A 184,237-nucleotide genomic window follows, 5' to 3' on the forward strand; every position below is an offset into this window, starting at 1 on the left:
GTTCGCTGGTGGTGATGGCCGACGAAATCCATGCCGCAGCCCGGGTACGCAAGACCCATACCACCAGCATCGGTGCATTTGAATCGCCGAACGGTGGCCCCATCGGCTTCGTTATCGAGGGCAAGCCCGTAGTTGTTAGCGGTCCCCCGGCACGTTTCGTGGTGCCGACAACGAATCTCGTCGGTCCTCGGATCGGCGTGCTGACGCTCACGCTCGACGACGACGGCACCCTGGTTAAGGCCTGCGAGGGCTGCGACGGAATGGTCGTCGCCGCGTTTGGAGCCGGGCATGTTCCGGCTCGGCTCGTGCCGATGCTGGCAACACTGGCCAGGTCGAGGCCGGTCGTGCTTGCCTCCCGTGCCGGTGCCGGATCGGTACTGGCACGCACATACGGTTTTGCTGGCTCTGAGCAAGATCTTCGTAGCTGCGGTTTGATTGGCGCCGGATTCCTCGACGCGCTCAAAGCTCGCGTGTTACTGCACGCGCTACTGGCCGCCGATGCGGATGCCACCAGCATCCGGGCCGCTTTCGCTGCCGCAGGCGGCGAAGCCGATCCCGAAACATGGCCCTGGCCAAAGGTTTCCGATTGTAGGCAGCCAACATATGCGTAGCTCGGAACTAACTTTGGGAAGGACTTTCGGTGTGGTATTCGACCACGGCGAGGACTTTTTCACCGCTCTGGCCGCATTCTGCGAAAGCGTCAATGTTCGCCAGGCCTATATTCCGTCCTTCATCGCCGGATTCAGCGAAGTCGATCTCGTTGGCACCTGCGACAAACTGGAAAGCCCGGATGCCCCGGTGTGGAGCAGAGTGCACCTGACAAACGTTGAAGCGTTCGGTGGTGGAACCGTGGCCTACGACCCTGACAGCCACCAAGTACAACCACACATCCACGTCGCAGTCGGCCGCAAGGAGCACGCCGCCAGCGGACACAGCAGCCATCTGCTCGGCGCCAAGGTCCAGTTCCTCACGGAGATGCTCGTCATCGAGGTCATCGCTCCCACGATGTGGCGACGACCCGCCGCGGAGCTCTTCGACGTTCCGCTGCTTCGCTTCGATACAGGGTGATCGCACGCCAACCAGGGGTGACCCGGAAACGCCGCGCTGCTGGTGCAGTCGGAGAGTGAGACAGAAGCGCTACGGCGTCATCAGTGCTTGGCCGTCCATCAACGCGCTGCCCCTTGTCTCCGGCAGCAGAACCGTACAGCCGAGGCTGGTGAGTATCAGGATGGCCATCATCAACCCAATGGCCCACCCCCCAACAGTTGTCGCGAGTGCACCGGCAACTATCGGCGGCGCCGCGCCGCCGACAATCCCACCAGCGTTAAATGTGAGTCCCGCACCGGTGAACCGGTAGCGGGTGGCGAAAGTTTCCGGGATAAACGAGGCCAGCGGCCCATTCACCACACCCACGATCCCATACGTCACGGTGATAGCGACAGCGAACAGCACCGAGTCACCGGTATCCATCAACGGCATCATCGCGAACGCCCAGGGCACGCCAACAACAAAACCGCACAGCATGACGCGTCGTCGGCCAAAACGGTCAGACCAGACTGCCGCCGGCACAACAAGCGCGATCATCGACAACCCGCCGAACACGCCAACAAACAGGATCAGGTCCCTCGAATAGCCGAGTTGGGTGCGGGCGTAATTCATCAGATAGGTCCCCGCCATGAAGCTCAGCGTGAATAGTCCGGTTACGCAACCAGCTGCGAGCACGACCTGTCGAGGCTGTGCCCGGAGAAGCGCGGCGATGGGGGCGCTGGGCGCGGTTGTATCCGCCTGCTGATTCAGCTTGTGCAGGGCGAAAACCGGTGTCTCGGTGATGTTCAGGCGCACATACAGGGCTACCAGAACCAACACCGCGCTGAACAGAAACGGCACCCGCCAACCCCAGCTCATAAACGCGGGGCTGGTCTCTCCGATAGCGAAGTTGACGGCCAGCATGACCAGGTTGGCAACGACGAGGCCCACGCCGGCTCCAAGTGGGGTGAACATTCCATACTGTCCGCGCTTGTCGCCCGGCGCGTGCTCGGCAACCAGCAGCGCCGACCCAGCCCATTCGCCCCCAAGCGCCAATCCCTGCAGTAGCCGCAGCGTGAGCAAGATCAATGGCGCGGCTACACCGATGGTGGCCACGCCGGGGAGCAAACCCACCGCCACCGTGGACAGACCCATGATCAACAACGTTGCGACCAGAGTTGCTTTCCTGCCCAGGCGATCGCCGAAGTGCCCGAAAACCGCGGCTCCCAGCGGTCGGGAGAAGAAGGCGGCAGCAAACGTCGCCAGCGACGCGATTGTCGCCATTGTCGGCCCTAAGTTGGCAAAGAACACGGTGGGGAACACCAAAGCGGCTGCGGTGCCGTATAGGAAGAAGTCGTAGAACTCGATGGCGGAACCAACCAGGCTTGCCAAGGCCACACGTTTCACCCGCTAGATGCTATAGGCCACGTTGCCCCGCCCTGGTGACGCCGTCAGGCATCACCCGAAGACAAAATGTCAAGCATCACCCGAGGTCATACAGCATCTAAGCGCGCCCGAAGAGATTCGAACTCCCAACCTTCTGATCCGTAGTCAGATGCTCTATCCGTTGAGCTACGGGCGCTTGTCTTCAGTTGTCTCCCCTATAGAGGACGGCGCGGAGGCGAGAGGATTTGAACCTCCGGTCCCCTTTGAGGGGGACAACTCATTAGCAGTGAGCCCCATTCGGCCGCTCTGGCACGCCTCCATGAACTTCCCGAGAGTACCCGACCCCTATTCCGGGATCCCCGAACCGTCGGAGGCTTAGCGTACACAGCGGCCACATATGCTGTCGACGTGACCGCCCGCCTGCGACCCGAGTTGGCTGGGCTGCCCGTTTACGTTCCTGGCAAAACGGTGCCGGGCGCGATCAAGCTGGCCAGCAACGAAACGGTGTTCGGCCCGCTGCCCAGCGTCCGCGCCGCCATCGACCGGGCCACCGACACGATCAACCGCTACCCCGACAACGGCTGTGTGCGGCTCAAGGCCGCGCTGGCCAGACATCTCGGCTCAGGCTTCGCTCCCGAGCACGTCGCCGTCGGCTGCGGTTCGGTCAGCCTGTGCCAGCAACTTGTTCAGATCACCGCCTCGGTGGGCGACGAAGTGGTCTTCGGCTGGCGCAGCTTTGAGCTCTATCCACCCCAGGTGCAGGTCGCCGGCGCCACCGCAATCCAGGTGCCGTTGACCGACCAAACGCACGACCTTTACGCCATGCTCGCCGCGGTCACCGACCGCACCCGGCTGATTATCGTCTGCAACCCCAACAACCCGACCTCCACCGTCGTCGACCCGGACGCGCTGACCCGATTCGTCGAGGCGGTTCCCGCGCACATCTTGATCGCCATCGACGAGGCGTATGTGGAGTACATCCGCGACGGCATGCTGCCCGACAGCCTGGGCCTGGTTCGCACCCACAGCAATGTCGTTGTGCTGCGGACCTTTTCGAAGGCATACGGCCTGGCGGGTTTGCGGATCGGGTACGCGATCGGCCACCCCGACGTGATCACCGCCCTGGACAAGGTCTACGTACCGTTCACCGCGTCGAGCATCGCGCAGGCTGCGGCCATCGCGTCGTTGGACGCCGCCGACGAGCTGCTGGCGCGCACCGACGCCGTGGTCGCCGAGCGCGCCCGGGTCAGCGCCGAGTTGCGGGCCGCCGGGTTCACGCTGCCGCCGTCGCAGGCCAACTTCATCTGGCTATCGCTGGGGCCCCACACCGCAGACTTCGTGGCGCAGGCCGCCGACGCGCGCATCGTGATCCGCCCGTACGGCACGGATGGCGTGCGGGTCACCATAGCCGCCCCGGATGAGAACGACGTGTTCCTGCGGTTCGCGCGCGGCTGGAAGACGCCTTAGAACGGCACGCAATCAACGCGGCCCGCGAGACGTTCACCAAGCTCAAGGCACGCGGCGGCCCCATTTTCCGGCACCGCCGCCGCGATCACAGCGTCGCGGTTCCACGGCGCGACCTCGGCGATACCGTCGACAATGGGGCTGGCCTGCGTGACGACGGGCCCGGCATCGGTGAGATACAAGCCGGTGGCCGCGGGGACGACGTGCTGATAGCCGGTCACACCGGCGCGGCGCAGGGTCTCAGCGAGGTAGGCAAAGCCTCCCACTTTCGGCCGAATGGACGCGGCCCGGTTGCGCGCGGCCTCGAGGTTGTCGATCGCATCGCTCATCTGTTCTCCGATCTGCCGAGACCGTGTCCCGATTGGACCCCGCCGATACATTGGCACCATAATGTCAAATTGACAATATATTGTCATATTTGTGACAGATGCAGCTAGCGAACTGGCTCTGCTGATCGCCGACATCTACGAGGCCGCGGGCGTGTTCCGCAAATCGGGAGAGACGATTGCGGCCGCCGAAGGACAGACCCAGGCCCGCTGGCAGCTACTCAGTGTGGTGTCAGAGGAGGCACTCAGCGTGCCGCGAGCTGCCCGGCGGCTAGGTGTGTCCCGTCAGAACGTGCAACGCGTGGCCAATGCGTTGATCGGCGACGGCCTGGCCGAGATGCGAACCAACCCCGACCATCGCACCTCTCCCTTGTTGGCACTGACCGACTCCGGTCGCCAGACGCTGGAGGGGATCACCACGCGCGCGCAGGCCGCAAACGGGGCTCTCGGTGCGGATTTGCCGCCCGCAGATATCGCGGTGGCCCGCACCCTATTGCGACGCTTGATCGCCGACGTCCGGCAGGCTGGACCCCCGACCGGCCTTGATCCGTCAGGTGTTTGATTACTTGGCCGGGTTGCGGCCGGTGAACGCGATCAGCCGGTCCAGCGCGCTGGCATCCGCGGGCACGTCGACGGGGTCATTGAACCCGGCCGCGCTCCGTTCGTCCGGCTTGATGATCTTTCGGGCCAGACCCAGCACGTAGTCGGACAGCGAATCCGGGACTTCGACGTCGCATCCAACCGCGGCGGCGAAATCCCAAGCGTGCACCAGGAATTCAATGGAAAGCACGGAGACTGCGACCTGGGCGGTCATCGAGCCGGGACCCAGCGGCACGTCGCCCTCCAAACCGTGCCGGCGCCAGGCATCGAGGGCCGGCCGGGCCACGCCGATCACCAGGCCTTCTACTGAGTCGGTGTCCTCGCCGATGGCGAACTCCGCGCCAACCATGCCGCCAAGGACCATGATCGAATGGAGCAGATGCTCGGTGAGCTCCTTTACGTTGTATTCCGAGCAAGGCGTCGGCGTGAACTTCTCATCCCCGGCGATGGTGTGCAGAACTTGCTGCAGCACACCCAACGCTGCTTCGGCGCTCGCCAGCTCGTCGGTCGGTGCGGAATCTGGTCCGGGGCGCAAATCAGGCGGCATGGTCGCCACGCTACGGTCTGGGCATGGGCGAAACATACGAATCAGTCACCGTCGAAACCAAAGACCAGGTAGCGCAGGTGACGCTGATCGGACCGGGTAAGGGCAACGCGATGGGGCCCGCATTCTGGTCGGAGCTGCCTGACGTGTTCCAAACGCTGGACGCCGACCGCGATGTGCGGGCCATTGTCATCACTGGATCGGGTAAGAACTTCAGCTACGGCCTGGACGTTCGGGCGATGGGCGGGACGTTCGCCCCGCTGATGGCCGAGGGTGCCCTGGCCCGCCCGCGCACCGACTTCCACGCCGAGGTGCTGCGGATGCAGAAGGCGACTAACGCCGTCGCGGACTGCCGCACCCCGACCATCGCGTCGATACACGGTTGGTGTATCGGCGGCGCCGTCGATCTGATTTCCGCGGTCGACATTCGCTATGCCAGCGCCGACGCGAAGTTCTCGGTGCGGGAGGTCAAACTGGCGATTGTCGCCGACATGGGCAGCCTCGCGCGCCTTCCGCTGATCCTGAACGACGGCCACCTACGGGAGCTCGCGCTGACCGGCAGGGACATCGACGCAGCCCGCGCCGAGAAGATCGGCCTGGTCAACGATGTGTACGAAGACGCCGACAAGACGCTGGCCGCCGCACACGCGACCGCCGTCGAGATCGCCGCCAACCCACCTTTGGCGGTCTACGGCGTCAAGGACGTCCTCGACCAGCAACGCACTTCCGCCGTATCGGAGAACCTGCGCTATGTCGCCGCCTGGAACGCCGCGTTCCTGCCGTCCAAGGACCTCACCGAGGGCATCTCGGCAACGTTCGCCAAGCGCCCGCCCCAGTTCACCGGCGAGTAAGGCAAGCGCGAGCGGGGCTTGGCGGTTATTGCGGGCGCGCTGACGACGTCACGTACCCTCGCGGTAGTGGCAACCATGACCCTGGCCAGGAGCGGCGCCAGATGACCCGCGCCGGCGACGATGCAGAGCGTAGCGATGCTCAGGAGCGGCGCCAGATGACCCGCGCCGGCGACGATGCAGAGCGTAGCGATGCTCAGGAGCGGCGCCAGATGACCCCAGACGGCAAGATCCGTGTCCCGGCCGACCTAGACGCCGTCACGGCGATTGGCGAAGAAGACCACTCCGAGATCGGCGGCGCAGCCGTCGAACGGATCTGGCACGCCGCACGCCATTGGTATCGAGCCGGCATGCATCCGGCGATCCAGTTGTGCATTCGACACCACGGGCGGGTCGTGCTCAACCGCGCGATCGGGCACGGCTGGGGTAACTCCCCGACCGATGAGCCCGATGCCGAAAAGGTTCCCGTGACGACCGACACGCCGTTCTGCGTGTACTCGGCGGCCAAGGCCATCACGGCGACCGTCGTACACATGCTCGTCGAGCGTGGATCCTTCTCGCTCGACGATCGCGTCTGTGAGTACCTGCCCTCCTACACCAGTCACGGCAAGCACCGCACCACGATCCGGCACGTGATGACCCACAGCGCGGGCGTCCCGTTCCCCACCGGACCCCGGCCGGACGTCACGCGTGCGGACGACCACGAGTACGCGCAACAAAAGCTCGGTGAGCTAAGGCCGTTCTACCGCCCGGGACTGGTACACATCTACCACGCGCTGACCTGGGGTCCACTGGTGCGTGAGATTGTCTATGCGGCCACCGGCAAGGACATTCGGGAGATCCTCGCCACCGAGATCCTCGACCCGCTCGGCTTCCGGTGGACCAACTACGGCGTCGCCAAGCGCGATGTGCCACTGGTCGCGCCCAGCCACGCCACCGGACGGCCACTACCACCGGTGATCGCAGCTATCTTCCGTCGGGCCATCGGCGGAACGGTGCACGAGATCATCCCCTATACGAACACCCCGCTCTTCCTCACCACCGTGGTCCCGTCGTCCAACACCGTGTCAACGGCCAACGAACTGTCCCGCTTCATGGAGATCCTGCGCCGCGGCGGTGAGCTCGATGGTGTGCGAGTGCTGAGCCCGGAAACGCTGCGCGGCGCGGTGGCGGAGTCTCGGCGGTTGCGACCGGATTTCGCGACCGGGTTGGTGCCCCTTCGCTGGGGCACCGGCTTCATGCTCGGGTCAACCAGATACGGACCGTTCGGCCGCAACGCGCCGGCAGCGTTCGGTCACCTCGGGTTGGTCAACATCGCGGTTTGGGCCGACCCCGAACGTGCCATCTCGGCCGGGTTGATCAGCAGCGGCAAACCCGGCAGGGATCCAGACGCCAGGCGCCACGGCGCCCTCATGGACACAATCGCGGCGGAGATCCCGCGACACTAAGAGGTCGAACCATTGTTTGACGGTCGAGGCGCTGGGCAATCCAAATCGATATGGAATCCGAACGCTTCCGTCAGCTGCTGGACACGCCCGGCCCGTATGCGTCGGTCTATTTCGAAGACTCACACAATGCGCAGGGCGCTAGCGATCAACTCGACCTCAAGTGGCGCGGATTGCGCGAGCGACTCGAGCAGCAGGGTGTCGACGAATCGGTGACCACGGCGATGGGACGGGCCGTGATGGAACGCCGTCCGCCGATCGGCCGCAGCGGGCGTGCGGTGATCGCCGGGGCCACGGGTGTAGTGGTCAATGAACATCTACTGGGACCCACCGCCGCGCCCATCGTCCGAGTCTCCGAGCTGCCCTACCTTGTCCCAATCGTCGAGCATGGCTTCGACCATCCGAACTATCTGCTGGTCGTGGTGGACCACACCGGCGCCGACATCACCATCCACAGTGACGGCGCCGTGCGCTCAGAGACCGTCGACGGATGCGGTTACCCGGTCCATAAGGCCTCCGGAGCCGAAACGGCTTGGTACGGCGATCCGCAGTTGCGCACCGAGGAAGCCGCCCGCAAGAACGTGCGCGCCGTCGCTGACCGAGTCAGGGAACTGGTCGATGCCACCGCTGCCGATGTTGTTTTCGTCGTTGGCGAGGTGCGATCACGGTCCGATCTGTTGGCGGCACTGCCGGAACGACTGCGTGGCCGCGCGGTGCCATTGCACATCGGTGCTCGCCATAGCGGCCATGACTTCACCGAGATTCAGCGGGCCATCGAAGACTGGCTCGTCGGCCAACGTCTGAGCGTGATCGACGACGCCGCGGAACGCTTCGGCGCGGAGATCGGCCGGCAATCCGGGCGAGCGGCCGAGGGACTCGGCGCCGTCTGCTCGGCGCTGCGCCAGGGTGCGGTCGACACGCTGATCGTCGGCGACATAGGGGACGCCACCGTCGTCGCCGACGAGGGCCTGACAACCGTCGCCCCGAACCCGGACGTGCTTTCCGAGCACGGCGCCGCGCCCGCCAAGACCCTGCGAGCCGACGAGGCGCTGCCCGTGTTCGCGATCTCGGTCGGGGCGTCGCTGGTCCGCACCGACGATCGGCTCTCCCCGGCCGACGGTATCGCTGCGGTGCTTCGTTATGCGCCGACGCTGCGCGCGACCGCACGCTGACCTGACCGTGACCGCGAGCGACCGCGGAATGTCAGTCCCAGCGGCGTGGCGGCGTACAAACGCGCGTTCACGGATGGTTGAGTCTGTGTGGCGGATGGGCGGTGGCGGAGGGATTTGAACCCCCGGACGGTGTTAGCCGTCTCTCGCTTTCAAGGCGAGTGCATTAGGCCGCTCTGCCACGCCACCGCTGACAAGGGTAACCGGGTAGTAGCGTGGCCGGCATGCGTGCCATCGTCGCTGAATCCGCCGATCAACTGACATGGCAGGAAGTCCCCGATGTAGCTGCCGGGCCCGGCGAGGTACTGATCCAGGTCACCGCGGCCGGCGTCAACCGCGCCGACCTGCTGCAGGCTGCCGGCAAGTACCCGCCCCCGCCGGGGGCCAGCGAGATCATCGGCATGGAAGTGGTTGGGGTCGTCGCCGAAGTCGGCTCAGATGTCACCAAATGGTCTGCCGGCCAAGAGGCCTGCGCCTTGTTGGCAGGCGGCGGCTACGCCGAATACGTCGCCGTTCCGGCCGGCCAGGTAATGCCGGTTCCGCCAGCTGTCGACGTCGTCGACGCCGCCGGGCTACCCGAGGTGGCCTGCACCGTGTGGTCGAACCTGGTGATGGCCGCTCACCTGAACGAGCGCCAGCTACTCCTGATTCACGGCGGCGCCAGCGGTGTTGGCAGCCACGCGATCCAGGTGGCACGAGCCTTGGGCGCCCGGGTGGCGGTAACCGCCGGATCGCCGGAAAAGCTGGACCTGTGTCGCGACCTCGGCGCCCAGCTCACCATCAACTACCGCGACGAAGACTTTGTGGCACGACTCAAGGAAGAGACCAACGGTGCAGGTGCCGACGTGATCCTCGACATCATGGGCGCGGCATATCTGGACCGCAATATCGACGCGCTGGCCACTGACGGGCAGCTGGTTGTCATCGGCATGCAGGGCGGGGTGAAAGCCGAACTCAACCTGGGCAAGCTGCTCACCAAACGAGCTCGGGTGATCGGCACCACGCTGCGGGCCCGGCCAGTGAGCGGTCCGAACAGCAAGAGCGCCATCGTCGAAGCGGTGACCGCCTCGGTCTGGCCGATGGTTTGCGATGGACGGGTGCGGCCGATCATCGGCGCACGCCTGCCCATCCACCGGGCGGCCGACGCACATCAACTGATGCGGTCCGGGCGGGTGGCGGGAAAGATACTGCTGACCGTCAACGGCTAGGTGTCGATTGACCGCCAGGTTGCTCGGCTGCCGCGCCGAGCGATCAGGTCAGCCCAATGACGCCAGCGCGCGCACCAGCTGGTCGACTTCGGCCATCGTCGAGTAGTGCGCCAGCCCCACGGTAACGGCGCCGCCGACGTCGTTGACTCCCAGCACGTCGAGCACGCGTGAACTGGTGTTGGCGATCGCCAGAATTCCGTTGTCCGCCAACCGCTGCACCACCCGGTCGGCCGGCACCTCGTGCACTGCGAGGCTGGCAACCGGTAACTGCGCCTCCGGGCGGCCGATCAGCATCACCAAAGGCAGCGAGCGCAGCGACACCATCAGATAGTCGAAAACCCGGTCCAGGTAAGCGTCGGCAGACTGCATCGAAACCGCTAATCGTTCGCGTCTGCTCCCCCGAGCCGTCTCATCGAGCGACGCAAGGTACTCGATGCTGGCTACCAGGCCGGCCAGCAGCCCGAACTGGTGCACGCCAACCTCCAGGCGTGCCGGGCCGGTGGCGTAGGGGTTCGTCGACACGGAGCCGAAGGAGTTGATCAGGTCCGGGTCACGAAAGACGATCGCCCCGATCGGCGGACCGCCCCAGGCATGCGCGTTCACTGCCACCACGTCGGCGTCGGTTTCTCTGATGTCGAGCAACCGATACGGCGCGGCGGCGGAATGGTCGACCACGACCAGTCCACCTACGTCGTGCGCCAGTTTGGTCATCGCCCGCAGATCCGTGACCCCACCCAGCGTTCCCGAGGCGGAGTTGACGGCCACCAGCCGGGTCGACTTGTTGATCAGGCTCTCCCATTGCCAGGTCGGCAGCTCACCGGTCTCGATGTCAACCTCGGCCCACTTCACCTTTGCGCCGTAGCGGTGTGCCGCCCGCAGCCACGGGGCGATGTTGGCCTCATCGTCCAGGCGGCTGACGATCACTTCGTAGCCCAGCCCGGCGCGCGAGGACGACGCTTCGGCCAGCAACGACAGCAGCACCGCACGGTCGGCGCCCAGCACCACGCCGCTCGGGTCGGCGTTAACCAGATCGGCCACCGCTTCGCGTGCCGTGTTGAGTACCGCAGCGCTACGCCGCGCCGACGGGTGCGCACCCACCGTGCTAGCGGCGGACCGGCGGAAGGCCGTCGACACAGTTGTCGCGACGGAATCGGGAATCAGCATTCCAGCCGGTGCATCGAAATGCACCCATCCGTCACCCAGCGACGGGTGCAGTCCGCGCACCCGGGCAACGTCGTATGCCATGCCAGCCACCTTAGAGCTTTCGCCATTCCCGCAAACTGGTGACGTTGCGGGTGTCATAGACGTCCCAGCCCGCCTTGGCTTCCCCGAGCCATGTCACCCGGCCAGCCATACTAGTCGAGTGGGCCTGTGGTTCGGAACGCTGATCGCTTTGATCTTGCTGATCGCGCCTGGGGCAATGGTCGCTCGCATCACTCAGTTCAACTGGCCGGCCGCGATCGCGGTTGGCCCGGCGCTGACGTACGGCGTGGTGGCACTGGCGATCATTCCCTACGGCGCGCTGGGAATCCCCTGGAACGGTTGGACGGCGCTGGCCGCCTTGGCGGTGACGTGCGCTGTCGCGACCGGTTCGCAGCTGCTGCTCGCCCGCTTTCGCGACCTCGACGCCGAGGCGCGGACGATCAGCCGCTGGCCTGCGGTGACGGTCGCCGCCGGGGTGCTGCTGGGCGCCCTGTTGATTGGCTGGGCAGCCTGTCGCGGCATTCCGCACTGGCAATCCATCCCCAGCACCTGGGACGCGGTCTGGCACGCCAACACCGTGCGCTTCATCCTCGACACCGGCCAGGCGTCGTCGACCCACATGGGTGAGCTTCGCAACGTCGAGACGCACGCCGCGTTGTACTACCCGTCGGTGTTCCACGGGCTGGTCACGGTGTTCTGCCAGTTGACCGGTGCGGCACCGACCACCGGCTACACGCTGAGCTCGCTGGCCGCCGCGGTCTGGCTGTTTCCGACCAGCGCGGCCGTCCTCACCTGGCGCACGGTGCGGTCGCACACCACCCAATGGCGGGCCGCCGCCGCGGCGGCCACCGCCGCGGCACTTTCGGCGTCGTTCACCGCCTTGCCATACGTCGAGTTCGACACCGCCGCAATGCCCAACCTGGCGGCCTACGGCGTCGCCGTGCCGACGATGGTGCTAATCACCTCGACGTTGCGGCACCGTGACCGCATCCCGGTGGCCGTGCTGGCGCTGGTCGGCGTCTTCTCGCTGCACATCACCGGCGGCATTGTCGTCATGCTGTTCTTGTCGGCCTGGTGGCTTTTCGAGGCACTGTGGCATCCCGTGCGGGGACGGCTGGCCGACCTGGTGGCGTTGGCCAGCGTGGTGCTGTTTGCCGGGTTGGTCATGTTGCCGCAGTTCCTCAGTGTCACGGCGCAGGAAGACATCATCGCTGGACACGCATTTCCCACCTACCTCAGCAAGAAGCGCGGACTGTTCGACGCTGTCTTCCAGCACTCCCGCCACCTCAACGATTTCCCGGTCCAGTACGCGCTCATTGCGCTGGCCGCCATCGGCGGATTCATGCTGCTGATCAAGAAGATCTGGTGGCCGCTGGCGGTTTGGCTGCTGCTGATCGTGATGAACGTCGACGCGGGAACGCCCTTGGGCCCCCCGATCGGCGCGGTGGCCGGCGGACTCGGCGTGTTCTTCTATCACGATCCGCGCCGCATCGCGGCGGCGACAACACTGCTGTTGATGCCGATGGCGGGTGTGGCGTTGTTCGCGATCGTCATGTTGCTGGTGGCCGCGGTGAAACGACTCACCGACCGTTTCAGACCGCTGCCGACGCCCGTTTGGGCGTCGGCAACCGCGGCACTGCTGCTGGGAGCCACCCTGATCCTCGCGGCGCACTACTTTCCCCGACACCGGTTCCTGTTCGGCGACAAGTACGACTCGGTGATGGTCGACCAGAAAGACCTCGGCGCCATGGCGTACCTGGCGACGCTGCCCGGTGCGCGCGACACCCTGATTGGCAATGCCAACACCGACGGCACCGCGTGGATGTACGCGGTGGCCGGCCTGCACCCGCTGTGGACCCACTACGACTACCCCATGCAGCAGGGCCCGGGCTACCACCGGTTCATCTTCTGGGCCTATGGCCGCAACGGCGCCAGCGATCCGCGGGTACTCGAGGCCGTCGAAGTCCTCAATATCCGCTACATCCTGACCAGCACCCCGACGGTGCGGGGGTTCGCGGTGCCCGACGGACTAGTGTCGTTAGAGACATCGAAGTCGTGGGCGAAGATCTACGACAACGGCGAGGCCCGAATCTACGAATGGCGCGGCCCCGCCGCAGCCACACACTCCTAAGAAGGTGCGCAAGAGGATGGTGATCGGATTGAGTACCGGCAGCGACGATGACGACATCGAGGTCATCGGCGGCGTCGATCCTCGGCTGATAGCGGTGCAGGAAGACGACTCCGACGAGCCGTTGCTGACCGACCTGGTCGAACAACCCGCCAAGGTGATGCGCATCGGCACCATGATCAAGCAGCTGCTCGAGGAGGTTCGCGCCGCCCCGCTTGACGAAGCCAGCCGCAATCGGCTGCGCGACATCCACGCCACCAGTATTCGCGAGCTCGAAGACGGCCTGGCACCGGAACTACGCGAGGAGCTCGATCGGCTTACCCTGCCGTTCAACGAGGACGCCGCGCCGTCGGACGCCGAGTTGCGCATTGCCCAGGCCCAGCTGGTCGGCTGGCTGGAGGGCCTGTTCCACGGCATCCAAACCGCGCTGTTCGCTCAGCAAATGGCGGCCCGCGCACAACTGCAACAGATGCGCCAGGGTGCACTGCCGCCCGGGGTGGGCAAGTCGGGCCAGCACGGGCACGGCACCGGACAGTACCTGTAAGCCGTGTCGGGTCCGCACCATCCGCATATCGAGACACGCGACGCGTGGGTGGAATTTCCCATCTTCGACGCCAAGTCACGTTCGCTGAAGAAGGCGGTCCTGGGCAAGGCGGGGGGCACGATCGGGCACACCAACTCCAACGTCGTCGTCATCGAGGCGTTGCGCGACATCACCATGGAGTTGAACCTGGGTGACCGGGTCGGTTTGGTCGGGCACAACGGGGCCGGCAAATCGACGCTGCTGCGCCTGCTTTCGGGCATTTACGAGCCCACCCGCGGCTGGGCGAGGGTCACCGGCCGGGTGGCTCCGGTATTCGACCTGGGCATCGGCATGGACCCCGAGATCTCCGGCTACGAGAACATCATCATCCGCGGACTGTTTCTGGGACAGACCCGCAAGCAGATGCTGGCCAAAGTGGACGAGATCGCCGATTTCACCGAATTGGGCGAGTACCTTTCGATGCCGCTGCGCACCTACTCCACCGGGATGCGGGTCCGCCTGGCGATGGGTGTGGTGACCAGTATCGACCCCGAGATCCTGCTGCTCGACGAAGGCATCGGTGCCGTGGATGCCGACTTCCTGAAGAAGGCCCAGTCCCGGCTGCAGAATTTGGTAGAGCGCTCCGGAATCCTGGTTTTCGCAAGCCATTCCAACGAGTTTTTGGCCCGGCTGTGCAAGACCGCGATGTGGATTGACCATGGCGTCGTCAGGCTCACCGGCGGTATCGAAGACGTGGTGCGCGCCTACGAAGGCGAGGACGCCGCCCGGCACGTGCACGAGGTGCTGGCCGAGACCCGGAACGTAACCGGGGCCGATCCACAGAGCTACCGAGGATGAGTGAATCGGTCATCGCCGTCGTGGTCACCCACCGGCGCCCCGACGAACTGGCCAAGTCGCTGGACGTGGTGACCGCCCAGACCCGACTACCGGATCATCTGATCGTGGTCGACAACGATGCGGCCTCCGGGGACACGCGGGTCCGTGATCTTGTTGCCGGACAACCGATCTCAAGCACCTATCTAGGATCCCGCCGAAATCTTGGCGGTGCGGGTGGTTTCGCATTGGGCATGTTGCATGCGCTGGCGCAGGGCGCCGATTGGGTGTGGCTGGCCGACGACGACGGGCACGCACAGGACACCAGGGTGCTGGCGACCCTGCTGGAGTGCGCCGAGAGGTACGGCCTGGCCGAGGTGTCACCGATGGTGTGCAATATGGACGACCCGGAGCGGCTGGCGTTTCCGTTGCGCCGTGGCCTGGTATGGCGCAGGCGCGCAAGCGAATTGCGCACCGAACCGGGCCAAGAGCTGCTGGTTGGGATAGCGTCGCTGTTCAACGGCGCACTGTTCCGCGCGTCCACGTGCGAGGCGATCGGGGTGCCGGACCTGCGGCTGTTCATCCGCGGCGACGAGGTGGAAATGCATCGCCGGTTGGTTCGGTCCGGCCTGCCGTTCGGTACCTGCCTGGACGCGGTCTATCTGCACCCCTGCGGATCCGACGAATTCAAGCCGATCCTCGGTGGCCGCATGCACGCCCAATATCCCGACGACCCCGGCAAGCGGTTTTTCACCTACCGCAACCGTGGCTATGTGCTGTCGCAACCCGGTCTGCGCAAACTGCTGCCCCAGGAGTGGCTGCGGTTTGGCTGGTTCTTCCTGGTGACCCGGCACGACCCCAAGGGCCTGCTGGAGTGGATTCGGTTGCGCCGCTTGGGACATCGCGAGAGGTTCGGCAAGCCTGGAGGACCTGTATGACGTTCATGGACGCCGCGGCACAGTCGCGGACGCTGGCCCGCGCCCGCGGCGATCTGATCGATGGGTTCCGTCGCCACGAGCTGTGGCTGCACCTGGGCTGGCAGGACATCAAGCAACGGTACCGCCGCTCGGTGCTGGGACCGTTCTGGATCACCATCGCCACCGGAACCACTGCCGTCGCGATGGGGGGTCTGTATTCGAAGCTGTTCCGTCTCGAGCTGTCCGAGCACCTGCCGTACGTCACGCTCGGCTTGATCGTTTGGAACCTGATCAACGCCGCCATCCTGGACGGCGCGGACGTGTTCGTCTCCAACGAGGGCCTGATCAAACAGCTGCCCGCACCGTTGAGCGTGCACGTATACCGGCTGGTGTGGCGGCAGATGATCTTCTTCGCCCACAACATCGTCATCTACTTCGTCATCGCGATCATCTTCCCCAAGCCGTGGTCGTGGGCGGATCTGTCGGTCTTTGCCGCGCTGGCGCTGGTCATCCTCAATTGCGTATGGGTTTCGCTGTGTTTCGGCATCCTGGCGACCCGCTACCGCGACATCGGCCCGCTGCTATTTTCCGTCGTGCAGCTGCTGTTCTTTATGACGCCGATCATCTGGAATGACGAGACCTTGCGGCGCGAGGGCGCGGGACGTTGGTCGAGCATCGTCGAACTCAATCCACTGCTGCACTACCTCGACATCGTCCGGGCCCCGCTGCTGGGTGCTCATCAGGAGCTGCGGCACTGGGCGGTGGTGCTGGTGCTGACGGTCGTGGGGTGGGTGCTGGCGGCGTTTGCGATGCGGCAGTACCGCGCCCGGGTTCCGTACTGGGTGTAATCAGCACGGGCGACAGGGGTCTCAGTCGGGTTGCCCGTACTCATCGAACCAGTAGGCGAGCTTGCCGCGGCGGCTAACCGCGCGAAGTCGCCGCTCGGTTGCCTCGCGTGTCTTCGATGTGGTGACGATGAGCATTTCATCGCCCACCTCGATCCGGGTCTCGGGCTGCGGTACGAAAGATTGAGTGTCCCGGATGATCAACGTGATGACACTGGGATTGGGTAGGCGCAGTTCCAGCACGGTGACGTTGTGTAGCCGAGACCGCGGCATCACCGTCAACGTCAGCAGTTCGGCCCCCAGCACATCCAGCGGCGCGGACTCCACCTGAACCTCACGTGTGGCGTCGCGGGGAATCAACCCCAGCCCGGTTGCGACCAGTCGCAGGCTGGGACCCTGCACCAGCGTGAACACCACGACAAGGATGAACACGATGCGGAGCAGTCGATCACTGCCCGGCACGCCCTCGACGATCGGATAGGTCGCCAGCACGATCGGCACCGCACCGCGCAACCCGGCCCACGAAACGAAGACCTGGTCGCGCCAGGGCACCCGGAATCCCAGCAGGGAGACCAGCACGGAAATCGGGCGCCCGAGTAGCAGCAACACCAATCCGACGACGACTGCGGGAACCACTTCGCCGGGCAGCTCGGCCGGGGACACCAGCAGACCGAGCAGCACGAACAGGCCTATCTGGGCGAGCCATCCGGCCCCTTCCGCAAAGGATCGGATGGCGGAGCGATGCGGCAGCCCTGAGTTCGCCAGCACCACCCCGGCGAGATACGCGGCGATAATGCCACTCGCATCCACGGCACCTCCGGCCGCAAAGGCCACCATCCCGAGCCCGAAGGTGGCCAGCGGATACAGACCCGAAGCGGGCAGCGCGATGCGGCGCAAGGCGACCGCACCCGCAAAACCGCAGGACAACCCGATCGCGATGCCAACGATCAACTGATACACCAGGTTTGCGGCCATGCCACCCGGCGACAGCGTCAACGGCGTGGTGCTGAACACCAGCACCAGGATGATCGCCGGCGCATCGTTGAACCCGGACTCCGCCTCGAGTAGCCCAGCGAGGCGCCTGGGCAGCGGGACGACGCGCAGCACCGAAAAAACCGCCGCCGCGTCGGTAGAGGAAACAATCGCGCCGAGCAACAGGGCCAGTTGCCAGTCCAGCCCTAACAGAACGTGCGCGCCGGCAGCTGTGAGCGCCGTGCTGACGCCCACTCCGATGGTCGCGAGGACACCCGCCGGAGCCAGCAATGTGCGAATGTCGCCGAACCGCGTGGTCAGTCCACCCTCCACGAGAATGACCCCCAGCGCGGCGGTGCCCAGGGTCTGCGCGAGCTGGGCATCATCGAAATGGAGCCCGAGCCCGTTCTCCCCAATCGCAACGCCGACCGCGAGGAACAGCAGAAGGCTCGGCAACCCGACACCCGTCGTCACGCGCGTGGCCACAATGCTGGCAAGCAATACGACCCCTCCAGCCAGCAGCGCCATGTATAGCTGCGGCAGGCTCATCCGGTCCTCATTCGCGCGCACGTTGGCATGGTCGCGCCCACCTCCACAGCACGACCACCTGACTTGTGTATGTGTCAGTAAATCAAGCACCGACACGACGAGCGCCGCCGCAGGGGTGCGCGTCACCGTCGCATCGAATCCAACCGGGCTGCGTCGGTAGAGGAGGATCAGACCATGCGTATTGCAATCGCGGGAGCCGGGGCGGTCGGTCGGTCCGTTGCTCAGGAGCTACTCGACAACGGGCACAAGGTACTGCTCATCGAGCGCTACCCCGACCAGTACCGGCCGGACAGCGTGCCCGACGCCGATTGGCTACTTGCCGATGCGTGCGAATTATCCTCGCTGCAAGACGCCGAATTGCAGATCTGCGATGTGGTCATCTCCGCCACGGGTGATGACAAGGTCAACCTCGCGGTGTCCCTGTTAGCCAAGACCGAGTTCGCGGTGGCCCGGGTCGTGGCACGAGTCAATGACGCCGACAACGAGTGGTTGTTCACCGACGCTTGGGGCGTCGACGTGGCGGTCTCCACACCACGCGCAATGGTCGCCACCGTTGAAGGAGCCATTGATGTCGGCCACCTCATCCGGATGATGGGCCTGCGCCAGGGCCATGCCGACATCGCGAAACTCACTCTCCCTTCCGACGATCCACTAGTCGGGCAACGTGTGTGCGACATCACGCTGCCCGCGAATACCGTCTTGGCGGCCGTGGTGAGCGGGCAGCGCGTCATCGTCCCACCGTGCGACGACATCCTTGGAGCCGGCGACGAGATGTTATTCATCACCCCGGCTGCCGTAACGGACTGATCACGTTGTGCGAGCGACCGCGTCCTCGGCCGTGACGACCATTTGGTTACCGCTGGTAGCCCACGTCCGGACGAACAGGTCGACCGGGATCTGCTCATCGCGGCCCTGCGGGTTGCCGCTGTCGTTGAGGTGCACCGTGCCGGCGGCGGTGTCAACCCCGGTCACAACCACCGCATGATCGGCGGTCGGGGCACCATATTGATCGCGGGTCTGGACCGGCATACCCCAGATGAGTTCGGCATTCACCCCGGCGATCACCTTGTGGCCAGCGGCGAGATACCGCTCGAGCGCTTCCAGGCCGGTAGCGACACCGGTCAGGGGGGCCTGGTCCCGGCCGGTGAACACGGCGGTGATGCCGTACCGCGCGAGCAGCACCGGAATGTCGTGTGGGTCGGCACCGCGGCCGGCACCGTTCGGGTCGCGCATGTCCCGGGGCGGCATGTAGATCGGTCCGGGGTGCGACCAGCTGGCCAGGTTCTGCGCCACCGCGATGATCTCGCGCTCGGTAGGCTCGCGCCCGGTCAGCTCCCCAATCACATCGGCGGCCGCCATCAGGGCACAGTCGTCAAGAGATTGTTGGCGCCAGTACGGTGCAGCGGCGGCCGGGTTCCCGTACATCCGGCCCGGGTTGGTGACCGCGGTGCGTGCTTGCGACCCGGGGGCTGCGGCGGCGATACCCATCGCCACGCCGATCGCCAAACCAGCTGCCAGCACAGCGACGCCCGCGGCGAGACCGGCTTTCCGGACCGTGACGCCAATCCTGCGGGTGTTCACGTCGGTTCCTTTTCCTCACATCGGGGCCGGCGCTCTGAGCGCTCTAGCGGATGGGAAAAGGCTTAGATGCCTGGCTTCCGGAAAGCTCTACGAATTCTTGAGGTCCTGGCGGCGCACGTGGCACCAAGAATCCTTTGAGGATCCGCCAAGAATCCATTGAGAATCCGCCAAGACATCGTGGCGAGGCTGGCGTTGTCCATCAACGGACTGGACAACGACCGCGGCAAATGCCGGTAATCGTGAGAGGTACCACATGCTGCGCCACGACAACGGATTCGCGCTCGCCGGCGGATCGCTGCTGCAATTTCCCATCGGCCGGACTCGCACGGCGGAGTCCGGCAGCGGAGGTTCCGAACTCGTGTTGGTTCGCCCGATTCCGTTCCATTCGCTCTGTGAACGCCACTTGCTTTCGTTTCACGGTGTCGTGCACGTCGGGTATCTGCACGGCGAAAATCAACTGGACCCAGCCGAATTCGCGCGAATAGTGCAGGCGTGTTCACGCGGGATTCAGGCACAACAGCGAATGACCGCCCGAATCGGCTTGTGGCTGCACCACCAGCTCGCCCCACGAGGGGTGGGTGTGCTGATCGAGGGCGAGTACGCCTGCGCGACGGCAGGCCGCGGCGCGCCGACCACCACGCTGGCGTTCTACGGCTCGCTGCGCCACAGCGCCGATGGCCAACGTGAATTCGTCTCGCTGACGAGGCAAGAACAGAAGGGGATTGTTCGGCAATGACTGACATCGACTTCGCCGACGGCGTGCACATGGCCACGATGCACCGCGCCGATGCGCCCGTCGGCCGCACGGCAAAGTTCCACCTTCGCAAACGCTTCGGCGATCTTCCGTGCTGCCACCGCTCGTGGTCCCGCCAAGGTAAGCGCTTCTTCTTGCACGGCTACGAGCGAACGTTCGAGATCGAGTTCGCCTGCACCGAAACCGAGTCCCGCAGCGGACTGGTGGTGGACACGAGTTGCCTCAGGGACATCCGGGCAGCGCTGCGCCGCCAGTTCGACCACACCACGCTGATCGCCGCGGACGACCCCCAGCGCGATCTGTTCGAACTGCTGGCCGACCGGGGCGTCATCGATCTGCGGATCATGGACAGCACCGGGATGGAGGGCTCGGCGGCCTGGGTGTTTGACACCGCCGAGCGCATCGTCGCGCGGGCAACCGGAGGCCGGGTCTGGGTGTCGGGCATCGAGGCGCGGGAAAACCGGAACAACGTGGTCACCCTGACCGTCGATCGGGCGGATTGATCCAACCCAGCGTCGGCCGGATCGCCAAAAACCCAAGCGCCCGTCAAAGGTACCGCATTTCGGTGATTTCAGCCTCAGCTGACAATTGTCACGCGCGATTGCGCGGCCGGGCGGTTGCCCACCCAAACAACGGGTTACAAATGCTTGACGCATATCGGTGACGGCCGCCCCTTAAGGGTGTAACACTGAAGCGCCACGAATCCGATCGCGGCAGGTTCGTGATCGGTGAAACGGCACCCACGGCACGCAACAGGTAACCCAGCTATCGGGCGCAGGCGACAAAGCAGTAGCCGGAGCGCCGCGAAAGGTCGGCGAACGTGAGCGAGGAAGTCGAATCAAAGAGGCTAGCGGATGCGGGGCGCGAGCACCTAGCGGCTGAATTGGCCCGGCTGCGGCAGCGGCGCGATCGGCTGGAGGTCGAGGTCAAGAACGACCGCGGCATGATCGGCGATCACGGCGACGCGGCCGAGGCAATCCAACGTGCCGACGAACTGGCCATCCTCGGCGACCGGATCAACGAACTGGACCGGCGGCTGCGGACCGGACCCTCCCCCTCGAACGGATCGGAAACGCTGCCCGGTGGCACCGAGGTGACCTTGCGGTTCCCGGACGGTGAAGTCGTCACGATGCATGTGATCTCCGTCGTCGAAGAGACGCCGGTCGGCCGTGAAGCCGAGACCCTGACGGCTCGCAGCCCGCTGGGTCAGGCCCTGGCCGGCCACCAGCCCGGCGACATGGTGACCTACTCGACACCGCAGGGCCCTAATCAGGTCCAGCTGATTGCCGTCAAGCTGCCCTCATAATCCGCAACCCGCAACAAGCTCGCCGGCCCCATTAGACTTCCCCCCGATGATCCCACCGGAGTCTGGTGCCGCGCCGTCGCGCCAACACCTGCACCTGACGACACAGATGTGGCGCTTCATCGTCACGGGTGGCTTCGCGGCGGTCGTTGACTTCAGCGTCTACGTGACGCTCTACAAGGCGGTGGGCTTGCAGGTCGACCTGTCGAAGTTCATCAGCGTCGTCGTCGGCACCATCACCGCGTACCTGATCAATCGGCGGTGGACATTCCAGGCGGCGCCCAGCACGGCCCGATTCGTCGCAGTCATGTTCCTCTACGGACTCACCTTCGCCGTGCAGGTCGGACTCAACCACCTGTGCCTAGCACTGTTGCACTACCGGGGGTGGGCAATACCCATCGCGTTCGTGATCGCGCAGGGCACCGCCACGGTAATCAATTTCATCGTGCAGCGAGCCGTGATCTTCCGGATCCGCTGAGCCAGGACGGACCCAAGCGTCCCGCATCGTCGTCGGACCCAGTTCGACCGCCCGACTCCTCAGCGGGACCCAAGCGTCCCGCATCGTCGTCGGACCAGCGGGTACCCTCTTTGACGATGTTGAGCGTGGGAGCTTCCACTACCACCACCCGGCTGACCGGGTGGGGCCGAACGGCGCCGTCGGTCGCTGATGTGCTCCGCACCCCAGATGCCGAGGTGATCGCCAAGGCGGTGGCTCGGATAGCCGATGCCGGCGGCCTATCAAATGGCCGGGGCGTCATCGCCCGCGGGCTGGGCCGGTCCTATGGGGACAACGCGCAAAACGGCGGCGGACTGGTGATCGACATGACGCCGCTGAACACCATCCACTCCATTAGCGCCGACACCAAGCTCGCCGACGTCGACGCCGGAGTCAACCTCGACCAGCTGATGAAAGCCGCCCTACCGTTCGGACTGTGGGTCCCAGTGCTGCCAGGAACCCGGCAAGTCACCATCGGGGGCGCGATTGCATGCGATATTCACGGCAAGAACCATCACAGCGCGGGCAGCTTCGGTAACCATGTGCGCAGTATGGACCTGCTGACCGCCGACGGCGAGATCCGCCACCTGACACCGGCCGGTGAGGATTCCGAGTTGTTCTGGGCCACCGTCGGTGGCAACGGCCTGACCGGCATCATCATGCGCGCCACCATCGAGATGACGCCCACTCAGACGGCATACTTCATCGCCGACGGCGACGTCACCGCCAGCCTCGACGAAACCATCGCCCTGCACAGCGACGGCAGCGAAGCCGGCTACACCTACTCCAGCGCCTGGTTCGATGCGATCAGCGCGCCCCCGAAACTGGGCCGCGCTGCGGTATCGCGAGGCTGTTTGGCCACCGTCGAGCAGTTGCCCGCAAAGCTGCGCCGCGAACCCTTGAAATTCGATGCGCCGCAACTACTCACGCTCCCCGACGTATTCCCCAACGGACTTGCCAACAAGTACACCTTTGGGCCGATCGGCGAACTCTGGTACCGCAAATCCGGCACCTATCGCGGGAAGGTCCAGAACTTGACGCAGTTCTACCACCCGCTGGACATGTTCGGCGAATGGAACCGCGCCTACGGCCCAGCGGGCTTCCTGCAGTATCAGTTCGTGATTCCCACCGAGGCGGTCGATGAGTTCAAAAGGATCATCGGCGGTATCCAGGCCTCGGGTCATTACTCGTTTCTGAACGTGTTCAAGCTGTTCGGACCCGGCAACCAGGCGCCGCTCAGCTTCCCCATACCGGGCTGGAACATTTGCGTCGACTTCCCCATCAAGGCGGGCCTCAATGAGTTTGTGAGCGAACTCGACCGCCGGGTAATGGAATTCGGCGGTCGCCTCTACACTGCCAAAGACTCGCGGACCACCGCCGAGACCTTTCACGCCATGTATCCGCGCATCGACGAATGGATCGCAGTGCGCCGCAAAGTCGACCCCTTACGGGTGTTCGCCTCCGACCTGGCCCGACGTTTGGAGCTGCTCTAATGGTGCGCAATGGTTCTTGATGCCGTGGGAAACCCTCAGACCGTGTTGCTGCTCGGCGGCACCTCCGAGATCGGGCTGGCAATCTGCGAGCGCTACCTGCGCAACGCTCCGGCGCGTATCGTGCTGGCCTGCCTGCCCGACGACCCAGGGCGAGACGACGCGACCGCTGCGATGAAGGCGGCGGGCGCCCGGTCGGTGGAGCTGATCGACTTCGACGCGCTGGACACCGACAGCCACCCGAAGGTGATCGACCAGGCCTTCAGCAACGGCGACGTGGACGTGGCGATCGTCGCGTTCGGTTTGCTCGGCGACGCCGAAGAGCTGTGGCAGAATCAGCGCAAGGCCGTACAGATCGCCGAAATCAATTACACCGCAGCGGTTTCAATTGGCGTGCTGCTGGGTGAGAGGATGCGGGCTCAGGGCTTCGGCCAGATCATCGCGATGAGCACGGTGGCCGGTGAACGGGTGCGCCGCTCGAACTTCGTCTATGGCTCCACCAAAGCCGGCCTGGACGGCTTCTACCTGGGATTGTCGGAGGCGCTGCGCGAGTACGGCGTTCGTGTCCTGGTGATCCGGCCAGGCCAGGTGCGTACCCGGATGAGTGCGCACATCAAGGAAGCTCCGCTAACCGTCGACAAGGAGTACGTCGCCAACCTGGCGGTGACCGCGTCCGCAAAAGGTAAGGAATTGGTTTGGGCGCCAGCAGCATTCCGTTATGTGATGATGGTGTTGCGTCATATCCCGCGGAGCATTTTCCGCAAGCTGCCCATCTGACCATGCGTAACGCACTGGCCAGCCTCGGCCAGCTGGCCCTGGCGGTGGTGGTTGCCATCGTGGTCGCGGTGGTAGCGCTGATCGCCATATCGCGCGTTCAGTGGCCGGCCTTCCCGTCGTCCAACCAGCTGCATGCGCTGACCACCGTCGGCCAAGTCGGTTGCCTGGCCGGGCTGGTCGGCGTCGGCTGGATGTGGCGGCACGGTCGATTCCGGCGATTGGCCCAGCTGGGCGGGCTGGTGTTCGTTGCCGCGTTCTGCGTCGTCACGCTGGGCATGCCGCTGGGAGCGAGCAAGCTGTATCTGTTCGGCATCTCCGTCGACCAGCAGTTCCGCACCGAATACCTGACTCGCCTCACCGACACCGCCGCCCTGCGCGACATGACCTACATCGGACTGCCGCCGTTCTATCCACCGGGCTGGTTTTGGATCGGCGGGCGAGCGGCGGCGCTGACCGGTACGCCGGCCTGGGAGATGTTCAAGCCGTGGGCAATCACCTCGATCACCATCGCGGTCGCGGTCGCATTGGTGCTGTGGTGGCGGATGATCCGGTTCGAATACGCCTTGCTCGTCACCACCGCGACCGCGGCGGTGACACTGGCCTACAGCTCGCCGGAGCCCTACGCCGCGATGATCACGGTGCTATTGCCGCCGATGCTGGTGTTGACGTGGTCGGGTCTGCGCGCCGGCGCCCGCGAGCGTCACGCCAGCGTAGCGCCCGACGCCGACAGCCGCGCCGGCGTGACGCTCGGCGGTCAGGGCTGGGCGGCGGTGGTGGCCGCCGGTGTGTTTCTCGGCTTTGCGGCCACCTGGTACACGCTGTTGGTCGGCTACACCGCGTTCACGGTCACGCTGATGGCACTGCTGCTGGCCGGCTCGCGCTGGCGGCAATCCGGCCTCAAAGCGGCCGCAGACCCGCTGCGCCGGCTTGTCGTCATCGGCTTGATCGCGGCGGCCATCGGATCCACCACCTGGCTGCCGTTCCTGTTGCGGGCGGCCCGTGACCCGGTCAGCGACACCGGCAGCGCCCAGCACTACCTGCCGGCCGACGGCGCCGCATTGACCTTCCCCATGCTGCAGTTCTCCTTGCTGGGCGCGATCTGCATGCTGGGCACCCTGTGGCTGGTGGTGCGCGCGCGGTCATCGGTGCGGGCCGGCGCCCTGGCCATCGGCGTGCTGGCCATCTACCTGTGGTCGCTGCTGTCGATGCTGACCACGTTGGCGCGCACCACGCTGCTGTCGTTCCGACTCCAGCCGACGCTGAGCGTGCTGCTCGTGGCCGCCGGCGCGTTCGGCTTCGTCGAAGCGGCGCAAGCGCTTGCCAAGCGGAGCGGGAGCGTCATTCCGGTGGCCGGTGCCATCGGAATGGCCGGCGCGATCGCGTTCAGCCAGGACATCCCCGACGTGCTGCGGCCGGATCTGACCATCGCCTACACCGACACCGACGGCCACGGCCAGCGCGGCGACCGGCGACCGGCCGGCTCCGAGAAGTACTACTCGGCGATCGACGCCGCCATCCGGCGCGTCACCGGCAAGCCTGCCGATCAGACCGTCGTGTTGACCGCCGACTACAGCTTCTTGTCGTACTACCCCTACTGGGGCTTTCAGGGGTTGACGCCGCACTACGCCAACCCGCTGGCCCAGTTCGACAAGCGCGCCGCACAGATCGACAGCTGGTCCAAGCTCAAGACCGCCGACGAGTTCATCCGCGCGCTGGACAAGCTGCCCTGGCAACCCCCGACCGTGTTCGTGATGCGCCGCGGCTCGGGCTCCGGTCTAGCCACCACCTACACACTGCGGCTGGCCGAAGACGTATATCCCAACCAGCCCAACGTTCGCCGCTACACCGTTGACCTGCGCGCCGCCCTGTTCGCCGACCCGCGATTCGCCGTCGAAACCATCGGCCCGTTCGTGCTGGCCATCCGCAAGCCGGAGGCGAATGCTTGATGGCTACCGAAACCTCACCGGACATCCGCGAACAACTAGCATCTACCTCCGTGAGCGACGCGGGAGCAAACTACCGGTTCGCTCGCTTCGTGGCAGCCGTCGCGGGTCTGCTCGGGGCCGTTCTGGCCATCGCCACCCCACTGCTGCCGGTAATCCAAACCACCGCCGAACTGACCTGGCCGCAAAACGGCACATTCACCAGCGTCGAGGCACCGCTGATCGGCTACGTGGCCACCGACCTCAACATCGCCGTCCCCTGCCAGGCCGCCGCAGGACTCGCTGGGCCGGAGAACAACGGTAAGACGGTGTTGCTGTCAACGGTGCCCAAGCAGGCACCCAAGGCCGTCGACCGCGGGCTGCTGCTACAACGCGCCAACGACGACCTAGTGCTTGTGGTGCGCAATGTCCCGTTGGTCACTGCCCCGTTGAGTCGGGTGCTAAGCCCGGCCTGTCAGCGGTTGACGTTTACCGCGCACGCCGACAAGGTCACCGCCGAATTCGTTGGGCTGACCCAGGGCCCCAACGCTGAGGACCCCGGCGCGCCGCTACGCGGCGAGCGCAGCGGCTACGACTTCCGACCCCAGATCGTAGGCGTGTTCACCGACCTGGACGGCCCGACCCCGCCCGGCCTCAGCTTCTCGGCGACCGTCGACACCCGCTACAGCAGCAGCCCCACACCACTGAAGATGGCCGCGATGATCCTGGGGGTGGTGCTGACCGGCGCCGCCCTGGTCGCGCTGCACATCCTGGACACCGCCGACGGCACCCGGCACCGGCGGTTCCTGCCCGCGCGTTGGTGGTCGGTCGGCGGCCTGGACGCCTTGGTTATCGCCGTGCTGGTCTGGTGGCATTTCGTCGGGGCCAATACCTCCGACGACGGCTACATCCTGACCATGGCCCGGGTGTCTGAACACGCCGGGTACATGGCGAACTACTACCGCTGGTTCGGCACGCCCGAGGCGCCGTTCGGCTGGTACTACGACCTGCTGGCACTGTGGGCGCATGTCAGCACCGCCAGCGTGTGGATGCGCCTTCCCACCCTGGCGATGGCGCTGACCTGCTGGTGGGTGATCAGCCGTGAAGTCATCCCGCGGTTGGGTCACGCCGTCAAGACCAACCGGGCCGCGGCGTGGACCGCTGCGGGCATGTTTCTGGCCGTCTGGTTGCCACTGGACAACGGCCTACGACCCGAGCCGATCATCGCCCTGGGCATCCTGCTGACCTGGTGTTCGGTGGAGCGCGCGGTGGCCACCAGCCGGTTGCTGCCGGTAGCGGTCGCCTGCATCCTCGGTGCATTGACCTTGTTCTCCGGGCCGACCGGCATCGCGTCCATCGGCGCGCTGCTGGTCGCGATCGGGCCGCTGCGTACCATCCTGCACCGCCGTTCCAAGCAATTCGGCGTGCTGCCACTGGTGGCGCCCATCCTGGCTGCGGCCACCGTCACGGCGATCCTGATCTTCCGCGACCAGACCTTCGCCGGCGAGGCCCAGGCCAGCTTCCTCAAGCGGGCCGTGGGTCCCAGCCTGAAGTGGTTCGACGAACATATCCGCTACGAGCGGCTGTTCATGGCCAGCCCCGACGGGTCGATCGCCCGCCGCTTCGCCGTGCTGGCGTTGGTCCTCGCGCTCGCGGTGGCGGTGGCAATGTCGCTGCGTAAGGGCCGCATTCCGGGTACCGCTGCCGGACCGAGCCGCCGCATCATCGGCATCACCATCATCTCCTTCCTCGCGATGATGTTCACCCCGACCAAGTGGACCCACCACTTCGGAGTGTTCGCCGGGTTGGCCGGGTCGCTGGGTGCGCTTGCCGCGGTCGCTGTTACCGGCGTTGCGATGCGCTCGCAACGCAACCGGACCGTGTTCGCCGCCGTGGTGGTCTTCGTGTTGGCACTGTCATTCGCCAGCGTCAACGGCTGGTGGTACGTGTCCAACTTCGGTGTGCCGTGGTCGAACTCGTTCCCGAAATTGCGATGGTCACTCACCACTGCACTTCTCGAGCTCACGGTGCTGGTGCTGCTGCTGGCGGCATGGTTCCACTTCGTCGCCAACGGTAGCGGGCGCCTGAAAATCGGACGAGCCCGACCTGGGGCGCGGCTTGCGCAAATTGTCCAGTCCCCGTTAGCAATTGCCACGTGGTTGCTGGTGGTTTTCGAGGTGGTGTCGCTGACCCAGGCGATGATTTCCCAGTACCCGGCGTGGTCGGTGGGCCGGTCCAACCTGCAAGCGTTAGCGGGCAGGACCTGCGGGCTGGCCGAGGACGTGCTGGTGGAGTTGGATCCCAACGCGGGCATGCTGACACCGGCGACCGTTCCGGTGGCCGACGCCCTGGGGGCCGGCCTGTCTGAAGCGTTCACGCCCAACGGCATTCCCGCCGACGTTTCCGCCGACCCGGTGATGGAACGTCCGGGCGACCGTAGTTTCCTCAACAACGACGGGCTGATCACCGCCAGCGAACCCGGCACCGAAGGTGGCACCACGGCCGCACCGGGGATCAACGGCTCGCGCGCCCGGCTGCCCTACGATCTAGACCCGGCCCGCACGCCGGTGCTGGGCAGCTGGCATTCCGGCATACAGGTGCCCGCCATGCTGCGGTCCGCCTGGTACCGACTCCCGCCCAGGGACCAGTCGGGCAGCGCGCCCGTGTTGGTGGTGACCGCGGCGGGCCGGTTCGACCTGCGCGAGGTCCAGTTGCAGTGGGCCACCGACGAACAGGCGGCCACCGGACACCACGGTGGCTCAATAGAATTCGGCGATGTGGGTGCGGCGCCGGCCTGGCGCAACCTACGAGCCCCCCTGTCCTGGATCCCGAGCACAGCCACCCAGGTCCGCCTGGTCGCCGACGACAACGACCTGTCACCGCAACACTGGATCGCACTCACCCCACCGCGGATTCCACAAGTGCGGACGTTGCAGGATGTGGTCGGCTCACAGGACCCGGTGTTCCTGGACTGGCTGGTGGGTCTGGCGTTCCCCTGCCAGCGACCGTTCGGACACCACAACGGTGTCGACGAAACGCCGAAATGGCGCATCCTGCCGGACCGGTTCGGCGCCGAGGCCAATTCCCCGGTGATGGACAACAACGGCGGCGGCCCGCTGGGCATCACCGAGCTGCTGGTGCGAGCGACCACGGTGGCCAGCTACCTCAAAGAGGATTGGTTTAGGGACTGGGGTGCGCTGCAGCGGTTGACGCCGTATTACCCCGGGGCCCAACCGGCCCGTCTGCAGCTGGGGACGGCGACCCGCAGCGGACTGTGGAACCCAGCACCGCTGCGCAAGGGCTAGCCGCTTCGCGGCCCCGCATCCTCACCGCACCAAATCCGATCGTCCGGCTCGTCCGCACGGCCGCTTCGCGGCCCCGCATCCTCACCGCACCAAATCCGATCGTCCGGCTCGTCCGCACGGCCGCTTCGCGGCCCCGCATCCTCACCGCACTTAACCGCGTCGCATACCATCGACCCTCGTGTCCCTGGACGGTAATGAGCGATCTCACCGGATCGCACGCTTGGCAGCCGTCGTCTCGGGCATCGCTGGCCTGCTGTTGTGCGCCATCGTTCCGCTGCTTCCGGTGAGACAAACCACCGCGACCATCCTGTGGCCCCAGGGCACCACCAACAACGGAAACATCACCCAGGTCACGGCTCCCCTGGTAGCTGGGGCGCCGCGTGCCCTGGACATCTCTATCCCCTGCTCGGCCATCGCCACACTGGGCGCCGACGGCGGTCTGGTGCTGTCCACACTGCCGGCCGGCGGCGTGGACACGGGTAAAGCCGGCCTGTTCGTACGCGCCGACAAGGACACGGTCGTCGTGGCGTTCCGTGACTCGGTGGCCGCTGCGGCACCTCGCGCCGCGATCGCTGCGGGAGCCTGCAGCGCGCTGCACATCTGGGCCGATGCCCGCGGCGCAGGTGCCGACTTCGCGGGTATCCCGGGCGCCGCCGGCAGCACCCTGCCTCCCGAAAAGAAGCCCCAGGTGGGCGGGATCTTCACCGACCTGAAGGTCCCCGCACAGCCCGGGCTGTCGGCGCGCGTCGACATCGACACCCGATTCATCACGACGCCGAGCGCGGTGAAACAAGCCGCGATGTTCCTGGGCGTGCTGGCGGTGCTGGTCGCCATTGTCGGCCTGGCCACCCTGGACCGCCTCAGCAGGGGGCACACGCTGCGCGATTGGCTGGCCCGACATCGCCCGCGGGTGCGCGTCGGATTCGCCAGCTGGCTCGCCGACGCAGGGGTGATCGCCACCCTGCTGCTCTGGCATGTGATCGGCGCCACCTCGTCCGACGACGGCTACATCCTGACTATTGCCCGAGCCGCGCCGAAGGCCGGCTATGTGGCCAACTACTACCGATATTTCGGCACGACGGAGGCACCGTTCGACTGGTATGCCGGGGTACTGGCCCATTTCGCGGCGGTGAGCACCGCCGGCGTGTGGATGCGCCTGCCCGCCACACTGGCCGGGATCGCGTGCTGGCTGATCATCAGCCATTTCATGCTTCGGCGGCTGGGACCGGGCAAGGGCGGCCTGACGTCCAACCGGGTTGCGGTGTTCACCGCGGGCGCGGTGTTCCTCGCCGCCTGGCTACCGTTCAACAACGGCCTGCGGCCCGAGCCACTGATCGCGCTGGGTGTGCTGGTCACCTGGGTGCTGGTGGAACGCTCGGTCGCGTTGGGGCGGCTGGCCCCGGCCGCGGTGGCCATCATCGTCGCGACGCTCACCGCAACGCTGGCCCCGCAGGGATTGATTGCCGTGGCGGCACTGCTGACCGGCGCCCGGGCCATCGCCCAAGTGATCCGGCGACGCCGAGCCACCGACGGGCTGCTGGCGCCCCTGGCGGTGCTAGCGGCGTCATTGTCGCTGATCACCGTCGTGGTGTTCCGGGACCAGACGCTCGCCACGGTGGCCGAGTCCGCACGCATCAAGTACAAGGTCGGGCCGACGATCGCCTGGTACCAAGACTTCCTGCGCTACTACTTCCTTACCGTGGAGAGCAACGTCGAGGGTTCAATGTCGCGGCGATTCGCGGTGCTGGTGCTGCTGCTCTGCCTGTTCGGCGTGCTGTTCGTGCTGCTGCGGCGCGGGCGGGTGTCTGGGCTGGCGAGCGGCCCGGCCTGGCGGTTGATCGGCACCACCGCGGTCGGCCTGCTGCTACTCACGTTCACCCCCACCAAGTGGGCCGTGCAGTTCGGCGCGTTCGCCGGACTGGCCGGGGCCCTGGGTGCGGTCACCGCGTTCATTTTCGCCCGGATCGGTCTGCACAGTCGACGAAATCTCACGCTGTATGTCACCGCGTTGCTGTTCGTGCTGGCGTGGGCCACCTCCGGCATCAATGGCTGGTTCTACGTGGGCAACTACGGGGTGCCGTGGTACGACATCCAGCCCGTCATCGCCAGCCACCCGGTGACGTCGATGTTCCTGACGCTGTCGATCCTCACCGGCCTGCTCGCCGCCTGGTACCACTTCCGCATGGACTACGCCGGACACACCGAAGTCAAAGACAGCCGGCGCAACCGCATCCTGGCCTCCTCCCCACTGCTGGTGGTCGCGGTGATCATGGTCGCAGGCGAAGTCGGCTCGATGGCCAAGGGTGCGGTGTTCCGCTACCCGCTCTACACCACCGCCAAGGTCAACCTGGCCGCGCTCAGCAGCGGGCTCTCACCCACGAGCTGCGCGATGGCCGACGACGTGCTTGCCGAGCCCGACCCCAATGCCGGCATGCTGCAACCAGTTCCGGGCCAGGCATTCGGCCCCGCGGGCCCGCTCGGCGGCATAAACCCGGTTGGCTTCAAACCCGAAGGCGTGGGCGATGACCTGAAGTCCGACCCGGTGGTGACCAAACCCGGGCTGGTCAATTCCGATGCGTCGCCCAACAAGCCCAACGCCGCCATCAGTGACTCCGCCGGCACCGCCGGAGGAAAGGGCCCGGTCGGGATGAACGGGTCACACGCGGCGCTGCCATTCGGGCTGGACCCGGCACGCACCCCGGTGATGGGCAGCTACGGCGAGAACAGCCTGGCCGCCACGGCCACTTCGGCCTGGTACCAGTTGCCCGCCAATTGGAAAGAAAGTACCCGGGACCGGCCACTGGTGGTGGTCACCGCGGCCGGCGAAATCTGGTCCTACAAAGAAGACGGCGATTTCATCTACGGCCAGTCGCTGAAGCTGCAGTGGGGCGCCACCCGCCCCGACGGCAGCATCCAACCACTAGGGCAGGTGTTCCCGATCGACATCGGGCCGCAACCCGCCTGGCGCAATCTGCGATTCCCACTGACCGGGGCGCCGCCGGAGGCCGACGTGGCGCGCATCGTCGCCTATGACCCGAACCTGAGCCCCGAGCAGTGGTTCGCGTTCACCCCGCCCCGGGTTCCGGTGTTGCAAACACTGCAGCAACTGATCGGGTCCCAGGCGCCGGTGTTGATGGACATCGCGACCGCAGCCAACTTCCCCTGCCAACGACCGTTCTCCGAGCACCTCGGAGTTGCCGAACTTCCGCAGTACCGCATCCTGCCGGATCACAAGCAGACCGCGGCGTCGTCGAACCTGTGGCAGTCCAGCCAGACCGGCGGTCCGTTCCTGTTCACCCAGGCACTGCTGCGAACCTCGACGGTCGCCACCTATCTGCGCGGCGACTGGTATCGCGACTGGGGATCGGTGGAGCAGTATTACCGCCTGGTGCCGGCCGCTCAGGCGCCGGAAGCCGTTGTCCAAGCGGGCGTGATCACCGTGCCCGGCTGGAGCCGCCAAGGACCGATTAGGGCGCTGCCATGAGCATCACCGACGAGATGGTCGCCCGCCCCGCCGCTCAGGACACCCGCGGCGACGTGCGGGTGACCCGCTGGGTGGCGACCATCGCCGGCCTGATCGGCTTCGTGTTGTCGGTCGCGACCCCGTTGCTGCCGGTCGTGCAGACCACCGCGATGCTCAACTGGCCGCAAAACGGGCAACTGGGCAGCGTGACGGCGCCGTTGATTTCGCTGACGCCGGTAGATCTGACGGCCTCCGTGCCGTGCAGCGTAGTGCGGGACATGCCGGCCAACGGCGGAGTGGTGCTGGGCACCGCACCCAGGCAGGGCAAGGACGCCAATCTTCAGGCGTTGTTCGTCGTCGTCAGCGGCCAGCGGGTAGACGTCACCGACCGCAACGTGGTGATCCTGTCCGTGCCGCGCGACCAGGTGACGTCCCCGCAATGTCAGCGCATCGAGATCAGCTCGACACACGCCGGCACCTTCGCCACGTTCGTCGGGCTCAACGATCCGACGGGCGCGCCGCTGCGTAGCGGCTTTCCCGATCCCAATCTCCGCCCGCAGATCGTCGGGGTGTTCACCGACCTGACCGGTCCCGCGCCGCCCGGGCTGCGGCTCTCCGCCACAATCGATACCCGGTTCTCGACCACGCCGACCACCCTGAAGCTGCTGGCCATCATCGGGGCGATCGCGGCCACCGTCGTCGCACTCGTCGCGCTGTGGCGTCTCGACCAGCTGGATGGCCGCCGAATGCGCCGGTTGATTCCGACGAGCTGGCGCACGTTCACCCTGGCCGACGCCGTGGTGATATTCGGCTTCTTGCTTTGGCATGTGATCGGGGCGAATTCGTCGGACGACGGCTACATCCTGGGCATGGCGCGGGTCGCCGACCGCGCCGGCTACATGTCCAACTACTTCCGCTGGTTCGGTAGCCCGGAAGACCCGTTTGGGTGGTACTACAACCTGCTGGCGCTAATGACCCACGTCAGCGACGCCAGCATCTGGATGCGGCTGCCGGACCTGTTCGCCGGGCTGGTGTGCTGGCTGCTGCTGTCCCGCGAGGTGCTACCCCGCCTGGGGCCGGCCGTGGCATCGAGCCAGGCCGCCACCTGGGCGGCGGGCATGGTCCTACTGACCGCGTGGATGCCGTTCAACAACGGCCTTCGTCCGGAGGGCATTATCGCGCTCGGCTCGTTGGTCACCTATGTGCTGATCGAGCGTTCGATGCGGTACAGCCGGCTGACGCCGGCCGCGCTGGCCGTTGTCACCGCCGCATTCACGCTCGGTGTCCAGCCCACCGGGCTGATCGCGGTGGCCGCACTGGTGGCCGGCGGCCGCCCGATGCTGCGGATCTTGGTGCGACGTCATCGCTTGGTCGGCACGTTGCCGTTGGTGTCGCCGATGCTCGCCGCCGGCACCATCATCCTGACGGTGGTATTCGCCGACCAGACACTGTCGACGGTGTTGGAAGCCACCAGGGTGCGCGGCAAGATCGGGCCAAGTCAGGCGTGGTACACCGAGAACCTGCGCTACTACTACCTGATCCTGCCCACCGTGGACGGTTCGCTGTCGCGCCGGTTCGGCTTCTTGATCACCGCGCTCTGTCTATTCACAGCGGTTTTCATCATGTTGCGGCGCAAGCGAATTCCCGGTGTGGCCCGCGGCCCGGCATGGCGGCTGATGGGTGTCATCTTCGGCACGATGTTTTTCCTGATGTTCACCCCCACCAAGTGGGTGCACCACTTCGGGCTGTTCGCCGCCGTCGGGTCGGCGATGGCCGCGCTGACGACGGTGTTGGTATCGCCATCGGTGTTGCGCTGGTCACGCAACCGGATGGCATTCCTGGCGGCGCTGTTCTTCATGCTGGCATTGTGTTTCGCCACCACCAACGGCTGGTGGTATGTCTCCAGCTACGGTGTGCCGTTCAACAGCACGATGCCCAAGATCGACGGGATCACGGTTAGCACAATCTTTTTCGCGCTGTTCGCGATCGCCGCGCTGTATGCGGCCTGGCTGCACTTCGCGCCCCGGGGCAGCGGCGAGGGCCGGCTGACCCGCGCGCTCACCCAGGCGCCGGTACCCATCGCCGCCGGCTTTATGGCGCTGGTGTTCGTCGCGTCGATGGTCATCGGGATCGTGCGGCAGTACCCCACCTACTCCAACGGCTGGTCCAACATGCGCGCGTTCGTCGGCGGCTGCGGACTGGCCGACGACGTGCTCGTCGAGCCGGATACCAACGCGGGTTTCATGAAGCCACTGCCCGGCGATTACGGCCCGCTTGGCCCACTAGGTGGAACTAATCCCGTCGGCTTTACGCCCAATGGAGTACCGCAACAAACGGTGGCCGAGGCGATCGTGATGAAGCCGAACCAGCCCGGCACTGACTACGACTGGGACCAGCCGACCAAGCTGAAGACCCCGGGTATCAACGGGTCGACTGTGCCGCTGCCCTATGGGCTCGATCCCGCCCGGGTGCCATTGGCGGGCACCTACACCACCGGAGCGCAGCAGCAGAGCATGCTCACCTCGGCGTGGTACCAACTGCCCAAGCCCGATGACGGGCATCCGTTGGTGGTGGTGACCGCCGCGGGCAAGATCGCCGGCAACAGCGTGCTGCACGGGTACACCCCCGGGCAGACCGTCGTGCTCGAATACGCCAAGCCCGGTCCGGGCGAGTTGGTGCCGGCCGGGCGAATGGTGCCCGACGACCTGTTCGGGGAGCAGCCCAAGGCGTGGCGCAACCTGCGGTTTGCTCGATCCAAGATGCCCGCGGACGCCGTCGCGGTCCGGCTGGTGGTCGAGGACCTGTCGTTGACACCGGAAGATTGGGTCGCGGTGACCCCGCCGCGGGTGCCGGAGCTGCGCTCCCTGCAGGAGTATGTCGGCTCGACCCAGCCGGTGCTGCTGGACTGGGCGGTCGGGCTGGCCTTCCCGTGCCAGCAGCCGATGTTGCACGTCAACGGCGTCACCGAGATCCCGAAGTTCCGCATCACGCCGGACTACAACGCCAAGAAGCTGGACACCGACACCTGGGAGGACGGCACCAACGGCGGCCTGCTCGGCATCACCGACCTGCTATTGCGGGCCCATGTCATGGCCACCTATCTGTCCCGCGACTGGGCCCGCGACTGGGGGTCACTGCGCAAGTTCGACACCCTGGTCGACGCCCCGCCCGCACAGCTCGACCTGAGCGCGGCAACCCACAGCGGCTTGTGGTCGCCCGGGCGGATCCGAATCGGTCCGTAGGGCCGCCGGTGACCGGCGCTTGCCGACCGACGGCCGCATCCATGTCGCAACCTATGCTGCACGGTATGCACGAGGCCGGCGACCAGATTGGCAGGTCTGCGCTGGGCGCGGTCTCGTCACGGAGGTCCGCCCTGGCCGCGGCGGGGTTAGCCGTCGCCGGCGCAGGCGTTTTGGGCACGTCGGCCTGCGGTCCGGCAAAGTCTCCCGCGCCGCCTCGCCCGGCTACATTGCCCGACAATGCGCTGATCACTCTCGGGGTCGCCGCCGGCCCGCCGCCCACACCCAACCGAATCGGGATCTCGTCGGTGCTGAAAATTGGCGGCGCTGTCTATGTGATCGATTGCGGCCTGGGCTCGCTGAACGCATTCACCAACGCGGGCCTGCAATTCGATGACCTCAGAGCGATTTTTATCACCCACTTGCACACCGACCACATCGTCGACTACTACAGCTTCTTCCTGTCCGGCGGCTTCCAGGCCCCGCCCGGCCGCGCACCGATCCGCGTTTATGGTCCCGGTCCAGCCGGCGGATTGCCGCCAAGCGAACTCGGCAACCCGAATCCAGCCACGGTCAACCCCGCCAACCCGGCGCCAGGGCTCGCCGCGACCACCGAAGCGCTGCACCAAGCCTTCGCTTACACCAGCAACATCTTCATCCGCGACTACGGCATCGATAACGTTGGCGACCTGGTCAAGGTCACCGAGATCGCGGTGCCAGCGGGGTCGGACTTTCGCAACAGAGCGCCGAACATGGGTCCGTTCTCGGTGGTAGCGGACGACAACGTATCGGTCACCGCGACGCTGGTGTCCCACTACGACGTCTACCCCGCATTCGGCTTCCGCTTCGATGTGAAGAAACCGGCTGTGTCCGTTACCTTCTCGGGTGACACCACCAAATCCGACAACCTGATTGCTCTCGCGCGCGGCACAGACATCCTGGTCCACGAGGCGATGTTCAGCCTCGATACCGCCTACTACGGCAACGTTTTCCCGCCGAACTATTTGCCGAACTCGCACACCTCGGCGGAGCAGGTGGGCGAGGTGGCCGCGGCGGCCAGGCCGAAGCATTTGATCCTGAGCCACTACGCCCCCGACTACCTACCCGACTCGCAATGGCTCGACAAGATCAACAAGAACTACTCGGGTAAAACCACCGTCGCAAGGGACGGCCAGGTCTTTGCTCTGTGATCCGTCAGCGCAGCCCGCGGTGTGGGTTCGGATTGCGGATAGACATATATAAAACCTATGTAATAGGGTCGCATTATGCGGGAGTACGACCTGGAGGACGTCGACCGGCTGCCCTTTTCGACTCCGGAGAAGGCGCAGCGCTACCAAACGGACAACTACCGCGGAGCCGCCGGACTCAACTGGTATCGCACGGACCCGACCCTGCAGTTCACCATGGCGTACTACCTGCGGCCCGACGAATTGACGTTCGCCGAACCCCACCTGACTCGGATCGGTGAGCTGATGGGCGGGCCGGTGACGCGCTGGGCCGAGGACACCGACCGGCATCCCCCGCAGCTCGAGCGCTATGACCGGTGGGGCCATGACATCAGCCGGGTGGTGATGCCGGAATCGTTCACCCAATCCAAGCGCGCCATCCTGGACGCCCAGCAAGCCCTGCGGGACGGCGCCCGGCGAGCGGGCATGAACCCGTCGCTTGCGCTTTTCGCAGCCAACTATCTGCTCAACCAGGCCGACATCGGGATGGCCTGCGCGCTCGGCACCGGGGGCAACATGGTGCGGTCTCTGGTGACCGCCTACGCACCGCCCGAAGTTCGCGACTTCGTCCTGGGCAAGCTCAATTCCGGCGAGTGGGACGGCGAGGCGGCGCAGCTGATGACCGAGCGTACCGGCGGCTCCGATCTAGGGGCGCTGGAGACCACCGCGCGAAGGTCGGCAAGTAGCGGTGACACCTGGCTGCTCAACGGGTTCAAATGGTTTGCGTCCAATTGCGCCGGCGAGGCGTTCGTCGTGCTGGCCAAACCCGAGGGGGCTCCGGACTCGACCCGCGGTGTGGCGACTTTCCTGGTGCTGCGGACGCGCCGGGACGGTTCCCGCAACGGTGTGCGCATCCGGCGGCTGAAGGACAAGCTCGGCACCCGCTCGGTTGCCTCGGGTGAAATCGAGTTCGTCGACGCCGAAGCCTTTCTGCTGTCCGGCGAGCCCAGCGCCGACGCGGGCCCCGCCGACGGCAAGGGACTCGGCCGAATGATGGAGCTGACCAACAAGTTGCGGTTGGGCACCGCCTCGTTCGCCCTCGGCAACGCGCGTCGTGCCCTGGTCGAGTCGCTGTGTTATGCGCGGCAGCGACAAGCCTTTGGCGGGGCGCTGATCGACAAACCGCTGATCCGGCGCAAGCTCGCCGAGATGATCGTCGACGTCGAGGCCACCCAAGCGTTGGTGTTCGACGGCACCGGTGCCCGCAACCATCGCCAGCCCAGGAGCATGCCGCAACGCATCGCCGTGCCGGTCACCAAGCTCAAGGTCTGCCGGTTAGGGATTACCGCGGCGTCGGACGCGGTCGAGATGCACGGCGGCAATGGCTACATCGAGACGTGGCCGGTGGCGCGGCTGCTACGCGACGCACAGGTGAACACCATCTGGGAGGGCTCCGACAACATCCTCTGTCTGGATGTGCGCCGCGGCATTGAACAGACACGGGCCCATGAGCCGCTGCTGGCGCGCATGCGCGACGCGGTGTCGGTGTCCGATGACGACGACACCACGCGCCTGGTGTCTGCGCGCATCGAGGATCTCGACGCGGCTATCACCGCATGGGCGAAACTAGACCGGGGCTTGGCCGAGGCGCGGCTGTTCCCGCTTGCGGTGTTCATGGGTGACGTCTATGCCGGTGCGCTGCTCACCGAGCAGGCGGCCTGGGAGCGGGAGACCCGCGGCAGCGACCGAAAGGCGCTGGTGGCCCGGCTGCACGCGCAGCGATATCTGGCCGACCGGGGGCCGCTGCGCGGTATCGACGTCGAATCCGACGAAGCGCTGGAGCGTTTCGATGAACTCGCAGCAGGCGCGTTCACGATGTAGGCGCCGACCGCGAACTGGTCGACGCCGAATCCAAGGGCGCAACGCAGCATCCACAGTCGGGGTGACGGATTACCGGAGATCGGCCGTCCGCACCTGGCAATGCACACCCACCACCCTGTTGACGGCCTGCGTCACCTCGAAGTTGGCCGCCGCCGACAAGAACGCCAGCGCTGATGCGCGATCGGCACCGGTCACCTCGCATACATAGGCCAGGGCACGCCGCACACTATCCCGCATGGCTTCGTCCAGGGTGGCGCCCAGACCGACCAGGATGGTGTGGGTGGACGTCTGCGCCCACGGCGAGGCCAGCACTTCCGCGAGCCGGCGCGCGTCGCGGTCGGCGAGCACCGTCACCCGCAGGTCCGCCCGCAACGGTGCCTCCAGCGCCGTGAGAGCGACCTCCCCGTTGCCCTGCGCGAAGTGCGGGTCACCCAGGTAGAGACCAGCTTCCGGCACCTGCACCGGCAGCAGCAATGTGCTGCCCACACCCAGGTAGCGGATGTCGAGGTTGCCGCCGTAGTCACCGGGCGGGGTAGACGGCAGCGCCGGCCCAGCACCGGGTGTGACGCCGATCAGGCCCAGCTGCAGGTTCAGGTCGAATGCCAACGGGCGCCCGGTCGCCGCGGTGAGGTAGCCGCGCCCGTCCGAACCCACCCGCCCCAGGATCGAAACCCGGTCCGACGATTCGGGCATCTCACCGGCCAGCACCCCCAGGCCATGGCGGTTGCTGATGATGCCGTAATCGACGCGACGGGTGAGGGCGAGCTGCTCGACGCACAACACATCGCCGGGGCGGGCGCCGGCGACGCTGATCGGCCCGAGAACCACGTGCGGCCCGTCGCCGTCGCTGCGTGCCAGCGACACGCCGGTCAGTTCGCGAACGTCGTCGAGGATCTCGTTCGGGCCGATGCCGTACTCACCGAAGAACGCGACCGGGTCGGCGCCCTGGTCATCTAGCAAGCCTTCGTGGCTGACGGTGTCCACGGTGACGGTCTGGCCGCTGTTCATCGTCACGACGGGGGCAGCACCGGCACACGGCAACCGTCCCCACCGCCAGGTGCCAGTAGTCGCGTTCAGATAGGTGTCGCCCCCGATGTCACCGGAGCCGGTGTGCAGCGGCGGCATCGTTGGCGGCCTAAACCGGGATCAGTCCGTGCTTGCGTCCAACCCGCCACCACAGCTGCTTGTCCCGCAGCAGGTGCATGGATTTGCGCAGCAGCAGCCGGGTGTCGTGCGGGTCGACGACGGCGTCGATGAACCCGCGTTCGGCAGCGATCCACGGGATCGCCATGTTGAGGTTGTAGTTCTCGACGAAGCTCTTCCGGATCGCTTGCGCTTCCGGCGCATTCGGGTCCGGAAAGCGCTTCATCAGCAGCTGGGCGGCTCCGTCGGCGCCGATCACCGCGATGCGGGCGGTTGGCCAGGCGAAGTTCAGGTCGGCGGTCAGCTGCTTGGATCCCATCACGGCGTACGCGCCGCCGTAGGACTTGCGGATGGTGATCGTCACCTTAGGCACGTCGGCCTCGACCACCGCGTACAGGAACCGCCCGCCGCGCTTGATGATCCCGTTCTTCTCCTGCTCCACCCCGGGCAGAAACCCGGGTGTGTCCACGACGAAGACCAGCGGGATGCCGAAGGCATCGGAGAACCGGATAAACCGTGCGGCCTTGTCGGACGCTTCGTTGTCGATCGCCCCCGACATGTGCATGGGCTGGTTGGCCACCACGCCCACCGGGCGGCCGTCGACCCGCGCGTAGCCGGTGATGATCGCCTGCCCGGCCTGGGCGGCGACGTCGAGGAAGTCGCCGTCGTCGAAAATCCGCAGCAGGATCTCGTGCATGTCGTAGGCCATGTTGTCGGAATCCGGCACGATCGAGTCGAGCTCAAGATCATGGGCGGTGATTTCGGGCTCCAGCCCGGGATTCACGACCGGCGGCTTGTCGAAGCAGTTGGACGGCAGAAACGACAGGAAGTCGCGCACGTAGCCGAAGGCGGCGGCCTCGGACTCCACCACCTGGTGGATATTTCCGTAACCGGCCTGGTAGTCGGCGCCGCCCAACTCGTCGAGGCTGACGTCCTCGCCGGTGACGTCTTTGATGACGTCGGGCCCGGTGACGAACATGTAGCCCTGGTCGCGCACCGCGACCACCAGGTCCGTCTGGATCGGCGAATACACCGCTCCCCCAGCGCATTTGCCGAGAATAATGGAAATTTGGGGAACCAGTCCGGACAGCAACTCGTGCCGGCGGCCCAGCTCGGCGTACCAGGCCAGCGAGGTAACCGCATCTTGGATGCGGGCACCGCCCGAGTCGTTGATACCGACGATCGGGCAGCCGACCATCGCGCACCACTCCATCAGCCGCGCTACCTTGCGGCCGAACATCTCACCGACCGTGCCGCCGAACACCGTCTGGTCGTGGGAGAACACCCCGACCGGTCGGCCGTTGATCATCCCGTGCCCGGTGACCACGCCGTCGCCGTAGAGCGCGTTGGGGTCACCCGGGGTGCGGCACAGCGCCCCCGTCTCCATGAAGGTGCCCGGGTCGACCAGCTCGTAGATGCGCGCACGCGCACTCGGGATGCCCTTTTTGTCGCGCTTGGCGGCCGCCTTCTCACCGCCGGGCTCCTTCGCCAAGTCCAGGCGAGCGCGCAGCTCAGCCAACTTTTCGGCGGTGGTGTGCTGGATGGGAGCTGACGCCATCTCCGTCACTACTTGCCTACCTCACTTGTCCGCTTCGCCTCGATGTTGCCGAGCGCGCGGCTCATGTGTTCACCCACCTTGGCGATGATCGGCTCGTCGATGGCCTGAATGTGCTCGCCACCGATCGGCACGACCTCGAGGTCGGAAACGTACTCGCCCCAGCCGCCGTCCGGCTGGCGAACGGCGTACCGCGGCTCGAACATGATCGCGTCGTCATGGTAGCGATCGGCCATATAGAGGGTGACGTGGCCGTCGTACGGCTGGATCTCGGCGGTGTCGATCGCCCGGTTGTCCAGATACGAGGTGCGCTGGTGTTCGACGATGCCGGCCGGAATCTCCACACCGCTCTGCTTCACGGCCTCCAGCACAAACCGGACCTGACCCTCGTCGTCCAGCTCTTCGAGCTGCTCGTAAGGGATCTCCGGTATGGTGACGTTGAACGTCTTCTCGGCGAAGGCGGCGTAGCGGTCCCAGCGCTTGCGGATCTCCTCCTTGGTCTGTGGAATCTCCTCGCCGGCGCGCACCGCGTCGATCAGACCCACGAACGCGACGTCCTTACCCAACCGTTTCAGCCCGATCGCACACGCGTAGGCCAGCACACCGCCCAGCGACCAGCCGACCAGAATGTAGGGCCCGTCGCCCTGCATCTCGATCAGCTTGGGCACGTAGGCCGCCGCACGTTCTTCGATCGACCCCTCGACCCGTTCGAAGCCGTACATCGGGGTGTCCGCCGGCAACCGGTTTAGCAGCGGCTCGTAAACCACCGTCGAGCCACCGGCCGGATGGAACACGAACACCGGGGGGTTCGAGCTGCCGTCCGGCCGCGCCCGCAGGGTACGGACGAACCCGTCGATCGTGCCGGCCTCCAGGTAGCCACGCACCTTGTCGGCCAGCGCCTCGATGTTGGACGACGTCAGCACGTCCTCGACGCTGATCGGGCCCTCGGCACGCTCGGAGAGACGCTGCGCCATCTTGGCCGCCGCGGCATCATCCAGCTTGGGCAGCGGGTTGAAGATGCCGCCGGCCGACTTCCCCGTGACGATCGCCCAGGTGGCGAAAGTGACCCGCTCGGCGGCGTCGCGTGGGGGCACGTCGGAGTTCAGCGCGGCGGCGACGGCCTGCTGATTGAGCGCTTCGGCCGCTCCGGCGAGGTTCGGCTGCCCGCCATTGCCCGACGGCCCCGACTGCTCCGTCGGCGGCGGCGGGATCGGCTGGTCCGACGCCGGCGGTGGCGGCGCGGCATCCGCCGCCTCCGGGGCCGCCGGGGTTTCGGTGCCGCCGCCCGCCTTGCCGTACAGCAGTTCGGCCTGCGCCTTGGCGATCTCCTCGGCCGTCTGCGTCTTCTGATGCTCGTGCAGTTGGGCGACCTCATCACGGTGCTCGACCGCGTACTCGATCAGCTTCTCGACGTTGTAGAGGTTGGCGTCGCGCACCGCCTGCAACTGGATCGGCGGCAGGTCGAAGTCGTACTCGACCCGGTTCTTGATCCGCACCGCCATCAGCGAGTCCAGGCCCAGCTCGATCAGCGGCACCTCCCACGGCAGGTCCTCGGGCTCGTAACCCATGGCCGACCCGACGATCAGACCCAGCCGCTCGGCGATGGTCTCGCCGGATTCCGGTGACCATCTGGTCATGTCGGTCGGCATGTAGCGGTTGGTGAGACTGTCCGACAGGGTTTCCGCGTCTTGGTCGTCCGCGGGAACTTCCCCGGCGACGGGCGCTCGCGCCGGAACCCCGATCGCCGTCGCCGCGCCCACCGCGGTCGGCAATGCGCCCTGCTGCCCGGCGCGCGCCACCAGCGCGTCGTAGACCAGCGTGAACGATTCGTCGATGCGGGCGTGCACCTGAACGGAGGCGCCACCGGGATGGCGAGTCATCGTTGTCACCAGCCGGGCGCCCTCGCCGGGCACCGCCCGCTGCTCCGCGGCGCTCAATTGGCTGTCCGGAAGCACTTGCGCCGCAGCGGCTCTCACCAACGCGGCCAGATCCGTCTTGCCGTCCCGCGGCGCGTACTCCCAGACGTGCCGGCCATCCGGCAGCCCAACATGGTTGCCCGGCATGACCACCGAAGCGTCCCCGGAGAAGTGCGCGGGCAGCCAGTGCTCCTTGCGCTTGAACCGAGTCGGCGGGATGTTGGCGTAGTCCTCGGGCCCCAGCGGCCCGGCGGCAGGCCGGGGAAACAGAGTCCGAATGTCCAGATCGTGGCCGTGCACGTAGAGCTGCGCCATGGTCGAGATCATCGAGGAGACCTCGTCCTGCTTGCGGGCCAGCGTCGGGATCAGCTGCGCGTCATGCAACCCGGCCGCCGCAGTGGTCAGGCCCACCTGCATCAACGCCACCGGGTTGGGTGCGAGCTCCAGGAAGGTGGTGTGGCCGCTGTCGACGGCGTTGCGGATCCCGTGGGTGAAGTAGACGCTGTGGCGCAGGCCCTTCTTCCAGTAGTCGACATCGTGGATGGGGTCGCCACCGGGCTTGATGTAGCTACCCTCGTGCACCGTCGAGTAGATGCCGCACGTCGGGCTCATCGGCTTGATCCCCTGCAGTTCCGCGGCGAGCTCGCCGAGCAGCGGGTCCATCTGCTGGGTGTGGCTGGCGCCCTTGGTCGCGAATTTGCGGGCGAAGCGGCCCTCGGCTTCCGCGCGGGCGATGATCGCGTCAACCTGCTCGGGCGGGCCGCCGATGACGGTCTGGGTGGGTGCCGCGTAGACGCACACCTCCAGATCCGGGAAGTCGGAGAACACCGTCTTGATCTCGTCGGCGGAGTATTCCACCAGCGCCATCAGCCGGATGTATTCGCCGAACAGCATGGCCTCGCCCTCGCCCATCAGATGCGAGCGGGAGCAGATGGCACGGGTGGCATCGCGCAATGACAGGCCGCCGGCGAAGTAGGCCGACGCGGCCTCGCCCAGCGACTGGCCGGTCACCGCGGCGGGCTTGGCGCCGTGATGGCGGAGCAGCTCACCCAGCGCGATCTGGATCGCGAAGATGGTGACCTGCGTGGTTTCGATGCCGTAGTCCTGCGAGTCGTCGAGGATCAGCTCGAGCACCGAGTAGCCCAGTTCGTCTTGGACCAGCGCGTCGACCTTCTCGATCCACTCGGCGAAGACCTCGTTGCGCAAATACAGGCTCTTGCCCATCTTGCGGTGCTGCGCGCCGAACCCGGCCAGCACCCACACCGGGCCGGTGGTGACCGGCCCGTCGACGCTGAACACATTCGGCCGCTGCTTGCCCTGCGCGACCGCCCGCAGACCCGTGATGGCCTCGTCGTGGTCGCGAGCCAGCACCACCGCGCGGGATCGGCCGTGATTGCGCCGCGACAGCGACCGGCCGATCGATTCCAGCGACGAGGCGCGCCCTTCGGGGCCCTCCATCCAGTCCGCCAGCTCGGCGGCGGCGGCCTTCTTGCGCGAGGTCAGAAAGGCCGACACCGCCAGCGGGATCAAAGGTGCCGTAACTTCTTGTGCCGCAAGCTCTTCCAGCGCGATTTCCTTGAGCCGCAGCGCCTCCTCGGTCACGCCGGGCAGTTCGGGCTCGGCCTCCGCGGCTTCGTAATTGGTGGGTGCGTCGGTGATGATCTCGCCGTACTCGTCGAACCGCAACGAGTGGCTTTCCAGCGCGGGCGCCTCAGCGGGTGCCGCGTCTACGGGTGGCGCGGCTTCGGGCTCCGGTTCCCGCTCGACAACGTCGCGCGGCAGGACCTCGCGCACCACCAGGTGCGCGTTGGCACCGCCGAAGCCGAAGCTGGACACCCCGGCCAGCGCGTAACCGCTGTAGCGCGGCCAATCGGTTGCCGTGGTGATCATCTTCAGGCGCATCGCATCGAAGTCGATGTACGGGCTGGGTCCAGCGAAATTGATCGACGGCGGCAGCTTGTCATGCTGCAGCGCCAGCACCACCTTGGCCATACTGGCCGCACCGGCCGCCGACTCCAGGTGTCCGACGTTGGTCTTTATCGCGCCCAGCAGCGCGGGCCGGTCGGCGGGACGCCCCTTACCAACGACGCGGCCCAGCGCCTCGGCCTCGATCGGGTCACCCAGGATGGTGCCGGTGCCGTGCGCCTCGATGTAGTCGACGGTGCGCGGATCGATGCCGGCGTCCTTGTAGGCCCGGCGCAGCACCTCGACCTGCGCGTCCTGGTTGGGCGCGATCAGGCCGTTGGACCGGCCGTCGTGGTTGACCGCGCTGCCCGCGATCACGGCCAAGATCGCATCGCCGTCGCGACGGGCATCATCCACCCGCTTGAGCACCAGCATTCCGCCGCCCTCGGAGCGGGTGTAGCCGTCGGCGTCGGCGGAGAACGACTTGATCCGGCCGTCGGGAGCCAACACCGCGCCAATCTCGTCGAAGCCCAAGGTCACCATGGGCGTGATCAACGCGTTCACCCCGCCGGCGACGACCACGTCGGCCTCGCCGTTGCGCAGCGCCTGCACCCCCTGGTGGACAGCCACGAGCGAACTCGAGCACGCGGTGTCGATGGTGACCGACGGGCCGTGGAAGTCGTAGAAGTAGGACACCCGGTTGGCGATGATCGAGCTACTGGTGCCGGTGATCGCGTAGGGGTGCGCAACCGTCGGGTCGGAGACGGCCAGGAAGCTGTAGTCGTTGGTGGAGCTGCCGACGTAGACGCCGACCGCGGTACCGCGCAGGCTGGACGCCGGGATGCGGGCGTGCTCGAGCGCTTCCCAGGTCAGCTCCAGCGCCATGCGCTGCTGCGGATCGATGTTGTCGGCTTCGGTCTTGGCCACCGCGAAGAACTCCGAGTCGAAGCCCTTGATGTCCGACAGGTAGCCGCCGCGGGTGCGGGCGTTCGCGACGCGCGCGGCCAGCCGCGGCTCTTCGAGGAATTCCGACCAGCGCCCCTCGGGCAGCTCGGTGATCGCGTCGCGACCTTCCAGCAACGCCTGCCAGGTCTCTTCGGGGCTGTTCATGTCGCCGGGCAGCCGAGTGGACAAACCGACGATCGCGATGTCGACGCGCTCGGCCGGGCCGTTGCGCGACCAATCGACGACATCAATGTCGTCGTCGGCGGTTTCGGGCTCGCCCTCGATGATCCGCGTTGCCAGCGATTCGATGGTCGGGTGTTGGAAGGCCACCGCCACCGACAGCGTGACACCGGTCAGGTCTTCGATGTCGGCGGCCATCGCCACGGCGTCCCGCGACGCCAACCCGAGTTCCACCATCGGCACCGATTCGTCGATCGAATCCGGTGACTTGCCGACGGCCTTTGCCACCCAGTTGCGCAGCCACTGGCGCATCTCGGGGACCGTCAGGTCGCTCTTGGCGGGCGGGTGTCCCGCGTCTCCGTCGGCGCCGGGGCTGCCTTGGGGCTCCGCTACGTCAGTCATGGTTGCCGGGCTCAATCCGAAGTGGCGAAGACCGTCGGGGAACCCACGCCACTGCGCAGGCTGCCGTCGAGGTAGGCCGCCCGGCAGGCGCGGCGCCCGATCTTGCCGCTGGAGGTTCGCGGAATCGTGCCCGCCGACACCAGCAGCACGTCACGCACGGTTACCCCGTGCCCGACCGCGATGGCCGCGCGGATGTCGTCAACGATGGGCTGGTGATCGAGCTTGTGCGTACCGGCGGCCCGCTCGCCGACGATCACCAGCTGCTCGGAGGTGTCCTCGGCGTCGAACTTCAGGCCGGCGTGCGGGTCCTCGAACACCGTCCGGGGCAACTGGTTGGCCGGGACCGAGAACGCGGCGACATATCCGACGCGCAACGCCTTGGTCGATTCCTGCGCCGTGTATTCCAGGTCCTGCGGGTAGTGGTTGCGGCCGTCGACGATGACCAGGTCCTTGATCCGGCCCGCAATATAGAGGTGTCCCTTGTGGTAGGTGCCGTAGTCGCCGGTGCGCACCCACAGGCCGTCGTCGGCCGCACCCTCGGCGTGCGACTCACTGATCCGCGACTTGAGGATGTTCTTGAAGGTTTCGGAGGTCTGGTCCTCTTTGCCCCAGTAGCCGGTACCCAGGTTGTTGCCGTGCAACCAGATCTCGCCAATCTGCCCGTCCGGCAGCTCGCTGGCCGTCTCGGTGTCGACGATGATCGCCCATTCGCTGACCCCGACCTTGCCCGCGGAGACCTGGGCGACCGCGTTCGGGGCATCGGCGGCCACCTCGACGAACCGCTGGTTGTTCAGCTCGTCCCGGTCCACGTGGATCACGGTGGGCGACTCGTCCATCGGGGTAGTCGAGACGAACAGCGTGGCCTCGGCCAGCCCGTAGGACGGCTTGACGGCGGTCTGCTTCAAACCGTATGGCGCAAACGCTTCGAAGAACTTGCGCATCGACGCCGGCGACACCGGCTCGCTGCCGTTGAGGATGCCCTTGACGTTGCTCAGGTCCAGTGGCGGCTCATCGTCTCGGGGCAGCCCGCGCATCGCGGCGTGTTCAAACGCGAAGTTCGGCGCGGCCGAGAAGGTGCCCCCGGTGTCGTCGGGTTTGCGCGCGAGTTCGCGGATCCAGCGACCGGGCCGACGCACAAACGCCGCGGGCGTCATAAAGGTGAAGCTGTGGCCGAGCACCGATGCGAGCAGCACCGTAATCAGTCCCATGTCGTGGAAGAACGGCAGCCAGCTGACACCGCGGTCACCTTCTTGTCCCTCCAGCGCATTGAGCACCTGCACCACATTGGTGGGCAGGTTCAGGTGGGTGATCTGCACGCCCGTCGGGGTGCGGGTGGAGCCCGAGGTGTATTGCAGGTAAGCGACGGTTTCCTCGTTGGCCTCGGGCTGCTGCCAGGTGGCGGCGACCTCGGTGGGCACCGCATCGACCGCTATGACGCGGGGTCGCTCCTTGGCCGAGCGGGCGCGAATGAACTTGCGCACCCCTTCGGCGGAGTCGGTGGTAGTCAGGATCGTCGATGGGGCGCAGTCATCGAGCACCGCGTGTAGGCGGCCGACGTGCCCCGGCTCGGCCGGGTCGAACAATGGCACCGCGATCCGGCCGGAGTACAGGGCACCGAAGAAGGAGATGAGGTAGTCCAGGTTCTGCGGGCACAGGATGGCGATGCGGTCGCCCGGCTGGGTGACCTGCTGCAGGCGGGCTCCCACGGCACGGTTGCGGGCGCTGAAGTCCGACCACAGGATGTCGCGCGCGACACCGTCGCGTTCGGTGGAGAAGTCCAGGAACCGATAGGCCAGCTTGTCGCCGCGAACCTTCGCCCATCGCTCGACGTGACGAACCAGGTTGGTGTTAGCCGGGAACCTGATCTTGCCATTCACGATGAACGGGTTGTGGTACGCCATCCCACTACTCTCCTGTCACAAACCATCTAGGCCGGCTCTGCCGGCGGGCACAACTTGGGTGTCGGATCCGCCGACGGGTCACGTCTGCGCGCGTGTCGGCCCCGACGGCGCTCGCTTCGGCGGGCACTGTTCGCAGCCGGCTTTGACCCGACCGGGTCATCCACATGCTCTTAATTTTCTCTTAATGTTAAGGGGCGGTGCGCGACAGACCAAATCACAAGGTACCGCTGTTGGCCGCCACTATCGCCGCACTCGAGGCGGTGTCGGAGTGCCCGTTTCGTGGGCTGGCCGCTACCCAGCACCCATGGCCTCCGGGAGAGGTCACCCATGCTTGGGATGCGGCGCGTTCTCGACAAGCTGACGCGCCCACTTCAACGTCCATTCGGTCGCGGGTTCTCCGTCCGAATTCCAGAACTCGGGGGTCGCATACATCGCATGGATCGGCTGGCCGGCGCCGCCGGCCAGGGTGTTCAGCGTGGTCGGCAGGTTGGCTGGACTGAACGCTTCCTGCGGGGCGGCGCAAATCAGGTCACCCTGGGCGCAGATCTCGTTGGTCCGGCCGTTGAGTGCGCCGAAACCGCCCGGCCGCGCGCCGGTCATGGTCAAGCCCAGCCCGGACAGCACCGGGACTTCGTGCAGGGTGATCTCAGCGCCCTCGCCCGGCGGGCTGGGCGGAATCTGGTTGCCCACCCCCTGCTGACGACGGCCGTCGGCGATCAACGTCACACCGAGAACCAGGTCCTCGTCCACGGGTCCGCGGCCGTTGCCGATATCGCTGGCGACATCACCAGCGATCACCGCTCCCTGCGAAAAGCCGACCAGTACGTAGCTGGTCAATGGGCACTTGTTATTCATGTCGGTCATGGCCGCCACCATCGCGCGGGTGCCTTCTGCCCGGCTGTCGTTGTAGGACATCTGATTGTCCGTGGTCAGCGGATTGTGGAACTGTGCCGTGTATGCAACCGTGTACGTCTGCACCCGGGTGCGGGCGAATTGCTGGGCGATCGGCCCAGTCACGTTGAGCAGCAACGCCTTAGGAAACTGCACCGGATTCAGTGGGTTCTGCAGCGGCGATGACTCCCACGTTCCGGGAACCGCGATCAACAACACGTCGGGGCAGGACGCGTCCTGGAAGGCGGGCCGGGGCTTGCGCGGGTGCGACGTGGTGGGCCCCGGCGGCAAAACGCCCGACGGCACCGCGCTGGGCGGCGATTCGGGGCTGCGCAGCATGGTCACCACGGCCACGATGACCAGCGCCACGACGGTCGCCATCGCGCCGGCCGCTATCCAGGCAAGGATTCGGTGGCGATTACGCCGGGCGGTCTTGGCCATGTTCTCCTGCTAACAGAATCGGTAACGCACCCGATAGGCACGGTGCGAACGCGGTTGGCGGTGGTGTCGCGCGGCCGCACCGCCAACGCGCAATCCCGGCCGCGCGACGACGCGGCCATCCGCCCTCAGTGCACTCCCTACACGGTACCGGCTCGTGGCACGGCCCCGCCCGGTCGCAATGTCCTTCGACGCCTACCCGGGCGGCGGTCCCCAGCGCCGCCCGGCCGCTCGCGCCGGTGCCTGGCTAGCGGATCGCACCGACGATATCGCCCGACATCGCGCCAAGCTGCGGCGCCCACGAGCCCCAACCGTTGTCACCGCCGGCCGGGAAGTCAAAGTGTCCGTTGTGCCCGCCGACGCTGCGATATTGCGTGTAGAACATCTTGCTGTTACCCATCGCCTCGCCGGCCTGGCCGATCATGGCGGCGGGGTCACTGGCTCCCAGGGTGGTCGGACTCCAGACCCATACCCGGGTGTTGTTCTGCGCCAGCAAACCTGCGTGCAGGTACGGGTCGTGCCACTTCCACCGGCCCAGCTGTGGGGCTCCCCACATTCCGTTGGTGTCCACACCGCCGAACTGCTGCATGCCCGCCGCGATCGCGCCGTTGGTGGTGGTGTTAGACGGGTACAGGAAGCCCGACATCGAGCCGGCGAAGCCGAACCGGTCGGGGTGGAAGGCGGCCAGCGCCATCGCCCCGTAGCCACCCTGGGCAGCGCCGACCGCGGCATGACCACCGGGCGCCAGGCCCTTGTTCGCGGCCAGCCAGTCGGGCAGCTCGGCGGACAGGAAGGTGTCCCATTGCTTGCTGCCATCCTGCTCCCAGTTGGTGTACATGCTGAACGCGCCACCGGCCGGCGCCACCACCGAGATCCCCTTGCCGCCCAACGTGTTCATGGCGTTACCCGCGGTGACCCAGTTGCTGACATCCGGGCCGGCATTGAAGGCATCCAGCAGATACACCGCGTGCGGCCCGCCGGCCAGGAAGGCCACCGGAATGTCCCGGCCCATCGCCGGCGACGGCACCATCAGGGTTTCGTAAGGCGCGGCCTTGGTCGTCGATTCTGCGGTTACCGCGATACCGCCCAAACCGAGTGACAGTGCGGCAACGCAGAGCACCCGTAGCAGCGCTGACCGACCCCTCATCTGCCCACCTCCATCGTGTAGCGCTGTGTGCCACACAGCGTCTAGCCGCCGCGGCAAACCCGGCCCGCAGGTAGCTAACCACACGCCACACGGCGGGAGCCAGGAAAATCTAACGGCGGCGACCAGGGGGTCGCCGCCGTTAGATTCGTTGTTTTCGTTGCGAGGCTAGGCGCCCTGGTGGGCGGGCTCGGTGTTGGGCGTGGCACCCAGCGTCCGTTGCAGGTCAGGCTTCATAGCGTTGAGCTGCTCGCCCCAGTACTCCCAGCTGTGCGTACCGCTGTCCGGGAAGTTGAACACGGCATTGTGGCCGCCACCGGCGATGTAGGCATCCTGGAATTTGATGTTGCTGGTCCGCACGAAACCCTCGAGGAACTTGGCGGGCAGATTGTTGCCACCCAGATCCGACGGCTTGCCGTTGCCGCAGTACACCCAGAGGCGGGTGTTGTTGGCGATCAGCTTCCCGACGTTCAACAACGGGTCGTTGCGCTGCCACGCGGGGTCGCCTTTCGGGCCCCACATGTCGGCGGCCTTGTAACCGCCGGCGTCACCCATCGCCAGGCCGATCAGCGTGGGTCCCATCGCCTGGGACGGGTCGAGCAGGCCCGACATCGCTCCCGCGTAGACGAACTGTTCGGGGTGGTAGACCGCCAGGGTCAGCGCCGAGGAGGCGGCCATCGAAAGACCGACGACGCCGCTGCCGGTGGGCTTGACATGCTTGTTGGCCTGCAGCCACCCGGGCAGCTCGCTGGTCAGGAAGGTCTCCCACTTGTAGGTCTGGCAACCGAGCTTGCCGCAGGCAGGCTGGTACCAGTCGGAATAGAAGCTGGACTGGCCGCCCACCGGCATGACCACCGACAGACCCGACTGGTAGTACCACTCGAACGCCGGGGTGTTGATGTCCCAGCCGCTGAAGTCATCCTGCGCGCGCAGGCCGTCCAGCAGGTACAGCGCCGGCGAGTCAGCACCGCCGCTTTGGAACTGGACCTTGATGTTGCGGCCCATCGCCGGCGACGGCACCTGCAGGTACTCCACCGGCAGGCCCGGCCGGGAAAATGCCCCCGCGGTCGCCGCGCCACCGACGGCGCCGATCAGACCAGACAATAGGGCCGCACCAACGACCCCGACCACGAGTCGACGCGGCATGCCCGTGACGGCGCCGCGAACTCTGTCCACAAGCTTCATCCTTGCTTTCCTCATCCTTATCCTGTAAGCGCATCCATATACGTGTGGGCGCATCCTGAATTAGGTCAGACTGCCGGCGCCCGGCGCCGCAGTGCCCGTGTAGTCAACCACAACTTCGAGTGCCCACTTGCACCGAGCGCGCCGCCGAAACCCCTATCCGGCGGTCACCCACGGTGATTTCCGGACCCGACGTAGCGCCCCTGAACTGGCGTTTCCGCATGTATCTGGGCTTTAGTCGCCGCTGGCCGCGACGCGATTGTGATATTGCTGTCAGTATCGCCGTACGGCGCGCACCGAACACCGCTTACTCCCGCGGTGGCGGACCGGGCCCGTCTGGCACATCGAGCCCGCACCGGACCAGCTCGTAGAGCGGAACGCGGTCGATGCGGTACCGGGTGAACTCAAAGGAATGCAGCACGTTGGAGAGGAATCGGTGCAGGGTCATCGGGGCGCGCACCGAGTTCAGCACCGCCTGGGTCGCCGGACATTGCAGGGCCGCTTCGGCTTCCGCCACCCACTGCTGGTCGATATAGCCAGGAATACCCGGGTACCACTTCACCCACGGGCCGTCGGCGATCACCCAGTCCGGGAACAGGTTCTTGTCATGGCCGATACGCCCGTGCTTCAACCGCTCCGTGTGCGCGGCTAGCGGATTCGCCAGCCCGATCTGGTCGATTACCCGGACATCGAGGCCGACGTTCATGCCCAGCATGCCCAAGTTGGTGAAGAACACCGTGTGCTGTGGCTTTGGCGCCGTCTTGGCTCCCGAGGCAGTCCCCGGCGGCGGCTGGATCATCGGCACAAGGTCCCACTGGTTGTAGTTGCCAGATGGCAATAGCAACGCCCCTTCCGGGGTGTTGTTCAGCGCTGCCAGCACGGCGGCCATTCGCGGGTAGTCGAGGTAGTCGGCGGCCGTCACCGGGTGCGCGTTCCCGGTGGCCTGCGCGTAGAAGCGGCGTTCGTCGACTATGCCCGAGTAGGTGACATGGGTTGCGTCGTCACCCATTCCCGGCGAATTTGCCGCCCACAGCGACCAACCCGCGATCCCCAACCAGAGCGCACTGACAGCGCCGACCAGCCAGCGGCCGGTCTCCCGCGAGAAGTCCTTGCCGTCGGGCAGCAACACGGGAATGACCGCCACTGGAGCGAGCACACAGAACAACGGCGCCAGCAATACCCGGCCATGCATGAAGTCGCCGCCTTGCCGAATCCAGTACAGCGCCTGCAGCACCCCGCTGCCGATGATGAAGGCGACCACCGCGGGCGGGCTTTGTACCGCGCGGGCCACCCGGCCGTAGTCGGGTGCCAGCACCGGACGCAGGAAGGACGGCCGGCGGCGCGCTGTCATCAACAGCAATCCGAGGGGCACCAACAGCACGAACGGCACCCAGAGCGCGTACGGCCGGTTGAAGTTCGACAGATAGATCATGCCTTGTGACCATTTGTCCGCCGCGGCATCCTTGGCCAGCGCGGTACCCGGAACCAACAGTCCGTAGTAGCCCATCCGGAAGATCTGGTAGGCCACCGGCAGAAAGCCGCCGGCGGCCACGATCAGCGCGCGGCGCCGCCAGGTCCGCGCGGCGATCAACATCATGATCAACGCCACCCCGCCGATCAGCGCCAGTTCGGGCCGGACCAGGACGCTGCATCCGGCGACGAAGGCCAGCACACCGAGGAACGCCCGGCTGTCCGGGCGGACCCGCTGCGGCTGCGACCAGCAGACCATCATCCACCACAACAGCCCCAGATAGGCCAGCACCAGCCCGCTCTCCAGGCCGGACGTGGCGAAGTCGCGCGCCGGTGCCACCGCGATGTAGACCAGCGCCCCGGCGGGCAGCATGATCGCGCGGCGGCCCCGCAGGCTGGGTGCGTACAACCGGCCCGCCCCCAGCATGAGCAGTGCCACTCCCAGCACGGAAAGCGCCAAGGCCAGGGCCAAGGCCACGTACTCCAGGCGCATCGGCCCGCCGACCCAGCCCCCCGCATACAGCAGATATGTCCACACTGTCGAGGTGTTCGCTTCGACTCGCTCGCCCTGATTGAACACCGCTCCGTTGCCGGCCAACAGATTACGCACCGTGCGCAGCACGATCAGCCCGTCGTCAGCGATCCAGCGCCGTTGCCAGCTCCCCCACCCGAACAGCACGGCGACCAGCGCGACGCTGACCCACAGGCTGACCCGGACCATGGCCTCATAGGGAAACACCGGCCGGCTGACCCGCCCGACCACCGGCCGACGGGGCAGCACCCCGACCGGGAGGATGTTGAGCTTGGGGCTAGCCGAAGGCAACAGCGGCCCCAACTGTTGCGATCCACGCCAGCGCCAGCAGTTGCAAAACCCGGTCCCGCAGCGCGATGTCTTCCGGCTCGCCGGCCAGCCCGCCGTCAACGTCCACGGCGTAACGCAGGATCGCGATGGTGAACGGAATCATCGACACCGCAAACCAGGACCCGCTGTAGCCGTCGCGCTCGAACGCCCACAGCCCGTAGCACAAGACCACCGCGGTGGCCGACAATGTCCAGACAAACCGCAGATAGGTGCTGGTGTAGCTTTCCAGCGACTTGCGGATCGCAGCGCCGGTGCGTTCGGCCAATTGCAGCTCGGCGTAGCGCTTGCCGGCCACCATGAACAGTGATCCGAATGCCATCGTCAACAAGAACCACTTGGACAGCGGGATGCTGGCAGCCACCCCCCCGGCGATGGCGCGGAGCAAATACGCCGACGAGACGATGCAGATATCCATCACCGCTTGGTGCTTGAGGCCAAAGCAATACCCCAGCTGAATGCCGATGTAGATGACCATCACCAGCGCCAGGTTGGGCGTCAGCATCCAGGCAGCGGCCAGGGCAGCCACCCCCAGCGCCGCCGCCAGCGCGTACGCGAGCCACTCGGGCACCACACCGGCCGCGATCGGGCGGAACCTCTTGGTGGGGTGTTCCCGGTCGGCCTCGACGTCGCGCACGTCGTTGACCAGGTAGACCGCCGACGCCGCCAGGCTGAACACCACGAAGGCCACCGATACCTTGCTCAGCACCTCGACGTAGTCGTAGCGGACACCACCGCCCAACGCCGCCAGCGGCGCGGCCAGCACCAGCACGTTTTTCACCCACTGGCGCGGGCGGATCGCCTTGGCCACCCCGGCCACCAAGTTCGCCGGAGACCGGGTCATCACGTCTTCACTCATAGGCGCTCATCTCTGTTGGCCCGCCCTGCGTCCGGGCCCTCCGCCGACTCTGTCCGCGATGGCCGCGACGGCGGCACCCAAGGCAACGCCGACAGCCACGTCGCTGGGGTAGTGGACCCCCAACAGGATTCGCGACAGCGCCATGGGAGGAACCAGGACAACGGGTAACGGCAGCCCCGTGGCTCTGCCCATCAGGACGGTCGCGGCGGTGGTCGAGGTGGCGTGTGCCGACGGGAAGCTCAGTTGGCTGGGCGTGCCGACGTTCACCGCGACGGCGGGATGGTCCGGTCGCTGACGCCGCACCAGCCGTTTGATCAGCACCGCGACAGCATGGGCGACGAATGTCCCGGCACCGGCGACCAGCCACTCCCGGCGGTGCCGCGGCAATGCAACCGCGCCCAGCAGCGCCACGCCCAGCCAGCCAATGCTGTGCTCGCCGAAATGGGATAGTCCGCGCGCAGTGGCCAGCGCCCCCGGACGGTCAGCCAGCGCCGACTGCACGGCCACCATTGCGGCGACTTCGCCGCGTGGCGCCGGTGGTTCAAGCATGCTCTGACTCTTGTTTTGCTGCCGGGCCTGCTGCGGGCTGGGGGTAGCCGCTTGCCGGCGACGTTGCGGGCGACAGGGCCATCTCCCACTTCTGCTTGCTGGACAGCACCGGCAACGCGTCGCGATACATCCTGCGCATCTCGTCGAACCGTTTCATCAACTGGCGCTGACGGCGCAGCGACTGCCACAGCAACGCGAACATCCTGGCCCGATCGCGCTGCCGGTAGACCACGCCGCCTCCATCGGCGGTCGTGACGGTGGCCCCGTCGACGGTGCACAGCAGGAACCAGCGCGCATCCTGGGTCGGAACGTTGAACTCCGGGCGGTGGTGGTGTTCGGGGTTAGCAGGGGTGAGGTTGTGCACGATCCCGCGGGCCAGCCGGTAGCCGATGACCAACGGGTTCACCGGCGGCTTCATCGCCCGGTTCTTGTGCAACGGCGGGGGCAGCTCACTGGCCGCCGGCAGCACCACCGCGTCCGGGTAGTTTTTGCGAATGCGGTGCACCTCCGGCAGCGCCGATTCCAGGATCGAAAAGATGTGCTCAGGGCCGGCGAGGAAGTCGTCGATGGCCCTGTTCTGGATCGCCACCGTTGAATATTCCAGGCAGGCAAGGTGTTTCAGGGTTGCCTTGAGGTGGCTGCGGACCAGGCCGGCGGCGTCACCGTCCCAGTGCATCGCCGCGACCACCAGCCGGTTGCGCAGATGGAAGTATGCCTGCCAGTCGATGGCGTCGTCCTTGTCGCTCCAGGCCATGTGCCAAACCGCCGCGCCAGGCAGCGTGACGGTCGGATAGCCGTGCTCGGCGGCCCGCAAGCCGTAATCGGCGTCGTCCCACTTGATGAACAGCGGCAATGGCTGTCCCAACTCTTCGGCGACCTGCCGCGGGATCATGCACGTCCACCAGCCGTTGTAGTCGACATCAATGCGCCGGTGCAGCAGCTTGCTTCGCTTCTCGTTGTCGTTCAACGGATATTCGGCAAAGTCGTGGTCGTACTCGGCATGCGGTGCAGCGGTCCACATGAAGTTGGACCGATCGACCACTTCGCCCATGATGTGCAGGTGCGACGGCTCCTGCAGGTTGAGCATCTGGCCGCCCACCAGCATCGGGGCCTTGGCGAAGCGGTGCATGGCCAGCACCCGCAGAATCGAATCCGGCTCGATGCGGATGTCGTCGTCCATGAACAGGATCTGCTGGCAGTCGGTGTTCTTCAGTGCCTCGTACATCACCCGGCTGTAGCCCCCGGAACCGCCCAGGTTGGGCTGGTCGTGGATGGAGAGCCGATTGCCCAGCGGGGCCGTCGCAGCGGCGAAGTCGGGATGGTCGCGGACCTTGCGCATGCCCTGATCGGGCACGATCACCGCGCCGATCACCTGGTCAACCAGCGGGTCGGCGGTGAGATCTCGCAGCGCGTTGACGCAGTCTCCGGGGCGGTTGAAGGTCGGGATGCCGACCGCAATGTTGGCCGTCCCCGGAGCGGGGCTGGTGGCGTACCAGCCGCCGCGATGCAGGGTGACCGCCGTGTCGGTGGTGATGTCGAACCAGACCCAGCCGCCATCTTCGAATGGCTGCAGCACCACTTCGATCTCGACGGTAACTGGCTGATCCTCGGCGCCGGTGAAGTCGCGGCCCTCGACGAAGATCCGGGCACCGGTGGCCTTGCTCCGGTAGACGTCTACCCGCCCGGCGCCGGTCACCTCGACGTGCAACACCACCGATTTGCAGGTCGTCCAGCGTCGCCAATAGCTGGCCGGGAACGCATTGAAATAGGTGGCGAACGACACCTCGGACTCCGCGCCGATCTGCAGCGAGGTGCGGGTGGGCGCGTGCGCGCGCCGAGCATTGGTCGTCGACTCCTCGAGGTAAAGCTTGCGCACGTCGAGGGGTTCACCCGGGCGCGGCAGGATTATCCGGGCAAGCAGGCTCACCGCGGTCATTAGGCGCCGCTTCTCCTCATCGCTTCGCTCTGCATCGTCGCCGGCGGTCATTAGGCGCCGCTTCTCCTCATCGCTTCGCTCTGCATCGTCGCCGGCGGTCATTAGGCGCCGCTTCTCCTCATCGCTTCGCTCTGCATCGTCGCCGGCGGTCATTAGGCGCCGCTTCTCCTCATCGCTTCGCTCTGCATCGTCGCCGGCGGTCACGCGCGCGCACCCTCTTCTTGGACGAGCGGGACGCCGTCGCGCAGGTGCGGCGCAAGGACGTTGTCGTACATGTTCAAAGCGCTGGCAATCGCCATATGCATGTCCAGATATTGGTAGGTGCCCAACCGACCGCCGAACAGTACCTTCGATGCAGCGGTCTCGGACTTCGCCCTGGTCCGATAGGCGGCCAACAGGGCGCGGTCGGCCTCGGTATTGATCGGGTAGTAAGGCTCATCATCGTCCCCGGCGAAGCGGGAGTATTCCCGCATGATCACCGTCTTGTCCGTCGGGTAGTCCCGCTCCGGGTGGAAGTGGCGAAACTCGTGGATGCGGGTGTAGGGCACATCCAGGTCGTTGTAGTTCATCACCGCGGTGCCCTGAAAATCCCCGATCGGCAGCACTTCCACCTCAAAGTCCAGGGTGCGCCAGCCCATCCGGCCCTCGGCGTAGTCGAAGTAGCGGTCCAGCGGGCCGGTATAGATGACGGGCGCTGCTGGTGACTCTTGCCGCAGTTCGTCCCGAACGTCGAACCAGTCGGTGTTCAGCCGCACCTCGATACGGTCGTCGGCGGCCATATTTGTCAACCACGCGGTGTATCCGTCGACCGGCAGACCCTCGTAGGTGTCGCTGAAATACCGGTTGTCGAAGGAGTAGCGCACCGGCAGCCGGGTGATGTTGGACGCCGGCAATTCTTTCGGGTCGGTCTGCCATTGCTTGGCGGTATACCCCTTGACGAACGCTTCGTAGAGCGGCCGGCCGATCAGCGAGATGGCCTTCTCCTCAAGGTTCTGCGCGTCGGCGGTGTCGATCTCGGCGGCCTGTTCGGCGATCAGCTGGCGAGCTTCGTCGGGCGTGAAGTACTTGCCGAAGAACTGCGACACCAGGCCCAGTCCCATCGGAAACTGATATGCCTGCCCGTTGTGCAGCGCGAAGACCCGATGCCGGTAGTCGGTGAAATCGGTGAACTGCCGCACGTAGTCCCACACCTTCTTATTAGAGGTGTGGAACAGGTGCGCGCCGTACTTGTGAACTTCGATGCCGGTCTGCGGCTCGGGTTCGGAATACGCGTTTCCCCCGATATGCGGTCGCCGCTCGAGGACGAGCACGCGCCGGTCCAATTGGGTAGCCACGCGCTCGGCAATCGTCAGGCCGAAGAATCCAGAGCCGACGACGAAGAGGTCATAACGAGCGGTCATCGGTTGCATAGGGTATCTGACCTTGCTGGCAAAACCCGATTTGGCAGCTCGTGGCGATCGGGGCCGATCTGGTTTCAACCAGGTGCGCTTGGCCGACGAGCGTCCATCACGGGAAGGGCGCACCTAAGGTCGCGATTGCCTCACGATTCGATATAAGCACTCTAGTCACACCAACCACACTCGTACCATCGACCGTGTGGGGTTCATGCCGTGCACTCGCGACTTCGGAGGCCGGTGAACCCGACGCCACACATAGTCCAGATTGAGGAGACTTCCGTGCCGAACCGACGCCGACGCAAGCTCTCGACAACCATGAGCGCGGTCGCCGCCCTGGCAGTCGCAAGTCCTTGTGCATACTTTCTTGTTTACGAATCAACCGAACGCAAGCCGCCCGAACATCATGAGTTCAAGCAGGCAGCGGTGCTAACCGACCTGCCCGGCGAGCTGATGACCGCGCTATCGCAGGGTTTGTCGCAGTTCGGGATCAACCTGCCGCCGGTACCCAGCCTGACCGGAAACGGTGGTGCCAGCACCGGCCTGACCCCTGGCCTGACGAGTCCGGGCCTGACCAGTCCGCTGACCGGCCCGGGGTTGACCGACCCGAGCTTCACCGACCCATCCCTTACCAGTCCGGGCCTGACCGGTCCGGGCCTGACCAACCCGGGGCTGCCGCCGAGCACCCCCGGAACGCTCCCCGCGCCCGGCACCGCCCTTACGCCGACGCCCGGTGGGGGGGTCAATCCGACGCTCACCAACCCCGCGCTGACCAGCCCGACCGGGATGACGCCGGGATTGACCAGCCCGACGGGCTTGGATCCCTCGCTGGGCGGCGCCAACGAGATCCCGATCACTACGCCGGTCGGATTGGATCCCGGCGCCGATGGCACCTATCCGATCCTGGGCGATCCGACGCTGGGCGGCATGCCGACCGGCCCGGCCGCCACCACCGGCAGCGGCGGCGGCGGTCTGGTCAACGACGTGATGCAGATCGCCAACCAGCTCGGTGCCGCCCAGGCCATGGATCTGCTCAAGGGTGTGTTGATGCCGTCGATCATGCAGGCCGTCCAGAACGGCGGCGCGGCCGCGCCGGCGGCCACCCCGCCGGTCCCGGCGGCCGCGCTGCCAGCCCCAGCCGCCGTGGCGGTGCCACCCGTGGACCCAATCACCGTGCCCGTCACCTAACTCAATCCGGATTCCTCCAGGTTGGTTTCCAACCGGCGTACCTATCACCTGACGACACCGCAGAGTCGGGCTGGACCCAGTTTCGCCTAACCCGTCCAGCAACAAACCCTCTGCGGTGTCGTCGACAGGTTTTCCCGCGCATATACCGTGTCGCCTCATTAATAACAATAGAAACACACGTAACATCAGCTGGTGCCGTCCCGCACCCGCGCGCCGACGACGCTGCTCACCGCGATCGCAGCGACCGTCGTCATCGTCGCGTGGATGCTGAATCGTCCTCCCGCCAGCACCCATGAGCCATCGCCGACCCCCGACACCCATCTCGCCCAGCAGCCGCTAGTCGGGCTCGGCGGCGGTGTCACGGTGCGCGAACTCACTCAGGACACACCATTTTCATTGGTCGCGTTGACCGGCGACCTGGCCGGCACCTCCACCCGTGTGCGCGCCAAGCACCCGGACGGTTCGTGGGGGCCGTGGTACCAGACCGAGTATGAAACCGAAGCGCGCGATCCGGGCCCCCGCAGCACCGATCCGGTGTTCGTCGGCACCACCAACACCGTGCAGATCGCGGTGACTCGCCCGATCGACGCGCCGGTAACTCAGCCGCCAGCGGGGCCGGCACCGAACGGCTCGCCCGGCGACGGTTTGGGATACCGGCCGGCCACGAAGGAACAGCCCTTCGGGCAGAACATCTCCGCGATCCTTATCTCGCCGCCGCGAGCGCCGGCCGGAACGCATTGGACCCCACCGACCGGGGTCACCATGCCGGGCCAGCCGCCGGCGATCATCAGCCGGGCGGAATGGGGCGCGGACGAATCGTTGCGATGCGAGACGCCGGAGTACGACCGGGGAGTTCGCGCGGCGGTGGTGCACCACACCGCGGGCAGCAACGACTACTCGCCGCTGGAGTCGGCGGGGATCGTCAAAGCCATCTACACCTACCACAGCAAGACCTTGGGCTGGTGCGACATCGCGTACAACGCGCTCGTCGACAAGTACGGCCAGGTGTTCGAGGGCAGCGCCGGCGGCCTCACCAAGCCGGTCGAGGGGTTCCACACCGGCGGATTCAACCGCAACACCTGGGGTGTGGCCATGATCGGCAATTTCGACGACGTGGCGCCCACGCCGATCCAGATCCGGGCCGTCGGCCGGCTGCTCGGCTGGCGGCTGGGCATGGATGAGGTCGATCCCAAGAGCATGGTGGATCTGCAGTCAGCGGGTAGCTCGTACACCACGTTTCCGGGTGGTGCCATAGCAAGATTGCCCGCCATCTTCACCCATCGCGACGTCGGCAACACCGACTGCCCGGGCAACGCCGCCTACGCTGTGATGGACGAGATCCGCGACATCGCAGCGCATTTCAACGACCCGCCCGAGGAGCTGATCAAGGCGCTGGAAGGTGGCGCGATCTATGACCGATGGCAAACGCTGGGCGGCATGAACAGCGTGGTCGGGGCACCGACCTCGCCGGAGGCCGAGGCGGCGGGTGACGCGCGGTACGCAACCTTCGCCAAGGGCGCGATGTATTGGTCACCACAGATCGGCGCCCAGCCGGTGACCGGCGCGATCTACGAGGCCTGGGCCTCGCTGAGCTACGAACGCGGTCCGTTGGGACTGCCGACCAGCGCGGAAATTCAAGAGCCGCTGCGGATCACGCAGAACTTCCAGCACGGGACCCTGAACTTCGAACGCCTCACCGGCAATATCACCGAAGTCATCGACGGGATCGCGGTGCCGCTGGCGACGCGGCCCCCGAGCGGGCCGACGGTGCCGCCGGAACACTTCTCGTTGCCGACCCATCCGATCTCCTGAGTGTTCGGCTGTGCGCCCCGAGGGCTCGCCAAAGCAATAACCCGCCGCGTAACCGTCAGGACCAGCAGCGCTCCAGCACCAGGGCGACCCCGTCCTCGGTATTTGAGGCGGTGACCTCGTCCGCGACGGCCAGCGCGGCGGGATGCGCGTTACCCATAGCCACGCCACAACCGGCCCACCGCAACATCGGCACGTCATTCGGCATGTCGCCGAAAGCCAGCACGCCCGCGTCGCCGATCCCCAGCGGGCGGGCAACCTCTTCCACGCCGGTGGCCTTACTGATGCCCGAAGGCACGATCTCCACCAGACCGTTGTCGGTGGAGTAGGTGAGATCACCCTCGATTCCGCCATATTTCACCAGCGCGGCCACCATGTCGGCGCTGCTGGCACCGGCCTTGCGGATCAGCAGCTTGATCGCCGGCGCGCTGAGCAGGTCTTCGATCGACACCTCGGTGTTGTCCGGATTCAGCCACGCATGCTCGTAGCCCGGTGAGCTGACGAACTGGGGGGTCGCAGTGTCATGCGCGCGCTGGCCGATCCGCTCGACGGCCAGCCCGGCGCCCGGGATGACGCGCGTCGCGATATCCGCCAACGCCGCCAGGACGTCAACCGGCAGCGTGCGCGCCGACACCACCCGGTCGGTCGCGGGGTCGTAGATGACGGCACCATTGGCGCACACTGCCGTCGGCGCAAAGCCGAGGGCATCGACGACGGGCCGCACCCAGCGCGGCGGCCGGCCGGTGGCCAGGATGAAGTGTGCGCCGCCGTTAACCGCGGCACGTACCGCGTCGCGAGTGCGGTCACTGACGGTTTCTTCGTCGTCGAGCAGCGTTCCGTCGACGTCGCACGCAATGAGCGCTGGCACGGTCGGTTTCAATGTTGGCTGGCTTGTCAGTGCGGTCCGATTCGGCCACGCCGTGATGATGTCACGCCGTCGTATCCGCGTTTCTGCAGCCGCTCAGTCAATTCGGCGATTCTGATCTGCTTGGACTCCTCCACGGTCGGCGCGCTGCCGCCCAGCCGCCGCGGCACCCAGTACTCCCCCTCGGGATGCGGATATTCCTCCTGGACCCGATAGAGGATGGCGTTCATCTCCTCGTGCAGCACGGCGTTGAGCCGTTCGGCGTCGCCCTCGGGCCGCAACGGCGATCCAATCGCCGCGCTAATTGGAATCTTGTTGCGGAACAGGTTCTTTGGATGATCCTTCGACCAGATCCGGTGCGCGCCCCAAACGATCATGGGGATGATCGGCACCTGCGCCTCGAGCGCCATCCGGGCCGCCCCGGTCTTGAATTCGCGGAGTTCGAGGCTGCGGCTGATAGTCGCCTCCGGATGCAACCCAACCAGTTCCCCCTCCCGCAGCCGCTGCACCGCCACCGCGTAGGCATCGGCTCCCACGGTGCGGTCCACCGGGATGAGCTGGGCATGCTTGATCACGTAGTTGACCGCCCGTACGTCGGCCATCTCGGCCTTGATCATGAACCGCAGCCGCCGCCGCCGTTCATGGGCGGCAATCGATGCCGGGATCCAGTCCAGGTAGCTGGTGTGATTGAGCGCGATCAAGGCACCGCCGCGTTCGGGGATGTTCTCTAGGCCTTGGAACGTGATTTTGTTTCCGTTGGCCGCGACCGCCGACGTAACGAGAATCTCCATCATCCGGAAAAACGGCTCTGCCATGTCCTCTCCTCCTCCCCTACCGCAACCGGTGCGGGATATGGCCCGCGGCCTTCGCCGCGGCCTCGCTAGCGTCCATCTGAGCTGCCTGGGCCACCGTCGGCGCGCTGCCGCCGAGGCGGCGCGGCACCCAGTACTCCCCGACCGGATGGGGATACCGTTGCTGGACCTGATGCAGCACAGCGATCATCGACTCACGCAGCACCTCGTCGGTCAGCGAGATGTCTCGAGCGGCGTGCAGCGGCGGGCCCACCCCCACCGTGACCGGCACCTTGGTTCGGCCCAGGTGACGCGGCTGGCCCTTGGTCCAGATCCGCTGCGCACCCCAGACAATCACCGGGACAATCGGGACATCCGCCTCCAGCGCCATCCGGGCGGCGCCGGACTTGAACCCCTTGAGCTCGAAGCTGCGGCTGATCGTCGCCTCCGGATAAACCCCGACCAGCTCCCCTTCGCGCAGCCGCTGCACCGCAACGGCATAGGCGCCGGCCCCAGCGCCGCGGTCCACCGGAATGGTGCGGGTGCGCTTGATCAGGAAGTTGACCACCTTCACCCGCTGCAGCTCGGCCTTGATCATGAATCTCATCCGACGGCCCCGGCGATGCATGGCCAATGCGGCCGGCAACCAGTCGACATAGCTGGTGTGGTTGATGGCAATCACAGCGCCACCCTGGTCGGGGACGTTCTCCTCGCCGAGGTAGGTGATCCGGGTTCCGGTGGCCAGCACCAGCAACTGGGCCAGGATCTCGAGGGTGCGATAGGTCGGCTCCACGATCGGTCACTGCTCCGGCGCCCCGGCGGGATGGGCGCGCTGGGCGCGGCGCGCCGCCCTGATCGCCGCCTCCTCAGCGTCCAAGCGCGTCGCCTCAGCGAGCGACGGGGCACCGCCGCCCAGCCGGTGCGGCACCCAGAACGCGCCGGCCGGATGGGTCCATACAGTTCCTGCGCCCGTTCCAGCAAATGCTGCATCCGCGAGTGCAGCAGGCCGTTCAGTTCGGCGGTGGGCAGCGTCGGTTCGATCGGTTCCCCCACCACGACCGTGACCGGAACCTTCGGGCGCACCAACTTCTTGGGGTGGTCCTTGGTCCAGATCCGCTGCGCACCCCAGACAATGTGTGGCACGATCGGCACCCCGGCCTCGATCGCCATTCGGGATGCCCCGGTCTTGAATTCCTTGATCTCGAAGCTGCGGCTAATGGTCCCCTCGGGGTAAACGCCGACCAGCTCGCCCGCCCGCAGCATCCGGACGGCGGCGTCGTAGGACGCGGCCCCGTCCTGTCGATCCACCGGGATGTGCCGCAGGCTGCGCATGATAGGACCGGTGATCTTGTGGTCGAACACCTCCTGCTTGGCCATGAACCGCACCTTGCGACCGAGACCCTGTTGAAACGCCGGCAAACCCGCAAAGGTGAAGTCGAGGTAGCTAGTGTGGTTGATCGCGACGACGGCACCGCCGCTGGTCGGTAGGTTATCCGCACCGGTGACGGTGATCTTCAGACCCTGTATCCGCCAGGACAGGCGGGCAAGCCGAATGACAGTGCCGTATACCGGTTCCACAGCAGTTCAGCCTAGTGCTCCCGGCTGAAGGCCGCCCAAAGTGGCGAAAACCCATAGTGAGGAAAGAGGTGAGCTTTGTCCTTCCCGTCGTCGCCGGCCCCGCCGCCCGCAATCGTTACCCGGTTTGCCGCCGGCAGACCCGTGCTGCCGGTCTGGGTCAATGAACTGGGCGGCATCACCTTCCGGGTGGATTCCGGCGTCCGCGCCGGCACCGAGTTCATCAAGGTGGCCCGGACCGGTACCGCCGACTTCGCCAATGAGGCGCGGAAGTTGCGCTGGGCCGCGCCCTACCTAGCGGTGCCGCGGGTACTGGGAGTCGGGGTGGATGGGGACTGGACCTGGTTGCGCACCGGCGCGCTGCCCGGCTTGTCCGCGGTGCACCCGCGGTGGCGGGCGGCACCGCAGGTGGCGGTGCGGGCGCTGGGCGAGGGGCTGCGCACCCTGCACGACTCCTTGCCGGTGCGGTCATGTCCGTTCGACTGGTCGCTCACCAGCCGGCTGGCCAAGCTGGCCCCGGCGCGACGGGCGGAACTCGGCGACCCGCCACCGGTCGATCAGTTGGTGGTCTGTCACGGTGACGCGTGCTCACCCAACACCGTGCTCGATGACGACGGCGGCTGTTGCGGACACGTCGACTTCGGCGATCTAGGCGTGGCCGATCGGTGGGCCGACCTCGCGGTGGCGACGCTGTCGCTGCACTGGAACTATCCCGACTGCCCGGGCCGAGTCTGGGACGACGAGTTCTTCGCCGCCTACGGGTTGGAGCCGGACGCAGCGCGCATCGACTACTACCGCCGGCTGTGGCAGGCCGAAGACGATGGGTCACGCTAAGCTCGAGGCGGCGCGTTGCGCTGAAATCACGTTGCCAGAACATGCTCGGTAGCGGTCCAGCGAAAGGTATCTGTGCAGGTCACAAGTGTCGGTCACGCCGGCTTTCTGATCCAGACCCAGGCCGGCAGCATTCTGTGCGACCCTTGGGTCAATCCCGCCTACTTCGCGTCCTGGTTCCCGTTCCCGGACAACAGCGCGCTGGATTGGGCCGCGCTGGGTGACTGCGATTATCTGTACATCTCGCACCTGCACAAAGACCACTTCGATGCGGAGAACCTGCGGACGCACGTCAACAAGGACGCGGTGGTGCTGCTGCCCGAGTATCCGGTACCCGACCTGCGAAATGAGCTGCAGAAGTTAGGATTTCACCGGTTCTTTGAGACCGCTGATTCGGTGAAACACCGCCTCACCGGACCCAAAGGTGGTCTCGACGTCATGGTCATCGCATTGCGAGCCCCGGCCGACGGTCCGATCGGCGACTCGGCGCTGGTGGTTTCCGATGGTGTGACAACGACTTTCAACATGAACGACGCCCGGCCAGTCGATTTGGATGTGCTGACATCCGAATTCGGCCACATCGACGTGCATCTGTTGCAGTACTCCGGAGCGATCTGGTACCCGATGGTCTACGACATGCCGGCACGCGCCAAGGAGGCGTTCGGCACCCAGAAGCGGCAACGGCAGATGGACCGCGCCCGCCAGTACATCGCGCAGGTGGGCGCGACGTGGGTGGTGCCGTCGGCGGGGCCGCCGTGCTTTCTGGACCCCGAGCTGCGCCACCTCAACGACGACCGCAACGATCCGGCCAACATCTTCCCCGACCAGATGGTGTTCCTGGATCAGATGCGCGCGCACGGCCACAACGGCGGTTTGCTGATGATTCCCGGATCGACCGCGGATTTCACCGGCACGACCCTGAATTCATTGCGTCATCCACAGCCGACCGACCTGGTCGAGGCCATCTTCACCACCGGCAAGGCCGCATATATCGCTGACTACGCCGACCGGATGGCGCCCGTGCTCGCCACGCAGAAAGCTGGCTGGGCGGATGCCACCGGCGAGCCGCTGCTGCAGCCGTTACGCGCCCTGTTCGAACCGATCATGTCGCAAAGCAACGAGATCTGTGACGGCATCGGATATCCCGTCGAACTGGTCATCGGTCCCGAAACCGTAATTTTGGATTTTCCGAAAAGAGCTGTGCGAGAACCAATTCCCGATGAAAAGTTCCGCTACGGGTTCGCCATCGCACCGGAGCTGGTGCGCACGGTGCTGCGCGACAACGAACCCGACTGGGTCAATACCATCTTCCTGTCCACCCGGTTTCGGGCATGGCGGGTCGGTGGTTACAACGAATACCTCTATACGTTCTTTAAGTGCCTGACCGACGAACGCATCGCCTACGCCGACGGCTGGTTCTCCGAGACCCACGATGACTCCGCCTCGATCACAGTGGACGGCTGGGAAATCCAGCGCCGCTGCCCCCATCTCAAGGCCGACCTGTCGAAATTCGGTGTGGTGGAAGGCAACACGCTGACCTGCAATCTGCACGGCTGGCAATGGCGTCTGGACGACGGTCGCTGCCTCACCGCCCGGGGCCACCAGCTACGGAGTTCACGGTCATGAGCGCCGCGGCCCGCCAATCTCCCCCACAGTCCTATGATGACGGCTTGGTCCAGCTGGACCATGCGGCGATCACGTTGCGGCGCTACCACTTTCCGTCCGGGACGGCCAAGGTCATCGCGTTAGACCAGATCCGGGGCTACCAGGCCGAAGGACTCGGCCTGCTGACCCACCGGTTTCGCATCTGGGGCAGCTCCGACCTACGCCGGTGGCTGCCGTTGGACGTAGCGCGCCCGCTCAGGTCGACGTTGATCACCCTGGACGTGCCCGGGGCGCGGTGGAGTCCCGCGTTCACGCCGGCACGGCCCGGGGAGTTCACCGCGCTGCTGGACGAGCTGCTCAGGGCGCGTGATTAGCGACGCCCGCCGGCGACCCTGCAACGTGCCCTTCGCGCGAACACCCGACCAGTTCGCTTCCCCACCTCACAGATTTGCAAAGGTGCGACTGGGACTACCGTCGGCGGCGCGGACATACATGGATTTCATCGCGGCGAGGTAATTGGTAACGGATTCGCGCGCGATCGGGTTGTCCGGAAATAACACCGTCACCGTGGTCTCGTGCTGATACCGATTGACCCACATCGAGACTTGATGAGAAACCCTGCCTTCGTCGTAGATCCGGAAGTTCAGCTCGGAGTTGGCGACCGTGGAAAGGGGCGCAATGCTGGCATCCAGGAAGGACATCACGAAGTTGCCTGGCCGGGGCCTCGTCAGGCCCATCTCGGGGCTGGCCAATTCCAATACGCGATCAAACGGTACGGTCGCCAAATCCTTGCCCGAATCGAAGGAAGTCTGCGCGGCACGGGCAGCGCTATCGAAAAGTCCGGCGGTGACCGGCACGGTAATCGGTACCACCCCGGTGAACCAGCCCGTCGTCCGAAGTTCTGTTGGCGTCCTACGCGTATCGGTTGTTGTTAGTACGTGAAATGCTGCACAGCTGGTCAACTCGCGTTCAGCGAGGGCGGCGCAGGCCAGCACGCCACCGCTGAAACGGGCCCCGGCGGCGACACAGGCGGCTTCGAATCGCTCGGCCTGCTGCTCGTCCATCATCGTTTCGGTGAGCAGCTTTCCGGCATAGGGTACCGATAGATCGCCGAGCGGCAGCGGGAAGGACGGCAGGGTTCCGTCGTTGTTCGCAGCGAAGTCGATCCACCCGCGCACCCGAGGGGAGTCCAACGTCAAGGCGGCTGTGTCCGCGTGCTGGCGGGCACAGTAGTCGTCGTACCGGCCCGCCGCCGGCAGCTCGATAGGCGGGTCCCCGCCCATCAATGCGGAGTACATCATATGGATCTCGAGGAAAAGAACACCCACAATCATCGGATCGACACAAAGATGGGCAATGCTCGCATAAAAGGTGAAGTGGTCGTCGCTCTGAATGATCCCGAACACAAAGCAGTCCCACTGCAGCGGCTGCGGCGTTGCAATATGGTCTCGCAACTCCGCTGGCGTCATGTTCCGATGCTCAACCCCGACGAGCTCGATATCGGCAGCGTCGGCGATTGTATGCCGAACTATGCGATCGGCATCGTTGAACTCAAACCAACTGTGGTAGGTGTCGTGGCGGCGAAGGTGCGCGTTGATCGCATAGTTCATGGCACGGACATCGCACCGGCCGGGTAGATCCCAGGTGAAGATCATCAGGCGCGACATATCCAGACCTCGCGCGACGTGATCGCGATAACGCCGAAGATGTTGAGCTTGTTGATAGCTGGGCGGCACCTCGCATATCGGTGCTTGCCGGGCTTTCGCGGTCGATGTGGGTGACGCGTGCCAACAGACAATCGAACCTGGGTCCGGCGTCCAGTCGTGGAGCGTTGTAATGCCAAACACTCATTCCTCCTCAGGCCGAGCCCTTGCACCGCCGACGCCGGCGCAACCGGCCCCGCTAGTGCACGCAAGTAAGCTACGACTAGACGAGGTGACACTCAAACCGGCGGCGCATTTTCCCCGACGAGCACCCGACGAGGTGCCGGTAGGTCTGGCGGGTCAAAGCGCACCAGACGAAAGTTGTCGGGGCGGAGTACGGTTCGTCACCATGTGGTCCACCGTGCTGGTATTGGCGCTCTCGGTGATGTGCGAGCCGATACGGATCGGTTTGGTGGTTCTCATGCTCAACAGGCGCCGCCCGCTGCTCCAACTGCTCACATTCTTGTGCGGTGGTTACACGATGGGTGGTGGCGTGGGCCTGGTCACGCTTATGGTCCTCAAGGCCACTCCGTTGGCCGGACACTTCAGTGTGCCCAAGGTACAGATTACGACCGGGCTGATTGCCCTGCTTATCGCGCTTGTGCTTGCCACCGACGTGGTAGGCAAGCGCGTCCGGCGGGCTCCGGCCGACGCCCGGGTGAAAGACGACCGTGGCGTGGTCCTGCTGGAGCCGGTACCGTCACGTGGCGCGCACAAGCTGGCCCTACGGGCACGTCGCTTTCTGCAGGGCGATTCGCTGTATGTCGCCGGGGTGAGCGGCGCGGGAGCCGCGCTGCCTTCGGCCAACTACATGGGCGCGCTGGCCGCCATCCTTGCCTCCGGCGCCGCGCCGGCGACACAGGCGCTGGCTGTTCTTACGTTCAACGTCGTGGCCTTCACCATCGCGGAGGTCCCCCTCGTCAGTTATCTGGCAGCACCGCAGAAAACCCGGGCGTTCATGGCCGGACTGCAATCGTGGCTCCGGTCGCGTAGCCGCCACAACGTCGCGTTGTTGGTCGCCGTGGGCGGTTGCTTCATGCTCGCGCTCGGCCTAAGCAACGTCTAGGCGGCCGCAATGGCGTTCACATGAAACGTTCAGGCGGCTCCGACGCATTCCAACGCTAAGGTCGGTACCGTTCCTTCATCGCGACTGACCCATGGTGCGAAAGATGGTCGGCCAGCCTACTTCGAGGGAGTCATGAGCAAGCTATTCGTAGCGGCCATCGCGGTAGGAACGTTCATTTCAACGGTAGTTTGGGGTAGTGGTGTCGCCGCGGCCGATACCGACGCCGCGGGCGAGATTGGCGCCAACCCGAACCGAGCGTTGATCGTTGCCGGCACCTCGCGTCCAGTTCCATGGCTAGCCAAGTTGCTCTACCACTGGGATGCGGCATCGACGGGTTTGATCGGTGCAAATTACTACGACAGCGCCGACGCTACCCGGCAGTTCATTTCCTACCCAGGGACGGTATGGCCGATCACCGGCTTGAATTCGCCAACGGTTGGCCAATCTGTAGGTGAAGGGGCCAATAATCTCGACGCGATGATCCGCAAGAACCCTGGCCCGATGACTGTGGTCGGACTGTCACAGGGATCGCAGGTCATGGAGGAAGAGCAGGTGCACCTAGCCAACGATCCGAACGCGCCACCGCCCGACCAGCTTTCCTTCATCAAGGTGAGTTCCCCGCAGAATCTGCTTGAGCGATTGTTCAAGCCCGGTACGCACCTCCCCTTCGTCAACTACACCGTGCTACCTCAGGTAGACAGCCAATACGACACGGTCCAGGTCATAGCCCAATACGACATCTATGGCGACCCGCCGGCCCGGCCCGGGAATCTGCTCGCCGATGTCAACTCGGTGTTGGGTCGTGATCATTCTCTGGTCGCCTTCTCCGACCCGAGCGAAGTACCGCCCCAGAACGTCACCGTGACGACCAACAGCAAGGGCGCCACCGTGACGACCTACCTTGTCCCAGCCGCCGAACTGCCGCTGGTAGCACAGCTCCGCCAATTGGGCGTACCCGCCCCGGTGGCGGATCAAATGGAACAGGTGATGCGGCCCATGATCGATCGGGCTTACCAGCCCGAGCCATCACCGGGGATAAACCCTCGTGATGTTGTCCAAGGCATTCGCGCTATCCCCGCCATCGTCCCGGCAATCAGCATTCCTATCGAAGGCGCCACCCTCGGGGCCGGCGCCGCCACCACCGCCGCCACTGCCACCGCCACCGCCGCCGTAGCAGCGGCGGCTACCCGCGCCCTCTCCGGGCCAAGGGTTGGCGTGGGCGCCAAAGGCCCGTTGTCACTGGTCAGAGGTCTGCTGCCCAAGGGGAAGAAATAGCCTCCGGTCAGCCGACGACAGTCCGGTGCCAACGAGCTGTCAGCGAGCTAGAGCCTCAGCCCGTCGTGTAGCGAGAAGCCGATCAGGTCGTCTGGCGGCGATTCCCCCGCTTGCTCCTCGGGTTCCTCGGGCAACAACGGCTTACGTTTGATCCGACGCGCGCTGCCGCGGTCGCGTCCAAACGGCCACCAGGTTGACGGCCACCAACCTGACGGCAACCACCAGTTTGCCCGTCCGACCAGCACAGCAATGGCGGGCACGGTAACGGTGCGCACCAAGAAGGTATCCAGCAAGAGCCCCGTGCCAAGAACGAACGCGCCTTGAACGACGCTACCCAGGCTGGCGAACACCAGACCGTACATCGAGGCGGCCATGATCACGCCAGCCGCCGTGATCACGCCGCCGGTTGAGGCCACGGTGCGGATGACTCCGGAACGCACCCCCAGGGCGGCCTCGTCCCGCAGCCTGGAAATGAGCAACATATTGTAGTCGGCGCCCACCGCGACCAATATGACGAAGGTCAATCCCGGAATACTCCAGTGCATTTCCTGACCGAGCAGGAATTGAAAAACGATGACGCCGATACCGAGTGCCGACATGTACGACACGATCACCGAGCCGATCAGATATAGGGGTGCGACAATCGCTCGGAGCAAGGCGATCAATATTAGCAACACAATGCACACGGTCATGACAATGATCAATCGCAAATCATGATCGGAGTAGTCACGCGTGCCCTTGAGAACAACGGGCAATCCGACGACAGATACCTCAGCATCGGCCAGTGCGGTATTGGGTTGCGCCCCTCGAGCGGCCGCCGTGATCTTGTCAATTTGGTCCATTGCGGCGGTGCTGAACGGATTCAGGTCAGTTTGTATCAAGTACCGTATCGAGTGGCCGTCCGGCGAAACGAAGGCGGAGGCAACCTTTTTGAGTTGGTCTACATTCAGCCCGCTCAACAGATCCTGGTATTCCGCCGGCACCGCCTCCGGTTTGCCGCCCTCACCGGTGGCATACGACAGCAATTCCGGGGGGATATAGAACCCCGCCATCGCCGGTGTCGTCGCGGTGTCCTTCATTGTCAGAAGGAACGCCGAGGCTTCGCCCAACCCGAAGCCCATCTTTTTGATCTGGTCGACCAACAGCTGCACACCGTCGGCCAGTTGTCGGCTCCCGTCGGCGAGATCATTGACCCCCTTGTTGACAAAGTTGATCTTGGCCCGCATCCCACCGGGGCCGCCCACCCCCAGGGAGCCCATCGCCCTGATGACGGTGGCGAGCGCCCGACGCAATCCGGACACGGTTGCCGCCAGCGTCTGCACGGCGCGCGTCGCCTGCAGCTGTCGAGCCAGCTCGGATATCTTTCCGAGCGTTCCGTCGTCGCGAGCCATAACCAGACGCTGCAGTTCGGTGCGCGCACCGACGCAGGCCGGATCGGCACTGCACATCGGGCTGCTATCCAATGCCCCCAGCACTGGGCTCGCCCACTCGGTGTTGTTTGCCACAAAGTTTGCGTTCGCCCCGATGGTGTCACCGAGTGCGCGCATGCTGCCGATCAGCTTCTCCGCGCCTTCGAGCTCGCCGAGCACCCTATTCCCGCCAAATAGGTCCTGCAGATAGGCGAGCGCGTCGACCAGGCCGCCGGCCGTGGATATGGCATGGTTAACCTGGGTCCGTACCTCGCCGAGTTTGCTCGCCATCAGGTTGGCGCCGCCGGCCAGCTTGTCGATGTCACCGGTGTGCTCAGCGATCTGCTTGGAGCCCTCATCCAGCTTGCTACCGACTTCGCCTGCCTGCCACGAAGTCTTGGCCTGCTCCAGCGAATGCCCGGTGGGTCGGGTAATCCCCCTGACCGTCGCCACGCCCGGCACCTGGCTGACCCGCTGTGCCATTTGCTCCAGGTCGGCGAGAGCCTTCGGCGTGCGCAGATCTTTTGATGAGTGAATGAACAGGTATTCAGGAATGATGAGGTTGGACGGGAAGTGCTTGTCCAGTGCGGCATACCCGATCGAGCTCTCGACGGAGCCGGGAAGGGTCTTGCGATCGTCGTAGTTGTAATGGGCCAGTCCCGCGCAGCCAGCCAGAATACTGAGCACCATCGCGCTGGCGAGCAGATGGGCCTTGGGCCGGCGCACGATGTGTACCCCCGAACGCCGCCAAAACCGGCGGGTGAGGTCGCGCCGCGGTGCGATCCAACCACGGCGCCCGGCGAGCACGATCAGGGCCGGTAGCAATGTCACCGCTGCGAAGAAGACCACGGCTACCGAAATTCCCAGCATCGGACCAACTGTTTTGAGAATTCCCAGTTGGGTAAACATCATCGCGAGAAAGGTGATTGCCACGGTGGCCGCGGACGCGGCGATCACCTTGCCGATGGATGTCAGCGCCTTCGTGACCGCTTGATCCGAATCCACGCCCTGCCGCAAATAGTCGTGATATCGACTGATCAGAAATACCGCGTAATCCGTTCCGGCGCCCACCATCATCCCGCTCATAAAAATGATGCTCTGGTTGGCGATGCCCAGGCCGGCTAGACCGGCCATTGCAACGAGACGCTGCGCAACCACCACGGACATGCCGATTGTTATCAACGGCAGCATCATGGTGATCGGATTTCGATAGATGATCAGCAAAATGGCCAACAACAGGATCGTGATCGCAAGCTCGATCCGGCTCCTGTCCCGCTGCCCGGTGAGGTTCAGATCGGCGACGGTGGCGGCGGGCCCGGTCAGGTTGGCCGTCAACGTCGTGGCCGCGACCTGGTGTTCGACGATGTCCGCGACCCGCGCGTACGCCTGTTTCGACTGAGTCGAGCCCAGCTCGCCGGGCAGGCCGATCGGCAGGATCCAGGCCTGGTTGTCCTTGCTGGTCATGAGTTCGCGCAGCGGCGGTGTCGTGACGAAGTCCTGTAGCATCACGACGTCTCGAGTATCCCGGCGAAGCGCGTCTACCAGCCTTTTGTAGGTGCCTTCGTCGGCCGCACTCAGCCCTTTGGCATCGCTCAGCACCACCACCGCGATGCTCTGCAACCCGGCTTCGTGAAATGCCGCGGTCATCTGCCGGGTCGACACCAACACCGAGGCATTGGGCGGCAGGATGGCCACTGGATGCCGCGCTGAGATCTCTTCCAGGGTCGGCACGGTCAGCGCGAGCACGCCCGCGAACGCGACCCAGCAGCCGATTACCACCCATGGCCTTCGGACAATAAGCCGCCCTAACCGCGGAAAGACACCCCCACCACCCGCGTGACTAAGCTTCTCCATCCACCGTCACATTCGCGACCCCTAGATTGCCGATATCCACAAAATCACCCACACCGCAAAACCGCCGCGCCAATCTTGGAAGATCATTTCGCCCGCTCGCGGAAAGCCCAGTGATGTCGCGTGCACGCTCCGCCGCACCGCCATTGGCAATGCGGACACATACCGATCTAATTGTCTGCAGATATGCGGTAATGGATTCGCGAGCGACCGGATTGTTCGGGAATAGAACACTCGCCGCGGTTTCGTCGAAGCGACCGACCATAGTACTCAGTGGATATGTAATCCTCCCGTCGCTGTAGGTGCCTACATTCAGGCCGTCGAACAGTTTTGTCACCATCGAGAGCGGACCCACCTGTGCGTCGAAGAAGTTCACCAACGAAAAGAGCGGTTGCGGCCCGCGCAGCGAAGGCGACAATTCCACGACGCGTTCGAACGGCACTTTCGCGAGTTCCGCGCCCGAATCGAAGGACGTCTGCGCGATTCGCGCAATTTCGTTGAAGGATAATCCAGCGACAGGAACAGTTATCGGGAGCTGGCCGGTGAACCAACCCTGCGTCATGAGGTCAGCCGGAGTTCGGATATCTTTGGGAGTAATTCCAGAATAGGTATCGGCACCGGTCAGCTCGTGTACCGCGATGGCAATGCAGGCGAACATGCCACCAATGAAACGGGCGTCCGCCGCGACGCAGGCGGATTCGAATCGCTGCGTTTGCTGCTCGTCCATCAGCATCATGCTTAGTAGGTCGCCGTCACAGCGCACAGACGGATCGCCCAGCGGCAGCGGGAATTCCGGGAAAGTTCCGTTATGGAGCTCGGCGAAGTCGATCCACGCGCGTACCTCCGGGGAATCGACAGTCAAGGCCGATGTGTAATCGCGCTGCCTGACGCAGAAGTCTTCATAGCTGCCAGCCTCCGCCAGCCCGATGGGCGGGTCGCCCATTATCAGCGCGGTGTACATCGACTGGAACTCCATGAGTCCCACCCCCACGAACTGACCGTCCGCATGCAGGTGATCGACGCTGGCATAGAACGTGAAGCGGTCCTCCCGCTGGACAACCCCGAAGCTGAAGCAATCCCACTGCAGCGAATCCGGTGTCGCCACGATCTGCTGTCGCAGCTCCGCGCCCGTCCTCTCGCCATGCTCGGTCGGGACAAATTCGATGTCGGCCGGATTGGCGATGGTGTGCCGAACGATGTGGTCAGTATCCCGAAACTCGAACCAGCTGCGGTATGTGTCGTGCCGACGAAGGTGGGCATTGATGACGTAGGTCATGGCGCGGATATCGCAGCGACCGAACGCCTCAACGGACGCAATGAGCAGCCGTGAGTGATCGAGCCCTCGGGCGGCCTGCTCGGAAAAACTCCGAATCTGTCTGGCCTGTACATAACTGGGCGGCACAGCACTCACCGGCGCCGCAACGGCTTTCGCACGCGAAGCGGGTGTTGGGTGCCACGAAACCAACGTTCCCGGCGCCGGGTCCCAGTCGTTGACGGTTGATAGCTCCACCGGTCCTATTCGCACTAATTGCTCCTAGTTCAGGATTCCTACCGTCACGACGGCACAGCAGCAGGAGCGCCTTCGGGCGCCAACTGTTCATACAAGTGATCCGCCAAACCCCGCACCGTGGCGCTGATGTTCTTGGGCGCCAAGCGTATTCCGGTCTCGGTCTCGATCCTGGTGCGCAGTTCCAACGCGCCCAGCGAGTCAAGGCCGTACTCGGGCAGCGGACGGTCCGGGTCGACGGTACGACGCAGAATCAAGCCGACTTGCTCGGAGACCAGCTGTCGAAGCCGCGCCGGCCACTCGTCCAGCGCCAGCTCGTTGAGCTCGACAAGGAATTTGCTTGTGCCCGAGTGGGTGTTGCTGGATTGGAACACTTCGAAAAACCGGCTTCGCTCCGCGAAGGCGACCAACCAGGGTGCCCCGATGACCGGGGCATAGCCGGTGTAGGCGCGGTTATGGCGCAACAGCGCCTCGAGCGCGTAGGCGCCCTCGTCGGGAGTGATGGCCGTATAGTTGCTTTCCTCCAATGCCGAAGCCCGCGCAGGCGATGCCGACCACCAGCCCAACTGGCCGATATCCGACCAGGCTCCCCACGCGATCGCGGTAGCGGGCAGGCCCTGCGCCTGCCGCCAATGTGCGAAGGCATCCAGCCAGCTATTGGCCGCGGAGTAGGCGCTCTGTCCCGGCGAGCCCGTGAGCGCCGCCGCCGAAGAGAACAGGCAGAACCAGTCGAGCGGCTGTCCGCCCGTTGCTTCATGCAAGTTCCAGGCACCGTAAACCTTTGGCGCCCAGTCGCTCTCCAGCAACTCATCGGTGATGTTGGCCAGAGTGGCGTCCTCCACCACCGCGGCCGCGTGCAGCACGCCGCGCACCGGAAGCCCGGTGGCCGTAGCGGTTGCCACCAACCGCTCCGCGGTACCCTCTTGCGCGATGTCACCGCACTCCACCACGACGTCGGAGCCCATCGCCCTGATGACCTCGATGGTTTCCTGCACTTTCTGCGACGGCTGGTTGCGGGAATTCAGCACGATCCGGCCGCAGCCGGCCGCGGCGATCTTCTCGGCCAAAAACAGCCCCAGCCCACCCAGGCCACCGGTGATGATGTACGAGCCGTCGGGGCGGAACACCTGAGCTTGCTCAGGGGGCAGGATTACGCTGCTCTTCCCAGCCTGCGGGATGTCGAGGACGAGTTTTCCGGTGTGTTCGGCGTTGCTCATCACCCGAATGGCGGTGGCCGCTTCGGTAAGGGGGTAGTGGGTGCTCTGCGGCATCGGTAGCTCGCCGTCGGCGGTCAAGCGATATACCGTGCCGAGCAGATCTTGCAGCTCCTCTGGGTGTGTTGCGGAGAGCAACCCCAGGTCTACGGCATAAAACGACAGGTTGCGCCGGAAGGGAAAGAGCCCCAGCTTGGTGTCGCCGTAGATGTCGCGCTTGCCAATCTCGACGAACCGTCCCCGGAAGGCGAGCAGTTTCAGCCCGGCAAGTTGCGCCGCGCCGGTCACCGAATTGAGCACGATGTCCACGCCATAGCCGTTGGTATCACGCTGGATTTGCTCGGCGAACTCGATGCTGCGCGAGTCATAGACATGCTCAATACCCATGTCGCGCAACAGCTCTCGCCGCTGCGGGGTGCCCGCGGTTGCGAAGATCTCGGCTCCCGCGGCCCGGGCAATCGCGATCGCCGCTTGTCCGACCCCGCCGGTTCCGGAGTGAATGAGCACCTTGTCACCGGCCCTGATCCGGGCAAGCTCATGCAGCCCGTACCAGGCGGTGGCGTGCGCGGTGGTCACCGCAGCCGCCTGCGCGTCACTGAGGCCCGGTGGCAGCGTCGCGGCCAGCCGAGCGTCACACGTGACGAATGTGCCCCAGCATCCGTTGGGCGACATGCCACCAACGTGGTCCCCCACCTGGTGACCGGTGACGCCTGGTCCGACCGCGGTCACCAGGCCAGCGAAATCCGTGCCCGGCCGAGGTAGGTGGCCCTCGAAGCTGGGGTAGCGCCCGTAAGCGATGAGTACATCGGCGAAGTTGATGCTGGACGCGCTGATCGCAACCTCGATCTGTCCCGGTCCAGGCGCAACCCGGTCGAACGCGGCGATCTCTATCGACTGCATGTCACCGGGGGTACGGATCTGCAGGCGCATGCCGTTGCGCTCATGGTCCACCACGACGGTGCGCCGCTCCTCGGGACGCAGCGGGGTGGGACACAAGCGCGCCGCGTACCACTCGTTGTTGCGCCAAGCGGTCTCGTCTTCTTCCGACCCGGCCAGCAACTGGTGTGCCAGCTGCTCGACGCCGGTCTGCTCATCCAGGTCGACCTGGGTGGTGCGCAGGTGCGGGTGCTCGGCTCCGATCGTCCGCAACAGACCACGTAGCCCGCCTTGCTCAAGATTTACGCAGTCGCCGGCCAGCACCCGCTGGGCGCCCCTCGTGACGACGTACATGCGGGGCACCTCAGTCGCGAGGTCAGAGAGCTCGCGAGCGATACGCACCACATGCCGAACGTATCCACCACCACGAACGGCCCAACCCTGCTGCGGGGTGTCGGTATTTGGCCCGGTGAGCACGACGATGCCACTGAACTCGCCGCTACCGACCTGATCGCGCAATTGGTCGGCGGCGGCCAGATGGTCGGCGTCCAGCGGCCAGCGCACGGCCGTGCACGTCGCGTCGTGCTCCGAAAACGCGTCCGTCAGCCGGGCAGCGGTCACATCAGCGTCGGTGCAGGCGCTGACCAGCAGCCACTTTCCGCCGCCGGCGGGATCCACCTCGGGCAGCTGACGCTGGTGCCATTCGATGGTGAGCAACCGCTCATTGAGCACCCGATTGTCCTTATCGCGCTCGGATACTCCGGTGCCGATTCGCAATCCGTGCACGGCCAGCAGAACCGTGCCGTGCTCATCCAGCACATCGACGTCGGCCTCCACACCGGCCACATCGGCTTTGGTCACCCGCGTGTAGCAGTAGTGAGCGGTACGCAGAGACGCATAGGCACGAACTCGGCGCACCCCCAATGGCACCAATAGACCGCTACCTACGGACTGGCTGTCGGGATGCGCCCCGACCGACTGGAAGCAGGCATCGAGCAGGGCGGGGTGAATTCCGTACAGGCTCTGTTGGGAACGGATCGAGCCGGGCAGCGCAACCTCGGCCAGCATCGTGGGTGCCGCCCCCTCGGCGACATGCGCCGTGGCCAGACCGGTGAAGGCCGGACCGTATTGCACGCCGTGCCGCTCGAATCGCTGCCGCAGGTCGGCACCGTCCACCTGGCACGAGTGGGCTTCCAACAACGAGGCCATGTCGTGCGCCGGCGGCTCGCAGTCATCGGGTACCTGCCGCAGTACCGCCGACGCCCGCCGCAGGTGATGGCCAACACCTTCCTGGAACGCCTCGACCGCGAAATCGACGACACCGGGCGAGGTCACCGTTGCGACGGTGGACACCGGGGTCTGCTCATCCAGCAGCAGCATCGCCTCGAAGCGCATATTGCGGACTTCGGATTTCTCGCCGAGCACGGCGCGGGCCGCAGACAACGCCATTTCGCAGTAGGCGGCGCCGGGAAGAGCAGCCACATTGTGTATCCGGTGATCGGCCAACCAGGGCAGGGTTGCGGTGCCCACGTCGGCCTGCCAGGCGTGCCGCTCCGGCTCTTCAGGCAGTTGCACATGGGCGCCCAACAACGGATGCACGGCCACCGTGGAACCACCGTGGCGCCGACTGCTCGCACCATCGCGGTCATAGAACAAGAATCGGTGCGACCACGCCGGCAACGGCGCATCGATCAAGCGCCCTTCGGGACATAGCGCCGAAAAGTCCACTGCCGCACCCGCATTGTGCAGATCCGTCACCAGGCTGCGGAGCCCCAGCGGCAATTGCTGCTCCCGCCGCATGCCGGCCAACGCGGCAATCGGCATGCCGACGCTGGCGGCAATCTGGTCGACCGCGTGGGTCAACAGCGGGTGTGGTGAAAGCTCGGCGAAGATTCGGTACCCGTCGTCGAGCGCCGACCGCACCGCCGCAGAGAACCGCACGGTGTGCCGCAGATTGTCGGCCCAGTAGCGCGCGTCGCACGCCGGCTGTTCGCGCGGGTCGAATAGCGTCGCCGAATAGTAGGGAACCTCAGGAGCTTTCGGATTCAGGTCGGCCAGCACCTCGATCAACTCGTCCAGGATGGGGTCCACCTGCGGGGAATGCGATGCCACATCGACGGCCACCGCGCGCGCCAGCACGTCGCGCTGCTCCCAGGTGTCGACCAGTTTGCGTACCGACTCGGCGCCCCCGGCGATCACCGTGGACTGCGGGGCGGTCACCACGGCGACCACCACGTCGTCGACACCGAGGGCTGTCAGTTCCGACTGCACGGCCAAGGCAGGCAGCTCCACCGACGCCATCGCCGCGGAACCGGCGATGGTCGCCATCAGTTTCGACCGGCGACAGATGACGCGTACCCCGTCTTCCAGTGACAGCACGCCCGCCACCACAGCCGCGGCGGACTCGCCCATTGAGTGGCCGATCACCGCACCCGGACGCACCCCGTAAGACGCCATCGTGGCGGCCAACGCGACCTGCATCGCGAATATGGTCGGCTGAACTCGGTCGATTCCGGTCACCGTCTCGGGTGCGGTCATCGCCTCGGTGACCGAGAACCCGGACTCCGCGGCGATCAGTGGCTCCAGCTCCGCAACGGTCGCGGCGAACACCGATTCGTTCGCCAGCAGGTCAGCGCCCATCGCCGCCCACTGAGACCCTTGCCCGGAGAACAGCCAGACCGGGCCTCGGTCATCCTGCCCCACCGCGGGCTGGTACGGAGTGTCTCCGTCGGCGACCTCGCACAAACCGGCAATCAGCTCGTCGACACCGCTTGCGATGACCGCCGCCCGCACCGACCGGTGGGTGCGCCGGCGCGCCAATGTGTACGCCAGATCCGAGAGCGCGAGCGAGTCGGCGTGCTCGGGTACCCAGCTGGCCAGCCGCCGCGCGGTTTGCCTCAGCGCGTCGGCGGAGGAGGCGGACAGCACGAACACAGCCGGGGTGGCGGTCGGGAAGGGGGCCGCCACCCCGGCCTGGGTCGCGGTGTGCGGGGCTTGCTCCACGATGGCGTGCACGTTCGTTCCCGAGAACCCATAAGACGACACTGCCGCCCGCCGGGGCACCTGATGACCGTTGGTCGGCCACGGTGTGGTCACCTCGGGCACAAAGAGGTTGGTTTTGATCCCGGCAATCTCGTCAGGCAGCCGGGTGAAGTGCAGATTGCGCGGAACCACGCCATGCTCCAGGGCGAGGACCACCTTCATCAGCCCCAGCACCCCAGCGGTCGACTGGGTGTGACCGAAGTTGGTCTTCACCGATGCGAGCGCGCAGGGGCCGTCGACCCCGTACACCTCGGAGACACTGGCGTATTCGATGGGGTCACCGATCGGGGTGCCGGGGCCATGCGCCTCGACCATGCCGACCGTAGCGGCGTCCACGCCACCGGCGGCCAGCGCCGCCCGATAGGCCGCGACCTGTGCGGGCTGCGAAGGTGTCGCAATATTCACCGTGTGGCCATCCTGGTTTGCGGACGTGCCGCGGACCACCGCCAGGATCCTGTCACCATCGGCCAACGCGTCCGGCAACCGCTTGAGCACGAGCACGGCGCAACCCTCGCCGGACACGAACCCGTCGGCCGCGATGTCGAACGCGCGACAACGTCCGGTCGGAGACAACATGCCCAATGCGGAGCCAGCAGCGGCCTTGCGCGGCTCCAACATCAGCGCGACACCGCCCGCCAGGGCAAGGGCGCTTTCACCCTCGTGCAGGCTGCGACATGCCATGTGCACAGCGGCCAAACCGGACGAGCACGCGGTGTCAACGGTTATCGCCGGACCGTGCAGTCGCATGGCGTACGCGACCCGGCCCGACGCCATGCTGAAGCTGTTGCCCAGATATCCGTACGGCCCCTCCAATTGTTGGGCGTCGGCGGCCACAATCGTGTAGTCGCCATGGGTCACGCCTGCGAACACACCGGTCGCCGAGCCGGCCAATGTTTGCCGTGTAAGACCCGCCCGCTCCATGGCCTCCCAGGAGGTCTCCAGCAACAGACGCTGCTGCGGATCGATCGCAATCGCTTCCCGCTCGCCGATCCCAAAGAACTCACAATCGAAGTCCGCGGGGTTGTCCAGGAATCCGCCCCACTTGCACACCGTCCGACCGGGCACACCAGGCTGCGGGTCGTAGTACTCGTCGCAATCCCATCGTTCCCGCGGAACCTCGGAGATTAAGTCGTCGCCTCGTAATAGCGCCTGCCACAACAACTCTGGGGAGTCGATACCCCCGGGAAGCCGGCAGGCCATGCCGATAACAGCAACCGGAGTCACCCGTGGTTCACCCAACGTCCATGCACCCCTATCTTCGCCAGTGCCCGACGCCACCGACCCCAAGCCCAGGTGGTGCCGGAGGCATCCGCAGCGTAGCCACCGATCCTTCGGTGTAGCTGTGCCTTTGGTGGCTCTTTAGTCCCAGTGGCCGGTGGTGACCTCCCCAGAACGGGGCCCGAGTTGCGCCGCGATCTGGCCCAGCCGATCATCCCGCTTAGTCGGCGTCTCGCCGATCCATACCTCGGGTGCTTGGGCTTCTCGTCGAGCCCAAGTGTGCGGCATCTCAGACGCCGGGGCGGTACTCTGACGCCTCATGGCTTCGCCTTCCATTCCCTCGATGTTGCGCCAGTGCGTCAATCTGCACCCCGATGGCATGGCATTTACTTTCATCGATTACGAGCGGGACTGGGAGGGCATGCGCGAAAGCCTTACGTGGTCGCAGGTATATCGACGGACCCTGAACGTCGCATCGGAACTCAGCCGCCATGCCTCGGTTGGCGACCGCGCGGTGATATTGGCGCCACAAGGACTTGATTACATTGTCGCGTTTCTGGGCGCATTACAGGCTGGACTTATCGCTGTTCCGCTTTCGGTCCCGCTTGGCGGCGCCAGCGATGAACGTGTTGATTCAGTGGTGCGCGATGCGGCGCCCAGTGTTATTCTGACAACATCCACGTCAGTCGATGTTGTCGCCCAACACACTACGCCACTACCCGGCGTGGCCGCCGCATCAACAATCGCCATCGATGAGCTAGACCTGGACGTTCCGATACGGTTTAACGCCGCCGACGATGCCCGCCAAACGACCGCTTATTTGCAATACACTTCGGGATCGACTCGCACGCCCGCCGGCGCAATGATTACCTATAATAATGTGTTCGTAAATTTCCAGCAATTGATGGCGGGCTATTTTGCCGACACGCGGGGCGTTCCGCCGCTGGACCTGTTTATTATGTCCTGGCTGCCTTTCTATCACGACCTGGGTTTGCTTTTGGGAGTTTGTGCGCCGATTATTGTGGGTTGTGGCGCTGTGCTTGCAAGCCCCGTGGCTTTCCTACAGCGACCCGCCCGCTGGTTGCAATTGATGGCCAGCGAGGGTACGGCATTTTCAGCTGCGCCGAACTTCGCCTTCGAGCTTGCCGCAGCAAAAACATCGGACGACGACCTGGCCGGGCTGGACCTGGGGCGAGTCCACACCATCGTCAACGGTAGCGAGCGGGTGCATCCCGCGACTCTCAGGCGATTTGCGGACCGGTTTAGCCGCTTCAATCTTGCGGAGTCGGCACTCCGGCCCGCGTATGGCCTCGCGGAGGCCACCATCTACGTGGCGAGCAGCCGAGCTGGCCAACCACCAGAAATCTGCTACTTCGAACCCGACGAACTTTCGGCTGGGCGGGCCAAGCCATGCGCAACCGCGGCGGGCACACCTCTGGTCAGCTACCCGCTGCCGCAGTCACCCACTGTTCGGATCGTCGATCCCAACACCCGTACCGAGTGCCCGGCCGCAACGATCGGTGAGATCTGGGTGCACGGCGACAACGTCTCGGTCGGCTATTGGGAGAAGCCCGATGAGACCGAGCGCACCTTCGGAGCGGCTCTGGTCGCTCCCTCGGCCGGCACGCCCGAAGGGCCTTGGCTACGCACTGGCGACTCGGGCTTCGTGTCGGAGGGAAAGATATTCATCATCGGCCGCATCAAGGATCTGTTGATCGTCTACGGACGCAATCATTCTCCCGATGACATCGAGGCAACGATCCAGGAGATCACTCGGGGCCGCTGCGCGGCGATAGCGGTTCCGGGCAACGGCGTAGAGAAGTTGGTTGCCATCGTCGAGCTCAAGAAGCGCGGCAACTCGGATGGCGACAGGCTGGGCGTCGTCAAGCGCGAGGTGACCTCGGCGATATCCGCCTCGCATGGATTGAGCGTGTCGGATCTGGTTCTGGTATCGCCTGGCTCGATTCCAATCACCACAAGCGGCAAGGTCAGACGGGCCGAATGTGTGAAGCTGTACCGGCACGACGAGTTCACCCGCTTGGACGCTAAACCGTACGATCGGCCAGTGCCTGATGGGCAGCGTTGTACCCGGGGATAAAGGTGATCCCCGGCCCGCCGTGGCAGCCCGCACTACCCAGGTATAGCCCCTCGATCGGTATCGGTTGGCCGAGAAAGCCTTTCGGGCCTGGCCGGTTGGGACCGATCTGATCCGCATGCAACAGTCCGTGGCAGTAGTCCCCACCCGGGGCACCGAACATCACGCCCATGTGCTTGGGGGTGAAGGTGGTGTGCCGAGTGATGCTGCCCGCGAAGTTCGGCGCCAGGCGAGTGATTTTGTCGATCACTCGCTGCCCCATTTCGACCTTCGCTTGGCCATAGTCTCGATTCGGGCCCCCTTCGATCGGGAACCACAATGCGAACGCCGATGCGGCGTGCTTACCCGCTGGGGCTAGATCGGGGTCATGCAGCGACGGGATCTGCAACACGACCGTCGGATCGACCGGGACGATCCCGCGCCGGCAATCCTCCCACTGCTGCTGGACTTGCTCCGGTGTAGCAAAGATGCCGATCGAGGCCTGCAGCTGCGGATCGTTGAGCTCGGGGTAGGGGGCGGCGAAGGTAGGGGTCGCCTCGAGCGCGAAGTGCATCTGCAGATAGCTGCCGCGGTGGTCGATCCGTGTGTACCGGTCGCGGATGTCGGTCGGCAGCGCAGCCGGGTCGATCAGCTCGGTGAGCGTGACGTCCGGCGCGATCGCGGAGACGACAATCGGCGCCGTCAACGTGTCCCCCGCCTCAGTGCGGACGCCGCGCACCCGGCCATCGCCGACCAGGATCCCGGTTACCTTGGTACGCAGCCGGACTTCGCCGCCGCTATCTTCGAGCAGTTCACGCAGGTGGCCGGTCAGGGTGCCGATGCCGCCGCGCAGCTTCTTCATCTGCACGAAATTGCCGTCGGGAATACCCAATCCAAAGGCCAGCGCGGCCGCGCTGCCCGGTGTGGCCGGTCCGCGATACAGGGTGTTGACGGCCAGCACGGTGAACGAGCCGCGCAGGGCACCGTGCTTCTCGCGGTCCGGGAAATAGCGGTCGAGCACATCGGTGACCGAACCGAACAGCATGTCGTCGATCGCTGATCGCTCGAATTCATTTGTGGCACACGCATACATCTCGTCGAAGGTCTTGGGCGGCGTTGCAGCTTCGAAGCGACCCAGCGCCCGTGTCGGCGCCTGGCTCCACGCCAGCAGCCCGGCCATCCCGGTGACGGCGTCCGCCCCGTGCACGTCGCCCAGGTGGGCAAGCATCTTCATCGGATCGGTGTATTGGACCACCGGGTCGTCACCGACCCCGCGTAGCGCTACCGACATCACCTCCAGGTCGACGCTGGGCAAGGTATCCAGGCCCAACTCGCTGCTGACCGTCGAGGACGTCGGGAATTGCACCGATCCGGCAATCTCGAACCGGTACCCGTCGAACAGCTCCACCGTGGCGGCCATCCCGCCGGCGTAGCGCTTGGCGTCCAGACACACGGTCCGCAGTCCGGCTCGCTGCAGTAGCACCGCCGCGGTCAGCCCGTTGTGCCCTGCGCCGACAACTATTGCGTCATAACCAGTCATCTCGAGGCCTCCAGAATGCGAGGCTGGCACGGAGCCAAGGTTTTGTCAATTATGACGAAACTGAGCCGGCCCCGGTTTCAGGCAGCCAAGCGTCGGTGATGCCGGACCGCACCGACTCCAACGCCAGGTGGCACACCCGCGCCAGCTCGCCCAGGGACCGATCGCTGCCGACCATCCAGACCTCCATCGCGCCGAAAACCGCGGCCGCTACACAGCGGGCGGTCACCGCGATGCGTACCCGAGCGTCCGGCGTATGCGCCGCCGCCTGGGCGGCACACCTGCGCCGTCGCAGTTGTGCGGCGATGGCGTCGGCAAAGTCGGTTTGAACCTGCTGGATGTGGCGAACGATGCGGCCCGAGTCCAGCTCGGTGTCCCGCAGCGCGGCGATTTTCGTCACCGCGTCAACGTCATAGGGAAACGAGAAGATGGCCGACTGCACGGAATCGATGATCGATTCGTCGGCCGGTCTGGAGTCCAGTGCCGCGCGAAACCAGTGCAGTCCGGCATCGTAGTCGGCAAACAGCAGATCGTGTTTGGACCTGAAGTGGCGATAGAAGGTCCGCAGCGACACCCCCGCGTCCGAGGCGATCTGCTCGGCCGAGGTGTCCTCGAAGCCCTGCGCCAGAAATCGCACCAGCGCCGCCTGGCGCAGTGCCTCGCGGGTGCGTTCGCTGCGGGCCGTATGAGCGGGCCGGACCATGGCAGTAAGGTACCCCAGTCCTCCGCGATCAGTTCTGTCAATATTGACAAAACTTCCGGTCGAGATGAGACTGCGCCCATGGTGTCGCTTCTCGTTCACGCAGTACTCGGGGTTGTCGTCGTCGGCTGGATCGTCACGTCGAACCCAAACGTCTTTTCCCGGCCCGCCGGCGGGGCGTGGTTCTCGCCGCTGGAATGCGTGTATTACGTCGTCGGTATCGCGTCGATCGCGCTGGGCTGGTACTTCAACATCCGCTTCGTGCAGGAGTACGCGCACGGGTCGACCAACCCCATCTGGGGCCCCGGCAGCTGGTCGGACTACATCCGGTTGATGTTCACCAACCCGGCCGCCGGTTCGGCCAGCCAGGACTACACGATCGCCAATGTCATCCTGCTGCCGCTGTTCTCGATAGTCGACGGCTACCGGCGCGGGCTACGGCGCCCCTGGCTGTACTTCGTCGCCAGCCTATTCACCAGCTTCGCCTTCGCGTTTGCCTTTTACTTCGCCACCCTCGAACGCCAACACCGGCACCAGCAAGTTCGCCACCGGGCGCGCGCATGAGCATCAGGAGGTCGGCTCCAGCAGCTCGGTGCCGACGAACGAAACCAGCGCCTCGGGGACCCGCACACTGCCGTCCGGCTGCTGGTGGTTCTCCAGGATCGCGACCAGCCACCGGGTGGTACCCAGCGTGCCGTTGAGCGTCGCGGCAATCTGCGGCTTACCGTTGGCATCCCGGTAGCGTGTCGCCAGCCGGCGGGCCTGGAACGTGGTGCAGTTGGACGTCGACGTCAGCTCGCGATAGGTGCCCTGCGTCGGGACCCAGGCCTCGCAGTCGAACTTGCGCGCGGCCGACGAGCCCAGATCGCCCGCGGCAACGTCGACGACCCGGTACGGGACCTCGATGCGCGCCAGCAACTCGCGCTGCCAGCCCAGCAGGCGTTGATGTTCGGCCTCGGCTTCGGCGGGTGCGCAGTAGACGAAGCCCTCCACCTTGTCGAACTGGTGCACCCGGATGACGCCACGGGTGTCCTTGCCGTAGCTGCCGGCCTCGCGTCGGAAGCACGACGACCAGCCCGCATAGCGCAGCGGGCCGGCCGACAGATCCAGGATCTCGTCGGCGTGGTAGCCGGCCAGCGGCACTTCGGAGGTGCCCACCAGGTAGAGGTCGTCGACCTGGACCCGGTATACCTCGTCGGCGTGGGCGCCCAGAAATCCGGTCCCGGCCATCACCTCCGGGCGCACCAGCACCGGCGGGATCATCGGGATAAAGCCATTGTCGACGGCCAGTCGCAGCGCCAGTTGCAGCAGACCCAGCTGCAGCAGCGCGCCCTGGCCGGTCAGGAAGTAGAACCGCGAGCCGGAAACCTTCGCGCCGCGCGCCATGTCGATGAGGCCCAGTGCTTCGCCGAGTTCCAGGTGGTCCTTCGGGTTCTCGAGCTGCGGTGGCTCGCCGACGATATCCAGAACCGCGTAGTCGTCCTCCCCGCCCGGGGGTACCCCGGCCACGATGACATTGGAGATCGCCATGTGTGCCGCGGTGAACGCCTTCTCCGCTTCGGCCTGGCTCGCCTGGGCGGCTTTGACCTGTTCGGCGAGTTCCTTGGCACGCTGCAGCAGCGTCGGGCGCTCCTGAGCTGACGCGGCGCCGACGCTCTTGCTGACCCTCTTCTGCTCACCGCGCAGCGAGTCCGCTGCCGAGATCGCGTCCCGGCGGGCGGCGTCAGCCGTCAGCAGGGCATCCACCAGCGCCGGGTCCTCGCCGCGGCTGAGTTGCGAGCGGCGTACGGCGTCGGGGTTTTCGCGAAGCAGCTTCAGGTCGATCACGGCCGCAAGACTACTTTTGCCGCCGAACCGGGGTGGCGCCAGCCGGCCGCGTAACCGCCGTGCAAAAGTCCCGCAAGATGACAACTGCAACATTGGTCACGCGGCCGCTCCAGGCCTGTCAGAATGGAGCGGATGTTGGACGCGCCCGAGCAGGAACCCGCAGATCCCGGCGACCCCGCCGGCGAACCCGCCAGCCCCCCGGACGGGGTAGCGGAACAGCTCCTGGCCCGATCCCGGTGGCCGCGTGCCCTGCAGGCGACAGCAACCCGGCGAGCGCTGCTACTCACCGCTTTGGGCGGCCTGCTGATCGCCGGGCTGGTCACCGCGATTCCCGTCGTCGGCACCGGGCCGGGGCGGCTGGCCGGCTATATCGACGGCACTGCCAGGCCCAACACCGGCGCCAAGAGCAACGGCACCTTCAACCGCGCTGCCAGCGGGGACTGTCTGATGTGGCCGGACGGCACGCCGGAGTCCGCCGTCATCGTCAGCTGCGCCGACGACCACCGGTTCGAAGTCGCCGAGTCCATCGACATGCGGACGTTCCCCGGCTCGGAGTACGGGCCCAACGCCGCTCCCCCGTCGCCCGCCCGCATTCAGCAGATCAGCGAGGAGCAGTGCGAGGCTGCCGTGCGCCGCTACCTCGGCGCAAAGTTCGATCCCAACAGCAAATTCACCATCAGCATGCTGTGGCCCGGCGACCGGGCATGGCGGCAGGCTGGCGAGCGCCGCATGCTCTGCGGCGTGCACTCGCCCGGTCCGAACAACCAGCAGCTCGTCTTTAAAGGCAAGGTCGCCGACATCGACCAGTCCAAGGTCTGGCCGGCCGGCACCTGCCTGGGTATCGACTCCACCACCAACCAGCCGATCGACGTTCCGGTGGACTGCGCGGCACCGCACGCAATGGAAGTCTCCGGCACGGTCAATCTGTCCGAGAAGTTTCCCGATGCGCTGCCCGCCGAACCCGAGCAGGACGGGTTTATCAAGGACGCGTGCACCCGGATGACGAATGCCTACCTGGCGCCCATCAAGTTGCGCACCACCACGCTGACGCTGATCTACCCCACGCTATCGCTGCCCAGTTGGTCGGCGGGTAGTCGAGAGGTCGCGTGCAGCATCGGGGCGACGCTCGGCAACGGGGGCTGGGCAACCCTGGTGAACAGCGCCAAGGGGGACCTGTTGATCAACGGCCAGCCTCCGATACCCCCGCCCGACATTCCCGAAGAGCGGCTCAATCTGCCGCCGATTCCGGTGCAGCTGCCGACATCTCAACCCGCCGCCCCACCGCAACAATTCCCGAGTAACCCGCCGGGCAATCAGCACCTCCCGAACCAACAACCCGTGGTGACGCCCACCCGGGCACCCGGATCGCCAACTCCGGCGGCTCCCGCGCCGCAGGCACCGGCCGAGACCCAGCCACCCCCCGCGGACGCCGGGGCGCCGGCGCCCGGGGCCGCTGAGCCCGCACCGGCGGGCTAACCGGGTGGCAGTGCGGATGGACCCGCAGCGGTTCGACGACCTGGTCTCCGACGCACTCGACCTGATTCCGCCCGAATTGGCGGCCGCCATGGACAACGTCGTGGTGTTGGTCGCCGACCGCCACCCGCGGGACAACGATCTGCTCGGGCTGTACGAAGGGGTGGCGTTGACCGAGCGGGACTCCGATTACGCCGGATCGTTGCCGGACGCCATCACGATCTATCGGGACGCGCTGTTGGACACCTGCGACTCCGCGGACGAGGTCGTCGAGCAGGTGGCGATCACGGTGATCCATGAGATCGCCCACCACTTTGGCATCGATGACGAACGCCTGGACCAACTGGGTTGGGGGTGAACCACCAGCGCCCCCGGGCGCGGCATCCCGGATTCGACGGCGCGCGGTGCTATGAACGGCTCATGAGCACGGACTGCCGCGACTGCCGGGCAGGCTTGGAGCACTGCCACGGCACCATCATTCGTCATGCTGAAGGCCCGCTGCATCACCGCGCGGAATGCATCGAGCGGGACTGCGTCAGCCCCGACCTGTTACCGCACGCCTTCGCGGTGGACTGCAGTGCCGTCGGCTGCGGATGCGCTCAATCGGTCGCGCCAACCGGGCTGGTCCGATCAGCCCATCGGGTCAGTGCTTGACGTCACCGCCTCGATAACCGGGCTGGCCGGGTGTTCGGCGGGCTCAGGATAGAACGGCGGCGTCCGCACGCCCCACCGCACACAGCTCCACCGCCCGTCGGTTATCGGGGCCAGCACCACCGACTCGGCGTTGTCCAGGTGGTTGTCCAGCACAAAGCTGCCATCCACCCCGGCGAGCACCGCGGAGGCTAGCCGGATCGCCGCGCCATGGCTGACGACGACGATGTCGCCGTCCCAGTCGTCGTCGTCGAGGTAGCGCATGCGCAGGTCCGCCAGCACCGGTAGATAGCGATCCAAGACGTCGTTGGCGGTCTCACCGCCTGGCAGTTGCGCATCCAGTTCCCCGCGATGCCAGCGGCTGTAGATGGCGTTGAACACCGCGACCGCCTCGTCGTCGTTGCGGTTTTCCAGCTCCCCGACCTGTACCTCGTGAATACCGGCAAATTCGTGGGCCACCACGTCGAGCTCGGCGGCGATCACCGCGGCCGTCTCCGAGGCCCGAATGGCCACCGAGTGCGCGAGCATGGCCGGCCGGCGACAATCGGCACGCGCGAACGCCCTGGCTTGATCGCGCCCCAGCGGTGTCAGCGCTGCCCCCGGTGGCAACGTGTCCAACCTGCGCTCGACGTTGCCATAGGACTGGCCGTGCCGCAGCAGCACCAAACGACCGCTCATGCCGCGGACCCGCCGCCGTCGGTACTAGCCCGAGCTTGCTCGGGCTTGCCGGCCAGCAGCCGCGCCAGCCAAGTTGCCGCCTCGTCCACCGGCGGCGGCACCACCCCGGTGGCCAACCCCGTCGGCCAGGAACCCAGGTATCGCACATCAGCACAACGCCGGTGCAACGCTTTGAGTGCCTCGGCGACGGCGACGTCGTCGATGTGGCCAACACAATCCACGAAGAACAGGTAGGTGCCCAGTTCGGTACGGGTAGGCCGGGATTCGATCCGAGTGAGGTCGATGCCGCGGATGCCGAACTCGGCCAGCGCAGCGACCAGCGCGCCCGGCGCGTTGTCGATGCGCAACACTGCCGAGGTGCGATCGGCTCCGGTACGCGCCGGTGGCGGCCCGGGCTGGCCAACCAGGACGAATCGGGTGCGGGCGTTGGCTTCGTCGACGACACCGTCGGCCAGGGCCGCCAATCCCCAGTGCGTGGCCGCCAGCGGCGAGGTCACCGCGGCGTCGACCAAGCCGTCAGCCACCTGCCGGGCCGCGTCGGCATTGGAGTAAGCCGGCCGCAGCTCGGCGCCGGGCAGATGAGCCGCCAGCCAGTGCCGCACCTGTGCGGCCGCGACCGGGAAGGCCGCCACGGTCCGCACGTCACCGGCCCCAGGGCTGGCTTCGCGGCCCGGTTTGACCACGATGCTGAACGCGACGTCCAGCGTGGTCTCGGCGAACACTTGCAGGGGCGAACCGGCGGCCAGGCCATCCAAGGTGGGCATCACGGAGCCGTCGATCGAGTTCTCGATCGGCACGCAGGCATAGTCCGCACCACCATCGCGGACCGCATCCAGCGCTGCGGGCGTGCTCTCGATCGGTAGCCGCTGCAGGGCATCGGGCCCAGTTTCGGGTATCAGGCCGGCCGCGGTCATCCGGACCAGCGCTGCCTCGGTGAATGTCCCCTCCGGACCGAGGTAAGCGATGCGGGCCACGCCCACAACCCTAACGGCGCACCACGCGCCGCCAACTCTTGCGACCCGACCCGATCTTAGTTAACTTAGGCTTACCTAAGCAGATAAGGAGCCGTGATGCCGCCGCTGACTAGTCCCGCGCCGACGACTGCCGAACGCATTCGCAGCGCCTGCGCGCGGGCCGGGGGTGCCCTGCTGGCGGTCGAGCGGCAGGATCCGGTCGCGATACCGATACACCACCTGATGTACGACGGGTCTTTCGCCGTTGCGGTTCCGGTCGATCGTGGCGGCGTGGCCGGATCGCAAGCGCTGCTGGAGTTGACCGACTACGCGCCGCTGCCGGTACGTGAACCCGTCCGTTCGCTGGTGTGGGTCCGCGGCAGCCTCCACCATTTCCCACGGGCGACGCTGGCCGAGACGCTTGACCTGATCGCCGCGGAGAATCCGAATCCGGCGCTGCTGCAAGTCGAGAACCCGAGGTCCGGGCCCCCCAACGAGGCGCAGTCCCGGTACACGCTGTTGCGGCTCGAGATCGAATCCGTGGTGGTGACCGACGCCACCGGCGCCGAGCCCGTCACCGTCGCGGATCTGCTCACGGCTCGGCCCGACCCGTTCTGCGAAATCGAATCGACCTTGCTCTGGCATCTGACCACCGCCCACAACGATGTGGTGGCGCGGCTGGTTTCCAGGCTGCCGGCACCGCTGCGACGCGGGCTGGTTCGCCCCCTTGGTCTCGACCGGTACGGCGTTCGGTTTCGCGTCGAAGATCACGACGGCGATCGCGACATCCGGCTGCCGTTCCACAAGCCGGTGGACGACATGACCGGGTTAAGCCATGCCATCCGGGTGCTGATGGGTTGCCCATTCCGCAATGGGCTGCGCGCTCGCCGGTAGCGGACGCGCCCGCCGCTGGGCCGTGCCGGCTGGCTGCGCGCAACGACTCGACCACGTAGGTTGTCCGGGTGAACGGCGATCGATCAGCGCAACCGCCGGGACAGCAACAACCTCCAAGACCTGTGCCGCCCGCGGCGCGGCGCGAACCCTCGCAGGTGATTCGCCGCGACACGAATCCGCCGCGACCGGTAGTCGCACCGCCCTCGGTGCGGTTGCGGCCCGCCCGGCGGCCGAATCGCCCGCCGCCGCGCCCGGTCGTATCGAGGGCGCGCCGCCGCACACGTGGCAAGCGCCGCTGGGGCCGGGCGTTGGCGGCAAGTCTGCTCGTGGGTCTGCTCCTGGCCGGTGCCGGCATCCTCGCCGGGGCGGTTTGGCTCGACACCACGCTGCATCGCGAGGCAGTGTTCACCGACTACGCCGATCGGCCCGGAACCGGCCGCGGCAGCAATTGGCTGCTGGTCGGTTCCGACAGTCGTGCCGGCCTGTCCCCCGAGCGGCAGCAGGAACTGGCTACCGGCGGCGACATCGGCAGCGGGCGCACCGACACGATTCTGCTGGTGCACGTGCCGGGATTCGCCTCTGCCAACCCGACGACACTGGTGTCGATCCCGCGCGACTCCTATGTGGGAATCCCCGGTCACGGCCGGGACAAGATTAACGCCGCGTTCGCGTTGGGCGGGGCTCAATTGCTGACACAGACGGTCGAGCTGGCCACCGGGCTGCGCCTCGACCACTACGCCGAGGTCGGATTCAGCGGATTCGCCGACCTCGTTGATGCGTTCGGCGGGATTACCATGTGCCCGCCCGAACCGATCGGCGATCCGTTGGCCGGCATTGACCTACCGGCTGGCTGCCAGACGCTCAACGGGCGCACAGCGTTGGGTTACGTCCGGACTCGGGCAACACCGCGGGCCGATCTGGACCGGATGGTCAACCAACGGCAGTTCATGTCGGCGCTACTACACCGGGTTGCAACCCCGGCTGTGTGGCTCAATCCGTGGCGCTGGTACGCGGTGCCGCGGGCGGCCGCCGGCTCGCTGATCGTTGACCAGGGTGACCACGTATGGGACCTGGCCCGACTCGGCTGGGCGCTGCACGGGCAGACCACCCCGATGACCGTCCCCATCGGGGAGCTCACCGACAGCGGCGCGGGCTCGGTGGTGGTGTGGAACCATCACGCGGCCGGCGAGTTGTTCGACGCGCTGGCCTCCGACGCGCCGGTGCCGGCCGCCGCCCTCGACGGACAGCTGTAGCGACGCTGCTTCTCCACGAATTCAACCGCCTCGATGTGCTCCACGCCGCAAATTCGGGCGAAAAGCATAGGCCTTTTCACCATAGCCATGCTTTACTTAGGCAAACCTGCCCTCAATAGGAGGGCCATTCTTGGCTGCGCTATGTAGGAAAGCCTTTCCTGAGTAAGTAATACCTTCGTTGCTTACCGCCACCTACCTGCGCTAACCTGCATTCTATGACAGAATATGACGGTCCCAAGACAAAATTCCATGCATTAATGCAAGAACAGATTTACAACGAATTCACCGCGGCACAACAATATGTGGCGATCGCAGTTTATTTCGACAGCGAGGACCTGCCTCAGTTGGCGAAACATTTTTACGGCCAAGCAATCGAGGAACGAAACCACGCGATGATGCTGGTGCAACATCTACTCGACCGCGACCTGCGGGTCGAGATCCCCGGCGTGGACACGGTGCACAACCAGTTCGACCGACCACGCGAGGCATTGGCGCTGGCACTCGATCAGGAACGCGCGGTCACCGACCAGGTCGGTCGGCTGACAGCCGTGGCGCGCGACGAGGGCGACTTCCTCGGCGAGCAGTTCATGCAGTGGTTCTTGCAGGAGCAGATCGAAGAGGTGGCCTTGATGTCCACCCTCCTGCGGGTTGCCGATCGAGCCGGGGCCAACCTGTTCGAACTGGAGAACTTCGTCGCGCGCGAGGTGGATCGGGCCCCGGCCGCATCGGGCGCCCCGCACGTTGCCGGCGGCCACCTCTAGGGCGGACCGATCAGCTCCCGTTAGCCCGCCGATCTGCCAACCAGGCCTTGGTGCGGCCGGGGTGATGAGTACCAATCCAGGCCACTCCGACCTCCCGGCAAAAGTCGATGTCCTCGTACTCGTCGACGTTCCAGCAGTACACCGCCCGGCCCTGTGCCGCGGAGCGATCGACGAGTTGCGGGTATTCCTTCAACGCGGGCAACGAGGGTCCTACCGCGGTTGCCCCGACGGCGGTGGCCGCACCGCTGGTCAGGTACCGGGCGGTCCTGCCGAGCAACACCGTCGGCAGCAGCGGTGCAGCCCGCCGGATCCGCCAGACCGCGGCCGCCGAAAACGACATCACCACCGCACGGGACCGGTCGGCGGAGGCGGGCGCGGCGATACCGAAGCGGTGCAGCAGCGCCAGCAGCTTGTTCTCCACTAGCGAGCCATAGCGGACGGGATGTTTGGTCTCGATGAAGATCTTCACCGGCCGGTGCCAGTCGAGAACCAGCGAAACCAGCGCGTCCAGCGTCAGCAGACTCGTGTCGCCATGCGAACCGTCCGGGCGCCAGCTGTCGTGCCACGCGCCGTACTCCAATTCGCGTAGCTGGGCCAGGGTCATCGTGCTGACCAAACCAGCTCCCGTCGAGGTCCGGTCCAGCCGGCGGTCGTGCACACAAACCAGATGGCCGTCGCGGGTCAACCGCACATCACATTCCACGCCGTCGGCGCCTTCTTTGAGCGCCAGGTCATAGGCGGAAAGAGTGTGCTCCGGCCGGGCGGCCGACGCACCGCGGTGGGCAACCACAAAGGGATGTCCGGCGAGCACCTCGTCGGCCCACGTCATGTCCACTATGCTGCCGGTTCCTGCCCCTCCAACTCAACCGAAGCAGCAGACGCGGGCGGGGTGGACGCGTCTCGGCTCACCACGACCCAGCGATGCGCCGGACGTTCGACCGGCTTTCGCTCGAACCCCTCGAAGACCCTTGCCACGGTGGCGACTGTGGCTGCCGCACACAGATACGCGAGCACCATCATGACGGTGTTGTTCGCGATGCCCTGAGCGTCGGAGACCCAACTGGTAGCGATGGCGAAGATCGATATCGCGGTGCTAACAACCCATGCGATCCACCACACCACGATCGGCCTGCGCAGCCGAGCGTAGTGGTCCTCGACGAGCGCCAGCTCGATGACGTACACCGGGGCCCACAGCAGATTGACCACCGGCAGCAGACAGCCCGCCCACAATGCACGGGCGCAACGCTGCTCCGGCAGGCCCTGATGCAGGAACGCGGCGGCCCGGCGGGCGATCAGCCACCGGATCAGCAGCACAACGGTAGTGCCCGCCGCCACGATCGCCGCCAAGCTGACCAAAATCCCCAACCAGACCGAGGCGCCGGCCACCACCGAGTTCAACAATGTGTTTCGGTTGATCACCAGCAGCACATACCGCACCACGAACACCAATGCCGCGATGCTGAACACCAGCAGACTGACAAACAGCATGGTGCGCACCGCCGCTGGCGCACCGGTACCGATGGCCGCTGCCTTCGCCGAAACTGCCGCCGGCGCGGGTGCCTGGTCGACACGGTCCGCAAGACCCCAACGCGGTATCACCGCGTAGCGGGGAGTGGGCCCACGCAACCGTGGCCCATGCCGCGGCGGCGGTGCGGCCCCGGGCCGCACCGCTATCCAGCGAAAGCCCGGGGGAAGCCGCGGCGGCGTGCGCCGCATCGCGGGAGCCGTCGGTACCTGCGCGCCGGCCGGCGTCCGCCAGCGCTCCTCGGCCGTCATCTCCGCCAGCGGCGCCATCAGCGCCCCCCGACAGCGTGGACACCACATGCGTTGCCGCTCGCGGACGTTCCACCGAGTGCCGCACTGGGAGCACACTTGGATCACCGGACCAGCCTAACGGGATGTCCGGCCCCGGCACCGGTGCGGCGTTCCTCGCAGCGTCAGCCCCAACGACGTGGTGGCAGACCCCGGCTTTCGCGCTGGATCGAACGCGTCCGGGCACCGGCGCACAACCCGACACAGCAATCTATGGCTATCCACAGTTTCCACAACTTTATCCACAACGGCTGAAATGAGACCAACGGCATTGACACCGCCTCTATCCGTCAGCCTGGACCAGAACTGTGGATAACAGGGTCCGCCGAGGCGTTCTAATCGACAGCCTGGCCGGTGCCCGAGCGAAATGGATTGTCCCGCTAAGCATCCATCCCCGCCCGGGTAGGCAAGGCACTCCCACCCGGTCCGGCCCGGTGCGCTCCGAAAGCCTGCCAACTCCACGTTTCACGGTGCTGCCGGCGCCGCGATCGGACCTCCCGGTATGCCCTGTTTGGTGCCAAGTTTCCCGACTCATTCACCAGGCGTTATGATCGCGAGCACGACACTTAGTTGTGATTCACCTCACCGGCGCGAGGTGAGCAAGCAGGTGAAAGGCGGCCGATGGCCACACACTCGTACCGTCCAGGGTCGACAACGCCGCCGAATTCGGGCTCGCCGGTCTGGAACCATGCCTACGTCATTGCCGCTTTTCGCGCCGCCCTGATCGCCTTGGCGTTACTGGCGGTTCTCGCCGTCATCGCTTTGTCTTGAGTCCCGCCCACCGGGTGCCCGGGGATCGCCCCTAGGGTCGTTGTTGCGGCGCGCGCGGTCATGGAGCAGGGTTGACCTGTCAAGCTAGCGCCAGCCCGTCGCGTGGGAGCACCCACGCGAAAGACGCGTCGGACGATCATTTCATCGAAGGAAGGAATGCCGTGGCCGAATACACATTGCCGGACCTGGACTGGGACTACGGAGCACTGGAACCGCACATCTCGGGTCAGATCAACGAGCTGCACCACAGCAAGCACCACGCGACCTACGTCAAGGGTGCCAATGACGCCGTCGCCAAACTCGAAGAGGCACGCGCCAAGGACGACCATTCGGCGATTTTGCTGAATGAGAAGAATCTGGCGTTCAACCTAAGTGGTCACGTCAATCACACCATTTGGTGGAAGAACCTGTCGCCCAACGGTGGTGACAAGCCGACCGGCGAACTCGCCGCGGCCATCGACGACGCGTTCGGATCCTTTGACAAGTTCCGTGCGCAGTTCCACGCCGCCGCTACCACCGTGCAAGGATCGGGATGGGCGGCACTCGGCTGGGACACACTCGGCAACAAGCTGCTGATATTCCAGGTTTACGACCACCAGACGAACTTCCCGCTGGGTATCGTTCCGCTGCTGCTGCTCGACATGTGGGAGCACGCCTTCTACCTGCAGTACAAGAACGTCAAGGTCGACTTCGCCAAAGCGTTCTGGAATGTCGTGAACTGGGCCGATGTGCAGTCACGGTATGCGGCAGCGACCTCGCAGACCAAGGGTTTGATATTCGGCTGACTCCATTGCCGCAGGCTTGGTGCCCGAACTCGGGGGCCGCCCAGATAACGCCCTGCCTTTTGGCCGGACCTTTTATTTCCGCTCTGTGAACGCGGCCCAGAGGCGGCCGTGTCGAGTTGCAGGGCGCGTAAACCGCGCGCATGCTTGGCTATTCGAGCTACCATTTATCTCGAGCTACCAGCGTGGTTACTTCGGGCGGAAGCGGCGCGGAGGGGCGAGATGGATACCGGGTCAGGTGGGCCTATAGGGGTTGCCCCCTTCCATTCACGTGGTGCCCTGAAAGGGTTTGTGATCTCTGGGCGTTGGCCAGATTCGACCAAAGAGTGGGCCCAGCTGCTGATGGTCGCGGTTCGGGTCGCATCGTTGCCCGGGTTGCTCTCCACCACAACGGTGTTCGGTGCGCGCGAGGAGTTGCCCGACGAACCCGAGCCGGGGACGGTCGGTCTGGTACTGGCGGAGGGCACCGTCTTCGGTGAATCAGCAATCCAGCCAGGCTATTTCGCCGATCACCAGCCCCCGGCATTGCTGATGCTGCATCCCCCCTCGGAGACGACGCCGTCGCTGCCAGAATGTACTGGAGCGGCGTCGGGTTGCGTGCTGCTGCCCGGATTGCCGTATCTGGGATTGGAGCATCGCGCGGCTTGGGTGGAGGCTGAAGCGGACGGCACCATCACGTCAATGGTCAGCCGGGTCGGCGTCGACCCGATCAGCCATCCCGATACCGCAATTCTGGCGATGCTGCTTGCAGCATAAGGAAATTCGAACGAATTAGTTCGGGCGGCGAATCGCAAAATTCGGGTGCCCGAAGTTCTCCGACGCCCTAGTGCGCATCAAATACGCCCGCTAACCTGGGGACGTTAGCGAAGGGGAGTAGCCCCGAATCGTCGAGTCGACATACTGGCGAAAGCCCGGCCGGCGAACCGCCTTTCCGACGGTGGGCGAGACCTTCGACCGATGTTCGATGACCCAATGGGCGTCGACAACGCGTCGAAAGGTCGCCTGCCATGCTCACTACCGCGCTGCTGAGTCTGGGAATGGTATTCGTTGCTGAGCTAGGCGACAGATCCCAGCTCATCACGATGACCTACGCACTTCGCTATCGCTGGTGGGTGGTGCTGTCTGGGGTCGCAATCGCCGCGTTCACGGTGCACGGGATCTCGGTCGCGATCGGCCACTTCCTGGGCGCTGCGGTGCCGGCGCGTCCCCTAGCCTGCGCATCCGCGATCGCGTTCCTGATCTTTGCCGGGTGGGCCTGGTGCGAGAGCGCGGCCGGCGACGGCGAGAACGCGTCAACCGCTTCCGAACCCCGGTTCGCACTGCTCACCGTGGTGTCGTCGTTCGCGCTGGCCGAGTTGAGTGACAAGACAACGCTGGCGACGGTGACCTTGGCCAGCGATCACAACTGGGCCGGCGTGTGGCTCGGCACCACGGTCGGCATGATCCTGGCCGACGGCCTGGCGATCGGTGCGGGGCGCCTGCTGCATCAGCGCGTCCCGGAACGGGTACTGCATGCCGTGGCCAGCCTGCTGTTCCTGCTGTTCGGATTGTGGCTGCTGTTCGACGATGCGTTGGGTTTCAGATCGGTTGCCATCGCCGTAACCGCGGCGGTCGTGCTGGCCGCCGCTGCGGCGGTATCGGTGCGGATGGCGCAAACTCGTCAGCGGCGGCGAGCCTCGGTGGCAATCACCGGAAACTGACCTGACACCGGCTGGGCAGTATTCGACCGCACCGCCCATCCCGGCCGTATCGGTCCGGCGCATCCGGAAGTGTCTATGCGAGCCGCGGATCGCGTCCCGAGTCGCTTGACGAGTTCCGCGCGGCGCCAGACAGCAAAGCACTATCTCGGCGGGTCCCCGTCTGCTGCCGGTTGCCCGGAGTCGGGCATATCCGGCCGACACGGTCGATGTGATCATTTCGCCGAACCCGCGCGCGACAAAATGGAGCGCATGTTCTCAGCGTGTTTTCTGCGGATAACCTGTGAAATCCGTTCATCTTGTGGACACGTCACCGTTTCGGTTGGACGCTCATCTGGAGTGCTCTCGTTGACCGCGTGCAACACCGGTACCCGATCCGCTCAGGTTTGCACTTGGTTGTAGACACAACTGTCGCTACCATGATCAGCAAATACATATAGATAACCGTTTGCTCCTGGAGCCCGGTGGAGGTCATATCGATGAGCACGACGTTCGCTGCCCGCCTGAACCGCCTGTTCGACACGGTTTATCCGCCCGGACGCGGGCCGCACACCTCCGCGGAGGTGATCGCGGCGCTCAAGGCGGAGGGCATCACGATGTCGGCTCCCTACCTATCGCAGCTACGCTCCGGAAACCGCACGAACCCGTCGGCGGCGACCATGGCCGCCTTGGCCAACTTCTTCCGCATCAAGGCGGCCTACTTCACCGACGACGAGTACTACGAGAAGCTCGACAAGGAACTGCAGTGGCTGGCCACAATGCGCGACGACGGTGTGCGCCGGATCGCGCAGCGGGCCCACGGGTTGCCTGCCCACGCGCAGCAGAAGCTCTTGGACCGGGTCGACGAGCTGCGCAGCGCGGAAGGGCTCGACGCTTAACCCCGCCACGCGTTCGACACGCTTTGGTCCCGGATAGCGGCGGACCGGTCCGCCCGACCTGGCGGGTTGCCGTCCGGCTGCTCCGATTAGGGTTGGCCCAGCGATCGCGCACACGCACGGCGATAGTCGACGAGATACCGGGAGGCGGCCGGCAATGGGCCTGTTCGGCAAGCGGAAGAGCCGCGCGACCCGTCGCGCTGAGGCCCGCGCGATCAAAGCCCGCGCCAAACTCGAGGCCAAGCTGTCCGCCAAGAACGAAGCGCGCCGCATCCGGGCCGCCCAGCGCGCCGAAGACAAGGCGCTCAAGGCGCAGCTCAAGGCCCAGCGGGACAGCGACCGGGCGGCGCTCAAGGTCGCCGAAGCCGAGCTCAAGGCGGCCCGCGAGGGCAAGTTGCTGTCACCGACGCGGATCCGCCGGGTGCTGACGGTTTCTCGGCTACTCGCCCCGATACTGACGCCGGTGATCTACCGGGCGGCGATGGCTGCTCGCGGGCTGATCGACCAGCGTCGCGCCGATCAGCTGGGAGTTCCGCTGGCACAGATCGGCCGGTTTTCCGGGCATGGCGCTGGGTTGTCGGCGCGGATCGGTGGAGCCGAGCGATCGCTGCGGATGGTGCAGGAGAAGAAGCCCAAGGACGTCGAGACCAAGCAGTTCGTGTCAGCTGTTGCCGATCGGCTCGCCGATCTGTCGGCGGCCGTCGCGGCCGCGGAGCACATGCCGGCCCAGCGGCGCCGGGCGGCGCACTCCGCAATCTCGTCGCAGCTGGATGGCATCGAGGCGGACCTGATGGCCCGGCTCGGGTTGACCTAACCGCCGGCGCGATGACCGCACCCCACACGTCACACCCGTCTCGTGGTGGTCCGTCCGTCAGCGGGAAGCGCGCCGTAATGACCGCGGGTATGGGCCTTGTACTGGCCACCTTGGTGCTGATCGCGATCGCGAACCCGGCAGTGGCGTTTGCGCACGCCGCGCAGGTATCCACCGGTGCACCCGGATCCGTGGTCGCGGCCACCGACGCCAATGACGTCCCGACGTGGCCATTCGTCCTGGGGACAGTGGCGGTGGTCGCGGTGGCCGCATTGTGGGCCGTGCGGCGCCGGCCCTAGGCAATCAACCTCGGTAGCCCGGATGACTCAGCAACGTGTGCTGGCATGATGGGACCCGAGCGTTCTGCGACCTAGTGAGCGACGACAAAGCTGTAAAGGAGCGGCCGCATGGCAGACCCGCAGGATCGACCCGACAGCGAGCCTGGCGACGCACCCACACCGCCGGCTAAAAGGCAGCCAGCTAAGAAGGCCGTCAAGAAAGCACCTGCAAAGAAAGCACCCGCCAAAAAGGCACCCGCAAAGAAGGCACCCGCTAAGGCCGCTAAATCCGCACCCCCGACGGTGGGCGAGCAACCGCCGGCGGCGCCGGTCGGTTTGCAGCAGCGGATCGAAACCAACGGCCAGCTTGACGCGGCGGCTAAAGATGCAGCGGCACAAGCGAAATCGGCCGTGGAGGGTGCCAACGACCCACTGGCGGGAAGCACGTCGACGCCGTCACCGAGCCACTCGCCCGTGCCGCTGATCATTGCAGTCACGCTCAGCCTGTTGGCCTTGCTGCTGATCCGGCAGCTGCGCCGCCGCTGAACGCGGTGGCAGCGCGGTGACCATCTCGTTTCGGCCAACCGCCGATCTCGTCGACGACATCGGGCCCGACGTGCGCAGCTGTGACCTCCAGTTCCGCCAGTTCGGCGGCCGATCGGAGTTCGCCGGACCGATCAGCACCGTGCGGTGTTTTCAGGACAACGCGCTGCTGAAGTCGGTCCTCTCGCAGCCAGGTGCGGGCGGCGTGCTGGTGATCGACGGCGCCGGGTCGCTGCATGCCGCGCTAGTCGGTGACCTTATCGCTGAATTGGCCCGCTCCAACGGCTGGAACGGGTTAATCGTCCATGGCGCGGTGCGAGACGCCGCCGCGTTGCGCGGCATCGACATCGGCATCAAGGCGCTGGGCACCAATCCCCGCAAAAGCACCAAGACCGGCGCCGGAGAGCGCGACGTCGAGATCACGCTGGGCGGGGTGACATTCGTTCCGGGCGATATCGCCTACAGTGACGACGACGGCATCGTCGTGGTCTAGCTGCTAGCCTAAACCGGCACGGCGACAGGCTTTTTGGCGAACCGCATACCCTCATCGTTGATCTTGCCGCGCCGGATGAGTCGAACATCGCGCAGGTAGTTCTGATTCAGGCGCCACGGGGTGCGCGAGCCCTGCTTGGGCAACTCGTCTAGCGAGCGCAGCACATAACCCGGGGTGAACTCCATGAACGGCCGCTCTTCGATATCTGAACCCGGTTGCTCCACTACCACGGCGTCAAAGCCGTTGTCGTCCATGTAATTCAACAAGCGGCAGACAAACTCCGACACTAGGTCGGCCTTCAACGTCCAGGAGGCATTGGTATAACCAACCGTGTACGCCATGTTTGGGATGCCGGACAGCATCATGCCCTTGTAGGCCATCGCCTTGGTGATGTCCACTTGTTGTCCATCGACGGTAGCTGTCGCCCCGCCAAAGAGCTGGAGGTTCAACCCGGTTGCGGTGATGATGATGTCGGCCGGTAACTCGCGACCCGAGTTGAGTCGGATTCCGGTGGCGGTGAACCGCTCAATGGTGTCGGTGACAACCTCGACCTTCCCGTGCCGAATGGCCCGGAACAGATCGCCGTTGGGCACCAGGCATAATCGCTGGTCCCACGGGTTGTAGTGCGGTCCGAAGTGCCTTCGCACGTCGAAGCCCTCGGGCAGCTGGCGCTGGACCAAGCCCAGGAACATTTTCCGCATCCGCCGCGGCCATTTCTGGCAAGCGCCGTACACGGCCGCCTGCCGCAGCACGTTCTTCCATCGAACTGCGGTGTAGGCCAGGTTCTCCGGCAGCCAGCGGTTGAGCTTCTCGGCGATGCCGTCCTGCTCCGGTTGAGACACGATGTAGGTGGGTGAGCGCTGCAGCATCGTGACGTTCTTGGCACCCGAATCCGCCAGCGCCGGAACGAGAGTGACGGCGGTTGCGCCACTGCCGATCACGACAATGTTCTTGCCTTCGTAATCGAGATCCTCGGGCCAGTGCTGCGGATGGATGATCGGGCCGGTGAAGTCTTCCGAGCCGGCGAACTTGGGCGAGTACCCCTGGTCGTAGTTGTAGTAGCCACTGCACAGTAGGAGGAATGAGCAGGTGAGCATGCTCGGCGTGCCGTCGCTGTCGACGTGCACGGTCCAGCGGTTCTCCGAGGTCGACCAATCGGCGCTGATCACCTTGTGATTGAACCGGATGTGCTTGTCGATTCCGTACATGGTCGCGGTGCTCTTGACGTACTCGAGGATGGGCTTGCCATCGGCGATCGCCTGGCGCTCGGTCCACGGACGGAAGCGGAAACCCAGCGTGTACATGTCGGAGTCGGAGCGAATTCCGGGGTAACGGAACAGATCCCAGGTGCCACCCATGGCTTCCCGCTTCTCCAGGATCGCGTAGCTCTTGGTGGAGCAACGGTCCTGCAGGTGCCAGGCCGCGCTGACACCGGAAATGCCGGCGCCCACGATGACGACGTCCAGATGCTCAGTCATGGACCCACGCTATCAACGCAATGTTGACTCCGTCAACGACGTGTCGAAACTGTCTACACGTAGTAAGCTGCCAGTCGTGACCGCCTCCGCCGCCAGTCCGGCTTCGCTGCATCGGGGCCGGCGCACCCCGCGGCCGTCCGGCGACGACCGTGAACTGGCGATCCTTGCCACCGCCGAGAATTTGCTTGAGGACCGACCACTCGCCGATATCTCCGTCGACGATCTGGCCAAGGGCGCCGGAATCTCACGGCCAACGTTCTACTTCTATTTCCCTTCCAAGGAAGCGGTGCTGCTGACCCTGCTGGACCGGGTGGTCAACGAGGCGGACACTGCGCTGGAAACCCTGATCGATCGGGCGGACACCGACCGCGACAACATGTGGCGCACCGGGATCAACGTGTTCTTCGAGACGTTCGGATCGCACAAGGCTGTGACCCGGGCCAGTCAGGCCGCCAAGGCAACCAGTGCCGACGTCGCCGAACTGTGGTCGACGTTCATGCAGAAGTGGATCGCCTACACCGCCGCGGTGATCGACGCCGAACGCGACTGCGGTGCGGCGCCGCACACCCTGCCGGCACGGGAGCTGGCCACCGCGCTCAACCTGATGAACGAACGGACGCTCTTCGCGTCATTCGCCGCCGAGCAGCCGTCGGTGCCGGAACCTCGCGTGCTGGACACACTGGTACACATCTGGGTGACCAGCATCTACGGCGAGACCCGCTAGCTCGGATTCGTCTCGCGACTTGTCGGCCGTGCGTGCGAACATATGTTCGTGCGGTGTGAGGCTTCCATCCTGCACGCGGATCTGGATTCGTTCTATGCGTCCGTCGAACAGCGCGACGACCCGGCGTTGCGTGGCCGTCCGGTGATCGTCGGCGGTGGGGTGGTGCTGGCCGCCAGCTACGAGGCCAAGGCCTACGGCGTGCGCACCGCGATGGGCGGGGCCCAGGCACGACGGCTGTGTCCGAACGCCGTGGTGGTACCGCCGCGAATGTCGGCCTATACGCGGGCCAGCGAGGCCGTGTTCGACGTGTTTCGCAACTGCACACCGCTGGTGGAGCCGGTCTCGGTGGACGAGGCGTTCCTCGATGTCGGCGGGTTGCGCCGGGTTGCCGGCGCACCCGTCCAGATCGCTGCGCGGCTGCGCGCCGATGTTCGCGACCAGGTTGGCCTGCCCATCACTGTCGGCGTCGCCCGAACGAAGTTCCTCGCCAAGGTCGCCAGCCAGGAAGCCAAGCCCGACGGCTTGCTGCTGGTGCCGCCGAATCGGGAACTGGAGTTCCTTCATCCGTTGCCGATTCGCCGATTGTGGGGCGTTGGTGCGGTGACCGCCGACAAGCTGCACACGCATGGCATCAACACCGTCGCCGACGTCGCCGAGTTCAGCGAGTCGACGCTGGCGTCACTGCTGGGTGCGGCAATGGGCCGCCAACTGTATGCGCTGGCCCGCAACATCGACGGTCGCCGGGTGACCACCGGCGTACGGCGCCGATCTGTCGGTGCGCAGCGTGCCCTGGGCCGCGCCGGCAACCCCATGTCGTCCGCCGAGCTCGACGCGGTGGTGGTCACCCTGATAGATCGGATCACCGGCCGGATGCGCGCCGCGGGGCGGACCGGGCGGACCGTGGTGCTGCGACTGCGGTTCGGCGATTTCAGCCGGGCGACCCGATCACACACCTTGGGGTGGGCAACGGCGTCGACCCAGCCCATCCTTGGCACCGCCCGACAGTTGGTCGCGTCGGCCGCGCCCGCCATCGCGGAGCGCGGATTGACGCTAGTCGGCTTTGCGGTGTCGGGCATCGACCGCAGCGGTGCTCAGCAGCTGATGCTGCCGTTTACCGGGGTTTCGCTCGGGGTCGACACTGCCGTCGACCAGGTGCGTCGCCGGTACGGCAACGCCGCGCTCATCCCCGCGGTGTTGGTCGGCCGGGATCTGGGCCTCGAGATGGGCGCATCTACCCGACTGCAGCCCACTGCAACAGCTGCTCGACCGGCCAGCTGTTGACGATGCGGTCGACGGGAATACCCGCGGACAGTGCGCGCTCCGCGCCATACCCGAGAAAATCCAGCTGACCGGGCGCGTGGGCATCGGTATCAATACTGAAGACACAGCCGATGTCGCGCGCGAGGTTCAGCAGCCTGGTCGGCGGGTCACGGCGCTCCGGACGGGAATTGATCTCCACCGCGGTGCCGTGATCACGACAGGCGGTGAACACCGCCTCGGCGTCGAACTTCGATTCGGGCCGGATCCCACGGTCACCGGCGACCAACCGGCCTGTGCAGTGACCCAGCACATCGGTGTGGCCGTTGCAGACGGCACGCACCATCCGGCGGGTCATCGCGGCGGAATCCATTGAGAGCTTCGAGTGGACGCTGGCCACCACGATGTCGAGGCGGTCGAGCAACTTGGGTTCCTGATCCAGGCTGCCGTCGTCGAGAATGTCGACCTCGATTCCGGTGAGAATGCGCATCGGTGCGAAGTTGTCACGCAACCGCTCGATCACGTCGAGCTGTTCCCGCAGCCGATCCGGCGACAGGCCGTTGGCAATCGTCAGCCGCGGCGAGTGGTCTGTCAGCGCGCAGTACTCGTGGCCCAGCCCCGCCGCGGTGGTCATCATCTCCTCGATCGGCGCCGACCCGTCCGACCAGTTGGAATGCAGGTGCAGATCCCCGCGCAGCGCGGCACGGACCTCGCCGCCACCGAGATCCTGCGCAGCGGCACGCAATTCGACCAGAATGTCGGGCTCACGGCCGGCCCAGGCCGAAGCGATCACCGTTGCGGTTTTGGGCCCGATGCCCGGCAGTGACTGCCAGCTATTGGCCTGGCCGTGCCGCTCCCGCGCTGCGTCGTCAAGACCCTCGATGATGTCGGCGGCCTTTCGATACGCCATGGCGCGTCTGGGATCTTGGCGGCTTCGATCCTTGTAGTAGGCGATCTGCCGCAGCGCGGTTACCGGATCCATCGCTGCTGACTCACAACAGTTGCCCGACGACGAATCCGGCGAAAATCACCGCGAATCCACCCATCTCGCCCACGATAAGCGAGGCCATCGCGACCTCGATTCCGCGCGTAGGGGGTTCGAACTGGTTGATGGTGTCGCGTCGAGCACCGTGGACGATATAGCTTGCGATGGCGGCCACGAAAAAGAACACCACCACCAGCGCCGCGGATAGATTTACCCATCCCGGCCAGACGCTGAGCTCGACGAAGGCCGCGATCAGCAGCGTCGCGAACGCGTACAGCAACGCCGCGCGGTGCGCGATGTCGACGTATGGGTGCGCACGGTGCTCATCGGTGACCATGATCTGCCGGTACTTCCACACCCCAAGACCAAGCGCCAGAAGAAAGATCAGTCCGGCCGCCAACATAGTGAGCTTGGTGTCGATTCCGAGGGCGTAGGTCATTGTCGGTTCGAGTCTAAAGCGTGTCGAACGACTCTGGTGGAAGGTGAGTGCCGGCCTTCTCGGGCGTCGTCACCGCGCCGCGGGGCCACACCAACGGGCGTCGGGCAATCGGGAACACACCACACCCGCTTCGTGATCGTGTCAATCGATCGCAAAGCGGGTGTGGCGCGGATGGAGTTGCCGATCCAGATCTTCCACCGGAGCCGGCTCAGTACGTCGTTCGCGCCGTAGCTGGACCGAGTGGCGTTGTCGTTGCCCGAGCCGGCGTTTCGCACGGCGTCGGCGTCACGGCGTTCGGGATATCCTCGGCAACATTGATGAAGCTTGGCCGACAAGAATGTCAACCCTCGCGCAGCCGAACCCGGCTACGCCTTGAACGACATCCCTGAGGGGCCGGCTAATTCGCCGCATCCGGCTGGGTTGGCTCCGGCGAGTATTCCATGATGATAGGTCCAGGCGAATTCTCCACACCTTGGCCTGGTATCAGCTGCTCCAGGCCCAACTCATTCGGCTCCTGCTGCAGTGCCAAGTCATTTCCTTGCGCATTTCCCGGCGCATCCAACGCAATTGGAAAACCGTTGGGATCGACCCCATTTTCGGCGAACATAATTTCGGGGCCCGCATCCGGATCGGCCGGAATCCGCGCGGAAGCGATTGGAGCAAAAGCCACGAGCGGCAGTGCGATCAGCGCACCGGCTACGGACACCCGAGTGAGGTTGTTCAGCCGCGCTGTCTTGGAGTGAAACACGACATTCCTTTCTGTCGAATGGCGAGCACAAATTGGCAACTCGCCCTGAAATCGGCGATCAAACAAAGCTTATCTGGTGCCGAAAGCCGTTGGTAAATAGCAACGTTCAAAGCAGACTTCCACGCTGCAGTGAACTAACTAGTGATGGCAGAGATCGGTGCACTCAACGCCGACAACGCCGCATCAATCGCCCAAGGGAGCCTGTAGGCAATGCGGACCGATGCACTACGTTGAGCGGTTCGGCTATTCTAGGGTGCTACCGTCCTGTGCCAGAGCCCGAGATCAACTGCCGGGAAAGGCCAGGAGAAGCAAGGGTTGGGTGTGCATCAGCCAACGTGATATGCAGGTCGGTCCCGACCGTCCTGTGCTTGCTAACCACATTCCGGACATACTCCAACCCAATCCGTGGGCGGGCTGTAGCCAAACTACGCGAATGCCACCATCACCGCGCTTGCACCGCCTCAACCATCACACCGTCGAGATCGAGCAGCAGTGAACTACCTCAACCGTGCCCGCGCTTCTTGCTGTCCTGGATCGCCTAGTCGCCTGTCGGCTGAATGTCGGGTGCGTCTACCGCAGCCATCAAATCTGCCACAATCTGGTCATCCATAGGCAGCGGACTCAGAGGCGGAGGACTCACAAGGACGTCTTCAATACCCTGAATCCATACCTCGCGGGGAATGTCAATTTCCGGGCCCGGCAAGGCCAGATCCTCGTCATCAAGGGCTAGAGGTGACGGTGGCACCGGCTCCTCCAGCTGCTCCAGACCCAACTCGTTCGGCTCCTGTTGCAGTGCCAAATCATTTCCTTGCGCATTTCCCGGCGCATCCAACGCAATTGGCAAACCGTTGGGATCGACCCCATTTTCGGCGAACATAATTTCGGGGCCCGCATCCGGATCGGCCGGAATCCGCGCGGAAGCGATTGGAGCAAAAGCCACGAGCGGCAGTGCGATCAGCGCACCGGCCACCGCGGGCCGGGTGAAGTTGTTCAGCCGGGCAGTTTTGGAGTGAAACACAACATCCTCTCTGTCGAACGGCGAGCACAAACTGGCAACTCGCCCTGAAATCGGCGATCAAACAAAGCTTATTTGGTGCCGAAAACCGTTGGTAAATAGCAACGTTCAAAGCAGACTTCCACGCTGCAGTGAACTAACTAGTGATGGCAGAGATCGGTGCACTCAACGCCGACAACGCCGCATCAATGGCCCAAGGGACGTGCCGGGCATCCGAAATCTACTGCCGGGCAAGGTAGGTGACTGCGCGTCAACGCGGACAGGTAACACAAAATTCCTTCCACCGAAGCTCGCGGTGAACTTCTGATTACGGGGAACCGACGGGTACAGATATTAGACATACATCCAATACAGCTCCAAACTCAGCACGCCGCAGGTGATTAACCGCACAGGCGACCGTGTCGGGACGGCAGTTCGTAGGCGGGTCGATACACGAAAGTGCCTGGCCTGCCGAACCGATCCGCATCGCAGCCCGGCGATTGGTCGCGTCCCCTTACCGCCGAGCGGGTTGCGGTGTCGGACATCGACCGCAGCGGCCGAGCTGACCCGCACCTGGATTCAGAACGCAGCTGCGGGCAGTCCAGACGCCCTGGAAGCACCGGCGGAGACGTCCGGGAGCCGGGGCTCCGATAGATAACAACTCGACAAAGATGAGCAAACCCGTCGCGGCCCAAGCGGGGCGCCGGCCGAGCGATTAGATGGCGAAGCGCAGTAGCTCTTCAGCGGTAATCAGGCGCTCGTGCTTGGCGGGGAACTCGTGACTCTTTACCGGGTGACGAAACCATGACCAGGCTATTCGCCCCATCCTTGACCGGGGTACTGGGTTGGTACGCACAGTGACACTCCTGCGATCGGACAATTCAACTGGGACCTCACCCGCGACCTCTATGTGACGAAGCCCACATCTGGTTATTAGACACCTCGACTCTGGCAAACAGAGAACGACGCGCCGAGCAATTATCAAATGTTTCTGGTGTGATTATTGTGACTACTGAAGCGGGGCGGCCGTCGGCTTTACCGGCGCCGGCAACGCGGTGGCACCCATCAGATACCGGTCCGCACCGGCCGCCGCGGCCCTGCCCTCGGCAATCGCCCAGACGATCAATGACTGACCCCGGCCCATATCACCGGCTACGAACACACCGGAAACCGAAGTGTCGAAGTCGGCGCCGCGGGCCACGTTCCCGCGCTCGGTGAACTTCACCCCGAGGTCGGTGAGCAGGCCAGGCTTCTCCGGGCCGACGAAGCCCATCGCCAGCAACACCAGGTCGGCCTCGAGCTCGAAGTCGGAGTCCTCAACCTTGACGAACTTGCCGTCCTGCATGGTCACCTCGTGTGCCCGCAGCGCGCGCACGCTCCCGTCCTTGCCGACGAACTCCTCGGTGTTGACCGAGAACACCCGCTCACCACCTTCCTCGTGCGCCGCCGATACCCGGTACATCAGCGGGTAGGTCGGCCACGGGGTGGATTCGGCGCGGGCGTCTGGTGGACGCGGCATGATCTCGAACTGGTGCACGGCGATCGCACCCTGGCGGTGCACGGTACCCAGGCAGTCCGCCCCGGTATCGCCGCCGCCGATGATGACGACTTTCTTGCCCTTGGCGGTGATCGGCGGCTGCCCGTTGTCGTCTAGGACGTCATCGCCTTCTTGCACCCGGTTGGCCCATGGCAGAAATTCCATCGCTTGATGGATGCCATCCAGCTCGCGGCCGGGAATCGGCAACTCGCGCCACGCGGTTGCACCACCGGCCAGTACCACCGCATCGAAATCGGCGCGTAGCTGTTCGGCGGAAATGTCGACTCCGACGTTGACACCGGACCGGAATTCGGTTCCCTCGGCCCGCATTTGGTCCAGACGCCGATCAAGGTGCCGCTTTTCCATTTTGAATTCCGGGATGCCATAGCGCAGCAATCCGCCAATGCGATCGTCGCGCTCGAAAACGGTAACGCTGTGACCCGCGCGGGTGAGCTGCTGGGCGGCAGCCAGGCCGGCGGGTCCCGAACCCACCACGGCGACGGTCTTTCCGGTCAGCTGCTGCGGCGGAAGCGGCTGCACCCAGCCTTCGTCGAAGGCCTTGTCGATGATCTCCAGCTCGATCTGCTTGATCGTCACCGGATCCTGGTTGATGCCGAGCACACAGGCCGGCTCGCACGGTGCCGGACACAGCCGGCCCGTGAAGTCGGGAAAGTTGTTGGTGGCGTGCAGCCGTTCGATCGCGTCGCGCCAGCGGCCCCGACGCACCAGGTCGTTCCATTCCGGGATCAAGTTACCCAGCGGACATCCGTTGTGACAGAACGGAATGCCGCAGTCCATGCAGCGAGTCGCCTGTTGGCGCAAGGTCTCGTTATCGAATTCCTCGTAGACTTCCTGCCAGTCGCGCAGCCGCAGCGGGACAGGCCGGCGCTGCGGCAACTTCCGGTCGGTGTACTTGAGGAAGCCGCTCGGATCAGCCATGCGCAGCCGCCATGATCGCCTTGTCGACATCCACGCCGTCGCGTTCGGCCAGAGCGATCGCTTCCAGGACCCGCTTGTAGTCACGCGGCATTACCTTGGTGAAGTGACGCTGCTGTCCCGCCCAATCGGCCAGGATCCGCCGGCCGACCGCGGAATCGGTGGCGTCGACGTGCGCCTGTACGGTGCCGTACAGCCAGTCCACGTCATCCTCGTCGAGGGTCTCGAGTTCGACCATCTCCGAATTCAGGTTGGCCGGCAGTTCACCATTGGGGTCGTACACATAGGCCACACCGCCGGACATACCGGCCGCGAAGTTACGGCCCGTGCGGCCCAGGATGACCACCCTGCCTCCAGTCATGTACTCGCACCCGTGATCGCCCACACCCTCGACCACAGCGTGGGCCCCGGAGTTGCGCACCGCGAACCGTTCGCCGACCACGCCGCGCAGGTAGACCTCCCCGCTGGTGGCGCCGAACAGAATCACGTTGCCCCCGATGATGTTGTCTTCAGCTACATAATCCTGCGGTGCGTCGTCGGACGGCCGCACCACAATCCGGCCACCGGACAGCCCCTTACCGACGTAGTCATTGGCGTCGCCGTAGATGCGCAAGGTAATTCCATTGGGTACAAAGGCGCCGAAGCTGTTGCCCGCCGATCCGTCGAACGTGATGTCGATGGTTCCATCCGGCAAGCCTTGGCCGCCATAGGCCTTCGTCAGCTCGTGGCCGAGCATGGTGCCCACCGTGCGGTTGACGTTGCCTATGGTGGTGGAGAACCGGACGGGTTTCCCGGAATCCAGTGCTTCCCTGCTCATCACGATCAGCTGCTGATCGAGCGCCTTGTCCAGGCCGTGATCCTGGCGCGAGCTGCAGTACAGATCCTGATTCATGAAGGCCGATTCCGGCTCGTGGAGCACGGGCGTCAGATCCAACCTGTGCGCCTTCCAGTGTGCGCGTGCCAACGTGGTGTCCAACGCACCGGCTTGGCCGACCGCCTCGTTCAAGGTGCGGAAGCCCAACTGCGCCATATATTCCCGGATTTCCTCGGCAACGAACATGAAGAAGTTCTCCACGAACTCGGGCTTTCCGGTGAACCGCTCGCGCAGCACCGGGTTCTGGGTGGCGACACCGACCGGGCAAGTGTCGAGGTGGCACACCCGCATCATGATGCAGCCGGCGACCACCAATGGCGCCGTGGCGAAGCCGAATTCTTCCGCCCCGAGCAGCGTGGCGATCATCACGTCGCGGCCCGTCTTTAGCTGACCGTCCACCTGGACCACAATTCGATCGCGTAACCCGTTGAGCAACAAGGTCTGTTGCGTCTCGGCCAGACCCAACTCCCACGGTGCGCCGGCGTGCTTCATCGATGTCAGCGGGGTCGCGCCGGTGCCGCCGTCATGCCCGGAGATCAGGACCACGTCGGCATGCGCTTTGGAAACTCCAGCCGCAACCGTCCCTACCCCATTTTCGGAGACCAGCTTCACGTGCACCCGCGCGGACGGGTTGGCGTTCTTCAGGTCGTGGATCAGCTGCGCCAGATCCTCAATGGAGTAGATGTCGTGGTGGGGCGGCGGCGAGATCAGTCCGACACCTGGCGTTGAGTGCCGGACCTCGGCGACCCACGGGTACACCTTGTGTCCCGGAAGTTGGCCTCCTTCACCAGGTTTCGCACCTTGCGCCATCTTGATCTGGATGTCGGTGCAGTTGGTCAGGTAGTGCGAGGTAACCCCAAATCGTGCGGAGGCGACCTGCTTGATCGCACTGCGGCGCCAGTCCCCGTTAGGGTCGGGGTCATAGCGGCGGGCGTCCTCGCCGCCCTCACCGCAGTTCGATCGGCCCCCCAGCCGGTTCATCGCAATGGCTAGCGTCTCGTGCGCCTCAGCGGAGATCGAACCGTAGCTCATCGCCCCCGTCGAGAAGCGCTTGACGATTTCGCTGGCGGGTTCGACCTCGTCCAGCGGAACCGGCGGACGCACGCCGGTACGGAACTTGAGCAGACCACGCAGCGACGCCATCCGCTCGCTCTGATCGTCGACCAGCCGGGTGTACTCCTTGAAGATCTTGTACTGGCCGGTCCGCGTGGAATGCTGCAGCTTGAACACCGTCTCCGGGTTGAACAGGTGGTACTCGCCCTCGCGGCGCCACTGGTATTCCCCGCCCACCTCGAGTTCGCGGTGCGCGCGTTCGTCCGGCCGGTCCAGGTAGGCCAGCCTGTGCCGGGCGGCGACGTCGGCGGCGATGTCTTCCAGGGTGATCCCGCCGGTGGGGCAGGTCAGCCCGGTGAAGTATTCGTCGAGCACTTCCTCGCAGATGCCGACCGCCTGGAACAGTTGGGCACCGGTGTAGGAGGCCAGCGTCGAGATGCCCATCTTGGACATCACTTTCAGCACACCCTTACCAGCGGCCTTGACGTAGTTGTTCAGCGCCGTGTCGCGATCTAGCCCATTGGAAAAGCCGTCGATGACGCCACGGTCGATCATGTCCTCGATCGACTCGAACACCAGATAGGGATTCACCGCGGCGACACCGCAACCGACCAGCATCGCCATGTGATGCACTTCGCGGGCATCACCGGATTCGACCACCAAACCCACCTGGGTGCGGGTCCGGTCGCGCACCAAGTGGTGGTGCACCGCACCAACGGCGAGCAGCGACGGTATGGGTGCCATCCGCTCGTCGGACTCGCGGTCGGACAAGATGATGACTCGCGCACCATCGGCAATCGCCGCAGACGCCTGCTCGCGTATCTCGGTGAGCGCGGCGGCCAGCCCGGCGCCTCCCTCGGCGACCTGGTACAGACAGCGAATCACTTTGGATCGCATACCGTGCGGGCGCCCATTGACCTCATCGTCGGGGTTGAGGCTGACCAGCTTGGCCAGCTCGTGGTTACGCAGAATCGGCTGGGGCAGCACGATCTGGTGACACGAGTGCTCGTCCGGGTTCAGCAGGTCACGCTCACCGCCGGTGGTGCCCTGCAGGCTGGTCACCACCTCCTCGCGAATGGCGTCCAACGGCGGGTTGGTCACCTGGGCGAACAGCTGATGGAAGTAGTCGTAGAGCATCCGGGGACGCTGCGACAGCACCGCAACTGGAGTGTCGGTCCCCATCGACCCGATCGGCTCGGCTCCGGCCCGAACCATCGGCGCCACCAGCAGGTTGAGTTCCTCGTAGGTGTAACCGAATGCCAACTGCCGCATGACGAGTCGATGGTGGGGCATCCGCACGGCCTTACCCGCCGGTAGTTCGTCGAGCGGAACCAGCCCTTGGTCGAGCCACTGCTGATAGGGGTGCTCGGCCGCCAGCTCCGCCTTGATCTCCTCGTCGTCGACGATGCGGCCCTGCGCCATGTCCACCAGGAACATCCGGCCCGGCTGCAACCGCATCCGGCGTACCACCTTCGACGGAGGTAGGTCCAGCACACCGGCCTCGGAGGCCATCACCACCAAACCGTCGTCGGTGACCCAGATCCGCGATGGGCGCAGGCCATTGCGGTCGAGGACAGCGCCCACCACCACGCCGTCGGTGAACGTCATCGACGCCGGACCGTCCCACGGTTCCATTAGCGACGCGTGGTACTGGTAAAACGCGCGCCGCGCGGGGTCCATCGACGCGTGGCGTTCCCACGCTTCGGGGATCATCATCAACACCGCGTGGGCCAAGCTGCGTCCACCCAGATGCAGCAGCTCAAGCACCTCGTCGAAGCGCGCGGTGTCGGAGGCGCCCGGTGTACAAATCGGGAACAGCTTCGCCACGTCGGCTTCCGAGCCGAAGATGTCGGTTTTGATCAACGCCTCACGGGCCCGCATCCAGTTCTCGTTGCCAGTGACGGTATTGATCTCCCCGTTGTGGGCGATTCGCCGGAACGGATGCGCCAGCGGCCAGGACGGGAACGTGTTGGTGGAGAATCGGGAGTGCACAATGCCCAGTGCGCTGGTCAACCGGTCGTCCTGCAGGTCCAGGTAAAACGCTTTCAGCTGCGGGGTGGTCAGCATGCCCTTGTAGACGAACGTCCGGCCGGAGAGGCTGGGGAAGTAGACGGTTTCCCGGCCGGGCCCGTCTTGGCCTGGGCCTTTGGTGCCGAGTTCGTGCTCGGCGCGCTTGCGCACGACGTAGCAGCGCCGTTCCAGCGTCATACCGGAGGCCCCCGCGATGAACACCTGCCGGAAGGTGGGCATCGCGTCGCGAGATAAGGCACCCAGCGACGAGTCGTCGGTGGGCACGTTTCGCCAACCCAGTACCTGCAGCCCCTCGGCTTCGGCGATCTTCTGCACCGCGGCGCAGGCCGCCGCCGCGTCTTTGGACGACTGCGGCAAGAATGCGATACCGGTGGCGTAGCTGCCCGGGGCGGGCAACTCGAAATCAACGACCTCCCGGAGGAATGCGTCCGGGACCTGAATGAGGATGCCGGCGCCGTCGCCGCTGCGCGGTTCGGCGCCCTGGGCGCCGCGATGTTCAAGGTTGAGCAACGCGGTAATCGCCTTGTCCACAATGTCGCGGCTACGCCGGCCGTGCATATCCACGACCATGGCTACCCCGCACGAATCGTGTTCGAATGCGGAGTTGTACAGCCCGACGCGCTTGGGCGTCATTCCCACCTAACCCTTCAGCAGACGTTCTGCGCGGCCGCGTTTGCGGATTCGACGGGGCCGCACCCGGAGGTAGCGGGCGAGACCCCTTCGGTCTTGTCGGTCGGCTGTCCGTCAAGCGGAAACAGTCCGGTCAGGGCTTCGTCCGTGCGCCGCTGAACGCCTAACCCTGGAATCGGGCTCGACAAGTCGTAAAACGATATGACAAAACCCGCCTGACATGCCAACTTTCCCCAATACTAACCCGTCGAGCGGCGGCACCGTACCTGCAGCGCGGCCAGCGACCAACCACGATGTCACGTGCAGCTTTCCCGGTCGACAATTGGCGGCGCTACCTGCGTGCCGAGCCGATCGCTAGCCACAGGAAACACTTAGATAAGTTTGCTGCGGTAGCTACAGGACACCCCTGGTTGCCGCTTGCAGCGGCGCGAGCAGCCGCCGGAACGGCGGGTATCCGTGTTGTTGCGTGGGGAAGTCGGCGCGGCGGCAACGCCGTGGAGCCCCCCAGAGTTTGCACAATACTAATAAGAGTCTAAAACAGACAACAAACTAGTCAGCCGCCGGTCCAGGACGGCCAACCCATCTCACGCGGCAGGCCGCCAACCGATACTGGGCGATACTGGTCAGCATCCGGCGTTGGCGGCCTGATCACGGGGCCTATCGGCCGCGCCCGCCCCAGCCGGCCACCGCCGGCGATCGGTCGCCTGTCAGCTGAGGAGCCCATGAACGAACGCGACGAATTCATGCGGGACCGGGTGCGGCCACACCAACCGGGCGCGCCTCGCGGATATCCGCCCCAATCGCGGTCCGGAGATCCCCGACCGGCACCGCCGCCCGCTGTCGTGCCCCGGCCCCACCCGCGTGCTGCTCCCCCTAAACCACCCGGGCCACCACCACCTGCGCCCGCACCGCGACGACAGCCCGATCCCCCGCCGCCGTTGCCGCACCCGGCGCAGGCTACGCCACGATCCGACATCCCGCAGCGCCCGGCACCGGACCGGCCCCGCCCAGTGCCGGACCCGCAGTCACCATCGCGCCAGCCGGCGCCGCACGCTGACGTCCCGCCGCCCGCGCCGAGCCCCTGGGCCGATCCCGCCCTGGCGCCGGTCCGCAGTCGGGCGCAACCCGGCGAGCGCGGTTGGCGACGCATCGCGCGGCTGGCCACCTTTGGCCTTGTCCACCCGGGCCCATCGGGCACGCAGCGCCAGGAGGCCGAGTTCGACTTGGCCATCCGCACCGTCCTGCATGGCAACCACAAGGTCGGCGTGGTGGGCAAGGGGGGTGTCGGAAAGACATCGGTGGCGGCTTGCGTCGGATCGGTCCTCGCCGAACTGCGCCGGCAGGACCGGATCGTCGCGATCGACGCCGACACCGCGTTCGGCAGGCTGAGTAGCAGAATCGATCCTTCGGTAGCCGACTCGTTCTGGGAGCTGACCGCCGACAAGAACCTGCAGTCGTTCACCGATGTCGCCGGGCGCCTGGGCAGGAATTCCGCCGGGCTGTACGTACTGGCGGGCCAGCCGGCACCCGGTCCGCGCCGGGTGCTCGATCCGGCGATCTACCGGGAAGCCGCGCTGCGGCTGGATCGCCATTTCGCGATCTCGGTTATCGACTGTGGCTCGTCGATGGACGCAGCGGTCACCCAAGAAGTCCTGCGTGATCTGGATGCGCTGATCGTGGTGTCCTCACCGTGGGCGGATGGCGCCTCCGCCGCTGCCAAGACCATCGAATGGTTGTCGGACCACGACCGCACGGGTTTGTTGCAACGCAGCATCGTGGTGCTCAACGATTCTGACGGGCACGCCGACAAGCGCACCAGGTCGGTGCTGGCCCGCGAATTCATCGAGCACGGACAGCTGGTGGTCCAGGTGCCCTTCGATCCCCATCTACGGCCCGGCGGCATCGTCGATGTGAGCCACGAAATGGCGCCAGCGACGCGGCTGAAGTTCCGGGAGATCGCGGCGACGGTCGCGCGGTACTTCGCGTCGCAACCCGATGGTGCGCGCGACAACCCGCCCCAGTAACCGGGCTGGTCGCCGGATCTCCTCGTGCACAACCCATGCTGCCCACCGCCAATCACCTCGGTGGCCTGACCCGCGACGAGCGGGCCGGTACGTGTCGGGCCGGCGCCGTGCGCGCCGACGGGTCCGCCGTCGCCACGATCTTGGCGACGAGACCGCCGCGGATGGTGAGCACAACAACGGCGAAGAGCCGCCGGTCACCGAACGCCAGCACCACCGGCTCCCCGGCCGGGCCGCTGACCAGCGTCACCCCCGGCCCCAGATAGCGCAGCAAGTTGGTGGCCACCTCGTGCGGCCCATGGCTGATCTGCGGTGGCGGCGGCGGGTCCGCCAGGACCGTCCCCGCCCCCCAGACCGTCGGATCCAAGACCGCGGTCAGCGCGGCGATATCGCCGTTGGCACATGCGGTGATGAACTTCTCGGTGACCAGCTGGTGCTCGGCCGGGGCCACTTCGCTCAACCTTGGTTGTGCCGTCGCGAACTTGGCGCGCGCGCGTCGCGCCAGCTGGCGGCAGGTGCCAACGGGGCGGCCGACGGTTTCGGCGATCGTGCCGAACGGGACGCCGAACACGTCGTGCAAGACGAAAGCCACCCGCTCAGCGGGACTGAGTCTGCGCAGGACTTCCAACAGTGCAGTGCGGATCTCGTCGTCGAGGGTGACCCGGTTAGCGGGGTCCAAGCGGCGTGACTCGCCAATCGTGGCCCGCCGGTCGGCAACGGCGGGGTCGCCGGGCCGTTCGTAGCGGGCTCGCGCCGAACGCAGCTGATCCAGGCAGAGCCGGCTGGTGACCACGGTAAGCCAGCCGCGGATATCGTCGATCCGGTTCGGATCCGCCCGTGAAAGCCGCAGGAACGCGTCTTGCGCCGCGTCTTCCGCGTCACCGACATCGCCGAGTATCTGGTACCCGAGATTGACCAGATACGAATGGTGATGTCGCCAGGCCTCGATGACCTGGTCGCTCGGTGCCGGTGATTGGTTCATGAGTCATCGACGATTCGTTGGCCAGAAAAGTTACTCCGCCGACTTTAGGCGGGATGTAACTTTCCCACCTTCCGGCGCGTCCTTGGTGAAGTAGCCGTCTCACCCGTAAGGAGGTGCGCTGTGACGATCGTCGTCGTGACCGGAGCGACCGGCCATGTCGGCCGCCCTCTGGTCACCGAACTGGCCGCCGCGGGCGCCCGAGTGCGGGCGATCACCCGCACCCCGCGCTGCGCCGACTTTCCCCCTGGCGTCGAGACGGTCTGCTCGGCGGCAGCGGCACTACCGGGAGCATCGGCGGTGTTCCTCAACTCCCGCGCGCTGGGCCAATCCCTCGCCGATGCGGTCGCCCGGTGTGTGGCCGCCGGAGTCACCAAGCTGGTTGCGCTGTCGGCCATCAATGTCGACGACGACTTCTCGCGGCAGCCATCGCGCTTCCGCGGGGACCGCAACGCGGAGGTTGAACAGCTCGCCGTCGACTCCGGGCTGGCCTGGGTAAGCCTGCGGCCCACGATGTTTGCCACAAACTTCAGCGGTATGTGGTCGGCGCAGATCCGTGCCGGTGATGTAGTGACCGGCCCGTATGCCGCGGCTTCCAACGCCCCGATCGCCGAGAGCGATGTTTCGGCGGTCGCGGCACGGGCCCTGCTCACCGACCACCTCGTGGGCCAGAAGATCGGGTTAACCGGTCCGCACGCGTTGACCAACGTAGAGCTCGTACAGACCATTGGCGCCGTCCTGAACCGTCCACTGCAGTATCGGGAAATACCGCCGGATGAGGCGCGGCGCCGATTTACCACCGTGGGTTTCACCGCCGAATTCGGGGAAGCCTATCTGGCCATGCTCGCGTCGACGGTCGGCGAACCCGCGCCGGTCACCCACAACGTGGCCAAGATCCTGGACCGCCCGGCGATCACGTTCGCTCAGTGGGTGTCCCAGCACCGTGACGTATTCACCAACCCGATCGAGCGGAGGTCCAGACATGGCTGACATTTTGAATCCCCAACCGCCCCGCTACCTCAAGCCAATGAACAAGGTCATGATGGCGGCGCAAAAGCTCGGGATACCGACCGGCCCCGCGATGGTGCTCACGGTGCCAGGCCGCAGGTCGGGTCGCCCGCGCAGCACACCGCTGACGCCGTTCGAATTTCGGGGCGGACTCTACGTTGTGGCCGGCTATCCCGGCGGGGACTGGGCGGCCAATGCCCGGGCCGCCCGCACCGGCACGCTGGCCCGGGGACGCCGGTCGCGACGGGTACACATCGTCGAGTTGACTGCCGAGGAAGCACGCCCGGTGCTGCGCGCGTTTCCTATTCAAGTGCCGGTCGGTGTCGCCTTCGCGAAGCGTTCCGGGATGGTGCGCGACGGCACGGCCGACGAATTCGAGGCACTGGCGGGAAGACTCGCCGTGTTCCGATTCGATCCGTTCGGCGGGCCGTAGGGCAACACGGCGCCCAACGTAGGCAGCGCGAGAAACCTCTTTCGATTCCTCGCGCTGTCTACATTCAGGGCATGTCACCGCCACCCCACCGCAGACCCCTCGAATCAGCGGCTCCCTGGCGGTTGCGTTATGCCGATTGGGCAGACACCCGGTGGTCACGCACGGGGTAACCGTTGCGCTCGGCCAGAGACCGCAGCTGACCCAACGCGAACGCCCGCGCCCGGCCCGCTTCGGGAATCACGACGCCCGCCCACAGTCCTTCCGCACCCGCGGACTCGACGGCGTCGCGGGCACACATCCACCTGCGCGGACAGGCCCGGCACAGGGTCTTGGCCTCGTCGTCGGGAGTTGTCGTCCAGCGATCGGGGTCTTGCGTGCAAACGCCGAGCGGGACCTCGAACAGGGCGATGGCGGTCATATCTACGTTCCTCCAGAAAGCGTTGCAGGTTTGTAGCTTCTGCCACGGAAGCGTATCCCACCAACCATCGCGTTGCAACAGTTAACGCTTTCCGCTGGCCAGCAGTGCTACGGCTCCGGTTCCGCGAGGTCTCAGTGTAGTTGGACATTCCTCTTCGGCCACGGCATATATGCTGTTAATCAGCTGTGTATCTGGTCGAACGGGCGTGGACCCGGCCGCCCGGAGCGGTACTCCCAGGATAGAAACTGTTCCTGGCTGCCACACTTCGAGGTAAGCTGAACCGTAGCGGCAGTCCGGTTTAACCGAGTTTTGGTCAACAGGCGCTGGGTAGCGGGCCGTCGCGGCTACGGATCCAAAAACGTAGCGAAGCCATAGCATTAGAAGGGTGCAACGGTTAAGATGATGGCCGGTGGATCACCGGCCATCCAGCCCTCCCTAATGCCCACGAGCGAGGAACCGACGTAGATGCCGAACGTTGAGTCGAATGCCGGGCCAGCACTGCTGGTCGTGCACAGCGGCGACGCATCGCACACGATCGAGCCTCGCGGCGACCTCGTGGCCATTGGCCGCGCGCGTGCGGCCGGCGTACAAATCCACGATTCGCAGATCTCTCAGTTACATCTGCAAGCGGTATCCGATGATGGACGGTGGCGGATCGTCGACGACAGCCCAAGCGGTATGTTCGTCGACGGACGACGCAGAAGCTCGGTGACCGTCAGCGACAGAACCATCGTCCGGTTCGGCGATCCCACTGGAGGCAAGGCGTTGACGTTCGAAGTCGTCAGGCCGTCGGATTCCACCGCACAGCGCGGCCGTGAAAAACCACCAGCGGGCGACTCGGACGGTCAAACAACCACCGCCCAGACCGGCGCACCGGATCCCGGTGTGGTTCGCGCAGGGGCGGCCGCTGCCGCGCGCCGGCGCGAACTCGACATCAGTCAGCGCAGCCTGGCGGCAGACGGGATCATCAACGCGGGTGCGCTCATCGCCTTCGAAAAGGGCCGCAGCTGGCCCCGGGAACGAACCCGCGCCAAGCTCGAAGAAGTGTTGCAGTGGCCCGCAGGGACCATCACCCGCATCCGCCGCGGTGAGCCCGCAGAGCCCACAGCAACCCCCGATGCACCCCCGGGCGTCCGGCCCGCGGACGGCCCGGCGTCGTTGATCGCGCAGGCCGTCAATGCCGCCGTCGACGGATGCAGTCTGGCCATCGCATCGTTACCGCCGACCGAGGATCCCGAGTTCACCGAACGGGCGGCGCCGATTCTTGCTGATTTGCGTCAGCTTGAGGCGATAGCGGTCCAAGCGACCCGCATCAGCCGGATTACCCCGGAATTGATCAAAGCGCTGGGCGCGGTACGCCGCCACCATGACGAATTAATGAGGCTGGGAGCAACCGCCCCAGGTGCCACGCTGGCGCAACGTTTATATGCTGCCCGGCGGCGCGCGAACCTTTCCACACTGGAGACTGCACAAGCAGCCGGCGTCACGGAAGAAATGATCGTCCGCGCTGAAGCCGAGGAGGAGTTACCCGCGGAAGCCGCCGAGGCGATCGAAGCGCTGATCAGTCAGATCAATTGAGGTCGATGCCGGGCGCCCCCACAAGCACAAGCATGCCGGAACGCTCGGATCCAATGGTCCGGGGAGCGTTATCGTTGCCCCGATGTTTCGCCGTGCGATCAATCATGCTGCGCGCTCGAAAACCCCCGCCTCGTCAAAAAATTCGTGCATCGACCCCCGTCTGAGCGCTGCTAAGCTCAACGTGCAGAGCAAAGGTGCAGATAAAGACAGTGCACATGAACAGCGAGCGTGAGGAAGACGTAAATGGCATCGGGTAGCGGTCTTTGCAAGTCGACCAGTAACTTCATCTGGGGCCAGTTGTTATTGCTGGGGGAGGGAATCCCAGACCCGGGCGACATATTCAACGCCGGTTCGTCTCTGTTCAAGCAAATCAGTGAGCAGATGGGGCTCGCCATTCCGGGTACCAACTGGATCGGCCAAGCGGCGGAGGCCTATCTAAACCAGAACATCGCCCAACAACTTCGCGCGAAGGTGATGGGTGATCTCGACAAACTGACCGGCAACATGATTTCAAATCAGGCCGAATACGTCTCCAACACGCGCGACGTCCTGCGCGCAATGAAGAAGATGGTTGACGGAGTCTACAAAGCTTGTAAGAAACTAGAAAAAGTCTGGCTCATCGGCGACGCCCTATCGTGGGCACTCGCGATCCCGTCCTGCGGTCTGGCGATGGCCGTGGTCGGTGGCGCACTGCTCTATCTGACGATCATGACGCTGATGAACGCGACCAACCTGCAGGGGATTCTCGGCAGGCTGATCGAGATGTTGACGACCCTGCCCACCTTCCCCGGCCTACCCGGCTTGCCCAGCCTCCCGGAGATCATCGACGGCCTCTGGCCGCCGAAGTTGCCCGAGATTCCCATCCCCGGCCTACCCAACATTCCGGGGTTGCCCGAGTTCAACTGGCCGCCCACCCCCGGCGGCCCGTTGTTCCCCGAGTTCCCGAACATCCCCGGGTTCCCCGGGTTCCCCTCGCTGCCCGGGATCCCCGGATTCCCTTCTCTCCCCGGGATCCCCGGATTCCCCTCGTTGCCTGGGTTGCCCAGCATTCCCGATTTGTTCCCCGGCCTGCCTGGTCTGGGCGATCTGCTGCCCGGCGTGGGCAACTTGGGCAAGCTGCCCACCTGGACCGAGTTGGCCGCCTTGCCCGATTTCTTGGGCGGCTTCGCCGGCCTGCCCAGCTTGAGTTTCGGCAACCTGCTCGGCTTCGCCGGTTTGCCCACCGTGGGCCAGGTCACGGCGACCATGGGCCAGCTGCAACACCTGGTGGCTGCGGGCGGTGGGCCGGGTCAACTGGCCAGCATGGGCGGCCAACAGGCACAAATGATCTCCTCGCAGGCCCAGCAGGGCGGCCAGCAGGCCACCCTGGTGAGCGACAAGAAGGAAGACGACGAGGGCGCCGCCGCAGGCATGACCGATGCGGAGCGCGCACCCATCGACGCTGGAACCGCAGCCCGGCGACCGAAGCCGGAGGGGACCGTCCTTTGACGCCGGGCAACCAGTCGCGGCAAGTCCATGCCATAGCGAGCCAAAGCCATAGCGAGTAGAAAGTTAAACGTAGAGGAGGGTCCAACCCATGACAGGAATTCTCGGCGTCGTACCTTCGTTCCTGAAGGTGCTGGCGGGCATGCACAACCAGATCGTCGGCGATCTCAAGAAGGCGACCGATACGGTCTCCGGGATCAGCGGACGGGTCCAGATCACCCACGGTTCGTTCACTTCGAAATTCAATGACACTCTGCAAGAGTTCGAGACCACCCGCGCCAGCACGGGCACGGGTCTGCAGGGCGTCACCGGCGGGCTGGCCAAGAATCTGCTTTCGGCGGCCAGCGCGTACCTCAACGCTGATGATGGCCTAGCCGGCGTTATCGACAAGATTTTTGGTTGATCGTGACAGGTCCGCTCGCTGCCGGCCGCGCGGGCACCGCCGACGACGTCGTGGGCGTCGAGTTGACCATCGACGGCATGTTGGTGATCGCCGACCGTTTGCACCTGGTCGATTTCCCTGTCACGCTTGGGATTCGACCCAACATCCCACAAGAGGATCTGCGAGACATCGTCTGGGAACAGGTGCAGCGTGACCTGACCGCGCAAGGAGTGCTGGACGTCCACGGGGAGCCCCAACCGACGGTCGCGGAGATGGTCGAAACCCTCAGTAGGCCCGACCGGACCCTGGAAGGTCGGTGGTGGCGGCGCGACCTGGGCGGCGTCATGGTCCGCTTTGTCGTGTGTCGCAGGGGCGACCGCCATGTGATCGCGGCACGCGACGGCGACATGTTCGTGCTGCAGCTGGTGGCAGCGCAGGTCGGCTTGGCGGGCATGGTGACAGCGGTGCTGGGACCTGCCGAACCCGCGAACGTCGAGCCGCTGACGGGTATGGCGACCGAGTTGGCCGAATGCACAACCGCGTCCCAGTTGGCGCAGTACGGCATCGCACCAGCCTCGGCCCGCATCTATGCCGAGGTCGTGGGCAACCCGACCAGCTGGGTGGAGATCGTCGCGAGCCAACGCCACCCCGGTGGCACCACGACGCAGACCGACGCGGCCGCTGGTGTCCTGGACTCCAAGCTCGGCAGGTTGGTGTCGCTTCCCCGCCGTGTCGGCGGGGATCTGTACGGCAGCTTCCTGCCCGGCACTGAGCAGAACCTGCAGCGCGCGCTGGACAGCTTACTGGAGCTGCTCCCAGCGGGCGGTTGGTTGGACCACGCCTCAGATCACGCCCAAGCCTCGGTCCGAGGCTGACCACTCACTTTCCGCTACGACTTCAGAAAGGGGCGCCATGGTGGACCTGCCCGGCAACGACGACGACCACGGTGATCTCTCCGCCTTGGATTTCACCGCCGCCGATACCGATGATGCGTCGACACTTGACGCCCTGGACGATTACGCGCCGGTCGAGACCGAGGACTCCGCGGCCGACCTGGATGCCCTGCATTCGCTAACCGAACGGGACGAAGAGCATGAGCTGGAGTTGTTCACGGTAGCCAACCCCCAGGGGTCGGTGTCGGTTACGGCCCTGATGGACGGCAAGATCCAACGTGTCGAGCTGAACGACAAAGTGACCAGCATGACCGAAGCGCAGCTCGCGGACGAGATTTTCGTCATTGCGGATCTGGCCCGGCAAAAGGCTCGGGCCTCTCAATACACGTTCCTGGTGGAAAACATTGGTGAGCTGACGGACGAGGACCCAGAGGGCAGCGCCCTGCTACGTGAATTCGTGGGGATGACCCTGAATTTGCCGACGCCGGAAGAGGCTGCCGCGGCCGAAGCCGAAGTGTTCGCAACCCGTTACGACGTCGATTACACCTCTCGATACAAAGCCGATGACTGATCGCTTGGCCAATCTGTTCGAAAGCGCCGTCAGCATGTTGCCGATGTCAGAGGCGCGGTCACTGGATCTGTTCACCGAGATCACCAATTACGACGAATCCGCTTGCGACGCATGGATCGGCCGGATCCGGTGTGGAGACACAGACCGGGTGACGCTGTTTCGCGCCTGGTATTCGCGCCGCAACTTCGGGCAGTTGTCGGGGTCGGTCCAAATCTCGATGAACACCCTGGGGGCGAGGGTTGCGATCGGCGGCCTGTACGGCGACATCACCTATCCGGTCACGTCGCCGCTGGCGATCACCATGGGGTTTGCCGCGTGCGAAGCCGGGCAGGGCAATTACGCCGACGCGATGGAAGCCCTTGAGGCTACCCCCGTCGCCGGCTCCGAGCACCTGGTGGCGTGGCTGAAGGCGGTGGTTTACGGCGCGGCTGAACGCTGGACCGACGTGATTGACGACGTCAAGGGCGCCGGAAAATGGCCGGACAAGTTTTTGGCCGGTGCGGCCGGGGTGGCGCACGGCGTCGCCGCGGCAAACCTGGGCTTGTTCACCGAGGCCGAACGCCGACTCACCGAAGCCAACGACTCGCCAGCAGGTGAAGCGTGTGCGCGCGCCATCGCGTGGTATCTGGCGATGGCACGCCGCAGCCAGGGCAACGAAGACGCCGCGGTGGCGCTGCTGGAATGGTTGCAGACCACTCACCCTGAGCCCAAAGTGGCAGCGGCGCTGAAGGATCCGTCCTATCGGTTGAAGACGACCACCACCGAACAGATCGCCTCACGCGCCGATCCGTGGGATCCGGGCAGTGTCGTGACCGACAACTCCGGTCGGGAGCGGCTGCTCGCCGAGGCCCAAGCCGAACTGGATCGCCAGATCGGTCTCACCCGGGTCAAGAATCAGATTGAGCGCTACCGAGCGGCAACAATGATGGCCCGCGTTCGCGAAGCCAAGGGTATGAAGGTTGCCCAGCCCAGCAAGCACATGATTTTTACCGGACCACCCGGAACCGGCAAGACCACGATCGCGCGGGTGGTGGCCAACATCCTGGCTGGCTTGGGCGTCATAGCCGAACCGAAACTCGTCGAGACGTCGCGCAAGGACTTCGTGGCCGAGTACGAGGGACAGTCGGCGGTCAAGACCGCTAAAACGATCGATCAGGCGCTGGGCGGCGTGCTGTTCATCGACGAAGCCTATGCGCTCGTCCAGGAACGGGACGGGCGCACCGATCCGTTCGGTCAAGAGGCGCTGGACACACTGCTGGCGCGGATGGAGAACGACCGGGACCGGCTGGTGGTGATCATCGCCGGTTACAGCTCGGACATTGATCGGCTGCTGGAAACCAATGAGGGTCTGCGGTCGCGCTTCGCCACTCGCATCGAGTTCGACACCTATTCCCCTGAAGAGCTCCTCGAAATCGCCAAAGTCATTGCCGCTGCTGATGACTCGGCATTGAGCGTAGAAGCGGCCGAAAACTTTCTGGAGGCCGCCAAGCTGTTGGATCAGCGCACGTTGCGCGGCCGGCCCGCGCTCGATGTCGCCGGCAACGGTCGGTACGCGCGCCAGCTCGTGGAGGCCAGCGAGCAGTGCCGGGACATGCGCCTGGCCCAGGTCCTCGATATCGACACGCTCGACGAGGACCGGCTTCGCGAGATCAACGGAGCGGATATGACCGAGGCGATCGCCGCGGTGCACGGGCACCTGAACATGAGAGAATGAGCCATGGGGCTTCGCCTGACCACCAAGGTTCAGGTTAGCGGCTGGCGTTTCCTGTTACGCCGGCTCGAGCATGCCATCGTGCGCCGTGACACCCGGATGTTCGACGACCCGCTGCAGTTCTACAGCCGGTCGGTCGCTCTTGGCATCGTCGTCGCGGTGCTGATTCTGGCGGGCGCCGCGCTGCTGGCCTACTTTAAACCACAGGGCAAGCTCGGCGGCACCAGCCTGCTCACCGACCGCGCGACCAACCAGCTTTATGTGATCCTGTCGGGACAGTTGCATCCGGTCTACAACCTGACTTCGGCGCGGCTGGTGCTGGGCAACCCGGCCACCCCGGCCACCGTGAAGTCCTCCGAATTGAGCAAGCTGCCCATGGGCCAGACCATCGGCATCCCCGGCGCCCCCTACGCCACCCCCGTTTCGGGGGGCAGCACCTCGATCTGGACCCTGTGCGACACCGTCGCCCGAGCCGACACCGCGTCCCCGGCGGTGCAGACAGCGGTCATCGCGATGCCGCTGGTGATCGATCCCGCGATCGATCCGCTGCAGGCCAACCAGGCGGTGCTGGTGTCCTATCAGGACCGGACGTGGATCGTCACGCACAAGGGACGCCACGCCATCGATCTGACCGACCGGGCCCTCACCTCGTCGATGGGGATACCCGTGACCGCCAGGGCGACCCCGATCTCGGAGGGCATGTTCAACGCGCTACCCGACATGGGGTCCTGGCAGCTGCCGCCGATACCGGCCGCCGGCGCGCCCAACGATCTGGGGTTACCTGCCGATCTGGTGATCGGGTCGGTATTCCAGATCCACACCGACAAGGGGCCCCAATACTATGTGGTGCTGCCCGATGGCATCGCGCAGGTCAACGCGACGACCGCGGCGGCGCTGCGCGCCACCCAGTCACACGGACTGGTGGCGCCTCCCGCGATGGTGCCCAGCCTGGTCGTCAGAATTCCAGAGCGCGTTTACGGCTCGCCGCTGCCCGACGAACCGCTCAAGATTGTGTCCCGGCCCGAGGATCCCACGCTGTGCTGGTCGTGGGAGCGCAGCGCCGGTGACCAATCGCCGCGGACCACAGTGCTGTCCGGCCGGCATCTACCGATACCGCCGTCGGCGATGAACATGGGAATTAAGCAGATCCATGGGACGGCAACCATTTTCCTGGACGGCGGGAAGTTCGTGGCGTTGCAGTCCCCGGATCCCCGCTACACCGAATCGATGTATTACGTCGATCCGCAGGGCGTGCGTTACGGGGTGCCCGACGCCGACGCGGCCAAGGCGCTGGGTCTGAGCTCGCCCCAGAACGCCCCCTGGGAGATCGTCCGACTCCTGGTTGACGGCCCGGTGCTGTCCAAGGATGCCGCCCTGCTCGAGCACGATACCCTGCCGGCCGACCCAAGCCCCCGAAAAGTTCCCGCCGGAGCGTCCGGAGCACCCTGATGACGACCAAGAAGTTCACCCCGACAATCACCCGCGGCCCCCGGTTGACCCCGGGCGAGATCAGCCTCACGCCACCCGATGACCTCGGCATCGACATCCCACCATCGGGTGTCCAGAAGATCCTTCCCTACGTGATGGGCGGCGCCATGCTCGGCATGATCGCCATCATGGTCGCCGGCGGTACCAGGCAGCTGTCACCGTACATGTTGATGATGCCGCTGATGATGATCGTGATGATGGTCGGCGGTTTGGCCGGTAGCAGCGGCGGGGGCGGCAAGAAGGTGCCCGAAATCAACGCCGACCGCAAGGAGTACCTGCGCTATCTGGCTGGACTGCGCACCCGGGTGACATCTTCGGCCACCTCTCAGGTGTCGTTCTTCAGTTACCACGCACCACATCCCGACGATCTGTTGTCGATCGTCGGCACCCAGCGGCAGTGGTCCCGGCCGGCCAACGCCGACTTCTATGCGGCCACCCGCATCGGTATCGGCGACCAGCCGGCGGTGGACCGGTTGTTGAAGCCGGCCGTCGGCGGAGAGCTGGCCGCCGCCAGCGCTGCGCCTCAGCCGTTCCTGGAGCCGGTCAGCCACATGTGGGTGGTCAAGTTTCTACGCACCCATGGACTGATCCATGACTGCCCGAAACTGCTGCAACTGCGTACGTTTCCGACGATCGCGATCGGCGGGGACCGGGCGGGGGCGGCCGGCCTGCTGACAGCGATGATCTGCCACCTGGCCGTGTTCCATCCACCGGACCTGCTGGAGATCCGGGTGCTCACCGAGGAGCCCGACGATCCCGACTGGTCCTGGCTCAAATGGCTTCCGCATGTGCAGCATCTGACCGAAACCGATGCCGCTGGGTCCACCCGGCTGATCTTCACGCGCCAGGAAGGTCTGTCGGATCTGGCCGCGCGCGGACCGCACGCGCCCGATTCGCTACCGGGCGGCCCCTATGTCGTCGTCGTCGACCTGACCGGCGGCAAGGCGGGGTTCCCGCCCGACGGCAGGGCCGGTGTCACGGTGATCACGTTGGGCAACCATCGCGGCTCGGCCTACCGAATCAGGGTTGACGAGGACGGGACGGCCGACGATCGGCTCCCGAACCAATCGTTTCGTCAGGTGACATCGGTCACCGATCGCATGTCGCCGCAGCAAGCCAGCCGTATCGCCCGAAAGCTGGCCGGCTGGTCCATCACGGGCACCATCCTCGACAAGACCTCGCGGGTCCAGAAGAAGGTGGCTACCGACTGGCACCAGCTGGTTGGTGCCCAGACCGTCGAGGAGATTGTGCCCTCCCGGTGGCGGATGTACACCGACACCGACCGTGACCGGCTCAAGATCCCGTTCGGTCATGAACTCAAGACCGGCAACGTCATGTACCTGGACATCAAGGAGGGCGCGGAGTTCGGCGGCGGACCGCACGGCATGCTCATCGGCACCACGGGGTCCGGAAAGTCCGAGTTCTTGCGCACCCTGATCCTGTCGCTGGTGGCAATGACCCATCCGGATCAGGTCAATCTCCTGCTCACCGACTTCAAGGGTGGTTCGACCTTCCTGGGAATGGAAAAGCTTCCGCATACGGCCGCCGTCGTCACCAACATGGCCGAGGAGGCGGAGCTCGTCAGCCGGATGGGCGAGGTGTTGACCGGAGAGCTCGATCGGCGCCAGTCGATCCTCCGTCAGGCCGGGATGAAGGTCGGCGCGGCGGGCGCCCTGTCCGGTGTCGCCGAATACGAGAAGTACCGCGAGCGCGGTGCCGACCTACCCCCGCTGCCAACGCTTTTCGTCGTCGTCGACGAGTTCGCCGAGCTGCTGCAGAGCCACCCGGACTTCATCGGGCTGTTCGACCGGATCTGCCGGGTGGGGCGGTCGCTGCGGGTCCATCTGCTGCTGGCTACCCAGTCGCTGCAAACCGGCGGGGTGCGCATCGACAAACTGGAACCCAACCTGACATACCGAATCGCGTTGCGCACCACCAGCTCTCATGAATCCAAGGCGGTGATCGGAACTCCGGAAGCGCAGTACATCACCAACAAGGAGAGCGGCGTCGGGTTCCTCCGGATCGGCATGGAAGACCCGGTCAAGTTCAGCACCTTCTATATCAGTGGTCCGTACGTTCCCCCGGCGACGGGCGCCGAAACCAATGGTGAAGCCGGAGGGGCCGGCCAGCAGACCACCAGACAGGCCGTGCGGATCCACAGGTTCACCGCGGCGCCGGTTATCGACGAGGCGCTGTCACCATGACCCGCGCCGGCGACGATGCAGTGGGGGCACCACCCGCTTGCGGGGGACGAAGCGATGAGAAGGAGCGGCGCTAATGACCCGCGCCGGCGACGATGCAGAGCGAAGCGATGAGAAGGAGCGGCGCCAATGACCGCTGAACCGGAAGTACGGACGCTGCGCGAGGTCGTGCTGGACCAGCTCGGCACGGCCGAATCGCGGGCGTACAAGATGTGGCTGCCGCCATTGACAGATCCGACCCCACTGGACGAGCTCATCGCCCGCGACAGGCGACAGCCGCTGCGCTTTGCCCTGGGGATCATGGATGAACCGCGCCGCCATCTGCAGGATGTGTGGGGCGTCGACGTCTCCGGAGCGGGCGGCAATATCGGCATCGGGGGCGCACCTCAAACCGGGAAGTCGACGCTACTGCAGACGATGGTGATGTCGGCCGCCGCCACGCACTCACCGCGCAACGTTCAGTTCTACTGCATCGACCTCGGCGGCGGCGGGCTGATCTATCTGGAAAACCTTCCGCACGTCGGTGGGGTAGCCAACCGGTCCGAGCCCGACAAAGTCAACCGCGTGGTCGCGGAGATGCAAGCCGTCATGCGGCAACGAGAAACCACCTTTAAGGAACACCGGGTGGGCTCGATCGGCATGTACCGGCAGCTGCGTGACGATCCGAGTCAACCCGTTGCGGCCGATCCGTACGGCGACGTGTTTCTGATCATCGATGGGTGGCCGGGTTTTGTCAGCGAGTTTCCCGACCTCGAGGGGCAGGTCCAGGATCTGGCCGCGCAAGGCCTGGCGTTCGGCGTTCACGTAATCATCTCCACGCCGCGGTGGACGGAACTGAAGTCGCGTGTTCGCGACTACCTCGGCACCAAGATCGAGTTCCGCCTCGGCGACGTCAACGAAACCCAGATCGACCGGATCACCCGGGAGATCCCTGCGAATCGCCCAGGTCGCGCGGTGTCGATGGAGAAGCACCACCTGATGATCGGCGTGCCCAGGTTCGACGGCGTGCACAGCACCGACGACCTGGTGGAGGCCATCACCGCTGGGGTGGCGCAGGTAGCGTCCCAGACCACCGAACAGGCGCCCCCGGTGCGGGTCCTGCCGGAGCGCATCCACCTGCACGAGCTCGACCCGAACCCGCCAGGCCCAGAGTCCGACTACCGCACTCGCTGGGAGATTCCGATCGGATTGCGCGAAACGGACCTGACACCGTCGTACTCCCATATGCACACCAACCCGCATCTGTTGATCTTCGGTGCGGCCAAGTCGGGCAAGACAACCATTGCCCACGCGATCGCGCGCGCGATTTGTGCCCGGAACAGTCCCGACCAGGTGCGGTTCATGCTCGCGGACTACCGCTCGGGGCTCCTGGACGCGGTGCCGGACAGCCATCTGCTCGGCGCCGGCGCGATCAACCGCAACAGCGCGACGCTAGACGAGGCCGTTCAAGCCCTGGCGGTCAACTTGAAGAAGCGGTTGCCCCCAACCGATCTGACGACGGCACAGTTGCGTTCGCGTTCATGGTGGAGCGGATTCGACGTCGTGCTTCTGGTTGATGATTGGCACATGATCGTGGGAGCTGCCGGGGGGATGCCGCCGATGGCACCGCTGTCCCCGTTATTGCCGGCAGCTGCAGATATCGGGTTACACATCATTGTCACCTGTCAGATGAGCCAGGCTTACAAGGCAACCATGGACAAGTTCGTCGGCGCCGCATTCGGGTCGGGCGCTCCGACAATGTTCCTTTCGGGAGAGAAGCAGGAATTCCCGTCCAGCGAGTTCAAGGTCAAGCGACGACCCCCTGGCCAGGCATTTCTTGTCTCACCGGACGGCAAAGAGGTCATCCAGGCCCCCTACATCGAGCCTCCAGAAGAAGTGTTCGCAGCACCCCCAAGCGGCGGTTAAGATTATTTCATTGCCGGCGTAGCAGGACCCGAGCTCACCTGGTTATCGAGTTCGGGGCAATGCTGACCATTGGGTTGTTTCCGGCTATAACCGAACGGTTTGTGTACGGGATGCAAATACAAGGAGGAAGAAGTAGGCAAATGGAAGAAATGTCACACGCTCCGGCGGCTGTCGACATTGCCACGCAAGTGAGCGACAACGCTCTGCGCGGCGCGACGGCCGGTGCGACGGCGTTGACGTCGGTGACCGAGCTGGTTCCCGCGGGGGCCGATGAGGTCTCGGCGCAGGCGGCGACGGCGTTCACGTCGGAGGGCTTCCAGTTGCTGGCTTCAAATGCATCGGCGCAAGATGAACTCCACCGTGCGGGCGAAGCGGTGCAGGACGTCGCCCGGACCTATTCGCAAATCGACGACGGCGCCGCCGGCGTCTTCGCCTGACAGTCCAACCACTAGACCCAGCGCAAATCGGAGGGAGTGATCACCATGCTGTGGCACGCAATGCCACCGGAGCTAAACACCGCACGGCTAATGGCCGGCGCGGGCCCGGCTCCAATGCTTGCGGCGGCCGCGGGATGGCAGGCGCTTTCGGCGGCTCTGGACGCTCAGGCCGTCGAGCTGACCGCACGGTTGAGCTCTCTCGGCGAGGCATGGACCGGAGGCGGCAGCGACAAAGCGATCGCGGCTGCCATGCCGATGGTGGCTTGGCTGCAAAGCGCGTCGACACAAGCCAAGACTCGTTCGATGCAGGCAACGGCACAGGCCGCGGCATACACCCAGGCCATGGGGACAACACCGTCGCTGCCGGAGATCTTCGCCAACCACATCACCCAGGCCGTCCTTATGGCCACCAACTTCTTCGGCATCAACACGATCCCGATCGCGTTGACTGAAATGGACTACTTCATCCGGATGTGGAACCAGGCCGCCTTGGCGATGGATGTCTACCAAGCCGAGACGATCGCGAACACGCTTTTCGAGAAGCTCGAACCAATGACGTCGATCCTGGACCCCAGCGTGGGCCAGGGCACGACAAACCCGATCTTCGGAATGCCGGCCCCGGGCGGCTCCGCGCCGGTTGGCCAGTTGCCGACCGGGGCTGCGCCCACCCTGTCCCAACTGGGCGAGATGGCCGGCCCGATGCAGCAGCTCACCCAGCCGCTGCAGCAGGTGACGTCGCTGTTCAGCCAGGCGGGCGGCACCGGCGGCGGCAATGCGGCCGACAAGGACGCCGCGCAGCTGGGCTTGCTCGGTGCCAGTCCGCTGTCCAACCACCCGCTGGCTGGAGGATCGGGCCCAAGCACGGGCGCGGGCCTGCTGCGTGGGGAATCGCTGCCCGGCGCAGGTGGGACGTTGACCCGAACGCCGCTGATGTCCCAGATGATCGAAAAGCCGGTCACACCCTCGATGCAGCCGGCCGCAGCCGCCGGGTCGTCGACGACGGGTGGCACCGCTCCGGTGGGCGCGGGCGCGATGGGCCAGGGCGCGCAAGCCGGCGGCTCCACCAGGCCGGGACTGGTCGCACCAGCACCCCTCGCACAGGAGCGAGACGAAGACCACGAGGAAGACTGGGACGACGAGGACGACTGGTGAGCGGCCGCAACGACAACAGACTTCCCGGCCACCCGGGCCGGAAGACTTGCCAACACCTTGGCGAGGAACAGAAAGAGAGAAAGTAGTCCAGCATGGCAGAGATGAAGACCGATGCCGCTACCCTCGCGCAGGAGGCAGGTAACTTCGAGCGGATCTCCGGTGACCTGAAGACCCAGATCGACCAGGTGGAGTCGACCGCGGGTTCGCTGCAGACCCAGTGGCGCGGCGCGGCGGGCACGGCCGCCCAGGCCGCGGTGGTGCGCTTCCAAGAAGCAGCCAACAAGCAGAAGCAGGAACTCGACGAGATCTCGACGAACATTCGTCAGGCCGGCGTCCAGTACTCGAAGGCCGACGACGAGCAGCAGCAGGCGCTGTCCTCGCAAATGGGTTTCTGACCCCCTAATACGAAAAGAAACGGAGCAAAAACATGACAGAACAGCAGTGGGACTTCAGGGGCATCGAGGCCGCCTCCGGCGCAATCCAGGGAAACGTCACGTCCATTCATTCCCTGCTTGACGAGGGGAAGCAGTCGCTGACCAAGCTCTCGGCGGCCTGGGGCGGTAGCGGTTCGGAGGCCTACCAGGGTGTCCAGCGGAACTGGGACGCCACGGCCAACGAGCTGAACAACGCGCTGCAGAACCTGGCCCGGACGATCAGCGAAGCCGGTCAGGCGATGTCCTCGACCGAGGGCAACGTCACCGGGATGTTCGCGTAGGGCAACTCCGGGTTCGCGTAGAATAGCGAACCACGAGATCGGGCGAGTTCGACCTTCCGGCGATCTCGCCCTTTCTCGTGTTTCCACGTTTGGGCGAACTTCTGAGAGGTTCTCATGGCGGCCGACTACGACAGGCTCTTCCGGCCGCATGAGGGTACGGAAGCTCCGGACGAGGCGGCGGCGCAGCCATTCTTTGACGCCGCCGCCTCGTTTCCGCCACCACCCGCGCCGGCCAACCCACCGAAGCCCAACGGCCAGACTCCGCCCCCGACGCCCGCCGACCTGTCGGAGCCATTCCTGTCCACCCCGCCACCCCCACCCCCACCTCCGCCTCCCCCGATGCCGATCGCCGGGGGAGAACCGGCCGCACCCGCGGCCGCCGCGGCCAGACCGCCGACACCCCCGATGCCGATCGGCGGACCTCCCCCCACCCCACCGGAGCCCCCGTCGGAAACACCCGAACCCCCATCAACCGCGCAAGAAGCGCCGCCCAGCGAACCCACGCCCGCACCCAAGCCACCGGCGCCCCCCATGCCGATCGGCGGACCTCCACCCGCACCACCCAAGCCTGCATCGGCACCACCGGAACCCCCTCATGCCGCACCCGAAGCACCGACCAGCGGGCCCGAACCGGCCGCACCCAAACCACCCACGCGCCCGATGCCGATCGGTGGATCTCCACCCGCACCACCCGAATCCCCGTCGACACCACCCAAACCGCCGACACCCAGGATGCCAATCAGCGGGCCACACCAAACCCCACCGACCGAACCGGAAGCGGCCCCGCGGATACCCACCCACGCGGCGCAGCAACCCCCACCGACCGAACCGGAAGCGGCCCCGCGGATACCCACCCACGGTCCGCAGCAACCCCCGCGGACCGCACCCGAACCGCCCTGGGCAAAGATGCCAGCCGGTGGACGTCCGCCCGCCCCACCCAAACCCATCGCTCCCCCGGCCGAACCACCGAACCGGCCGCCACCCCAACACTCTCGACGCGCCCGCCGGGGCCACCGCTATCTCACGGATACCGACCAGAACGGCGGGAAAGTAGCAACCGGTCCATCCATTCAGGCGCGGCTGCGTGCCGAAGAAACATCCGGCGCGCCTCTCGCCGCCGGATCGGAACACTCGCCGGCGCCGCCGGAACAGGCGGGATCGCACCTGGCTCCGGCCACCCGACCCGCGCCGACCCAACCTCCCGCCGCGCCCCCGCCCGAACATGACAACGGTCGGCGTGCCAAGCGACGCGCCGACCGGGGCGTAGCGGCCCAACCTGCGGTGTCTCCACCCGAATCGGCGACGGCTGCAACCACCGGCGGACGTCGCCGCAAGCGCGCCGCGCCGGATGCCGATGCGACGGCGACACCCACCAAGCCGGCGGCCAAGGGGCCGAAGGTCAAGAAGGTGAAGCCACACAAGCCCAAGGCCACGAAGCCGCCCAAAGTGGTGTCGAAGCGCGGCTGGCGGCGTTGGGTGCATACGTTGACCCGAATCAACCCGGGCCTGTCACCCGACGAGAAGTACGAGCTGGACCTAAACGCCAGGGTGCGCCGCAATCCCCGCGGTTCCTATCAGATCGCGGTGCTCGGTCTCAAGGGTGGGGCCGGTAAGACGACCTTGACGGCGGCTCTGGGCTCGACATTGGCTCAGGTGCGGGCCGACCGGATCCTGGCGCTGGACGCGGATCCGGGTGCCGGCAACCTCGGCGATCGGGTGGGGCGCCAGTCGGCCGCGACCATCGCTGATGTGCTGGCGGAGAGGGAGTTGTCGCACTACAACGACATCCGCGCGCACACCAGCGTCAACGCGGTCAATCTGGAAGTGCTGCCAGCACAGGAGTACAGCTCGGCGCGCCGTGCGTTCAGCGAAGCCGACTGGCATTTCCTCGCCGATCCAGCATCGAGGTTTTACAGCCTGGTGTTGGCCGATTGTGGGGCCGGTTTCTTCGACCCGCTGACCCGCGGCGTGCTGTCAACGGCGTCCGGGGTCGTGGTGGTGGCAAGCGTCTCGATCGACGGCGCACAGCAAGCCTCCGTCGCGCTGGAGTGGTTGCGCGGTAACGGCTACCACGATCTGGCGAGCCGCGCATGCGTGGTGATCAACCACATCATGCCGGGAGAACCGAATGTCGCAGTCAAAGACCTGGTGCGGCATTTCGAGCAACAAGTTCAACCCGGCCGGGTAGTCGTCATGCCGTGGGATAAGCACATCGCGGCCGGAACCGAGATTCGGCTCGACTTGCTCGATCCCATCTATAGGCGCCGGGTCCTCGAATTGGCCGCGGCGCTTTCCGACGATTTCGAGAGGGCGGGACGTCGTTGAGCGCACCTGCTGTTGCCGCTGGTCCTACCGCTGCGGGGGCAACCCCCGCCAAGCCTGCCACCACCCGGGTGACGATCCTCACCGGCAGACGGATGACCGACTTGGTGCTGCCGGCGGCGGTGCCGATGGAAACCTACATCGACGACACCGTCGCGGTGTTGGCCGAGACGTTGGAGGACACGCCGGCGGATGTCCTCGGCGGCTTTGACTTCTCCGCGCAGGGCGTCTGGGCGTTCGCCCGACCCGGATCCCCGCCGCTGCAGCTCGACCAGTCGCTCGATGACGCCGGGGTGGTCGACGGATCACTGCTGACCCTGGTGTCGGTAAGTCGCACCGAGCGCTACCGCCCCTTGGTTGAGGATGTCATCGACGCGATCGCGGTGCTTGACGAGTCACCCGAATTCGACCGCAAAGCACTGAATCGCTTTGTCGGCGTGGCGATCCCGGTCTTGACCGTGCCGGTCACCGCGATCGCGACGCGGGCGTGGTGGGAGACTGGGCGCGGCCTCTGGTGGCCGCTAGCGATCGGCATCCTGGGCATCGCTGCGCTGGTGGGTAGCTTCGTCGCAAAACGGTTCTACCGGACAGACCACCTCTCCGAGTGCCTGCTTGTCACGACGTACTTCCTCATCGCCACCTCCGCAGCGCTGGCCATACCGCTGCCGCGCGGGGTCACCGCGTTGGGGGCGCCGCAGATTGCCGGCGCCGCCACGGCCGTTCTGTTCTTGACCTTGCTGGCGCGGGGCGGCCCTCGGAAACGCCATGAGTTGTCATCTTTTGCCGTGATCACGGCTATCGCGGTGATCGCGGCCGCCGTCGCCTTCGGCTACGGATACCAGCACTGGGTCCCGGCGGGTGCGATCGCGTTCGGGCTGTTCATCGTGACGAACGCGGCCAAGTTGACCGTCGCGGTCGCCCGGATAGCCCTGCCGCCGATTCCGGTACCCGGAGAAACCGTGGACAACGAGGAATTGCTCGATCCCGTTGCGACCCCGGAGGCCACCAACGAAGAAACCCCGACCTGGCAGGCCATCATCGCGTCGGTGCCCGCGTCCGCGGCGCGGCTCACCGAGCGCAGCAAATTGGCAAAGCAACTTCTCATCGGATACGTCACGTCAGGCACCCTGATACTGGCTGCCGGTGCCATCGCCGTCGTGGTGCGCGGACACTTCTTCGTGCACAGCCTGGTGGTGGCGGGCCTGATCACGATCGTCTGCGGCTTCCGCTCGCGGCTTTACGCCGAGCGCTGGTGTGCGTGGGCATTGCTGGCGGCTACCGTTGCCATTCCGACCGGCCTGACAGCCAGGCTCAGCGTCTGGTATCCGCACTATGCCTGGCTGCTGTTGGCCATCTATCTCACGGTGGGCCTGGTTGCGCTGGTGGTCGTCGGGTCGATGGCCCAGGTTCGCCGTGTTTCACCGGTAGTGAAGCGGATTCTGGAATTGTTCGACGGCGCAATGGTCGCGGCAATCATTCCCTTGTTACTGTGGATCACCGGCGTGTACGACGCGGTCCGCAATATCCGCTTCTGAGCCGAGCCGGCGAGAGCACGCGGCCACAAATTGCCGCAATTGCGCCGTGATACGTCCGGTAAAATTTGCTCGATGGCAAAACTATCTAGGAGATCCGGCAATGGCTGAACCACTGGCCGTCGATCCCACCGGCCTGACCGCGGCGGCCGCCAAACTGGCCAGCCTCGTCTTTCCGCAGCCGCCGACGCCGATCGCCGCGGCCGGAACGGATTCGGTGTCGGCGGCGATCAACGAGACGATGCCCAACATCGAATCGCTGGTCGGTGACGGGCTACCTGGCGTGAAGGCCGCCCTCGCACGAACAGCGTCCAACATGACCGCGGCGGCTGACGTATACACGAAGACCGACCAGTCGCTGGGCTCAACTTTGAGCCAGTACGCATTCGGCTCGGCTGACGAGGGTCTGGCCAGCGTCGCGTCGGTCGGTACCGCAAGTCAGTTCGTCCAGGCGATGAGCACCCCCCTGCAGCAGGTCGTACCCCAGGTCGGTGCGACCGCCGCCGCGCTGGCGCCGCGCGTGGTTGCGACGGTGCCGCAGCTCGTTCAATTGGCTCCGCAGGCCGCTCAGATGGCCCAGACCGCATCCCCCATCGCACAGACGGTCAGCCAAACCGCGCAACAGGCCGCCCAGAGCGCTCAGAGCGGCGGCGGTGCGATGCCGGCACAGCTGGCCAGCGCGGAGAAGCCGGCCGACCAACAAGCCGAAGCGCAGCTAGTCGACGACGCAAAGAAGGACGACCAGGGCGACAAGGACGACGAGCAGCAGGCCGAGACCGTCGCCGCGGTAGTAGACGAAGGTGCGGGCGCATCACCGAGCCAGCAGCCGGGCCGGGGCGTTCCCGCACAGGCCATGGACACCGGTGGCGGTGCCCGCCCGTCGGCGGGTCCGTCGGCGGCTCCAGTCGAACCGGCGCCGCGCTCCACGCCCACAACTCTGTAGCCCGGGTCAGCCCGCGACACGGCGCTAGGGCGTGCGATTCTCCGACTTGATCATCCAAGCGAGCTTTTCTAGCGTGTCGATGATCTCGTGTAGCAGATCGGAGGTGCTGGAGTCCTCGGCGTCGACGGCATCGTGGACCGACCGGATCGTGTTCACTGTCGGGTAGACGCGCGTGGTGATCAACGCCACGACGTCCCCGGTGTACTGCTCGCCCGCCGGGAACTGCGGCCGGCTGGTGCAGGCCGCGATCGTGTCCGATTGCCCATCCGGGATGGCGTCGAGGGCCCGGAGCCGGCGACCTTGTCGCTGGCCTCACGCGCTGCCTCGACGAGCTCATCCAGCTGCAGGTGCAGGTCTTGCGAAGTTGGCTCCGACGACGTTGCAGTGGGCCTGTTTGCCCTGCAGATGCAGTTCAATGACGTCCACCAGCGCCCGCTGCAGGTAGCCGGCGAGGTCTGGGGAGTCCCGGAAGCTACCCCTCGCCGTCTCCGCTCGACGGCTAACCCGCCCATCGGCGCGAGCCTGCGGCTGCCCCGGTTCAGGATGCGGCGGCCAGGGCCCTGTCCAGTAGCCCGCTGACGTATTGCCAGTACAACCAGTCGGCGACGGCCGGACGCTGGACGCCCGGTTCGGTCGCACTGTGCGCCTGGTGCAGGGCAATCTCCTGCGAGTGTGCCGCGTAAGCGCGGAACGCCCGCAGATGGGCCGCCTCACGCCCGGTAGCGGTGCTGGTCATCGGCTTCATCAGCTCGAACCACAGCATGTGCCGCTCGTCGGCCGGTGGATTGGCATCAACCGGCGCTGGTGGCAGCAGATCGAGCAACCGCTGATCGGTTGTGTCGGCCAACTGAGCCGCCGCCGAGGGGTCAACGACCTCCAGCCGCGACCGGCCCGTCATTTTGCCGCTCTCCGGGATGTCATCCGGTTCCAGCACAATCTTTGCCGCACCTGGATCGGAATTGGCCAACTGCTCCGCGGTGCCGATGACCGCACGCAGCGTCATGTCGTGGAAGGCCGCCCAGGCCTGCACGGCCAACACCGGATAGGTGGCACAGCGTGCAATTTCGTCGACCGGGATCGCGTGATCGCCGCTGGCCAGGTACACCTTGTTCGGCAATTCGATCCCGTCCGGGATGTAGGCCAGCCCGTAGCTGTTGGCGACAACAATGGAACCGTCCGTAGTCACCGCGGTAATCCAGAAGAACCCGTAGTCACCCTCGTTGACGTTGTCGGGCGCGTTGAGCGCCGCCGCGATGCGTCGCGCCAACCGCAGCGCATCGCTCCCGCCGCGCCGGCGAGCGGTGGAAGCCGTGGCGGCGTCGCGCGCGGCCCGAGCCGCCGACACGGGGATCGACGACACCGGCATGGCATCGTCCGCAGAATCGGTGCGATCGGGTCTGTCGGTGTGATCGGTCGACGCCGGGCGGGCGGGAGGTGCCGTCCGTGCCGAGGCCGCCCGGGTGCTCGGCGCCGCCGCCTTGTCCGACGCTCCCAACGGCGCCCGCCCGGTCGCGGCACGTGATCCCGCGCCTGAGGCAGCAGCGGCCGGGCTGGCGCTCGAACCCGAGCCCGCTCCCATGGCGGCACTGCTCGGCGCAGCGCCCGCCATCCGTCCTCCTGCGACCCCGGATGCTGCCGCCGGCGCCACCGCGGCTGACGAGTCGTCCGCATGACCCGGCCCGGCCTGCGTTCCCCCGCCCGCGTGCTGGCCCGGCGCACCGGGCTGCTCCCCCAACGCAGCAGGTTTCACGTGCGGTGCCGGCTCGCCCCTGGAGTTCCCGGCGTCCCCGGATCTGACGGACCGGGAGTGGCTGGCGATACCGGCGCCGGCGCCGGCGCTGGAGCCGGTCCCGGAGCCGGCTGCGGTTGAGGAGCGGGAGCTGGAGTGGCGGGTGTGGCCGGAGTCGCCGGTGTGACCGGGGCGACGGGAGGTGCGACCGGCGCGACCGGCGTCGGCTTGTCCGGGGTGCCCGGCTTCACCGGAGCTACCGGATTCACCGGGGTCACCGGGGTCACCGGGGTCACCGGGGTCACCGGGGTCACTGGGGTCACGGGGGTGACCGGAGTTCCCGGAGTCACCGGCATGCCTGGGGTGACCGGAGCGCCGGGCGTTGGTGTGATCGGAGTTACCGGCGCGCCCGGGATGGGCGTGATGGGGGTCCCCGGGGTTCCCGGGGTTCCCGGGGTTCCCGGGGTTCCCGGGGTTCCCGGGGTGATCGGCCTACCCGGGGATGGCGTCACCAACGTAGGTACGTCTGGCGGCGGTGGTGACTTCTGGTGCAGCAGATCCTCGAGAGCGTTCTTCGGCGGTTTCCAGTTCTTAGATTCCAGCACCCGTTCGGCGGTCTCGGCGACCAGGCTGGCATTGGCTCCATGCGTAGCCCTGACCAATGAATTGATGGCGTTAACTCGTTCGTCGGCATCCAAGTTTGGATCATTCTCGAGAATGTCGATCTCTCTTTGAGCGCCATCCACATTGGTGCCAATGTCGGATTTAGCCTGTTCAATCAACCCGGCAACATGCCGGTGCCAGGTAATCACGGTCGCCAGGTAATCTTGCAGCGTCATCAATTGAGTGATGTTTGCACCCAACGCGCCGTTGGCGGCATTCGCGGCACCGCCGGACCAAATGCCGCCTTCAAAGACATGGCCCTTCTGCTGGTGGCAGGTGTCCAATACGTCGGTAACCCGCTGCAAAACCTGGTTATATTCCTGAGCCCGGTCATACAAGGTGTCCTCATTGGCTTCCACCCACCCGCCTGGGTCCAGCATCTGCCTGGCGTAGTTGCCCGTCGGCTTCAAAATGCTCATCGCCTACTGCCCTCCCCGAGCGGCCAAACCGCCTCGCTTACGCCTGTCCGGTGGGCCTCACGCAGTTCACGCCTGTCTTGGCTCGGCGCGCACAATGCACCGCTCGGGCCATCAGTCGGGTGGTTACCCCGCTTACGTTGGCCCGGTTGCCGCGAGGGGCGCTCGATCGTACCGGACGTCATAGCTAACAAGCCTAACCGACGTTAAGACCCGCTAGCTGCGCCAAAATTGGGCGACCAAGGCACCCATCGGACCCGACCGAAACCGTGTCAAACACGTTGACAATGCGCGCTAACGCCGAGCGTTATCTTGCGCAGGGTTGACCCCCACTGGGGCCCTGGGATCGCCCTGTGGGCTCGCTAATGCGGTCTCGCTGCCCAAACAGCGGGCATACCGCAACGTCACTGGAAATTGCGCGTTACGCGCTCATTCGGCGCGAATTCGCTACCCCGCAACGATGCGTTTACGCCATTCCTTCGTTCATCGTGCGGGACATGGCCGATAGCGCCGCGGTCAGCTGCTCTCCCGCCACGTCGTTGTACGCGGATGCCGCGGTCTGCGCGTTGCGCAGCGCCTCGTTGACCCGCTGGCCCACGACTTCGGCGCCCAACTTCTTCAACAGGCCATCCTCGATACGCAGGCCGGTGAGCCACTGGTGGCCGTTGATCGTCACCTCGACGGTCTCGGTTTCGTCCGTGGCCCGGAAGGAGCCGTTGTTCATCTGATTGAGCGTCCCGTCCAGGGCCGACTGAAACCGCGCCGCGAGCGTCAACGCCTGGGCGACATGCGGATCCAACTCATCCATGCTCACTTCGACTCCTTACTGTCCTGGCGCCGGCGATTACCGATAACGGCCTCGGTCCAGGCTCGGTCTTCGGTGTAGAGCGCCTCGTCATCCTGCTGAGAACCCTTGGTCTTGGAGCCCCCTTGACCCTGGTGGGCGCCGCCCATCGGCATCCCCATTCCGCCACCGCCCATCGCCGCGCCGCCGGGGGCCCGCCCCTGGCCTGCACCAGCAATGTCACCCGCAGCGGCGGGTCGCACCGATTCGGCGTCCCCCATCGCGGGTCCCAACGGCATCGACGGCGCGCCGCCGCCACCACCACCGAGGGAGGCCGCTTTGACCGCCACATCACCGGACAGCTGCGCGGCGGCCTCTCGCCCGGCCGAAGTCAGCTCCGCCGCCGTTCCGGCCGGGAGGCCGCCACCCCCGGCGCCGGTGGGCGGAACCATCGGGGTAGCCGGCAAACCGGTGGTAGGGGTCCCGGAGCCGTCCGCGGGCGGCATCAGGAAACCCGGGATCAATCCCTGCTCTTGCGCGGGCGGGGGTGGGTCGATCTTGATGGCGGCGGGAGGCTTTGGCGGATTCACCGGTTCGAGGGCTGCCTTGTTGTTGTACTCGGTCAGCACCTTCTCCGACCTCTGCTGATACTCCGCATACACCGGGAGTATTTGGTCGCGAGCCGACGGGTTTTCCGCGTATAGCTTCTCGAGCCCAACAATGTCCGCGTATGTCGGATGTTCCCGCCTAGCCCACACATGCAGCTGGGCGACGTATTGAGCCTGCTTAGCCATCGCAGCGCTCAATTTGGCCATGTGGAGTATCCATTCTCGTTGTTGATCGAATGAAGCTTCACACGCCGTGGCCGCATCGCCTTCCCAATGGTCAAAGCCCCGGAACCGCTTGACGTCGCCCTGCAGCGTCAGGTTGTAGCTGTTCCAGCCATCCGCAAAATGCGCGAACGATGAGCCTTGGTCTCCTGTTTCGAGCTTCCGAGCTGCTTCTTTGAGATCCATGAAGTTGGGTTCGCCGGTTGTCGCCACTCGCGGGGTCTCGGATAGTTCTGCCGAACTATCCCCTCCTACCGCCCCGGCCGATTCGGCCTGCACAGTACCCTCGCCATCGCTGTCCAGCGCAGTTGCAGCCTCTTCATCAACGTCGCCATACGCCTTGGCCGCATTGCGCAAGGAGGTCGCCAGCCGCTGCCGCTCTTTCGCGCCTGCCACCAGGTATTCCCGCATGTTTTCAGCGGACAATACGAGCTGTTGCGCCGCGTTCTTGGCCGCCGTGAGGTCGCACGGTGTCATCGGGACATCGCTTGGTGGGTCCGCCATGGGGGCCTCCACCTCGTTGGCCCTGTTCAGAATCTCTTGCTGATCCACCGTCACGGTCTGCGACTGAGTCATGTCGGATCATCCTCCTTAGTGCTACAGCCATTATCGTCGCTAAACTGAGAGCTTCCTGCACCAAATATCTGATGCAACCCAGTTTGCGCCGGTATCGCAGATGCCCGCCCTACTTTGGCAGCGCCAACTGGTAGCGGCTCTCCTCAGGTGGGGAAACTCGACGGATCGGCAGCTGGCGATGCCGCGGGGTACCGATCACGTTGTGCCGCAGAATTACCCGGTCGATACCGGGATGCGGACCGAGATAGGTTGTCGCGTTCGGCCAAGTCACCTTCACCTCCTGCCCGGTGTGTGCGCCTATCAACTGGGCAAATTCCTGGAATTGCGGTCCGACTGTGATGATCGCACCTGCGGCCGCCGCACGCACCACGAACTGGGTGAATGTCTGAGCATCACCCAGGTTGAGGGCAACGTCGACGTCGTCGAATGGCATATAGACCGGGCACCGGCTCACCGTCTCGCCGACCAGGACCCCCGCCGACCCGATCGGCAGCTGGCAGTGGCGGTTGGCGACCAGATTCTGGCCTTGCAACGCGGGCCGCTGCCCGCCGAACAGGCGGGAGAAGCCGCGCGGTGTCTTGGGCTTGTCCGTCGTGGTCAGCAGCACCGTGGACTGCGGCGCCGTCCCGGGCGCGATCCGAACCCTGGTGATGGTGTGGTCGGCGCGCGCCGACCACCACACGTCCGGACCACCGGACGCGGTGTAGGCGGCCGTGTAGGCATCCCGGCCTTTGATCATCGACCACTTCTCCCGCACAAACCCAATGTCGGTGGCGTGGTCGTAGTCGTCGAAGCTGCGTCCACATACCGCGTCGACACCGTGGCTGGCCAGTTGATCGGCAATGCGCGTCGCCGACGCCACCAGATACCGGGCTAGTCCCGCAACGCCCTGGTCGCGTCGCTGCGCCGACTTGCGGGTACGTTCCGGGTCGGCGCGCAGCAGGACCCAGGTCCGGCGGTTCGCCGGCGCCGGGTCCGTCCCGATCACTTGCTGATAAAGGCTCACCACATCCGGTGGCGCGGACCTACCGACGCGGTAGCCGGCCGAGACAATATCGGCCTCCAGGTCGGGGCAGTTCACCGACAAAAGTTCCTCGACCAGGCCGGTGTCCAGCATGTCGTCGGTGTGGGCTTGCCCGTCGACGATGACCGTCGGCGTGAACGGCCGGGGAATGAGCTCGAGGACGGCGACCAGATGCTCCCCTTGCCAACGCACCGCGACGTGATCTCCCGGCTTCACGGTGGCTCCGACCACGGGTTCCGACGAGGAATCCGGGAGCCTGCGCCGCCGCCGCAACCACGCGTACACCGCCGCCACCCAGCCGGTGATCCGCCGCCCGTAGAAGGTGACCATGGCCACGATGGCGCCCCCCGCCGCCAGCGCGATCCCCGCCCACCAGTACTGCATGTCCAAGAACGCGAGGATGGCGGCCGGGGCAAACGCCGCGGCAAGCACGGCGTGCCCGGTACTGAATCGAAGCCCAATTGGATTTCTCATCGGCGGCTCAATGCCCGCCTGGCCAGCGCGCCCAGGCCCAGTGCCAACATGAGGCCGACGGCCACCACCACCACAGCCGTGATCGGTCGACGATCGGGACCCGGCTCCACCACCGGGGGTGGAAGTCGTCTGACGTTGTACGGCGCGGTCGCGGGGCCGGGCGGAATGTCCCACGTCAGCGCGGCGACAGCATCGATGACGCCCGAGCCGACGAGATCGTTGATCGCGCCCCCGGGGTGTCTGGCGGTGGCGGTGATCCGGTAGATGATCTGCGCCGGCGTCAGGTCGGGGAACTTCTGCCGGAGCAGCGCCGCCAGACCCGAGACATACGCCGCGGCAAACGAGGTACCAGCGATGGGGACGGGCCCCTCCCTGCCCTGCAGCGCATTCACCGGATCGCCGTTGTCGCCCAGCGCGACGATGTTCTCCGCCGGCGCGGCCACGTCGACCCACGGCCCGTGCATCGAGAACGAACTGGGCGCACCGTTCTGGCCGATACCGCCGACGGTCAACACCAGCGGTGCATACCAAGCCGGCGTGACGACGGTCTGCACGCTGTTCCAGCCCCGTGGGTCACCGGGCGTGGACGCGTCCGGTAGCGGATTCTGCACACAATCGCCACCGGTGTTGCCCGCCGCGACCACCACCACTGCGCCTTTGACATTGACCGCATAGTTGATGGACGCGCCCAGTGAGGATTCGTCGATCGGCCTGTTCACCTTGTAGCAGGCAGCTTCACTGATATTGATCACACCCGCGCCGAGATTGGCGGCGTGCACCACGGCGCGGGCAAGACTGCGGATGGAACCGGCGGCCGGGGTGGCGTTGGGGTCGTTCGCGTTGGCTTGCGAGCCGACCGGTTCGAAGGCCTCGGATGTCTGGCGCAGCGAGAGCAGTCGCGCGTCGGGCGCGACGCCGACGAATCCGTCGGTGGGTGCGGGCCGGCCAGCGATAATGGAGGCGGTGAGCGTCCCGTGCGCATCGCAGTCCGACAAGCCGTTGCCGGCCTGGTCGACGAAGTCGCCGCCGGGCTCTGCCGGGACTCGCGGCGAGGCGTCGACACCGGTGTCGATCACCGCCACGGTCACCCCGGCCCCGGTCGCGAACTTGTGGGCGTCGGCCACACCAAGATAGGTGTTGCTCCACGGCGGATCATGGAAACTGGAATCGGGCAGCGTGGTGGGCGACGCACACAGGACCCGCTGTTCGGTGGGCTGATCCGGGCCCGTCACGTCGGGCGGCAGCGCGCCCGGATCGATCGGCGGTGGCGTGATCGCCAGCGCGGGAGCCGCGGTTAGCAACGCCAGCACCATCGCCACCGTCATCGGAAAGATACGGTGCACCCCCGGGACACTCCATTCATCGAACCGCGTTGCTGCCTTGGGGCCACTCGACGGGCCTGTGTGCATTTTAGACGTACCGGCCGGGTAAACAACGCTTTGCCGCTTGGGCTGAGCTGGCGGTGAGCTCGTGGCGGGCAGTCGGCCTTGGGTTCGCGGTCAAAGCGCTATCGGCACGTGCTTTTCCGCGCAGGCATCGACCACCGCGGTGACGACATCCTGGGTGCGCAGCGCTTGCAGGTCCTCGATCGTCACCGAACCCTTCGCGCTGCGATGCTGGGCGGCCACCCGGGAGTCGCGCAGCCGCTCGGCGCGCTCGACGACGTTGCGCGCGAACCGCCCGTTGTGCATGACGTCGATGCCATGGCCGCCGTCGGGCGCCTGGTAGGCGCGCAACGTGGCACAGGCAGCGTTCAGCGCTTCGGCGGCCGCGGCTTCGATAACGGTGGCACGCGGCTTTCCGTAGCGGACCGCGATCTGGACCAGCTCGGCAGGTGTGTAGGACTCGAAGCGCAATTTGCGGTTGAACCGACCCGCCAGACCCGGGTTGACGGTGAGAAATTCATCGACTTCCTTCTCGTATCCCGCGCCGATGAAGCAGAAGTCGAACCGGTGCACTTCGAGTGCCACCAGCAGCTGGTTGACCGCCTCCATGCCGATCATGTCCGGCCGGCCGTCCTGATGCCGCTCCACCAGCGAGTAGAACTCGTCCATGAACAAAATGCGGCCCAGCGAGCGGTTGATCAGTTCGTTGGTCTTCGGACCCGAGGCCCCGATGTGTTCACCGCAGAAGTCGGCTCGCTTGACCTCGATGATCTCGGGATGACGCACGATCCCCAGGCCCGCATAGATCTTTCCCAGCGCCTCGGCGGTAGTGGTCTTTCCGGTACCGGGCGGACCGACCAACAGCATGTGGTTGGTTTGATTGGCCACCGGCAGCCCGGCCGCCAGTCGCAGCGCCCGGACCTCGATCTGGTCCTCCAGTTCGGCCACAGCCCGCTTGACTTCGGCCAACCCGACTTGATTGTCGAGCAGCGCGCGCCCCTCTTCCAGCAACTCGTTGCGCCGCTCTTCGTGCTCGGCCTCTTGGCGCTGCTGTGCGGACCGCTGGGTGCTGACGTCCCATTTGTCGGTTCGGCTGCGGATGGCTTCCTCGTCGGTGACCACCAGCTGCAGGGTGGGATCGGCCAACGCCTGCTTGGCAGGCTCGATCAGCGCGCCGTTGATCGTCGCCTTGGACAGCCACACCTGCGCCTCGTGTTCCTCCCCCAGTTGGCGATGTGCCATCCCACGCACATAGGCCAGGTCCGCCGCGATCAGCGGGAACTCGTGGGGATCGATCGCGGTGACGGCGGCGTCGACGCGGTGGCGACGCGACTCGGTTGGGCTTGGGTGTCCGGTGCGGATCTCGACCCGATCCGTCCAGTCGAGCGCGACCCGCGCCTGCCCGAGATGAGCCGCAGCATGGGCAGCAAGGGTGCTCGTCGCAGCGGTGACCGCCGCCATGATGATGGCCTGTGGGGGCAAAATGGCCGCGGCCACCGCGATGACATCCGGCCAGCGCTGCGCAGCGAACATCAGGTAGGCCTCGATGTACTGCTGCCACTGGTGATTCTCCCAGGTGTCCAGTAGCGATGAATCCGCCAGCAACGCTTCGGCTTTCCCGTACTGGCGATCGTCGATCAGGGCGCTCGCCAGCGCCAGGCCGGCGTGAGATGACTCGGTCACCGAAATCGACAGGTACGGACCGGCTTTGATGGGCGCTGATAGGCGCACACCCAATCGGTTCGTTTCGCGGTGTAGCCGAGCCCCGTACGCGTAGAGCTGCTGCACCGTCGGCAACGACTCTTCGCCCGCGGCGATCCGGCCGAGCCAGGCGTCGGCCATCGACGGGTCGATCTCGGTGGCTTCCCGGAACCGCGCCCCGGCCGCGGCGGCATCGGTGTCCAACAATGCCATCGCCTGATCGAACCGCTTGCGCGCAGCGGCCGTTGCGGTGCCGGTGGTCCTGTTGGTCATCAGGGCCTGGCCGCCGGTTCGAGCTCAGAGCCACGCAGCGTCGTCGGTTCGGACGATACGTAGCGGTTCTCGGCCCGGAACAACTCAACCTCCACCGTGTGCACCTGACCCGCTGCCGCAACCGTCACCGTGGCCGGACCTGTCTGTGTGATAAGCACATTGACGTTGCCCCGGCATGGCACATCCGGTTCGCCGACGGAGATCAAGGTGTTTGGACGTGGTGCCGGCGTGAGGGTACCGTCCACCACGCTCACCGTCGTGCCCGCGAGCGGCTTGGGCTGATCGCTCACCACGATATCGGGCATCCGAACGCTGGCCCACCGCTGCACGTTTCGAGTGTGCACCGTAATTCGCTCGCCTGCCCCGGCCATACGAACCACAATGCGCTTGGCCAACGAATCGTCCGCGGCAATGTGCACGCGGCTGCACTCCCCCGGGTCGTCCAATGGCAACAACAACCGGTTGCCGGCACCGACCTTGCCGAGCAGCACACCCGACGGCCCGATCGGAATGACCAGCGGCCCGGTCAAAGCCCCACGGCGAATGCCCCGCAACGACGGCGTGGGCCCACACAGGTTGGCCGCGACGGCCTGGGCTTGCTCGCCGGGCAACGCCTGCAGCATCATGCTCGGCGGAGCTGTCGGCGGTTGTGCGCTGCGCACCGTCACGGTGGCGGTGGCGGTGGCAGCGGCAAGATCGGGGCCAAAAAGTGTGATGTTCTGCATGATCCCGTCGGCGCGAGCCGACCAGGCTTGGGCCAACTTCTCCGCGGTGACGTCTGCTGGCCGGTACCAGTAGGTCGTCAACCACCCGCTCTCACCGCGTACCGAACGCCAACGCCGATTGCGTAGATCCAGTGCGGATCTGCCCAGTCGCCGCTCCATCTCGACGATGTCGGTGGCGGTCGCAACTTTCGCGCGGATCCCTCGTTGGCGCATAGCCGCACTGATCCGCTGCGCTGCTGCCAGGGTCGCGGCCCCGACCGAGGTGCGCCACTGCAGCGCCTCGGCGTTGTCGAGGGCACAGATTCGTATGATGAGCCAGGTTTCCCGCTGACCGGCATAGGGTGGCGTGCCGATCAGCGTGTCATAGACCCGTGGGTAGTCACCGACGCTGCGCCGCCTGGCCCCGGCGCTGACCACGCTGAGCGAATCCACCTTGAGACCGAGGCTGTGCTGCAGCAGTGGAAGCAAATCCGCGATATCGAAGGCGTTTTCGGTGTGTGTTGAGGTTGAACCGGTGAATAACGTTGGTGTATGCGACTTCCCGAGCAGCTGCACGGCGGCCACCGCGACACCGTCCTGGAATCGAACTCCGCCGCCAGCGCGGTCGTTGGCCACCGTCAGGGGGTCAGTCCAGTCGATCGGCCTTCCCTGCCGACACCACAGGATGAGCCACGACCACAGCGGCTGACCCCACCACGGGACCACACCGGCGACCACTGCGATTGCCAACCCGACTGCGGCATAACGGCATCCGCCGACCGTCCAGCCGACCAGGACCGAAACCAAGATGCCGACGATGATCGCCAGCTTAGTCGCGGCGGTCATCGTTCCCGCCGCACGCGGGAGATCAGCGACGCCGCCGCGACTGCCGCCGCAACTACGCCGGCGAATACCAACGCGACAGTGCGGGCACGGTGGTCCGGCGGTGGCGGGGGCGCGGCCGGGGTAATCAGCCGGCTCTGCGCACCGGGTGGAAGTCGTTGCGCCGCAGGCACATCAAACGTCAACGCAGCCACCGGGTCGACCACGCCGTAGCCGACTTGATTATCAACTCCGCGCGGGGGGTTGTGCGCGGTCTGCAGAATCCGGTTGATGATCTGATGAGCGGACAGCCCCGGATATTTGGCCCGCACCAACGCCGCCACCCCGCTGACATAGGCGGCAGAGAAACTCGTGCCCCAGATCGGCATGTTCTTGTCGCCCGGGTGGATCGGTGGATAGGCGTTTACCGGTCCCCCGGTTGCCGGGGACAACCCCATGATGCCGACTCCAGGTGCCGCGGCCGACACCCAGGGCCCGGCCAGGCTCTTACCAATCGGTGCACCCGTATTGTCCACCGCACCCACCGATAGCACGTAGTCGGAGAACACCGACGGCGATGACACGGTTCTGACTTGATGCCAATCGCGGGGATCCGACGTGTTCAACGGGTCGAATGACGGGTTCTGGGCGCAGCCATCCTCGCTGTCGTTGCCGGCCGCGGCCACAACCACCGCGTCTTTCACGGTGGCGGCATACCAGACAGCGGCGCCGAGGGCGCCTTGATCGAGTGGGTCCGCGGCCGACACGCAGGATGTCACGCTGATATTGATCACCTTGGCGCCCATGTTGGCGGCGTGCACGATTGCGCTGGCAAGCGACGCGATCGAACCCGCCTTCTTGCGCACCTCCATGTCGCCGGGCGCGGGGTTAGCCGGTTCGTAGGCCCGCGATGATTGGCGGATTGACATGATCACCGCGTGTGGCGCGACACCGACGACTCCGTCGGGTGCACCCAGCGGCGGGGGCGGCACCTCGGAATCGTCGGTTGGGCCCGAGCCGGGCTCCCCCGGTGCGTTGGACGGCTCGTCTGGCGGTGGTGGCGGCGCCGGCTTGGTTTCGGTGACCGTCACCGGGGCCGGCGGCGGCGGCGGTGCTGGCGGTGGCGGTGGTCCCCCAGGAGGTGGTGGCGCCGCGTCGGTCGCCGGCGGCCCCGCCGGTGGCGGGAAGGCGGGCGCGCTCGGCATCGGGGCGGGCATCGGGCTGCCTTGCGGGGCAGCGCCGATCACCGACGCCACGATGGTGCCGTGGGCGTCGCAGTCCAACAACCCGTCGCCGCCCATGATGTAGTCACCGCCGGCGACCACCGGCAGCCGCGGACCGGGGTTGATCCCGGTGTCGATGATGGCGACCGGCACCCCGTTGCCAGTCGAATATTGCCAGGCCTTGCTGATGTCGAGCATCGCGAAGCCCGGTGCGGTGACCGCGACATTCGGGTCGGCGACCGTAATCGTCCGCGCGCAAATGTTGCTCTGCCGCATCGGCTGGTCCGGGCCTGGTTTGCCATCTGCCGGTACCCGCCCGGGATCGACACTTGGTGGCGGAATCGCCTGTGCCGCGGGAAGGCTCGTCGGCAGCGCGATAAGTGCGCACGCCAGTGCCATGGCGGGGATCCGGCGGGCCGCAACAGCAATCCGGTTCACCGCATACGCACCCAGGTGAACAGCCCGCCGATCCAGGCAGCCAGCGGGAGCGCCGCGATAATTGCTGCTATCTCTAGCCATTCGGCGGCCATCCGCACCAGCGGGGTGAACCGGGTGATCGGCACCAGCAGCGCGGCCACTAGGCCCGCGCCGCCGAATGCGGCCAGTATCAGTGCCCCCCACACCATCGAATGCCCGCCTGCAGGCTGGTGCACAACATATTTGACGACGCCGGCGCATGTCGCCGCCGCGGCACCGCACACCAGCGCCACAGCCTGGCGCTTATCGGCGAACGCCCTGCCACGGCTGATGAAGATCACCACAAAGAGCCCGGCCAGCACCGCGGCCGCGGTCCCGCGGTCGCGCCCCGGTAGCAGGGTGGCCCACACCCCGGCCGGGAGCGCCAGTCCGGCGCCCCAGCAGATTCCGGTGAGCACCTCGTTGGCGCGTACCGCAGCAGCGGCGATCCGCGCCCCCCGCGGGGTGGTATCGGGATTGACGTCCTCGTCGGTCGCCTCGTCGACCGGAGCGACCGCATCAGCCGGCAGGCCTGCGCTACGACGGAACAGATCCCGCCCGGTGATGGATCCGAAGTACGGGGGCCGGATCCGGGCGACCCAAAGTGCGATCGTCGGGGCCAGGGTCAGCACCAGCAGCAGCGCGACCAGGGTGCACATCCCAAGCCATTGGGCAGGAATCGGCCACCACATTCGGGCCGCCGCGACCGTCCCGCCAAGTCCGCACAGGGTCACGACCGTCGCCGCTATCGGGATATGGCGGCGCATCGCCGTGGCCATTCCGCACGTCAGCACCGCGGCCGCCAAGGCGGCGATGAACAGGTGCGCTGATCCGAGCTTCCCGGGCGCGCTGCCGGCAAGGCTTGCCGCGAGCAATGGCACCGCGATCCAGCCGAGTCCGTCGAGCATGTCGCCGCGATGCGGCCACCAACGCCACACCACGCCCGCACCACCGGCGGCCAACAGCCCGGCAACGCCGGTCACGAGGCCGGGCCCCAGAGCGTCGCTGCAGCTGCGTTCGCGCACCGCCAACCCGAGCGCCGTCACCGCAACCATCGCCAGAATGACCAGCGCCGTGTGGGCCGCGGTTTGCACCGTGACCGGTTCGAACAGCCTCTTCCCGATCCGAGCCAGTCCGGTGGACAACGACTCGTACTGTGGTTCAAACGATTCGCCGTCCACCGCGGGCACCAGAACCAGCGTCGCCCCGTCCTCGACGCCGAGTTCGTCGAGCGTCTTGGTGACATCCAGCCGCACACCGTTGGCCTTGTGCAGCTCGTATCCGGTGCCGGGCTGCAGCCCGCTGAAGCCCCGGCGCTTGAGTTCGTCGTTGAGCAACTCCACGACGTCGTCGATGAAAACCTCGATCGGCACCGACGCCGGATATACCTGTGAGACGAGGTGTTCTCCACATACGACGGCCACCGCACACCGTGGCGGAAACGACACCTTACCCAACAACGTTGTCACTAACGCGGCCGATCGGCATCTGGAGTGTATTTATCCGCCAGCGCCGCGGTGATCTCGAATAGCCGCAGCCGGGTTCTCCCCCTCAACTCGTGCCGTGTGTCAATTATCCCGCCCCTTGCGAGATACGGATCGTAGGGCATGAATTCGACAGTCGCCCCGGACTGTCCGAATCGTTCGGTAAGATATGCGCGCGCATCACGATCGTATTTATTCCGGCTGTCGTTGAGAATGACGGTGCTGCGGGACACCAACTCGTGATACCCCATCGACCGCAGCAGGTCGATCGCACGCGTCACCGGCAGCGAGGTATCGGCAGTCAACCCCGACACGAAAACCAATGTGTCGCACGCATCGAGCACCGCCTTCATCACCGGGTGCTCCAGGTCATCGGAGGTGTCGACCACCATGACGGTGTGCGTACGACGCAGCCGCGACAGCACACCGGTGAACATCGACGGCACTAGCGGCCGCGGTTGGTCCGATGCCCGGTTTCCGGCCAGTACATCGAGTCCAATACTGTTCTGCCCCAAGTGCTCTCGGATATCCGCGTAGCCCTGCACGTCGGTATCGTTCAGCACGGCCGAGTAGTCGCCCGGTGGGGACTCATCGATCCGCCCGGCCAGCGTTCCGAAGCCGGGCGCTGCATCGATGGCGACTACATTCTCGGGCCGACACTCCCGAAAGGCGGCGCCGATGCATGCGGTGAGCGTGGTCTTGCCGACACCACCTTTTCCCGAGACCACCCCGATGATGTATTGCTTTCGGATATGGCGCCGGATCCGCTCCTGCAATTCTCGGTAATGCCTTTCGGCAGGCGATTCCCCTAGATTGATGGTCCGGAAAGACGTCCCGTAGATGAACTTTCGCCAGCCCGAGCCGGGAGGGATCTTGCGAGGCGCGACCATATCGGATATCCGTAATGTTCCGGATACGGAATCCTGGTGCTGATAGCGCGCAGCGTGCGCTTCTCGCCGCGTCACTTCATTTTGCTCGGAAATACTGGATGACGCCTTCCACGGATTTGTCACGCCGCCCCTGCTATCATTTTCGTGATACCCTCTCGACTACACAACTTTTCGGTACGAATGCCATTCTTGGTCGGCGGGTAGGCGCCGCACCAAATGGTTGATGGCGGAAGCGATGTTGCTCTTGGTACCGGGGGCGACGATCATCCATTTTTTGCCTGCGGACGATACGTTCTCGGCGACCAGTCGTCCCTGGGGAATGTCAATGATCGCCACCGCGGTTTCCTCGATGTGGGTCTGGCCGCATCGGGCCGTGTGCACCCCGGACTGGATCGCGACGATCGAGGCTTGCGCTGATCGGCTGGGGTCTGCGGCCAGCCCGAGCATCCGCAGCTGATCGGTCGCTAGCCGTTGATCGGCCAGGAAGGTGCCCAGTGTGTGCTGATCGGTCGCGGCTGCGCGCATGGCATCCGCGTCCAGCGTGACCGGCCGCAACGGCGCGGGCGGGTGCACGCCACACAGCCGCTCGATCTGTGCGTTGAGCACCGTCCTGGCCGTCCCTTCGGCGCTGGCGGTTCCGGCTCCGCTCACGCGGATCAGATCCGCGGACCGCTCCATCACCACCCACCATTGCGCGAACCTGGCGAGCAGCGCCCGCGCGGGTTCGTCCTGAGCAGGCATGCACAGCTGCATGAACAACGCGACATCGCGGCGGGAGAGGACGGTTAGCCATTCCACCACAGCGCTATCCACCGCGTCCGACTCGTCGATCGCCCCGACGGCCCGCAGTTCGGCCGTCACCGGGTGTTCGAGTGCCAGCCGCTTGGGTTCGACGCTGGGCAGGTGGGGCCGCAGCCCTAGCTCTGGAGCCACGGTTTCGATACCGGTAAGCACCTGCAGGGCCCATAGGCCGTCCACTGTGGTGGTTAACACGTTGTCCTCGACATGCCGCGGGGCGCACGCGATGCGTGCGCCCCTCCTAGGCCTACCCGCCCTAGATGAAGGCCTGCTGGATCTGCATGTCGGTTGCCTGGGCACTCTCGGCCGTGTTGTTCACGACGTGGCTGTGCTGGCTGACCGTCTGGATCAAGCCTTCCAGTCCGTGCAGCATCTGCTGCTGGGCGTCGAAGAAGGCGGTAGCACCCGTGCCCTGGAAGAACTCGGCGAGCGCTTGGGTGCGCTGTCGGATGTCGTCGTGAATTTCCATCAACACCGCTGCCCGCTGCCCGACATCGGAGGCAAAGCCGGTAACCGCAGCGTAGTTGTAGGTAATTTGATCTGACATATCCGTAATCCCCTTGTCGGTCCGTGGGTTGGGAGTGACTGCGCTTAGCCGGTCTGGCTTCCGCCGAACAGGCCCGTGAAGCCATGGGCCGCATCGGCTTCGTGGTTCTCCATCAGCACGGCCGCCCGGCCAAGCCCGTGCGCGAGGCGCTGACCACCAGTCATAACTTGCTGGAGATCGTGGTTGATCTGTTCTGCCGTCACCAGCGAACTGGTGCTCGCGCCCCCGCTCCACGACGCCGCCCCGACGACATTCTCGTGACTGCTTAGGTACTCGTTGGCCACCGCGGTGGCGTGCTGCAGGGCTGATTCGATCGCTTGCTGCGTGCTCCGCAGCAATTCCGGCGTGACAACGGTCGCCTTTGCCATTTACATCCCCTTCACTTACTCGGGCTTCCCGGGCTGGGTTATCGCGTCAAGCTAAACCAGCTGTGGTCAGCTGTCACTTCACTTCCCCCCATCCGCGCCCGGCCGAGCAGGCTGTTCAGCAGTGCACAACAGAACTGCCCGCGTGTCATACGGTAACCCAAACAGGCTGCAAGACAAGGGGAAAGGGACAGAATGTGCATTACCGGGCTGGTCGGTGCCCGAGGAGCGGGCCTCGCTGGTGGTTAGCAAGTGGGTGGTCTTGCGTTCACAAGTTGCTGGCGCCGTCAGCGGCGCCGTCGCCGTTGGTGTCGGTTAGCCGTACGTTCCATCGACCGTCGCCGTCGGTGTCGACGTATCCGGTCACGCCGTCCTCGCCGGCGCACACCACCCGGTCGGCGACGCCGTTGCCGTCGGCATCGAGCAATTGGTCATCGAGGTGGCCCTGCCCGTCAAAGTCAACCAACGGACCGCCGGAGTGCTCGGCGCCGTCGAGCCCGAACCAGCGCAGTTGTCCGCCCCGGTCGACGGCGACCGCCCAGGTCCCCGATCCGTCGTCGGTGAAGTAACTTTCGTAGGTGCCGTCGTTGTCGAGGTCGAGAACGGCATGGTCGGCCATCCCGTCACCGTCGAAATCCGCCAGCGCGTCATCGTGCAGGCCGTCGCCGTCGAAATCCAGGCCGACCGCATCCAACCGGCCGTCACCGTCGAGGTCAAGGTCGGGTGGGCGGTTCCACATGTCAGCCGTGCCGTCGTCCCCGCTCAAGCAGTACTCCACGACTGGTGTGACGGTCCGCCCCGGCTAGCGGTTCCCCCGTTCTTTCCACCAGGCCAGCAGCTCGGCGGTGGCTTCCTCGGTGCTCAACGGCCCGCGGTCCATGCGCAGCTCTTTCAGATAGCGCCACGCCTCGCCGACTTGCGGGCCCGCCGGAACGCCGAGCAGTGCCATGATCTGGTTGCCGTCCAGGTCGGGGCGCACCCGATCCAGGTCCTCTTGGGCGGCCAGTTCGGCGATACGCGCCTCTAGCTGGTCATAGTTGGCCCGCAGCCGAGCGGCCCGGCGCTTATTGCGGGTGGTGCAGTCGGCGCGCACCAGCTTGTGTAGCCGCGGCAGCAAGGGTCCGGCGTCGGTGACGTAGCGACGCACCGCGGAGTCGGTCCACTTCCCGTCGCCGTAGCCGTGGAACCGCAGGTGCAGATACACCAGCTGCGAGACGTCGTCGATCATCTGCTTGGCGTACTTCAGCGCCCGCATCCGCTTGCGCACCATTTTGGCGCCGACCACCTCGTGGTGGTGAAAGCTCACTCCGCCGTTGGGTTCGTGGCGTCGGGTAGCCGGCTTGCCGATGTCATGCAGCAGCGCCGCCCAGCGCAACACCAGATCGGGGCCGTCGTCCTCCAACGCGATCGCCTGGCGCAGCACGGTCAGCGAATGCTGGTAGACGTCCTTGTGCTGGTGGTGTTCGTCGATGGCCATCCGCATGCCACCGACCTCGGGCAGCACCACTTCCCCCATCTCGGTCTGCACCAGCAGGTCGATACCGGCGACCGGGTCGTCGCCGAGCAGCAGCTTGTCCAGCTCGGCGGCCACCCGTTCGGCACTGATCCGGGCCAGCTGCGGTGCCATGTCTTCGATTGCCTTGCGCACCCCCGGCGCCACGGTGAAGCCGAGCTGCGAAACGAACCGCGCGGCGCGCAGCATTCGCAGCGGGTCATCTCCGAAGGACATCGCCGGTGCCGCCGGGGTGTCCAGCACCCGGGCCCGCAGCGCCGCCAAACCGCCGAGCGGATCCAGGAATTCGCCCGGCCCGGTCGGCGTGACACGCACGGCCATCGCGTTCGCGGTGAAATCGCGGCGCACCAGATCCTCGTCGAGGCGGTGACCGAAACGTACCTCCGGATTCCGCGATACCTGGTCGTAGGTGTCGGCGCGGAACGTGGTGATCTCCAGGCGGTAGCCGCCCGTGCCGACGCCGACGGTGCCGAACTCGATCCCGGTGTCCCACACCGCATCGGCGAGTGGCCGCACGATCTTCTGCACCTGCTCGGGACGGGCGTCGGTGGTGAAGTCCAGGTCGGGGCTCAGCCGGCCCAGCGCGGCATCCCGCACCGAACCGCCGACCAGATACAACTCGTGACCCGCGGCAGCGAACGCCGACCCGAGCCCCCGCAGGACGACGGCATGCCTGTTCAAGGCGACCGCGGCGGCGGTCAGCAGGTCGGCTTCCTGCGCGGCATCAGGCACGTTCGATCAGCCTAATGGGAATCGATCGGCGGGCCGCTGAGGGGCTGTGTCCAGAGTCCAGCCCTCGGCGTTGGCCGGGTGGTCGCGCAACACGTCAGGTTGGGAGTGGCTCCAGTTCGTAACCCGCCGGCAGTTTCAATACCTGATTGCGGAAGTCGACCACGTAGACGTCACCGTCTTCGGCCACCGCCACACCGTATGGGCAGAAAAGCCCGCTGAAAGGCAGCTCGGACACGGCGTTCGAGCTGGCCGCCAGCATCAGCACCCGATTGTTGTTCAAGTCCGTGACGAAGACGTTGTTGCCGTGGTCCACCGCGACGCTATTGGGAAAGTCGAGCCCGGTGAACGGCAGGCCGACCGGAGTGGTTGTCCCCGCGGCCAGCTTCAGCACACGGTTGTTGCCGGCGTCGGCGACGTAGACCGCGCCGGCCCCGTCCACGGCCAGACCGTATGGGTTCTTGAGTCCGGTGAACGGCAGCTCGGCGGGGGTATCCGAACCGACGGGCAGCTTCAATACCTGGTTGGTGTCATAGTCGGCGAGGTAGACATTGCCGCTGCCGTCCACCGCCACATCATGCGGTTCGCCAAGATCGGTGAACGGAAGCCGGCTCGGGGTATCGGAGCCAGCGGGTAGTTTCAGCACCCGGTCGTTGTTTTGGTCGACGACATAGAGGTTGCGGTCGCTGTCCAGCGCCAAACCGGTTGGCCGGTTAAGGCCGGTGAACGGCAAGATGTTTGGGTCTTCGGCATCGGGCGCCAGCTCGAGCACCCGGTTGTTGCTCGAGTCGGCGACAAAAGCGTTGCCCATGCTGTCGACCGCGACCCCCTCGGGATGCGTGACGGCGAGCGGCAGCACGACCTGGCTAGGTGAGGGTGGGGCACCCGGCCGCGCGGTCTGCCTGGACGCGGCCGGCCCGGACGCCGCCCGCCCACGGGGCCCGAGGGGCCCAAGGGGAACGTATCCGGCGATTCCGAGGATCGCGATGATGACGCCAACGCAACACCCGATGGCTAGCGCTGCCGTACGTCGGCTCCGCGGCGCATCGGACTGGGCGGGCCGGCCGGACTCGATGTCACTCATAAGAGGATTCCTTTACTAGCCGAGGTGGACTGACGACCGCTATGTCCGGATCAGCCGACGTTGCTGAATCGGATTGGGTAAGCACTTGCGCAGTTGCCGGTGACCTGTGCGACGGGTCCGCCGCGCGTAGCGCTGCCACGACGGCGATCGCGTTGAGGCCGAGCAGGACCAGCACTGGCCAGGTGGCGCTGGTGTGTTCGGCGATCGCGCCCAGCACGACGCCGGCCAGCGCCGCCGCGAGCGCCGCGGCCGCCGAAGTGAACCCCACCACATCGGTCGGTCGTGTTCCCCGGCCAGCTCGCCTATCCACTCGATGCTCGCGGCGTAGACAGCCTGGTCGGCAGCCGCGGCGAGTAGAAACATCAACCCCTGAACCCACGGTTGTAACCACAGGCCGGTGGCGTGGGCCAGCACGCAGATCCCGGCGGCGCTCAGGGCCATCAACGCACTGCCGACGAGCATTCCCCGCACCCCCGCCCGGCGATGAACGAACCGCCACAATATTGAGCCGATCAGCAGCCCCGTGGTGGTGCAGACGACCACCGCCGGCACGCTGTCCGTCCGGTCGGCGCTTCCGGTCGGAACATGTAGGGCGTAGAACGTCGCGCCTAGGGTTATCGGCACGAACAGCAGCTGCGTGCTCGCATATCGACGAAACCGCCGGTCCGAACCCAGAACACGCACGCCCCGGCGAACGATGTCACCGAGCCGCGGAATGGCGGCGGTCGTATGGGCTGAAACGGGGCCGACGAACAAAGTGGCGGCGGCGGCGGCGATCATGCCCGCCGCGCCCAACCACAATACCGGCGCATCGCCATCCTCGACAGCCCGCGCCGACAACGCAGGTATCACCAGAAACGTTGCGGCGACGATGATTACGGCGCTGACCGCATACTCGGTCAGGATCATCGGGCTGCGGCGCCGCAGCGGCAGCTTGGCTGATACCAGTTCGCGGTGAGCACCGTCGGAGATTCCCTTCGCGCCGCCCAGCGCGCCGTCTTGGACGTCGGCCGGTCGCCAGGGTAGGTCTTCCAGCACCGCGGCGGTTCCACGTGGACCTGCACCGCCAGAAGCGGGCGGATGGCGATCGGTGTACATCTGAGCCATATTTGTAACGCTAGCGGCGGGCGACCTCCGCTACCTCCGCCGATCGGACGGTTTGCCGACGACGGACGTGTCCCATGATCGGGGGACCCAGCGCTGCGGGCTGTCCTCGATTTGCGGCGGCAGGCAATCCTCGAGCTGCCCGTGCCAGCTACTAGCGCCGGTTTCCCCCGAGCGCGCGTTCGACGTCGGCGAGCAGATCATCGGTGTCCTCGATGCCTACCGCAATGCGTGCAAAGCCGTCGCCGACCGGGTCCCCCCAGCGAGCCCGGCGATCTACCGACGTGTGGATCCCGCCGAAGCTGGTGGCTGCGATGAGCAGCTCGCTGCGCTGCACCAGAGCGTGCACGGCCGCGGCGTCGGCCAGCTCGACCGACACCAAGCCGCCGAACCTGCGCATCTGCGCGGCCGCTGCCGGATACGCGGGATCCCCGACCAGTCCCGGATAGCGCACGGCCCGTACGCCCGGATGGCCCCGCAGCATCGTCGCTAGAGCCTGCGCGTTGCGGCATTGGCGGTCGTAGCGCAATCCGGCGCTGCCCAGGCTGCGCAGCACCAACCATGCCTCGAACGCACCCAGGATCGCACCGGCGAGTATCCGCTGGCGTTCCACGGCGGCCATCAACTCGGGCTGGTTGCCGGCCACGTAACCGGCCAGCAGGTCGCTGTGACCGGACAGGGCTTTGCTGGCGCTGGCCACCACCAGGTCAGCACCCAGCGACAGCGGCTGCTGGCCCAGCGGCGTTGCCGTGGTGTTATCCACGATCAGACGAGCACCGCGATCGTGGCAGATCGCGGCCAACCGGTACAGATCGACCACATCCAGACCCGGATTGGTGGGAGTTTCGGCCAGCACCACGTCGGCACCCGCGGAGACGTCGCAGATCTGCGAACTCGCCGCCTCGACAACCTTCACCCCGACGGGCACCAGGTGCTCGACGGCATAGCGGCGTACCTGGTAGTAGCCGTCGGCGGGCACCACCAACACTGACCCGGGTTGGGTCAGCGCCCGCAGTGCGGCGCCGATGGCCGCCATGCCGGAGCCGAACACCAACGCCCCGGCCGCGCCCTCGAGTTCGGCGAGCGCCGATTCCAGATGTCGCCAGGTCGGATTGGAGCTGCGCCCGTAGGTGTCCAGGTCGGCGGTGTCGTCGGCCGGCAAGTGGTAGGTGGACGCCAAAACCGGGTGTGGCGCCACCGGCTGGCCCGGGATGGCCAGCGACCTGGTCGCTTTCAGGCTGCGAGTGGAATCGCCATACCGACTGGTCATCGGCGTTCACGCCACGGTAATGAATGAATGCCCAGCTCCACCGTCCCAGCCTTACTCACATGGGTAGCCGCCCGACGCGACCCGGTTTCCGCTACCGTGGCAAAGGCTACCGAGCGCCGCGCAGGGATACCGACGCGGACTCAGCCGAATCGCTGCACCCGGCTAGTCGCGCCTTGCACCCCACCACCGGCGCATGGTGACGCGAACCCACCCGGTGGCTGGGGCAGGCCCGAGAATCAACCCTGCTGCGCCGCCGCGGACCGAACAACCGGCGAGTACATCGGGAACACCCGCCCGTGCCAGCTAATATCGCTTGGGTGTCGGACGGCGAACAAGCCAAACCGCGTCGGCGCCGGGGCAGGCGCCGGCGCCGTCGCGCCGTGGGCCCGGCCGAGAATCCTACGGACGCCCAATCGGCCGGTGACGCCACCCCGACACCCGCAACCGCGAAACGATCCCGGTCCCGCTCGCCCCGTCGCGGGCCGAACCGGATGCGCACCGTGCACGAAACATCGGCTGGCGGGCTGGTCATCGACGGTATCGATGGACCGCGGGACGCGCAGGTGGCGGCTCTGATCGGCCGCGTCGACCGGCGCGGACGGCTGCTGTGGTCGCTACCCAAGGGGCACATCGAGCTTGGCGAGACCGCCGAGCAGACCGCCATTCGCGAGGTCGCCGAGGAGACCGGCATTCGCGGCAGCGTGCTCGCCGCGCTGGGCCGCATCGACTACTGGTTCGTCACCGATGGCCGCCGGGTGCATAAGACCGTGCACCACTATTTGATGCGGTTCTTGGGCGGCGAGCTGTCCGACGACGATCTCGAGGTCGCCGAGGTGGCGTGGGTGCCGCTCCAGGAACTGCCGTCCCGGTTGGCCTACGCCGACGAACGTCGACTGGCCGAGGTGGCCGACGAGCTGATCGACAAGCTACAGAGCGATGGCCCCGCGGCGCTTCCACCGCTACCGCCCAGCTCGCCCAGGCGACGAGCGCAGACGCACTCGCGCACCCGTCATGCCGACGAATCAGCACCGGGCCGGAAGAACGGTCACGGGCCGGGGCCGTGACCGCGCTGCTGCTCCGCTGGGCCGGATGGGTGCGCGTGACGGCAGCGATCGGCATCGTGGCCGGCCTTGGGATGGCGCTCACGGTACCCGCCGCTGTGCCGCGGGCGACCGCCGGCGAGCCCAGCCCGACACCCTTTGTCCAGGTCCGCATCGATCAGGTGACGCCGGACCTGGTCACCACTTCCAGTGAACCCCTCGTCACCGTCAGCGGAATGGTGACCAATGTCGGCGACCGCCCAGTCCGCGACGTGATGGTCCGGCTCGAGCACGCCGCGGCCGTGACGTCGTCGGTGGCGTTGCGCACCTCGCTCGACGGCAGCACCGACCAGTACCAGCCGGCCGCGGACTTCCTCACGGTGGCCGCCGAACTGCAGCGCGGTCAAGGGGCCGGTTTCATCCTCTCCGCCCCACTGCGCTCGCTGACCAAGCCGTCGTTGGCCGTCGACCAGCCCGGGATCTATCCGGTCTTGGTCAACGTCAACGGAACGCCCGACTACGGCGCGCCCGCGCGGCTCGACAATGCCCGATTCCTGCTGCCCGTGGTCGGGGTGCCACCCGACCACGCCAGCGACTTCGACTCGGCTGTCGCGCCCGAAACGACGAAGCCCGTATGGATCACCATGCTGTGGCCGCTGGCTGACCGGCCCCGGTTGGCCCCGGGTGTACCCGGTGGCACGATTCCGGTCCGGCTGGTTGACGACGACTTGGCGAACTCGCTGGCCAACGGCGGCCGGCTGGACATCCTGCTGTCCGCGGCCGAACTCGCCACCAGCCGCGATGTCGACCCCGACGGGGCCGTCGGCCGCGCGCTGTGCCTGGCCGTCGATCCGGATCTACTCGTCACCGTCAACGCCATGACCGGCGGCTACGTGGTGTCCGACTCACCCGACGGGGCCGCGCAACTGCCCGGCACCCCGACCCACCCCGGCACCGGCCAGGCCGCCGCGGTCAACTGGCTGGACCGATTACGCGCGCTGGCCCACCGGACCTGCGTGGCGCCACTGCCGTTCGCCCAAGCCGACCTGGACGCGTTGCAGCGCGTCAATGATCCAGGCCTGAGCGCGATCGCCACCGTCAGCCCCGCCGACATCGTCGATCGCATCCTGGATGTCACCTCCACCCGCGGTGCAACCCTGTTGCCCGATGGCCCGTTGACCGACCGGGCGGTCAGCCTGCTCAGCGCCAACGACAGCACGGTCGCGATCGCGGCCGCCGACTTCAGCCCCGAGGAGGAGCAGGGTTCTGCCGAGATCGGCTCCGGGCTGTTGCCCGCGACCGCACCCCGGCGGTTGTCCCAACGGGTGGTGACCGCGCCATTCGATCCCGCAGTCGGTGCCGCGCTGGCCGCAGCGGGGACCAACCCGATCGTTCCTACCTATCTGGACCCCGCGCTGCTGGTTCGGATCGCGCATGACTCGGTCGCCGCGCGCCGCCAGGACGCCCTGGGCGCAATGCTGTGGCGCAGCTTGGAGCCGGAGGCCGCGCCACGCACCCAGATCCTGGTGCCGCCGGCGTCGTGGAGCCTGCAAAGCGACGACGCGCAGGTCATCCTGACCGCGCTGGCCACCGCCATCCGGTCGGGTCTGGCGGTGCCGCGACCGCTGCCGGCGGTGATCGCCGAAGCTGCGGCCCGAACCGAACCGCCGGAGCCGCCCGGCGCCTACGCCGCCGCTCGGGGCCGGTTCAACGACGACGTCACCGCCGAGATCTCCGGCCAGGTTGGCCGGCTGTGGAAGCTGACCTCGGCGCTGGCTACCGATGACCGCACCGGGCTGACCGGCGTGCAGTACACCGCACCGCTACGCGAGGACATGCTGCGCGCGCTAAGCCAGTCGGTGCCCCCCGATACTCGCAACGGGCTGGCCCGGCAGCGGCTGGCGGTGGTTGGCAAGACGATTGACGACCTTTTCGGTGCGGTGACCATCGTCAACCCGGGCGGCTCCTACACCCTGGCCACCGAGCACAGTCCCCTACCGTTGGCGCTGCACAACGGCCTCGCTGTGCCAATCCGGGTCCGGCTGCAGGTTGATGCTCCGCCCGGGATGACGGTGACCGATGTCGGTCAGATCGAGCTGCCGCCCGGGTACCTGCCGCTACGGGTACCGATCGAGGTGAACTTCACCCAGCGGGTTGCCATCGATGTAGCGCTGCGGACCCCGGACGGCATGGCGCTGGGTGAGCCGGTGCGGCTATCGGTGCACTCCAACGCCTACGGCAAGGTGCTGTTCGCGATCACGCTGTCCGCGGCGGCGGTGCTGGTGGCGCTGGCGGGACGGCGCCTTTGGCACCGGTTCCGTGGCCAGCCCGATCGTGCCGACCTGGATCGACCCGACCCGCCGACCGGCAGACACGCCCAGCCGCGCCGTGCGGTTCATCAGGTCGATGAAAAGCACCGGGTATGAATCCCACTCCCCGGCGGACGCCGGCGGCATCGCGGCGACAGCCGCAGCCACCCCCGCAGTCCCAACCACGAGGCCCCATTCCGCCGCCGGGCCTTCCGCCGCGGCCGGGGTGGATACCGCAGCAGCACCCCGCCCAGGGGCTAGCACAGCGGCAACCCGAACTGTCCGACGCGGCGCTGGTATCGCGCTCGTGGGCGATGGCATTCGCGACACTGATCAGCCGGATCACCGGGTTTGCCCGGATTGTGCTGCTGGCCGCGATCCTGGGCGCCGCGCTGGCCAGCTCGTTCTCGGTGGCCAACCAGCTGCCGAACCTGGTTGCCGCACTCGTGCTGGAGGCCACCTTCACGGCGATCTTCGTCCCGGTGCTGGCTCGCGCCGAGCAGGACGACCCGGACGGTGGCGCGGCGTTCGTGCGCCGCTTGGTCACGCTGGCGACCACTCTGTTGCTGGGAGCCACCGCGCTGTCGGTGCTGGCCGCGCCACTGCTGGTGCGGCTGATGCTGGGTACCAATCCACAGGTCAACGAGCCACTGACCACGGCGTTCGCCTACCTGCTGCTGCCACAGGTGCTGGTTTACGGCCTGTCGTCGGTGTTCATGGCGATCCTGAACACCCGCAACGTATTCGGGCCGCCGGCCTGGGCGCCGGTCGTCAACAACGTGGTGGCCATCGCGACCCTCGCGGCGTATCTAGCGGTCCCCGGCGAGCTTTCCGTCGACCCGGTTCGGATGGGCAACGCCAAGCTGCTGGTGCTCGGCATCGGCACCACCGCAGGCGTGTTTGCGCAGGCCGCGGTGCTGCTGGTGGCCATCGGGCGTGAGCACATCAGCCTGCGCCCGCTGTGGGGAATCGATCAGCGGCTCAAGCGTTTTGGCGCGATGGCCGCCGCGATGGTGCTCTATGTGCTGATCAGTCAGCTCGGACTGGTGGTGGGCAACCAGATCGCCAGCACGGCAGCGGCTTCCGGCCCCGCGATCTACAACTACGCCTGGCTGGTGCTGATGCTGCCGTTCGGCATGATCGGGGTGACCGTGCTGACGGTGGTGATGCCGCGGTTGAGCCGCAACGCCGCCGCCGACGACACCCCCGCCGTGCTCGCCGATCTGTCCCTGGCCACCCGGCTGACCATGATCACGCTGATCCCGACGGTGGCGTTCATGACAGTCGGCGGACCGGCGATCGGTAGCGCGCTGTTTGCCTATGGCAATTTCGGGAACGTCGACGCCGGATACCTGGGCGCGGCGATCGCGTTGTCGGCGTTCACGCTGATCCCCTACGCGTTGGTGCTGTTGCAGCTGCGCGTGTTCTACGCCCGCGAACAACCGTGGACGCCAATCGCGATCATCGTGGTCATCACCACCGTCAAGATTGTCGGCTCGCTGTTGGTGCCGCATGTCACCGGTGATCCCCAGCTGGTCGCGGGCTATCTCGGGCTGGCCAACGGTCTCGGCTTTCTCGCCGGTGCGCTCGTCGGCTACTACCTACTGCGTCGCACCCTCCGGCCCGGCGGTGGCCAGCTGATCGGCGCCGGCGAGGCACGGACCGTCCTGGTGACCGTCGCCGCGTCGTTGCTGGCCGGACTGCTGGCGCAGGTGGCCGATCGGCTACTGGGACTGGGCGAGCTAACCGCCCGTGCGGGTGGCGTCGGTTCGCTGCTGCGATTGTTGGTGCTGGCGCTGATCATGGGGCCGATCGTGGCCGCGGTCATGCTCCGCGCACAGGTCCCCGAGGCGCGGGCGGCGCTAAATGCTGTGCAAGCCCGCATCAGGGGCCGACGCCCGAAGGCCGAACTGCGCACTGCGAGTGGGCAGGATCAATCGTCCGGCCGCGCGCCGGTCACGTACCCTGAGCGAAGGAGTTTGCCGCCGGGGGGGAGTGTGGTCGCGGAGCCGATCCGGCGCGGGCCTCCGGAGCAGGTAGCCAGAGCCGCGATAGCGAAAGGACCGGAGGTGACGGACCGCCCATCGGAGAGCGCCTCGTTCGGTTCGGCGTCAGGTGCCGAGCTGTCGCGGCCGGTTGCCGACGAGTTCCAGCCCGACATTCCGGCCGGCCCCGACCGGGGCCCCGCTTCCCGGCCACGCCCGTCCGACGAGCAAAACGGCGATCTCTCAGCCGATCCGGCCCGGGGCCCGATTTCCTTCGACGCGCCCCGCGAACCGGGCCCCGAACCGTCCGGACCCCCAGACGATGTCCAACTGGTACCCGGCGCCCGCATCGCCAACGGTCGCTATCGCCTGCTGCTCTCCCACGGGGGCGTGCCACCCTTGCAGTTCTGGCAGGCGCTGGATACGGCGCTGGACCGGCAGGTGGCGCTGACCTTCGTCGACCCGCAAGGTGTCTTGCCCGACGAGGTGCTCCAGGAGATCCTGTCGCGCACATTGCGGCTCAGCCGTATCGACAAGCCCGGTGTGGCCCGGGTGCTCGACGTCCTGCACACCCGGGCCGGCGGCTTGGTGGTCGCGGAGTGGATCCGCGGGGGTTCGTTGCAGGAAGTCGCCGATACCTCACCGTCGCCGGTCGGCGCCATCCGGGCGATGCAATCGCTGGCCGCGGCCGCAGACGCTGCCCACCGCACGGGTGTCGCCCTTTCGGTCGACCATCCCAGCCGGGTGCGTGTCAGCATCGAAGGCGACGTCGTACTGGCCTACCCCGCGACCATGCCCGACGCGAACCCGCAGGACGACATCCGCGGTATCGGTGCCTCGCTGTATGCCCTGCTGATCAACCGGTGGCCGCTGCCGGAGTCGGGCGTACGCAGCGGGTTGGCACCGGCGGAGCGCGACGCCGCCGGCCATCCCGTCGAACCCGCCGTCGTCGACCCTGACATCCCCTTCCAGATTTCCGCCGTGGCGGCCCGGTCGGTTCAAGAGGACGGCGGGATACGCAGCGCGTCAACGCTGTTGAACCTGCTGCAGCAGGCGACTGCGGTGGCCGATCGCACCGAGGTGTTGGGAACGATCGACGAGCTGCCGGTCCCGGCGGCGCCCCGCCCATCGACACCGGACAGGGAAACCTACACCCGCCGGCGCCGCAACCTGCTGATCGGCATCGGCGCGGGCGCGGCCGTCCTCCTGGTGGCCCTGCTGGTCTTGGCTTCGGTGTTAAGCCGGATTTTCGGCGATGTCGGCGGCCTCAACAAGGACGAGCTGGGCCTCAACGCACCCACCTCATCGACTTCGCCGGCGAGTTCGGCGCCGCCCGGCAGCGTCGTCAAACCCACGAAGGTCACGGTCTTCTCCCCCGACGGTGGAGCCGACAACCCCAGCCAGGCCGATTTGGCGATCGACGGCAATTCGAGCACCTCGTGGAAAACCGACGTCTACACCGATCCCGTCCCGTTCCCCGGTTTCAAGAACGGGGTCGGGTTGATGTTGCAGCTGCCCCAGTCCACGGTCGTCGGCACCGTCGCCATTAACGTGGCCAGCACCGGCACCAAGGTGGAAATCCGCTCGGCATCCACGCCGACACCGGCCACGCTGGAGGACACCACCGTGTTGGCTTCGGCTACAGCGCTCAAGCCCGGTCCCAACACCATCTCGGTCAAAGGGGCCGCACCGACCTCAAATCTGCTGGTATGGATCTCAACCTTGGGAACCACCGACGGTAAGAGCCAAGCCGACATCTCGGAGATCACCGTCTACGCCGCATCCTGACCGGGTCCGGTACCGGCAGTACCGGCCAGCCGGGGTGAAGTGCCACGCCCGCACCGATTGGTTACTGTCCGGCCGTGGGTTCCGGGAGCCGTCACGAACGCAGCGACGCCGAGCTGCTGGCCGCCCATGTCGCCGGCGACCGGCACGCCTTCGATCAGTTGTTCGTCCGTCATCACCGCCAGCTACACCGGCTCGCGCGGCTCACCAGTCGGACCCCCGAAGACGCCGACGACGCCCTGCAAGACGCCATGCTGTCAGCACACCGCGGCGCCGGCTCTTTCCGGTACGACGCCGCCGTCAGCAGTTGGCTGCACCGCATCGTGGTCAACGCTTGCCTGGACCGGCTGCGTCGAACCAACGCTGCGCCGACCACCCCGTTGGAGGACGTGTATCCGGTCGCCGATCGGACGGCTCAGGTCGAGACCGCGATCGTGGTGCAGCGGGCATTGCTGCGGCTGCCGGTTGAACAACGCGCCGCAGTGGTCGCCGTGGACATGCAGGGGTACTCGGTCGCCGACACCGCCCGGATGCTGGGGGTGGCCGAGGGCACCGTCAAGAGCCGCTGCGCCCGAGCGCGGGCCCGCCTCGCGCGGCTGTTGGGCTACCTGAACACAGGTGCCGACACCACCTCCGACCGCGCTGCTGGTCAGCCATAGCACCGACCGGTGCGCTAGCCGCTGGCCCCCGCACTTGGCGATCGCTACCGGGCATGACGGACACTGGGGCCGATGAATGCCGCCGACAAGGACCCCGAGGAATGCGATGCCGCCGGCTTCGCGGACCCGCCGCTGACCGTTGAGCTGCTCGCCGACCTGCAGGCGGGTCTGCTGGACGACGCAACCGCCGCCCGCGTCCGCAGCCAGGTCCGCTCGGACCCGCAGGCCCAGCAAATCCTGCGCGCGTTGAACCAGGCGCGTCGCGATGTCGCCAGCGTCGGCGCCGACCCCGCTTCCGCGCCAAACGCTCCCCCGGCGGTCACCGCCAGAATCTTGGCGGCGCTGCGGTCCGCGCGCCCGAGCACCTCACCCGGCGCCGCTCACGCCGCCCGCCCACCCGTCCACCCCACCCGCGTGATCGCCGGTGTGGCGGGGTTGTGCGCGGTGGTCGCAGCGATCGGTCTCGGAACCGCGGCGCTACTCGATCGACCGCCCCCCACGCCTAGCGCGCCGGCCACCGCGCAGCACATCACGGTGTCGGCGCCTGCCGCGGTGATACCGCTGTCACAGCCGCAGATCCTCGAACTGCTCCGCACCTCTCCGGACTATGGCCCACTGGGAGGCCCGCTGCACGACCCGTCCCGACGCGCGTCCTGCCTCAGCGGCCTCGGTTATCCGGCGTCCACCCCGGTGCTGGGCGCACAGCCGATCGATATCAACGCCACGCCCGCCGTGCTATTGGTGGTGCCCGCAGATACCCCCGACAAGCTGGCCGTTTTCGCAGTGACGTCGCATTGCAGCGCTGCCGATACCGGGCTCTTGGCTAGCACAATGGTCCCCCGCGCTTGACGGGTTTGCGTGCTGTGGGTCGCCTGCGGGAACAGCAATGCCTACGCTGGCGTTCGTCGTCTGGAGATCTGCACTCGTACCTGAAAGGCTCGCATGACCGCCCCGTCTGCCCATGACCCCGTTCAAGACGCCATCCACGAGGTGATCGTTATTGGTTCCGGTCCCGCGGGGTACACCGCGGCCCTGTACGCCGCTCGTGCCCAGTTGGCACCCCTGGTATTCGAGGGCACGTCTTTCGGCGGCGCGCTGATGACCACCACCGAAGTGGAGAATTATCCGGGGTTTCGCGAGGGCATCACCGGTCCGGAGTTGATGGATGAGATGCGGGAACAGGCGCTGAGGTTCGGCGCGGACCTGCGGATGGAAGACATCGAAGCGGTATCGCTGGACGGGCCGGTCAAGTCGGTCGTCACCGCCGACGGGGAGACTCATCGGGCCCGGGCCGTGATCCTGGCGATGGGTGCGGCGGCACGCTATCTGCATGTGCCCGGCGAGCAGGAGTTGCTTGGGCGCGGGGTGAGTTCGTGCGCCACCTGTGATGGATTCTTCTTCCGTGATCAGGACATCGCGGTCATCGGCGGCGGTGACTCGGCGATGGAGGAGGCCACGTTCCTGACCCGGTTCGCCCGTAGTGTGACACTCGTACATCGCCGCGACGAGTTCCGGGCTTCGAGAATCATGCTCGACCGTGCCCGCAACAACGAAAAGATCCGATTCATCACCAACCACACCGTCGTCGCGGTGGACGGGGACACGACGGTGACCGGGCTGCGGGTGCGCGACACCAGTACCGGTGCCGAAACGACACTGCCGGTGACCGGTGTTTTCGTCGCGATCGGGCACGAGCCGCGGTCGGAGTTGGTGCGTGCTGCCATCGACGTTGACCCGGACGGTTACGTGCTGGTGCAGGGGCGCACCACGAGCACGTCGCTGCCGGGCGTGTTCGCTGCGGGCGACCTGGTGGATCGCACCTATCGACAGGCGGTTACCGCCGCGGGCAGCGGCTGTGCCGCGGCCATCGACGCCGAGCGCTGGCTCGCCGAGCACGCAGAGACGGGCGCAACCCCGCAGAGCGCAGCAGCTGGAGACGCTGACAATACCGACACGTTGATTGGAGCACAGCGATGACCGATTCCGAGAAGTCCGCCACCATCGAGGTTTCCGACGCCTCCTTCACCACCGATGTCCTGTCCAGCAATAAGCCTGTGCTGGTTGACTTTTGGGCGACCTGGTGCGGACCGTGCAAGATGGTAGCGCCCGTTCTCGAGGAGATCGCCGCCGAGCGCGCAGCCGACCTCACGGTCGCCAAGCTCGACGTGGACGCCAACCCGGAGACGGCCCGCAACTTCCAGGTTGTCTCGATCCCCACCCTGATCCTGTTCAAGGACGGCGAACCGGTGAAGCGAATCGTCGGCGCCAAGGGCAAGGCGGCGTTGCTGCGCGAGCTCTCCGACGCGGTTCCCAACCTCAACTAGCGCGATGGTGGCGACCCGCCGCGCCCGGCCACCCCGCGCTTGCGATCGCCACCGACCCAAATGGTGGCGACCCGCCACGCCCGGCCACCCCGCGCTTGCGATCGCCACCGACCCAAATGGTGGCGACCCGCCACGCCCGGCCACCCCGCGCTTGCGATCGCCACGGTCCCCTTCTGGTTGGCTGGATGGGGCTCGCGGTTAGCCTGGGGTTTTCCCGAAATCGATAAGGATCTGCGACAATACCCGTTGGCTGTCCTGCATTTGTCAACGACGTGAGCTAGTCCCGGAGGGCCCTTGGTATGCCGAGTCCGCGCCGCGAAGACGGCGATGCGCTGCGCTGTGGCGACCGCAGCGCGGCTGTCACCGAGATCCGGGCAGCGCTGGCCGCGTTGGGGATGCTGGATCGTCCAGACGAGGATCTGACCACCGGCCGGAACGTCGCACTCGAGTTGTTCGACGCGGAGCTCGACCAGGCGGTCCGTGCCTTCCAGCAGCATCGCGGTCTGCTGGTGGACGGCATCGTCGGTGAGGCCACCTACCGCGCGTTGAAGGAAGCCTCGTACCGGCTAGGTGCCCGCACGCTGTACCACCAGTTCGGTGCCCCGCTCTACGGTGACGACGTCGCTACCCTGCAGGCTCGGCTGCAGGACCTTGGTTTCTACACCGGGCTGGTTGACGGTCACTTTGGGTTACAGACCCACAACGCGTTGATGTCCTATCAGCGTGAGTACGGCCTCGCCGCAGACGGTATCTGTGGTCCAGAAACGTTGCGTTCCTTGTATTTTCTGAGCTCGCGAGTCAGTGGCGGCTCACCACATGCAATTCGCGAAGAAGAACTGGTCCGCAACTCGGGGCCGAAGCTGTCTGGCAAACGGATCATCATTGACCCCGGCCGCGGCGGTGCAGATCGCGGACTGATTACACAAGGGCCTTCGGGGCCCATCAGCGAAGCGGACATGTTGTGGGACTTGGCAAGTCGGCTCGAGGGGCGAATGACTGCCATCGGCATGGACACATATCTGTCCCGCCCGACCAACCGCAGCCCATCGGACGCAGAGCGCGCCGCCACGGCCAACGCCGTTGGCGCAGACCTGATGATCAGTCTGCGGTGCGAGACCCAGGCCAGCCCTGCGGCCAATGGTGTGGCCTCTTTTCACTTCGGCAACTCGCACGGTTCGGTGTCCACCATCGGCCGCAATCTAGCCGACTTCATTCAACGAGAAGTGGTGGCGCGAACCGGCTTACGGGATTGTCGTGTCCATGGTCGGACGTGGGATCTGTTACGGCTGACCAGAATGCCGACCGTTCAGGTCGATATCGGCTATATCACCAACCCGCGCGATTGTGGGAAGTTGGTCTCAACACAGACCCGAGATGCCATCGCCGAGGGGATTCTCGCCGCGGTCAAGCGGCTGTATCTGCTAGGCAAGAACGATCGACCCACCGGCACATTCACTTTCGCCGAGTTGCTCGCCCACGAACTGTCTGTCGAGCGGGCGAGCAGACTCAGCGGTTCCTAGTCGCCGCCACCCCGAATGCCAGGGTTTGCAGCCCATTGCCAACCGTCGACCCCGCCGCCACCGGCTCTTCCAGTTGAGCATTCTCCAGCAAGCGCTCTAGGGCGGCCTCGACTTCGGCTTTCCATCCCAGGCCTTTGTCCAGTTCGAGACGCAACCTCGGGAAGTACGGGTGCGGTGCCACCACCACGAAACCCGCGTCCAGCAAGAAGTCCGCGCTAATGATGCAGTGTTCGACCGAACAGTCGCCGAGGGCCTCTAACACCGGCCGGACGTCCGGGGTAACCGCTCCCGGATTCTGCAGTTCGGTGGCCGCCGACGTCCGGCCAAACGCTTCCAGCGCCCGGACGCCGCGCCGGACCAGCTCGTCAATCACCCGGGCAATCAGGCTGTGCGGTAGATCTTCGTCGGCTTGTCCGCGCTCGATGCCCATCGACGTCAGCAGTACCGCGTCCGCCGATACCGGCGCGGTGGGAAACCGCTGGGCCCGCGGTACCGCCCTGGGCGGAGCGTAGAGCACATACCCGAGGCATGGTGGTTCGGCGTGGCTGCGCTCGTCGGGGACCGCAGTAGCGACCTGACCGCACGAACCCCACTCCAGCATCACCATCGACAACCAGGCTTCCTTTTCGAATTCAGGGTCGGCGAGATGGTCTTCTTTACCTAGGGTCGCGGGGTCGACCTCCCAGAAAACACAGCGGCGCGCATGCTTGGGCAGCTGCTCGAAGGCTTCGAGTCGCAGCGCTGTGATACGAGCGGACAATAGTCTCCTGGCCTCCGTGCGGTACTGCAATCCATGGCCCCGCTCCTCCGCGGGCCATCACGCCGCCCGCGTCGTCGCAAGGCGATGCCCACCAGCCCCGCCCTCCCCGGCTGATGTGCATCAGCAACCCCTCTAGGATAGGAGAGATTGTCGCGATCGGGCCAGTATTCGTAGCGTCACTCCTGTCACCATGCCCGGATCATGTCCGCCCGGGGACAACCGCCCGGCCGAATCTCTAATCCGTTTGCCGCACAACGATTCTGCGTTCTATCGCGGTGCCTGGGACGGGTTCTTTGCACCCCGACACGGTCCTAGTGTCACAGTGACGTAATCACAGAATGTCCCTAGTTCAGGCCTTCTCTCGGTCATCAACGGTCATCAAACCGATGATGCGCTGCAAATCATCGACCGAACCGAACTCCACCACGATCTTGCCCTTGCGTTTGCCGAGACTGACCGTCACCCGCGTGTCAAAGGTATTCGACAGGCGGTCAGCAACATCTTGAAGGCCAGGCATCTGAATCGGCTTGCGCCGCGGCGGCGGCGGAGTAGCGGTGTCCTCGCGATTGGCCTCGTGATTGGCCAGCGTGACCGCCTCCTCGGTGGCGCGCACCGACAGACCCTCCGCGACGATCCGGCCCGCGAGTTCTTCCTGTGCGTCCGGACCGGCCTCAAGCGACAGGAGTGCGCGGGCATGTCCGGCCGACAGCACACCGGCGGCCACTCGGCGCTGCACCGGGATCGGGAGCTTCAGCAGCCGGATCATGTTGGTGATCAACGGTCGCGAGCGCCCGATGCGCGCCGCCAGTTCGTCGTGGGTAACCCCGAACTCGTCGAGCAATTGCTGGTACGCCGCCGCTTCTTCCAAGGGATTTAGCTGTACCCGGTGAATGTTTTCCAGCAGCGCGTCGCGCAGCAGATTGTCGTCGCCGGTTTCGCGCACGATAGCCGGGATGGCGGCCAATCCGGCCTCTTGGGCGGCCCGCCAGCGCCGCTCCCCCATGACGATCTGGTAGCGCGCGCCGCCTTGGGATCCGGCCAACGACCGCACCACGATCGGCTGCAGGAGACCGAATTCGCGGATGGAATGCACCAGCTCGGCCAGCGCCTCGTCGTCGAACACCTGCCTCGGCTGACGGGGATTCGCCTCGATGGCGCTTGGCGGGATCTCCCGATACACCGCACCCATCACGGTTGCGTCCGGGACCGGTCCGCCGATCACCACGTCCGCGGCGGCAGACCCCATCCGGGGACCGAACGTCGACGTTCCCGAGTCACCCTCTGCGGGCCCGGTCGGGATCAGCGAAGCCAGGCCGCGGCCAAGGCCGCCCTTCCTGCGTGACGGCGGCGTCATTGTCGTCCCTTCCCGGCTGGTGGTCGGTCGCGGTCGGCAAGTTCGCGACTGGCGTCGAGATAGCTCATCGCCCCGCGGGAGCCGGGATCGTAATCGATGATCGTCATGCTGTAACCCGGTGCCTCGGAAACCTTGACGCTGCGTGGAATCACCGTCCGCAGCACCTTGCTTCCGAAATACTGACGGACCTCCTCGGCCACCTGGTCGGCGAGCTTTGTCCGGCCGTCGTACATGGTGAGAATGACGGTTGTCACTTCGAGTTGGGGGTTGAGGTGTGCCTTCACCATCTCGATGTTGCGCATAAGCTGTGACACCCCTTCCAACGCGTAGTACTCGCATTGGATCGGGATCATCACCTCCGGTGCGGCCACGAGGGCGTTGATGGTCAGCAGTCCGAGCGAGGGCGGGCAGTCGACGAAAACGTAGTCGAAGTCGAAGTTGTCGAGTTCGGCCAGGGCGGTGCGCAACCGGTTCTCGCGCGCCACCATGCTGACCAATTCGATCTCGGCGCCGGCCAGATCGATCGTGGCCGGTACGCAAAACAGCCGCTCGCTGTGCGGGCTGTGCCGCAACGCGGTGCGCAACGGAACCTCGCCGATAAGCACCTCGTACGACGAGGGTGTGCCGGATTGCCGATCGGTGATACCCAACGCCGTGCTCGCGTTGCCCTGGGGATCGAGGTCGATAACGAGCGTCTTGAGGCCCTGTACCGCAAGCGCGGCGGCAATATTGACGGCGGTCGTCGTTTTACCCACGCCGCCCTTCTGGTTGGCGATGGTGAGCACGCGGCGTTGGGGCGGCCGCTGCAGCGGCTCGTGGGTGGTGTGCAGAACCCGCATGGCGCGTTCCGCGGCAGCGCCGATCGGGGTGTCGAATTCGGTCGATGTTTCACGTGAAACATTCATCGTCGGATTGTGCGCCGCTCCGGTCGTGGCTGCCATTCCACCCTGGAGCGGCTCGCCCACCTCGGGCCGGATACGGGGTGCGGTGGCGGGCATGGTGTCGTATCGAGAACTCATGTCGTCCCTCTGCTCGCCATCCGTCTCGGTTTGTGCCCCATCTGACGTCCACGTCGCGCGAACACCACGGTTGCGGGCGGACGCAAATAGTTCGCGCCACATGTCACCACCCTGACATCAACCGCGCCCGATGCGGTCATCACACGCCGGTGTTCCCGCACTTCGTCGGGAGCGCGCTCCCCCTTAATTGCGAGCATTCGCCCGTTCGGCCGTAGCAACGGCATACTCCATTTCGTCAACTTGTCCAATGGGGCCACCGCGCGTGACACCGCAGCGTCGCTGCCGCCGAACTGCTCCCGCACCCACGGCTCCTCGGCACGCCCGCGCACCACCTCGACGGCTACGCCGAGGTCGTTCACAATCTCTCGAAGAAACTCGGTCCGGCGCAACAGCGGTTCCAAGAGAACGACCCGGAGGTCGGGCCGCGCTATGGCTAACGGCACGCCGGGCAGCCCCGCTCCACTACCGATATCCACCACGCGGTCATCATGTTCGAGAAGCTCACCGAGCACGGCGCAATTCAGCAGATGCCGGTCCCACAGCCTACCGACCTCGCGTGGTCCCAATAGTCCACGCTCCACCCCGGCGCCGGCCAACGCCTCGGCGTACCGCTGCGCAAGGCCCAATCGTGGTCCGAAGACGGCGGACGCCGCGACGAACACCGCGGAGTCCTTTGGGGCCGATGTGGACTCCGCCCGCTCCCCAGGTCCCCCATGTTTCACGTGAAACATTCTCCGCTCTCGACGCACTCGCCCGGCTCGCCCAACCCACCTGCCACAGGGGTGTAACTCGACGCCGATGACCCGCGGGCTAGTCGCGCAATACAACAACCCGCCGCAACGGCTCCACGCCCTCGCTTTCGCTGTGCACGCCGGGGACTGCCGCAACCGCATCGTGGACGATCTTCCGCTCGAACGGCGTCATCGGTGTGAGTTCCTCGCGTTCACCCGACTCGGCCACGCGCCTGGCGACCTCGTCACCCAGCGCCGCGAGTTCTTCCCGGCGCCGCCGCCGCCAGCTCGCGATGTCCAGCATCAGTCGGCTCCGCACACCGGTCTTCTGATGTACGGCCAACCGGGTGAGCTCCTGCAGCGCGTCGAGTACCTCGCCGCCGCGCCCGACCAACTTGTTCAGGTCGTTGCTGCCGTCGATGCTCACCACCGCACGGCTGCCTTCGACGTCCAGGTCGATGTCGCCGTCGAAGTCCAGGAGGTCCAACAGCTCTTCCAAGTAGTCACCGGCAATCTCTCCCTCGGCGACCAACCGCTCCTCTTGATCGTCGGCCTCGTCGACCTCCACGGCTGTGTTCTCCTCGACACCTCCGCCGGCGACTTGTGCGTCAACGTCTAGTTCTGTGGTGTCAGCGTCGGCCATGGGTTGCTCTCCCCTCGTCTGCGGATGGGTGTTTCCGATGGGGCCGCCCGCCCGGCCTGCCCCGAAATCTATGGCGGTCCGTCAACGTTTGCGTTTCCTTGGTCGCGCTCCGGGGCGCGGGGTGCGACTGCTCGGACCGGTGTTTCGTCTGGCCGGATTGGGCCTATCGGCTTGTGTGTCCGCGGTGTTGGTTTCGGTTGCCTCATCCCCGGTCTCCGGCTTCGCCGTCCCCGACTCCGCGTCGCCGTCGCTATCGTCGGCCTCTACCGAGGCCGCCGCCCCACCCCCCGGTGCCGTCTTCGGACTCCGCTTGGGCTTGGCGCCCGGTGCCGGTGCGTTGGCTGCCCGGCGCCGGATCGCTTCCTGCTTCTTGGCTTCCTCTTCCTTTTCGATCATCCCGAACACATAGTGCTGCTGTCCAAACGTCCAGATGTTGTTCGAGAACCAGTACAAGATGATCGCGAGCGGAAGGAACGGTCCGCCGACTACCACGCCGAGCGGAAACACGTACAGCGCCAGCTTGTTCATCATCGCGGTCTGCGGATTGGCGGCCGCCTCCGCGCTCTGCCGCGCGACCGACGCGCGACTGTTGAAGTAGGTCGCAATCCCGGCCAGGATCATCACCGGCACACCGACCGCGATCACCGCAGGACGACTGAAATCGATGAACGCATCCAACCCGGCGCGTTGCGTCATGGAAGCCCCGATCGGGGCGCCGAACAGGTTGGCATCCAGGAAGTGTCCGACGTCCACCGGGCTGAAAACATAGTTCCCGGTGAGGCGGTTCTCGATCACCGACAGATGCGGTTGACCGAAGCCGCCGGTCGTGCGATTGAACGAGCGCAGCACGTGGTAAAGCCCAAGAAACACCGGGATCTGCGCCAGCATCGGCAGGCACCCTAGGATCGGATTGAAGCCGTGCTCGCGTTGCAGCTTCTGCATTTCGAGCGCCATGCGCTGACGATCCTTGCCGTACTTCTTCTGCAGCGCTTTGATCTGCGGCTGCAACTCCTGCATCTGCCGCGTGGTGCGGATCTGGCGCACGAACGGCTTGTACAGCAGCGCACGCAGCGTGAAAACCAGGAACATCACCGATAGTGCCCAGGCGAAGAAGTTCGACGGCCCCAACACATACGCGAACAACCGGTACCAAACCCACATGATCCACGACACCGGGTAGTAGACGAAGTCGAGGCTGAAGAAATCAAACAAAAGACTCACTCTCCCCTTGCTTTGGCGCGGGACCCCAGACATCCATCGCGTCGTCGACGTCTGCGCGGCAACTCCGGTTTTCCGGTAGGCGCTCCGGTATCGGGTCCCACCCTCCGCGATGCCAGGGCCCGCACTTAGCGAGTCTGACCGCCGTCAACCAACTCGCTCGAACCACGCCATACTCGGTGAGCGCATCGACGGCGTACTGACTACAGGTGGGAATAAACCGGCACGATGCCGGTCGCAGCGGCGAAACCATGTGCCGGTAGGTCTGGATGAGGAAGATGAGGCAGCCCGCTGCCACCCTGCCGGTGGCCCGGACCGGGCGTAGGCGGCGTCGTCCCGACATCGTCACCGGCCGCTACCCGCCAGTTCCACAGCCCGTCGTACGCCGCAGCGCAATTGCTGCTCCAACCAGGCCGACGACACATGCCGACTGCTGGGCAGCGCCCGGATCACCATGTGATCGGATGGCCGAAGATCGGTGAGTATCGATCGGGCCACGTGCCGCAGCCGGCGCGCCACCCGATGGCGCTCCACGGCCGATCCCACCGCCTTGGCGATAATCAGTCCGACCCGCGGACCGCTTGCCACTTCGTCCTCACTCCCACGCCACACGTAAACGACGACGTCGGGCTGCACGGTCCGCAGCCCGTGCTTCACCGTTGCGTCGAAATCCGCTGACCGCCTCATGCGGTTGCGTGCACGAAGCACCGCCAAGAAACCCGGCGCTGCGATCAAGCAGTTAACGCGCGGCGACCCTTGCGGCGCCGGTTGGCGACGATGGAGCGTCCCGCACGGGTGCGCATCCGCAGCCGGAAACCGTGAACACGGGCTCGACGGCGGTTGTTCGGCTGGAAGGTCCGCTTGCCCTTGGCCACGGGCTTCTCCTCGCTCTGTCTGGCATCACCATCCGGCCACTTGCTGCATTCCAACTGGGTTGGTCCGCGGGTCGGTCGGAGGTAGCTTCGCTGCTGGCCGGCGCGGTCCCCGGACTGATCCAGGTCGCAGCCGCATCGCCGACTTTCGGGCGACTGTTTGAGGGTACTGACACGCCTTCCCCTGGTCAAACCTCGCCCGCCCCAACAGAACCACATCAAACCGTCGTGCCCGCCAAGCCGTCCACTATTCTCATGCCCGAGATCGCCACAATCACAAAGAACCCCACCGGAATACAAAAGAACGGTTGGCAGCTGTACGGAAAACTGTTAGCTTCGGGCGGTGTAGTTATCACGCCGTTTCAGCGCCGAAACGGTGGTCGACAATCAAGCGAGGATGGCGGATCGACTAGCTGCCCAGACAACCTTGACCGGTTGTCGTGAGCACGGAGATCGCGAGCCGTTGCCGGTAGGTTGCGGCACGCTTTCATCCCTACTGTCCACACCTGTGGATAACCATGTGGACAGTTGCCTTACCGACAGCAACGTTCGCAACTCGACCCGGAACTAGCGAGAACCAGGGAGATACGTCG

General features: G+C 65.9%; 144 protein-coding genes, 3 tRNA genes and 7 pseudogenes (1 of these 154 cut by a window edge). 80 read left to right on the plus strand and 74 right to left on the minus strand.

The features are described 5' to 3' along the window. Both AADZ55_RS22655 and AADZ55_RS22660 read left to right on the plus strand, forming a co-directional pair. Nucleotides 1-611, plus strand: partial view of an asparaginase gene (locus tag AADZ55_RS22655; RefSeq protein WP_278248590.1) — the 3' portion only. The gene continues 448 nt to the left of window position 1, outside the view; 611 of the gene's 1,059 nt are visible here — the last part of the coding sequence; the start codon falls outside the window, past its left edge; it ends in the stop codon at nucleotides 609-611. A 31-nt stretch (nucleotides 612-642) separates the two neighbouring features. Then, entirely contained in the window at nucleotides 643-1,068 is a 426-nt protein-coding gene (locus AADZ55_RS22660) for a PCC domain-containing protein (RefSeq protein ID WP_207569060.1), read from the plus strand. Between the two features lie 69 nt (nucleotides 1,069-1,137). Here the strand turns inward: AADZ55_RS22660 and AADZ55_RS22665 are convergent, their stop codons facing one another. The 3 genes from AADZ55_RS22665 to AADZ55_RS22675 form a co-directional block, all read right to left on the minus strand. Beyond that, entirely contained in the window at nucleotides 1,138-2,433 is a 1,296-nt protein-coding gene (locus tag AADZ55_RS22665; protein ID WP_085324604.1) for an MFS transporter, read from the minus strand. A 102-nt stretch (nucleotides 2,434-2,535) separates the two neighbouring features. Further along, nucleotides 2,536-2,608: transfer RNA gene (locus tag AADZ55_RS22670), tRNA-Arg, on the minus strand. Nucleotides 2,609-2,642: 34 nt separating this feature from the next. Next, nucleotides 2,643-2,731: transfer RNA gene (locus AADZ55_RS22675), tRNA-Ser, on the minus strand. Nucleotides 2,732-2,820: 89 nt separating this feature from the next. On the opposite strand from AADZ55_RS22675, the gene AADZ55_RS22680 reads away from it, so the two are divergent. After that, complete coding sequence (locus AADZ55_RS22680) at nucleotides 2,821-3,879, plus strand: pyridoxal phosphate-dependent aminotransferase (protein WP_085324605.1); 1,059 nt, start codon at nucleotides 2,821-2,823, stop codon at nucleotides 3,877-3,879. On the opposite strand, the gene AADZ55_RS22685 is transcribed toward AADZ55_RS22680, so the two are convergent. Beyond that, nucleotides 3,876-4,205: a hypothetical protein gene (locus AADZ55_RS22685; protein WP_133056409.1), complete on the minus strand. Its 330-nt coding sequence runs from the start codon at nucleotides 4,203-4,205 to the stop codon at nucleotides 3,876-3,878. The two genes, AADZ55_RS22680 and AADZ55_RS22685, sit on opposite strands and share 4 nt — an antisense overlap. Nucleotides 4,206-4,296: 91 nt before the next feature. On the opposite strand from AADZ55_RS22685, the gene AADZ55_RS22690 reads away from it, so the two are divergent. Next, entirely contained in the window at nucleotides 4,297-4,764 is a 468-nt protein-coding gene (locus AADZ55_RS22690) for a MarR family transcriptional regulator (RefSeq protein ID WP_119184934.1), read from the plus strand. On the opposite strand, the gene AADZ55_RS22695 is transcribed toward AADZ55_RS22690, so the two are convergent. Beyond that, nucleotides 4,765-5,349, minus strand: coding sequence for a TIGR03086 family metal-binding protein (locus AADZ55_RS22695; protein ID WP_085324700.1), 585 nt, complete (start codon nucleotides 5,347-5,349; stop codon nucleotides 4,765-4,767). A 23-nt stretch (nucleotides 5,350-5,372) separates the two neighbouring features. Here AADZ55_RS22695 and AADZ55_RS22700 point away from each other — a divergent pair, with 23 nt between their 5' ends. From AADZ55_RS22700 to AADZ55_RS22710, 3 genes are all read left to right on the plus strand, one after another. Continuing rightward, on the plus strand, nucleotides 5,373-6,197 hold the full coding sequence (locus AADZ55_RS22700) for a crotonase/enoyl-CoA hydratase family protein (RefSeq protein WP_085324607.1): 825 nt from the start codon (nucleotides 5,373-5,375) through the stop codon (nucleotides 6,195-6,197). A 209-nt stretch (nucleotides 6,198-6,406) separates the two neighbouring features. Then, nucleotides 6,407-7,642: a lipase LipE gene (lipE, locus tag AADZ55_RS22705; protein WP_085324701.1), complete on the plus strand. Its 1,236-nt coding sequence runs from the start codon at nucleotides 6,407-6,409 to the stop codon at nucleotides 7,640-7,642. 50 nt (nucleotides 7,643-7,692) lie between these two features. After that, nucleotides 7,693-8,811, plus strand: coding sequence for a hypothetical protein (locus AADZ55_RS22710; RefSeq protein ID WP_085324608.1), 1,119 nt, complete (start codon nucleotides 7,693-7,695; stop codon nucleotides 8,809-8,811). A gap of 99 nt (nucleotides 8,812-8,910) precedes the next feature. Here the strand turns inward: AADZ55_RS22710 and AADZ55_RS22715 are convergent. After that, nucleotides 8,911-8,997 (minus strand) — tRNA-Ser (locus tag AADZ55_RS22715). 35 nt (nucleotides 8,998-9,032) lie between these two features. Here AADZ55_RS22715 and AADZ55_RS22720 point away from each other — a divergent pair. Continuing rightward, a complete protein-coding gene (locus tag AADZ55_RS22720; RefSeq protein ID WP_085324609.1) occupies nucleotides 9,033-10,016 on the plus strand; it encodes an NAD(P)H-quinone oxidoreductase in 984 nt (327 codons plus the stop codon). Nucleotides 10,017-10,064: 48 nt separating this feature from the next. Here the strand turns inward: AADZ55_RS22720 and AADZ55_RS22725 are convergent, their stop codons facing one another. Further along, a complete protein-coding gene (locus tag AADZ55_RS22725) occupies nucleotides 10,065-11,261 on the minus strand; it encodes a cysteine desulfurase-like protein (protein ID WP_085324702.1) in 1,197 nt (398 codons plus the stop codon). Nucleotides 11,262-11,379: 118 nt separating this feature from the next. On the opposite strand from AADZ55_RS22725, the gene AADZ55_RS22730 reads away from it, so the two are divergent. The 5 genes from AADZ55_RS22730 to AADZ55_RS22750 are packed head-to-tail and all read left to right on the plus strand — an operon-like array spanning nucleotide 11,380 to nucleotide 16,469. Beyond that, complete coding sequence (locus AADZ55_RS22730) at nucleotides 11,380-13,350, plus strand: DUF6541 family protein (protein ID WP_085324610.1); 1,971 nt, start codon at nucleotides 11,380-11,382, stop codon at nucleotides 13,348-13,350. Between the two features lie 4 nt (nucleotides 13,351-13,354). Next, complete coding sequence (bpa, locus tag AADZ55_RS22735) at nucleotides 13,355-13,891, plus strand: proteasome activator protein Bpa (RefSeq protein WP_085324611.1); 537 nt, start codon at nucleotides 13,355-13,357, stop codon at nucleotides 13,889-13,891. 3 nt (nucleotides 13,892-13,894) lie between these two features. After that, nucleotides 13,895-14,728, plus strand: a complete 834-nt coding sequence (locus AADZ55_RS22740) for an ABC transporter ATP-binding protein (protein WP_085324612.1) — start codon at nucleotides 13,895-13,897, stop codon at nucleotides 14,726-14,728. Continuing rightward, on the plus strand, nucleotides 14,725-15,642 hold the full coding sequence (locus tag AADZ55_RS22745; protein WP_085324613.1) for a glycosyltransferase: 918 nt from the start codon (nucleotides 14,725-14,727) through the stop codon (nucleotides 15,640-15,642). The genes AADZ55_RS22740 and AADZ55_RS22745 overlap by 4 nt, the downstream gene beginning before the upstream one ends. Then, the gene (locus AADZ55_RS22750) at nucleotides 15,639-16,469 is read left to right on the plus strand and encodes an ABC transporter permease (protein WP_085324614.1); all 831 of its coding nucleotides are present in this window, start codon (nucleotides 15,639-15,641) and stop codon (nucleotides 16,467-16,469) included. Before AADZ55_RS22745 ends, AADZ55_RS22750 begins: the two co-directional genes overlap by 4 nt. 21 nt (nucleotides 16,470-16,490) lie before the next feature. Here AADZ55_RS22750 and AADZ55_RS22755 read toward each other — a convergent pair whose 3' ends face one another. Next, nucleotides 16,491-17,987, minus strand: a complete 1,497-nt coding sequence (locus AADZ55_RS22755) for a potassium/proton antiporter (protein ID WP_085324615.1) — start codon at nucleotides 17,985-17,987, stop codon at nucleotides 16,491-16,493. 174 nt (nucleotides 17,988-18,161) lie between these two features. Here AADZ55_RS22755 and AADZ55_RS22760 point away from each other — a divergent pair, with 174 nt between their 5' ends. Further along, entirely contained in the window at nucleotides 18,162-18,794 is a 633-nt protein-coding gene (locus AADZ55_RS22760; protein ID WP_085324616.1) for a potassium channel family protein, read from the plus strand. Here AADZ55_RS22760 and AADZ55_RS22765 read toward each other — a convergent pair whose 3' ends face one another. Continuing rightward, nucleotides 18,795-19,553, minus strand: a complete 759-nt coding sequence (locus tag AADZ55_RS22765) for a C39 family peptidase (RefSeq protein WP_085324703.1) — start codon at nucleotides 19,551-19,553, stop codon at nucleotides 18,795-18,797. Between the two features lie 268 nt (nucleotides 19,554-19,821). Here AADZ55_RS22765 and AADZ55_RS22770 point away from each other — a divergent pair, with 268 nt between their 5' ends. The 12 genes from AADZ55_RS22770 to AADZ55_RS22825 all read left to right on the plus strand — a co-directional run bounded on the left by AADZ55_RS22770 (nucleotide 19,822) and on the right by AADZ55_RS22825 (nucleotide 39,364). Continuing rightward, nucleotides 19,822-20,304 carry a GTP cyclohydrolase I gene (locus AADZ55_RS22770; protein ID WP_085324617.1) on the plus strand — a complete coding sequence of 161 codons (483 nt, stop codon included), beginning with the start codon at nucleotides 19,822-19,824 and terminating at the stop codon, nucleotides 20,302-20,304. Further along, the gene (locus tag AADZ55_RS22775; protein WP_085324618.1) at nucleotides 20,301-20,825 is read left to right on the plus strand and encodes a 6-carboxytetrahydropterin synthase; all 525 of its coding nucleotides are present in this window, start codon (nucleotides 20,301-20,303) and stop codon (nucleotides 20,823-20,825) included. Before AADZ55_RS22770 ends, AADZ55_RS22775 begins: the two co-directional genes overlap by 4 nt. Nucleotides 20,826-21,142: 317 nt before the next feature. After that, the gene (locus tag AADZ55_RS22780) at nucleotides 21,143-21,628 is read left to right on the plus strand and encodes a GreA/GreB family elongation factor (protein WP_085324619.1); all 486 of its coding nucleotides are present in this window, start codon (nucleotides 21,143-21,145) and stop codon (nucleotides 21,626-21,628) included. A gap of 106 nt (nucleotides 21,629-21,734) precedes the next feature. Beyond that, a complete protein-coding gene (locus AADZ55_RS22785; RefSeq protein WP_242670061.1) occupies nucleotides 21,735-22,103 on the plus strand; it encodes a GtrA family protein in 369 nt (122 codons plus the stop codon). Between the two features lie 116 nt (nucleotides 22,104-22,219). Then, complete coding sequence (locus AADZ55_RS22790; protein ID WP_085324621.1) at nucleotides 22,220-23,614, plus strand: FAD-binding oxidoreductase; 1,395 nt, start codon at nucleotides 22,220-22,222, stop codon at nucleotides 23,612-23,614. Nucleotides 23,615-23,623: 9 nt separating this feature from the next. After that, entirely contained in the window at nucleotides 23,624-24,388 is a 765-nt protein-coding gene (locus AADZ55_RS22795) for a decaprenylphospho-beta-D-erythro-pentofuranosid-2-ulose 2-reductase (RefSeq protein WP_085324622.1), read from the plus strand. A gap of 2 nt (nucleotides 24,389-24,390) precedes the next feature. Next, nucleotides 24,391-26,334, plus strand: a complete 1,944-nt coding sequence (locus AADZ55_RS22800; protein ID WP_085324623.1) for a galactan 5-O-arabinofuranosyltransferase — start codon at nucleotides 24,391-24,393, stop codon at nucleotides 26,332-26,334. Beyond that, on the plus strand, nucleotides 26,334-29,615 hold the full coding sequence (locus tag AADZ55_RS22805; protein WP_085324624.1) for an arabinosyltransferase domain-containing protein: 3,282 nt from the start codon (nucleotides 26,334-26,336) through the stop codon (nucleotides 29,613-29,615). The genes AADZ55_RS22800 and AADZ55_RS22805 overlap by 1 nt, the downstream gene beginning before the upstream one ends. Before the next feature lie 178 nt (nucleotides 29,616-29,793). Beyond that, nucleotides 29,794-33,099: an arabinosyltransferase domain-containing protein gene (locus tag AADZ55_RS22810; protein WP_085324626.1), complete on the plus strand. Its 3,306-nt coding sequence runs from the start codon at nucleotides 29,794-29,796 to the stop codon at nucleotides 33,097-33,099. Continuing rightward, nucleotides 33,096-36,320, plus strand: a complete 3,225-nt coding sequence (gene embB / locus AADZ55_RS22815; RefSeq protein WP_423202340.1) for an arabinosyltransferase EmbB — start codon at nucleotides 33,096-33,098, stop codon at nucleotides 36,318-36,320. Before AADZ55_RS22810 ends, embB begins: the two co-directional genes overlap by 4 nt. Nucleotides 36,321-36,373: 53 nt before the next feature. Further along, a complete protein-coding gene (locus AADZ55_RS22820; protein WP_085324627.1) occupies nucleotides 36,374-37,507 on the plus strand; it encodes an MBL fold metallo-hydrolase in 1,134 nt (377 codons plus the stop codon). A 75-nt stretch (nucleotides 37,508-37,582) separates the two neighbouring features. Further along, entirely contained in the window at nucleotides 37,583-39,364 is a 1,782-nt protein-coding gene (locus AADZ55_RS22825; protein WP_085324628.1) for an acyl-CoA dehydrogenase family protein, read from the plus strand. Between the two features lie 69 nt (nucleotides 39,365-39,433). On the opposite strand, the gene AADZ55_RS22830 is transcribed toward AADZ55_RS22825, so the two are convergent. From AADZ55_RS22830 to glf, 12 genes are all read right to left on the minus strand, one after another. Then, on the minus strand, nucleotides 39,434-40,489 hold the full coding sequence (locus tag AADZ55_RS22830; protein WP_085324629.1) for an acetamidase/formamidase family protein: 1,056 nt from the start codon (nucleotides 40,487-40,489) through the stop codon (nucleotides 39,434-39,436). Nucleotides 40,490-40,499: 10 nt separating this feature from the next. Beyond that, nucleotides 40,500-42,065, minus strand: coding sequence for an acyl-CoA carboxylase subunit beta (locus AADZ55_RS22835; protein ID WP_085324705.1), 1,566 nt, complete (start codon nucleotides 42,063-42,065; stop codon nucleotides 40,500-40,502). A gap of 8 nt (nucleotides 42,066-42,073) precedes the next feature. Next, entirely contained in the window at nucleotides 42,074-47,410 is a 5,337-nt protein-coding gene (pks13, locus tag AADZ55_RS22840) for a polyketide synthase Pks13 (protein ID WP_085324630.1), read from the minus strand. Between the two features lie 11 nt (nucleotides 47,411-47,421). Continuing rightward, a complete protein-coding gene (gene fadD32, locus AADZ55_RS22845; protein ID WP_085324631.1) occupies nucleotides 47,422-49,311 on the minus strand; it encodes a long-chain-fatty-acid--AMP ligase FadD32 in 1,890 nt (629 codons plus the stop codon). Between the two features lie 321 nt (nucleotides 49,312-49,632). Then, a complete protein-coding gene (locus tag AADZ55_RS22850; protein WP_085324632.1) occupies nucleotides 49,633-50,643 on the minus strand; it encodes a cutinase family protein in 1,011 nt (336 codons plus the stop codon). A 244-nt stretch (nucleotides 50,644-50,887) separates the two neighbouring features. Then, a complete protein-coding gene (locus tag AADZ55_RS22855; protein ID WP_085324633.1) occupies nucleotides 50,888-51,787 on the minus strand; it encodes an esterase family protein in 900 nt (299 codons plus the stop codon). A 165-nt stretch (nucleotides 51,788-51,952) separates the two neighbouring features. Beyond that, a complete protein-coding gene (gene ag85A / locus AADZ55_RS22860; protein ID WP_085324634.1) occupies nucleotides 51,953-52,969 on the minus strand; it encodes a diacylglycerol acyltransferase/mycolyltransferase Ag85A in 1,017 nt (338 codons plus the stop codon). A gap of 304 nt (nucleotides 52,970-53,273) precedes the next feature. Beyond that, nucleotides 53,274-55,271 carry a terminal beta-(1->2)-arabinofuranosyltransferase gene (gene aftB, locus AADZ55_RS22865; RefSeq protein WP_207569061.1) on the minus strand — a complete coding sequence of 666 codons (1,998 nt, stop codon included), beginning with the start codon at nucleotides 55,269-55,271 and terminating at the stop codon, nucleotides 53,274-53,276. Next, nucleotides 55,246-56,154, minus strand: a complete 909-nt coding sequence (locus AADZ55_RS22870) for a decaprenyl-phosphate phosphoribosyltransferase (protein ID WP_085324635.1) — start codon at nucleotides 56,152-56,154, stop codon at nucleotides 55,246-55,248. The genes aftB and AADZ55_RS22870 overlap by 26 nt, the downstream gene beginning before the upstream one ends. 6 nt (nucleotides 56,155-56,160) lie before the next feature. Further along, nucleotides 56,161-56,703: a phosphatase PAP2 family protein gene (locus tag AADZ55_RS22875; protein WP_207569062.1), complete on the minus strand. Its 543-nt coding sequence runs from the start codon at nucleotides 56,701-56,703 to the stop codon at nucleotides 56,161-56,163. Beyond that, the gene (locus AADZ55_RS22880; protein WP_085324707.1) at nucleotides 56,696-58,639 is read right to left on the minus strand and encodes a glycosyltransferase; all 1,944 of its coding nucleotides are present in this window, start codon (nucleotides 58,637-58,639) and stop codon (nucleotides 56,696-56,698) included. The genes AADZ55_RS22875 and AADZ55_RS22880 overlap by 8 nt, the downstream gene beginning before the upstream one ends. Nucleotides 58,640-58,839: 200 nt before the next feature. Beyond that, the gene (gene glf / locus AADZ55_RS22885; protein WP_085324637.1) at nucleotides 58,840-60,048 is read right to left on the minus strand and encodes a UDP-galactopyranose mutase; all 1,209 of its coding nucleotides are present in this window, start codon (nucleotides 60,046-60,048) and stop codon (nucleotides 58,840-58,842) included. 267 nt (nucleotides 60,049-60,315) lie between these two features. Here glf and AADZ55_RS22890 point away from each other — a divergent pair, with 267 nt between their 5' ends. Then, a complete protein-coding gene (locus AADZ55_RS22890; protein ID WP_085324638.1) occupies nucleotides 60,316-61,221 on the plus strand; it encodes a hypothetical protein in 906 nt (301 codons plus the stop codon). Between the two features lie 192 nt (nucleotides 61,222-61,413). Next, nucleotides 61,414-63,033 (plus strand): LGFP repeat-containing protein, encoded by a 1,620-nt coding sequence (locus tag AADZ55_RS22895; RefSeq protein WP_207569063.1) that lies wholly within the window; start codon nucleotides 61,414-61,416, stop codon nucleotides 63,031-63,033. Nucleotides 63,034-63,088: 55 nt separating this feature from the next. Here AADZ55_RS22895 and AADZ55_RS22900 read toward each other — a convergent pair whose 3' ends face one another. From AADZ55_RS22900 to AADZ55_RS22915, 4 genes and pseudogenes are all read right to left on the minus strand, one after another. After that, entirely contained in the window at nucleotides 63,089-63,910 is an 822-nt protein-coding gene (locus tag AADZ55_RS22900) for a Cof-type HAD-IIB family hydrolase (RefSeq protein ID WP_085324639.1), read from the minus strand. A gap of 14 nt (nucleotides 63,911-63,924) precedes the next feature. Beyond that, entirely contained in the window at nucleotides 63,925-64,710 is a 786-nt protein-coding gene (locus tag AADZ55_RS22905) for a lysophospholipid acyltransferase family protein (protein ID WP_085324640.1), read from the minus strand. 16 nt (nucleotides 64,711-64,726) lie between these two features. Then, a complete protein-coding gene (locus tag AADZ55_RS22910; protein ID WP_085324641.1) occupies nucleotides 64,727-65,482 on the minus strand; it encodes a lysophospholipid acyltransferase family protein in 756 nt (251 codons plus the stop codon). A 3-nt stretch (nucleotides 65,483-65,485) separates the two neighbouring features. Further along, nucleotides 65,486-66,264 (minus strand): annotated as a pseudogene (locus AADZ55_RS22915) (lysophospholipid acyltransferase family protein). Between the two features lie 75 nt (nucleotides 66,265-66,339). Here AADZ55_RS22915 and AADZ55_RS22920 point away from each other — a divergent pair. The 3 genes from AADZ55_RS22920 to AADZ55_RS22930 all read left to right on the plus strand — a co-directional run bounded on the left by AADZ55_RS22920 (nucleotide 66,340) and on the right by AADZ55_RS22930 (nucleotide 69,071). Continuing rightward, nucleotides 66,340-67,095, plus strand: coding sequence for a phosphotransferase (locus AADZ55_RS22920; RefSeq protein ID WP_085324643.1), 756 nt, complete (start codon nucleotides 66,340-66,342; stop codon nucleotides 67,093-67,095). Between the two features lie 72 nt (nucleotides 67,096-67,167). Further along, nucleotides 67,168-68,718 carry an MBL fold metallo-hydrolase gene (locus AADZ55_RS22925; RefSeq protein ID WP_085324644.1) on the plus strand — a complete coding sequence of 517 codons (1,551 nt, stop codon included), beginning with the start codon at nucleotides 67,168-67,170 and terminating at the stop codon, nucleotides 68,716-68,718. After that, entirely contained in the window at nucleotides 68,715-69,071 is a 357-nt protein-coding gene (locus tag AADZ55_RS22930) for a hypothetical protein (protein ID WP_085324645.1), read from the plus strand. Before AADZ55_RS22925 ends, AADZ55_RS22930 begins: the two co-directional genes overlap by 4 nt. A 66-nt stretch (nucleotides 69,072-69,137) precedes the next feature. Here AADZ55_RS22930 and AADZ55_RS22935 read toward each other — a convergent pair whose 3' ends face one another. After that, nucleotides 69,138-70,544 (minus strand): condensation domain-containing protein, encoded by a 1,407-nt coding sequence (locus AADZ55_RS22935; RefSeq protein WP_085324646.1) that lies wholly within the window; start codon nucleotides 70,542-70,544, stop codon nucleotides 69,138-69,140. A 205-nt stretch (nucleotides 70,545-70,749) separates the two neighbouring features. Between AADZ55_RS22935 and AADZ55_RS22940 the strand changes: the two genes are divergently transcribed. Beyond that, nucleotides 70,750-71,466 carry a GAP family protein gene (locus AADZ55_RS22940; protein WP_085324647.1) on the plus strand — a complete coding sequence of 239 codons (717 nt, stop codon included), beginning with the start codon at nucleotides 70,750-70,752 and terminating at the stop codon, nucleotides 71,464-71,466. A 132-nt stretch (nucleotides 71,467-71,598) separates the two neighbouring features. Continuing rightward, on the plus strand, nucleotides 71,599-72,741 hold the full coding sequence (locus AADZ55_RS22945; protein ID WP_085324648.1) for a PE-PPE domain-containing protein: 1,143 nt from the start codon (nucleotides 71,599-71,601) through the stop codon (nucleotides 72,739-72,741). Nucleotides 72,742-72,788: 47 nt separating this feature from the next. Here AADZ55_RS22945 and AADZ55_RS22950 read toward each other — a convergent pair whose 3' ends face one another. The 4 genes from AADZ55_RS22950 to AADZ55_RS22965 all read right to left on the minus strand — a co-directional run bounded on the left by AADZ55_RS22950 (nucleotide 72,789) and on the right by AADZ55_RS22965 (nucleotide 84,179). Then, a complete protein-coding gene (locus AADZ55_RS22950) occupies nucleotides 72,789-76,004 on the minus strand; it encodes an RND family transporter (RefSeq protein WP_085324649.1) in 3,216 nt (1,071 codons plus the stop codon). Next, the gene (locus AADZ55_RS22955) at nucleotides 75,991-77,526 is read right to left on the minus strand and encodes a condensation domain-containing protein (protein WP_085324650.1); all 1,536 of its coding nucleotides are present in this window, start codon (nucleotides 77,524-77,526) and stop codon (nucleotides 75,991-75,993) included. The genes AADZ55_RS22950 and AADZ55_RS22955 overlap by 14 nt, the downstream gene beginning before the upstream one ends. Nucleotides 77,527-77,555: 29 nt before the next feature. Further along, nucleotides 77,556-83,933: a sulfolipid-1 biosynthesis phthioceranic/hydroxyphthioceranic acid synthase gene (gene pks2 / locus AADZ55_RS22960; protein ID WP_085324651.1), complete on the minus strand. Its 6,378-nt coding sequence runs from the start codon at nucleotides 83,931-83,933 to the stop codon at nucleotides 77,556-77,558. Nucleotides 83,934-83,999: 66 nt separating this feature from the next. After that, nucleotides 84,000-84,179, minus strand: a complete 180-nt coding sequence (locus AADZ55_RS22965) for a hypothetical protein (protein WP_133056410.1) — start codon at nucleotides 84,177-84,179, stop codon at nucleotides 84,000-84,002. On the opposite strand from AADZ55_RS22965, the gene AADZ55_RS22970 reads away from it, so the two are divergent. Further along, a complete protein-coding gene (locus AADZ55_RS22970) occupies nucleotides 84,178-85,956 on the plus strand; it encodes an AMP-binding protein (protein ID WP_085324652.1) in 1,779 nt (592 codons plus the stop codon). The genes AADZ55_RS22965 and AADZ55_RS22970 overlap by 2 nt on opposite strands. Here AADZ55_RS22970 and AADZ55_RS22975 read toward each other — a convergent pair. After that, nucleotides 85,904-87,472 carry a phytoene desaturase family protein gene (locus AADZ55_RS22975; protein ID WP_085324653.1) on the minus strand — a complete coding sequence of 523 codons (1,569 nt, stop codon included), beginning with the start codon at nucleotides 87,470-87,472 and terminating at the stop codon, nucleotides 85,904-85,906. The two genes, AADZ55_RS22970 and AADZ55_RS22975, sit on opposite strands and share 53 nt — an antisense overlap. 49 nt (nucleotides 87,473-87,521) lie before the next feature. Continuing rightward, entirely contained in the window at nucleotides 87,522-88,172 is a 651-nt protein-coding gene (locus AADZ55_RS22980) for a TetR/AcrR family transcriptional regulator (RefSeq protein WP_085324654.1), read from the minus strand. A 78-nt stretch (nucleotides 88,173-88,250) separates the two neighbouring features. Between AADZ55_RS22980 and AADZ55_RS22985 the strand changes: the two genes are divergently transcribed. Beyond that, nucleotides 88,251-88,733, plus strand: a complete 483-nt coding sequence (locus AADZ55_RS22985) for a DUF2834 domain-containing protein (RefSeq protein ID WP_085324655.1) — start codon at nucleotides 88,251-88,253, stop codon at nucleotides 88,731-88,733. 3 nt (nucleotides 88,734-88,736) lie between these two features. Here the strand turns inward: AADZ55_RS22985 and serS are convergent, their stop codons facing one another. Next, the gene (serS, locus tag AADZ55_RS22990) at nucleotides 88,737-89,996 is read right to left on the minus strand and encodes a serine--tRNA ligase (protein ID WP_085324656.1); all 1,260 of its coding nucleotides are present in this window, start codon (nucleotides 89,994-89,996) and stop codon (nucleotides 88,737-88,739) included. A gap of 132 nt (nucleotides 89,997-90,128) precedes the next feature. Here serS and AADZ55_RS22995 point away from each other — a divergent pair, with 132 nt between their 5' ends. From AADZ55_RS22995 to AADZ55_RS23005, 3 genes and pseudogenes are all read left to right on the plus strand, one after another. Continuing rightward, on the plus strand, nucleotides 90,129-91,472 hold the full coding sequence (locus AADZ55_RS22995; RefSeq protein WP_085324709.1) for a septum formation family protein: 1,344 nt from the start codon (nucleotides 90,129-90,131) through the stop codon (nucleotides 91,470-91,472). Nucleotides 91,473-91,476: 4 nt separating this feature from the next. Then, a pseudogene (locus tag AADZ55_RS23000) lies at nucleotides 91,477-91,893 on the plus strand (metallopeptidase family protein). Further along, the gene (locus AADZ55_RS23005) at nucleotides 91,890-92,123 is read left to right on the plus strand and encodes a hypothetical protein (protein ID WP_085324710.1); all 234 of its coding nucleotides are present in this window, start codon (nucleotides 91,890-91,892) and stop codon (nucleotides 92,121-92,123) included. The pseudogene AADZ55_RS23000 and the gene AADZ55_RS23005 overlap by 4 nt, the downstream one beginning before the upstream one ends. Here AADZ55_RS23005 and AADZ55_RS23010 read toward each other — a convergent pair. Together AADZ55_RS23010 and pheA are read right to left on the minus strand one after the other, a co-directional pair. Then, nucleotides 92,100-92,798, minus strand: a complete 699-nt coding sequence (locus AADZ55_RS23010; protein WP_085324658.1) for a histidine phosphatase family protein — start codon at nucleotides 92,796-92,798, stop codon at nucleotides 92,100-92,102. The genes AADZ55_RS23005 and AADZ55_RS23010 overlap by 24 nt on opposite strands. After that, nucleotides 92,795-93,772 carry a prephenate dehydratase gene (pheA, locus tag AADZ55_RS23015; protein WP_085324711.1) on the minus strand — a complete coding sequence of 326 codons (978 nt, stop codon included), beginning with the start codon at nucleotides 93,770-93,772 and terminating at the stop codon, nucleotides 92,795-92,797. Before pheA ends, AADZ55_RS23010 begins: the two co-directional genes overlap by 4 nt. A gap of 96 nt (nucleotides 93,773-93,868) precedes the next feature. On the opposite strand from pheA, the gene AADZ55_RS23020 reads away from it, so the two are divergent. The 3 genes from AADZ55_RS23020 (at nucleotide 93,869) to AADZ55_RS23030 (ending at nucleotide 96,659) form a co-directional block, all read left to right on the plus strand. Then, on the plus strand, nucleotides 93,869-94,645 hold the full coding sequence (locus AADZ55_RS23020; protein ID WP_085324659.1) for a DUF2470 domain-containing protein: 777 nt from the start codon (nucleotides 93,869-93,871) through the stop codon (nucleotides 94,643-94,645). Nucleotides 94,646-94,713: 68 nt separating this feature from the next. Next, nucleotides 94,714-95,898 carry an LCP family protein gene (locus tag AADZ55_RS23025; protein ID WP_085324660.1) on the plus strand — a complete coding sequence of 395 codons (1,185 nt, stop codon included), beginning with the start codon at nucleotides 94,714-94,716 and terminating at the stop codon, nucleotides 95,896-95,898. A 215-nt stretch (nucleotides 95,899-96,113) separates the two neighbouring features. Continuing rightward, complete coding sequence (locus tag AADZ55_RS23030; RefSeq protein ID WP_085324661.1) at nucleotides 96,114-96,659, plus strand: ferritin; 546 nt, start codon at nucleotides 96,114-96,116, stop codon at nucleotides 96,657-96,659. Between the two features lie 10 nt (nucleotides 96,660-96,669). Here the strand turns inward: AADZ55_RS23030 and AADZ55_RS23035 are convergent, their stop codons facing one another. Beyond that, on the minus strand, nucleotides 96,670-97,488 hold the full coding sequence (locus AADZ55_RS23035; protein WP_085324712.1) for a glycerophosphodiester phosphodiesterase: 819 nt from the start codon (nucleotides 97,486-97,488) through the stop codon (nucleotides 96,670-96,672). Between the two features lie 5 nt (nucleotides 97,489-97,493). Further along, the gene (locus AADZ55_RS23040) at nucleotides 97,494-98,540 is read right to left on the minus strand and encodes a DUF4328 domain-containing protein (RefSeq protein WP_085324662.1); all 1,047 of its coding nucleotides are present in this window, start codon (nucleotides 98,538-98,540) and stop codon (nucleotides 97,494-97,496) included. Nucleotides 98,541-99,092: 552 nt separating this feature from the next. On the opposite strand from AADZ55_RS23040, the gene AADZ55_RS23045 reads away from it, so the two are divergent. The 9 genes from AADZ55_RS23045 to rraA all read left to right on the plus strand — a co-directional run bounded on the left by AADZ55_RS23045 (nucleotide 99,093) and on the right by rraA (nucleotide 104,721). After that, nucleotides 99,093-99,242, plus strand: a complete 150-nt coding sequence (locus tag AADZ55_RS23045; RefSeq protein ID WP_165759369.1) for a hypothetical protein — start codon at nucleotides 99,093-99,095, stop codon at nucleotides 99,240-99,242. Nucleotides 99,243-99,403: 161 nt separating this feature from the next. Next, on the plus strand, nucleotides 99,404-100,027 hold the full coding sequence (locus AADZ55_RS23050; protein ID WP_085324663.1) for a superoxide dismutase: 624 nt from the start codon (nucleotides 99,404-99,406) through the stop codon (nucleotides 100,025-100,027). A gap of 219 nt (nucleotides 100,028-100,246) precedes the next feature. Continuing rightward, a complete protein-coding gene (locus AADZ55_RS23055) occupies nucleotides 100,247-100,780 on the plus strand; it encodes a peptidase (RefSeq protein ID WP_085324664.1) in 534 nt (177 codons plus the stop codon). Between the two features lie 251 nt (nucleotides 100,781-101,031). After that, entirely contained in the window at nucleotides 101,032-101,724 is a 693-nt protein-coding gene (locus tag AADZ55_RS23060) for a TMEM165/GDT1 family protein (protein WP_085324665.1), read from the plus strand. Between the two features lie 476 nt (nucleotides 101,725-102,200). Continuing rightward, a complete protein-coding gene (locus AADZ55_RS23065) occupies nucleotides 102,201-102,599 on the plus strand; it encodes a helix-turn-helix transcriptional regulator (protein ID WP_085324713.1) in 399 nt (132 codons plus the stop codon). 154 nt (nucleotides 102,600-102,753) lie between these two features. Further along, nucleotides 102,754-103,410 carry a DUF6474 family protein gene (locus AADZ55_RS23070; protein ID WP_085324666.1) on the plus strand — a complete coding sequence of 219 codons (657 nt, stop codon included), beginning with the start codon at nucleotides 102,754-102,756 and terminating at the stop codon, nucleotides 103,408-103,410. Between the two features lie 11 nt (nucleotides 103,411-103,421). Then, entirely contained in the window at nucleotides 103,422-103,706 is a 285-nt protein-coding gene (locus AADZ55_RS23075; RefSeq protein ID WP_085324667.1) for a hypothetical protein, read from the plus strand. 108 nt (nucleotides 103,707-103,814) lie between these two features. Continuing rightward, a complete protein-coding gene (locus AADZ55_RS23080; protein WP_085324668.1) occupies nucleotides 103,815-104,231 on the plus strand; it encodes a nucleoid-structuring protein H-NS in 417 nt (138 codons plus the stop codon). 16 nt (nucleotides 104,232-104,247) lie between these two features. Next, nucleotides 104,248-104,721 carry a ribonuclease E activity regulator RraA gene (rraA, locus tag AADZ55_RS23085; protein WP_085324669.1) on the plus strand — a complete coding sequence of 158 codons (474 nt, stop codon included), beginning with the start codon at nucleotides 104,248-104,250 and terminating at the stop codon, nucleotides 104,719-104,721. An 8-nt stretch (nucleotides 104,722-104,729) separates the two neighbouring features. Here rraA and AADZ55_RS23090 read toward each other — a convergent pair whose 3' ends face one another. Next, nucleotides 104,730-106,199, minus strand: a complete 1,470-nt coding sequence (locus AADZ55_RS23090; protein WP_085324670.1) for a flavin-containing monooxygenase — start codon at nucleotides 106,197-106,199, stop codon at nucleotides 104,730-104,732. Between the two features lie 76 nt (nucleotides 106,200-106,275). On the opposite strand from AADZ55_RS23090, the gene AADZ55_RS23095 reads away from it, so the two are divergent. Then, nucleotides 106,276-106,923, plus strand: a complete 648-nt coding sequence (locus tag AADZ55_RS23095; RefSeq protein ID WP_085324714.1) for a TetR/AcrR family transcriptional regulator — start codon at nucleotides 106,276-106,278, stop codon at nucleotides 106,921-106,923. Nucleotides 106,924-106,965: 42 nt separating this feature from the next. Next, nucleotides 106,966-108,163 (plus strand): annotated as a pseudogene (gene dinB, locus AADZ55_RS23100) (DNA polymerase IV); the annotation flags it as partial. On the opposite strand, the gene AADZ55_RS23105 reads toward dinB, so the two are convergent. The 6 genes from AADZ55_RS23105 to gltB all read right to left on the minus strand — a co-directional run bounded on the left by AADZ55_RS23105 (nucleotide 108,155) and on the right by gltB (nucleotide 118,410). Continuing rightward, nucleotides 108,155-109,162, minus strand: a complete 1,008-nt coding sequence (locus tag AADZ55_RS23105; RefSeq protein WP_085324672.1) for a PHP domain-containing protein — start codon at nucleotides 109,160-109,162, stop codon at nucleotides 108,155-108,157. The pseudogene dinB and the gene AADZ55_RS23105 sit on opposite strands and share 9 nt — an antisense overlap. Before the next feature lie 10 nt (nucleotides 109,163-109,172). After that, entirely contained in the window at nucleotides 109,173-109,604 is a 432-nt protein-coding gene (locus AADZ55_RS23110) for a hypothetical protein (RefSeq protein WP_085324673.1), read from the minus strand. Between the two features lie 397 nt (nucleotides 109,605-110,001). Continuing rightward, nucleotides 110,002-110,352 carry a hypothetical protein gene (locus AADZ55_RS23115; protein ID WP_085324674.1) on the minus strand — a complete coding sequence of 117 codons (351 nt, stop codon included), beginning with the start codon at nucleotides 110,350-110,352 and terminating at the stop codon, nucleotides 110,002-110,004. Nucleotides 110,353-110,890: 538 nt separating this feature from the next. Then, on the minus strand, nucleotides 110,891-111,370 hold the full coding sequence (locus AADZ55_RS23120; protein ID WP_085324675.1) for a hypothetical protein: 480 nt from the start codon (nucleotides 111,368-111,370) through the stop codon (nucleotides 110,891-110,893). A gap of 985 nt (nucleotides 111,371-112,355) precedes the next feature. Next, a complete protein-coding gene (locus AADZ55_RS23125) occupies nucleotides 112,356-113,822 on the minus strand; it encodes a glutamate synthase subunit beta (protein WP_085324676.1) in 1,467 nt (488 codons plus the stop codon). Further along, nucleotides 113,815-118,410, minus strand: coding sequence for a glutamate synthase large subunit (gene gltB, locus AADZ55_RS23130; protein ID WP_085324677.1), 4,596 nt, complete (start codon nucleotides 118,408-118,410; stop codon nucleotides 113,815-113,817). The genes AADZ55_RS23125 and gltB overlap by 8 nt, the downstream gene beginning before the upstream one ends. Nucleotides 118,411-119,129: 719 nt before the next feature. On the opposite strand from gltB, the gene AADZ55_RS23135 reads away from it, so the two are divergent. Further along, the gene (locus AADZ55_RS23135; RefSeq protein ID WP_085324678.1) at nucleotides 119,130-120,431 is read left to right on the plus strand and encodes a MinD/ParA family ATP-binding protein; all 1,302 of its coding nucleotides are present in this window, start codon (nucleotides 119,130-119,132) and stop codon (nucleotides 120,429-120,431) included. 52 nt (nucleotides 120,432-120,483) lie between these two features. Here AADZ55_RS23135 and sigI read toward each other — a convergent pair whose 3' ends face one another. Continuing rightward, nucleotides 120,484-121,410, minus strand: a complete 927-nt coding sequence (gene sigI / locus AADZ55_RS23140; protein ID WP_085324679.1) for an RNA polymerase sigma factor SigI — start codon at nucleotides 121,408-121,410, stop codon at nucleotides 120,484-120,486. Nucleotides 121,411-121,530: 120 nt separating this feature from the next. Here sigI and AADZ55_RS23145 point away from each other — a divergent pair, with 120 nt between their 5' ends. Further along, nucleotides 121,531-122,397, plus strand: coding sequence for an NAD(P)H-binding protein (locus tag AADZ55_RS23145; RefSeq protein WP_119184938.1), 867 nt, complete (start codon nucleotides 121,531-121,533; stop codon nucleotides 122,395-122,397). Further along, the gene (locus AADZ55_RS23150; RefSeq protein WP_085324680.1) at nucleotides 122,390-122,848 is read left to right on the plus strand and encodes a nitroreductase family deazaflavin-dependent oxidoreductase; all 459 of its coding nucleotides are present in this window, start codon (nucleotides 122,390-122,392) and stop codon (nucleotides 122,846-122,848) included. The genes AADZ55_RS23145 and AADZ55_RS23150 overlap by 8 nt, the downstream gene beginning before the upstream one ends. 127 nt (nucleotides 122,849-122,975) lie before the next feature. Here AADZ55_RS23150 and AADZ55_RS23155 read toward each other — a convergent pair whose 3' ends face one another. Then, nucleotides 122,976-123,266, minus strand: coding sequence for a WhiB family transcriptional regulator (locus tag AADZ55_RS23155; RefSeq protein ID WP_085324681.1), 291 nt, complete (start codon nucleotides 123,264-123,266; stop codon nucleotides 122,976-122,978). Between the two features lie 465 nt (nucleotides 123,267-123,731). Here AADZ55_RS23155 and AADZ55_RS23160 point away from each other — a divergent pair, with 465 nt between their 5' ends. From AADZ55_RS23160 to AADZ55_RS23245, 17 genes and pseudogenes are all read left to right on the plus strand, one after another. After that, entirely contained in the window at nucleotides 123,732-124,844 is a 1,113-nt protein-coding gene (locus AADZ55_RS23160) for an FHA domain-containing protein (RefSeq protein ID WP_119184939.1), read from the plus strand. Nucleotides 124,845-125,087: 243 nt separating this feature from the next. Then, nucleotides 125,088-126,332: an EspA/EspE family type VII secretion system effector gene (locus AADZ55_RS23165; RefSeq protein WP_085324682.1), complete on the plus strand. Its 1,245-nt coding sequence runs from the start codon at nucleotides 125,088-125,090 to the stop codon at nucleotides 126,330-126,332. An 88-nt stretch (nucleotides 126,333-126,420) separates the two neighbouring features. Next, nucleotides 126,421-126,732, plus strand: a complete 312-nt coding sequence (locus AADZ55_RS23170) for an ESX-1 secretion-associated protein (protein ID WP_085324683.1) — start codon at nucleotides 126,421-126,423, stop codon at nucleotides 126,730-126,732. Nucleotides 126,733-126,734: 2 nt separating this feature from the next. Continuing rightward, the gene (locus tag AADZ55_RS23175; protein ID WP_085324684.1) at nucleotides 126,735-127,586 is read left to right on the plus strand and encodes an ESX secretion-associated protein EspG; all 852 of its coding nucleotides are present in this window, start codon (nucleotides 126,735-126,737) and stop codon (nucleotides 127,584-127,586) included. Nucleotides 127,587-127,623: 37 nt separating this feature from the next. Further along, the gene (locus AADZ55_RS23180) at nucleotides 127,624-128,175 is read left to right on the plus strand and encodes a DUF2694 domain-containing protein (protein WP_085324685.1); all 552 of its coding nucleotides are present in this window, start codon (nucleotides 127,624-127,626) and stop codon (nucleotides 128,173-128,175) included. Next, the gene (eccA1, locus tag AADZ55_RS23185) at nucleotides 128,168-129,889 is read left to right on the plus strand and encodes a type VII secretion system ESX-1 AAA family ATPase EccA1 (RefSeq protein ID WP_085324686.1); all 1,722 of its coding nucleotides are present in this window, start codon (nucleotides 128,168-128,170) and stop codon (nucleotides 129,887-129,889) included. The genes AADZ55_RS23180 and eccA1 overlap by 8 nt, the downstream gene beginning before the upstream one ends. A gap of 3 nt (nucleotides 129,890-129,892) precedes the next feature. Continuing rightward, a complete protein-coding gene (eccB, locus tag AADZ55_RS23190) occupies nucleotides 129,893-131,335 on the plus strand; it encodes a type VII secretion protein EccB (protein ID WP_341286243.1) in 1,443 nt (480 codons plus the stop codon). Further along, nucleotides 131,335-133,578 carry a type VII secretion system ESX-1 FtsK/SpoIIIE family ATPase EccCa1 gene (eccCa1, locus tag AADZ55_RS23195; protein ID WP_085327618.1) on the plus strand — a complete coding sequence of 748 codons (2,244 nt, stop codon included), beginning with the start codon at nucleotides 131,335-131,337 and terminating at the stop codon, nucleotides 133,576-133,578. Before eccB ends, eccCa1 begins: the two co-directional genes overlap by 1 nt. A gap of 2 nt (nucleotides 133,579-133,580) precedes the next feature. Further along, nucleotides 133,581-133,652: pseudogene (locus tag AADZ55_RS23685) on the plus strand (16S rRNA (guanine(966)-N(2))-methyltransferase RsmD); the annotation flags it as partial. 52 nt (nucleotides 133,653-133,704) lie between these two features. Beyond that, entirely contained in the window at nucleotides 133,705-135,480 is a 1,776-nt protein-coding gene (eccCb1, locus tag AADZ55_RS23205) for a type VII secretion system ESX-1 FtsK/SpoIIIE family ATPase EccCb1 (protein WP_085327619.1), read from the plus strand. A gap of 140 nt (nucleotides 135,481-135,620) precedes the next feature. Continuing rightward, nucleotides 135,621-135,917 (plus strand): PE family protein, encoded by a 297-nt coding sequence (locus tag AADZ55_RS23210; RefSeq protein ID WP_085327620.1) that lies wholly within the window; start codon nucleotides 135,621-135,623, stop codon nucleotides 135,915-135,917. A 45-nt stretch (nucleotides 135,918-135,962) separates the two neighbouring features. Further along, a complete protein-coding gene (locus AADZ55_RS23215) occupies nucleotides 135,963-137,069 on the plus strand; it encodes a PPE family protein (RefSeq protein WP_085327623.1) in 1,107 nt (368 codons plus the stop codon). Between the two features lie 92 nt (nucleotides 137,070-137,161). Further along, complete coding sequence (gene esxB / locus AADZ55_RS23220; protein WP_085327621.1) at nucleotides 137,162-137,464, plus strand: type VII secretion system ESX-1 WXG100 family target CFP-10; 303 nt, start codon at nucleotides 137,162-137,164, stop codon at nucleotides 137,462-137,464. 32 nt (nucleotides 137,465-137,496) lie between these two features. Beyond that, nucleotides 137,497-137,784 carry a WXG100 family type VII secretion target gene (locus tag AADZ55_RS23225; RefSeq protein ID WP_085327622.1) on the plus strand — a complete coding sequence of 96 codons (288 nt, stop codon included), beginning with the start codon at nucleotides 137,497-137,499 and terminating at the stop codon, nucleotides 137,782-137,784. A gap of 114 nt (nucleotides 137,785-137,898) precedes the next feature. Further along, entirely contained in the window at nucleotides 137,899-140,109 is a 2,211-nt protein-coding gene (locus AADZ55_RS23235; RefSeq protein WP_423202341.1) for a MinD/ParA family ATP-binding protein, read from the plus strand. Beyond that, complete coding sequence (gene eccD / locus AADZ55_RS23240) at nucleotides 140,106-141,641, plus strand: type VII secretion integral membrane protein EccD (protein ID WP_085326541.1); 1,536 nt, start codon at nucleotides 140,106-140,108, stop codon at nucleotides 141,639-141,641. The genes AADZ55_RS23235 and eccD (AADZ55_RS23240) overlap by 4 nt, the downstream gene beginning before the upstream one ends. 100 nt (nucleotides 141,642-141,741) lie before the next feature. Continuing rightward, on the plus strand, nucleotides 141,742-142,581 hold the full coding sequence (locus tag AADZ55_RS23245; protein ID WP_085326542.1) for a secretion protein EspJ: 840 nt from the start codon (nucleotides 141,742-141,744) through the stop codon (nucleotides 142,579-142,581). Nucleotides 142,582-142,605: 24 nt separating this feature from the next. Here AADZ55_RS23245 and AADZ55_RS23250 read toward each other — a convergent pair. From AADZ55_RS23250 to AADZ55_RS23340, 19 genes and pseudogenes are all read right to left on the minus strand, one after another. Further along, nucleotides 142,606-143,022 (minus strand): annotated as a pseudogene (locus AADZ55_RS23250) (Dps family protein). A 97-nt stretch (nucleotides 143,023-143,119) separates the two neighbouring features. Continuing rightward, nucleotides 143,120-145,392 (minus strand): annotated as a pseudogene (locus tag AADZ55_RS23255) (secretion protein EspK). Nucleotides 145,393-145,855: 463 nt separating this feature from the next. Further along, nucleotides 145,856-146,203, minus strand: a complete 348-nt coding sequence (locus tag AADZ55_RS23260; protein WP_085326544.1) for a YbaB/EbfC family nucleoid-associated protein — start codon at nucleotides 146,201-146,203, stop codon at nucleotides 145,856-145,858. Beyond that, entirely contained in the window at nucleotides 146,200-147,579 is a 1,380-nt protein-coding gene (espB, locus tag AADZ55_RS23265) for a type VII secretion system ESX-1 target EspB (protein ID WP_085326545.1), read from the minus strand. The genes AADZ55_RS23260 and espB overlap by 4 nt, the downstream gene beginning before the upstream one ends. A 109-nt stretch (nucleotides 147,580-147,688) precedes the next feature. Beyond that, a complete protein-coding gene (gene eccE / locus AADZ55_RS23270) occupies nucleotides 147,689-149,077 on the minus strand; it encodes a type VII secretion protein EccE (RefSeq protein ID WP_085326546.1) in 1,389 nt (462 codons plus the stop codon). Continuing rightward, nucleotides 149,074-150,420 carry a type VII secretion-associated serine protease mycosin gene (gene mycP / locus AADZ55_RS23275; RefSeq protein ID WP_085326547.1) on the minus strand — a complete coding sequence of 449 codons (1,347 nt, stop codon included), beginning with the start codon at nucleotides 150,418-150,420 and terminating at the stop codon, nucleotides 149,074-149,076. The genes eccE (AADZ55_RS23270) and mycP overlap by 4 nt, the downstream gene beginning before the upstream one ends. A gap of 156 nt (nucleotides 150,421-150,576) precedes the next feature. Next, entirely contained in the window at nucleotides 150,577-152,436 is a 1,860-nt protein-coding gene (gene eccA / locus AADZ55_RS23280; protein WP_119185043.1) for a type VII secretion AAA-ATPase EccA, read from the minus strand. After that, nucleotides 152,436-153,986, minus strand: coding sequence for a type VII secretion protein EccE (eccE, locus tag AADZ55_RS23285; RefSeq protein ID WP_085326548.1), 1,551 nt, complete (start codon nucleotides 153,984-153,986; stop codon nucleotides 152,436-152,438). Before eccE (AADZ55_RS23285) ends, eccA begins: the two co-directional genes overlap by 1 nt. Then, a complete protein-coding gene (locus AADZ55_RS23290) occupies nucleotides 153,983-155,584 on the minus strand; it encodes a S8 family serine peptidase (RefSeq protein WP_085326590.1) in 1,602 nt (533 codons plus the stop codon). Before AADZ55_RS23290 ends, eccE (AADZ55_RS23285) begins: the two co-directional genes overlap by 4 nt. 35 nt (nucleotides 155,585-155,619) lie before the next feature. Beyond that, nucleotides 155,620-157,110: a type VII secretion integral membrane protein EccD gene (gene eccD, locus AADZ55_RS23295; protein ID WP_278248625.1), complete on the minus strand. Its 1,491-nt coding sequence runs from the start codon at nucleotides 157,108-157,110 to the stop codon at nucleotides 155,620-155,622. After that, a pseudogene (locus tag AADZ55_RS23300) lies at nucleotides 157,110-158,054 on the minus strand (MinD/ParA family ATP-binding protein); the annotation flags it as partial. The pseudogene AADZ55_RS23300 and the gene eccD (AADZ55_RS23295), both read right to left, overlap by 1 nt. Nucleotides 158,055-158,174: 120 nt before the next feature. Then, the gene (locus tag AADZ55_RS23305) at nucleotides 158,175-159,008 is read right to left on the minus strand and encodes an ESX secretion-associated protein EspG (protein ID WP_085326550.1); all 834 of its coding nucleotides are present in this window, start codon (nucleotides 159,006-159,008) and stop codon (nucleotides 158,175-158,177) included. 61 nt (nucleotides 159,009-159,069) lie between these two features. Beyond that, entirely contained in the window at nucleotides 159,070-159,360 is a 291-nt protein-coding gene (locus tag AADZ55_RS23310) for a WXG100 family type VII secretion target (protein ID WP_085326551.1), read from the minus strand. 44 nt (nucleotides 159,361-159,404) lie between these two features. Next, on the minus strand, nucleotides 159,405-159,728 hold the full coding sequence (locus AADZ55_RS23315) for a WXG100 family type VII secretion target (protein WP_085326552.1): 324 nt from the start codon (nucleotides 159,726-159,728) through the stop codon (nucleotides 159,405-159,407). Nucleotides 159,729-159,993: 265 nt separating this feature from the next. Further along, on the minus strand, nucleotides 159,994-160,503 hold the full coding sequence (locus tag AADZ55_RS23320; RefSeq protein ID WP_085326553.1) for a pullulanase: 510 nt from the start codon (nucleotides 160,501-160,503) through the stop codon (nucleotides 159,994-159,996). A gap of 24 nt (nucleotides 160,504-160,527) precedes the next feature. Next, nucleotides 160,528-161,970 carry a CCA tRNA nucleotidyltransferase gene (locus tag AADZ55_RS23325; protein ID WP_085326554.1) on the minus strand — a complete coding sequence of 481 codons (1,443 nt, stop codon included), beginning with the start codon at nucleotides 161,968-161,970 and terminating at the stop codon, nucleotides 160,528-160,530. Nucleotides 161,971-162,064: 94 nt separating this feature from the next. Further along, complete coding sequence (locus AADZ55_RS23330) at nucleotides 162,065-163,051, minus strand: NHL repeat-containing protein (protein ID WP_207569131.1); 987 nt, start codon at nucleotides 163,049-163,051, stop codon at nucleotides 162,065-162,067. Between the two features lie 39 nt (nucleotides 163,052-163,090). Beyond that, nucleotides 163,091-164,158 carry a hypothetical protein gene (locus tag AADZ55_RS23335; RefSeq protein ID WP_085326556.1) on the minus strand — a complete coding sequence of 356 codons (1,068 nt, stop codon included), beginning with the start codon at nucleotides 164,156-164,158 and terminating at the stop codon, nucleotides 163,091-163,093. 151 nt (nucleotides 164,159-164,309) lie between these two features. Continuing rightward, nucleotides 164,310-165,425, minus strand: a complete 1,116-nt coding sequence (locus AADZ55_RS23340) for a cystathionine gamma-lyase (protein WP_085326557.1) — start codon at nucleotides 165,423-165,425, stop codon at nucleotides 164,310-164,312. 317 nt (nucleotides 165,426-165,742) lie between these two features. On the opposite strand from AADZ55_RS23340, the gene AADZ55_RS23345 reads away from it, so the two are divergent. The 8 genes from AADZ55_RS23345 to cwlM all read left to right on the plus strand — a co-directional run bounded on the left by AADZ55_RS23345 (nucleotide 165,743) and on the right by cwlM (nucleotide 177,047). After that, nucleotides 165,743-166,489, plus strand: a complete 747-nt coding sequence (locus tag AADZ55_RS23345; RefSeq protein ID WP_085326558.1) for an NUDIX hydrolase — start codon at nucleotides 165,743-165,745, stop codon at nucleotides 166,487-166,489. After that, entirely contained in the window at nucleotides 166,486-168,891 is a 2,406-nt protein-coding gene (locus AADZ55_RS23350; protein ID WP_085326559.1) for a hypothetical protein, read from the plus strand. The genes AADZ55_RS23345 and AADZ55_RS23350 overlap by 4 nt, the downstream gene beginning before the upstream one ends. After that, nucleotides 168,888-172,547 (plus strand): murein biosynthesis integral membrane protein MurJ, encoded by a 3,660-nt coding sequence (gene murJ, locus AADZ55_RS23355; RefSeq protein ID WP_242670251.1) that lies wholly within the window; start codon nucleotides 168,888-168,890, stop codon nucleotides 172,545-172,547. Before AADZ55_RS23350 ends, murJ begins: the two co-directional genes overlap by 4 nt. Nucleotides 172,548-172,621: 74 nt before the next feature. Then, nucleotides 172,622-173,203: an RNA polymerase sigma factor SigM gene (sigM, locus tag AADZ55_RS23360; protein WP_207569132.1), complete on the plus strand. Its 582-nt coding sequence runs from the start codon at nucleotides 172,622-172,624 to the stop codon at nucleotides 173,201-173,203. Nucleotides 173,204-173,275: 72 nt separating this feature from the next. Next, nucleotides 173,276-174,052, plus strand: coding sequence for a hypothetical protein (locus AADZ55_RS23365; RefSeq protein ID WP_085326561.1), 777 nt, complete (start codon nucleotides 173,276-173,278; stop codon nucleotides 174,050-174,052). 93 nt (nucleotides 174,053-174,145) lie between these two features. Continuing rightward, nucleotides 174,146-175,180 (plus strand): thioredoxin-disulfide reductase, encoded by a 1,035-nt coding sequence (gene trxB / locus AADZ55_RS23370; protein ID WP_085326562.1) that lies wholly within the window; start codon nucleotides 174,146-174,148, stop codon nucleotides 175,178-175,180. Then, entirely contained in the window at nucleotides 175,177-175,527 is a 351-nt protein-coding gene (trxA, locus tag AADZ55_RS23375; RefSeq protein ID WP_085326563.1) for a thioredoxin, read from the plus strand. The genes trxB and trxA overlap by 4 nt, the downstream gene beginning before the upstream one ends. A gap of 299 nt (nucleotides 175,528-175,826) precedes the next feature. After that, nucleotides 175,827-177,047 carry an N-acetylmuramoyl-L-alanine amidase CwlM gene (cwlM, locus tag AADZ55_RS23380; protein ID WP_085326564.1) on the plus strand — a complete coding sequence of 407 codons (1,221 nt, stop codon included), beginning with the start codon at nucleotides 175,827-175,829 and terminating at the stop codon, nucleotides 177,045-177,047. On the opposite strand, the gene AADZ55_RS23385 is transcribed toward cwlM, so the two are convergent. The 9 genes from AADZ55_RS23385 to rpmH form a co-directional block, all read right to left on the minus strand. Beyond that, nucleotides 177,034-177,807: an acetyltransferase gene (locus AADZ55_RS23385; protein WP_085326565.1), complete on the minus strand. Its 774-nt coding sequence runs from the start codon at nucleotides 177,805-177,807 to the stop codon at nucleotides 177,034-177,036. The genes cwlM and AADZ55_RS23385 overlap by 14 nt on opposite strands. Nucleotides 177,808-178,156: 349 nt before the next feature. Next, complete coding sequence (locus AADZ55_RS23390) at nucleotides 178,157-179,161, minus strand: ParB/RepB/Spo0J family partition protein (protein WP_085326566.1); 1,005 nt, start codon at nucleotides 179,159-179,161, stop codon at nucleotides 178,157-178,159. Further along, nucleotides 179,158-180,102: a ParA family protein gene (locus AADZ55_RS23395; protein WP_085326593.1), complete on the minus strand. Its 945-nt coding sequence runs from the start codon at nucleotides 180,100-180,102 to the stop codon at nucleotides 179,158-179,160. Before AADZ55_RS23395 ends, AADZ55_RS23390 begins: the two co-directional genes overlap by 4 nt. 74 nt (nucleotides 180,103-180,176) lie before the next feature. Then, entirely contained in the window at nucleotides 180,177-180,911 is a 735-nt protein-coding gene (gene rsmG, locus AADZ55_RS23400) for a 16S rRNA (guanine(527)-N(7))-methyltransferase RsmG (RefSeq protein ID WP_085326567.1), read from the minus strand. 79 nt (nucleotides 180,912-180,990) lie between these two features. Then, nucleotides 180,991-181,554 (minus strand): protein jag, encoded by a 564-nt coding sequence (locus tag AADZ55_RS23405; RefSeq protein ID WP_085326568.1) that lies wholly within the window; start codon nucleotides 181,552-181,554, stop codon nucleotides 180,991-180,993. A gap of 81 nt (nucleotides 181,555-181,635) precedes the next feature. Further along, nucleotides 181,636-182,775 carry a membrane protein insertase YidC gene (gene yidC / locus AADZ55_RS23410; protein WP_085326569.1) on the minus strand — a complete coding sequence of 380 codons (1,140 nt, stop codon included), beginning with the start codon at nucleotides 182,773-182,775 and terminating at the stop codon, nucleotides 181,636-181,638. Further along, nucleotides 182,759-183,115, minus strand: a complete 357-nt coding sequence (gene yidD, locus AADZ55_RS23415; protein ID WP_085326570.1) for a membrane protein insertion efficiency factor YidD — start codon at nucleotides 183,113-183,115, stop codon at nucleotides 182,759-182,761. Before yidD ends, yidC begins: the two co-directional genes overlap by 17 nt. A 2-nt stretch (nucleotides 183,116-183,117) precedes the next feature. Then, the gene (gene rnpA, locus AADZ55_RS23420; RefSeq protein ID WP_085326594.1) at nucleotides 183,118-183,480 is read right to left on the minus strand and encodes a ribonuclease P protein component; all 363 of its coding nucleotides are present in this window, start codon (nucleotides 183,478-183,480) and stop codon (nucleotides 183,118-183,120) included. A gap of 23 nt (nucleotides 183,481-183,503) precedes the next feature. Continuing rightward, a complete protein-coding gene (gene rpmH, locus AADZ55_RS23425; RefSeq protein ID WP_085179798.1) occupies nucleotides 183,504-183,647 on the minus strand; it encodes a 50S ribosomal protein L34 in 144 nt (47 codons plus the stop codon). Nucleotides 183,648-184,237: the final 590 nt, after the last annotated feature.

Origin of the sequence: Mycobacterium decipiens, from assembly GCF_963853665.1 — a bacterium.
Classification (GTDB): Bacteria; Actinomycetota; Actinomycetes; order Mycobacteriales; family Mycobacteriaceae; genus Mycobacterium; species Mycobacterium decipiens.

What these genes read in the sequence shown, in the direction of transcription:
- AADZ55_RS22725 (WP_085324702.1), bottom strand. Translation starts at nt 11,261, where the DNA reads ATGGCATACGACGTTGCCCGGGTGCGCGGACTGCACCCGTCGCTGGGT.
- AADZ55_RS23150 (WP_085324680.1), top strand. Translation starts at nt 122,390, where the DNA reads ATGGCTGACATTTTGAATCCCCAACCGCCCCGCTACCTCAAGCCAATG.
- AADZ55_RS22995 (WP_085324709.1), top strand. Translation starts at nt 90,129, where the DNA reads ATGTTGGACGCGCCCGAGCAGGAACCCGCAGATCCCGGCGACCCCGCC.
- AADZ55_RS22940 (WP_085324647.1), top strand. Translation starts at nt 70,750, where the DNA reads ATGTGGTCCACCGTGCTGGTATTGGCGCTCTCGGTGATGTGCGAGCCG.
- AADZ55_RS23125 (WP_085324676.1), bottom strand. Translation starts at nt 113,822, where the DNA reads ATGGCTGATCCGAGCGGCTTCCTCAAGTACACCGACCGGAAGTTGCCG.
- sigI (WP_085324679.1), bottom strand. Translation starts at nt 121,410, where the DNA reads ATGAACCAATCACCGGCACCGAGCGACCAGGTCATCGAGGCCTGGCGA.
- AADZ55_RS22790 (WP_085324621.1), top strand. Translation starts at nt 22,220, where the DNA reads ATGTTGAGCGTGGGAGCTTCCACTACCACCACCCGGCTGACCGGGTGG.
- AADZ55_RS23235 (WP_423202341.1), top strand. Translation starts at nt 137,899, where the DNA reads ATGGCGGCCGACTACGACAGGCTCTTCCGGCCGCATGAGGGTACGGAA.
- eccCa1 (WP_085327618.1), top strand. Translation starts at nt 131,335, where the DNA reads ATGACGACCAAGAAGTTCACCCCGACAATCACCCGCGGCCCCCGGTTG.
- espB (WP_085326545.1), bottom strand. Translation starts at nt 147,579, where the DNA reads ATGACTCAGTCGCAGACCGTGACGGTGGATCAGCAAGAGATTCTGAAC.
- AADZ55_RS23035 (WP_085324712.1), bottom strand. Translation starts at nt 97,488, where the DNA reads ATGACGTGGGCCGACGAGGTGCTCGCCGGACATCCCTTTGTGGTTGCC.
- AADZ55_RS23030 (WP_085324661.1), top strand. Translation starts at nt 96,114, where the DNA reads ATGACAGAATATGACGGTCCCAAGACAAAATTCCATGCATTAATGCAA.
- AADZ55_RS22930 (WP_085324645.1), top strand. Translation starts at nt 68,715, where the DNA reads ATGAGCGCCGCGGCCCGCCAATCTCCCCCACAGTCCTATGATGACGGC.
- AADZ55_RS23080 (WP_085324668.1), top strand. Translation starts at nt 103,815, where the DNA reads ATGGCAGACCCGCAGGATCGACCCGACAGCGAGCCTGGCGACGCACCC.
- AADZ55_RS22825 (WP_085324628.1), top strand. Translation starts at nt 37,583, where the DNA reads ATGCGGGAGTACGACCTGGAGGACGTCGACCGGCTGCCCTTTTCGACT.
- AADZ55_RS23290 (WP_085326590.1), bottom strand. Translation starts at nt 155,584, where the DNA reads ATGGCACTGGCGTGCGCACTTATCGCGCTGCCGACGAGCCTTCCCGCG.
- AADZ55_RS22830 (WP_085324629.1), bottom strand. Translation starts at nt 40,489, where the DNA reads ATGCCGCCGCTGCACACCGGCTCCGGTGACATCGGGGGCGACACCTAT.
- AADZ55_RS23180 (WP_085324685.1), top strand. Translation starts at nt 127,624, where the DNA reads ATGGTGGACCTGCCCGGCAACGACGACGACCACGGTGATCTCTCCGCC.
- AADZ55_RS22870 (WP_085324635.1), bottom strand. Translation starts at nt 56,154, where the DNA reads ATGAGTGAAGACGTGATGACCCGGTCTCCGGCGAACTTGGTGGCCGGG.
- pks13 (WP_085324630.1), bottom strand. Translation starts at nt 47,410, where the DNA reads ATGACTGACGTAGCGGAGCCCCAAGGCAGCCCCGGCGCCGACGGAGAC.
- gltB (WP_085324677.1), bottom strand. Translation starts at nt 118,410, where the DNA reads ATGACGCCCAAGCGCGTCGGGCTGTACAACTCCGCATTCGAACACGAT.
- AADZ55_RS23160 (WP_119184939.1), top strand. Translation starts at nt 123,732, where the DNA reads ATGCCGAACGTTGAGTCGAATGCCGGGCCAGCACTGCTGGTCGTGCAC.
- AADZ55_RS22985 (WP_085324655.1), top strand. Translation starts at nt 88,251, where the DNA reads ATGGTGTCGCTTCTCGTTCACGCAGTACTCGGGGTTGTCGTCGTCGGC.
- eccCb1 (WP_085327619.1), top strand. Translation starts at nt 133,705, where the DNA reads ATGACCGCTGAACCGGAAGTACGGACGCTGCGCGAGGTCGTGCTGGAC.
- ag85A (WP_085324634.1), bottom strand. Translation starts at nt 52,969, where the DNA reads ATGAAGCTTGTGGACAGAGTTCGCGGCGCCGTCACGGGCATGCCGCGT.
- AADZ55_RS23335 (WP_085326556.1), bottom strand. Translation starts at nt 164,158, where the DNA reads ATGGCTCAGATGTACACCGATCGCCATCCGCCCGCTTCTGGCGGTGCA.
- AADZ55_RS22685 (WP_133056409.1), bottom strand. Translation starts at nt 4,205, where the DNA reads ATGAGCGATGCGATCGACAACCTCGAGGCCGCGCGCAACCGGGCCGCG.
- AADZ55_RS22695 (WP_085324700.1), bottom strand. Translation starts at nt 5,349, where the DNA reads ATGCCGCCTGATTTGCGCCCCGGACCAGATTCCGCACCGACCGACGAG.
- AADZ55_RS23070 (WP_085324666.1), top strand. Translation starts at nt 102,754, where the DNA reads ATGGGCCTGTTCGGCAAGCGGAAGAGCCGCGCGACCCGTCGCGCTGAG.
- AADZ55_RS22970 (WP_085324652.1), top strand. Translation starts at nt 84,178, where the DNA reads ATGGCTTCGCCTTCCATTCCCTCGATGTTGCGCCAGTGCGTCAATCTG.
- AADZ55_RS23090 (WP_085324670.1), bottom strand. Translation starts at nt 106,199, where the DNA reads ATGACTGAGCATCTGGACGTCGTCATCGTGGGCGCCGGCATTTCCGGT.
- rsmG (WP_085326567.1), bottom strand. Translation starts at nt 180,911, where the DNA reads ATGTTTCACGTGAAACATGGGGGACCTGGGGAGCGGGCGGAGTCCACA.
- AADZ55_RS22855 (WP_085324633.1), bottom strand. Translation starts at nt 51,787, where the DNA reads ATGAGGGGTCGGTCAGCGCTGCTACGGGTGCTCTGCGTTGCCGCACTG.
- eccB (WP_341286243.1), top strand. Translation starts at nt 129,893, where the DNA reads ATGGGGCTTCGCCTGACCACCAAGGTTCAGGTTAGCGGCTGGCGTTTC.
- AADZ55_RS23060 (WP_085324665.1), top strand. Translation starts at nt 101,032, where the DNA reads ATGCTCACTACCGCGCTGCTGAGTCTGGGAATGGTATTCGTTGCTGAG.
- lipE (WP_085324701.1), top strand. Translation starts at nt 6,407, where the DNA reads ATGACCCCAGACGGCAAGATCCGTGTCCCGGCCGACCTAGACGCCGTC.
- AADZ55_RS23010 (WP_085324658.1), bottom strand. Translation starts at nt 92,798, where the DNA reads ATGAGCGGTCGTTTGGTGCTGCTGCGGCACGGCCAGTCCTATGGCAAC.
- AADZ55_RS22795 (WP_085324622.1), top strand. Translation starts at nt 23,624, where the DNA reads ATGGTTCTTGATGCCGTGGGAAACCCTCAGACCGTGTTGCTGCTCGGC.
- AADZ55_RS23340 (WP_085326557.1), bottom strand. Translation starts at nt 165,425, where the DNA reads ATGACCAGTCGGTATGGCGATTCCACTCGCAGCCTGAAAGCGACCAGG.
- AADZ55_RS22880 (WP_085324707.1), bottom strand. Translation starts at nt 58,639, where the DNA reads ATGACCGCGGTGAGCCTGCTTGCCCGGATAATCCTGCCGCGCCCGGGT.
- AADZ55_RS22700 (WP_085324607.1), top strand. Translation starts at nt 5,373, where the DNA reads ATGGGCGAAACATACGAATCAGTCACCGTCGAAACCAAAGACCAGGTA.
- AADZ55_RS23225 (WP_085327622.1), top strand. Translation starts at nt 137,497, where the DNA reads ATGACAGAACAGCAGTGGGACTTCAGGGGCATCGAGGCCGCCTCCGGC.
- trxB (WP_085326562.1), top strand. Translation starts at nt 174,146, where the DNA reads ATGACCGCCCCGTCTGCCCATGACCCCGTTCAAGACGCCATCCACGAG.
- AADZ55_RS23245 (WP_085326542.1), top strand. Translation starts at nt 141,742, where the DNA reads ATGGCTGAACCACTGGCCGTCGATCCCACCGGCCTGACCGCGGCGGCC.
- AADZ55_RS23075 (WP_085324667.1), top strand. Translation starts at nt 103,422, where the DNA reads ATGACCGCACCCCACACGTCACACCCGTCTCGTGGTGGTCCGTCCGTC.
- AADZ55_RS22965 (WP_133056410.1), bottom strand. Translation starts at nt 84,179, where the DNA reads ATGAGGCGTCAGAGTACCGCCCCGGCGTCTGAGATGCCGCACACTTGG.
- AADZ55_RS22820 (WP_085324627.1), top strand. Translation starts at nt 36,374, where the DNA reads ATGCTGCACGGTATGCACGAGGCCGGCGACCAGATTGGCAGGTCTGCG.
- AADZ55_RS22775 (WP_085324618.1), top strand. Translation starts at nt 20,301, where the DNA reads ATGACTGACATCGACTTCGCCGACGGCGTGCACATGGCCACGATGCAC.
- eccA (WP_119185043.1), bottom strand. Translation starts at nt 152,436, where the DNA reads ATGACCAACAGGACCACCGGCACCGCAACGGCCGCTGCGCGCAAGCGG.
- AADZ55_RS23105 (WP_085324672.1), bottom strand. Translation starts at nt 109,162, where the DNA reads ATGGATCCGGTAACCGCGCTGCGGCAGATCGCCTACTACAAGGATCGA.
- AADZ55_RS23310 (WP_085326551.1), bottom strand. Translation starts at nt 159,360, where the DNA reads ATGTCAGATCAAATTACCTACAACTACGCTGCGGTTACCGGCTTTGCC.
- AADZ55_RS22975 (WP_085324653.1), bottom strand. Translation starts at nt 87,472, where the DNA reads ATGACTGGTTATGACGCAATAGTTGTCGGCGCAGGGCACAACGGGCTG.
- AADZ55_RS22945 (WP_085324648.1), top strand. Translation starts at nt 71,599, where the DNA reads ATGAGCAAGCTATTCGTAGCGGCCATCGCGGTAGGAACGTTCATTTCA.
- AADZ55_RS22750 (WP_085324614.1), top strand. Translation starts at nt 15,639, where the DNA reads ATGACGTTCATGGACGCCGCGGCACAGTCGCGGACGCTGGCCCGCGCC.
- AADZ55_RS23330 (WP_207569131.1), bottom strand. Translation starts at nt 163,051, where the DNA reads ATGAGTGACATCGAGTCCGGCCGGCCCGCCCAGTCCGATGCGCCGCGG.
- AADZ55_RS22785 (WP_242670061.1), top strand. Translation starts at nt 21,735, where the DNA reads ATGTGGCGCTTCATCGTCACGGGTGGCTTCGCGGCGGTCGTTGACTTC.
- AADZ55_RS22835 (WP_085324705.1), bottom strand. Translation starts at nt 42,065, where the DNA reads ATGGCGTCAGCTCCCATCCAGCACACCACCGCCGAAAAGTTGGCTGAG.
- AADZ55_RS23020 (WP_085324659.1), top strand. Translation starts at nt 93,869, where the DNA reads ATGCCGCCGCTGACTAGTCCCGCGCCGACGACTGCCGAACGCATTCGC.
- AADZ55_RS23315 (WP_085326552.1), bottom strand. Translation starts at nt 159,728, where the DNA reads ATGGCAAAGGCGACCGTTGTCACGCCGGAATTGCTGCGGAGCACGCAG.
- AADZ55_RS23005 (WP_085324710.1), top strand. Translation starts at nt 91,890, where the DNA reads ATGAGCACGGACTGCCGCGACTGCCGGGCAGGCTTGGAGCACTGCCAC.
- AADZ55_RS22760 (WP_085324616.1), top strand. Translation starts at nt 18,162, where the DNA reads ATGCGTATTGCAATCGCGGGAGCCGGGGCGGTCGGTCGGTCCGTTGCT.
- AADZ55_RS22805 (WP_085324624.1), top strand. Translation starts at nt 26,334, where the DNA reads ATGGCTACCGAAACCTCACCGGACATCCGCGAACAACTAGCATCTACC.
- AADZ55_RS22875 (WP_207569062.1), bottom strand. Translation starts at nt 56,703, where the DNA reads ATGCTTGAACCACCGGCGCCACGCGGCGAAGTCGCCGCAATGGTGGCC.
- AADZ55_RS22755 (WP_085324615.1), bottom strand. Translation starts at nt 17,987, where the DNA reads ATGAGCCTGCCGCAGCTATACATGGCGCTGCTGGCTGGAGGGGTCGTA.
- AADZ55_RS22745 (WP_085324613.1), top strand. Translation starts at nt 14,725, where the DNA reads ATGAGTGAATCGGTCATCGCCGTCGTGGTCACCCACCGGCGCCCCGAC.
- cwlM (WP_085326564.1), top strand. Translation starts at nt 175,827, where the DNA reads ATGCCGAGTCCGCGCCGCGAAGACGGCGATGCGCTGCGCTGTGGCGAC.
- trxA (WP_085326563.1), top strand. Translation starts at nt 175,177, where the DNA reads ATGACCGATTCCGAGAAGTCCGCCACCATCGAGGTTTCCGACGCCTCC.
- AADZ55_RS23110 (WP_085324673.1), bottom strand. Translation starts at nt 109,604, where the DNA reads ATGACCTACGCCCTCGGAATCGACACCAAGCTCACTATGTTGGCGGCC.
- AADZ55_RS23135 (WP_085324678.1), top strand. Translation starts at nt 119,130, where the DNA reads ATGAACGAACGCGACGAATTCATGCGGGACCGGGTGCGGCCACACCAA.
- AADZ55_RS22950 (WP_085324649.1), bottom strand. Translation starts at nt 76,004, where the DNA reads ATGGAGAAGCTTAGTCACGCGGGTGGTGGGGGTGTCTTTCCGCGGTTA.
- AADZ55_RS23065 (WP_085324713.1), top strand. Translation starts at nt 102,201, where the DNA reads ATGAGCACGACGTTCGCTGCCCGCCTGAACCGCCTGTTCGACACGGTT.
- AADZ55_RS22720 (WP_085324609.1), top strand. Translation starts at nt 9,033, where the DNA reads ATGCGTGCCATCGTCGCTGAATCCGCCGATCAACTGACATGGCAGGAA.
- eccA1 (WP_085324686.1), top strand. Translation starts at nt 128,168, where the DNA reads ATGACTGATCGCTTGGCCAATCTGTTCGAAAGCGCCGTCAGCATGTTG.
- eccE (WP_085326546.1), bottom strand. Translation starts at nt 149,077, where the DNA reads ATGAGAAATCCAATTGGGCTTCGATTCAGTACCGGGCACGCCGTGCTT.
- AADZ55_RS23365 (WP_085326561.1), top strand. Translation starts at nt 173,276, where the DNA reads ATGAATGCCGCCGACAAGGACCCCGAGGAATGCGATGCCGCCGGCTTC.
- AADZ55_RS23170 (WP_085324683.1), top strand. Translation starts at nt 126,421, where the DNA reads ATGACAGGAATTCTCGGCGTCGTACCTTCGTTCCTGAAGGTGCTGGCG.
- AADZ55_RS22800 (WP_085324623.1), top strand. Translation starts at nt 24,391, where the DNA reads ATGCGTAACGCACTGGCCAGCCTCGGCCAGCTGGCCCTGGCGGTGGTG.
- murJ (WP_242670251.1), top strand. Translation starts at nt 168,888, where the DNA reads ATGAATCCCACTCCCCGGCGGACGCCGGCGGCATCGCGGCGACAGCCG.
- AADZ55_RS22980 (WP_085324654.1), bottom strand. Translation starts at nt 88,172, where the DNA reads ATGGTCCGGCCCGCTCATACGGCCCGCAGCGAACGCACCCGCGAGGCA.
- embB (WP_423202340.1), top strand. Translation starts at nt 33,096, where the DNA reads ATGAGCATCACCGACGAGATGGTCGCCCGCCCCGCCGCTCAGGACACC.
- esxB (WP_085327621.1), top strand. Translation starts at nt 137,162, where the DNA reads ATGGCAGAGATGAAGACCGATGCCGCTACCCTCGCGCAGGAGGCAGGT.
- AADZ55_RS22905 (WP_085324640.1), bottom strand. Translation starts at nt 64,710, where the DNA reads ATGGCAGAGCCGTTTTTCCGGATGATGGAGATTCTCGTTACGTCGGCG.
- AADZ55_RS22770 (WP_085324617.1), top strand. Translation starts at nt 19,822, where the DNA reads ATGCTGCGCCACGACAACGGATTCGCGCTCGCCGGCGGATCGCTGCTG.
- AADZ55_RS23155 (WP_085324681.1), bottom strand. Translation starts at nt 123,266, where the DNA reads ATGACCGCCATCGCCCTGTTCGAGGTCCCGCTCGGCGTTTGCACGCAA.
- AADZ55_RS22850 (WP_085324632.1), bottom strand. Translation starts at nt 50,643, where the DNA reads ATGGCCAAGACCGCCCGGCGTAATCGCCACCGAATCCTTGCCTGGATA.
- AADZ55_RS23055 (WP_085324664.1), top strand. Translation starts at nt 100,247, where the DNA reads ATGGATACCGGGTCAGGTGGGCCTATAGGGGTTGCCCCCTTCCATTCA.
- AADZ55_RS23215 (WP_085327623.1), top strand. Translation starts at nt 135,963, where the DNA reads ATGCTGTGGCACGCAATGCCACCGGAGCTAAACACCGCACGGCTAATG.
- AADZ55_RS22710 (WP_085324608.1), top strand. Translation starts at nt 7,693, where the DNA reads ATGGAATCCGAACGCTTCCGTCAGCTGCTGGACACGCCCGGCCCGTAT.
- AADZ55_RS23390 (WP_085326566.1), bottom strand. Translation starts at nt 179,161, where the DNA reads ATGACGCCGCCGTCACGCAGGAAGGGCGGCCTTGGCCGCGGCCTGGCT.
- AADZ55_RS23395 (WP_085326593.1), bottom strand. Translation starts at nt 180,102, where the DNA reads ATGGCAGCCACGACCGGAGCGGCGCACAATCCGACGATGAATGTTTCA.
- AADZ55_RS23045 (WP_165759369.1), top strand. Translation starts at nt 99,093, where the DNA reads ATGGCCACACACTCGTACCGTCCAGGGTCGACAACGCCGCCGAATTCG.
- fadD32 (WP_085324631.1), bottom strand. Translation starts at nt 49,311, where the DNA reads ATGGCGTACCACAACCCGTTCATCGTGAATGGCAAGATCAGGTTCCCG.
- AADZ55_RS23210 (WP_085327620.1), top strand. Translation starts at nt 135,621, where the DNA reads ATGGAAGAAATGTCACACGCTCCGGCGGCTGTCGACATTGCCACGCAA.
- eccE (WP_085326548.1), bottom strand. Translation starts at nt 153,986, where the DNA reads ATGACCGCCGCGACTAAGCTGGCGATCATCGTCGGCATCTTGGTTTCG.
- AADZ55_RS23405 (WP_085326568.1), bottom strand. Translation starts at nt 181,554, where the DNA reads ATGGCCGACGCTGACACCACAGAACTAGACGTTGACGCACAAGTCGCC.
- glf (WP_085324637.1), bottom strand. Translation starts at nt 60,048, where the DNA reads ATGCAACCGATGACCGCTCGTTATGACCTCTTCGTCGTCGGCTCTGGA.
- yidD (WP_085326570.1), bottom strand. Translation starts at nt 183,115, where the DNA reads ATGTCGGGACGACGCCGCCTACGCCCGGTCCGGGCCACCGGCAGGGTG.
- AADZ55_RS23165 (WP_085324682.1), top strand. Translation starts at nt 125,088, where the DNA reads ATGGCATCGGGTAGCGGTCTTTGCAAGTCGACCAGTAACTTCATCTGG.